Here is a 225,745-nt window from a genome sequence, read left to right as displayed (position 1 = left end):
GCGCACGCAGCTCCACACGCTCCACCGACACGTTGCCGTTGAAGTTCCAGAACGCGTGCAGGCCGGCGTCCAGCGTCTGCCGTAGCGTGCCATCGATGAACAGCAGGCCCACCGACTCGCTCGGCACGCTGCTGATCACCGCCACACGCGGCAGCACGCCCAACTGGCCCAGGCGCTGCTGCACGTCCGCCGGAATGCGCGGCTCGTCACCCAGCGCCATCACGCGCACCTGGGTGTCGACCGAACCGCGCCAGTACAGGCGACGGCTGCCCGGCGGCAGCACTTCATCGATGCGGCCATTGCGCAGCACCAGACCGACCTCGCCGGCACCGACGTTGGCCAGCACGAAGTGCGTGTCCAGCTGTGCGCCCAGCGCTTCGATCAGGCTGTCCTGGTCGCTGCCGGTATAGGCCGCGCCCTTCGATGCAGTGTGGATGTCCACCTGCGGGCGGCCGCCGAACGGCGACAGGCGGTGCACGCCCGGCAGCAGGATCTGCTGGAAACGACGGTTGCGATACACCAGGCCGCGCTCGCCGTCGCCGATCACGACCTTGATGGTCCAGAACATGGGAGTCTCTCCTTGTATGGCTCTGGTGGTTCGACCCGATGGAATGAATGCCATGACCCGGGTCGATCAGGTCGTGGCAGGGCCGGCTGCACATCACGCGCAGCCGGCGGAAGAGGGCGGCCATCGGCGGACGGTCCGCGCGCGGAGCCTGCGGTGCGTCATCACCCTTGCGGCCATCGCTGCCGGCAGACAGCACCGGAGCAGCGTGGGGCAGGTAGTGGTGACAGGCCGAGGCCCGGCGTGCGGTCCGTTGCCTTCCACGCCCCCGCCCGAAGGCAGTGACCGTGGACGGCGACGATGGCTGCTGGGGCTTGCGCCCCGGGTGTTGCTTCAAGTCATGACGTGACAGGTCATGTGGTTGGAGTGGGAGTCGAACCCACGACAGACGGATTACGGATCCGTTGCTCTACCCTACTGAGCTATCCAGTGGTGAACCGCGCGGAATCGAACCGCGTGCCGGCGAACCGGCGCCTGCCTCCAGCAGGCGATCCAGGCGATGGCATGTCCGCGACCTCCGGCATACGCCACGGCAACGCCGCGCGCACCAGCCCGTGGTGGAAACGGGACCGTTGGAGAATCGAGGGTGCAGGCCACCGACATTATCGGCGAGCGATAATGTTTGAGTGCGATGCAGATAATGTCCAGGCGTTGCCATGCACGCGGAGAAAATCCTCCGGCGCAGCAGAAAAACCTGTGTCAGTGAGCGGCGGGTCGCCGCGCGGGGTGCAGTTCTGGCATCGCGGGTCCTTGTGCCGACGCAAACGAAAACGCCCCCGGGACTTGCGTTCCGAGGGCGTCGTCAGGCCTCGGAGATCGGGGTGGCCGATCTCCGCAGGGCGGGTATCAGGCCGTTGTCAGCTGGGCTTCCTTGCCGAACGCGCGCGCCAGCCCGTCCATGCGCAGGCATGGCAGCAGTTTGGCGATGGCGACGGAATGCGCGTTCAAGGGAAGTTTCCAGTGGGTGTTGAAACGAGGTGCGCACGATAAACCACGATTTAGTCGCGCGCAACCATTTTGTTCAATTATTTTCTTCTTTACCGCGCGATGCCGGCCAGCGACCGGCACTACCTGACTGTGTCATGCCGGCCAGCGGCCGGCACTACCGGGTCTCAGGCTTCGGCGCTGGCGGCATCCAGCTGCGCGACATCCTGCACGCTCAGCGATACGCTCGCTGCGGCCAGCAGGTCGTGCAGCTGTTCGACGCTGGTGGCGCTGACGATCGGCGCGGTGACCGACGGCCGCGCGATCTGCCATGCCAGTGCGATCTGTGCAGCGCTTGCGCTGTGCTTGCTGGCCACGTCGTCCAGCGCCTGCAGGATGCGCAGGCCGCGCGGGTTCAGGTAGCGCTTCACCACGGTCTCGCCACGCGCCGGGCTCTTGGCTGCATCGGCCGGCGTGCGGTACTTGCCGCTGAGGAAGCCGCTGGCCAGCGCGTAGTAGCCGATCACGCCGATCTGCTCGCGCTGCACCAGCGGTTCCAGTTCCTTTTCGTAGCCGGCGCGGTCACACAGGTTGTACTCCGGCTGCAGGGTTTCGTAACGCGGCAACTTGTAGTCGGTGGACACCTTCAGCGCATCGGCCAGGCGCGTGGCGCTGTAGTTGGAGGCACCGATCGCTCGTACCTTGCCGGCCTCGATCAGGCGGCCGAATGCGGCCAGGGTGGCTTCCAGCGGCGTCGCCTCGTCATCCTCATGGGCCTGGTACAGATCGATCACATCGGTCTGCAGCCGGCGCAGCGAATCCTCGACCGCTGCATTGATGTTGTCCGGGGTCAGGCCAGGGCGCTCGGCCCACTTGGCCACCTTGGTCGCCAGCACCACCTTGTCGCGCTTGCCGCTGCGGGCAAACCACCTGCCGATCAGTGTTTCCGATTCGCCGCCGGCATTGCCCGGCACCCAGGCCGAGTACACATCGGCGGTGTCGACCAGATTGAAACCGGCGTCAACGAAGGCATCGAGCAGGGCGAAGCTGGCCTTCTCATCGGCGCTCCAGCCGAACACGTTGCCACCGAAGGCGAGCGGACGTACATGCAGGCCGGAACGGCCCAGTTCGCGGGTTGCCGTCATGGGCACGGACTCCTTGGGGGAAGTGTTCCAGAATAGAACGCGATGTGTGACCGTGCTGCGGCGACGACCACAAAACAGTGTTCCGCGACGCGCACGCCGCTAACGTTTTGTGAACACCTGGGACGCTGCGACTGCTAGTCTCGCCGCATCTTCCGCTGGAGTCGTCCCGATGATGCCTGCTTCGTCCCTGCGTGGTTGCCGCCTGCTGCTTGCTTCGGCCCTGCTTGCTGCTGTTCCTGCGTTCGCCGCACCGGCCACGGTGGCGCCGGCGAAGATCCAGGTGTCACCGGCCATCGACGCGGCGGTGAAGGCACCCACCCGTGATGCCAACAACGTCAAGCGCGACGGCTTCCGCCACCCGGCGCAGACGCTGTCGTTCTTCAAGGTGACGCCGGAAAAGACCGTCATCGAGATCACGCCCGGCAACGGCTGGTATTCGGAGATCCTGGCGCCGCTGCTGCATGACAAGGGCCACTATGTGGCTGCCGTGGTCGATCCGATGGCGGTGCCTGAGGGTCGCGGCCGTGACTACCAGCAGCGCAGCCGCGACAGCCTGGAAAAGAAGTACGCCGGTGCACCCGCGCAGTTCGGCAAGACTGCCGTGGTCGCCTACGATCCGGCCAAGCCGGTGTTCGGCCCGGCCAATTCAGCCGATGTGGTGCTGACCTTCCGCAACGTGCACAACTGGCGCAAGGCCGGCCAGGCGCAGGGCATGTTCCAGGGCTTCTTCAACGTGCTCAAGCCGGGCGGCGTGCTGGGCGTGGTCGAACATCGCGCCAAGGCCGATGTGGCCGATGACGATGACACCGGCTATGTCGGCCAGCAGCAGGTGATCGCGATGGCCGAAGCCGCCGGCTTCAGGCTGGATGCGCGCAGCGAGGTCAACGCCAACCCGCGCGACACCAAGGACCACCCCAACGGCGTGTGGACGCTGCCGCCGACCAACCAGCACGACAAGGCCGATGATGCGAAGTACCAGGCGATCGGCGAAAGCGACCGCATGACCCTGCGCTTCATCAAGCCGTAAGGGCGGCGCCGGGCTGCGCCCGGTGAGCGCTGCGGCGTCACAATGGACGTAAGGTGTATACGCCGGGCGTGGCCCGGCCCTGCTGCCAATGGAGTGGACAGTTGAAGAAGGTGTTCTATATCGCTGTTGCAGTGCTGGTGTTGGCGCGGCTGATTGATTTCGTGTTCTACGGTGGCCATGCCTACGACCTGGTGGCGACGGTGGGGTTTGTCGTGCTGTTTGCCGGTGCGCTGCTGGAGGAGCGCGCGCGGGCCATGAATCCGCCGCCGGTTCGCCTGCGGCGCCGGGCCAATGTCATCGCGGCGTGCGGCATCGCACTGGTGCTGGGCTCTTTCCTGCTGGAGTGGAAGGTCTTCGGTTGATCGCGCCGCAGCCTCGGCGGGCGTGATGCCCGGTAGCGCCGGGCCGCGCTCGGCGAGCGGGCAGCGCGGCATGGGACAATGCTCACACCCGCCGCCTGCCGTGCCCGCAATGCTGATCGCCTTCAACAAGCCCTTCAACGTGCTCTGCCAGTTCACCGACCGCAGCGTGCCGCCGCGGCCGACCCTGGCGGGATTCGGTCTGCCGCCGCGGGTGTATGCCGCCGGTCGGCTCGACCATGACAGTGAGGGCCTGCTGCTGCTGACCGACAATGGCACGCTGGCGCACAAGCTGACCGACCCCAGGCACAAGGCCGACAAGACCTACTGGGTGCAGGTGGAAGGCACGCCCGGTGACGAGCAGTTGCAGCGGCTGCGCGACGGCGTCGAGCTGAACGACGGTCCGACCCTGCCGGCGAAGATCGAACGCCTCGATCCGGCGCCGGCGTTGTGGTTGCGCGATCCTCCGGTACGATTCCGCAAGACCGTGCCCGACAGTTGGCTGGCGATCACGATCCGCGAGGGCCGCAACCGCCAGGTGCGGCGGATGACCGCGGCGGTGAACCTGCCGACGCTGCGGCTGGTCCGCGTGTCGATGGGCCCCTACCGGCTGGACGACCTGCAGCCGGGGCAGTGGCGGCAGATCGGCTGAAACAGAAAAGGCCGGATACCCTACGGTATCCGGCCCTCATAGCGGGCTGATGGGCTCAGATCCTGCGGAAGGGAGCCGACCCCGGCAGACTCAGGCGTCGCTGCCGATACGCTGTGCTCGTCCACCACGGTGTCGTTGCGGCGGTCACGCGCATTGATGCGCTGTGCCTGGCCATTCACCACGTGGCCGTTGGCGGCCTTCTTCTTCTGCTGCTTGCGGTACAGCGCGTAGCCGAGCAGGCCGACACCGACGGCAGCGGCGGCAATGGTCACCGCCGGGTTGCGCCGGGCGAACTTGGTGGCCACCTTGCCACCGGTCTTGACGGCGCCCAGCGCCGCGCCGGTCTTGATCCAGTCACTGGCCTGCGGCCCGAGGTGGCGCAGGCTGCCACCGGCACTCTTCAGGCCGTCGCCGGCGCTGTGGGCCAGGTCCAGGGCGCGCTCCAGAGCGCGGTCGGTGATTACGGTCAGCTTGCTCATGCGGGGGTCCTTTGCCTCGGGTCGAAGTCCAGTGTCGCGCGTTGCCCGTAAACGGTATGTCAGTCAGGGACGCACGTGGTGTGACTCTATCGCAGCCATTCAGGATCAGGCAGGGTCGCAAACCGGTAGTGCCGGCCGCTGGCCGGCAATGCTCTCTGCCTGGTGCCAGGGGGCTGCCGGCCAACGGCGGGCACTACCCGTCAGGTTCCACGCGGCTTGGCACGGTGCGTGGCTGTGGCGGTCCACGGATCGTCCGGCCACGGATGGCGCGGGTAACGGCCCTTCATTTCCTTCTTCACTTCGGCGTAGGTGTTTTCCCAGAAGTTGCGCAGGTCCTGGGTGACCTGCAGCGGACGGCCGCCGGGGGAGAGCAGGTGCAGGGTCAGCGGCACGCGGCCATCGGCGATGCGCGGCGTGTCGGCCAGGCCGAACAGTTCCTGCAGCTTCACCGCCAGCACTGGCGGCAGCGGGTCGCCAGTCTCGCTGTCCAGCGCATAGGTGATCGGCCGCTCCAGCCCGGACGGCACAGTGATGCGGGTCGGTGCATGACGCTCGACCAGCTGCCGTTGTGACCACTCCAGGGGCGACTTCAACGCTTCGCCGAAGCTGGATTCATCCAGCGCATCCAGTCGCGTCCTGCCGGCGAACGCGGGCTGCAGCCACTGTGCACGGTTGGCCAGCAGGGCCGCATCGCTGCAGTCGGGTAGATCCAGTTCCGGCATCCAGCGTCGAAGCGATTCGACACGGGCCTGCCACTGGCGCAGGCCTTCGGTCCACGGCAAGGCCTGCAGGCCGAGTTCGGCTACCGCATCGGTCAGCGCCTGCGCGGCATGCTGCGGATCGACCCGCCCGGCCGAGCGGCTGTCGAGCACGATGCGGTCGAAACGGGTCTCGCGCAGCGCCACCAGGGCGCGGCGTTCGCTGTCCCAACGCACTACGTCTTCGGTGACGAAGCGCTCCGGCCACGCCTTGCGCAGAGCACTTTCATCCACCGGTGCGGCACGTAGCAACAACGCATCGCGCGCTTCGAAGCGCAGTTCGCTGGCCACCAGCCAGGGCTCGCCGCGCAGGTCGCTCAGTTCGTGCAGGCGCGCGCTGCGGCCATTGGCCAGCAGGTAGCGCAGGGGATCGCTGGGATGCTGGAAACCGATCCGGTCGGGGAAAGCGTGTGCGAGCAGGTCACCGAGTTCGTGCGCCTCGATGCTGGACGGCGGCGCGGTCTCGCAGCGCAGGCGTCGTCGCCACTGCTTGGCGGCAGCATCGATGGCGGCCAGCCCGCTGCGATTGGCGTCCACCGGCGCGCGGCCGTTACGGAACGCGGCCAGTGCGCGCCAGCGGGCCGCCAGCGCGTCGCCGCCCTGGCGCAGCGGATCGCGCGCTTCCAACAGCGCGGCCAGATCGGCGGCAAGCGCCTGCGCGCGGGCATCGGGCGCTGCCAGCAGCATCGCCGCCATCCGTGGATGCGTGCCCAGCGCCAGTACGCGGCGGCCGAGTGCGGTGATCGCGCCACTGCTGGACAGCGCGCCCAGCCGCTGCAGCAGTTCGCGCGCGGCGCCCATCGGGCCGGCAGGTGGCGGATCGAGGAAGCGCAGGTCGCTGCTGCCCCAGGCTGCCAGTTCCAGTGCCAGTCCGGCCAGTTCCACCTGGTCGATCTCGGCGCGGCGCTGCGGTTCCAGCCTCTGCGACTGTGGCCACAGCCGCCAGGCCACGCCCTCGGCGACGCGGCCGGCGCGGCCGGCGCGCTGGTCGGCCGATGCCTGCGCGATGGCCACCACATCCAGCCGGGTGAAACCACTGTTGGGGTCGTAGCGCGGTTCGCGTGCCTGGCCGCTGTCGATCACCACGCGCACGCCGGGCAACGTCACCGACGACTCGGCGACGTTGGTGGCCAGCACCACGCGACGGCGGCCATCGCTGGCCACCTGAAGTACGCGCGCCTGTTGTTCCACCGGCAGCTCACCGTGCAGGGCCAGGACCTCGACATCGCCATTGAGCGATTCCTGCAGGCCAGCCTGCACCCGCGCGATCTCGCGCTGGCCGGGCAGGAACACCAGCAGGTCACCGGGGTGCTCGACCAGGGCCTGCTGCACCGCGCGGCGCACCTGCAGCTCGAGTGCTTCATCGCGGCGCGCGGGGAAGTGGCTGATCGCCACCGGGTAACTGCGGCCCTCGCTGCTCAGCCGCGGTGCATCGAGGAAGCGCGCCAGCCGCTCCCCGTCCAGCGTGGCCGACATCACCACCAGGCGCAGGTCATCGCGCAGCTGTGCCTGCACGTCCAGTGCCAGCGCCAACCCGAGGTCGCCACTGAGATGGCGTTCGTGGAACTCGTCGAACAGGATTGCCCCGACCTCTTCCAGCATCGGGTCGTCCTGCAGCATGCGGGTCAGGATGCCTTCGGTGACGACCTCGATGCGCGTGCGCGCCGAAACCTTGTTTTCGAAGCGGATGCGGTAGCCGACCGTGCCACCGACCTCCTCGCCCAGCTGCCGCGCCATGAACAGCGCGGCGCTGCGGGCGGCGACCCGGCGTGGTTCCAGCAGGATGATCTTGCGGCGCTGCAGCCACGGTGCGTCGAGCAGTGCCAGTGGCACCTGGGTGGTCTTGCCGGCACCGGGCGGGGCCTCCAGCACCAGTCGCGACTGTGCGGCCAGGTGTTGCTGGATCTGCGGCAGCAGCGGGGAAATCGGGAAGAGCGGGGCGGTCATGTGCAAAGGATAAGGGGGCACGGCAGGCGCAGGTACAATGCGCGGGCACTTTTCCCCCGCGATGACCATGCACCTGATCGATATCGGCGCCAACCTGACCCACGACTCCTTCGACCGCGACCGCGATGCCGTGCTGGACCGCGCGCGCCAGGCCGGCGTGGTGCAGATGGTCATCACCGGCGCCAGCCGCGAGCATTCGCCGTTGGCGGTGCAGCTGGCCCAGCAGCACCCCGGTTTCCTGTACGCCACCGCCGGCGTGCATCCGCACCACGCGGTGGAATACACCGAGGAATGCGATGCCGAGATGCGCGCGCTGCACGCCCATCCGGAAGTGGTGGCGGTGGGGGAGTGCGGGCTGGACTACTTCCGTGACTTCTCGCCGCGCCCGGCCCAGCACCGTGCGTTCGAGCGCCAGCTGCAGCTGGCCGCGGACAATGGCAAGCCGCTGTTCCTGCACCAGCGTGATGCGCATGCCGACTTCATGGCACAGATGAAGAATTTCGAAGGTCGCATCGGCCCGGCGGTGGTGCATTGCTTCACCGGCGAACGCGAAGAGCTGTTCGATTACCTGGATCAGGACTGGTACATCGGTATCACCGGTTGGCTTTGCGACGAACGCCGTGGCGCGCACCTGCGCGAACTGGTGAAGAACATCCCGGCCAACCGCCTGATGATCGAGACCGACGCGCCGTACCTGCTGCCGCGCACGCTGAAGCCGATGCCGAAGGACCGGCGCAACGAGCCGATGTTCCTGTCGCACATCGTGGAAGAGCTGGCACGTGACCGTGGCGAGGACGTTGCGGTGACCGCGGCCAATGCCGCGGCGGCCGCCCGCGCGTTCTTCCGCCTGCCCGACGCGGGTTGATGGTAGTGCCGGCCGCTGGCCGGCAATCAACCGTGGTGCCGGCCAGCGGCCGGCACTACCGGAGCAGGTCGCGCAGGCCCTCACGGTAGCTGGGGAAGCGCGGCTGCCACGCCAGCGCTTCACGCGTGCCACGGCTGTCGATGCGCTTGTTGCTCTCGTAGAAGCGGCGTAGCGTCGGGCTGAGTGCAGGGTCGTCCCATGCCACGGCAGGTGGCATCGCAAACCCGCCCAGCTTCGCGGCGAAGGCCAGCACATCCTGCGGTGGTGCCGGCTCGTCATCGCTGGGCAGGTACATCCCCTGCGCTACCGGTCGCTGCATCGCCGCGATGATCACCGCGGCCAGATCCTGCACGTGCAGCCGGTTGAACACCTGGCCCGGGCGAACCACGTGGCGTGCACGCCCCTGCGCCAACTGCACCAGCGCATTGCGACCCGGCCCGTACAGGCCGGGCAGGCGGAACACCGCTGAGGCGATGCCGCGTTGTCCGGCCAGTGCACGCCACTGTGCTTCCGCGAGCAGGCGCTGCACGCCAGCCGTTTCAGTGGCGTCGGCCGCGCTGCGCTCGTCGATCCAACCGCCGGCGCGGTCGGCATACACCGAGGTCGACGACAGATAGCCGACCCAGCGCAATGCCGGGCTGGCCTGCAGCGCGGGCAGCAGCAGGCGCAGTGCCGGGTCCCCTTCAGCATCCGGCGGCACGCTGCACAGCACGGCATCGGCCTGCGCGATCTCTTCGAGCAGGGCAGGTGACGGTGCGGTGTCAGCTCGAAGCGGGTGTCGCAGCAGGCCATCGTGCGGTGCCGCAGACGGGTCGCGCACCGTGCCGGACACGGCTACGCCCCGCGCCTGCAGCTGCGCGGCCAGCACGCGTCCGCTCCAGCCCAGCCCGAGAATCAGTACCCGCGCGGGCAACGGGCTGGCCTGCAATGCGGGAGTCACGCGACCCGCAGTGCCTGGTAGGCCTGCAGGCTGCTGTAGGCAACCTGCAGCAGCAGGGCCTCCTGATCGGCCGTTCGCGCACGCGCCAGCATGTCGCCGACAATCTGTTCGGCCTCCACCTGCTGGCCGGCCTCCAGATCGCGCAGCATCGAGGCCTTCAACGCCGAGCCGGCCTGGGTCAGCGTGCCGCGCGCGGTGTCCTGCGCTGCCTCCGGAACCGGTTCACCGGCGGCTTCGGCGACGGCCAGGCACTCGTCGTAAAGGCCACGTACGATCGCCTCGCCATCGTCGGTGGCGACGATGGTGCCGATATCCGCGCGCAGCAGGCAGGTGGCCGCGGCCAGCGCGGTCAGGAAGGTGTACTTGATCCACTGTTCCTGGCCGATGCGTTCGCTGGCCAGGTGGTCAAGGTTGGCCTTCGCGCAGACCGCAGCGAAGGCGCGCACGCGCGCGGAGATCGCGCCGCCGTCGCGCTCGCCGAAGGTGAGCTTGGCCGGCTTGCCCAGATGCAGCACCGCGCCATCGGGCGCCTTGGTGGCGCTGATGAAGCACAGGCCGCCGAGTACCGCGTCGCGGCCAAAGCGCAGATCCAGTGCGTTGTAGTGGTGCAGGCCATTGAGGATCGGCAGCACGGTGGTGTTCGCGCCGACTGCCGGGGCGATGGCATCGATCGAACTGTCCAGGTCGTAGGCCTTGCAGCTGAGGATGACCAGGTCGAAGGGCTGCTGCGCGGCCAGTGCGGGCAGTGCATCAGCAGTGACGTGCTGAACCGGGAAGCGCGCATCACCCAGTGGGCTGCGGATGACCAGGCCATCATGGTCCAGCTGCGCGGCGCGCGCGGGGCGCACGAGGAAGGTCACGTCCGCGCCGGCCTGGGCCAGGCGGCCACCGAAGTAACCGCCGGTACCGCCGGCGCCGAGGATCAGGATGCGCATTGCACGTTCACCGTTTTCTGGGGGAATCAGAACTGCGATTGTGCCGGAGATTGCCTGTAGAGCCGAGCATAGGCTCGGCTCTACAGGCAGCTGCATTCACGCATGGCGTGGATCCAGTGTCGCCGGCCAGCGGCCGGCACTACCACGCAGGTCTCAGCTGCGCATGCCCACGCCACGGCGCAGCAGCCACAGCGCCAGCGCCGTCAGCACCAGCACGAAACCGATCATCAGGCCGTAGGCCACCGGCAGCGGCACATCGCTGCTGCCCAGCAGGCCATAGCGGAACGCGTTGACCATGTAGAAGATCGGGTTCGCGTGCGTGGCCGCTTCGGCCCAGCCCGGCAGCAGCTTCACCGAATAGAACACGCCACCCAGGTAGGTCAGCGGGGTCAGGATGAAGGTCGGCACGATCGCCACGTCATCGAACTTCTTGGCGTACACCGCGTTGATGAAGCCGGCCAGCGAGAAGATCGTCGCGCCCAGGATCACCGTGGTCAGCATCACCAGCGGGTGCGGGATGCGCACCGGGGTGAAGAACATCGCGATGATCAGCACGATCACGCCCACCATCAGGCCGCGCAGCACCGCGCCGGCCACATAGCCCCACAGGATCACCCAGTTCGGCATCGGGCTGACCAGCAGTTCTTCGACGTGGCGGCCGAACTTGGCACCGAAGAACGAGGAACTGATGTTGCCGTAGCTGTTCTGGATCACGCTCATCATCACCAGGCCCGGCACGATGAACTGCATGTAGGTGTAGCCACCCATGTCACCCACGCGCGACCCGATCAGGTTGCCGAAGATCAGGAAGTACAGGGTCATGGTGATCGCCGGCGGCACCAGGGTCTGGCCCCAGATGCGCATGATGCGGGCGACTTCGCGGCGCACGATCGTCATCAGCGCGATGCGGTTGCGCTGGCCGTCGGTCAGCTCGGTGGTGCTCATGCGGGCTTCTCCATGTTGCCGGTGAGGCGCACGAACAGCTCCTCCAGGCGGTTGCTCTTGGTACGCATCGAACGCACGCGGATACCGGACTCATTGAGCGTGGCGAACACGCGGTTGAGGTCCATCGCGCGTGGCATGTCGATGTCCAGCGTGTGCGGGTCCGGCGCGGTCAGCGTCGCGCCCTCGATCACCGGCAGCTGCGCCGGCAGGTCACCGTCGATGTCCAGCAGGAAGCCTTCCACGTCCAGCTTGGCCAGCAGGGTGCGCATCGGCCCCTGCTCGACGATCTGGCCATGGTTGATGATCGCCAGGTGGCGGCACAGGTACTCGGCCTCTTCCAGGTAGTGGGTGGTGAGGATGATCGTGGTGCCGGCACCGTTGATCTCCTTCAGCACGCGCCACATGTCGCGGCGGATCTCGATGTCCACGCCGGCGGTGGGTTCGTCCAGGATCAGCAGCCGCGGGCGGGTCATCATCGCGCGGGCGATCATCAGCCGGCGCTTCATGCCGCCGGACAGCGTGCGGCTCATCACCTGCGCCTTTTCCCACAGGTGTGCGCGCTTCAGCTCTTCCTCGGCGCGCTTTTCGGCTTCCTCGCGTGGCACGCCGTAGAAGCCGGCGTAGTTCACCAGGATGTCGAAGGGCTTCTCGAACAGGTTGAAGTTGATTTCCTGCGGCACCAGCCCGATCAGGCGCATGGTGGCGCTGCGGTTGCGCACCAGGTCGCTGCCGAACACCTCCACCTGGCCCTCGCTGAGGTTGACCAGGGAGCTGATGATGCCGATCAGGGTCGACTTGCCGGCCCCGTTGGGGCCGAGCAGGGCGAAGAAGTCGCCCGGGGCCACTTCCAGGGAAACGCCCTTCAGGGCCTGGGTGCCGTTGTCATAGGTCTTGCGCAGGTCGCGCACGCGCAGGGCGGGCGCCGTATCGTTCTGGGATGCCAAGCTCGAAGCCTTCGCGCCCATGGGCTGGCGCTGGAGAGGGGCGGGGAGGGGCTATTATAGAAGACCCCGAGGGCTTGCCCCGGCTACACACTGTCCCGAAAAGTCGTGCCTGTTCAATTCCCCCTCAAGCTGGTCGGCTGCCGCATGCTGGCCCCGACCGTCGGCCACTACCAGTTCGTGCGTGACGATGGGCAGCCGCTGGATTTCCAGCCCGGCCAGTTCATCCAGGTCCATTTCAGCTACGCCGACGGCACCGAAACCAAGCGCAGCTACTCGCTGGCGACCATCCACGACCATGCGCTGGGCCCGGGCGAGGCGGTGGATATCGCGGTCAGTTTCGTGCCTGGTGGCGCTGCCACGGCCCTGTTCGAGGCACTGGAGCAGGGCAGCCAGATCAGTGCGTCCGGCCCCTATGGCCGGTTCTGCCTGAATCCCGGTGACCACAACGCCCGTTACCTGCTGATCGCCACCGGTACCGGCGTTACCCCGTACCGTTCCATGCTGCCGCTGCTGGAAAAGGCCATGGCCGAACGCGGTGTGCAGATCGTGCTGCTGCAGGGCGCGCGCAGCCCCGGCGAGCTGCTGTACAGCGAGGACTTCTACAGCTTCGCCGAAAAGCATCCGAACTTCCGTTATGTTCCGTGCCTGTCGCGCGAACTGCCGGCCGAACCGCACCCGGACGTACAGCACGGCTACGTGCAGCAGGCGCTGGCCGGCTTCACGCCGGACCCGGCCACCGACATCGCCTACCTGTGCGGCAACCCGGACATGGTCGATGCCTGCGCCGAGCTGCTGAAGGCCGCCGGCCTGGGCAACCCGCAGATCCGCCGCGAGAAGTACGTCAGCAGCAAATAGGCCCGGGTGGTGCCGGCCGCTGGCCGGCAACCGCACGAACCCGGTAGTGCCGGCCGCTGGCCGGCAATCGCACTGGCCGGCAACCCTGGAAACCGGAGGCGACCCCACGCCGCCCCCGGTGCCCGGCCTCAGCACGCGATCCAGGCATCACGCCAGGCAGAGCCGGTGCCCGCGCGATAGGCGTCGGCATTGATGTTGCACCACGCACCGTCCGGGAACGGGCGGCAGGCATACGGCTTGCCGTCGGTGCCCTTTACCACGGTCTCGCCCGGCGTGTAGCTGCCGAGGCCGGCCGGATACACGAAGTCGAAATCGCCACCCGGCGGATCGACCGGATCGACCGGGCCCGGAATCCGGGTTTCCAGTTCAAAGCGGTTGCCCGGTTTCAGGTACACGCGGTTCTCGATGGCGGACGCCACCGGCGTGATCACACCATTCTTCATCACACCGATGCGGGCGTGCTGGCCGCAGCCCTTGACCTTGCGGGCCAGCACCATCGGCCACTGCGCCGGAGCGGTCTGGCCGGCGGCCAGAGTCACTTCCGGGCGCTCCAGATCGTTGCCGTTGGCATTGAACACGCGCAGGGTCAGCGTGGTGCCTGTCTCCAGCGCACCGCGGGCGGTGACTGGACCGGCATCCTGCCACTGCGGCGGCGGCGCTTGAGGGCAATCCAGCTTGTAGGTCTTGCCATCCACCGGCACGTTGCCCAGGGTGCAGAACTCCTGCAGGTCGGCCCAGTGCAGCGGGCTGCCCGGCTGCCGGCCCTCACGGGTGACATAGAACTTCCACTCGCGGGTGGCATGCGGGGCCGGGGCATGGAACTCGAAGGTGTATCGGCCGCGCGCGTCGGCGCGGATCGGCGTGGTCGGCCAGTCCGTCAACGACGGACAGTGCGAGGACTGCCCGATGGGACAGGTGCATGCAGAGATTCCCTTGCGAGGTGTGGGGAAACCCCTTGAGTCTTCACATGCAGACAGGCCGGCAATGCCGGACAAGTTTGATTTCAGTGGCTGTCGTGCCTGATCTGCAGCACGCTGCTCAAAGCACTGCGGCCCAGGCAGAAGGCGGCGCGATCCGCACCGCCTTCTACAACGGGTCAGTAGGGCACCCAAGCATCGCGCCATGCACTGCCCACACCGGGGCGATATGCCTCGGCATTGACGTTGCACCACGCACCTTCCGGGAACGGGCGGCACGCGTACAGCTTGCCGTCGGCACCCTTCACCACGGTCTGGCCGGGGATGTAGCTGCCAATGCCCGCAGGGTACACGTGGTCGAAATCACCGCCCGGCGACGGCGTACCCGGGTCGGGCACCTGGGTATCGAGCTGGAAGCGGTTGCCGTCCTTCAGGTACACGCGGTTGTCGGTGGCCGAGGCGGTCGGCGTGATCACGCCATTGGCAAGCACGCCCACGCGCGCGTGCTGGGCACTGGCATTGACCTTGCGGGCGAGTGCCAGCGGCCACTGTGCGGCGGCGGTCTGGCCGCTGGCCAGCGTGGCTTCCACGCGTTCGACATCGTTGCCGTTGGCATTGAACACGCGCAGCGCCAACGTGGTGCCGACCGGCAGCTCGCCGCGCGCGGTGACCGGGCCGGCGTCCTGCCATTGCGGTGCCGGTGCGGTCCCTCCGCCGCCCTGGAAGCGCACGTCCATGCAGGTATAGAACGCCTCGGTCGAATCCGAGCGCTGCCAGGTGTTGTAGATCACATGCTGGCCGGTGCGCTGCGGCAACGTGCATTGCAGCTTGTAGGTGCCATCGGCCGACAACGGTGTATTGCCCAGCGTGCAGAACTCCTGCAGGTCGGCCCAGCGCAGCGGGCTGCCCGGCTGCCAGCCTTCGCGGGTGACGAAGAAGCGCCAGTCACGGGTGGCGTGCGGCGCGGTCGCCTTGAACACGAAGGTGAACCTGCCATTGGCATCGGGCTGGATCGGCGTGGTCTGCCAGTCACTGCGGTTCACGTCCAGGCCGCGGAAGGTCGGGTTGTTGCCGCTGCACAGCTTGCCGTCGGGTACCACGGCCTGGTGGTTGCCGTTGGCATTGGCCTGGTTGATGCCGTTCCAGTCGTAGAACGCCTGCGAACCGCCGATGGCCTTGGCCGCGGCACAGGCCGGGTTGGTCGGGTTCTCGGGGTTGCCCTGGAAACAGGCGTAGACGCGGCTGACCGGCGTGGTCATGGTGCCGTGGGCGAACGCGTTGCCGGCCAGGCACAGGCCCACAGCAACGAACGAGGTGGCCAGCAGCAGCGGTGTGGATCGGAATGACATGGCGCATCCTTGTGGTCGTCGAAAGGGAACGGTGACCGCAGGAGCTGCGCTGCGCGGCGGACTTCCGGCGGCACCACGGCGAGTATCGAGTCGCGATGCAGGCGACGGAACCATCGAAGTGCCGATCCGTGACTGCGCATGTGAAGCCCTTCCCGCAGGCTTCACGCAGGGCTGAACGGATGCGCTGGATGTCACGTGATCGGCGTGGCATCGATCACGTCATGGAGATCACGCTACGCAGTCTCGGTACCCACCCGATCTGCCTGGCACGAGAAACAGCCATGCGCCGCGTTGTGCAGCTGGACGAACGCCACCGACGGGTCGGCAAACAGTGCATCCAGATGGCCGGCCACCTCGGTGCCCGCACAGACCTGGGCACCGTACATCAGCGCGGTGTGGTCATAGGCACGCATCGAAATCATCCGGCGCTGCACATACGGGGGCACCTCGCCCGGCGGCAGGACGCAACGGGTCACGCCGCGCTGCACGAAGATCGGGCCGGCGGCGTGATACGGCGAATGCAGCGGCAGGTGGACGTGGGACAGCAGGAGCAGCTCGCTGCCAGGCGCGGGATCGCTCAGGCTGATCCGGCAGGGATGTCCGCCGTTGGCGCCGGCCCAGCGACGCTGGATGCCGAGCGCGGCGAGCGCACTGTCGCTCATCTCGAACAGGTGCAGGAAGGGGCGATGGTCGATGCCACTGAGGTACCACGTGTGCATGGGCGTCTCCTGGGTCTGCGGCGGATTCTGCGCGTGCGCCGGCGGCCGTGCTCGCCGTTTTCAGACCCCGCATCGCCGTCGGGCCGGGGCACTGGCCCATGGGGCGCTGCGGGCCGCCGCCGATGCCGCCCTGTGCCGGCCAAGGCCGAGGGGCGGGACCGCCTGGTCTGCGCGCCGTTGGCGGCGGATTCGTCATTGCCCATCGCCGTCGGCACGCTGCCCGTGTAAGTTGGGTCACATCTTCCGCGGCAGCCCGTCGTGGTCGACAGGAACGTCCTCCAGGGGAAACGAGCACGATGCAAAGACACCACCTCGCGCTGGCCGGGATGCTGGCCAGCCTGATGCTTGCCGGGTGCAGCCAGCCGGCGCCGGCCGACGCCGGAAGCGCCAGCGATGCACCCAGCCGCCGCTTCGGCACGATCGACTTCCAGCCCTGCACGCTGTCCACCGAAGGCGCCAGCGCCAACGTGGAGGCGCAGTGCGCCACCCTGCAGGTGCCGGAGGACCGGGCCCAGCCCGATGGCCGCCGGATCGGCCTGCGCATTGCCTGGCTGGAGTCGGGCAGCAGCGGCGCCAGCCAGCCCGACCCGGTGTTCTTCCTGGCCGGCGGCCCCGGCCAGGCGGCCAGCGAGGTGGCGGTCATCGTCGATACTGCACTGCGCCAGGTGCGCAAGCAGCGCGACGTGTTCCTGATCGACCAGCGCGGCACCGGCGGCTCCAACCCGCTCAGCTGCCTGGGCGCGGACGGCAAGCCGCTGCAGTTGGACGAGGATGCCGCGCCTTCCGAGGCATCGCTGCGCGACTACGCCCAGCGCTGTGCCGCATCGCTGCAGGGGCGTGCCGATGCGCGCTTCTACACCACCACCGAGGCGATCGCCGATCTGGATGCGGTGCGTGCGGCGCTCGGTGTGGACCAGCTCAACCTGGTTGGCGGCTCCTACGGTACCCGCGTGGCCCAGCGCTATGCCGGGGCCTACCCGCAGCACACCCGCAGCATCGTCATCGATGGCGTGGTACCGAACGAGCTGGTGGTCGGTGGCGACTTCGCAACCACCTTCGAGGATGCGATCGCCCTGCAGTCGGCGCAGTGCCGCAAGGATGCCGCATGCAGCAAGCGTTTCCCGACCGATACCCGCGCGCAGCTGCGCAGCGTGGTCGACACCCTGCGCCGTGCACCGGTCTCGGTCGAGTATCGCGACCCGGGTACCAACGCACCCCGGCAGGATGTCCTGACGCCGGACAGCGTGGTCGGCCTTGCCTTCGCCTTCTCCTACGTGCCGCAGTATTCCTCGCTGCTGCCACTGGTGCTGGATGAAGCCGCACACGGGCGCTATGCCCCGTTGGCATCGCTGGCGCGCGGCGCGAACCGCAGCATGGATTTCCAGATCAACCGCGGCATGCAGTGGTCGGTGATCTGCAGCGAGGATGCGCCGCGCTACCACGCGCCGGCCGAGGATCCCGAGCGGCTGTTCGGCAACGAGGTGGCCAGTGCGTTCTTCGCGGCCTGCCCGGCGTGGCCGCACCGTCCGGCGCCGGCAACCGATGCCGTGCCGCTGCGCAGCGACGTGCCGGCACTGCTGCTGTCCGGTGAGCTGGACCCGGTGACGCCACCGCGCTACGCCGCACAGGTGCTCAAGGGCCTGCCCAACGGCCGTGCGCTGGTCGCCCGTGGCCAGGGCCATGGCACGTTGACCGCCGGCTGCATGCCGCGCCTGCTCGGACAGTTCATCGACAAGACCGATGCCAAGGCGCTGGATGCCGGCTGCCTGGACACGCTGAGCTACGTGCCGGCGTTCACCTCGTTCAACGGATGGGAACCATGATCGTCGCCGACAACCTGCACAAGGCCTTCGACACCCGCACGGGCCGCATCCAGGCGGTCGCCAACGTCGGCTTCCGCGCCCGGGATGGGCAGATCACCGGCCTGCTCGGCCCCAACGGTGCCGGCAAGACCACCACCATGCGCATGCTCTACACACTGATGACGCCCGACCAGGGCAGCATCACTGTCGATGGCATCGATGCGGCGCGCAATCCGGTGGAGGTACGTCGCCACCTCGGCGTGCTGCCCGATGCGCGTGGCGTCTACAAGCGCCTGACCGCGCGCGAGAACATCGCTTACTTCGGCGAACTGCACGGCCTGTCGGCCGAGCGCATCCGCGAACGCATCGAGGTGCTGTCGCACGCGCTGGACATGGGTGACATCCTCGACCGGCAGACCGATGGCTTCTCGCAGGGCCAGCGCACCAAGACCGCGATTGCCCGCGCGCTGGTGCACGACCCGCGCAACGTCATCCTGGATGAACCGACCAATGGCCTGGACGTGATGACCACGCGCGCACTGCGCCGCTTCCTGCTGGGCCTGCGCGAAGAGGGGCGCTGCGTGATCCTGTCCAGCCACATCATGCAGGAGGTGGGGGCGTTGTGTGACCACATCGTGATCATCGCCAAGGGCACGGTGATGGCTGCCGGCAGCGCCGACGAGCTGCGTGCGCAGGCCGGCGAAGCCAACCTGGAAGATGCGTTCGTGAAACTGATCGGCAGCGAAGAGGGCCTGCACGCATGAGCATGATGTCGACCCTGATGACGGTGATGCGCAAGGAACTGCGCGACCTGTCGCGTGACCGCCGCACGCTGCTGCTGACCCTGCTGTTCGGGCCGCTGCTGTACCCGGTGCTGCTGCTGGGCATGGGCAAGCTGGCCGAGAGCCGGGTGCGTACCCAGATCGAAGAGCCGTTGCAGATCCCGACCATCGGCGCCGAGAACGCGCCGAACCTGGTGCGCTTCCTCGCCGCGCAGGGCCTCAATGCCGCACCGGCACCGAAGGACCTGGCCGAGGCCATCCGCACCCAGGACATCGATGTGGCGCTGCGCATCGGCGATGATTTCGGCAGGGACTGGGCCGAGGGCAAGCCGGCGCTGGTGGAGGTGATCAAGGACAGCACGCGTCGCGCGGCCGAAGTACCCAGTGCACGCCTGGAGGCGGCGCTGGCCACCTACAACGGCCAGGTCGGTGCCTTGCGCCTGATGGCACGCGGCATCGACGCGCAGGTGGCACGCCCGCTGGACGTGGCGCGCCAGGACCTGGCCAGTGCCGAGGCCAAGCGCGGCATGATCCTGTCGATGCTGCTGCCGGTACTGCTGACGCTGACCTCGTTCATCGGTGGCGCCTACCTGGTCATGGATGCCACCGCCGGCGAGCGCGAGCGGCAGTCGCTGGAGCCATTGCTGGCCACGCCGGGTTCGCGCAGCGCGATCGTCAGCGGCAAGATCGCCGCCGCCTGCGTGGTCGGTTTCGTGTCGCTGCTGCTGACCCTGGTCGCGTTCAAGGTGAGCGCGCAGATCGCACCCGGCAACATCGGCCGCCAGTTCAACATGAACGTCGGCTCGATGCTGCAGATGCTGCTGGTGATGTTGCCGATGCTGCTGATCGGCACCTCGCTGCTGACCTTCCTGTCGGCCGCGGCCAAGAGCATGAAGGAAGCGCAGAGCCACATGACCTGGCTGATGCTGCTGCCGATGCTGCCCGGCTACGCACTGGTGGCCTATCCGCTGAAGAGCGAGATGTGGCAGTACGCCGTGCCGTTCCTGTCGCAGAACCAGATGCTGCTGAAGGTGATCCGCCACGAGATCATCACCCCGGCAGTCTGGGCGATCTACCTCGGCGCCAGCCTCGGCCTGGCCGCCGTGCTGTGGTTCGCCGCCGTGCGCCGCTACCACAACGAGCGCCTGGCCATCTCTGGTTGACCCAAAAAGGGGACGGAGGGGATTAAGTCGTTTTTGCCTCTCCCGTCCCCTCCTTGCGCGGGCGTCCTCGTCCGCGCATCTCCACCGGGCGCCCCAACGTCTGCTCCACCATCCGCAGGAATGCATCGTTCCCCATCGGGCGTTGTCTGGCGCTGTGGTTGCGGATCGCGGGTACGTCGGCGGACGCATTCACATCGCGCAGGAATTCGGCATACAACGTCGCCCTTTTCAGACCGGTCGCTGCCAGTGCCTTGAACGCGGGATGTTGCGTCAACATCGGATCATCGCGTCGTTGAAGGTTGCCATGCACGCTGGACCATGGGTGATCTTCAGCGCTGACAGCAATTCCTGCACGGACGGGATTGCGTTCGATATAGCGGTATACGCTGAGAAGATACGCATCGCTGTCGATCATTGAGGAATGGAAGCGGCCCTGCCACAGAGGTCCGCTGCGCCCGTGCCGCTGGTTGAAGGCCTGCACGTAGTTGTTGCCCTGCATGCGCATTGCACCAGCCAGACCCTGCTGTGTGGAGGGCGTGGCCAACAGGTGAACGTGGTTTCCCATCAGCACATAGGCATGCAATGCGACGTGGTGCTTGAGGAATGCGCTGTGCAACAGATGCAGGAACAGTTGGCGGTCGATGTCGTCGACGAAGATCGCGCCCTTGTTCACACCGCGCTGGATCACGTGATAGGCCTGGCCTGCCAGCATCAGGCGCGCTTGTCGGGGCATCGGATCGGGAGACTGGACGGGATTTAAGCCTGTCATTGCGGCCGCGAAGCCGAACATCAGGCAACACCGCGATGCCGTGTCGGAAGAGTCAAAAGCGACTTAATTCCCTCCGTCCCCTTTTGCATACCGCGCGGGCGTCACCCCCATCTCGCGCTTGAACACGGTGATGAACGCGCTCGGGGTGTCGTAGCCCATCGACAGCGCAACGTTGATCACCGGCTCGCCGGCCAGCAGACGTGGCAGTGACAGCAGCACGCGCAGGCGTTGCCGCCAATGGCCCAGGGTCATGCCTGTTTCGGCCTGCCAACGGCGGGCGAGGCTGCGGCTGGACAGTCCGTTGGCGGCTGCCCACGCTTCGACGCTGCGCAGGTCGTCCGGCGACCGTGCCAGCGCCGCCGCGATCCGCCGCAACCGTCGATCCTGCGGTTGTGGCAAGGCAAGCGGCAAAGGCGTGCTGGCGGCGATCTCATCGGCGATCACGCCGGCCAGGCGTACCTGCGCGGCGTCCAGCGCCTGATGTGGCCAACTCAGTGCGCGCATCATCGCGGCCTGCAACAGCACGTTCGGCTGGAAAATGCGCGGCACGGCGGGCAGGTCCAGACAGGCTTCGGCGTTGAAGTAGAGGCTCCAGCCATCGAATGCCTCTGCCCCTAGCAGGGCGTGGGGCAGCAAGGGCGGAATCCAGGCAACATGCCCCGCCGGCAGCAACCAGTGCAGATCGCCGGCCTCGATCCGCAGCAGGCCGTGGTGGGCACCCAGCAATTGGCCGCGCACGTGCTGGTGGCGTGCGGTGCGGCGCCGTCCCGGCACCCGCAGCTGGGAGGCCATGACGAGGGGATCGCCTTCGGCGTTCGCCAAGGTGGGGTCAATCAACGCGGGTGATGTCTGATCTACCATATCCACTGGCAGTTATACGGCAGAAGTGCCGCTGGCTGGGCGGCACACTGGGCTCCCGATCCCACAGGAGCATCACCCATGCAGCCCCAGGACATCCTTCCCGACCATCAGAACGAGGTGCAGGTAAACGGTCTCACCGTGCGCAAGGGCAGCGTCGGCGCCTTCCTCGCCAGCGTCCGTGACTGGCAGGACCCCGCCAGCGATGACGCCACCCGCGCCACCGCCGAAGCCGACCTGCGTGCGCTGCTGCCGGGCCTGCATGCGCTGGGCCTGTTCCAGGTGCTGGCCGCGCGTGATCCGGCACTGCAACGCCTGATCGACAGCCTCTCCTGAAACGAACACGGCCCGGACATGCCGGGCCGTGTCGTCATTGCGGGGCGGAAACGACTTAATCCCCTCCGTCCCCTTTTCGTGGTTAGCTGCCGCCCGGGGCGAACACCAGGGTGCGGCGGGTGGTGACCGGTGCGCTGACCGGCTCGAAGCGCCAGCGCTTGACCGCGTTCATGGCCTCGCGATCGAAGACGCGCGACGGCGTTGCGCGCAGCACACGGGCGTTGGTCACCGAGCCATCGGTGCCGACGGTGATTTCCACCAGCACTTCGCCGGAGGTGCCTGCACGCAGCGCCTCGGACGGATAGCGCGGCGCCGGGGTGCTGACCGGGCGCAGGTTCGGCGCCGCAGCGGCCGCCGGAGCTGCAGCCTGGCGTGCGGCGGTGGCCTGCTGGGCGGCAGCCTGCTGCTGCTTCTGCTCGGCTTCGCGGCGGGCCGCAGCCTGGCGCTCGGCTTCCTGGCGCTCGTTGTCGCGGCGGGCGGCGTCCTGCTGGGCCGCGATCTGCTTGGCCGCGTCGGCTTCCTTGGCACGCTGCTCGGCCAGGCGCTGCTGTTCGGTCTGCTGCTTGCTGCGGTCCTCGGCGTCCTTTTTCGCCTTCTCGGCTTCGGCCTCGGTGCGCTTGGCCGCGTTCTGAACGCCCTTGGCCAGGCCGTCCTTCAGGCGTGGCAGGGCCGGAGCGGACGCATCCACCTTCTCGATCAGCGCCACCAGGCGCTGCGCTTCGGTGTAGTCCTCGCGGCCCAGGTGCTGTTCGGCGGCGATCAGGGTGTACGGCAGCAGATCGGTCAGTGCGCTCTTCACCGAGGCGTCGTCCGGCGTCTTGTCGCGCAGGGCGAGGTAGTACTCGATGGCGTTGTCGCCGGCCGGCGCGTACATGCGGTTCTCGCGCAGGGCCTGGCTGGCTGACTCACGCAGCTGCTCGGTGCCCATCGACTGCACCTTGGCGGCGACCACCGGTGCGGCCGGTGCAGCAGCGCTGGGTGCGGCGGCCGGGGCCGGTGCAGCGGTTTCTTCCTTGCCCGAGCAGGCGGCCAGCGCCAGTGCCAGGGCAACCGGCAGCCACCGGCGCGCGGCGGTGATCGTTGAGACGTGCGACATCCTGCTCCCCTCTAGAAGACGACGTGACGTAAATCATTGATATGCATGGCCGGGACCTGCGGTCCGGGCGCGGCAGGGTGACGTTTCCCGACGCCACCGCCGGCAACGGCGAGGGTGCAATCTAGCATCCCGGCCACCGCCGCGTACAAGGGGCAGGGGCCGGGACGGGGCAGTGGCGATCAAGCCGCTGGTGGCGCCGACCTCAGTGGTCGTGCGCCTTGTCGTGCGACCTGCTGTGGCCGTTGGACATCAGCTTGTCGGTCCAGGCGATGCCGATCGCCGACAGGATGAACACGCAGTGGATGATGGTCTGCCACAGCACGCCGTCCTTGGTCAGCATCGAGCAGCGGGCGACACCGATGTTGGCCGCGGCCACGCTCATCTGCTCCGGCGTGCACAGCGGAATACCGCCCAGCGCACCGCTGGCGATGAAGGTCTTCAGCAGGTGGATCGAGGAGATGCCGATGATCGCCATCGCCAGCTTCACCTTCAGCACGCTGGCATTGACGTGGCTCAGCCATTCCGGCTGGTCCGGGTGGCCTTCCAGGCGCAGGCGCGAGACGAAGGTCTCGTAGCCACCGACGATCACCATCACCAGCAGGTTGGAGATCATCACCACGTCGATCAGGCCCAGCACGATCAGCATGATCTGCTGCTCCCCCATCGACACCGAATGCGAGATCAGGTGCCACAGTTCCTTGCCGAACAGGAACACGTAGACGCACTGGGCCACGATCAGGCCCAGGTACAGCGGCAGCTGCAGCCAGCGCGAGGCGAAGATCAGCGTGGACAACGGGGAGAGCGGCGGGCGGTTTGCACTCATGCGGGGGATGCTGCGTTGCGGGGGAGAGGCGAGGTTACCGGCCCGCCATGACGGTGCCAACCCAACTCACGCACTAGACTTCAGGTTCCTTTCCGCACCCCCGAGCCGACGCCATGATCGACCTGTATTACTGGCCCACCCCGAACGGCCATAAAGTGACCCTGCTGTTGGAGGAAACCGGCCTGGAGTACCGCATCCACCCGGTCAACATCGGCTCGGGCGACCAGTTCAAGCCGGAATTCCTCGCCATTTCGCCCAACAACAAGATGCCGGCCATCGTCGACCACGCCCCGGCCGATGGCGGTGCCCCGCAGAGCGTGTTCGAGTCCGGTGCGATCCTGCTGTACCTGGCCGAGAAGACCGGCCGCTTCCTGCCCACCGACCCACGCGGCCGCGTCACCACCCTGGAGTGGCTGTTCTGGCAGATGGCCGGCCTGGGACCGATGAGCGGCCAGATGGGGCATTTCAATGTGTATGCCCCGGAAAAGATCCCGTATGCGATCGAGCGCTATGACAACGAAGTGCGCCGCCTGCACGGGGTGATGGACAAGCGCCTGGCCCAGCACGCCTTCCTGGCCGGCGACGAGTACACCATCGCCGACATGGCCAGTTACCCCTGGATCGGCGCCTACGACACGCTGCCGGTGGACTTCGCCGCGTTCCCCAACCTCAAGCGCTGGCACGAGGCCATCGCTGCGCGCCCGGCCACCCAGCGCGCCTATGCCCTGCGCCAGCAGGTGAACCCGAATGCCGGCAAGCCGCTCAGCGACGAGGAGCGCAAGCACCTGTTCGGCCAGCGTTGACCCCGGCATCTGAAGGTGGGTGCCGACCGTTGGTCGGCACTCGTCCGCACTGCTTATGGGCAGAAGGTCATGCTGCCTTCCCGCACGGGCTTGGTTAGGATGGAAGGACGACCGTCCCGCGCCACGCGTGGAGGCGGACCTGCCGTTTGCCGGGATCCTCCATGCGCCACCTGTTCGCTTCGCTTGCCCTCATGCTCGCCACCAGTACCGCCGCCCACGCCGAAAAGCTGACCCTGGAAGCCATCACCGGCCCGCTGCCGCTGTCCGGCCCGACCCTGATGAAGCCCAAGGTGGCGCCGGACGGTTCGCAGGTCAGTTTCCTGCGCGGCAAGGACAGCGACCGCAACCAGTTGGACCTGTGGACCTACGACATCGGCAGCGGCCAGACCCGGTTGCTGGTTGATTCCAAGGTGGTGCTGCCCGGCACCGAGACCCTCAGTGATGAGGAGAAGGCCCGACGCGAGCGCCAGCGCATCGCCGCGATGACCGGCATCGTCGATTACCAGTGGTCGCCGGACGCGCAGCGACTGCTGTTCCCGTTGGGCGGCGAACTCTACCTGTACGACCTCACGCAGCAGGGCGAGGCGGCCGTGCGCCAGCTGACCCATGGTGAAGGCTTCGCCACCGACGCCAAGCTGTCGCCCAAGGGCGGCTTCGTCAGCTTCATCCGCGGCCGCAACCTGTGGGTGATCGATCTGGCCAGTGGCAAGCAGCTGCAGCTGACCCGCGACGGCGGCACCACCATCGGCAACGGCGTGGCCGAGTTCGTCGCCGACGAGGAAATGGATCGCCATACCGGTTACTGGTGGGCGCCGGATGACTCGGCCATTGCCTTTGCCCGCATCGACGAGGCACCGGTGCCGGTGCAGAAGCGCTACGAGGTCTACGCCGACCGCACCGATGTGATCGAACAGCGTTACCCGGCCGCCGGCGACGCCAACGTGCGCGTGCAGCTGGGCGTGATCGCACCGGCCGCCGATGCGCAGCCGCGCTGGATCGACCTGGGCAAGGAACAGGACATCTACCTGGCCCGCGTCGATTGGCGCGATGCGCAGCACCTGAGTTTCCAGCGCCAGTCGCGTGACCAGAAGCAGCTGGAGCTGGTCGAAGTGGCGCTCGACTCCAACCGCCAGCGCGTGCTCGCCCACGAGACCAGCCCGACCTGGGTGCCGCTGCACAACAGCCTGCGCTTCCTTGAAGATGGCAGCGTGCTGTGGTCGTCCGAGCGCACCGGCTTCCAGCACCTGTACCGCATCGACAGCAAGGGCAAGACCACCGCGCTGACCCACGGCAACTGGCCGGTGGACGAATTGCTGGCGGTGGATGAGACGGCCGGCAAGGCCTACTTCCGTGCTGGCATCGAGACCTCGCGCGAAAGCCAGATCTATGCGGTGTCGCTGCAGGGCGGTGAGCCGCAGCGCCTGTCGAAGGCGCCGGGCATGCACAGCGCCAGCTTCGCCCGCAATGCCAGCGTCTACGTGGACAGCTGGTCCAACAGCACCACGCCGCCGCAGATCGAACTGTTCCGCGCCAACGGCGAGAAGATCGCCACGCTGGTCGAGAACGATCTGGCCGATCCCAAGCACCCGTATGCGCGCTACCGCGATGCGCAGCGCCCGGTGGAGTTCGGCACGTTGATGGCTGCCGACGGCAAGACCCCGCTGAACTACAGCCTGATCAAACCGGCCGGCTTCGATCCGTCCAGGCGCTACCCGGTGGCGGTGTACGTCTACGGCGGCCCGGCCAGCCAGACCGTCACCGACAGCTGGCCCGGCCGTGGCGACCACCTGTTCAACCAGTACCTGGCCCAGCAGGGCTACGTGGTGTTCTCGCTGGACAACCGTGGCACCCCGCGCCGTGGCCGTGACTTCGGTGGCGCGCTGTACGGCAAGCAGGGCACGGTGGAAGTGACCGATCAGCTGCGCGGCGTGGCCTGGCTGAAGCAGCAGCCGTGGGTGGACCCGGCGCGCATCGGCGTGCAGGGCTGGTCCAACGGCGGTTACATGACCCTGATGCTGCTGGCCAAGGCATCGAACCAGTACGCCTGTGGCGTGGCAGGTGCACCGGTCACCGATTGGGGCCTGTATGACAGCCACTACACCGAACGCTACATGGACCTGCCGGCGCGCAACGAAGCGGGGTACCGCGAAGCGCGCGTGCTGACCCATATCGACGGCCTGCGTTCGCCGTTGCTGCTGATCCACGGCATGGCGGACGACAACGTGCTGTTCACCAATTCGACCAGCCTGATGAGCGCGCTGCAGAAGCGCGGCCAGCCGTTCGAGCTGATGACCTATCCGGGTGCCAAGCATGGCCTGTCCGGCGCCGATGCCCTTCATCGCTACCGTGTGGCCGAAGCCTTCCTGGGACGCTGCCTGAAGCCCTGATGCACAAACGGGAAGGAGCCCGCCGATGACACTGCCGCCGCCGATTCCCACCCATGGCCCGAAGCCTGCCGGCTGGTGGTCCCGTCACTGGCGCTGGGCGATGCCGCTGGCCGTGCTGCTGGTGTTGGCCGGTGCCGGTGGCGTGGTGGCCTGGAGCGTGCTGCGCTGGAGTGAGGCGGCACGCGAGAGCCCGCCGATGCGCGAGGCGATGCGCCGCGCCGGATGCAGCATCGAACTGGTGGAAGCCTTCGGCGAGCCGCTGCGTGCCGAGTCGATGCCGCTGGGCAGCATGCAGACCGCGATCAATGGCCAGCGCGACGTCGGCCTGACCGTGGCCCTGGAAGGCCCGCGCGCGCACGGCCGGCTGTTCGTGAAGGGCACCCGCAGCGACGACGTCTGGGACTATCCGGTGATGTATGTGCTGGGCGAGAACAAGCAGACGTTCGACCTGACCGCGCTGGATGATGACGAGGCCGCGCAGGAATGCGAGCTGCAGGCCTGCCGCGAACGCGGCGAATGCCCGCTGGCCGCGGCGTTGTGACCTCCGGCCGATTGTCGCCACCGCGCTGAGCGCGTAGGGTGCGGGCAACCCTGTCCTGGAGTGCACCATGAAGCCGATCGCGTTGGCCATTGCCCTGGCCCTGACTGCCGCCCCGCTGATGTCCGCACCGCCGGCGCTGGCGGCACCCGCCGCCAAGGCCGCTATTCCGGCCAGCCCGGCCTGGGTGACCCGCAGCAACGCACTGGCGCAGATCCTGCTCGATGCGCAGGGTCCGTTCCAGCCGGAAGAAACCGGCTTCTTCGGCGTGCCCGGCTATGACGACAAGGTGGCCGACCTCGGCGCGGACAACGGCAAGCGCTACCGTGCCGCGATGGCCAAGGCCCGCGATGAACTGAAAGCCAAGCTGGCCACCGAGCAGGATCCCAACGTCCGCCAGGACCTGGAGATCATGATCCACGCCGCCAACCAGAACATCGAAGGCAGTGAGCTCAACGAGAAGTACCTGCTGCCGTGGAGTGACGCGCCGCAGACCATCTTCAGCGGCCTCAACCTGCTGCTGTCCGACCAGGTGCCGGCCGAGCGCCGGGCCAAGGCGATCGACCGCCTCAAGGCCTACGCCGGGCTGCAGCCAGGTGGCACCGCGTTCACCACGCTGGCCCGCCAGCGTTACGAAGAGCGCTTGAAGGACGGCAGCCTGCTGCAGCCGACGAAGATCGAAGTGCAGCAATCGCTGGACAACGTCGAGACCTACATCACCGGCATCGAGTCGCTGCTGAAGAAGTACCAGATCACCGGCGCCGATGAGGCAATGAAGGCCCTGGCCGGGCAGATGAAGGACTACGCCGCCTGGACCCGCAAGGACGTGCTGCCGAAGGCACGCACCGATGCGCGCCTGCCGGCGCCGCTGTACGCCTACCAGCTCAAGCAGGTCGGCATTGATATCGACCCGAAGCTGCTGATGCAGCGCGCGCAGCTGGAGTTCATGGAAACCCGCTCGGCGATGCAGCAGCTGGCGCCGCTGGTGGTGAAGGACAAGGGCCTGAAGGTGGCCGACCCGAGTGACCCGGTGGCGGTGATCCGCGCGCTGAAGGCCGACAAGATCGCCGACGACCATCTGGAAGGCCACTACCGCAAGGTGATCGATGCGATCGATCCGCTGATCCGCGAGCATGCCATCGTCGACGTGCCCAAGCGCGCCATGCAGATGCGCCTGGGTTCGGCCGCCGAGAGCGCGGCCAGCCCGGCCCCGCATTTCCTGCCGGCGCCGCTGGTCAACAACACCGGGCAGCAGGGCACCTTCGTGCTGCCGCTGGGCAACCCGGCGGCGGGCCGGGGCGCACAGTACGACGATTTCAACTTCGGTGCGGCGGCGTGGACGCTGAGCGCGCATGAAGGCCGCCCCGGCCACGAGCTGCAGTTCACCGCGATGGTCGAGCGTGGTGTCTCGCTGGCACGCACCATGTTCGCGTTCAATTCGGTGAACGTGGAAGGCTGGGCGCTGTATGCCGAGGCCGAGATGGTGCCGTACGAGCCGCTGGACGGGCAGATGATCGCCCTGCAGTTCCGCCTGCTGCGGGCCGCACGCGCAATGCTTGACCCGATGCTCAACCTCGGCCTGACCGACCGCGCCAACGGCGAGCGCGTGCTGATGGAGCAGGTCGGCCTGTCCAAGGCGATGGCCACCCAGGAACTGGACCGCTACATGGTGCGCATGCCGGGCCAGGCGGGCAGCTACTTCTATGGCTACACCCGCATCCTCGAACTGCGCATGCAGACCGAGCTGGCACTGGGTGCGAAGTTCGACCGCCTGGCGTTCAACAACTTCCTGCTCGACCAGGGCCTGCTGCCGCCGGACCAGCTGGCCGATGCGGTGAACAAGGTATTCGTGCCGAAGTACAAGCGCTGAACGCCATCCGGTAGTGCCGGCCGCTGGCCGGCAAACGGTGTCGGTAGATGCCGGCCTTGGTCGGCGCTGCGGGCCCGTGCCAACCAAGGTTGGCGCCCACCAGAGCTATGCGTTGGTTGTGCAGGGGGTAGTGCCGGCCGCTGGCCGGCATTCCCTTGGGGCAGGAAGCATTCCTGAGGTTGCCGGCCAGCGGCCGGCACTACCTGCGGTTGTCCGCGTCGGTCACCGCTGCGGTTGCGGCGTGATCACCTGGGTCGGCAACCGTGCCGGCGGTTCCGGATTGGGTACCCAGATCGCCACGCCGGCGGCGCGCTTCTGCGTGGTCGGAATACCGATGCCGACGCCACCACCCACATGCGAGCCGAAGGTGCCGGCACCCACCGACATGCCGACCGGCGAACCGCTGCTGCCCACGCCCATCAGCACCACGCCATTGGCGCCCAGTGCCGCCGCTTCACGCTTCAGGCGTGCCACCGCGGCATCGGTCTGGCCCTGCGTGCCGAAGCCCACGGCAGATGCCGATTCCAGCTGGGCGATTTCCTGCGAGCCGGCCGGTGGCGTGGAATAGATCTGCACCAGTGCCGGATCGATCGGCGCGCGGGCGCGCCCCAGCATGACCTTGGAGGTGCTGGCACAACCGGCGGCGACCAGCAGGATGGCCGCCAGCGCGGCCCAACGGATGTTCATGGCACGACCCCTGTAGGACTGGTTGCGATCATCGGCGGGCCACTCTGAATCGGCGCCAACACCCGGGCCAGGGCACCCACGGCAGCACGCTAGCACGCGCCTGGTGACAGCCCCGCCAACGGCAGTAGGCGGCGACTGCGGGAACGACTATGGTGGACAGACCGAACCAACTGCGGGAGAGCGGAATGGGCGTGATCAGTCTGTTGTGGGGCGTACTGGCGCTGTTGTGGATGATCCTGGCGCTGATTCCGCTGCTTGGCTGGGGCAACTGGTTCCTGATCCCATTCGCCGCCGTCGGCGCGGTGATCGCCGCGCTGGGCATCCTGTTTACCCACCCGACCAAGCGCGGCCGGGCCTGGGCCGGACTGGTGCTGAACGGCATCGTGGTGGTGGTCGGCATCCTGCGCCTGGGTCTGGGCGGCGGCGTGATCTGAGTCCCGGCGCCGGGTGCGACAGGGCGTCGCAGGTACACGGCTGCCGGCCGGGCAGGGGCGTACAATGAGCGGCTGCGCGAGCCCCCCGCGTGCCTGTGATTCCGCGCCTGGCGCGGCTGCCCGATGATCATCCGACCCCGTCCCCACGGCTGGCAACTGCTGTATATCCTGCGCGGCTCGATCGTCAAAGCGATCGCGCCGAAGGTGCTGGCCATCCTGATCCTGTCCATTGCCGTGGCGGCCGTGGTGGAACTGGCCCCGCCGACCGGCATCGAACGCGTGTCGGTCACGCCGTTCACCCTGCTCGGCCTGGTCCTGTCGATCTTCCTCAGCTTCCGCAACAGCGCCTGCTATGACCGCTGGTGGGAAGGCCGCAAGCTGTGGGGCCAGCTGGTCTACGAATCGCGTTCGCTGGCCCGCCAGGTGCACCTGCTGCTGGCCGATGACGCCGGCCGCCGTCGCCGCATCGCGTACCTCACCACCGCGTTCGCCCATGCGTTGGCCGCGCGCCTGCGTGGGCGCATCGTGGCCCTGGCCGCCTTGCCATGGCTGGACAAGCCGCAACGCGAGCAGCTGGGCCAGCGCGAGAACGTGCCGGATGCATTGCTGTCGATGATCGCTGCCGAGCTGGCCCAGGCGCTGCGCGCCGGCGAGCTCGATCCGATCCTCTACACCCAGCTGGAGGAGCGCCTGCACGCGATGTCGTCGATCCAGGCCGGCTGCGAGCGCATCCTCACCACGCCGCTGCCGTTCGCCTACACCCTGCTGCTGCATCGCTGCGCGTGGATGTTCTGCGTGCTGCTGCCGTTCGGCCTGGCCAGTTCGCTGGGCTGGGGTACGCCGGTGCTGTCGGCGGTGCTGGCCTACGCCTTCTTCGGCCTGGACCAGCTGGGCGAAGAAATGGAAGACCCGTTCGGCCTGGAGCCGAACGACCTGCCGCTGGACGCGCTGGTGCGCATGATCGAGATCGACCAGCTCGACGCGCTCGGCGAACGCCCCTTGCCCGAACCCCTGCTGCCGCAGGGTTACCTGTTGCAATAGCCACTCCTCGGAGCCTGCCATGTCCCATCCGCTTTACCGCCCGCGCCGCATGCGCCACGACGAGTTCTCGCGCCGCCTGATGCGCGAGAACACGCTGACCACCGACGACCTGATCTACCCGGTGTTCGTGCACGAACTGGCGGGCCGCACCGCAGTGCCGTCGATGCCGGGCGTGGAGCGGCTGTCGATCGAAGAGCTGCTGAAGGTGGCCGAAGAGGCGCTGGAGCTGGGCATTCCGGTGATCGACCTGTTCCCGGTGATCGACCCGTCGCTGAAGTCGCTGGACGCGTCGGCGGCGTGGGCCGAGGACGGCCTGGCGCAGCGTGCGATCCGCGCATTGAAGTCGCGCTTCCCGGAGCTGGGCGTGATGACCGACGTGGCGCTGGACCCGTACACCACCCACGGCCAGGACGGCATCATCGACGACAAGGGCTATGTGCTGAACGACATCACCGTGGAAGCGCTGGTCAAGCAGTCGGTGTCGCACGCCGAGGCCGGTGTGGACATCGTCTCGCCGTCGGACATGATGGACGGCCGCATCGGCGCGATCCGCCGTGCGCTGGATGCCGACAACCACATCAACGTGCGCATCATGGCCTACTCGGCCAAGTACGCTTCGGCGTTCTACGGCCCGTTCCGTGATGCGGTGGGCAGCGCGTCCAGCCTCGGCAAGGCCGACAAGAAGACCTACCAGATGGACCCGGCCAACGGTGACGAGGCCCTGCGCGAGATCGCGCTGGACCTGGAAGAGGGCGCCGACATGGTGATGGTCAAGCCGGGCATGCCGTACCTGGACCTGGTGCGCCGGGTGAAGGAGACGTTCGGCGTGCCGACCTTCGCCTACCAGGTCAGTGGCGAGTACGCGATGATGAAGGCCGCCTTCGCCAACGGCTGGCTGGACGAGCGTGCCTGCGTGCTGGAGTCGCTGCTGGGCTTCAAGCGGGCCGGTGCCGATGGCGTGCTGACCTATTTCGCGCCGCAGGTGGCGCGATGGCTGCGCGAGCGCTGACAATAGCGCCACGATAGACGGAGGACTGCGCGATGGGACCCGAACTGGGATGGATGCAATGGCTGATCTGGGGCACCGGTACGCTGGTGTTCGGTGCCATCATCGTCGGTGTCTTCATCGCTGCCTGGCGGGCTGGCAAGCGCCCGCCGGAGCAGCTTTCCGCCGCCCGCCACGTGGCCCGTGAGCAGGCCCTGCCGGATAGCGTGCAGGCCGAGCTGGCCGCGTTGAACCAGCGCAAGGACAACGGCCAGCTGAGCGAGATGGAGTACGAGCAGTTGCGCGCCAAGGTGCTGTCGCGCTGACGGGCAATCCCCGGGGTCGGATCCCTTTCCGCAGGAAAGGGCTCTGACCCCTTCGCGGGCGCCATCCACGCATGGCGTGGATCTACCGCACGCACCCGGCCACCGCCGCCACCCTCGGCACCGCCAACCGGTACACGTCCACGCCACCGGCGCGCGGCGCCTTCGCCGCGCTGCTGGCCACCAGCATCTCGCCGGGCTTGGCGTTGTCGATCACCGGCGCGCCGGTCCAGCCGCCGGCCTGGTTGAACGACAGCCCCAGCGGCTGCAGCGCCACACCGCTCCACGCACAGCCGCTGCTCCAGACCTGCGCGGTACTGCCGTGGCCGCGGCTGAACACCACGGCGCCGTCATGGCCCAGCCAGTCGCCGTCGGTCTCGTCGTCGGCGCTGTTCAACGCGCTCAGTGCGGTGGCCGGGCCACGCACGCCCTGCGCATCCAGCGTCGCTACGAACAGGTCCCAGCCGGCGCCATGGCCTTGCTGGCGGGCAAACAACAGCTGCTTGCCATCCGCGCTCAGGGCCGGCCCGCGCTCTTCCCGGCGCCCGCCGTCACCAGCCAGCGGCTGCGCCGGGCCCAGCCGGCCATCGGTGGCCAGCGCAGCACGGTACAGCGCCAGCGCGCCCTCGCGACCGGCCGCGAACAGCAGCCAGCGGCCGTCACGGCTGAAGTAGGGATCGCGGGCTCCACCGGCCACGCCTACCGGCAGTACCTGTGCCTGCTGCCAGCGACCGTCGACCGCGCGTGCCTCCCACAGGCTCCAGCCGGTTTCGCCGCGGCGGGCGAAGACGATGCGCTGGCCATCGGCGCTGATCGTGGCGCGGCCCTCGTCGGCGCGGGTCGAGACCACGCCCATGCCTTCGATGCCGTACTCGTTCAACGCCATCGCCACGGGGGCAGAGAGTAGACTGGCGGCGAGCACCAGCAGGGGCGGGGTGATGCGCATCATCCGGTTCCGTGCACGAAAGAGCATCAGTCTAGCCAGCTTGAGGATTCCATGACCGACCGTTACGCCGTCTTCGGACACCCCGTTGCCCACTCGAAGTCGCCGCAGATCCACGCGACGTTCGGTCGCCAGGAAGGCATCGCCATCGACTATCGCGCGATCGACCTGGCCCCGGAGGCGTTCCTGGCCGGCCTGGAGGCCTTCGCTGCCGAGGGCGGCGTCGGTGCCAACGTCACCCTGCCGCACAAGGAAACCGCGTTCTCGGCATGCACCACGCTGACCGCACGGGCGCGCCGCGCCGGATCGGTCAACACGCTGCTGCGCAAGGGCGACCGCTGGCACGGCGACACCACCGATGGCATCGGCCTGGTGCGCGACCTGACCGACCGCCATGGCCTGGACCTGCGTGGCCGCCGCGTGCTGATGATCGGCGCCGGTGGCTCGGCGCGCAGCGTCGCCCCGGCGCTGCTGGATGCCGGCATCACCGAACTGGTGGTGGTGAACCGCACACCGGAGCGCGCCGATGAACTGATCGACGCGATGGGCGAGCCGGGCCGCGCGATCAGCCGCTACTGGGAAGACCTGCGCGAGCTGGGCGACTTCGAACTGATCGTCAATGCCACCTCGGCCGGCCGCGACCGCGACGTCGAGTTCAAGCTGCCGCTGTCGCTGGTCAATTCGATGACCACGGCCGTCGACCTGAACTACGGCGAGGCCGCCATTGCCTTCCTGGCCTGGGCCCGTGCGGCGCAGTGCCGTAACACCGTCGACGGCCTGGGCATGCTGGTCGAGCAGGCTGCCGAGAGCTTCCTGCAGTGGCACGGCGTACGCCCGCAGACCGACGAGGTCTACCAGGCGCTGCGCCAGGGCCCGGCTGTGTTGGCCGGCGAGGACTGATCGATGGACGGCACGACCCTGATGGTGACCGTGCTGAGCATGGTCGGTGTGCGCCTGCCGGTGCTGATCGCGCTGTGCGTCGGCCTGGTCTGGGTGGTCGGTGCACCGCGCGATGCCACCCGCACCGGCGCGCTGGTCGGCCTGCTGCTGTTGCTGTTGTCCAGCCTGGGCGGCCTGGCCGCGGGCCTCCTGCCGATGTGGCTGGTCAGCAGTGGCAACTTCAGCGCCATCTCGGGCATGAGCGCCATCTTCGGCGTGCTGCACTTCGCGCTGGCGATGGTCGAGGCCATCGGCGTGGTGCTGCTGGTGTGGGCGCTGGTGCGCCTGCTGCGGCTGCGCGGCAACGCGGTGCAGTGACACCCCGGTGACGGCCCAGGGCCGTCGCCAGCAGCGTACGGTGTGTTCATCCAGCCGCCGGGCGTCGCCGCTGCCCCGTTCAGGCAGCCAGCGGCGGCGGACATGGCCGGCCATGCGACAATGACCGGCCCGATCCAGCCACGGTAATTCCCGGCGTGACCGAAACCGTCGCCGCTCCGCGCACGCTCGATGACACCTTGAAGGACGCGATCCGCAAGGCGTACACGACGCTGCAGGCCAATACCCCCGGCTTCTCCACCCGCCGCTCGCAGAGCCAGATGATCGGCGTGGTGTCGCGCGCGCTGTCGAAAAGCGGTGGCGTTGGCGTGGTCGAGGCGCCCACCGGCGTCGGCAAGAGCCTGGGTTACCTCACCGCGGGCGTACCCATTGCGCTGGCCACCAGGAAGAAGCTGGTGATCAGCACCGGCACCGTGGCGCTGCAATCGCAGCTGGTCGAGCGCGACATTCCCAATTTCCTCAAGGCCACCGGCCTGGAAGCGACCGTGGCGCTGGCCAAGGGACGCACCCGCTACCTGTGCACGCGCAATGCCGCCGAGGCGCAGGGCGAGGGCTCGCAGGGCGGCATGTTCGAGGACGACGCGCCACTGTTCGACCGGCCGCTGGCGCCGATCGAGATGGACATCGCCAAGCGCCTGACCGACGCCTTTACCGGCGGCAGCTGGGACGGCGATATCGACAATGCGCCGGAGACCATCAGCCCCGGCCTGCGCAGCCGCATCACCACGCCGGCTTCGGGCTGCGCCGGGCGCCGTTGTGCGTATTCGGCGCAGTGCGCGGTGCTGCGTTCGCGCAATACCGTGCGCGATGCGCAGATCGTGGTCACCAACCACGCGCTGCTGCTGTCGGCGTTGTCGATCGGTGACAGCGACAACGGCCAGCCGTTGATTGCGGCGCCGTCGGACATGCTGCTGGTGCTGGACGAAGGCCATCACATCGGCAACGTGGCCATCGACCAGGGTGCGGCCAGCCTGGCGCTGGACGAGATGGCCAAGCGTACCGGGCGCCTGCAGACCCTGATCGCCGGCGCCTACCGCGCGGTCGACAAGGACCGCCTCGGCAACCTGCTGCCGAACGAAGCGATCGAAGTCGCCAGCAACGTCGCCAAGCAGCTGCGCGCGTTCCGTGACCACGTCGAGCGGGTGTGGATGCCGGCGCCGGCGGACGAAGAGCCGATGTGGCGCGCGGCCAACGGGCGCCTGCCCGAGGCCTGGCGCGAGCCGATCGAGGCGCTGGCCGACGATACCCGCAGCCTCTACAACTGGGCGCATGCGGCCACCGCACAGGTGGCCAAGGGCAAGCCGGACGATGCCGCGCGCGAGCGCCTGCAGCGCAACCTGGGCATGGCGCTGGAGATGATCGAGCAGCAGTACAACCTGTGGCAGGCCTGGCGCCGCGAGGACAAGGACGGCGCGCCGCCGATGGCGCGCTGGGTCACCGCCACCCGCGATGGCGACCTGGTGCTGCACGGCTCGCCGGTGTCGGCCGCGCACGTGCTGCGCAAGCTGCTGTGGGATGAAGTGGACTCGGTGGTGATGACCTCGGCGACGTTGACCGGTGGTGGCGATTTCCAGTCGCTGGCGATCGACAACGGCATCCCCGAAGACGCCGAGATGGTCTCGCTGTCCTCGCCGTTCGACCTGCCCAACCAGGCCGAGCTGATCGTGCCGAAATTCCCGGTCACGCCGGACGACCGCGAAGGCCATCCGCGCGAAGTGGCGCGCTATCTCGACACCGAGCTGGACTGGGCCAAGGGCTCGATGGTGCTGTTCACCTCGCGCTGGAAGATGGAGAAGGTGGCCGGCCTGATGCCGGCCGCGCGGCGCAAGCAGGTGCTGGTGCAGGGCGAGATGTCCAAGACCCGCCTGATCGAGGAACACCTGCGGCGTGTTGAGGCAGGCGAAGGCTCGGTGCTGTTCGGGCTGAATTCGTTCGGTGAAGGCCTCGACCTGCCCGGCGAAGCCTGCACCACGGTGGTGATCACCCAGGTGCCGTTCGCGGTGCCGACCGACCCGCAGACCGCGACCCTCAGCGAGTGGTTCGAAGGGCGTGGGCTGAATGCCTTCAACCTGATCGCCATCCCGCACGCGCTGCGCACGCTGACCCAGTTCGCCGGCCGCCTGATCCGCACCTCCACCGACACCGGCCGCGTGATCATCCTCGATTCGCGGCTGCTGACCCGCCGCTACGGCAAGCGCATCATCGACGCGCTGCCGCCGTTCAAGCGCGTGATCGGCTGAAAAAAGGGACGGAGGGGATTAAGTCGTTTCAGGCGCAAACGACTTAATCCCCTCCGTCCCCTTTTTCACAGATGCCGGCCAGCGGCCGGCACTACCGGATCGGGATCAATCGCCGAGCAGGGCGGTGTTGCGTACGGCACCCTTGTCGGCGCTGGTGGCGAGCAGGGCGTAGGCCTTCAACGCGCTGGTGACCTTGCGCGGGCGCGGCGCGCGTGGCTTCCAGCCGCTCGCATCGGCGTCGGCGCGGCGCTGGGCCAGCGTGGCCTCATCCAGCAGCAGGTCGATGCGGCGGGCCGGGATGTCGATGCGGATGCGGTCGCCGTCTTCCACCAGGCCGATCGCGCCGCCACTGGCCGCTTCCGGCGAAACGTGGCCGATCGACAGCCCCGAGGTGCCACCGGAGAAGCGGCCATCGGTGAGCAGCGCGCACTGCTTGCCCAGTCCCTTCGACTTCAGGTAGCTGGTCGGGTACAGCATCTCCTGCATGCCCGGGCCGCCCTTCGGCCCTTCGTAGCGGATCACCACTACCTCACCCGGCTGCACCTCGTCGGCGAGGATGCCGGCGACGGCGGCGTCCTGGCTTTCATAGACGCGCGCGGGGCCTTCGAACACGTGGATCGATTCGTCCACGCCGGCGGTCTTCACCACGCAGCCATCGACGGCCAGGTTGCCGCGCAGCACGGCGAGGCCGCCTTCCAGTGAGTACGCATTCTGCAGCGAGCGGATGCAGCCCTCGGCGCGGTCCAGGTCCAGCGCGGGCCAGCGCGTGGCCTGGCTGAAGGCCTCCTGCGTGGGGATGCCGGCCGGACCGGCCTTGAAGAAGGTATGCAGGGTGTCGTTGTCACTGCGCACCACGTCCCAGCGTTCCAGCGCTTCGGCCAGGCTGGCGCTGTGCACGGTCGGCACTGTGGTATCGAGCAGGCCGGCGCGATCCAGCTCACCGAGGATGCCGAACACGCCGCCGGCGCGGTGCACGTCCTCGATGTGGTACTTCGGTGTGTTCGGCGCCACCTTGCACAGCTGCGGGACGCGTCGCGACAGCGCGTCGATGTGGGTCAGGTCGAAGTCGACCTCCGCTTCCTGCGCTGCGGCCAGCAGATGCAGGATGGTGTTGGTGGAGCCGCCCATGGCGATGTCCAGGGTCATCGCGTTGGCGAACGCGGCCTGGGTGGCGATCCCGCGCGGCAGCGCGCTCGGGTCTTCGCCGCCGTACCAGCGATGGCAGAGCTCGACGATCAGGCGGCCGGCGCGGCGGAACAGCGCCTCGCGGTCGGCATGGGTGGCCAGCGTGGTGCCGTTGCCGGGCAGCGACAGGCCCAGCGCTTCGGTCAGGCAGTTCATCGAGTTGGCGGTGAACATGCCCGAGCAGGAGCCGCAGGTGGGGCAGGCGCTGCGTTCAAAGGCCGCGACCTTCTCGTCGGAGGCGCTGTCATCGGCGGCCACCACCATCGCGTCGACCAGGTCCAGCTTGTGCTCGGACAGCTTGGTCTTGCCCGCTTCCATCGGCCCGCCGGAGACGAACACCACCGGGATGTCCAGGCGCAGCGCGGCCATCAGCATGCCGGGGGTGATCTTGTCGCAGTTGCTGATGCACACCAGTGCGTCGGCGCAGTGCGCGTTGACCATGTACTCCACGGCGTCGGCGATGATCTCGCGGCTGGGCAGCGAGTACAGCATGCCGTCGTGGCCCATCGCGATGCCGTCGTCCACGGCGATGGTGTTGAATTCCTTGGCGACGCCACCGACCTGTTCGATTTCGCGCGCGACCAGCTGGCCGAGGTCCTTCAGGTGCACGTGGCCGGGCACGAACTGGGTGAAGGAGTTGGCGATGGCGATGATCGGCTTGTGGAAGTCGCCGTCCTTCATGCCGGTGGCACGCCACAGGGCGCGGGCGCCGGCCATGTTGCGGCCGGCGGTGGAGGTGCGGGAACGGTATTCGGGCATGGCGGGCGGAACGGGCGGGCCGTACGACGTGGGGGTCGCCCGATCATGGCCAATTTTTTCGGTTGCTGCTGCAACCACCTTCACCGCTTGCAGCGGCTTGGTGGTCCGCGCATTTCCCCTTATCCCCGCGCCTGCGGCGCGCCCCTTTGAACAACAAGGGGGCTTCTTGCCGGAGACTTGGCTGCGCGCGCCGGGCGTAGCGGGGCGCCGCGGGGTGTGTGCCAACCAAGGTTGGCACCTACCAGTGCGGTGTGCCGCCCGGGGTCGGATCCCACCGCAGCGCGATGGGCTCTGACCCCAATGCCGACGAAAATGAAAGGCCGTTCATCTTTCGCACTTTGCCGATTCCGGTTGCTCGCCCGGATTTGGCATCATTGGGGCATTGATCCGTCGACAGGGCATGAGGCCATGAAACGTTCCCGCACCACCGCGCTGCTGCTGATGAGCGCCGCGCCGCTGCTGTTCACCGCCTGCCAGAAGGAGCCGGAAGTGAAGGTGAAGGAAGGCCTGTACACCTCGGTCGAGGCCTGCACCGAGGCCACCGGTGACCCGTCGTCGTGCCGCAATGCCTTCGCCGAAGCGCAGAAGCAGGCCGCCGATGCGGCGCCGAAGTACGCCAGCAAGGAAGCCTGCGAGAAGGATTACAAGCCGGAGCAGTGCGTGCAGCAGCACACCTCGGCCGGCACCTCGTTCATCGGCCCGATGATGATGGGCTTCTTCATGTCGCAGATGCTGAGCAACCGCGGTGGCCTCGCCCCGCAGGCGCCGGCGGCGTCGCCGGCCTACCAGGACAAGAACGCGGGCTGGGCGCGCCCGGCACCGGGCGGCACCGGTGGCCTGAACACCGCCAGCGGCATCGGTGCCGGCAAGGCCGGCCTGACGCCGGTCACCAGCGAGCCGAACCGTGCGGTCACTGCCAGCCGTGGTGGCTTTGGCAACACCAGCGCACGTCGCAGCACCAGCGGCAGCTACGGCGGCTGACCGGTCCATGCAGCGCATCCGGATTGCCGAGCGTGCCCAGTGGCGGGCACGCGCGGAGGAAGCGGGTTTCCGTTTCCATACCATCGATGGCCAGCCCTACTGGGATGAAAGCGCGTACTACGCGTTCACCCTGCGCCAGATCGAACAGGACATCGAAGACCCCAGTGCCGAGCTGCACCAGATGGCGCTGGACCTGGTCGGTGATGTCATCGGCAGCGAGCGGTTGATGGACCAGCTGGCGATTCCGTCGCATTACCGCGACTGGATCGCCGACAGCTGGCGCCAGCGCCAGCCGCACCTTTACGGCCGCCTGGACCTGGCCTACGACGGCACCGGCCCGGCCAAACTGTACGAGCTGAACTACGATACGCCGACCTCGCTGTTCGAGGCCAGCTTCTTCCAGTGGCAGTGGCTGGAAGACCAGCGCAACGCCGGCCGCCTGCCGCAGCATGCCGACCAGTTCAATGCGATCCATGAGGCGCTGGTCGAGCGCTTCGGCGAACTGGCCACGCAGCTGCCGCCACCGCTGTACTTCAGCGCGGTGGGAAGCTCGGAAGAAGACCGTGGCACGGTCGAGTACCTGCGCGACTGCGCGTCGCAGGCCGGCCTGCATGGCCAGGCCATCGCGATCGAGGACATCGGCCTGTCCGAGGATGGCCGCTTCACCGCGCTGGATGATTCGGTGATCGGCACGCTGTTCAAGCTGTATCCGCTGGAAGACCTGATGGCCGAGGAATTCGGCCGCGCGCTGCCCGCTTCGGGCGTGCAGCTGCTGGAGCCGGCCTGGAAGGCGGTGCTGAGCAACAAGGGCATCCTGCCGCTGCTGTGGCAACGCAACGTGGGCCATCCGAACCTGCTGGAAGCGCATTTCGACGACGGCAGCGCGCTGGCGTCGGGCTGGGTGCGCAAGCCGCTGTTCTCGCGCGAGGGTGCCAATATCGAGATGCACCTGGCCGATGGCAGCACCCAGCGCAGCGACGGTCCCTACGACGGCCCGGCGATCATCCAGCGCGCCCACCCGCTCACCCGCTTCGAAGGCGGCTACCCGCTGATCGGCAGCTGGGTGGTGGGTGACCACGCCTGCGGCATCGGCATCCGCGAGGACGACAGCGCGATCACCCGCGACAGTGCGCGCTTCGTGCCGCACGCGATCGTCGACGAGGCGCCAACGCGGATCTACGTCTGATGACGGTGCGGCGCCCCCAAGGACGACGAGGACGAGCGACGCCGGTGGCAGGGCGACATTTTGATGATGGTCGTGGTCTTCGGTCGTTCTCCGACCGGGTCGCCGTGCGCTGCCATCGTTGCGATACGCCGGGCTGGGTGGTTACCAGCAAGACTTGCTGCAGGACGTCAGCGCGGTTCCGCTGCACCGGTTGCAGTGCGTCCCTGGATGGCACGGACTGGGTCGGTGCGATGCGCCTGCAGGGACATCGGCCGTGCGGCTACTGCGGGCATCAATGGCTGTGCGTCAATCGGCACATTGCATCGGGTGTACCCGCACCGACCACTTTTCCTGCTCGCTGTGAGCAGTGCGGACGAACCAGTGATGTTTCGGTCACGGCTTCCCCGCTGCGTGAAGCAGAGGCTGCAGATCCGCATTTCGGACTGCCGTTGCGCTTGGTCGAACCGACCCGCGCAGGCTTGCTCTGGGCCTACAACGCCGAGCACCTTCAGGCATTGCATGACTATGCGGTATCGGCGCTGCGCGAGCGCGGCGCTGTACACAATGGATCCATGTTTTCGCGCCTGCCGCAGTGGATGAAGCTGGCCCGCAACCGAGTGCTGCTGCAGCGTGCGGTGGAGCGGTTGCAGCGGCGCTTGCTGCAGGGGTAGGTAGTGCCGGCCGCTGGCCGGCAGCCGAGCATGGGCTCGGCGCTACGGACAACCCGATTCGTGTAGAGCCGAGCCCACGCTCGGCTCAGAGCAGCCCTTCGCGCTTCACCGCCAGGTAGCGCTCCACCAGCGCGCCGGGCAGGGCGTCGGCGGTGATGTCCAGCACCATCACCTTCTCGCTGCGCAGTGCTTCGTGCGCCTTCGCGCGCTGCTGCAGGTACAGCGCGGCGGCACCGGCCTGGGTGGCGTCTTCCAGTGTCTGCACTTCGCCCTCCAGCACGCCGTCCAGCTCGCGCTCGCGCAGGCTGGCCACGCACACCAGGTGGCGCCGTTGCAGCAGGCGCACCGCCGCCAGCAGGTCTTCGATGTCCTCGTCGCGCACGTTGCTGACCAGCATCACCAGTGCTCGCCGGCGCTGGCGCAGCGACACCTCGGTGGCAGCGGCCAGGTAATCAGTGGCCACCGCGCGCGGCTGCAGGTCGTAGCTGGCGCGCAGCAGGTGCTCGACTGTGCCCATGCCACGCTGCGGCGCGACCCAGCGGCGTTCGCCACCGGCAGCGAACAGGCCGGCGGCATCGCCCTGGCGCAGCGCCAGGTAGGCCACCACCAGCGAGGCATTCAAGGCATGGTCGAAGTGCGAGAGCCCGCCTTCGCTGGCCAGCATGCGCCGGCCGCTGTCGAGCATCAGCAGCAACTGCTGGTTCTTCTCGTCCTGGTATTCGCGCGAGATCAGCTTGCGCGCACGCGCGGTGGCCTTCCAGTCCAGCTGGCGCAGGCTGTCGCCGACGCGGTACTCGCGCATCTGGTGGAAGTCGGTGCCTTCACCACGGCGGCGCTTCACGTGTGCACCGACCAGCCGCGAGGCCTGGTCGGCACTGAACAATGCGAAGCGGGTGAGCGGGACGAAGTTCGGATAGACCCGCACGTCCAGTACGGGCGGCAGCGTGCGTTGCTGCCACCACAGGCGCCACGGCGAGCGCATGCGCAGGTGCACGCCTTCGAAGCGGAAGTGCCCGCGCTGCAGCGGCTGCAGGTGATAGTGCAGCGTGGAGGCGCTACCGACCCGCAGGCGCGCGCGCTGTGGCAGCGATTCCAGCGGCCAGCCGCCGGGGACCAGGTCGAACACCTGCACCGTCATCGCTTGCTCGGCCTGCAGCCGGAGCGCCGCTTCGCGGCGCACGCCCAGCGCCAGCGCTTCGGGCAGTTCGCGCTGTACCTGCGGCGACGGACGCCGCGACTGCCGCCACAGGTCGAACAGCGCTGGCAGCGCGATGGCCACGGCGGCCAGCGCCCAGCTCCAGCGCGGCAGCAACCCGCCCAGCACCAGGCCGCCCAGGGCGGCCCAGGCCAGCAGCAGCGCCAGCAGCAGCGGGGCCGGCCTCATCGGCGCGGTGCTTCTACCTTGGCCAGCAGTGCGCCCAGCACATCGTCGGCGTCCTGGCCCTCGATCTGCAGTTCCGGGGCCAGCGCGATGCGGTGGCGCAGTGCCGGGCGAGCAATGTCGCGCACGTCGTCCGGCGTGACGAAGTCACGGCCGGCCAGCACCGCCTGCGCGCGCGAGGCGCGCACCAGCGCGATGCTGCCGCGCGGGCCAGCGCCGACCGCGATGCCCGGCCACTGCCTCGTGGCCGCCACAATCCGCACCGCGTAGTCGATCACTTCGTCATCGACGGTGATCGCCGCGGTCGCACGCTGCAGTTCCAGCAGCTCGCCAGCCCCCAATACACGCGGCACCTGGCTCAGGTCGAAATCGCTGGCGGCACGGCCACTGGTGATCGCGGTCACCATGCGCTTCTCGTCCTCCAGCTGCGGGTAGTCGATCAGCACCTTCAGCAGGAAGCGGTCCAGCTGTGCCTCTGGCAGCGGGTAGGTGCCTTCCTGCTCCAGCGGGTTCTGCGTGGCAAGCGCCATGAACGGCGGCGCCAGGGTGAACGCCTTGCCTTCGATGGTCACCTGGCCTTCCTGCATCACTTCCAGCAGTGCCGACTGGGTCTTGGCCGGCGCACGGTTGATCTCGTCGGCCAACAGCAGGTTGGTGAACACCGGGCCACGGCGGATCCTGAAGCTCTCGCTCTTCGGGTCGTACACCGCGTGGCCACTGACGTCGCTGGGCATCAGGTCAGGGGTGAACTGCACGCGGCCGTAATCCAGCTCCAGCGCCTGCGCGAGCGCACGCACCAGCAGGGTCTTGCCCAGCCCGGGAACGCCCTCGATCAGCACGTGGCCACCGGCCAGCAGCGCCACCAGGATCTGGTCCAGCACCTCGGCCTGGCCAATGAAGGCGTGGCCGACGGCATCGCGGATGGCATCGACGCGTTCGATCAGGCGGGCATTGGCGGCCGCCGGCAGCTCGGGAACTTCGGTCATAGCAGGGATCTCATCTGGAGCAGCAAGCGGATGCGCTCGCGCAGGGCGGAGGAATCGTGCGGCGGAGGGGGCGTGAGCGCGCTGGCAACGCGGCCTTGCGGCCACTTCAGCAGTTCGGCAATGGCCTGTTCGCGGGGGACGCCCTCCAGTGCGGCAGCCACCGGCGCGCGCAGGCGCAGGCGATGCAGGAACAGGGCGAGCACGGCGTCATACAGGCGCGCGCCGTGGCCGAAGCGCAGCAGCAGCTCGCCGCTGGCACGCACGTGTTCCAGCAGCGAGCGGCGTTCCAGCACCGGCGACGGCAGGCGGCTGCCGAAGCGTTGCGAACGGCCCCACAGCCAGCCCAGCAGGGCCAGCAGCAGCGGCGCCCACAGCGGCCAGCCGTGGTAGAACAGGCGCGCCCACAGCGACGGCGGGCGGCTGGCGTAGACCAGCCAGAAAGTGCCCTTGCCGTAGTTCGGATCGAGCAGATAACGGGTCAGGTCGCGGTGCGAGAGATCGTGCAGGCCATCACTGGCCTTGCCCGCGGCCGACGCCAGGCGTGCCGCCGGCGAATCCACCTCGCCGCGCATGAATTCCATGTCGGCCAGCACGCTCACCTTGCCCTGCCCGTGGCGCAGTCGCGCGAACACCAGGTTGCGCTCGTTGCCCCAACGCCGTTCGGCTCGTGTACGGGCTGCAAAGCCCAGCGTGAAGCGGCGACCACCGCAGAACTCCACATGGCTGGGATCGTCGATGACGTGGAACGGCTGGCAGTCGCTCTGCTGGTACAGGCTGTCCACGCCCAGCTGGTCCAGCAGCGGTCCCTGCGTACTGCTGGCGTCGTCCTCGGCGGGCGGCGGCGTACGCACCAGCAGATGGCCACCCCCATCGACCCAGGCCAGCAGGGCCCTGGCCGCCGGTACCGGCAGTTCGCTGCTGTCCTGCAGCAGCACCACCGTATCGCGCGGACCCAGCGCCATCTGCTGCAGGTCCAGCCGCGGCCGCGAGTGCACGTCGATGCCATCGGCACGCAGGGCCTGGCCAAGCACGTACAGCGGGTTGTAACCGGCCTCGCCCTGCGGCGGCAGCTGTACGGTTTCGGTCACGCGTTCGTGCGTGCGCAGGTAAAGGATCGTCAGCGGCACGCCGAACAGCACCAACGCGCCCAGCAGCAGCGACCAGAACAGGCGCGGGCTCATGCCAGCCACCGGTACTGCTGGCGCAGGGTGTCGGCCAATGTATCGAAATCGGCGCGGCTGGGCAGGCGGCCACCGTAGGCGGCGTACTGCCACATGCGCACGATGCGCGCGAACAGCTCGCGGTCGGTGGCATCGGGCATGCGCCGCGACGCGCGCAGGCATTGCGCTTCGGTGGCACCGGGCGGAAGCGCGATGCCGCTGCGCTCGCCCACCGTGCGCACGCTGGCGCGGTACAGCAGGGCCAGCGCCTGACGCGGCCGGCCCTGGTCCCACAGCAGGCCGGCCTGGGTGGCCACGTCCGGCGGCAGCACGACCGGCAGCTCCACCTGTTCCTCCACCACCGGCGGTGCAGCGTCGGCCTTGCGCCGGCCACTGCCGCGCAGCCACGGCAGCCACAGACGAGCGGTCAACAACAGCACCAGCAGCAGGACGCCCAGCAGGCCCCACAGGCCCCACTCGGCCAGGCGCGCCAGCCAGGCAATGCCGGCCTTGCGGTTGCTGCGCTCGCCCTTGTCGCTGCCGTCGCTCTGCAGCGCCTTGTCTTCCTTCTTTTTTTCCTCGGCCTGTTCGATCGGCTTCCAGCGCGTGACCTGGCGGGTCGGGCGCTGCAGCGGATCTTCATAGGCGCGGTTCACCGCCTGGCGGAAACCGGCGGTGTCCACCGGCGCCGCACCGAAGATCATCGCCGGCGTATTGGCCGGGTCGTTGGCCGCAGTGGCGGGTTCTTCCGCGCTGTCCTCGTCCTCTTCGGCATCGTCGGCCTGCTCAGCGACTGTCTGCGCGTCCTGCGCATGCACTGGCGCGGAGGCCAGTGGCAGGGCAAGGCACAGCAGCAGCACCAGCGTCGATGCTGCCGGCAGCAGCCGCTCGCGCAGGCGGCGCAGGGCGATCTCCACGTCCCACGCTTCCATCTGCGTACGCCGGTTCAAGTACAGGCCGAAGCCGGCGCCGACATAGAACGGTCCGATCAGCACCGATGCCAGCCAGCACGCCAGGTTGAAGCCCAGCTGCGCCCAGGCAGGCGTGTCCTGGCCGATCATGTCCCATGCGGCACGCCATGATTCGGACATCAGCTCCAGTGGCATGAACATGAACACCGCGCCGATCGCACCGGACACCAGCACCGCTTCAAAGGCCATGCAGGCCACGGTCAGCACGACGGCGGCGCCCGCGGCACCGGCCGCCACGGCGCGGCGGCGTGCACCGCGCTGGGCCGGCGCGTTGCCTTCCAGCAGGTTCACCGGCAGGCACAGGCTGCGCAGCACGCTGAAGCGGCGCCAACCCAGGTAGCCCCAGAAGCCTGCATTGCCCCAGCTGCGCTGCGCGCGCAGCGCTGCCAGCGCGCCCACCGGCTCACCGAAGATGCCGCGCGACAGCACGTACAGCGGTGCGCGCTCGAACAGCGGCTTGCACCACCACATCGCCAGCCACGCCCACCCGAACGCATCCAGCCACCAGCCCAACGCGTTGAAGATCGCGAACAGCGGCGCACTGGCCAGCAGCCAGCTGCCCCACACCGCACGTGCGTGGCGGCGCGACAGGGCGCTGCCCAGCTCCATTGCTTCCCAGCCGCTGCGCGCGCGCAGCGCCACGTCCAGGTGGTCAATGCGCATTGCCGCCTCCGCGCCCGCCGCGCCACAGCCACAGCAGCACGCCGGCCCACAGCACGCCGGCCACGCTGAACTTGCCCCACGCCGGCACTTCGGCAATCGACGACCAGAACGCTTCGATGAACGCGGCCACCAGCAGCATGAACGCCACGCCCAGGCACAGCCGGGCCCCGATGCGGCCGCCCTCGACCAGTGCATCCAGGCGGCTGCGCCGGCCGGGGGCCAGCAGTTTCATGCCCAGCTGCAGGCCGGCACCGCCGGCGATCACGATCGCGGTCAGCTCGAAGGCACCATGGCCTGCGACGAAGCGCCAGAACGGATCGCCATGGCCGATGTGCTGCAGGTGGCCGGCCACCGAACCGATGATCACGCCGTTGAACAGCAGCACCAGCAGCGTGCCCAGGCCGGCCAGCAGGCCACTGGCGAAGGTACGCAGGGCGATGCTGATGTTGTTCAGGATGTAGTGGCCGAACATCATCCAGTCCGTGCCGCTGTCACGCCCGAGGCGTTCGGCCGCTGGATCGTACATGCGCTCCATCTCGGCGATCTGGCGGTTGTCCATCACCATGTGGATCAGGTCCGGGTAGAGCTGCGCCAGCACGAAGCAGGCCACCGCCGGCAGCGCGAACATCGCCAGTGCCACCCACATGCTGCGCGCCTGGCTGCGCACCAGCAGCGGGAAGTCGGCCACCAGGAATTCAAGTGCACCGCGCCAGCGCGTCGGCGGCGTGCGGTACAGCACGCTGTGGCCCTGCTGCATCAACTGCTGCAGGCGCTGCACCAGCTGCGGGCTGTAGCCGCGCTCGCGGGCCAGTGCCAGCTGCTGGCACAGGCGCCGGTAGCGCTGCGGGAAGGCGGTGTCGTCCACCGCCAGCGCGCTGGCCTTGCGCCGCGTGCGGCGCGCAGCACCAGCACGCAGCAGCAGCCAGTGCTCCAGGTCCTGCCATTCCTGCTGGTAGCGGGCGACGAACTGTTCCTGCTTCATCGCCGCCCCAACAGCCAGTTGGCCATGGCATACAGGCGCAGTACGCCGACCTGGCCGTGGGTGCCGGTCAGCGGTTCGGCGATGCCGGCCAGTTCCTGCTGGCGGGCCGCCGACAGCCGTGGCGCGCGCTCGGCGAAGGCCATCAGCGCGGCCTGCTCTTCCGGTCGCAGCGGCTGCGGCGGGGCCAGCACGCTGTCGATGGTCGGTGGCGGCGGCAGGTACAGTACCGGTGCATGCACCACCACGGTGCCGGCCACCAGATCGCCGAGGCGGCGGCCGTGGGAATCGAACAGGCTGCTGATCAGGCCCAGTGCATAGCCGAACGGCAGCATGTCCACGGTGCGCAGCAGGTTGCGGGTGATGGCGGCCATCCAGCCCACCGGCGCGCCATCGCGCGCGAGCACGCGCAGGCCCAGTGCGCGCTTGCCGAGGGTGCGGCCCCACCGCGCTTCGCAGACGATCGGGTAGGCCCAGTAGACCAGGAACATCAGCACCAGGCCGAGCCCGGAGCCGAACGAATCCAGCAGTGCCAGCGGAATCGACATCAGCACCAGCACCGCGATGCGCACGCCCAGATCGATCAGCCAAGCCATCGCCCGTGGCACCGGGCCGGCGGCCGGCAGCTGCAGCGGCACACCCTCCGGCGTCACCACCTCGCGGTAGGTATCGAGCATCGGTGCGGCCATCAGTGCGATGGCCTTCGTTGTGGGCGCCGGAGTCCTCTCCGGCAGGCAGCCACAGGCATGGGGGTCTCGACAGGTCCTGGTCGGGCCCAGACTTTAGCAGAGCCGCATGGCGGCGTTGGCCGTTCAGCCCAGGTATTCGTCCTTCAGCCGCACGTAGTGGTCGGCCGAGTAGTGCAGCGACTCGATCTCCTTGCCGCTCAGCGTGCGCGCCGGGCGGGCCGGGTTGCCCACCCAGAGCTCACCTTCACCGACCACCTTGCCCGGGCCGACCACCGCTCCGGCACCGACGAAGCCATGGCGTTCCACACGGGCGCCATCCAGGATGCAGGCGCCCATGCCGATCAGGCTGTAATCACCGATGGTGCAGGCGTGGATGATGCAGCCATGGCCGACGGTCACGCCTTCGCCGATCAGGGTCGGGTAGCCGGCCTTGTTGTAGGGGCTGTGGTGGCTGACGTGGATGATGGTGCCATCCTGCACGTTGGTGCGCGCGCCGATGCGCACGTGATTGACATCACCGCGGATGACCGTGCCCGGCCACACCGATACGTCCTCGGCCAGCTCCACGTCACCGATGACGGTGCAGGCAGGATCGATGTACACGCGCTCGCCGAGGACGGGCATCTTGTCGCGGAAGGGGCGCAGCGGGTTCATCGATGTCTCCGGAAATCAGGGCGTTCGCGACGATGATACCCGTGTGGTAGTGCCGGCCGCTGGCCGGCAACGTCATGGGCGTACCTGGAATTCTGCGGTTGCCGGCCAGCGGCCGGCACTACCGGAAGCAGCTGCGGCTCTTCATGCCGGTGCGTGCTCGGCCAGCACCTGCCGGAACAGCCCATCCAGCCACGCCGCATCACCGTGTCCAGCGGGCAGCTGTGGCGCCTGCGCAGTCCGGGTGGCCAGCTCACGATCGATGAAATCGCTGATCGCCGCGATGCGTGGTCCGGCATTGACCTCGGCACTGGCGCGTTTCACTACCAGCAGGGCATCGATGGCTTCACGCACCGGGCCGTGCGGCAGCAGTCGATCCAGCAGATCCTCGAAGGCCATCGGCGGAGGTGTCTGTTCGTGCTCGATCCACTGGCAGGCCAGCAGTGGGCGCAGCACGTACAGGTACTTCTTGGTGCGTACCATCTCGCCACGCAGGTAACCGCGATGGTTCGAGCGCGCCATGTTGAAGTAGTGCCACCACGTGCCCAGCGGCGAATAGAAGGACTTTGCTGCCTCCCACAGCTGCGCCACGGCGGCGTCGTCCTGCCGGTACACGATCGGCGAACGCAGCCATTCGATCAGTGTCGGATTGGATTTTGAGACCAGCCGCAGTGCCTTGCGCAGGTCCCAGCCGCTGACGTCGAGCTCATCGTCGATCGGCAGTTCGATCACATCGCGCTGCGCTTCGCCGGGACCGGTGCTCTCGTTGACGCTGAGATACCACGGCTGGCGATGCACGTAGATGAAGCGCGCGTCGTAGTCGCTGTCCGGCGAGGAAAAGCCCCAGCCACGGCTACCCGACTCGCAGGCCAGCAGCACGCGTACGTCGTAGCGCTGTTCGGTGTCGGCCAGGGTGGAAAGGATGGCGGCGCGCTTGTCCGGCGCGATCGGGTGAATGTCGTCCATGCAGTTGTGTTCGTAATGTCGAGCGTGCTCGACTGTAACGCAGCTGCGCACGGGTAGTGCCGGCCGCTGGCCGGCAACCTCAATGGGCGCACCTGGAATTCTGCGGCTGCCGGCCAGCGGCGGGCACCACCGGCTAGGGTTCGTAGCTGTAGCCCATGCCGTACACCGAACGGATCGGTTCGCCTTCCATGCCGGCGTCGGCCAGCTTGCGGCGCAGGTTGCGCACATGGCTGTCGACGGTGCGGTCGACCACCACGCGATGGTCCAGGTACAGCCGGTCGAGCAGTTCATCGCGCGCCCAGATCCGGCCTGGCGTGGCCAGCAGGGTGCGCAGCAGGCGGTATTCGACCGGGGTCAGCTCCAGGCCCTTGCCGTTCCAGGTGGCGCGGGCGGCCGGTTCGTCGATATGCAGCCCGCTGTTGGCGCGCGCAGCGGGGTCCGGGCGGTAGCGGCGCAGCACCGCCATCACCCGTGCGACCACTTCGCGCGGACTGAACGGCTTGCAGATGTAGTCGTCGGCACCGATGTCCAGGCCCAGCAGGCGGTCGATTTCTTCCACCCGTGCGGTGACCATGATCACCGGTACGTCGCTGCCGGCGCGCAGTTCGCGGCACAGGTCCACGCCATCGCGTTGCGGCAGCATCAGGTCCAGCAGCACCAGGTCGGGCTGGTAGCGCGCGAATGCGTCGATCACCTGGCCGCCATCGTCCACCCATTCGCTGGTCATGCCGGCGGCGGCCAGGTAGTCGCGCAGCACCGAGGCCAGGCGTGGCTCATCCTCGACGATCAGGATCTTCGCGGACGCGGCGGGGGACAGGCTCATGCAGGCTCCGGCAGGGTAATGACCACGCGCAGCCCGCCGAGCGGCGATGGCTCGGCGTGGATGAGGCCATGGTGGGCGAGGATGATGTTGTGGCTGATGGCCAGGCCCAGCCCGCTGCCGCCGCTGGCCCGGTTGCGCGAGCTCTCCACCCGGTAGAAGCGCTCGAACAGCAGCGCGCACTTGTCGGCCGGCACGCCTGGCGCGGTGTCTTCCACGATCAGCTGCACACCGGCAGGCACGCGCGCTGCCTGCACGCGTACGCGGCCCCCGGCGTGGGTGTAGCGCAATGCGTTCTCCAGCAGGTTGGCCAGCACCTGCTGCAGGCGCCGTTCGTCACCGGATACCTGCAGCGGTGTGGCGGGCAGGTCCTCCTCCAGCGCCAGCCCCGCCGTGGAGAAGCGCACGCGCATGCCATTGAGCTCGCTGCGCAGCAGCGCCGCCAGGTCCAGCGGCGCGAAGCGGTAGGCCAGGCCGCCGGACTGGGTCATCGACAGGTCGTGCAGGTCGTCGATCAACTTGCCCAGTTGGCGGATCTCGCCCTGCAGGGCACCGAGGTTGGCGTGGTCCAGCGGGCGGATGCCGTCCTCGATGGCTTCCAGTTCGGCACGAACCACCGCCAGCGGCGTGCGCAGTTCGTGCGAGATGTCGGCGATGAAGGCACGGCGGTTGCGCTCGGTGTCGTCCAGCGCCTGCGCCATCCGGTTGAAGTCGTTGACCAGTGCATCCAGCTCGTCATCGCTGGTGCGCTCGATGCGGGTGGCGTAGTCACCGGCGGCGAGCCGGTGGGTGGCCGCCGCCAGTTTGGCCAGGCGCTGGCGCAGCGCGCGCGATACCAGCCAGGCCAGCAGTACCGTCACCAGCAGCAGCGCGATGCCGATCACCCACCACGCGCGCATCTGGGTGTTGTAGAAGTTCAGGTCGTTGGTGGCGATGACGGTCTGGAACGGCACCATGCCCAGCCAGCCGACCGTGTGCCCGTCCACCTGCACGGCGTGCGGCTCGTCGTCGCTGGTGGCGTCCGGGTTGCCGGCCACGAACCGATGCTGTGCATCGAACAGGCCCAGGCGGGAGGGAACGCCGGTCTGGTCGGACAGCGGTGGCACGGGCCCCTCGTGCCCATGGGCCAGATCCGGGCGCAGCAGCCGCGCCCAGCGGTCACTGTCGCCGCGCAGATGCTCCCAGCCACCGTGTGCGCTGTACTCGCGCTGCAGGTGCGGCATCACGCGCTGCATGCGCAGATCGCCCTGGTCATTGAGGTAGTCCAGGAAGCCGGTCTGGAACGCCACTCGGCTGGCAATGCCGTTCACTGCCAGCACCAGCAGGCAGGCGGTGAAGATCGCGAGGAAGGTCTTCGCGGTCAGGCCGAATTTGAGTCGAATCTTCGCCATCGCGGGGCCATTAGCGGCGCATGCGGCGCCGAAAGCAAGCGCCCGCTGAGCCGGTCGCACAATCTCCATATTCTCTGCACAGTTCCACGGCAGCGTGCACGGGTCAACGCAAGGCCCCCACGCCCCCTCATGTCACTCCTGCCCCCGCTGTCCCGTTCTCCCCGTCCGCTGTTGCTGCCCCTGCTGCTGGCCCTGGCGGCCTGCTCGGCGGGCAGGGCCGAGGCCCCGGCCACCCCTGAAGTGGGCGTCATCACTGCCAGCGCACAGCCGCTGGCCCTGCAGCAGACCCTGCCCGGTCGCGCCGTACCGTTCGAGGTGTCCGAGGTGCGCCCGCAGGTCGGTGGGTTGATCCGCCAGCGGTTGTTCACCGAAGGCCAGCAGGTCAAGGCCGGCCAGCTGCTTTACCAGATCGATCCGGCGCCGTACCAGGCCGCCTTCGATACCGCGCGTGGCCAGCTGGCGCAGGCCGAGGCCACTGTGTTGTCGGCGCAGCCGAAGGCCGAGCGCACCCGCACGCTGCTGGGCATGGATGCGGCGAGCAAGCAGGACGCCGACGACGCCACCTCGGCGCTGAAGCAGGCCCAGGCCAATGTGATCGCCGCGCGCGCTGCGCTGCAGGCGGCCCGCATCAACCTCGACTACACCCGGGTGACCGCCCCCATCGACGGCCGCATCGGCACCTCCAGCGTGACCGCTGGCGCGCTGGTCGCCGCCGGCCAGGACGCGGCGCTGGCGACCATCCAGCGGTTGGACCCGGTCTATCTGGATGTCACCCAGTCCAGCACGCAGATGCTGGCGCTGCGCAAGCAGCTCGACGCCGGCCTGGTGAAAGCCATCGACGGCAAGGCACAGGTGAAGGTGCTGCTGGAGGACGGCAGCACCTATGCGCATGAAGGCACCCTGGAGTTCGTCGGCAGCGCAGTCGATCCGGGCACCGGCAACGTGGTGCTGCGCGCGGTCATTCCGAACCCGGAGGGCCTGCTGCTGCCGGGCATGTACCTGAAGGCGGTGCTGCCGATGGCCACCGATGCGCGTGCCCTGCTGGTGCCGCAGAAGGCGGTGCTGCGCAATGAACGTGGCGAGCCGCTGCTGCGCCTGCTCGACGCAAAGGATCGCGTGGTCGAGCGCCGGGTCAGCACCGGCCAGGTAGTGGGCAACCAGTGGCAGATCACGCAGGGCCTGAAGCCCGGCGAGCGGGTGATCGTCAGCAATGGCAGCGCGGCTTCGCTCGGCCAGCAGGTGAAGGCGGTGGCGGCCACCACGGCGCAGCTGGCGGCGATGCCGGCGGTCGACCCGGACGGCAACACCGACGAAACGTCGCACTGAGGCCTGCCACGCATGGTTCGTTTCTTCATCGACCGGCCGATCTTCGCCTGGGTGATCGCCATTGCGGTCAGCCTGCTCGGCCTGCTCGCGATCCTGATCCTGCCGGTGGACCGCTACCCGCAGATCGCCCCACCCACCATCACCATCCGCGCCACCTACACCGGCGCCTCGTCGCAGACCGTGGAGAACGCGGTCACCCAGGTCATCGAGCAGTCCCAGCAGAGCCTGGACCACCTGATGTACATGACCTCCACCAGCGCCTCCGATGGCTCGGCGCAGGTCAACCTGGTGTTTGCCACCGGCACCAATCCGGACACCGCGCAGGTGCAGGTGCAGAACCAGTTGCAGGCGGCCATGGCGACGCTGCCGCAGGCGGTGCAACAGAACGGCCTGACCATCACCAAGTCCAGTGGTTCGATCTTCGAGGTGCTGTCGTTCACCAGCGAAGACGGCAGCATGGACAACTTCGATGTCGCCAACTTCATGGAAGCGCGCATCGACGACCAGATCAGCCGCGTCAGTGGTGTCGGCAACATCCAGCCGATCGGCCAGGAATACGCCATGCGCATCTGGCTGGACCCGGAGAAGATGCGCCAGTACGCGCTGATGCCGTCGGACATCGAGACCGCACTGCAGGCGCAGAACACCGACGTCTCGGCCGGTGAGCTGGGGGGCCAGCCGGCGCTGAAGGGCCAGCAGCTGGACGCCACGGTCACCGCGCGCAGCCGCCTGCACACGCCCGAACAATTCGCGCGGGTGGTGCTCAAGGCCGATGCCAACGGCAGCGTGGTGCACCTGGGCGACGTGGCAACGATCGGCCTGGGGCCGGAAAGCTACGACAGCATCAGCACCTTCAACGGCAAGCCGTCGGCGTCGCTGGGCATCGAGCTCAATGCCGGCGCCAATGCCATCGCCGTGTCCAAGGCCGTCGAGGCACGACTGCAGCAGCTGCAGAAGCACTGGCCGCACGGCTACACCTACCACGTGGCGTTCACCACCACGCCGTTCGTGACGATCTCGCTGAAGGAAGTGGTGATCACCCTGATCGAGGCGGTCATCCTGGTAGTGCTGGTGATGTACCTGTTCCTGCAGAACTGGCGGGCCACGCTGATCCCGACCATCGCGGTGCCGGTGGTGCTGCTGGGCACCTTCGGCGTGCTGGCGGCACTTGGCTATTCGATCAACACGCTGACCATGTTCGCGCTGGTGCTGGCCATCGGCCTGCTGGTGGACGATGCCATCGTGGTGGTGGAGAACGTGGAGCGGGTGATGACCTTCGAAGGGCTGGCGCCGAAGCCGGCCACGCTGAAGGCGATGGGCCAGATCACCGGCGCGCTGGTCGGCATCGTGCTGGTGCTGACCGCGGTGTTCCTGCCGATGGCGTTCTTCAGCGGTGTCACCGGCGTGATCTATCGCCAGTTCTCGGTGACGATCGCTGCCGCGATGATCCTGTCGGTGCTGGTGGCGATGACCATCACCCCGGCCCTGTGCGGCAGCATCCTGCACCAGATTCCCAAGGGCGGCCATCCGCATGGCGACCACGGCGGTGAGCCGAGCCTGCTGGGCAAGTGCTTCATCTGGTTCAACCACCGTTTCGAGCGCGCGTCCAACGGCCTCCGTAGCCGGGTGGATGGCTTCCTTGGCCGGCGCACGCTGGGCGTGGTGTTCTACCTTGCGCTGAGCGTGGCCACCGGCCTGCTGCTGTGGCACCTGCCGGGCGCGTTCCTGCCCGACGAGGACCAGGGCATGCTCAACGCGCTGGTGAAGCTGCCGGCCGGTGCCACCCTGGAGCAGACCCGCGCGGTGATGGATCGCCTGAGTGCCGCCGCGGTGAACGACGACGGCGTGCTGTCGATCCAGGCCACCGCCGGTTTCAGTGTCACCGGCAGCGGCCAGAACGTCGGCCAGGCCTTCATCCGCCTGAAGGACTGGGATGACCGCAAGGACGACGCCGATATTATTGCCGCGCGGTTGACCGCGGCCATGGCCAGCGTGCCCGACGCGCAGGTGTTCATCACCTCGCCACCGGCCATCCTTGGCCTGGGTGATGCGGGCGGTTTCACCCTGGAACTGCAGGACGAAGGCGGCGCCGGCCATGCCGATGCCGTGGCCGCGCGCAACACGCTGTTGAAGGAAGCCGCCAAGGATCCGAAGCTGGTCAACGTGCGCTACGCCAGCCTGGAGGACGCGCCGGTGTATGCGGTGAAGGTGGACGACGCCAAGGCGCAGGCCATGGGCGTGAATCCGCAGGACATCAATGACACCTTGAACGCGGCGCTGGGTGGCGACTTCGTCAACAACTTCATCTACAAGGGCCGCATCAAGAAGGTGTTCATCCAGGGCGCCGCCGAAGCGCGCATGCAGCCGCAGGACATCGAGCGCTGGAGCGTGCGCAACCAGGTTGGGCAGATGGTGCCGCTGTCGTCGCTGGTCAGCGCGCACTGGTCCAGTGCACCGGCCGCGCTGCAACGCTACAACGGCATCTCGGCAATGGAGATCACCGGCCAGCCGGCGCCCGGCGTCAGTTCCGGCGAGGCGATGGCCGAGATCGCGCGCCTGGCCGACAAACTGCCGGAAGGCTTCAGCCATGCCTGGTCGGACATGGCCTACCAGGAACAGCTGTCGGGCAACCAGGCGCCGATGCTGTACGCCATCTCGCTGCTGTTCGTGTTCCTGTGCCTGGCCGCGCTGTATGAAAGCTGGGCGGTGCCGTTCGCGGTGATGCTGGCGGTGCCGGTGGGCGTGTTCGGCGCCGTGCTGTTGATGAACCTGCGTGGCCTCAACAATGACGTGTACTTCCAGGTCGGCCTGCTGACCACGATTGGCCTGGCGGCCAAGAACGGCATCCTGATCGTCGAGTTCGCGCGCATCCTTGAACAGCAGGGCAGGAACACCCGCGAGGCGATCCTGCAGGCCGTCTATCTGCGCTTGCGGCCGATCGTGATGACCTCGCTGGCGTTCCTGATGGGCGTGCTGCCGCTGGTGTTCGCCACCGGCGCCGGCTCGGCCGCGCGCCGCTCGCTGGGTACCGGCGTGGCCGGCGGCACGGTCGCCTCGATGGTGCTGGGCATGTTCTTCGTGCCGTTGTTCTACCTGCTCGTGCGCCGCCTGTTCCCGGGCCGCGCGCCGGCCGAAGCCACCGCCCCGGAGGTACGCCCATGAAGCCGATGCTGCTGCGCGCCATTGCGGCCGCAATGATGACCACCGTGCTGGGCGGCTGCGTGAGCATGGCGCCGCATTACCAGAGGCCCGAGGCGCCGGTGCCGGCACAATTCGGCAATGGCGCCACGGGCGAAGCCGAGCCGGCATTGGCGATGCCGGCATGGCGCGACGTCTTCCTCGAGCCACGCCTGCAGCAGGTGATCACGCTGGCGCTGCAGAACAACCGCGACCTGCGCGTGGCCATGCTGCAGGTGGAGAAGGAGCGGGCGCAGTACCGCATCCAGCGCGCGGCGCTGCTGCCGCCGGTGGATGCCAGTGGCAGCGTCGCCCGCTCGCGCGTGAGCGATGCCAACAGCGAGACCGGTGCCACCCGGGTAACTGAATCCGATGCCGTGCAGGTGGGTATCAGCAGTTGGGAACTGGATCTGTTCGGACGCATCCGCAGCCTGAAGAACGAGGCCCTGCAGAACTGGCTGGCCAGCGCCGAGACCCAGCGCGCCGCGCGCACCAGCCTGGTGGCCGAAGTGGCCACGGCGTGGCTGGCGCTGGCAGCGGACGAGCAGTCACTGGCGTTCACACTGCAGACCCTGGACAGCCAGCAGCAGACCCTGCAGCGCACCGAGGCCCGTCATGCGCAGGGGCTGGCCTCGGGGCTGGATATCTCGCAGGTACAGACCAGCGTCGAAGCCGCACGCGGTGCGCTCGCCAAGCTGCAGACGCAGCAGGCGCAGGATCGTGATGCATTGCAGTTGCTGGTGGGGGCGCCGCTGGATGCGGCCCTGCTGCCAACCGCGCAGGCGCTGGATGGCAGCGTGGCACTGGCGCCGCTGCCGGCCAACCTGCCGTCCAGCGTGCTGCTGCAGCGCCCGGACGTGTTGTCCGCGTGCTGCTGCAGCGCCCGGACGTGTTGTCCGCCGAACACGCACTACAGGCGGCCAATGCCGATATCGGTGCCGCGCGCGCTGCATTCTTCCCGACGCTGACATTGACCGCCAACTACGGCCACAGCTCCACCGCGTTGTCGACGCTGTTCTCGGCCGGCACCCGTGGCTGGTCGTTCGCGCCCAGCATCACCGCGCCGATCTTCCACGCCGGCGCACTGAAGGCCTCGCTGGATGCCTCGAAGATCGGCAAGGACATCGGCATCGGGCAGTACGAGAAAGCGATCCAGCAGGCCTTCAGTGAAGTGGCCGATGCGCTGGCCACGCGCGATCACCTGACCGCGCAGATGGACGCGCAACGCGCGTTGGTCGCTGCCAGCCAGCGCAGCTACACGCTGGCCGATGCGCGCTACCGCACCGGGCTGGACGGCTACCTGCAGTCGCTGGACGCACAGCGCAACCTGTATGCCGCGCAGCAGGACCTGATCGCGTTGCAGCAGCAGGAGGCGGGCAACCGGGTGACCTTGTTCAAGGTGCTGGGTGGTGGCGCGGACGCGCAGTAACGCGTTCGCCAATGTGGGTGTGTGTTCCGCTCCGGTGGGTGCCGAACTTGGCCGGCACACATGCATGGAGCATCGCGATCGGATGATTTGTGCCGACCAAGGTCGGCACCCACCAGAGGCAGGTGCGACCGCTTACGCCACGCGGCCGCGGCGTGCGCGTTCCAGATGCACCAGCAGCAGCGAGATCGCCGCCGGCGTCATGCCGGGAATCCGCTGTGCCTGGCCGATGGTCTGCGGGCGTACGCGCTCCAGCTTCTGCAGTGCTTCGGCCGACAGCCCGCGCACCGTCGCGTAATCGAAGGCTTCGGCGATCGGCGTGGCTTCATGCCGCTGCTGGCGCTCGATCTCCTCGCGCTGGCGGTCCAGGTAGCCGGCGTACTTCACGCCGATCTCCACCTGCTCGGCCACCTTGGCGTCGGCCACGGCCGGCCCCAGCGATGGCACCTGCATCAGCTGCGCGTAATCCAGCTCGGGGCGCTTGATCAGGTCCAGCACGTTGGTCTCGCGGCTGACCGCCACGCCCAGCGTGTCCTGCACTTCGCGGCCCAGCGCATTGGCCGGGGTCGCCCACAGCGCGCCCAGGCGTGCGCGCTCGGCAGCAACAGCGGCCTGCTTGGTCTCGAACGCACCCCAGCGACGGTCATCCACCAGGCCCATCTCGCGGCCGGTCGGGGTCAGGCGCTGGTCCGCATTGTCCTCGCGCAGCTGCAGGCGGTACTCGGCGCGGCTGGTGAACATGCGGTACGGCTCGTTGGTGCCGTGGGTGATCAGGTCATCCACCAGCACGCCCAGGTAGGCCTCGTCGCGGCGCGGGCACCAGCCGTCCAGCCCGCGCACCTGGCGCGCGGCGTTGAGGCCGGCCAGCAGGCCCTGCGCGGCGGCTTCTTCATAGCCGGTGGTGCCGTTGATCTGGCCGGCGAAGAACAGGCCGTTCACCAGCTTGGTCTCCAGCGAAGCCTTCAGCCCGCGCGGATCGAAGAAGTCGTACTCGATGGCGTAGCCGGGGCGGGTGATGTGCGCGTTCTCGAAGCCGCGGATGCTGCGCACCATCTCCAGCTGCACGTCGAACGGCAGCGAGGTCGAGATGCCGTTGGGGTAGATCTCGACGATGCCCAGGCCTTCGGGTTCGACGAAGATCTGGTGGCTGGCCTTTTCGGCGAAGCGCACCACCTTGTCCTCGATGGACGGGCAGTAGCGCGGGCCGATGCCTTCGATCTGGCCGCTGTACAGCGGCGATCGGTGCAGCGCGTCGCGGATGATCTGGTGGGTCTGCTCGGTGGTGTGGGTGATCCAGCAGCTGACCTGCTGCGGATGCTCGTCCACCGAGCCGAGGAAGGACATCACCGGCCGCGGCGAATCGCCCGGCTGCTCGTCCATCACGCTGTAGTCCAGCGAGCGGCCATCGATGCGCGGCGGCGTGCCGGTCTTCAGGCGGTCCACCTGGAAGGGACGCTCGCGCAGGCGCGCCGCCAGGGTAGTGGCCGGCGGGTCGCCCATGCGGCCGGCGGCGTACTGGGTCGGGCCGACATGGATCTTGCCGGCCAGGAAGGTGCCAGCGGTCAGCACCACGGCCCCGGCGTCGAAGCGCAGGCCGGTCTGGGTAATGACCCCGCGCACGGCGTCGCCTTCAATGACCAGATCATCGACGGCGGCCTGGAACACGGTCAGGTTGGCCTGGCCTTCGACGATGGCGCGGATCGCCATGCGGTACAGGTTGCGGTCGGCCTGGCAGCGGGTGGCGCGCACGGCCGGGCCCTTGGAGGCGTTGAGCGTGCGCCACTGGATGCCGGCGCGGTCGGCGGCATGCGCCATCGCACCGCCCAGGGCGTCGATTTCCTTGACCAGATGGCCCTTGCCGATGCCGCCGATGGCCGGGTTGCAGCTCATCGCGCCCACCGTTTCGATGTTGTGGGTCAGCAGCAGGGTGCGCACGCCGGTACGGGCCGCGGCCAGCGCGGCTTCGGTGCCGGCGTGACCACCGCCGATGACGATGACGTCGTAACGATGGAAGGACGGGTTCATTGGGGCTGTTCAGCTGGGGGCGGGCGCGGCCGGGGCGGCACCGGGGTGGCGATTTTAGCGCCATTCGGGGCCGGGACGTCGGCGCCGGCCGGCTCCCGTCGAAATCAGCCCTAAAGTTGGCAGGATTTTTGCAGATAACCCAATAGCACCCACCGTGGCTGGCGCCGCAGGCGCCCGTGACCGGAATTGGAACAGGGGCCGGTACAGGCGCACGGTGGGGGAGCAGGGGGCCGGCAGTCGGGGGACTGCCCGGCCCTGTTTTTTTGACTGCCGGGAAGGCGAGATCCACGCAGGGCGTGGATCTACTGACGCTGGGGCTCTCGCCGGTGGGTGATCCGGCAAAACAAACGGCCCCGCACTGCGGGGCCGTCTGCCTTCAGAGGTGCCGACATCCGACAGGGCCGGAACAGGGGGGATCCAGATGTTCCTGTCGGATATCGACGTAGAGCTTTTTGCGGCGGCCCATGCCGTTTTTGTCACTTTGTGACGCGGGCCGTCACTGGTCCCGTAGAGTGCGGCTTGGACCGTGTGAAATGCAATACGGTTCAGCGCTCAACTGTGCGCTGCGTCCCACGATCCATGTTGCGCCAGGGGGAACCGTTCATTCTTGGCGCACTCGGCGCCGGAGCCGGACGGGCCGGCGGCGGGGGCGCAGATGGCTGGATGTTCGACTGCGGCGGGCGGCGCATCGAGTCCATGTTCCGCCACGGCGAACCGCCGTTGTACGACGGCCGCGACGGCGGCGGCGGGCGGTTCTCGCCGCCGTTGCCGGGTGGGCGCGGTGGCGGGCGGTGGTTGTGCGGCGGGCGGTAGATCGGGCGCGAGTAGTACGGATTGCCATAGCCGCCGTAGTAGCCGCCATAGCCGCCGTAGTACGGGTAGCCGTAGTTGTAGGGATAGCCGGCGGGGTAGCGGTACTCCACCGACGGCGCACCGTGGTAGTAGCTGCCGCTGCGGCCACCGCCGACATAGTCGTAGGTGGTGCAGCCGGTCAGGGCCAGCATCAGGCCACCGGCAAGCATCAGGCGCGTTTTCATGGTGGGTCCCCCCAGAGGACGGGTTGTGCAGTGAGCTTCGTGCGCAGGCGTTGAATCGGCCCTTAACTTCACTGTCCAGGATGAATGGCGGTGAAGGCTCCCATGCTGGCATGACCTGTGCCGGGGTCGCCAGCAGGGAGCCATACGTTAATCTTGCGTCATGAGCGATTCACTGTTGCCCCGTGCCGATGATGTCCTGGCTGCCGCTGCGCGGATCGCGCCGCACGCCAGCGTGACCCCGGTGCTGCGCTCGCGCACGCTGGATGCGCTGGCCGGCGCGCAGCTGGCGTTCAAGGCCGAGCATCTGCAGCGCGGTGGCGCATTCAAGTTCCGCGGCGCCTGCAATGCGGTGTGGTCGCTGGATGCCGATCGCGCCAGTGCCGGCGTGGTTACCCATTCCTCCGGCAACCACGGCGCCGCGCTGGCGCTGGCGGCGCGCACCCGCGGCATTCCGTGCCACGTGGTGGCGCCCGAAGGCGCGGTCGCGGCCAAGCTGGCCAACATCGCCCGCCATGGAGCCACGCTCTGGCGCTGCCCGCCGACCATCGCCGACCGTGAGGCCACCTGCGCCAAAGTACAGGCTGATACCGGCGCGACCCTGGTCCATCCCTATGCCGACCCGGCCGTCATGGCTGGGCAGGGCACCGCGGCACTGGAGCTGCTGCACAGCGACGGCCCGTTCGACGTGCTGGTGGTGCCGGTGGGCGGCGGTGGCCTGGCCAGCGGTACCGCCCGGGCCCTGCAGCTCGCCAGCCCGCAGACCCGGCTGGTGCTGGCCGAGCCGGCCGGCGCTGACGACACCGCGCGCTCGTTGGCCGCTGGCGAGCGCCAGGGGCCGTTCACCCCGGACACGATCTGCGATGGCCTGCGCACCCTGATCGGCGCGCCCAACTTCGAGCTGCTGCGCGCGGCCAACGCCGAGGTGATCGTGGTCGATGACGCGGCGACGATGGCGGCGATGCGCTTGCTGTGGGAGGTCCTCAAGCAGGTGGTCGAGCCGTCATCGGCGACCGTGCTCGCCGCGGTGCTCGCGCAGCCGCAGCGTTTTGCCGGCCTGCGCGTGGGCCTGGTGCTGTCCGGCGGCAACGTCGACCTGCCCGCACTGCGCTGGGGGGCGCCGTGAGCCGCGACCGGCACCGGCATCGCACTGGCCTGCTGGGCTGGCTGTGGCGGTTGTTCGTCCTGCTGGTGATCTGGCTGCTGGGCGTGACTGCCTGGATCGTCTGGATCGGCGAGCGTGACCAGGCGGCCAAGGCCGACGCCATCATCGTGCTCGGTGCGGCGGCCTATGACGCCAAGCCGTCGCCGGTATTCGAAGAACGCATCCGTCATGGGCTGGATCTCTATGAGGCCCAGTTCGCGCCACTGCTGATCTTCACCGGCGGCTATGGTGGAACCGGCGCGCGCTTTTCCGAGTCACAGGTGGCGCGGCGCTATGCGCTCAAGCACGGCGTGCCGGACGATGCGATCCTGATCGAGACCGCCTCGCGCAACACCGTGCAGAACCTGGTGGAAGCCAAGCGGCTGATGGACCAGCGCAACCTGCACCGGGTGATCATCGTCAGCGACCCGCTGCACATGGCGCGCGCGCTGCGCCTGAGCAAGGCGCTGGGCATCGATGCACTGGCCTCGTCCACGCCCAGCACGCGCTTCCGCAGCTTCCACACCAGCTGGCGTTTCCTGGTGCAGGAAATCTACTTCTTCCACCGCGACCTGGTGCGGCCGCCGCTGAGTTCGCCGGCCAACACCTGAGGCGGAAACCTGATTTGGGCGGGTGCCATGCGGTAGTGCCGGCCGCTGGCCGGCAGATGCCCACCATGGAATCGTGAGGTTGCCGGCACTGTGCCGACCAAGGTCGGCACCCACCAGAGCGATTCGCCTATGGCGTCGTATTTGGTAGTGCCGGCCGCTGGCCGGCAGATGCCCACCATGGAAGCGTGAGGTTGCCGGCCAGCGGCCGGCACTACCAGACGATCAGGTCTGCTTGCGCCGGATCGGGATCGCCGACACCGGCACCGAGGCCACGTCATGCCCGCCTTCGCGGATCGGTGCGCCCGGGTCCGGTGCCCAGGCGTGGGCATAGATCACTTCCCAGCTGCTGGGCAGCTTGCCGTCGGCGCGCCGCATCGGTTCATACGCCGCTGCCGCCGCAGCGAAACGGCCACGCCCGGTCAGCGTGTGGCGGCGATCCACCCGCGCATTGGTCGCGCCCATCGCGCGCAGTTCGCGCATCAGCGACGGCAGGTCGTCGTAGGTCAGGGTGAACAGATCGCGATCCAGCACCGGGTCGCGGAAACCGGCCATCATCAGCGCATCGCCGAACTGGGCGATCTGCGCGAAGCGGCTCACGTGCGGGCGATCATCGGCGGCCGCGAACGCTTCGTTGAGCTCGACCAGTGTGTCCGGGCCGAAGGTGGAGCACAGCAGCAGGCCACCGGGCTTGAGCACGCGACGGAAGCCAGCGAACACCGCCGGCAGATCGTCCACCCACTGCAGGCACAGGTTGCTGAAGATCACGTCCACGCTGTTGTCGGCCAGCGGCAGCGCGGCGGCGTCGCCGCACAGGCGCTGGAACGGCTTCCACCAACCGGCCTGGCGCTTGGCCTGGTCCAGCATCGGCAGGGCCACGTCCAGTGCGATCACCTGCGCCTTCGGCCAGCGCTTCTTCATCAGCGCACTGGCGTGGCCGGTACCGGCGCCAATGTCCAGCACCACCTCGGGCCTGCGTGCTTCCAGGTAGTCCAGCGATTCCACCAGCCGCGCCTGCACCTCGCGCTGCAGGGCGGCGGCGGCGTCGTAGCTGGTGGCGGCGCGGGCGAACGCGCGGCGGACATGGCGGGCATCGAAGTGGGACGGCATTGCGAAAGTCTCTTAGAACGTACCGGGGTAGGCGCCGCCGTCGATCAGCAGGTTCTGCCCGGTGAGGTAACCGGCCTGTGCGCTGCACAGGAAGGCGCAGGCCGCGCCGAATTCGTCCGCCGTGCCGAAGCGGCCGGCGGGGATCTGCTGGCGGCGGCGTTCGGCCACTTCCGCAGCATTGCCGTGCTTGCCCGCACTGTGGGCGAAGTTGGCGCGCAGGCGGTCGGTGTCGAACTGGCCGGGCAGCAGGTTGTTGATCGTGACGTTGTGCGCCACGGTACGGCGCGACAGGCCGGCGACGAAGCCGGTCAGGCCACTGCGCGCGCCGTTGGACAGCGCCAGGATGTCGATCGGGGCCTTCACCGCCGGCGAGGTGATGTTGACGATGCGGCCGAAGCCGCGCGCGATCATCGCGTCGACGGTGGCGCGGATGAGCGCGATCGGCGCCAGCATGTTGGCGTCCAGCGCGGCGATCCAGTCGTCGCGCTCGAAATTGCGGAAGTCGCCCGGCGGCGGGCCACCGGCATTGGTGACCAGGATGTCCACCTGCGGGCATGCGGCCAGCGCCGCGGCACGGCCGGCCTCGGTGGTGACATCGGCGGCGACCGCGCGGACGTCCGCGGCGCCGGGCAGAGCACGCAGTGCTTCAGCGGCGGCCTGCAGGGCCGCTTCGCCCCGGGCCACGATCACTACGTTGACGCCCTCGCGCACCAGCGCACGCGCGCAGCCCAGGCCCAAGCCCTTGCTTGCGCCGCAGACCAGTGCCCAGCGGCCGTTGATACCCAGATCCATGCGTCAATCCTGCGGAATTCGGAGGGGGCTCATTGTCCGCCATCGGCCGGTGACAGGCCGGCAACGAAGTGTTGCAGGGCGCTGGCCGCCTCGTCGGCATGGCCGAGGAAGGGCGCGTGGCCGCCATGGGCGATGGTCAGCGCCTGCGCACCCGAGGCCAGTGCCGCAGCGGCCTGCATCGCCGCCGGAGACACCAGCCGGTCACGCTGGCCGGCGATCCACAGGCTGGGTTTGCCCAGCGTCGGCAGTGCCCCGCGCAGGTCGGTGCTTTCCAGCAGGCGCAGGCCTTCCAGCAGGGCGCGTTCGGTGGGCGCGCCGCGCTCGATCAGCCTTTGGCGCAGCGTCCGCAGCTCCTCGCGGGCGTGCGCAGAGCCCATCACGTCCAGCGCCAGGAAGCGTTCCAGGGTGCCGCCGAAGTCGGTCGCCAGCTCGCGCCCGAACTGCTCGAACACCGCCGGCTCCACCGCATGCGGCCAGTCGTCGCCCCGCACGAAGCGCGGCGTGGCCGCGATCATCGCCAGCCCGCGCACCTTCGGAAGGGTCGCGGCGGCGTGCAGTGCGAACAGGCCGCCCAGTGACCAGCCACACCACACCGCCGGCGGCGTGGCCGCGGCAATGGCGTTGACCACGAATGGCAGGCGCAACGGCGTGGTGTCTTCGCGGCTGTGGCCATGGCCCGGAAGATCAACCAGATGCAGGGTGAACCGGTCCGCCAGGCGCTGCACCAACGGTGCGAACACACCGCCCTGCAGGGCCCAGCCATGAATCAGTACCAGGTCCGGCCCCTGGCCGGTGACGTCGATATGCATGGGAAAACGACAGCAGGCTCAGGCAAAGACAGGCAATGGCGGTGGCGCGGCGTCACGCACCGCCAGATCCACGCGATCGCGCGCGCTGGCGATCGCGTCCACCAGGCCACGCACCTGTTCCGGCGTGTGCAGGGCGGTCAGGGTGACACGCAGGCGCGCCCTGCCTTCGGGCACCGTGGGCGGACGGATCGCGCCGACCAGCCAACCAGCCTGTTCCAGTGCCCTGGACATCGCCATGGCGCGGTGATCGTCACCACACAGCAGCGGCTGGATCGGCGTTTCCGAAGCCATCAGGTCCAGACCATGGCGGCGTGCCTCGCTGCGGAACAGCGCGATCAGGTCGGTCAGTTTCGAGCGGCGCCAGTTGTCACGGCGTGCCAGGCGCACCGCTTCAAGTGCAGCGGCGGCCAGCGGTGGCGGCATCGCCGTGGTGTAGATGTAGGGGCGCGCGGTTTCGGCCAGGTGCTCGACCAGATCGTCGCGGCCCAGCACCAGCGCGCCGGAACCGCCCAGTGCCTTGCCCAGCGTGACCAGCTGCAGCGGCACATCGTCCACGCCCAGCCCGGCGGCGGCCACGGCACCACGGCCGTCACCGACCACGCCCACGCCGTGCGCATCGTCCACATAGAACAGCGCCTGCTGCAGGCGTGCCACAAGTGACAATGCACGCAGCGGTGCGATGTCGCCATCCATGCTGAAGACACCATCGGTGGCCAGCATCGCCGCGCCGTCGGGCGCGTGCTTGAGCTGGCGCATCGCGCCTTCGGCATCAAGGTGCGGATAACGGCGCAGGCGCGCACCGGCCAGCCGCGTCGCATCGAGCAGGCTGGCGTGGTTGAGCTTGTCCTGCACGCAGACGTCGTTCTCTTCGCTCAGCAGTGCCTGCTGCACGGCCAGGTTGGCGGCGAAGCCACTACCGAACAGCAGCGCGCGCGGGTAGCCCAGCCACTCCGCCACTTCGCGCTCCAGCGCGTCATGCAGGGCGTGGTGGCCGCAGACCAGGTGCGATGCACCCGCGCCGGTGCCTTCGCGTGCGGCGGCATCCTGCAGCGCGTTGACCACGCTGAACTGCTGGGCCAGGCCCAGATAATCATTGCTGCAGAAGCCGGTCAGCCACTGGCCGTCCACTTCCAGGCGGACGCCATCACGACGGTTGACCGTGCGCCGCGCGCGGCGACGGCCTTGGGCATCGCGCAGGGCGCGCTGGGCGTGGAGGCGGGCGGTCAGGTCGGGGCGGGCCATGGCGGCTGAATGCAGCGACGGGGCGGCTAGGGTAGCGCGTTGCCGCGACGCCTGCTTGCGGCCCGCCTCAGGCCGCGCGGGCGCAGCCACAGGCGGGCGCATCGGCGCCGATATCGGCGTGCACGGTGCCACCGTGGTCGTGACCCTCGGCGTCCACCTGCATCGCCATCGGTTGCAGGCCTAACCGCGCGAACAGGGCCAGGTCGCGCTCGCTCTCCGGGTTGCCGGTGGTCAGCAGCTTGTCGCCGTAGAAGATCGAGTTGGCACCGGCCACGAAGCACAGCGCCTGCAGTTCGTCGCTCATCGCCTCGCGACCGGCCGACAGCCGCACCATCGAGCGCGGCATGGCGATGCGCGCCACTGCGATCATGCGCACGAACTCGAACGGGTCCAGTTCGGCACTGCCATGCAGCGGCGTGCCCGCCACCTGCACCAGCCTGTTGATCGGCACCGAATCGGGATGTGCCGGCAGCGTGGCCAGCGCCAGCAGCAGGCCCACGCGCTGCGCGCGCGTCTCGCCCATGCCGACGATGCCGCCGCAGCAGGTCTTCAGGCCGGCCTCGCGCACGTGCTCCAGCGTGTCCAGGCGGTCCTGGTACTGGCGCGTGTGGATGATCGAATCGTAGTAGTCCGGCGCGGTGTCAAGGTTGTGGTTGTAGTAGTCCAGGCCGGCGTCCTTCAACGCGCGCGCCTGTTCGCCACTGAGCATGCCCAGCGTGGCGCAGGTCTCCAGGCCCAGTGCTTTCACCCCGGCGATCATCGCCGCCACCTTCGGAATGTCGCGGTCCTTCGGCGATCGCCACGCTGCACCCATGCAGAAACGCGACGCACCGGCGGCCTTGGCCTGGCGGGCCTTGGCCAGCACCGCATCGGTGTCCATCAGCTTCTGCGCGTTCACGCCGGTGCTGTAGCGCTGCGCCTGCGGGCAGTACGCGCAGTCTTCCGGGCAGCCTCCGGTCTTCACCGACAGCAGCGTGGACACCTGCACCTGCGCCGGGTCGAAGTGCTCACGGTGGACCGCCGCGGCGCGGAACAGCAGCTCGGGCAACGGCAGGTCGAACAGGGCCTGCAGTTCGTCGTGTTGCCAGTCGTGGCGGATGGCAGCAGCCATGGCGGGACCTTGGATACGAATGGAGCGAGGGCGGCAGTGTGGGTGGGGTGGAGAGGGCTGTCAACTACTTATTGAATTATATGGTTTACAGTTCATTGGCGTGTCCTAGCAGCGAGGAAGGCGCCGCATTTCACCGCATCCTGCAAGGCCTCCGGCCACAGTGGCCGCTGCCCGACGCAAGCGCTGGCGCGCAGACTCTCTCCCATGACCGATCTTCATCGCCTCCGCGGCCGCATCACCGCGCTGGTTCTCAGTGAGGCCTGGCGCCGCCGTGCCGCGCTCTGGGGCGGGGCTGTGGCCGTAGCGCTGGTGGCCATCCTGTTTGCCAAGGCCAGCGACGCGGCCTTCCATCTGTTCCAGCGCATCACCGCGCACTCGCCGTGGTGGGCCCTGCTGCTCACGCCCGGCATCTTCGCGTTGCTGGCCTGGCTGACCAGTGGCGTGCTGAAGCCCACGCGGGGCAGCGGCATTCCGCAGGTCATCGCTGCGTTGGACAAGCCCGATGAGCCGTTCCGGAAAACCAACCTTTCCCCAGCGGTTTCGGCCGGCAAGCTGCTGCTGACCTCGCTGTCCCTGCTCGGTGGCGCGTCCGTTGGCCGCGAGGGCCCGACCGTGCATGTGGGTGCCAGCCTGATGTACCTGTTCGGCCGCTGGTTCGGCTTCAAGGACCCGCGCGAGCTCTCGCACTTCCTGCTGGCCGGGGGTGCAGCGGGCATCGCGGCGGCGTTCAACACACCGCTGGCCGGCATCGTCTTCGCCATCGAGGAGCTCAGCGGCCGTTTCGAGCATCGCTTCTCCGGCACCCTGCTGACCGCGGTGATCGTCGGTGGCGTGGTATCGCTCGGTCTGTTGGGCAACTACACCTATTTCGGCCATGTGAGCGCGCGGTTGCCGCTGGGCCAGGGCTGGCTCGCGATCCTGCTGTGCGGCGTAGTGGCCGGATTGCTGGGCGGATTGTTCGCGCGCGCGGTGCTGGCCAGTGCGGCGGGCCGCCCCCGTTGGCTCGGGCAACTGCGGCAGCGGCATCCCGTGTTGCTGGCCGCAGGTTGCGGGCTGGTGGTGGTGCTGCTGGCCCTGGCGTTCGGAGAAGGCGCATTCGGCACCGGCTACGAACAGGCGCGCAGCCTCGTGCAGGGGCAGGCGATGGTGGGCCATGAGTTCGGGTTGATGAAGCTGCTGGCGAATCTCGCATCGTACGTAGCCGGCATTCCCGGCGGCCTGTTCTCGCCGGCGCTGGCGGTCGGTGCCGGCCTTGGCCACAACCTGGCGGTGCTGATGCCGGGCGTGGATCCGCGTGCGTTCGTGCTGCTGGGCATGTGTGCCTACCTGACCGGCGTCACCCAGGCACCGCTGACCTCGGCGGTGATCTCGCTGGAGCTGACCGACAGTGGTGATCTGCTGCTGCCGATCCTGGCCACGGTGCTGATCGCGCGTGGTGTGTCCGGGCTGGTGTGCAGGGTACCGATCTACCGCGGGTTGGCGGAGTTGTTGATGGCGCCGAGCACGGCTGAAGATGTGGCTGTCGAGGCGCTTGGTGTGCGAACCTCCCGCACCCGCGAAAATGGAGATGACTAGGAGCAATGCAGCCTGGAGCAGCAATTCTCCTCCCAGAGGAGGTGTTGGCGACGTTACGGTGCTACTTCGTGACCGATGATGGCTCGCTTCCGGAAGTGGAGCTCGCGTACCGTGAGGCCGCCGGAACGGCCGATGCGTTCGCCTATCTGTTTGCCTGCGGTGCCCGCGTCGCGGGTTCTCGAAGCGTGCAGCTCTGGCACCGTGCGGAAGATCTTGGTCAGCCGTTCATGGGACCGGGCGACGCGCGACGCGTTCTCCAGGACGAAGTGGAACCCTTCCATGTCGGCCTTGCAGACATTGCCTGCGGCGGCGTTCTTCTGCCAGAACTGGGTGTGCTCGTCATGCGCCATGGGTTGACGCTCGATTACCGCATGGGAGCGTCATGGGGCCAGCGGGAGGTCCAGGCCTTCCTGCTCCTTCTGCACCAGTTGCAGCGGCGGGGTGGCGTGATGACCGTTCCCTGGTGGGGTGAAGAGGGCCAGCACAGGTTCGAAACCGCGTTGGCAGCCGTTGAGATTTCTTGAGCGGGTTTGCCGCAAGGCAGGCACGCAACGGATAGACAACGATCATTGCTTCAATCAACGCGATCAATCAGCCCTCCATCTTCACTCCAGCAGTGAAGCTGATTCCGCGTTGCACCGTCTACCCGATGCCACGCGCGGCACAGAAGATGCGTCGACGCCGGGGCTGCACCCGGACCTGCATCGAGAGCGCGATCATGATCAACTGCCGTATCCGCCGCCTGGCGGCTGCCGTCCTGGCCCTGGCCAGTTCTCCCGCGCTGGCGATGTCCGGCGCGCCCCTGCTGCCCAGCGAGCGCAGCATCGGCACCCTCGAACCGGTGGCGCGTTTCGAAGGTGCCATGCCCACCAGCGTGGCGGTGTCCGAGACCGGGCGGATCTTCGTCAACTTCCCGCGCTGGGGCGATGAGGTGGCCTACAGCGTGGCCGAATGGTGCGACGGCCGCGTCGTGCCCTATCCGGATGCGCGCATCAACCGCAAGGATGGTCCCGATCCGGCGGCCCATTTCATCAGCGTGCAGAGCGTGGTGGCCGATGGCCAGGGCCGGTTGTGGGTGCTGGATACCGCCGCGCCCGGGTTCTCTGCGCCACAGGCCGGCGGTGCCAAACTGGTGGCGATCGACCTTGCCACCGGCACCGTGGCCAAGACGCTGGTGTTCCCGGCCAACGTCATCGACGCGCGCACCTATGTCAACGATGTGCGCTTCGATTTCCGTGTTGGCCGCGAGGGCGTGGCCTACGTGACCGACTCGTCGCTGAGCGGTATCGGCGGCATCATCGTGATCGACCTCGCCACTGGCGCCGCGTCCAAGCGACTGGTCGGCCACGTATCCACCTCGGCCGATGCCGCCTTCGTGCCGATCGTGGAAGGGCAGCAGATGCGGCTGCGCAACGCGGATGGTTCGACGCAGCCGTTCACCGTGGCCGCCGATGGCATCGCCCTGTCGCCCGATGGCGCCACGCTGTTCTACACGCCCTTGTCCAGCCGTCATCTGTACAGCGTGCCGACCGCGCTGCTGCGCGATCCGAAGGTGAGTGAAGCGGAACTGGCGGCCGCGGTGGTCGACCTCGGCGACAAGGGCGCCTCCGATGGCATGGAGATGGACGCCAACGGGCGGTTGTATGCCAGCGACTACGAGCACAACGCCATCCATGCCCGCGACGCGCAGGGGCGATGGACGACCGTGGTTCACGACCCGCGCATCCTGTGGCCGGATACGTTGTCGATGGGGCCGGATGGCTATCTGTACTTCACCGCCAACCAGCTGCACCGCCAAGCCGGATTCAATGGCGGCGTTGATCGGCGGCAGGCGCCGTACATGGTGTATCGCACGCGGGTGGATGCCGCGCCGGCGCCCACGAGGTGAAGTGATCCGGTAGAACGGTGAAAGTTCCTACGGCCCACTGGGAACACCGCCGATGGCATCGCGCCATCGAGGTGCTCACGCTGCAACGTATGTCTGCCTTCCCCCGCGCGGCCTGCAGCCTGCAGGCCGTGCTTCGCCTGCTGCTGCCATTGCGCTGCCTGGTCTGTGACGACCCAGGCCATGATGGCCTTGACCTGTGCCGCGCCTGCCTCGCCGAACTGCCCTGGGCCGGTCGTGCGTGCCTGCGTTGTGCGCTGCCGTTGCCGGACGCGGCCCTGATCGTCTGCGGCAGCTGCCGCGAGGAGGCACCGCCGCAGGCAGCCACGCATGCCAGCCTGCTGTACCTGCCGCCGGTGGACCAGCTGCTGCTGCGCTACAAGTTCCATCAGGACCTGGCGGCTGGCCGCCTGCTGGCGCAGTTGATGCAGCGGGCACCGCCCGCCTGGTCATGCCCACCACTGGTGCCGGTACCACTGCACCGCCGCCGCCTGCGCCAGCGCGGCTACAACCAGGCTGCTGAACTGTGCCGGCTGCTGCCGATGCCGGTCTGGCATGGGCTGTATCGGCGGCGGCACACCGCGCCGCAGTCCGAACGCACGGCCGAACAGCGCAGGGACAACCTGTTCGATGCGTTCGATATCCATGGGCCGGTGCCCACGCGGCTGACCGTGGTCGACGACGTGATGACCACCGGCAGCACGGTGGTGGAAATCGCCGAAACACTGCGCTGCGCAGGCGCAGAAGAAGTACGCGTGTGGGTCTGCGCGCGCGTGCCGTGATCGCTGTCTTCATCGCCGGGGGCTAGGATGTGGCCGGTACTGGACTGAAGGAGTGGCCATGAATTCCCCCCTGTCTCCCTTGTTGTCAGCGGTTGGCCGCAGCTGGTGGATCCTGCTGCTGTATGGCCTGGTCGCGCTGGGTTTCGGCATCGTTGCCATCGGCTGGCCGTTGTCCGCAGCGATGGCGCTGGCGTGGACACTGGGCGTGATGGCCATCGTTGAAGGTGTCATCAGCCTGTTCGCACTGATCAGCGGCGGCAATGGTGCTCCGCGCGGCTGGCTGGCGCTGTATGCCATCGCCTCGCTGGGCTTCGGCATCCTGGCGGTGATCAATCCGCTGGCCACCGCCAGCGTGCTGGTGCTGTTCCTGGCGGCGTGGCTGCTGGTAGCCGGCATCTACCGCATCGTGTTCGCGATCCGCGTGCGCAAGCAGATCCAGGGCGAGTGGCTGCTGATCCTCAGTGGCGTGCTGGCGGTGGTGCTGGGGCTGCTGTTCGCGGCCAATCCGTATGCAGGCGTGGCGGTGACGACGCTGTGGATCGGCATTGGCAGCCTGCTGTACGGGCTGCTGCAGGTGCTGGTGGCGTTCAAGCTGCGGAAGCTGAAGTGAGGGGCGCGTTTCCGTTCCTGCTGGGCGCAGCGCTGGTGCTGGCCGGATGCATGCCGGGTGCCACGCCCGGTGCGCTGGCAGGCAAGGATCATGCGCCGCGCGCGGGTGTGGATGTACGCCTGAGCGCGGTCGATGCGGACGGCAAGGGCAGGCAGGCGCAGTGGCAGGGCGAAACGCTCGCCCTGCGCGAGCCGCCGATCGCTGGCAGCGCCGACATCGCCGATGTGCGCTACGTGCTGGACGAGGCCAAGCAGCCGGGCCTGCAGATCCGCTTTCGACACGAAGCGCATCAGCGCATCCACGATGGCACGGAAGCACTGGTGGGCCAGCGAGCGGCGATCAGCGTGGATGGCCGCGTGTTGATGGTGGCGACGGTGAAAGGCCCGTTCGGTGAATCGATGATGCTGAGCGGGTTGCCGAGCATCGCCGAGGCGCAGGCGTTGGCCAGGCACATCACCGGCCAATGACGGGCGCGCCAACGCCACCGCGTTGCGCGCGGAGGCCGACCAAGGTCGACCGCTACCGGGCGAACCGTGCCTCGATCTCCTCCAGTGACTTGCCCTTGGTCTCCGGCAGCCAGAACGCGGCCACCAGGAAGAACACGAAGGTGCACGCCGCCCAGAACACGAACATGCTGGCGTAGCCGTAGTGGCCCACCGTGGGCAGGAAGATCGCGGCGATGGTCGTGGACACGAACTGGTTGATCAGCAGCGCGATGCTCATGCCGTTGGAGCGGATGCGGTTCGGCATCAGCTCCGACAGTGCCAGCCACACGCACACGCCCGGGCCGACCGCGAAGAACGCGACAAATACCAGGATGCAGGTGGCCACCGCCCAGCCATGTGCAGGCGGCGGCACCGGGCCGATGCGGGCCTGTTCGATGCGCAGCGGCGCCTGCGCGGCACTGGCCGGGTCGGCAAACGGGTTCAGATGCAGTTTGCGGAAGAAGGCACCGATCACGCTGTCGGCCTGCACGGTGCCGGCGCGCTCGATGCGCAGCTCGCGATCAGTCAGGTTGTCGCTGCGCAGGGCGCGCACATTGGTGAAGTCACCATAGGCGTACGACACGGTCAGCTGCATCGGCCGGCCCTGGCTGTCGATGCCATTGCTCAGGCGCTGCCACTGCGCGTCGTCCAGCACCAGCTGCAGGCCATCGCCGCTGACCGCCGCCTGCAGCTGCGGCTGCACGTCAGCACGGCCGCGCTCGGCCTGGAAGAACAAGGTGGCCGCTGCCAGCAGGGCCACGCAGATACCACCGCTGCCCAGCATCAGCAGGAACTTGCGGCCCTTGCGGTCGACCAGCAGCAACGCGACCACGGTCATCACCGCATTCAGCAGCTTGATTGCCACGTCGGCGCTGTTGGCGACCGAGCCGGACAGGCCAGCCTGGTTGAGGATGTTCACCGCGTAGGCCAGCACCGAGTTGATGCCGGTGGCCTGGGTGCAGGCCAGCACCACGCAGGCCAGCAGGAACGGCACCACATAGCGGCGGCTGAGCAGCGGGTCGCGCCTGCCGTCGCTGCTGCTCGACTCCGGCGCCTGGATCTGCGCAAGGGTGGGCTCCACATCGGCAGCGGGCAGTACGCGCTGCAGGCTGCGGCGGGCTTCATCGATGCGGCCCCGGCGTACCAGCCAGCGTGGCGATTCGGACAGCCAGAAGATGCCCGCGCAGAACAGCAGGCCCGGCGCCAGGCAGGTCCAGAAGATGGTGCGCCAGGCGTGGTCCTTCACCGTGAACAGCTCCTGCGCCTGCTGTGCCAGCGGCAGCGAGCGCACGGCCTCGGCGGCGGCATCCACCGCATGTGCGTGGTACAGCCCGATCAGCGCGGCCAGCACCAGGCCGATGGTCAGCAGCAGCTGGAACATCGCCGCACCGCGCCCGCGTCGCTCGGGGCTGAGCACTTCGGCCAGGTACAGCGGAATCACTACACCGATCAAACCGCCACTGATGCCCTGCAGCAGGCGGCCCAGCAGCAGCGGCGTGTAGCCGGACGCCAGCGCCATGATCGGGATGGAGGCGGTGAACAGCAGGCCGGCCAGCAGCATCGCACCACGGCGACCGATCAGGTCGGCGACCATGCCGGCGAACAGCGAGGACAGCACGCTGCCCAGCAGTACCGCCGCCACCACGAAGCCGAGCTGCTGGCTGCTGAGCTGCCAGGCGTGGCTGGCGGTGGCTTCAAGATAGGGCAGGGCGCCGGCGATGATGCCGATGTCGATGCCGTACAGCAGGCCACCGAGGCCGCCGATGAAGAGCAGGTAGCGTACGGGCCAGCGCGGAGCGGTGCTTGCAGTCATCGGCAGTTCCTGTGGTAGCGCCGGGCCAGGCCCGGCGGCGATTCGTCGCAGAGTGCATTCTGTAGAGCCGAGCCATGCTCGGCTGCTTTCCGTTCCGATATCGAGGTTCCCCATGCCGCGCGTCGCGCGGTGAGCCGAGCATGGCTCGGCTCTACAGGGAGCCCGCGCGGCATCCGGGCCGCATCGCTTGCGTCAGGTCAGATCGATCACCCGGCCACCAACCACCACCTGCTGCAGGCGCAGTTCGGCGTCCAGCACCACCAGGTCGGCGCGGGCGTCGGGCGCGATGCGGCCGCGATCGCCCAGGCCCAGGTAGTCGGCCGGGAAGGTGGAAACACGTTGCGAAGCGTCGGCCAGCTCCAGACCCACGCGCACCAGGTTGCGCAGCGCCTGGTCCATGGTCAGCGCGCTGCCGGCCAGTGAACCGGTCGCCAGGCGCACGCAGCCGCCGCACTTGTGCACGCGCTGCTGGCCCAGCGCGTACTCGCCGTCGGGCATGCCGGTGGCGGCCGTCGCGTCGGTCACCGCATACAGGCGCGGGATCGCGCGCGCGGCCAGGCGGATCACGCCGGGATGGATGTGCTGCAGGTCGGGAATGATCTCGGCGTACTGTGCATGCGCCAGTGCTGCCGCCGCGATGCCCGGGCGATAGTGATCGACGCCGGTCATGCCGTTGAACAGATGGGTGAAGCCGGAGGCACCGGCCTGCAGCGCGGCCACGCCTTCCTCGTAGGTGCCAGCGCTGTGGCCGAGCTGCACGCGGATGCCCATTGCCGCCAGCGCGGGTATCAGTGCGGTGTGCTCGCCGATTTCCGGAGCCAGCGTCATCACCCGGATCGGCGCGAGTGCGTGCAGTTGCTGCACCAGCGCCAGCGTCGCCTCGATCGTACGGTTGGGCTGTGCACCCAGGCGCTGCGGGCTGATGAATGGTCCTTCCAGATGCACGCCGACGATGCTGGCGGCGTCGGCATCGGGCACCGCCATCGCCGCAGCCACGCCCTGCAGCGCGTGCTCGATCTCATCCAGGCCGGCGGTCATGGTGGTCGCCAGCAGTGTGGTGGTACCGAAGCGCAGATGGGTGCGTGCGATGGTGCGCGCGACATCGCCACCCTGCATCAGGTCGACGCCGGCCGCACCGTGCACGTGCAGGTCGATGAAGCCGGGCAGGATCACCGGCAGCTGCAGGTCGTCAGCGCCGCTGTGGTCATCCACCTGCAGCTGGCGAACGTGTGAATCGAAGTGGACGTGGCCACGCCGCCAACCCAGCGGGGTGAGGATGCGGCCATGCAGGGAACGGGCGTCGGTCATGCGGGAGGCTCGGCGATGATCACTTCGATGCCCAGCCGCTGCAGCCCTTCGCGGGTTGCGTCGTCGATACCGGCATCGGTGATGATGGCGTGGATCTGGTCCAGGCGGGCGATGCGGTGCAGGCTGACGCGCCCGAACTTGGAGGCGTCGGTCAGCACCACGATGCGGCGCGCACGCTCGACCATGCGGTGGTTGAGGCGGGCTTCGGCCTCGTCGTGGGTGGTCAGGCCGAACTGCAGGTCCAGGCCGTCCACGCCCAGGAACAGAGTGTCGAAGCTGTACGAGTTGAGGCTGGCCTCGGCCTGGCTGCCCTGCAGCGACAGCGACTGCTGGCGCAGCAGGCCACCGGTCAGCAGCACGGTGATGCCCGCGGCATTGGCCAGTTCCCAGGCGATGTTCAGGCCATTGGTCATCACCGTCACGTCGCGATGCGCGCGCAGGTGGCGGGCCAGCGTCATCGTGGTCGAGCCGGAATCGATGATGATGTTGTCGCCCGGCTGCACCAGGCGCGCAGCGCGCGCACCGATCGATTCCTTCAGCGGCAGGTTCAGCGCGTCCTTCTCATGGATGTCCTGTTCCTGCGGCGGCGTGCGCACTAGGGTGGCGCCGCCGTGGGTGCGGTTGGCCAGGCCCTGCGACTCGAAGTGGGTCAGGTCGGCACGGATGGTCACCGCCGACACGCCGAAACGCTCGACCAGATCGGCGACCTGCACCGAGCCGTGCTCGATCAGCAGCTGCAGGATCTGTTGCCGGCGGGAGCGGGTGTTGCGCATGGCCATTCTCGGTTTCGCGGGGAAAGGTAGAGATTAGCCGTTCGCAGCAACGGCGGCAGCCGAACGTGCGTTCTGCGTGCGGGTTCCGGCCTGGTTGGCGCTGCAGGCGCGCGCGTACTCGCCCAGGCACAGGCCGATGCGGTGCTGCACCAGCGCGGTGGGCGTGTTGGCCAGCGTGCCCTCACGCACGGCGCGGTACTGCTCCGGCAGGTACTGGCTGAGCAGTACCAGTGGCGGCGCGTGCTGTTCCAGGTTGGCGAACAGGGTCTGCACCGCCTGCACCAGCGCGGGCTCGCCCCAGTAGTAGCGGCAGCGGTCACTGAAGGAGTAGCTGCGCAGCAGGCGCAGCGCGGCGTCATCGCCCTGGTAGTAGGACTGCCAGTACTTCGGCTGTGCCACCATCACCTCGTCCAGCACCTGCGGCAAGCGCGAGCACTGTGCCGCCGGCAGCAGTTCGGCCTCGATCGCGGCCAGCGCGAACAGCGCTTCGCGGTAGGCGAAGGTGGCCGCCGGGCCGACCTTGAGGATGGCGAAGTGGTCGCGCACCAGCGCATGCAGGCCGCTCTCGCGCTGGTAGTCGGTGGAGTGCGCTTCGAACACGATGCGTGGCTGCTGTTCCAGGAAATCGGCCAGCGTGCTGGCAGCCGCGGCGTCGTACTCGTGCACGCTGCTGTGGTCGAAGTCCACGCCCGGCTGCACCACCATCGCGATCACGCGCTGCCACGCATCGCGCAGCTGCGGGGTATCGAAGGCCTGCCGGTGGATGGCCAGGGTCTGCGCGGCGGCGGCCGGCGTGGTCACCTGCAGGCCCTCGGCCAGCGAGGCTTCGCCTCCGGGAATCGGCACTTCGGTACCGATCACGTAGACCGGCGGCGGCAGGCCATGTTCGGCGGCGGTGCGTTCGGCGATCTCGGCCAGCTCGGCCGAGCGCGCAGCGACGATGGCATCGGGCAGCGGCACCGGATCATCGGCGCAGGACATGCTGCAATCCAGATGGATCTTGTGGAAACCGGCGGCGACGTAGGCTTCGATCAGCACGCGCGCGTGGGTCATCGCTTCGGCCGCCGGGCGCTTCTGCCAGGCATTCGGGCCGAGGTGGTCGCCGCCCAGGATCAGCCGTTCGCGCGGGAAGCCTTCTTCATCGGCCAGCGTGCCGACGTAGTCGCGGTACTGCGGCGGGGTCATGCCGGTGTAGCCGCCGAACTGGTCGACCTGGTTGGAGGTGGCCTCGATCAGCAGCACGGTTCCATGCGCCAGGGCGACGTGCATGGCCGCGCGCAGCACCTGCTCGTTGCTGCAGCAGACGCTGTACAGGCCGACGTTGGCGCCGGCGCGGTGGGAAGCAAGCAGGGTCTGCAACGGGGACATGGTCACGCTCCGGTCAATCAGGAAAACGAGGGCTGGCAGGCGAGCAGGGCAGCGCCACGTGCGCCACCGGCATCGCCGAACCGTGGCGGCACAACCGGGGGGACCTGCACGCCATTGAACAGATGGGTGGCGATGGCGGCCGGCAGCTGCTGGTACAGCGGCGCGTACTGCGAGAGTCCGCCGCCGAGCACGATCACGTGCGGGTCCAGCGCCAGCACCAGCGCGGCCAGGCTGTGGCCGAGCAGGTCACGATGGATGTCCAGCGCCTTGCGCGCGCGGGCATCGCCGGCTTCGGCCAGCGTGATCACCGCACTGGCATCGACGGCGCTGCCTCCGAGGTGGCGTTCGATCATGGCCAATCCGCTGCCGGACACATAGCGCTCCACGCAGCCCTGCAGGCCGCAGCCGCAGTCCAGCAGCGGCAGGCCATGGCGCTGCAGCAGATGGCCGGGCACGCTCCAGTGGCCCCATTCGCCGGCCAGGCCGTTGAAGCCGGACAGCAGCCGGCCCTGCAGGCAGAAGCCGCCGCCGGCACCGGTGCCGAGGATGGCGCCGAACATGCTGGGATAGCCTTCGGCGGCACCGCCGTGCGCTTCCGACAGGGCAAAGCACTGCAGGTCGTTGCCGAAATGCAGCGAGCGTTGCAGCCGCGCCTGCAGATCCTGCGCCACGCACTGGCCGGTCAGTGCGGGCACGTTCGCGCTGAGCTGGCGGCCGCTGCGGCGGTCACGCACGCCGGGCAGGGCAATGCCGATGGCCGCATCATTCCGGCCCAGCGCGGCGTCGGCCTCGGCCACCAGCGTCACCACGGCCTGCAGGAAGCCATCGTAGTCGCCCTGCGGCGTGGCCACGCGGCGGCGCCAGGTGACCTGCATCGCCGCATCGCACGCCACCAGCTCGATCTTGGTGCCGCCGATGTCGATGCCATAGCAGGCGTGGGCGATCAGCTCAGCCATGGTGGATGGTGACGCCCTTGACGACGCGGTTGACGGTGCCATCCGGGAACGGGTTGTCCGGGGTCAGCCCCAGCGCGGCCGAGCGCTGCAGCGCGAACAGCTGCGCGAAGCCCAGCCACACCGGTGCCAGCCACGGATCGTCCAGCGCCGGTACGGTGAGGGTGTAGTCGTCATCGGCGCCGATATCCGAATGCGGACCGATCGCCAGCACCTGCCCGGCCACGCCATCACGGCGCAGTTCTTCCAGCAGGTCCTGCTCGTAGCGGCGCGCGAGCGGCTGCACGCTGCGCAGCACCACCACCAGGGTGTTGCCATCCAGCGTCGACTTCGGGCCATGACGGAAGCCCAGCGGCGTGTTGGCCAGCGCCAGAACGCGGCCAGCGGTCAGCTCCAGCACCTTCAGTGCACACTCGCGGGCCAGCGCTTCCAGCGGCCCGCTGCCGAGGTAGATCACGCGGTTGAACGGGCGCTGCGCAAGCGTTGCCACCGGTGCGTCCCACTGCGCCTGGCCTTCGCGGGCCAGCGTGGCGATCTGCTTCAGGCGCGCCACGCGCGCATCCCACGGCGAACGATCGAACACGGTCAGTGCGGCCAGCAGCATGCAGGTCAGGCTGCTGGTCATGGCGAAGGCGCGGTCGCAGCTGGCCGACGGCATCAGCAGGGTGCAGGTATCGGCACGGCCGGCGCCACGGCGGGCCAGTTCGCCATCGGCGTTGCAGGTGATGTCGAGGAAGCGCGCGTCATCCACGTCGCTGCGCACGCGATCGACCGCTGCCACGCTTTCCGGGCTGGAGCCACTGCGGCCGAACGAGACCAGCAGGGTCGGGCGGTCACGCTGCAGGTACAGCGCCGGGTGGGTCAGCAGGCTGGTGGTGTGCACCACGCGCACCTCGGCCGGCCACTGTGCGTTGATCGCATCAGCCACCATCTCGGCGATGAAGCCGGAACTGCCGGCGCCGGTGAACAGCACGCGCTGGTTGGGATCGTTGAGGCTGTCGCCAAGGAAGGCCTGCAGGCGGTCGCGGGCACGCGACAGGTCCTGTGCGAGTGCTTCCCACAGCGCAGGCTGCTGGGCGATTTCGGTTGCGGTATCGGCTCCGCCAAGGCGCTGCCAGGCGGACACATCGGAAAGCAGGGTGACGTCCATTCGGAGGTTCCAGTTGGGCCAGCGCACCATCTGTGTTTTCTTTCGAAATGTCAAACATCGAAAGTAAAAAGAAAGAAAATGGCCGGGTCACTTTTCCAGCCGGGGAGGGCCACGAAAACGAAAGGACAGGCCAAAATGCCGTATCGCACAATGCTTAACAGGCGCCTGCAAGCGCTTACACAAAGTATTGCGACGCAACAACTTTCGTTTCAATGGAATATATCTTCCTTTTTCCTTTCAATTTGTTGACATCTTTCGAATCGCTGCCCTAGAGTCGGCCCAATCGCTTTCGAAACGCCCGGTGAACGGGTTGGGAGTCCGCGTGGAAAACTGCGTTCGTCGCTCGCCGCTGATGCTGGCCCTGTTGCCGGCATTGATGCTGGCGTCCATGCCGGCCCAGGCCGAGCCGGTCGGCAACCTGCGTTCGGTTGCCGCCAGCGCCAGCAGCGACGGCGTGCAGGGCTGGGACCTGCAGACCGACAAGGGCGCGCGCATCCGCATTGAACTGCCGGCCACCGACATCATCCGCGTGCAGGCGGGCCGCAACGGCACGCTGACCGGTGCCGGCGACAAGGCCGCACCGATCGTGCTGCCGCAGCCCAAGGCGAACGTACAGGCGCAGCTGGAAGAAGACGCACAGGAAATCCGCGTGCGCACCGATGCACTGGTCCTGCATGTACAGCGGCAGCCGCTGCGCCTGCGCCTGGAACGGCTGGACAACGGCCAGCCCACCGCGCTGTGGCAGGAACTGCAACCGCTGGACCTGGATGCCACGCAGAGCGTGCAGGTGCTGTCCTCGCAGGCCGATGAGGGCTACTTCGGTGGCGGCCAGCAGAACGGCCGTTACCAGTTCAAGGGCCGCGAGCTGGAAGTGTCCTATTCCGGCGGCTGGGAAGAGGGCGACCGTCCCAGTCCTGCACCGATGCTGCTGAGCAGCCGTGGCTGGGGCATGCTGCGCAATACCTGGAGCGATGGCAGCTACGACCTGCGCCAGCCCGACCAGGCCACGCTGCTGCACCGCGAAGACCGTTTCGACGCGTACTACTTCGTCGGCGCCGACCTGCCCAAGCTGATCGAGCGCTACACCCAGCTGACCGGCCGCCCGAACATGGTCGCGCGCTGGGCGCTGTCCTACGGCGATGCCGATTGCTACAACGACGGTGACAATGCCAAGAAGCCCGGCACCGTGCCCGAAGGCTGGAGTGACGGCCCGACCGGCACCACGCCGGATGTGATCGACTCGGTGGCCAAGCAGTACCGTGCCCACGACATGCCCGGTGGCTGGATCCTGCCCAACGATGGCTACGGCTGCGGTTACAAGCAGTTGCCGGAAACGGTGAAGGGGCTCGCGGGCTACGGCTTCCGCACCGGTCTGTGGACCGAGAACGGCGTCGACAAGATCGCCTGGGAAGTCGGCAAGGCCGGCAGCCGCGTGCAGAAGCTGGACGTGGCCTGGACCGGCAAGGGCTACCAGTTCGCGATGGACGCCAACCGCCAGGCGTTCAACGGCATCCTCGACAATTCCGATTCGCGCCCGTTCCTGTGGACGGTGATGGGCTGGGCCGGCATCCAGCGCTACGCCGTCGCGTGGACCGGCGACCAGAGCAGCAGCTGGGACTACATCCGCTGGCACGTGCCGACCCTGGTCGGTTCGGGCCTGTCCGGCATGGCCTACGCCAGTGGCGATGTGGATGCGATCTTCGGCGGCAGCGCCGAAACCTTCACCCGCGACCTGCAGTGGAAGGCGTTCACGCCGGTGCTGATGGGCATGAGCGGCTGGTCGTCGAATGCGCGCAAGCACCCGTGGTGGTACGACGAGCCGTACCGCAGCATCAACCGCGATTACCTGAAGTTGAAGATGCGCCTGACCCCGTACATGTACGGGCTGGTGCACGAGGCCGCGCAGACCGGTGCACCGCCGGTGCGGGGGCTGATGTGGGACTACCCGCGCGACCCGCATGCACAGGATGAGACCTACAAGTACCAGTTCCTGCTCGGCCGCGACCTGCTGGTGGCGCCGGTGTACCGCAGCCAGGCGGCCAGCCGTGGCTGGCGCCGCGACATCCACCTGCCGGCCGGGGGGTGGATCGACTACTGGGATGGCCGCCGCGTGCAGGCCGGCGCCGATGGCCGCCAGCTCGACCGCCAGGTCAACCTGGCCACGCTGCCGGTGTTCGTGCGTGCCGGTGCGATCCTGCCGATGTATCCGTCGATGCTGTTCGATGGCGAAAAACCGCTCGATGAAGTGACCTTCGACCTGTACCCGCAGGGCGACTCGCAGTACACGTTGTACGAAGACGATGGCAACACGCGCCGCTACCAGCGGGGCGAGTCGAGTACGCAGCAGATCCGCGTGCAGGCGCCGGCACAGGGCAGCGGCCCGGTGCAGGTGCAGATCGACGCGGTGCAGGGCCAGTACAACGGCCAGCTGGCGCAGCGCCGCTACGGCCTGCGCGTACTCAGCCGGCAGGCGCCGCGTTCAGTGCAGGCCGGTGGCCGCGCGTTGCCGGCGCTGGCCGATGCCGCCGCCTTCAACAGCGCCAACGAGGGCTGGTACTTCGACGCGCAGGAGCGCCGCGGCACGCTGCATGTGCGCACGGCTGCCCAGGACATCCGCCAGCCACTGCAGCTGCAGCTGGACTTCGCGGTCGCTGCCGCAGCCGCCGATGATGCCTACCCGGCCGCGCCGGTGCTGGGCCGCGAACTGCCGGCCGACAGCCTGCTGGTGGTCAACCGCCCGGCCGAAGAGCCCGGCCATGCGCTGGAGAGCGCCTTCGACGACGATCCGGCCACCTGGTTCCGCAGCGTGCGCAACCAGGCCGTGCGCACCGGTGCGCACGAGTGGGTGATCGGCTTCGGCGAGCGCAAGATGATCGATGGCATCGACATCGCGCCGCGCAACGACAAGAACTGGAAGCACGGCCAGGTGCGCGATTACGAGGTGTACCTGGGCGACAGCAACGGTGAGTGGGGCGAGCCGATCGCGCGTGGCCGCCTGCAACTGAAGGAAGGTGTGCAGCGCATCGACTTCCCGGCCCACGCCGGCCGCCTGCTGCGCTTCCGCGTGCTGAGCGTGCAGAACCCCGAAGGCGACGGCGCCAGCAGCACCGACCCGATGGTCACCGCCGCCCAGGGCAGCGCCCGCGCGTTCGATGCGCTGCAGCCCCGTGACGTCGGCCCGATCGCGCTGTCCACCTTCCACATCCTCGAACACCAGGAACCGGAGCGACCGGCCCGGCAGCGCTATCTCTCCGAGCTGCCGGTGCCGGCCGCGCTGGCCAGCCAGCTGCGTACCGACCAGTCCTTCCGTGGCGACGCCGGCATGCGCATGAACGGCCTGCAGTTCCGCCGTGGCCTGGGGGTCGGCGCCAACAGCCGCATCGACCTGCGCCTGCAGGGCGGCTGGCACCTGCTGCGTGCCGACCTCGGCATCGACGACGCCTGCCGCAACGCCGGCGGCCTGCAGTTCCAGGTATGGGGCGACAACCGCCTGCTGTACGACAGCGGCCTGGTGAAGGCGCCCGGCGTCGTCAAGCCGGAGCTGGACATCCGTGGCCTTTCCACCCTGAGCCTGCGCACGCTGGGTGCGCAGGGCAGCCAACCCGCCCAGGTCTGTGCCAACTGGGCCAACGCCGTACTGATCGGCCAGGAGGGCGACTCCGCCAGCATCGTCGCCCCATGACCCCCACGTAACACCGCTCCTCCCCCGCCCCATCCCGACTACGGCCCTCATGGCCGTGGCCCGGGAGCGTTTTGCCCGCCGAACGCCCACGCGCTCACTCAGTTGCGCCGCACCCCTGCCAGGAGAGAACCCCGATGTTGCCCGCCCGCCACCACCGCCCCCCCTGCCGCCCGATCGCTCCGCTGACGCTGGCCATTGCCGGCGCGCTGTTCTCGATTGCCGCTCCTGCTTTTGCCCAGGAGAGCAAGGACAACGCCACCGACCTGGCCCGTATCGAGGTCACCGGTTCCAACATCCGCCGCACCGACGTTGAAACCGCCTCGCCGGTGCAGGTGATCAGCAAGCAGGACATCCAGAACATGGGTGCGCGCACGCTGCTGCAGGTGCTCGACAACCTGCCGGCCGCTCGCCCGGCGCAGCAGGATGCGCGCTCGCTGTTCACCGGTTCCGATGGTGCCTCGCAGGCCAACCTGCGCGGGCTCGGCGCACAGGGCACGCTGGTGCTGCTGAACGGTCGCCGCCTGTCGTACTACGGTGCGCCGGCCGGCTTCCAGACCCAGTTCGTCAACATCGATGCGATCCCGGCCGCGGCCATCGAGCGCATGGAAGTGCTGACCGACGGCGCGTCGGCCGTGTACGGTACCGACGCGGTGGCCGGCGTGATCAACGTGATCACCAAGCGCAACTTCCAGGGGGCCGAGATCAGCTTCACCAACGACACCTCCTCGCGCATCGATTCCTACGGCGAGCGCCAGGCCAGCATCACCGCCGGCTTCGGTGACCTGGCCGAGAACCGCTTCAACATCTACGGTGCGGTCAACATGTACCGTCGCGACGCGATTCCGCTGAGCGATTTCTACGACAAGCGGCCCGACCAGTACTACGTCAACAATCCGAACTACCTCAACAACCTGCGCCTGGGTGTGGGCAGCAAGCCGGGCGAGTTCAACCCGGGCACCTACTTCGCGTTCGATCCGGTCACCGGCCGCCGCGTGCAGGAAGCCGCGCCGGGCTGCAGGAACGTGCTGACCAGTGAAGCGGCCGGTCCGCGTTGCGTCTGGGAAACCTGGATGAACAACGAGATCGATGCCGGCGCCAAGTCCGAGCGCAATACCGCCTACCTCAACGGCACTTTCCTGGTGGGTGACAGCACCGAGATCTTCGCCGAGGCGACCTACACCGACATCGACCTGCGCGCCAACGGCGGCACGCCGCGCACCTACGGCACCACCACCGGCAACCCGACCAGCTGGTTCTCGCGTAATACCGGCAACACCGTCAACCAGTTCCTGTACCCGTTCCTGGGCCCGAACAACGAGTACAACCACGCCAGCCCGCAGTTGAAGGCCATGATGGGCGGGGTGGTCGGCCTGAACTACCTGCTGCAGGATGCCGGCCCGAACTACTTCGGCCAGCGCAACACGGACAAGAGCTACCGCGTGCTGGCAGGCGCACGTGGCAATGTGGGTGACTGGAACTGGGAAACCGCATTCGCCAGCGCGGGTACCCACTCCACCACCTACCAGACGATCAACGTCAACACCAAGGGCTTCGAGAAGGCCTTCGGCCCATACACGATCGATCCGGGCACTGGTCGGGTGATCATCTCCGACCACCCGGCGTACAAGTTCGGCGAGATCAGCGAAGCCAACGCCGCGCTGATCCGTGAAGCCTTCCCGACCTTCGACATCCAGTCGTGGACCCGCCTGCATACACTGGACGGCAAGATCGAAGGACCGCTGTTCCAGCTGCCAGCGGGCGAGATGCGCGCCGCGTTCGGCTTCAATGCCAGCCGTGAGACCTTCTACACCCCGGGCAACGCCGATGCGGCCAACGGCCTGATCACCCAGCAGGGCGGCTCGTGGTTCGACGGCAAGCGCAACACCTACGCGCTGTTCGCCGAGACCGTGGCACCGATCACCGACAAGCTGGAACTGGATGCGGCGGTGCGCGTGGACAAATACCCGAACTTCAGTGCCAACATCGCGCCGAAGATCGGCTTCAAGTACCAGGCGTTCGATCAGCTGATGCTGCGCGGCACCTATTCCACCGGCTTCCGTGCACCGAGCCTGGCCGAGTCCGGCAACGGCGGCGTGTTCGCCCAGCTCGGTGGCTTCCGTGACGAACTGCGCTGCGGCGAGACCAACGCCATCGCCAACCTGCTGCTGAAGTCGCAGCGGCCGGGTGACGTCGACCTCGGCAAGACCCTGCTGAACGTCGACTGCAGCCGCACCGTGGCGCGCATGACCCAGCCGAACAAGGACCTGAAGCCGGAGAAGGCGAAGATCGCCACCCTCGGCTTCGTCTACGAGCCAGCGAGCTGGCTGTCGGTGTCGGCCGACTACTGGTTCATCTACCGCAACAATGAAATCGTCGCGCCGGATTATCGCCGCATGGAAGACATCATCTCGATGTCGCGCTCGCCGATCACCGACAGCGACCGCGCCAACCTGGCGCAGCTGGCGGCAATGTGCGCCGATCCGGCCAGCGGCGTGAGCTGCCCGGCCACCCTGCCGGGCTACTCCGCCGGCAACGTGGCCAGCGTGGTCGGCCAGTACAAGAACCGCGGCAAGACGCTGATCGACGGCTTCGACATCGACGCGCGCAGCCGCTTCTCGCTGGGCGACTGGGGCAACCTGAACATCGGCCTGGCCGCCACCATCGCCAACCGCAACCGCTTCTACATGGACGCGGAGAACGGCTGGTACTACGGCGACGTGGTGGGCTATTACAACAACCCGCGCCTGCGTGCCACGCTCAATGCCGACTGGACCTACAAGCAGGTGACCACCAGCATGTTCGTCAACTACGTCGGCGGAACCAAGTGGGCCACCGACCAGATCGACGAAGAGAGCAACAACAAGGAAACCTGCACCGGCGGCTACCTGGCCCTGCAGAAGAGCAAGTGCGATGGTGCACCGTCGTGGTGGACCGCCAACATGAGCGTCACCTGGCGCCCGGACGATGCGTGGAACCTGAGCTTCACCGTCAAGAACCTGTTCAACCGCCTGCCGTTCTACGATCCGAACAGCTTCCTGGGTGACTCCAGTGACTACGCAACCATCTTCGGCCGTGGTTACAGTGTGACCATCGGCTACCGGTTCAAGTAATTCCGTTTGCGTGACCTGGCGTGCCGGCTGCGGCCGGCACGCTGCCAAGAGGAGAGATGTCTGTCATGAAGCGTAGGGAATTCATCGCGGCCAGTGCCGCTGTTGCCGCCAGCAGCCTGCTGCCGCAGACCCCGGCATGGGCACGCGGGCGCAAGGTGCGCCTGGCCATGATCGGTACCGGCATGCGCGGGCTGGTGCTGCTGAAGGAGCTGGTGCGTCGCGACGACGTCGAAGTGGTTGCCCTGTGCGACATCGAGCCGATCATGCTGGGCCGTGCCACAGAGATGGTGGCGAAGGCCGGCAAGCCCGTGCCGAAGACCTATGGCCAGGACCGCGACACCAACGCGTGGAAGCGCCTGCTGGAACAGAAGGGCATCGATGGCGTGATCATCGCCACGCCGTGGGAGTACCACGCACCGATGGCGATTGCCGCCATGCAGGCCGGCGTGGCCGTGGGCTGCGAAGTGGTGGCCGGCATCACCCTGCAGGACCACTGGGACGTGCTGAAGACCCAGCTGGGCACCGGCACCCCGTACATGCTGCTGGAGAACGTCTGCTACCGCCGCGACGTGATGGCGGCGTTGCAGATGGTGCGCCAGGGCCTGTTCGGCGAGCTGGTGCATCTGCAGGCCGGCTACCAGCACGACCTGCGCGGCGTGAAGTTCAATTCCGGCGATCCGAACCAGCCCTACGACAGCGGCGTGGAGTTCGGTCCCAAGGGCTGGAGCGAAGCTCGCTGGCGCACCGAGCATTCGGTGGAACGCAATGGTGAGCTGTACCCCAGCCACGGCATCGGCCCCTGTGCGATGTACACCGGCATCAACCGCGGCAACCGCTTCACCCACATCAATGCCTTCGCGACCAAGGCACGCGGCCTGCACGAATACACCGTGGCCAAGAGTGGCGGCACCACCCACCCCAGCACCCAGGTGAAGTTCAAGCTCGGCGACATCGTGACCACCACGCTGGCCTGCGAGAACGGCGAGACCATCCTGCTGCAGCACGACACCTCGCTGCCGCGCCCGTACTCGATGGGCTTCCGCGTGCAGGGCACCAAGGGCCTGTGGATGGACGTCAACCATTCGATCCACATCGAAGGCCGCAGCCCGCCGCATCAGTGGGAAGAGTTCAAGAAGTACCAGGATGAGTACGAACATCCGCTGTGGAAGCAGAATGCCGACACCGCCGCCAGCGCCGGCCACGGTGGCATGGACTGGTTCGTCATCCATGCCTTCGTTGAAGCACTGAAGGCCAAGGCGCCGATGCCGATCGACATCTACGACGCGGTGACCTGGAGTGCGATCACGCCGCTGAGCGAGCAGTCGATCGCCAACGGTTTCCAGACGCTGGAGTTCCCGGACTTTACTGCTGGTGCGTGGAAGACGCGCAAGCCGATTTTTGCGTTTGACGGTAAGTACTGATCTGCTCTTGTAGAGTCGAGCCATGCTCGACTGCTTTGAAGCCAACGCCGGGCCATGCCCGGCGTTACTGTCTGCATCGGTGCATTGGCACCCGTAGAGCCGAACCCATGCCCGGCTGTCTGTCTCGCCGACCGCATTAAACTAGCGGCCCCACCGTTGGCGGAGCCCCATACCATGCCATGCCAGAAGATCAGGGAACTTCCTGACCAGCGATTCGTCGGCCCCTACGGCACGGAATTCTGGCGAATCCACGAAGGCCAGGTCTTCCACCAGGGTCGGTTGCTGCGCAAGGCCGACGCGGCCAGTTTCGAGTTCATCCCCGAACACTATTTCATCGCGCGCGATTCGCACGCCATCTACCACGCCTGGACCCGCCTGCCTGCGATTGACCGCGACAGCTTCCGCCAGTGCGGCGATTACTGGCTGGACAAGCGCAATGTCTACTTCGAGTACGAGACTTCGCTGAAAGCCTTGGCCGAAGCCAATTGCACCACTTTCCGCAGTATGGGCGGCGGCTACGGTGCCGACGATCACGGCGGCTGGTACTGCGGCCGACGCATGAAGCATTGCCTGCGCGGCGACCTGCTGCAGACAATCCCGCAGGACCCGCTGTACGCCGTTGACGACAGCAGCGTCTACTGCGACGGGAAGCCTCTGCCCGGCGTGGATCACACGCGCTGGCGGCTGCTGGACGGACACTTCTCGGGCGATGGCAGCCGTGTCTACTACTTGGAACGGAAGCTGCCGCGCGTGGATGTGGCGTCGTGGCGCCTGTTGCAGGGGAGCTGGTCGCGGGACCATAAATACCTGTTCCATATGTTCATGATCGAGACCGACCCGATGCTGCGTGCACAGCATGGTTTCACGGATGATGAGGGTTGACGCGCGAAGCGGTTACCGTGACACCTTGATCTGCGTCAGCCGTCCCCCGGACGCCCTGGCATGCGGTACGCGGAACATTGCACCAGGTTGCACGAGTTCGGCCTGCTGCATCATCTTGGGCCACCACTCCAGAAGCCGCGCTGCGCGCTCGTAGTGATTGAACGTGCTCCAGCCCTTGGCCAGAACGAATACGGTCAGGCCGAGGCGTGCGATCGCCTCGCGCTCTGCGGGCTTGCGATGATGATGATCCTGGGTAACGTGTACGCGGATGCCACGCTGGGTGGCCGCGTCGAAGAGCTCCAGGTCAGTAGTGCCGGGCATCACGAACTCTCTTACGTGGAAGACTTCGTGTTCGTCCGTTCCTGCAATGGCGTCGATGGCCCGGGCCAGCGCGGGCGGAAGATTCTCATCGATCTGCGCCTTCAAGGCGCGGCTCGATTCTCGAACTGCAGTGCTTTCTTCACTGCAGTCAGAGATAGGTCATACAGCCTGGCCACGCGACGCTCGTCGCCACCTTCGGCGCGCAGCGCCTCGACAATGGCGATGGTAGGAACGCCCGATTCGGCAAGGATGGGCTGACCAAAACTGCGCTGTGGATCAAATACCACCGCACGAGATCCCTTCAGTGGGAACCATCGTTCGGCACGATCATCGATGCCCAGTTCGATGCCGTCACGCAGCGAAGGTGCGATAACCTTGCGCATCACGTCCTGGCGCTTCACCACATCCACCAGTGCGGCATCGCCGCTGTCGCCCACGAGCTCCATGAAAATGCGGCGCCCATCGGTCTTGAAGCTCGTGCTGGTGAAGGGGTACTCCTTACCGAGCCGCTCGTTCAGCTCGACAATGGTTCGCCGCACCAGGTTGAGTGGCACGCCACATGCGACGAATGTGCGGACGAAGCGCAGCTCGATCAGATCGCGAAAGCCAATGCCGTCGATCTCTGAATCGGCCCATTGCGACTTCCACAGGGGAGGGTGGGCTTCCGGATTCCCGTGCTTCCGACCCTGGTAGCCCTTCAGCCACCGGCGCAGTTCCGACGAACTGCCGCCAATGAAGCGCGCAGCATCGGCGTAGGAATAGAGGCCGACGCCGAGGCTGTCCTGTGCTGGCAAGGCGATACCCATGGCGCCGAGTCTACTCAATCCGAATGGAGCTGGAGTACAGAATCACATTCTGCGCCCTGCGGGACTCATAAACTGAGAACGGAGACATGCGCGGGCGAATCTGCCCGGTGATTGGCAGGCCGAAGCCGACAAGAAGATGGCGCGCCCGGAGGGATTCGAACCCCCGACCAATGGCTTCGGAAGCCACTACTCTATCCGGCTGAGCTACGGGCGCGTTGTAGAACCGCCGCGCCGTCGGCCGGTGCCGGGGCGGGCATCGCAGCGCCATGAAGCGGTGCGGGACCGGCATTCTATCCAGTTTCGCCGAACAAATCTCCCCCCACGGGCAAAGCCCTGCCAGAGGGGCAGGAGTATCCTATCGCCATGGCTGATACCCCCCTTACTTCGCCGCAGTCGCCGGCGACGCCGCGTTGGCGGCATTACTGGAGTCTGATGCGCGCTGATCGCCCGATCGGCACGCTGCTGCTGCTGTGGCCCACCTGGTGGGCGTTGTGGCTGGCCGCGGGCGGCCTGCCGCCGCTGTGGACGCTGTTCGTGTTCACCGCCGGCGTGTGGCTGACCCGCTCGGCCGGTTGCGTCATCAACGACTACGCCGACCGCTGGCTCGACCCGCATGTGGAGCGCACCAAGGCGCGCCCGCTGGCCACCGGTGCGATCAGCGGCCGCGCCGCGCTGGCGCTGTTCGCCGTACTGATGCTGGTGGCGTTCGGCCTGGTGCTGACCCTGAACGGGCTGACCATCGGCCTGAGCTTCATCGGCGTGTTCCTGGCTGCCAGCTATCCGTACCTGAAGCGCTACACCCATCTGCCGCAGGTCTACCTGGGCATGTCGTTCGGCTGGGGCATCCCGATGGCGTTCGCCGCCGTGCAGGGCGAGGTGCCGATGCTGGGCTGGCTGCTGTATGCCGGCAACATCCTGTGGTCCACCGCCTACGACACCTGGTACGCCATGGTCGACCGCGAGGACGACCTGAAGATGGGCTCGCACTCCACCGCGATCCTGTTCGGTGATCTCGACCTGGTCATCCAGGGCGTGCTGTACGCACTGTTCCTGGCCACGATGGCGCTGGTCGGCGTGCGCGGCGGGCTGGGCGGGTACTACCTGGCCGGCGTGGCCGTGGCCACCGCGCTGGTGGTGTACGAGTTCTGGATCTGCCGCAACCGCGAACGCGGCCCGTGCTTCAAGGCGTTCCTGCACAACAACTGGGTGGGTGCCGCGCTGTTTGCCGGCATCGCCGTGGACCTGGCGCTGCGTTGATCCCAAGGCCTGGTAGAGCCGGCCGCTGGCCGGCTGGACCCGTGTGTGATCCCGAGGTTGCCGGCCAGCGGCCGGCACTACCGTCCTCCGCCAGCTACGACGATTCCCGCGCATGGTAGAGCCGGCCGCTGGCCGGCTGCACGACCATCCCGATTGGGAAATTGCCGGCCAGCGGCCGGCACTACCGTTCTGTACCACCTACGACCAATAGGTGGCTGACAGCCCACACCCCACCGCCCAGAATCGGTCCATCGAACCTGGGAGGGTAGGCGATGGCCTCGACGGCAGCAGGACAGGACGGCTGGATGGCGCGCGCAGCGCTGCGCTCGGCCGCCTGGGCGGAAAAGTGGTTCCCCGATGCGTATGTGTTCGCGGTGCTGGGCGTGGTCATCGTCGCGCTGGCCGCGATGGGCTTCGGCTCGAGCCCGCAGGCCACGGCCAGCGCCTTCGGTGACGGCTTCTGGAGCCTGATCCCCTTCACCATGCAGATGGCCTTCGTGGTCATCGGTGGCTACGCCGTGGCGACCGCACCGGTGGTCGCACGCTTCATCGACTTCCTGGCCCGGGTGCCGCGCACCGGACGCTGTGCGGTGGTGTACGTGGGCCTGGTCAGCATGCTCGCCTCGCTGCTCAGCTGGGGCTTCTCGCTGGTGTTCGGCGGCCTGCTGGTGCGCGCGCTGGCCCGCCGCACCGAACTGCGCATGGACTACCGCGCCGCCGGTGCGTCGGCATATCTTGGCCTGGGCGCGGTGTGGGCCATGGGGTTGAGTTCCTCGGCCGCACAGCTGCAGGCCAACCCGGCCAGCATGCCGCCGGGGCTGGTGGAGATCACCGGCGTGTTGCCGTTCACCGAAACCATCTTCCTGTGGCAGTCGATTGCGCTGACTGCAGTGCTGATCCTGGTCTCGCTGCTGATCGCCTGGCTGACCGCACCGGCTGCCGGCAGTGCGCGTACTGCCGAGGAGTTCCCAGGCGCTGCGCAGGCCGAGCCGGAACCGCTGCAGCGACGCACGCGCCCGGGCGAATGGCTGGAATACAGCCCGCTGCTGACTGTTCTGCTCTCGCTGCTGGCGTTCGGCTGGCTGTTCAACGAGTTCGCCAGCAAGCCGGTGGTCACTGCCATCGCCAACCTCAACACCTACAACTTCCTGTTCATTTCGCTGGGCCTGCTGCTGCACTGGCGCCCGCGCAGCTTCCTCAACGCGGTGGCCAAGGCGGTGCCGAGCACCACCGGCGTGCTGATCCAGTTCCCGCTGTATGGCGGTATCGCGATGATCCTCACCCACGCCGCCGGCGGTGACGGGCAGACGCTGGCGCACCGGTTGTCGAGCCTGTTCGTGCACGTGGCCAGCACCGATTCGTTCGCGCTGGTGATGGGCGTCTACTCGGCGGTGCTGGGCTTCTTCGTGCCGTCCGGTGGCGGCAAGTGGATCATCGAGGCGCCGTACGTGATGCAGGCCGCAAACGAGCTGAAGGCGCACCTGGGCTGGGCGGTGCAGGTCTACAACGCGGCCGAAGCGCTGCCGAACCTGATCAACCCGTTCTGGATGCTGCCATTGCTGGGCGTGCTGGGGCTGAAGGCACGCGACATCGTGGGCTTCACCTTCATCCAGTTGCTGGTGCACATTCCGCTGGTGCTGGGCCTGCTGTGGCTGCTGGGCATGACCCTCGCGTATGTGCCGCCGGTGATGCCCTGAACGCAGGGCTGGCGTGCGTGCTCGAACAGGACGCCAGCTCCGTTCAGCGCGTGTTTCCGGCAGAGCACGCCATGAATGGGCATGGCGCCAAGGCCGGCATGAGCACATGCCGAACCCGCATGAATCCTTCATCGGCTTGTGCCGCAAGAGGTTTTGCCCGTTCATTCACGCGCTTACACATCCGTGTAGCCGCCCACCAACGCGCGATTAACTCTTCGCTGCAGACGATGGTCCCGTCCACCGCATTCCGCGCGTGGCTTTGGAGATCGGACATGGCACAGCAGAACCAGAACCCGAACCAGAAGCAGCAGGGCCAGCAGAACCAGCAGGATCAGCAGCAGGGTCGTGGCCGCGACCAGCAGCAGCAACAGCAGCAGGAACAGCAGCAGCGCAACCAGCGCAACCAGCAACAGGGTGGGCAGGACGAGGAAGAGTGACTTCGATACCCGCTTCCTGTGATGCGCGAAGCCCCGCCCCGTGCGGGGCTTCGCTTATTCCAGCACGCCGATGCGTTGCAGCACCGGCGCTGCTGACATGTCGTTCGGATTGGTGCCCGGCTGACCCTGCGGCACCTGCATGCCCATGCCGCGGTAGAGATCGACCCAGTGCTGTGCGATCTGCCCGGTCTGCGGGTTGCGGAAGTTCATCGGCTGCAGTGCGAACACATGATGCGCACGGAACGCGCGCTCGATGAAGTCCGAGCAGTAGTAGCTGTCCTCGTTCAACACGTATGACGTGTTGTACGGTTTGCCCAGCATCGTGCGCGCGGTCGCGATCGCATCCCTGATGGCAGCCTGCTGGGATGCGTGCAGGCGATAGACCACGATGTGCCGCTGCTTGGCCCGTGCGTCCTGGCGGAACTCGACCAGTGATTGCCGGCGCGATCCCTTCTCGTCCGCATGCAGTACCTCCCAGCCGTCCGGCGCCGCAGCGACCAGAGCCACGTGATCGAAGCTGGGTGCGCCCTGCTTGCCGGTGGCATCGTCGATGGCCGCGCTGAGGCCGCTGCGGCCGGCGGTGACGAACAGCAGGTCGCCTTCCCGGACCTCCAGCGCGGCCACAACACCAGGCCACAGCATTGGCACCAACAGGGAGAGGGCAAGCAGGAATCCGCGCATAGGGCCAGGGTCGAAGCGTGTGCGGCGTAGTCTAACGGCTGCTGCGATGAGGTTGATTTCCGTATTAGTGTGATATTAGTCTCAATTCAGCATGTCGGGATATTCCTGACAGCGGATGTTGAAACTCAATTGACGGAGGCATGGCTATCCTTGCCTCCCTACCGCGCCGGAACCGCGCGCGACCGCCCGGAATCAGGAGGATCCCGTGAACCAGCTCCGCCCCGTTGCCCTGCTTGCGCTTGCCCTGGGGCTTGCGCTGTCGGGCTGCAAGCCTGCCCCCCAGGCAGCCCCCGCTGACGCCGCCGCCCCGGCTCCGACCAGCACGGCCGCCGCCACGGCGCCGGCCACGCCGGTTGCCGCGCCCCCGGCAGACGCGTCTGCCAGTTGCCCCCATCCGGTCTTCGACGACTTCCTCAAGCATTTCGGCAACGAGATCGCGCTGCAGGAGACGTCCACTGCCGATCCGCTGCTGGACAGCCACATCGACAGCGAAGCCGAGCCGGAGCCACGCAAGGTGGAGGAGAAGGTGCCGCTTGCCAAGGTCGAATGGCCGGTGATGCCGGACCCGGCCACGCTGCAGCGCCAGGGCCGCGAGATGCAGGTCACCCGCCTGCCCGATGGCCAGGTACAGGTGCAGATGCGCACCCCCGATACCAGCGACCAGCAGATCTACACCTTTGCCCAGAAGCCGTGCTGGCAACTGGTCAAGCGTGAGGACGAATCGATCTGACCCCTGAGCGACCGCCTGCGGGCGGTCGTGTGATTCACCCAAGGAGCACCGCATGCGTCTGTCTCCCGTTGCCCCCGTGCTGGCCCTGATGCTTGCTGCCTGCAGCGGCCCTGAGGCGGCTGTACCGGCGGCCCCTGCTTCTACTGACCCGGCAGCGACGCCGGCCGCGCCTGCGGCTGCCGTTGCGGACCATCCCACCTCTCTTACGCGCGACGAGACCGGCATGCATATCGATTGCCAAGGCACCCGCCTGCACCTGGCGGCCCAGCCCACCCAAGACACGGACGCTTCCCGGCTGACCACGCTGGAAATCGAAAAGGACGGCGCACGCCAGGCCATTGCTGCGCCCAAGGAGATGGACGGCTATACCGCCGTTGGCCTGGCCTGCGTGCAGGACCGCAGCGGTACGCCGTACTTCGTCGTGCAGTACGGTGAACTGCCGTTCGGCTGCAGCTTCTGCGAGTGGTACTACCTGTACGACGCCAGTGGCCGCCAGTTGACCCACAGCACACCGCCGCTGCGCGGCGCGGAAGGCGAGGAGCAGGAGCCCAACAACGACGAGTACGAGAAGTTGATCGACTCGCTCGGCATCAAGCACCCGGAGGTGAACTACATCGAAGACTGAGCGCAGCGGCAGGACGTCGCACGCGCGCTGTGAACGCAGCACTGCAGTACCGCAGTACCAGAAGTACCAGGAGCAGTACCCCTTAAGGAAATCCCCCTTTTCATAGAATGGATAGCACACACATGGCAGACATCTACCAGGACATGGTCCAGCCCCGCGGGGCGGCCTACAGCAGTGACCGCATCAAACCGTGGAGCCACTACCGGGAGCCGATCGACCAGAGCGACGGCCGCCTGCATGGCAACTCCCGCCGGTGGGGCGATGCGACCCCGGAAGTACAGTCACGGGTGATCGACACGATCATCGAGTCGGCGCGCGAGAAGGGCCTGACCCCGCGCGAAACGGCGCACGTACTGGCCATCGCCCGCGTTGAATCGGGCTTCAACCCCGATGCCGCCGCTGGCACCACCTCGGCCTCGGGCCTGGGCCAGTTCATCGACAAGACCGGCAACCACTACCACCTCAACAACCGCAACCGCTTCGACGTCGGCGCACAGTCCGATGCACTGGTTGACCATTACATCGATAACCGCACGCTGGCGCACAAGCGCGGCCAGGGTGAGGAGTACATCTACAAGTACCACCACGACGGCCCGACCCGCGATTACGGCGGCCTCACCCTGTCTGAAAAGAAGGTGATGCCGTACGTGGACAAGTACGAGCGGTTCGTGGAGCAGCGCCTGGGACTGACCCAGGGCCAGTCCCATGGCAGCCACGCGGCCCCCACCGTAGCTGCGGCCACGCACGCGCAGGCCAAGCCGGCAGCGGCGCATGCCGAAGGCCAGACCCGCAACTTCGAGCAGACGATGCAGGTGATGCTGCCCCCGCAGAACGGGGTCAAGCCGCACATTACCGGTGAGTTCGGCGAACACCGCGCGCACAAGCCGCACGGTGGTACCGACTTCAACTATGTCGGCGGCCAGCACGGCCGTAATTTGCAGCACCCGACCGTCAACGCGCCGATCTCCGGAACGGTGACGTTCGTCGGCGGCGACTACGGTACGGTGAAGATCAGGGATGCGCAGGGCAACTCGCACGAGATCCTGCACCTGCATTCGACCCAGGTGAAGGAAGGCCAGCCGATCAAGGCGGGTGAGCCGATCGGTACCATGGGCGGGCGTGGCCCGGGCGGTGCGGGTCAGTATGCCCAGCACGTGCATTACCAGTTGAAGGATCCGCACGGCAAGCTGCTCAGCCCGCAGGACTTCTGGGACCACGGCAAGCTGAAGGAAACCGGCAAGGGGGGCCATTCGCATGACGCCGACCACAACGGCGTGCTGCGCCAGGGGGCAAAGGGCGAGGAAGTGACTGCGCTGCAGAAGGAACTCAACCGCCTGGGCGTGCGCGACGGCCATGGCAACCCGCTGAGCGAGGACGGCAAGTTCGGTGCCAACACCAGGGACGCACTGATCGCCTACCAGAAGCAGCACGGGCTCTCCGCCGATGGCGTGGCGGGTCCGGCGACGCTGGGCAAGCTGGCCGAAGGCCGCAGCCATGCCGAGGCGGCGCCGAAGGGGCCGCAACTGGGCGACAAGGCGCATCCGGATACGCCGCTGCACAATGCGATCCGCGGCCACATGCCGGGCATGATCTGCAACGAGATGAGCGCGCACGTGACCGCCCAGGCCAAGGCCGCCGGCATCGATTCACCGGAAAAGCTGCAGGGCGTCACCGTGCAGGATGGCAAGGCCTTCGTCATCGGCACCGTTCCCGGCTTCCGTACTGCGGTGGACATGACCCAGACGGCACCGAGCCTGCAGGAGACCAGCGCTGCAATGCTGGCCAAGCATGAGCCTTCGCAGCAACACGTGCAGGACGAGCAGCAGCGAGTGGCCATGGGCCGTTGACCGCTGCGTGTGAAGAGGTGTGTGGTAAAGGAGGCCGGCCGGGGCAATCCGGCCGGCTTTTCCGTTCATGGGGCAAGGACATACACGGATGCCGTTTCGCATGATGCACAGCACGCCGCCATTGCAAGGCACGGCGTCCACATGAGCCGGGTGCTGCGGTGGCGCAGCGCATGGCAGTGGGTAGGGCTGGCACTGCTGCTCTGCCTGCTGCCGCTGCCAGTGCTGGCGGCGGTCCCGATTCCGGCACTGGACGACCCGGTGGTGGACACCGCCAACGCGCTGTCCGCCAGCACCCGCGCCACGCTGCGCGAGCAGGCATTGCAGCTGCAGGCACGCAAAGGCGCGCAACTGCAGGTGCTGGTGGTGCCCAGTGTTGGCGATGACGGCATCGAAGCCTATGCACAGCGTGTCTTCGACCAGTGGCGGCTGGGCCGCGCCGGTGTCGATGACGGGGTGTTGCTGCTGGTGGCGGTACAGGACAGGCGCGTACGCATCCAGACCGGCTATGGCCTGGAAGGCACCATTCCCGATGCCTATGCCGCGCGCATCATCGACAAAGCCATCGTGCCGCGCCTGCGCGAAGGAAACCTGGACCAGGGCATGCTGGACGGCAGCAAGGTGCTGGTGGCGCTGATCGATGGCGAGCCGCTGCCGCCCGAGGAAGATTCATCCGCACGCAACCTGTTGCCAGCGGATTGGCGCACAGGGGATTCGGTCGTTGCCCTGACGTTGCTGGTGGGGTTCCTGGCCGGTCTGTGGCGATCACCGCCGCGCCTGCTGGCCACCAGGACCGAAGCCGGGTTCAGCGGTAAACGCCGTGAGCGGCGGCGCAAGGCACTGGCAGCCAATGCGGCAATGCCCAGGCCGAACTGGCCGACATTGCCGCCCTGGGGCAGACCGTTGCTGATAACGGCAGTGATGGCCGCCGGGTTGGTTTCGGCGACGCTGCTGCTGCCGTGGCATGTGCTGCCTGCGCTGTTCTTCGTGCTGTTACCCGCTGTACCGGTGGCGGCGCTGCTGGGGTGGTGCTGGCGTCGCAGTCGTGGTGTGCGCATCGTGCTGTCCGGCATGTTGGCCGTCAGTATCGGTTTCTTTGTGGTGATGCTGGTCCGTGGTCAGTTGCCGCCCAGCCTTGCCCTGCACACGTTGCTGAACCTGGCGGTCGCCATTGCCGCCATGCTGGTGTTCTTCCTGGTGCAGGCCGGCCGCGCGCGCTGGCGGAAGAACCGCAACAGCTTCGCCTTGCGGCTGGTGGTACTGGTGCTGCTGACCGGCGGCTATGCGCTGGGCGCGCTGCTGGCCATCGACCGGGCCAGCGACGAGAACGCACGCGCGTTGGCGACGATCGTGTCCAGCGTAGGCACGCTGTTCCTGTACTTCATCTGGGTGTTCACCCTGCTGCCCGGCGAAAAAGCACGCAGCGGACGAAGGTCGTCCCAAGGCTACCGCTCCTCGTCCAGCACCTCGTCGTCGAGTTCGTCCTCAGGCAGTTCCGGCGGCTGGTCCGGTGGTGGTGGTCGCAGCGGCGGCGGCGGCGCATCGGGCAGCTGGTAGCTCAGGCCGCCCACACCCGCCAGCCCAGCGCGGCATCGCGCAGTTCGCCGCTGCCGCTCACATCACCCACCTGCAGCTGCACGCCCTGCGCATTGGGCAGGTCCTTCTGCTCGGGGAACCAACGACGGTCGGCGGCGACGATGATCAGCAGGCCCTCGTCGTCGCCCACCGGCGCGAACTGCGGCGACGGCGGGCTGATCGGCTGCAGGCCGAAGCGCTGGCTGGACTGTTCGCGCACCGCGTCGACATCATGGCTGGGCAGGCCAACCTCGCTCAGGCAGGTCAGCTCGCTGCCATGGAAGGCGCCTGCGCGCGTGCTGACTGGCAGACGGCGCCGGCCGATCAACTCGAGGATCAGGCCGTCCGGGCCGGTGAAGTACACCGACTGCGACTGCCAGCTGCTCTCCAGCGCAAAGTAATCCAGACCCTCAGGATTACGTTGCAGCGGGGTACGTTCGCGCAACCAGGCCATCGCCTCGCCGAAGCGGTTGTCCGGTACGTTGAAGGCCAGGTGCACGCCGCCGACGGGGTGATCACCCGCCGGCTGCAGTTCGATCGTGCTCCAGCCGATGTGCACATGGTTGCCGACCACGCGCTGCTGCAGTACATCGTGGAAATACGCGGCGACGGTGGCGACGTCGGACACCTGCAGGGTGAGGTGAAGCAGGCGCATGACCGATTCTCCATGGACGCGCTCACTGTAGCGCTGGGTCCTGCCCGGCGGCCACTAGCGCAGTGAATGGTTGAAGAATCGTATTGCTGCGTCCACTGCCTGCGCGTGGGTCTGCGCCTTCGGCACCGACGACCTGCACAGGTCCTGCAGCCGCTGCTGTCCGGTCGGGGTGCATGCGGCGAGGAAATCGTAATGGCCGACACCGGGCAGCACCTGCAGTGCAGCGCCCGCAATCAAGGTCTGCGCAGCTTCGCCATTGCTCTGCGGTGGCGCAACCGTGTCCGCCTGGCCCAGCACGATCGACACCGGCTTTTTCAGAGAGGAGAGCTGCTCGGGCGCAAAGGCCTGCACGATTGCCGGTGCCAGCAGGAACACCGCGCGCACGCCGGGAATGGCGCGTGCGTCATTGGCGTGGGACATCCACGGCGACAGCTCGGGCGACGCCGCAGCGGCAACACGCGCCTCCATCGTGTGCGTTGCCGCTTCCTGCTGGGGCCGGCAGACGCCGTCATCCGGATGCGCAGTGCAGAAGGCCAGCAGTCGCTGCAGGTCCGGTCGCGCACCGGCCGCCAACAGTGCGGTGTAGCCGCCGGCCGAGAACCCGGCGACCCCCAGGCGCTCGGGATCGACATGCGGGCCCAGCACCGGATCGGCCTGCACAGCCGCCAGTGCGGCACGCAGATCATCGGCGCGCAGCCAGGTCAGCACGCTGCCGGGCAGGGTCATGCTGTCAACGCCGTTGTTGCCCGGATGATCGACTGCGATCACCAGATAGCCCGCCCGCGCCAACGCGGTGCCGAGCCAGCCCATCATGCGCGCGCTGCCGCCGTTGCCATGGGAGAGCAGCAGGGTCGGCAGGCGATCACCCGGGACCGGCGCATCCCTGGACGACCGGCCGACGTCGAACAGCGGCGCGTCGGGTGGACCGATGGTCAGCGCGGTTTCCCGGCTGCCTGCAGGTGCCGGATACCAGACCGTGTAGCGCAGCGCGTCGCGGTGCTCTGCGTCGCGCACGGCGGCGCTGGCCAGCGTCGTTGTGCCGTGGCGCTCGCCGGCCACCCCGCGTTCGCGGGCGGCGCCGGTGCTCGCGAACACCATCAGCATCGCTCCCAGCACAGCAGCGGTCATGCGCATCTTCAACTCCTTGTCAGTGGGGACGGTCGTCGACGGGCAGCCAGATTTCCACGCCGCCCTGGCCGGTGCGCTCATCGAACCGGGCGTCGTAGCGCTCCAGATCCGGCGCATCGGCAAGGCCCAGGTTGGAAGCAGGGAGATAATGATCCAGCAACCAGAACCAGGTCGAGCGGATGGCCGAGATGTGCCCGCTGTGCCAGGCCACCAGGTAGCGGCGCGCCGGGATGTCCACGCGTCGCCAGTGCGCAGGCACGCTCGGCACCGTGCTTGCCGGTAGTGCCGCGATGTAATCGAAGCCACCCTTGTCATCACTGTTGCAGCACACGCCGAAACTGATCGGCGCCGGCGTCGGCCATTCGCGGTTGAGCTGGGCCCACTGTCCGGGAATCGCGCCGCCACTGTCGCGGGTATGCCGCATGCCGATGCCGGCCACCTGGAACGCGGGTGTCTCGAGCAGGCGGGGGGCTTCAATGCAGGCGGACGGGGCCTCGTCCACGCGGATCGCCTGCACCAGCGCCAGCCCATCGGTGCCCTGTTCGCGTACGCGCTCCGGCGTCTGTCCGAACTGTTCGCTGAAGGCACGCGTGAAGGCGGCATGGGTGGTATAGCCGGCACCCAGCGCCACCTGCAGGATGTCGCCGGCGCCGTTGGCCAACTGCTGCGCGGCAGCGGTCAGGCGGCGCCCGCGCAGGTAGCGCATCACCGAGGTGCCGGTGCGGGCCTGGAACAGGCGCGACAGATGGAACGGCGACAGGCCCGCCGCAGCGGCAATGTCGGCCAGCGCCAGTGGCTGGTCCGCGTGGGTTTCGATGTACCACAACGCCTTGCCTGCCGCGCTCATCCTGCCGTTCCTAGAACCAATGCTGGGCACAGTAGCGGATCGGCAGGCGCGGCGTTTAGCAGTTCTTGCGCCTGTGCGGACTCAAGCTGTCGCACTGACGTCATGCCTCCTTCACAGAGCGCGCCGAGACTGCGCGCCTTGTCCAGGCCTGCGATGTCCCTGCAGGTGCTGGTCCTGTCGCGTCCTCCCGGAGCCCTGCCGTGCATCGTTCGAAGCTTTCGCGTTCCATCCTCCTTGCCCTTTCCATGGCCAGCGCAGGAGGCGCGATCGCAGCGGAGGCCGATGCGGTCGATGCCGCAGGCGGCAGCCGCGCCGCACCCACCCAGCTCGATGCGATGCTGGTCACCGGCACCCGCGCCTCCAACCGCACCCAGTTCGAAACGCTGGCGCCGGTGGACGTGTTCAGCAAGGAAGACATCAGGTCCGTCGAATCCACCGACCTGAAGGACGTGCTGGCGCAGCTGGTGCCATCATTCGTGGTACAGCGCCTGCCGATGGCGGACGGCCAGGTGTTCGTGCGTCCGGCCACCTTGCGTGGCCTGTCGCCGGACCAGACCCTGGTGCTGGTCAACGGTCGCCGCTTCCACCGCAGCGCGCTGCTCGGCAACCGCGGTGCACAGGCGGCCGACCTGGCGCAGATTCCGACCAGTGCGATCAAGCGCATCGAGGTGCTGCGCGATGGTGCGTCGGCGCAGTACGGTTCGGATGCCATCGCCGGTGTCATCAACATCATCCTCGAAGAGGGTCCCGGCACCGAGATCACCGCCGGCTACTCGCAGTATGCGCAGGGCGACGGTGCCTCGCGCGATTTCAGTGCGCGCACCGGTTGGTCGCTGGGCGACTATGGCAGCCTGGTGCTGTTCGCCGAATCGTCCAACTCGGACGCCACCTCGCGCACGCGCCAGCGCCCGGATGCGATCGCCTTCCAGGCTGCACATCCGGAGCTGGAGGTGCCCGATCCGGTGCAGCGCTGGGGCCAGCCGGAACTGGAAAGCCGCCGCGCCGGCTTCAACGTCAAGGCCAACGCCAGCGGGACGCTGGAGCTGTATGCCTTCGGCCTGTACAGCCACAGCGATGGCGTCAGCGATTTCAACTGGCGCAACCCGGATACCACCACCGGCGCGTATCGCACCACCGCCATCTTCCCCGGCTGGAACCTGCGTTCGCTGTATCCGGTCGGCTTCAGCCCGCAGTACGGCAACGTCCAGAACGACCTGCAGCTGGTCGGTGGCCTGCGTGGCGAGATCACGCCCAAGCTGCGCTGGGACGTCAGCGCCTCGTATGGCCGCAATGCCATCGACTACAGCCTGAAGAACTCGATCAATGCTTCGCTGGGTCCGGCCAGCCCGACCGCGTTCGACCTCGGCCGCCTGACCCAGACCGAGAAGAACGCCAACGCCGACTTCAACTACGAGTGGGAGGTGGGCGCGCTGTCCCAGCCGATCAATGTCGCCTTCGGGGGCGAGTTCCGCCAGGAGACCTACCAGGTCCGCGCCGGTGACCCGGCCTCGTACGCGGTGGGCCCGGGCGCGGCTGCAGGCCTGGAGGCCAATTCCAACGGCGCGCCGGGTTTCTCGGCCAGCCAGGCCGGGCAGTGGAGCCAGCGCAGCAAGGCCGCCTACGTGGACATGGAAGTGCCGCTGGGCGAGCGCTGGAGTATCGGTGCGGCCAGCCGCTACGAGGACTTCTCCAGCTTCGGCAGCACGCTGGACGGCAAGCTCTCGGCGCGCTTCGCGATCACGCCGGACCTGGCCCTGCGCGGCACCGTGTCCAGCGGCTTCCGTGCGCCGACGCCGGCGCAGCTCAACACCACCAGTACCACCCAGGGCCTGGACACGCGCACGCTGCAGATCTTCACCAGCGGTCGCCTGTCACCGAACGATCCGCTGGCGCAGCTGCTCGGCGCCAGGCCGCTGAAGCCGGAAGAATCGCGCACCGCCTCGCTGGGCCTGACCTGGCGCACCGACCTGGGCCTGTCCGGCTCGGTGGACGTCTACCAGATCAAGCTCAGCGACCGCTTCAGCCAGTCGGCCAGTTTCGCCATTCCGGCCGGTACGCCCAATCCGCTGGGCTATACCTCGGTGAACTATTTCACCAACGACTTCGATACCACCACCACCGGCGTGGACGTGGTCGGCAACTACCTGCGCGACCTCGGCGCCGGCCGCATGACGCTGACCCTGGCCTACAACTACAACCGCACACGCGTGGACAACGGCAGCACCTCGGTGGCCACCAACGAGACCCAGCGCGTGCTGTTCGAGGATCGCCTGCCCGAGCACAAGGGCAGCCTGACCGGCAGCTGGGATATCGGCGCCTGGTCGCTGATGGCACGCATGCGCTACTACGGCGCCTGGACCGATTCCAGCGGCAATGCAGTGGGCGACATCTACCAGCGCTTCGGCGCGATGAGCTTCCTCGACCTGGCCGTCGGCTATCGCATCAACGAACATCACAGCCTGCGCGTCGGTGCCGACAACGTATTCGACCGCTATCCGGACGAAGCCACCTTCCAGGCCAGCCGCGGCCTGGTCTACTCGCGCAACGCGCCCTATGACACCGACGGCGCCAACCTGTACGCGCAGTACCGGCTGAGCTTCTGATGGACCCGGCCCGCCGCTTCCTGTTGCGTGCCGGCACCCTGCTGCCGGCCGCAGCCGCACTTTCTTCACTGCCGGCCATGGCTGCCACGCGTTACGCTGCGTCCATGCAGATTCCCGCAACGACCGTGGCGCCGGACGTGCTGGCCCGCGACGAAAACTACTGGGCCGCAGTGGCCAGCCACTTCGACGTCACCGACGAAGTGAACCATCTGGAGAACGGCTATTGGGGCGCGATGGGCCGCGAGACGCTGGCCAGTTACCAGCGCCACACCGCCGAGGTGAACCGTGGCAACGCGTGGTATGGGCGTCGCGAATTTCCGGCGCAGTACATGGCGGTGCAGCGGCAGGTGGCCGAACTGCTGGGCGTGGGCGCCGACGAGATTGCGCTGACCCGCGGCGCCACCGAGGCGATGCTGGCGCTGATCGGCGGCTACAACCGCCTGCAGCCTGGCGACCAGGTGCTGTACGCCGACATCGACTACGACAGCATGATCGGCGCCATGCGCTGGCTGCAGCAGCGCCGCGGCGTGCAGGTCGAGCGCATTGCGCTGCCGGCAGTGCCCGACCATGCCCAGATCCTTCAGGCCTACGAGGCCGCGTTCGCGCGGCTGCCACGCCTGCAACTGGTGCTGCTGACCCAGGTCAGCCATCGCCATGGACTGGTGCTGCCGGTGGCCGAAATCGCCGAACGTGCGCGGGCACGCGGCATCGACGTGATCGTTGATGCAGCACACGGGTTTGGCCAGATCGACTACGCGGTGCCGCAGCTCAAGGCCGATTTCGTTGGCATCAACCTGCACAAGTGGATCGGTGCGCCGGTCGGCGTCGGCGCGATGTATGTGCGCAAGGGCCGCGTTGCGGACCTCGACCCGTACATGGGCGAGACCGACGATGGCCGCGTGGGCAGCCGTGTGCACACCGGCACGGTCAACTTCGCCGCTTACCTGGCGCTGCCGGAAGCGATCGCGCTGCACCAGCGTATCGGCGCGGCCAACAAGCAGGCGCGCCTGCGCTACCTGCGCGAGCGCTGGACCGTGCCTGCGCGGCAGATGGCGCATATCGAAGTGCTGTCTTCGCCTGATCCGGCGCTGGCCAGCGCATTGGCCAGCTTCCGCCTGCGCGGGCGCACCAGCGTGGCTGACAACATCGCGCTGCAGAAGCGCCTGCTGGATGAGCATCGCGTGTTCAGCACGCATCGTGACGGGTTGGACTCCGGCGCCTGCGTGCGGGTGACGCCGTCGGTGTTCACCCGGCCGCAGCAGATGGATGCACTGGTGCAGGCGCTGGCGGCATTGGGGTAGTGCCGGCCGCTGGCCGGCAACCTCCTGATCCGTGCATGCCGTTGCCGGCCAGCGGCCGGCACTACCGAACCGATCGGGTGGGTGCCGGCCGTTGGTCGGCATATCCCCCCCCGCGTGGATGCTCCCCGCCTACCGCTCGATCGCCGGCAACGCGTCCGACAACAACAACCGGTCAATCCGACGCAACGCACTCTCCAGCTGCCGTCGGTCCGCTGCCAGCCCCAGCGACAAACGCACGCCGTACTGGTGCGAGACCCCCGGCGGACAGAACGCCGATGACGGTGCAATCGCCAGCCCCTGCAGCTGCGCGGTACGCACCAGCGTGGCATCGGTCCACGGCGCCGGTATCCGGCACCACGCATGCAGCCCTTCCGCGCGCTGCAGCAGCGACGGTGCCAGCAGGTAACGCGCCATGCGCATGCGTTCGCGTGCCTCGGTGCGTACCTGGGCCAATAGTGATTGCGCCGAGCCATCCAGCAGCAGCTGGCTGGTCAGCGCCGCCACCAGCGGATGCCCCATCAACCGGGTGGCGCGCAAGGCCGAAGCCATCGCCTCGGCGTGCGCGGCACCCGGGCAGCGCACGAAGGCCGTGCGCAGGCCGGGGCTGATCACCTTCGACAGCGTCGCCACATGGAACACGTGGCGCGGTGCCAGCGTTGCCAACGGTATGGGTGCCTCTTCGGCAAGGTGCCAGTAAGGATCATCCTCGACCGCCAACAGGTTCTCGCTTTCCAAGACGCGTGCCAGCACTTCGCGCCGCTGCAACGACAGCGTCAGCGCGGTCGGGTTCTGGCAGGTGGGGTTGAGATAGACCAGCCGCGCGCCGCTTTCGCGCGCCTGCCGCAGCAGCGCTTCAGGGCACATGCCGTGTTCGTCGCTGTCCACCGGCATCAGCCGACGCCCCAGCGCCGCTGCGGCCTGCAGCAGGCCCGGATAGACCAGCGCATCGCACAGGATCGTATCGCCATCGCGGCCCTGGCTGACCAGGATCGCGGCCAACGCCACCTGCGCGCCTTCGGTCAGCAGCAGGCAGTCGTCATCCACGGCGCCCAGCATCGGCTGCAGCCAACGCGCCGCAGCATGGCGATCAGTGGGGTTGCCGCCACCCAGGTGATACGTCATCAGGTTCGGCGCGTTGCTGCGTGCAAGCACGGCGGCGGCACCACGGCGCAGCGTCTCTGCCAGCGCGTCGGCGTCGGGCACCGGCGGCACGTTCATGCTCAGGTCCACCACCTGCTCGAAGCCGGCCTTGGGCGGTGCGATGAAACTGCCTTGTGGCCCGCGTGCTTCGATCAGGCCGCGCTTGCGTGCTTCATCGAACGCCCGCGTTACTGTGGTCAGGTCGACGCCGAGCTGCTGCGCCAACGCGCGCTGCGAAGGTAGGCGCTGTCCCGGTGCGAGGCCACCGCGGCGCACTGTGCGTTCCAGCGAGTTGACGATGCGCAGGTAGATCGGGCCGCTGTGGGCGAGTACGTCCTGCACCCACTCGCGGGCTGCGACATCCGGTCGCGGCATGTACGGAGCATGTCGGGGCGTATCGTTGCTTCCAACGGCGGGAGCCTGTCCATAACCATCGGTCGGTTCGGACAGGTGACCGCCGTTGTTGTGTGCGGCGGCCGCACCGGCCCGCGTCGGTGATGTCATTGCGCGTCCTCAGCGCTTGGCCTGCCAGGGGCAGTAGCAGCCCACGGCAAGCAGTCCTTTCGGGCGCACGGTCTCGCCGCGCACCAGTCTGTCCAGCAGCGGTTCGACGAAGCTGTTGGCCGAGTTGCAGACCATGCCGATGCTGTACGGGCCGGCATACGCCAGATGGCCGTGCCGGTCCCAGATCGCCACGGCAGGGCTGGCCGGGATGTGTTCGATACCGTCGATGGTCGGCAGGTTGATCACCTTGTTGCGCAGCGGCTCGGGCAGCGCGCCCTGCGTGCCAGGGCGGCGGATCGCGTAGAAGTCGATGCCGGCACGGCGGTACATGCTGATCAGGTAGCTCAGGTGCGCACCGGTCTCGCGGTTGCACACGCCGCAGGCCGGGTCCCAGAAATGCACCACGCGGATGCGGCCGGTATCTCCGGCCAGATCGGCCGGCAGGCGCAGCTGCGAGTCGTCGAAGACGATGGCCTGTTCGGTGAAGGTGGACTGCGCGCTGTAGCCGAAGTACTGCCACAGCGCAGCCGCCACGCCGGCCATGAACAGGCAGGCGAGGGCGATCATCGTCGGCAGCAGCCAGCGGCGACGCGGCGCGGCTGCGCCCATCAGGACGCGTCCCCGCCGAACTTGTGCACGTACTGCTTGCGCATCTCGCGGCAGGAATCGGCCTGCGCGCGACGCTGGATCTCGCTACGCGACGGATCCTCGCTGCGCTGCATGCATTGCTCGATGGCGTGGCGTTCGGCGGCCTGCACATCCACGGTCTGCGGTTGCAGGCAGACCCAGGCCAGCGCGGCCAGCATCAACACCACAAAGCCACCGCACCCGGCCATCACCAGGTGGAACTTCAGTCTCTCGGCGCGCATCGATGCACGTCCCTTCATCCATACATTGCATACAAAATATCATTTTGTATGGATTCGGCGCCATGCACCCGGTTCAGACGATGGCGTTGTGGCGGGCCTCGGGAACTTCGGACAGGATCTCGTTCAGCTTGGCCAGCGCCCCGGCCAGCGCGCTCTGGTCGACCGCGCCGCCCAGCGACAGGCGGATCGCGTTGCCCGGCGGCGGCTCTTCCACGCTGAAGGCATCCGAGCTGGCGATGCCCAGGCCCTGTTCCTGTGCGGCCTGGATCAACCGGTACTGGTCCAGCCGTGGCGGCAGCGGCAGCCACACATGCAGGCCGGCCGGATGCGCCTGGGCACGGGACGGCAGGTACTGCGCGGCAATCGCCTGGCGCTCGCGCAGTTCCTGCTGGAAGCGCTGCACCATGTCCTGGGCCTGACCGCTGCGGATCCACTGCGAGGCCACCGCCACCATCGACTGGGTCGGCATCAGCGCGATCGCGCGCAGAGCGTCCAGCACCGGTTCCATTGGCTCGCCGGCCGGCACCACCAGGTAGGCGGTTCGCAGGCCCGGTGCCAGGCACTTGGACAGGGTGGAGATGTAGTAGACCGGGCAGCCGGCGTCGCGGTGGGCGGCCAGCGGCGGCGCGGCATCACCGGCCAGCAACCAGTAGGGATCGTCTTCGATCACGGTCAGATCGTGGCGCTTCGCCACCGCCAGCAGGGCCTGCCGGCGCTGCGCCGACATCGTCGCCGTGGTCGGATTCTGGATGGTCGGCACCAGGTATAGCAGGCGCGGCCGGCGCAGCTGGCAGGCTTCTTCCAAGGCGTCGGGCAGCATGCCTTCGGCGTCCATCGCCACCGGCACCGCGCCCCGCTGCAGCACGCGCGCGGCGGCCAGCAGGCCCGGGTAGGTCAGCTGTTCGGCGGCGATCAGCTCGCCTGGCTGGGTACGGGCCAGGATCAGCGCGCACAGCGCGGTCTGCGCGCCGGGGCAGATCACCACCTGATCGGCACCGACTGTCCCCAGCATCGGCGCCAGCCACTGCACGGCGGCGGCGCGGTCCTCGCGGGTGCCGGCGCCGACGTGGTAGCTCATCAGCTCGCCCTGGCCCAGCTGCTGGCCCACGTGCTGGAAACCGGCCTCCATGCCCTGTGCGAACGGCGCGCTGCCCAGCAGCGGCGGGATGTTCATGCTCAGGTCGACCGAGGTGCTGCGGTTGCCGGCCGACAGCGCAATGAAGGTGCCGCCGGCGCCCTGCGCATCGAGCAGGCCGGCCTGGCGCAGCTCGGCAAAGGCACGGGTGACCGTGGTCAGGTCCACGCCCATCTGCTGGGCCAGGTCGCGCTGCGGCGGCAGGCGGTCGCCCGGGCGCAGCACGCCGTCATCCACCGCCTCGCGCACCTGCTGGGCAATCTGCAGGTACAGCGGGCCGGCGCCCTCGCGGAAGGGGCGAACCCAGGTGCGATTGGGGTGTTTCAGGCGGCGGCCGGCGGCAGGTGGCGTCATCGGTCAGGTTTTTCCATACGTGCAGGTGCACAAGTCCATACAATGATGTATCTTGTATGGGCTTGATTGGAGTGGTTCGCCCTCTTGTAGGCGACCTCGTACCCACAGTGTAGCCGCTCAACGCCCGGGCGCTGCGCGCAGGCGAGCCGGTCAAGCGCGCTTCTTCAACAGGGTTGACCTCCAATGAATATCTGCTGGAACCGCATCCGCCTGGCGCTGGTCGCCCTGGCCTGCGTCGGCCTGTCGGGCTGTGACTGGGTGCTGCTGGATTCGAAGGGCATGGTCGGGCTCGCCCAGCGCGACCTGATCCTGATCTGCATCGGCCTGATGCTGATCGTGGTGATACCGGCCATCGTGCTGACCTTCGTATTCGCCTGGCGCTTCCGCGCCGGCAACACCAAGGCGAAATACACGCCGGACTGGTCGCACTCCACCAAGGTGGAAATCGTGGTCTGGGGCGTGCCGCTGATCATCATCGCGGTGCTGGCGGTGATCGTGTGGAAGTCCACCCACGAACTGGACCCGTACAAGCCACTGGACGTGGCCGGAGAGCCGCTGCACGTGGACGTGATCGCCACCGACTGGAAGTGGGTGTTCGTGTACCCGGACCTGGGCATCGCCACGGTCAACCAGCTCAACTTCCCGGCCAACCGCCCGCTGGCGTTCAACATCACCTCCCACTCGACGATGAATACCTTCTTCATCCCGCAGTTGGGTGGGCAGATCTACGCGATGGCCGGCATGCGCACGCAGCTGCACCTGATCGCCAACGAGCCCGGCCAGTTCCGCGGCATGTCCGGCAACTACAGCGGGCATGGCTTCTCGAACATGAAGTTCATCGCCACCGCCAGCAGTAACGAAGACTTCGAGCGCTGGGTGGCCGAGGTGCGCAGCGCGCCCGACGCACTCAGCTTCACGCAGTTCAAGGCGCTGGCCGCGCCGTCGAAGAACGCACCGGTGCAGCACTTCTCCAGTGTTGAACCGCTGCTGTTCAAGAAGGTCATCGACCAGTTCATCGGCGTCGGTGAGAACACCGCTGCTGCTATCCCGGCGGGCGCTGCCGGCGGTGCCCAGGTTTCCCAGGAGTAACGAACATGTTGGGTAAATTGACGTGGGAGGCCGTGCCGTTGCACGAGCCGATCGTCGTGGTCACATTGGCGGCCATGGTGCTGGGTGGCCTTGCGCTGCTGGGTGCGGTGACGCACTTCAAGCTGTGGGGCCCGCTCTGGCGTGACTGGTTCACCACCGTGGACCACAAGAAGATCGGCATCATGTATGTGGTGGTGGCGCTGGTCATGCTGGTGCGTGGCTTTGCCGATGCGCTGATGATGCGCGCGCAGCTGGCGGCGGCCGGGCCGGGCAGTGACGGCTTCCTGCCACCGGAGCACTACGACCAGATTTTCACCGCACACGGCGTGATCATGATCTTCTTCGTGGCCACCCCGTTCGTGGTCGGCCTGATGAACATCATCGTGCCGCTGCAGATCGGCGCGCGCGACATGGCGTTCCCGTTCCTCAACGCCTTCAGCTTCTGGATCTTCGTGGTCGGCGCCGCGCTGATGATGATCTCGCTGGGCGTTGGCGAATTCGCCATGACCGGTTGGGTCGCCTATCCGCCGCTGTCGGGCATCGAGTTCAGTCCAGGCGTGGGTGTCGACTACTACATCTGGGCATTGCAGGCTTCGGGCATCGGCACGCTGCTGACCGGCGTCAACCTGTTCATCACCATCCTGCGCATGCGTGCGCCGGGCATGACCCTGATGAAGATGCCGGTGTTCACCTGGACCGTGCTGGTCACCAGCGTGATCATCATCGCCGCCTTCCCGATCCTGACCGTGGCACTGGGTGCGCTCACCCTGGACCGCTACCTGGACTTCAACTTCTACACCAACACGTTGGGCGGCAACCCGATGATGTACGTGAACCTGGTGTGGGCCTGGGGCCATCCGGAGGTGTACATCCTGGTGCTGCCGGCGTTCGGCATCTTCTCTGAAGTGACCGCCACGTTCGCGCGCAAGAAGCTGTTCGGCTACAAGTCGATGGTGGGCGCGACGCTGGCGATCGGCATCCTGTCGTTCATCGTCTGGCTGCACCACTTCTTCACCATGGGTTCCGGCGCCAGCGTCAATGCCTTCTTCGGCATCATGACGATGATCATCGCCATTCCCACCGGCGTGAAGATCTTTACCTGGCTGTTCACCATGTACGGCGGCCGCGTCGAGTTCAGCGTACCGATGCTGTGGACCATCGCCTTCCTGGTCACCTTCACCATCGGTGGCATGACCGGCGTGCTGCTGGCCATCCCGGGCGCGGACTTCCTGCTGCACAACAGCCTGTTCCTGGTCGCGCACTTCCACAACACCATCATCGGCGGCGCGCTGTTCGGCTACCTGGCCGGCTTCGCCTACTGGTTCCCGAAGGTGTTCGGCTTCACCCTCAACGAGCGCCTGGGAAAGTGGTCGTTCGCGTGCTGGGTGATCGGCTTCTACCTGGCCTTCATGCCGCTGTACATGCTCGGCTTCATGGGCATGACCCGCCGCATGAACCAGTACGACAACCCGGCGTGGACGCCGTACCTGATCGCTGCCTTCATCGGTGCACTGTTCGTGTTCGCGGGCATCATCCTGATGCTGGTGCAGATCTACGTAAGCGTGCGTGACCGCAAGCGCAATCTGGACCTGACCGGCGACCCGTGGAACGCACGTACGCTGGAATGGGCCACGCCGTCGCCGCCGCCGTTCTACAACTTCGCCGTGGTGCCCAAGGCCGATGAGCTGGATGCCTTCCACGAAGCGAAGAAGCGCGGCCTGCCGCCGCCGCCCAAGAAGTACGCACCGATCCACATGCCGAAGAACACCGGCGTGCCGCTGATCCTCAACATCTGGATCCTGGTGCTGTGCTTCGCCCTGGTCTGGCACATCTGGTGGATGGCCGCAGCCAGCTTCATCGCGATGATCGTGACCCTGATCGTGCGGTCCTACGACGAGGACGTGGACTACTACGTCAGTTCCGAAGAGGTGGCGCGCACCGAAGCGGCCAACCTTGCCAAGCTGAAGGAGGTACGCGCATGAACCTGTTGACCCGCCCCGAGCTGGCCAGCGACACGCAGGCGCACGAGGACCACCACGAACACGACCATGGCCACGAGCAGGGCGGCATGAAGGTCTTCGGCATGTGGGTCTACCTCATGTCCGACCTGGTGCTGTTCGGTTCGCTGTTCGCCTCGTACGCGGTGCTCAGCACCGCCTACGCCGGTGGCCCCACCGGCAAGGACCTGTTCTCGCTGCCGTTCGTGATGGCCGAGACCTTCCTGCTGCTGGTCTCCAGCATCACCTACGGCCAGGCCGTACTGGCGATGCATCGCCACGATGCCTCGGCGGTGCTGCGCTGGCTGGGCGTGACCTTCGTGCTCGGTGCCTCGTTCATCGGCATGGAAATCTACGAGTTCTCGCACCTGATCCACGAAGGCGCAGGCCCCAGCACCAGTGCCTACCTGTCGGCATTCTTCGCGCTGGTCGCCACCCACGGCCTGCACGTGGCCAGCGGCCTGATCTGGATGGTGGTGGTCATGCACCAGGTCTACCGCCGTGGCCTGACCCCGACCAACATCACCCGCGTGTCGTGCCTGAGCCTGTTCTGGCACTTCCTGGACCTGGTGTGGATCTGCGTCTTCACCTTCGTCTACCTGATCGGAGCCTTCTGACATGGCCCACGTCGAAACTTCGCGCGCCGGCAATGCGCACGGTTCCACCAAGTCCTACCTGATCGGCTTCGTGCTGTGCGCGCTGCTGACCGTGGTGCCGTTCGCACTGGTGATGAACCCGGTGCTGTCGCGGCCGCTCACGCTGTTCCTGTTGGTCGGCTTCGCAGTGGCGCAGATCCTGGTGCAGCTGGTCTATTTCCTGCACATGGACCGCAAGTCCGAAGGCGGCTGGAACCTGGCCAGCTTCGTGTTCACCCTGGTGATCCTGTTCATCATCGTCGCGTTGTCGGTGTGGATCATCTGGAGCATGCACTACCACATGATGATCAACTGAGCCTGCGAACCGTGAAAGGCATTGCGTTCCCCCATCGTGGCCTGCGGCTGGCCGTAGGCCTGCTGCTCGGCCTGCTGGTCGGCTGCAGCGCGCAGTCGCGCATGGACTTCTATTCGAAGGACATCGCCTGCGAGGAGCTCGGCCAGCAGTGGTCGATGCCCGACAGCCACGGCGCCGTGCGCGGCCCGAAGGACCTGCAGGGGCAGGTGACCTATCTGTTCTTTGGTTTCACCAGCTGCCCGGACGTGTGCCCGACCACGATGGTCGAGCTGAGCCAGGTCAAGCACCTGATGGGCAAGGATGCCGATCAGCTGCAGGTGGTGTTCGTCAGCGTCGACACGGCCCGCGACACGCCCGAAGTCGCCCGCACCTATGTGGAAGCCTTTGACCCCAAGGCGATCGCGCTGGTCGGCAACGAAGCGCAGCTGGCGGCGATGGCCAGCGACTTCAAGGCGTTCTACGAGAAGGAGCCCGGCCAGGTACCGGATACCTACACGATGAGCCACATCGCCGGTGGCTACGTGTTCGACCGCCAGGGCCGCCTGCGCCTGTTCGCGCCGTACGGCATGCCGGTGGAAAAGCTGTTCTCGGACGTGCAGCGCCTGCTGCTCGAGCCCGGCCACCCAGCCGCCGGCAACGACGCACTGGCCAGTTGCCACCTCAAGCACAGCGACACACTCGCCGCGCGCTGACGTCACCTCCACCGCGGCGGGTGCCGACCGTTGGTCGACGCACCCCCACACCCATCCCCCGGCCGGCCAGGAGAGCCAACCGGCCAGGGGCACCACTCAACGCCTTACTTGGTCTCTTCCCACTGCACCACGTCCGGCTCGGTGGCGCGGATACCGGCGGTGGACAGCAGCTTGGTGGTCGCATCCAGCGCCGCGTTCACCGACGGGTACTCCACGATGGCCTGGCCCGAAGCCTTCGACACCTTCACCACGGTGCCGCCGGTGGCGGTAGCCGCACGCTGGGCCGATGCTGCATCGGTGAAGAACACCTTGACCCGGGAGGTCGCCACCACCGGCGCTCCGTCACGGGAGACGGCCGCCGCGAACTTGCCGGCACCGGCATCAGCAGGCGCGGCCGCGGCGCCATCCAGCGAACGCTTCGTACGCGAGCTGGTGGTCGCCGCCTGCGGGGTGATGGTGAACTGACCGCCGCTGGCCTGCTTTACCGTTGCCGAGGGCGACAGCTGGAAACGTGTGCCGCCCACGTCGAACGAGCGGCCGGTAGCGGACGCCTTCAGTTCCTGCGCATCCACGGTCGACAGGGTCCTGGCCGGAGGGGTCTGCCCCGAGCTCTGTGCCCAGGCAGGGGAGGTCATCGCCGCGAAGGCGAGCGTGCTCAACAGAATGGTCGTCTTCATCATCAGTGCCCCAGAACGCGGATCTTGAAGAATTCGAGGTTGCCACGCGATGCAGCGGTCGCGGCCTGCCCCATGTCGGTCACTTCCAGCGTCCAGGTGCCCGTGGCATTCTCATCCAGGAAGGCATTGCTGGACAGCAGGTCCCAGCTGGTGAAGTTGCTCTGCGCGCCACCCGTGCCCGAACCGATCGCGGTGAACGCCGGCTGCACCACGCTGCGGGTGCCGCTGGGCGACACCAGCACGAACTGCAGCTGGCGCGTGTTGCGGTGGTTGACCCGGAAGCCCAGCTGCACGCTCTCGATGTTGCGCGCGCCGTTGGCCAGCTGGAAGGTCAGGCGTGCGGCGGCGGCCGAGGTGTTGCCAATGGCCACGGTACGCGTGGTGTTGCGCCAGCCGCTATCGACCAGCGCACCGAGCGACTGGAAGTTCTCGGCCACCTGCACCGCGCGTGCAGCGTTGACCACGCCGAAGCCATACCAATTGCTGTAGGCACGGCCGGCAGCATTCACCGTCCAGCCCGGCACCAGCGTGCGGCCGTCGGCCAGCGTCACCGCCGGCTGGTTCGGGTGGTTGCGGGTGGCGGTGGTGGCCAGGATGTACTTCACATCGCGATAGGACAGGTTCGGATTGGCTTCCAGCACCAGTGCCGCCACACCCGAGACCATCGGCGCCGATGCCGAGGTGCCGTTCATCTTGGCGGTGTAGTTGCAGGTGCTGTCGATGGCCGACAGGTTGCTGTCCAGCGTGTTCTGGCGGTTGGTGTTCTTGTTGCTGCCCTTCGCGCATCCGGTCACGTCGGTGGTGACGATGGCCGGGTCGTACGCGCGTGCTACCAGGCCCGGTGCATACTGCGCCTGCAGGCCGTACTCACCGCCAAAGGCCGAGACCCACAGCGCCGAGCCGGTGGAGGAGTAGGACGAGCGCACGCCATCGGCACGCACCGCGCCTACGGTGATCACGTTGAACAGGTTGTTGCGCGGATCGCGTCCGGCCGGCACGCAGCCGGTGTTGCGGTTCTTGGTGTCGGTGGTGCAGACATCCTGGGTCTGGCTGATCGAGGCATTGTTGAAGTTGTTGCCGGCCGACTTCACGTAGATGCCGCCGCGGCCACCGCGCGTGCCCGACAGTGCCTGCTCGTACGAACGAATCGTGTTTTCGCTGTACGCCAACGGCAGGTTCGGATTGCCCGGGCCGGCGCCCCAGCTGTTGTTGAACACCTGCACGTCGGCCGATTCCGCGCCGTCCCACCAGGCGTACTCGATGTTGCTCTGCTGGTTGCCCAGGGCCGAGCGCGAAATCGGGTTGAAGCCCTTCAACGTCGCCGCCGGAGCCACACCGCGGACGCCCAGGTTGTTGGCGCCCACCGCGCCCGCAATGCCGCCGACCATGGTGCCGTGGTTGTCGACATCCGGGTTGGACGGGGTGGGGTTGTTCGAGCCATTGGTGAAGTTCTTGCCGGCTACAGCGGCCACGTTGGCCGCCAGGTCCGGATGCGCGATCTGCAGGCCGTCATCGACGATGGCGATGGTGACGCCCTGGCCACGGATGCCATTGCGGAACAGGCCATCGACGTTCAGGTCGTTGCCGGCTACCGGCAGCGTGTCGGCCGGGACCGTCTGACCGGTGTTGAGCAGGTGCCACTGTATCGCCGCCAGTGGATCGGCCTGTTGGGCCTGGGCGGTGACGGCCAGGCTGCCCAGCACCAGGGCAGTGGCGAGGGCCAGGCGCGCGGAGCGCGGTGGCGCGGAGCGTTGCGTGTGTCGCTTCATACACGAATCCTTCTGTTGTGAATCGGCATGGCAGGACGGCGGGGCGGAACTGCCCCATCGCAACGAGCCAAACGCGACACAACGGAGAACCCCCTACCTCTTCACACAAGCAATCTGCAGATGTGCCAATTGCGTCACAAACGCTTAGTACGTCTGGTTATGACAGTGCGCACAAGCATCTTCACGCGGTCTTCGCGCGGTTGAATCTGAGTTGTGGGAGACAGGGAGAACTACGTGCAGATGACCACACACATGAAGAACGAACGGAAGCGCGGCCGTGCGCGCGCGGACCAGACCCCGCTCTCGGTTGCCGCCATCCGCAAGGTGGTGCTGTCCGTGCATACGCGCAGCCACGACTACGGCGACGATGCCGATATCGCCGAGTTGCTGCCCGAGCTGGCAGCATTCGGCATCACCACGGTGAAACCGCTGCGCCTGCTGATGAAGAAACACCGTCGCGCACTGCTGCAGGAGGAACGGATCGTCATGCGCCGCGCAGAGACGCTGCATCTGCGCACTGAGTGGCGGCCCGGTGGCATAGACGTGCATGCCAACACCAGCCGTTACGCCATCGGCGGCCTGGTCCGCACCAGCATGGAACACGAATTTCGCTTCGAGACGATGCTGCCCTTCCACGAGGTGCGCGAGGACGAACCCGCGTAGCCCGGTGCCCTCCCGGCGGATGTGGCAGCCCCGCCGGGGCATCATCGCGCGCCCTCACATCACGCTGTGCTACTACAGCCCGTGCACCCTTCCGCACGGAGCACGATGATGGTCAATCCGCTCGCCCAGGCCCATCGCGGCCTCGGCACCACGCTGTTTAGTCTGTTGAACCCGATACCCTTCGGCTTCTTCGTCGGTGCCCTGATCTTCGACGCGATCTACCTCAACAGCGCCGAGGTGATGTGGGGCAAGGCCGCCGCCTGGCTGATCACCTTCGGCCTGCTGATCGCCGTCATTCCGCGCCTGATCAACCTGTTCGCGGTCTGGCGCCGCAACGGCACGGCTACCCGTATCGACCGCATCGACTTCTTCCTCAACCTGGTCGCGGTGGTGCTGGCCATCTGGAACGCCTTCGTGCACAGCCGCGATGCGTATGCCGTTGCCGTGCCGGGCACGATCCTGTCGGCGCTGACCGTGGCCCTGATCGCCCTGGGCCTGATCCTGTTGTCATCGCAGCCGCCGGTGCTGCAGGGAGGTCGTCATGGCTAAGCACATCCTGCACACCGTGGCCGCCTTGGCAGTGGCCGCCACCCTGTCGGCCTGCGCCGGCAAGGCCGAATACCACCCGGCCGACCAGTCGGGACCGCAGCCGCCACTGCCCAAGCCGGCCAACTTCCTGATGCCGCCGATGCAGGTGCCCAAGGGCGTGGGCTGGGCCGACGGCCAGACCCCCACGGTGGCCGAAGGCCTGAAGATCGAGCGCATCGCCGCCAACCTGCAGCACCCGCGCCGGCTGCTGACCCTGCCCAACGGCGATGTACTGGTAGTGGAAGGCAATGGCCCCGGCGAAGAGCCGGTCACCACACCCAAGCAGTGGATCGCCGGCAAGGTGAAGGCGCGCTCCGGCAAGGCCGGCAAGGGCGGCAACCGGGTCACCCTGCTGCGCCGCTCGCCAGGCACCAACACCTGGACCCAGCACGTCTACATCGAAGGCCTGCACTCGCCGTTCGGCATCCAGCTGATCGGTGACACGCTGTACGTGGCCAACACCGGCAACATCATGCAGTACCACTACGTGCCAGGCGAAACCCGCATGTCCGACAAGGGCCGCGAGTTCACCGACCTGCCCAGCACCATCAACCACCACTGGACCAAGGAACTGCTGGCCAGCCGCGATGGCAGCAAGCTGTACGTGGGCGTCGGCTCCAACAGCAACATCACCGAGAACGGCCTGGCCGTTGAATACCGCCGTGCGGTGGTGCTGGAGGTGGACGTGGCCACCCGTGGCAGCCGCATCTTTGCGTCGGGCATCCGCAACCCGACCGGGCTGGACTGGGAGCCGAGCACGGGCCAGCTGTGGGCAGTGGCCAACGAGCGTGATGAGATCGGTGCCGACCTGGTACCGGATTACCTCACCTCGGTGAAGGAAGATGGCTTCTACGGCTGGCCCTACAGCTACTACGGCCAGCACGTGGACGAGCGCGTGCAGCCGCAGCGGCCGGACCTGGTGGCCAAGGCGATCGTGCCGGACTATGCCATCGGCTCACACGTGGCACCGCTGGGCCTGTTGTTCTACACCGGCCAGGCACTGCCGGCGCAGTACCACGGCGGCGCCTTCATCGGCGAGCACGGCAGCTGGGACCGCTCGCCACTGAGTGGCTACGAAGTGGTCTACGTACCGTTCAAGGACGGCAAGCCGACGGGACGGCCGCAGACCGTGGTCAGCGGCTTCGCCTCGAAGGACGAGAAGACCCTGATGGGCGCACCGGTCGGCATGGCGATGGATGCCGAGGGCGCGCTGCTGGTGGCCGACGACGTGGGCGACGTGGTGTGGCGGGTGTCGGCCAAGTAATTCTGTAGCGCGCAGCGCGCGGGTCTCCGTGCACTGAACGAAGAGCAGCCGAGCGTGGGCTCGGCTCTACAGTTCCGCGGTACTGCTGCGGAAACCACTGAACACCGATTCGGCGGCGAACCCCACGCCGCCCAGCAGCACGCCGAAGTACACCACCGTGGCCACCACGAAGCCGTACCCGGCCGCCACCGCCGCGCCATCGCGCTGAATGAAACCAATCGCAAACGACATCAGCGCCAATGCCGGCAGCGTGTTGCTGAACGGGATCGGCCCGGCCGGGGCCATCAGCAGCAGGGTCGCGAACACCAGCATCAGGTTGTTCAGGCGCATCATCTTCTTCGAGCGCACCATCACCGCCAGCCGCATCGGCCGCGAAAGCCGCTCCATGCGGTGCACCCATTTCAGCGCACGGCCGAGGTTGGCCTTCAGCTTGTCGGTGGCGATCTCGCGGCGCGCCAGCTTCTGTGGCACCCATAGCGGGCGGTTGCGCACCCGGCTCAGGCCGATCAGCAGGATCGAGGCCCCGAATACGGTGCTCAGCCCGGGAATCGACACCGGGATGATGAAGATGGCCGAGAGCAGGATCACGATCAGCAACAGGCCCTCATCGCCCAGCGCGCTGAGCAGGGTGCCGACGCGCACCTGGTCGCCGGGCAGTTCGTCGATCATCTGCTTGATCTGCTGGGCCAGGGGCGCGCTGTCGTCGGTTTCGGGGGCACGGTAGGTCATGCGTCGCAAGGTTCTTCAGGGAAGGGCGGTCAACGGGCCGTCCTGCGGTGGGGGACGCACAGGCCCCTGAAGTATCCCGGCCAACGTGAGCAAAGAGGTGAACCGGGCATGAGGGGGTAAACTGGCGTGCCCCGCACGAGTTGAACGCAATGGACATGGGCCGCAGGCAATCGACCATCGAACTGGTCGCCATCGACATGGATGGCACCCTGCTGGACCCGTCGCACCAGCTCACCCCCCGCGCCAGGAAGGCCATCGCACAGGCGCGCGCACTGGGCGTGCACATCGTGCTGACCAGTGGCCGCCCGGTTCCGGGCCTGGCGCCGTACCTGCACGAGCTCGGCATCAACGGCAACGACGACTACTGCATCGCCTGCAATGGCGGCCTGGTGCAGCGCATCGGCACCCGCGAAACCGTGGTCGAGTATCCGCTCAGCTTCGACGATTTCCTGTTCTGCGAGCAGGTCGCCCGCGACCTGGGCGTGCACTTCCAGGCGCTGGACAGCCAGCGCATGTACACGCCCAACCAGGACATCAGCTACTACACCGTGGCCGACTCGCATCTCTCGCGGATGCCGCTGTCGTATCGCCGCGTGGAGGACATGGACCCGTCGATGTCCTTCATCAAGCTGATGATGATCGACGCGCCTGACGTGCTGGATGCCGCCATCGCGCGCCTGCCCAGCGCGCTGACCGAACGTTTCGCGGTGCTGAAGAGTGCGCCGTTCTTCCTCGAAGTGTTCGACCACCGCGCCGGCAAGGGCCCGAGCCTGCAGAAGCTGGCCGAGCACCTGGGCATCGACCGCGCCAACGTGATGGCCATCGGTGACCAGGAGAACGACCTGACCATGCTGCAGTACGCCGGCACCAGCGTGGCGATGGGCAATGCCATCGACGCGGTGAAGGCAGTGGCGCGGTTTGAGACCAGCAGCAATGCTGATGACGGCGTGGCGCACGCCATTGAGGCCTACGTATTGCGTTGAGGCGCCAAGCGGCGCTCAGCGCCTCAGGCCCAGCACGCAGTGCGGAGCATCGCGCTGGCTGCGGACGATGATCTCCTGCGCTCCTACGGTGAGCGAATGGTGCTGCTCGTGGTTCCGCGCGATCAATGGCGCACCATGGCTGGGTGGATAGATGAATGGCTGCAGGGTGTAACGCTTAGCCAACCGCTCCAGTGGGAAGCATGGCGTATCCACGAACGTGACGAACAGAAGGCGGATTTCATCGTCCTCGCCGCGTATAACGCGATACTCCACGTTATCGATGGCAAAGCCATCGGCGGTCAGCATCGGCTGTGACCGGTAGATGCGCGGTCCTGCATCCTTCTCAAATGAAAACGGCGCGATGATGCCCAGCTCATGCAACTGGGCCGGGCTGATCGGCGACGGCGTGGTGACGAGCGCGTCGATCAGGGCATCCAGAAGCTGTGGGGAACGCACTTCAACTCTGTCGTGCGATAGCGCAGTTTCCATGCACGAAAGCAACATCATGCCAACGCTGGCTATTGCTTTCCAGGTGGTCCAGCGGGTCATCAAGGCTCCTGCCAATCTGGAATCGGGTATCTGAAGATACCGGACAGGACGATACCTGCGTATAGCCGCGCTGTACCACGGTGCAATGGCGGATGCGGCAGTGCGATGCAAGAATTTCGCACGTCGAAATCACCCCACCGAACCCCACGGCAGATGATCGTCTTCGTCTGCTGACCGGCGCGCAGCGCGCCGTCACCCCCTCAACGCGATCGCACCGCCAGCCAGGGCGCCGACACCGGTGCTGCAACGCGCTGGGCGTGCGCCTGCGCCGCTCTCTCCCTGCACCTGGATCTGCACATGAACACCCCACCCACGACGCGCCTCGCCCTGGCCATCATCGCGGCCATCACCGCACCTGCGTACGCCGCAGAAATGCACGATGCCGCGCACGACACGCCCACCACGCTCAACGCCCTGCAGGTCATTGCCACGCCGCGCGGTGCGGCGGTGGCACCGACCCAGGTGGTCGGCCCCAACCGCTACATCATCAAGGCAGAAGACCTCGACGCGATGGTCACCGGCAACAACGGCCTGGCCATGCTCAAGCAGGTGCCGGGCGCCAGCTACACCGCCACCGACGGGTTGGGCCTGGATATCTCGGCGACCAGCCTGTTCGTGCGCGGCTTCCGCATGAATGAAATGGGCATTACCTTCGAGGGCGTGCCGCTGAACGACAACGGCTTCCTGTCGCTCACCGGCACCAGCGTGGTGAACGTGGGCGTGCCCGACGGCATCGGTGCGATCACGGTGAGCCCCGGTGGCGCACCGGCCAGCGTGTTCTCCAGCAGCGTCAATGGCGGCAGCCTGGAATACCGCCTGCGCGAGCTGCAGGACACGCCCAGCCTGCGCGTGAAGCAGGGCGTGGGCAGCAACAACACGTTGGTCACCACCGTGTCCGGGCAGAGCGGCCAGCTCGGCGAGCAGGGCCCGAAAGTGCTGGTCGACCTGCAGCGCGTGTCCGCCGACAAGTACCAGGGTGGCGGCACCCAACACTTTCTGCGCGGCGACCTGAAGCTGCAGCAGGATGTCGCCTGGGGCGATGTCACCGTATTCCTGTCCGACAGCAAGGCCAAGGTCTGGGGCTACAACAACATCTCCTTCGACATGATCCGCAAGCTGGGCTGGAAGGCCGACAGCTTCTATCCGGACTATGCGTGGGCCTGGTACGTGGCCTCGCCGGAGAACGCCGACAAGTCCTGTGGTGCATACACCTGCGGTGAGCTGTCCGAACTGATTCCGTACGACACCGGCCAGATCACGCGCGACCGCGTGTCCTCGGTGAACCATCGCTTGCAGATCAGCCCCGCGCTGAGCGGCAACGTGCAGCTGTACAACGCCAACAGCCACACCCAAGCCACGCTGACCGACCCGACCGTACCGTCGCCCAACGGCGCGCCGTTCTCCGAACAGGTGCAGACGCCGCGTGTGAATCGGCTGGGTGGCATGGTCAACCTGCAGTTCGAGACCGGCGCGCAAACCTTCACTGCCGGTTTCTGGCAGGAGAAGAGCAAGGCCGCGGCCAAGACCGAGTGGTACCAGCAGCCACTGCTGGGCGAGGGCCCGCCGCTGAAGGCCACTGGTCCGTTCGATGTGTACGGCCCCGCGTTCAAGACCGACAACGCATCGAGCTGGGTGACCCGCTCGCGCCAGTTCTACCTGCAGGACGACATCGTGCTGAACGACACGCTGAAGCTGGGCCTTGGCTTCAAGGCCGTGGACTTCCGCACCCGCGGCGGCGGCCTCGGTGATGCCAAGGACCGGCCGGTGAACGGCACGCTGCGCGCGAAAAGCAACTTCCTGCCGCATGTCTCGCTGTTCTGGAGCCCGACCGGATCCACCGATGCCTTCATCGACCTGGCCAACACCATGAACGGCTACCGCGTCGCCCAGCGCGGCAACATCGGCTACACCGCCTCAGCGTGGACCATCACCGACCAGGAGGAGTTTGACCGCGTGGCGGGTACGCTGCGGCCGGAGAAGAACTGGAACCTCACCGTGGGCGCATCGCATCGTTTCGACCGGCTGACGATCACCGGCGATGTGTTCTACAACGACATCCGCAACCGCTTGCTGTCGGCCGCCATCGGTACCCAGTTCGCGCAGATCAACACCGTGCGGCTGATGCCGAAGATGCACGTGATCGGCGCCGACCTCGGCATCACCGCCGACCTGAGCGACCACCTGCAGTTCTACCAGGGCGTGGCCGTGGCCCGTTCGTACTACGACAGCGATTTCGTGGTGGGCGACACGGTGTACCCGATAAAGGGCAACGCGCAGCCGGGCTACCCGCAGATCTCGTTGGTCAGCGACCTGTCCGCCCACTTCGGTGACTGGCGCTTCGGTGCCACCAGCACCTCTTACCTGCGCCAACCTTTCACCTACGAGAACGACATCCGCGTACCGACCTTCTGGCAGGTCAACACCTATGCCGCCTACCGCTTCGGTGCCGACAGCGCCGTGCCCGGCCTGGAGCTGCGGCTGGACGTGAGCAACCTGCTCAACCGCCACAACATCGGCACCGCCACCATCGCCGGCTCGTCATTCTCGGGGGATTACCAGACGCTGCAGCGCAGCGCGCCACGGCAACTGATGTTCAGTACCTCGATGGCGTTCTGAGGCGATGAGGGTGGGGTCAGAGCCCTTTGCTGCGCAAAGGGATCCGACCCCGCAGCCATCCCGTGATCGGGGGTCAGATCCCTTTGCACGGCAAAGGGCTCTGACCCCAAAACCCGCCCGGAAGCCCGCCTTGCGCAATCAACAGGGATTTTCTGGCGGCGACGCAAGGTTCCCACAATGTTGCTGGGTCATGCTGTTGGCATGGCACAGCACACCCCGCCAACCAGATTGTTCGGCATCGGCGGCCCACGACGGCCCCGGCCGGCGCTTTCCGTGGCGCCGGCGATCGACTTGCAGGGCGAATACCAGTTCTGGCAGGTCTACGAACGCGTGGTCCGCCCGCTGCCCGGCGGCGGGCTGCGCCGGGCCTGGCTGGTGTGCCAGAAGGTGTACCGGGACCGCCTGCGGTTCCCGCATGACACCCGTGAAGCCGCGCTGGCGCGTGTGCTTTTCGGCAGCAACAGCACGCCCGAGCGCGCAGCCGAACTGCGGGACCTCTTCGGCCTTGTCAGCCGCCGCATGGCGTCCGTTGCCGTCCGGCGACAAGCGCCCACGCCGGGAAAGTGAATCACTGGCCAGGAATCGACACGCGTTGATGGCTTTCTCTCGGTCCGCCTGCTTTTGGCCTATTCTGGGGCGGGCCGGTAAGGACGGGAAACGATGGAAATCAGACGATCTGCACGCCTTGTGATCGTTGCTGAGGATGCGGTGTTGCTGTTCCGGTATCACGATGAACACCACGCTCCCTTCTGGGCTACACCGGGTGGGGAGCTTCTGCCCGGGGAGGGATATGCGGACGCCGCACGGCGTGAGCTCAGGGAGGAGACCGGATTGGATCTGCCGATAGGCGTGCGGCTGGAAAAGCGCGATGCCGTCTACGCGGTCGCCCGATCAACGCCCGCGCGATGGCTGGAAGAGTATTTTCTGGCCCGCAGCCCCAACCAGCCCGACATCCAGCGTGACGGATGGACGGAGGAGGAAAATGCCACGATCAGGGCGTGGAAATGGTGGCGCGTAGAAGAGATGAGAGAACAGCCTGCTTCCCTGTTCAAGCCGGAATGGCTGCCGGATCTTTTTGAACGTGTGCCCGCATGACGCGGCCTGATTCTGCACGCTGCGATTACGTGCTCGCCTTCCCGCGGTCCAACTGCCGGTAGCCAATGGCCTCGGCCAGATGCGCCGTCTGGATCGTTTCGCAACCCGCCAGATCGGCAATCGTGCGCGCCACCCGCAGAATCCGGTGCATCGCCCGCGCCGACAGCTGCAGGCGCTCGATGGCCTGTTCCAGCATGTCCTGATCTGCCTCGCTCAGTCGGGTACAGGCCCGCAGTGCCGCCGGCGGCAGATGCGCGTTGAGCCCGCCACGCACCTGCTGCTTGGCATGGGCGGCTTCCACCCGTGCACGTACCGCAGCACTGGGCTCCCCCAGCGGCGTGCTCTCCCGCAACTCCACTGCGTCCATGCGCGCCACACTGATGTGCAGGTCGATACGGTCCAGCAACGGACCAGACACCCGCGCACGGTAACGGTTGATACGCTCGTCGCTGCACAGGCAGCGGTTGCTGCGGTCACCGGCCCAGCCGCAGGGGCAGGGATTCATCGCCGCCACCAGCTGGAAGCGCGCCGGATATTGCACGCTGCGTGCCGCGCGGGCGATGCGGATGTGGCCGGATTCCAGCGGCTCGCGCAGGGTCTCCAGCGCGCTGCGGTTCCATTCTGGAATTAGGTAATCCTGTGTCATGTCACGCGGCTACACTGTATCCGAGGGACTCCACTCGGGAGGTCATCCTATGCTTCTGCTGATAATGAAGGCGCGTGATCCCAGCCTGTTCAGTCGGCTTCTTCCTGGCGGCACCCAACTGGGGACCAACATAGCAAGCAGGCTTCCTGAAGGCTTTCCATTGCTCATCGATGGTGAGGGAAAGCTAAATTGGGCCTGCTTTTGCTATCTGTTGGAGAAGTACCGGATTGATAGTGCTCGGGATCGTCGGAGGACGCTCCAGACCTATGCCGAAGGATTGAAGGACTGGTTACAGTACCTTGAGGCTCAGGAAGTGGACTGGACTAGGCCACCTCCAGTGGCGCTGAGTGATTTCAGGAGGTCCATGGCACAGGGAATCGGGCGACGGCATCCTGCCTCAAACGCTACAGTCAATCTAAGAACTGCAATTGTCAGGGACTTCTATGCCTTCCTGGCGGATTGGACCAGATGGCGCCTCCATCATCCCTCGGAAGAAATCGACCGATATCCGATTGATAGGTTTCTGCATGCGGCATCGAAAGTGGCAGCCGCCAAAGCCTACAAGAAGGCTCCGAAGGCGCTCTCCGCCCAAGATGCTCAGCGGATCCATGCTGGACTGAAGCTTCCCTACTCGCTGATGTTCAAGTGGTGCGTCGCCACGGGACTTAGGCGGACCAACGTTGCAAATTTGACTATCGCGCAACTCCCTGAAGAAGTCGCAGAAATTGCCTACATAAGGCTGATAGTAAAGGGAGGGAAGCCGCTAGATGTCCCTGTTACCAGAGCTCTAATGAGTGCGACTTGGGACTACGTTGAAACGGTTAGGCCGAGGCTTCTGTCGAGGACGCGAATAGAAACGGATCACCTCTTCGTCAATGAAAAGGGGATGCCTGCTACTTCAAGCTCCTACTACAGCGCATTTCGACGTGCCGCAATGCTGGCTGGCATAAACGCGTCACCTCACTCTGCACGTCATACCTTTGCCGCTCAGATGAACGCTGCACTCGAGCGATGCGCGGCGAATGGTGTCGGGATAAATCCGACCAAAGTTTTGCAGCACATTCTTGGTCACTCCAGTCCTGCGACGACAGAACTGTACCTGGAGACCGTTAAAGCGATGGACCTCGGAGTGCTGCGAGCGCTGATCGAAGTTCAGGAGAGCCTTGAATGAAGAATGGCACCCTCGTCATCAGGTTTGTGAGCGACATCCCGGGGCGTGACGTGGACTCATACGACTTCAGTTTGTTGGGCCTCAAGCCTACGAACGCATTGCATCTAGCAAAGTCGTTCGAGGCATTGACGGCGACCTACAGGTCCGAAAGCAGGAAGCAAGCTTGGGCTTCGGTAAGAAAGTACTGCAGATACTTGACGACTCGGCATAGCCCGGATACGGCGATGAAGTCTCAATCAGTCATCAAGGACTTCCTCCGCGATATGGCTAATAAAGTTCGCCAGTCAACGGCCATCTCTCACTACAACTTCATCGCAGCAATCTACAGATGGCTGTCGCTTAACGACACCGCAAACACAATTGTATGGATGAATGTTGATTCTGGTCCTTGCGGACTGACGCGAGAGGCGAAGTCTATACGTAGTATCAGGCTGTCTGTCAGCGACCTCTCTATGATCTTGTCAGCTAGTAAGAGGGGCATTGATCGGGTGCGTCGACGATTAGCAGTTGGCGAGACCGCGATCAGAACGGGTGAATGTGAGGAACTCTCTGACCGTGACGTCGCCACATTGGTGGGCATCCATAGGGGGTTGCAGCGAGGAGTGCTAGCCAAGCATAGGCTGACAAAGAGCGGCTTGATTCAGCACAGTTGCCGATATAGGGAGGTTCGTCGATACGCCGTCTTGGACGCACGCGATCTCATCCCATATCTCATTTGTCTGATGTGCCAGACACTCGCTAATCCTCAGTCGGCAATGGAGATCTCTGTGGACTGTGTTGAAGCGCACCCGGTTGACCCGTTGAAAAGGCGTGTCATATGGGACAAGTACAGGGCCGGGCGGCAGCAGGTGCTAGACGTGAGTGCAGATGGCCGTTACTCAGTTCCTGCTCTGGTAGAAGATATCACCCTAAGGACGCGCGCTTTACGCCCCATTGCTGGTGACTTTGCAACGCGCTTGTTCATCAGCCCGTTTGGGTCGGAAGCAAGGACACCCGTTGCCCAGTGTTGGCACGAAGCGCTAGCCGAATTCATTAAGGAGTATGATCTTCCGGACTTCAACTTCGTCGACATTCGCGCGTCTGGCGCAGAAGCTCTGAGCACATCCGGTGTTGGGATTGAGTCCATACAGAGGAAGATGCAGCACAGCGATCCTAGGACAACGCAGCGGTATCTGAGTCAGCATCCTCCCTCGTCGCAAGCTCGAAGGAAAGTTGCGACGTTCATTGGCAAGGTTCTGAAAGAGGCTAGGCGTCCAGCGGCGCGGCGCTATGAAACTGTGACGGGATTGCAGTGCTCTGACCCGGCGTCTGGGGTCGCGCCGCAGTCAATTGTGGGGAAGGAGTGTCTCCAGTACCTGCAGTGCGCAACATGTCCCAATAGCGTTGTCGTGATTGACAGCCCGAAGCATGTGTCCAGGATGCTCGCGGCACTGAGTTCGCTGGAGCGAATGAAGAAGGAAGCAGCTAAATCAGTCGATGTCCGGGCACGCTATCTGGCAGCTTATGAAGCAACACACCAGGTTCTGCTGGCATTACTGGAAAGGGTTCCCGCAAAGGTTCTTGAAGTAGCGAGGCCGCTTGCGCTGAAGATCCCGCAGCTGAGTATGGAGTGATCTATGAAGAGGGTCCGATCTGCGCCCGAGAAGGTTGCTTTCGATCTCGCCAAATTTGGTGTTCGGTATGAAGATGGCTGCTGGGAGCTCCGTCACTACGTTCTTGGTGAGTCCTATCATAGGGTCTGCTTAGACTTCCTTAAGCTTCCCTCCGCTTGGAGGTCTTCCGCGAAGGACTACTTTGCCAAAACTCTTCTGGGGTTGGTTCCACGGGCGTCAACTATCCCACTGACGTTGAGAGAGCGGTTCTACGCCATCAAGTCTTTCGCTGTCTGGTGTAAAGAACAAGGCGCTGCGTCGCCCAAAGAAATTGATTCTGAGCTGATTGAGTATTGGGGGCGCAAGGTTGTCGGATTTCAGAAGGGAAGGCGCATCACGCCGCGGGCGGAGGCCTGTCGGTCTACGAACGTGGAGGATTTTCTAAGAGGACATACTGACTGTTCTGCCGAGGTGCGTGCCGCCTGCTCTGCGGTCGCGCAGCGATCGCGCAAGAGAATTAGGATGGCTGGGAATGAGGCCAGAACTGACGCTCTCGGCGAGGATCTGATTCTAAGGGTGCTGAGGGACGCACTGGTCGTGGTACAGGAGGACGCACCGGAAGTACTTAGGCTCGTCAGCAAGTTCGCCGGACCCAGGGCCACCAGGAGTGCCAGACGTGGATGTCGTCATTGGCACTCAGAGTGGGTAGGGGATCGGCCCAACTTTAGCTCTGAGGCCATGAAGAGGCTTGGAGAACGCACGTTTTTGAGCGAAGAGCGGATGATTGGGACGGTGATCGGAGCTGCTATCGCGGTGATCGCGCTTCTTTCGGTTATGCGAACGTCTGAGTTGCAGCGACTATGTGTCGGGTGTGTTGAGAAAGAGGGTGACGATGAGTTCGGCAGTTGGGTCATCAAAGGAATTCTCGCCAAAAGTGGGCGTGCCCACACTTGGATAGTCGTCCCAGAGGTCAAAGCTGCTGTGGAGGCAATTGAGCTATTGGGGGCAGAAGGACGCGCCAATAGCGGCACTAAGGCGCTATTGGCAGCGCGAGTGGTGAGCAGAAAGCCGTATCTAAGTGGCCGGGCGCGCGCACCATCCAAGGTCGCATGGGCTTCGATGCTGCTATGCAGAGTGAGAGAGTTCGCTCTGCTTTCGTGCCCTGAGGGAGGAGCGGCGCTGGAGCGCCTGAGTTTTCGGAAAACCCGGAGATTCTTAGCCCGATTCGTTGCAAGGCGAGATCGCTCTAGTCTCGGTGCCCTTGCATTTCAGTACGGCCACTTGGATGCGCAGATTACTGATACCTACTACGTAGGCAGCGACCCAGAGCTGACCAAGCTGCTGAACGAAGAATCCTGCTTAGAAGTGATCAGGGCCATGGAGGATATTGCGCGCTCAAATTCGGTACATACGAATATTCCTGCTGAAGTGATGGAAGCGACTAGGCAGAGGATCGAAGCTGTATTGTCGCGCGCGAGCACCCAGAAGGAAGTATTCCGAATGCTGGGCGCCGGAGTTGTTCTGGGTCCTTGCGATTGGGGGTACTGCTTCTACCGGCAAGGCCGATCAAAGTGCGAGGGGAATGAAGACGGGCCGAACAAGGCGAATAGAACTCCAACTACGTGTGCGAGCTGCTTGAACTTCGCTGCGACGCCTCGGCATGCCGAGTGGTGGAGGCGGCGCGTTGCTGACTTGGAAGAGTTCGCCAGGTTTCGAGGAACGCCGGCGCAGTCCAAGAGGATCGCCGCTGAGAGATTGGCACAGGCAATGAAGATTCTCTCTGCCATTGGGGGAAGTGATGAACCGTGAGTGTCTTTTGACGGAGTTCGAGCTGCAGCTGGCGGCTTGGAGGGCGGGTGGCAAAAGGCCATCAGTTAGATCGGTCGCAGAAGGCTGTGGGATCTCGAGACAGTCCGTCTATCGGTCCCATCAATGCGTGGTTGCAAAGATTGCTGAGCTCTCAGACCCGCAAAAGCGCGAAAGGGACGTAGCCTTGAAGATCGATCTTCTTCGAGAGCGACTCAGGCGCGAGGTTGAGAAGGTCGGGATTCTTACCACGTTGTGTGGTGAGCTGGCAGCGGCCCTGCATGATGCCCGTGAGGAGCTGGCCTTTGCGCAGTCAACGGTTGAGCGACTCCGAATGAAGAAGGGGCGAGGATGAGGTTCGGCAAGCCTGTAGCCACATTCTGAGGACCTTTGTGCCGATGCCTGGTCAGTTCTCTGACTGGAATTCAGTAAGCGCAGCCCTCAAGACTTGGTGGGGCACTGTTGCGAGCAGCTCTGCAGGCGATCGCCCATCCAGAAGGGCATGGCCGGAGAGAAACCATTCAATCTCTGACCAACCAGTGGTTCGACCCTTGGCGTCGAGAAACTGGCCGGTGCGCCGAATCGATCCCAGGATCTCTGCGAGGTATCGGACCGGCTTGCCATCGCAACCGAACTGCCAAGGTGGAAAGTGCCAGCTGCCGCCCGAGTCAGGTAGATAGGCTGCCAGAAGTCTTCCTTCACGAAACCACCGCATAGCGAATGGCACTTGGCCGCTTCGCCCGTCGCTAAGAGCTCGCTCCACTTGGGTTGCAGTCGGCCATCGGGTGGCGAGGTCCGTTCGCCGCGCGACTGCAAGATGCTCTAGTGAGATCGGGCTTCCAATGCTTCGCATAGAGGTTAGCTCCGGCTGAGTGAGGGACACTCAAGGGGATTGGCACAGGTTGTCGAGACGACAAGCCCGTGCGATGGGTGGTGCCCCCGGTCGGGCTCGAACCGACACAAGCCGCTTATCTGGCGCTGACGGGTTATAAAACCGCTGCTCTACCTATTGAGCTACAGGGGCATGTCAACGGACGATGCCTCCGTATTCGGTGATATGAAGCGAAGATCTCATTCATAGGGCACCATCACCGGCGAGAAGATCCCGGTTGAGCTCCGCAACCCGGACGACATCCAGGAAGACGGTTTCGGCCAGATAGATCGACAACTGTCGTAGGAGGCTATCTCTAAATGCGTCAGCGCCTGAGTCGCGCTCCGTCACGCCCAGTCGGAAGTCGGTCACGGCCTGAACCTCCGGACCAGATACGCCATCCCGGACCTCACGAACGGACCAACTCAAGATCACTTCGATCATCTTGTCTCCTCATCCGGCGGGATGCGGCCAATACCCAAGCGCAAAGCCGGCCAAGCATACGGGGTTAGCTGGACGGGTCCGCCTGATACTACATGATTTTCGTGTAATCGGTGAGTGAGTCATACCGTACCTGTCGCCCAAGCTTGGCGATGGTTCGATGGCCCGAAAAACGATCTACCAGGCCGAGTACAGAAGCCTGATCGAAGCCCTACGTCGACGACGTGAGGCACTTGCAAGAAGCCAGACGGAGGTCGCGAAGGCACTGGGCTGGTCCCAGCAGGCCCTGTCGGCGGTAGAAGCAGGAGCGCGCCGCCTCGACATCATTGAATTTGTTCAGCTATGCCGGGTGCTCGAAATCTCTAAGGAAGACGCATTTGCCCTCCTAACCGATCTCCAGTCCGATTCGGTCTGATGATCACGGAATTCTGCCCCTGACCTGTTGCATCCGAGGATAGATGGGATCACATCACTGTGTTCGGAGAGCTTAAGGATTACCCGGTCGCCGGGCACAGCCGCTTTTTTATGCAGAAGAGGCTTGATCGTAACAAGCCTGATCCCATCTCTGTCTAGCCGGCAGGCTTGCCACACACTGGGGTCTAAGTGGGAAAGCCGGAGCACAATGCGGTATTGGGAGCTGAAGTTTGAGCCGGCAGGCCTGCGGTGAAGGGAGGGCTGCGGAACTGGCGAGAGCGGCTGAGTCCTGCGCGGTATTGAGATGGGACCGCGCCTCGCGTAGGTGCGTCTGCGATGGCAGGCATACACCTTGGGAACAACGCTGTGTGTGCTCTTCTGATGGGTTGACGTAGCGAGACTCGTCTACTGTGACGCGCTGTGATCCGCGGAAATCTACAGACTCATCATCCTTGGATGCAAGCGCTATTGATTCAGATGCATTGACCGTCATTGCTGAGACCACAAGCAATGTCGCGGACAGTGCATCACGGCGTATCGGCCATCCTTTGACTTGAGCGAGTTTCCACGATGGAGAGTCGGAGAGGCCGGGACGAAAGCCAAGCGCAGCCCAGGACGGTTGCCTCTATCGCCGTTCTGCCATAGGCCGGTTTTGGATGAACAATGTCCGCGATGTTGCGTGAATACCGGCAGGGGAGCAGGCTCATAGCCTGGCGCTTTGGGAGGGCTCGCAAGCTTAAATTAACATCCGAGTATCGGTATGCTCGGATAACGCCGCCCCGGGGGAGCTTATGAGTGACGAGGAGTACGTAGCTAAGAAGCGCAGTGACAGGGTCTATGTTTCCCGGCCATTCAAGATCGGAGCTAGTAAGGATACGGATGCTCGCTACGTTACTAGGGTCTTTGATGATGGACAGAGATCCTGCTTCGACTCGGTAGACGATGAGATCGTGATCAGGGCGACTCATGACGACAAGGTGCAGATCAAGGCCGTTGTTACAAGTGACGGGGAGGGGCTAAGGCATCTGACGTTGCAGAGCTTCCGCATCTATAAAGACGGCATACGGCCGAACGAGCAGTACGGCATCAATCTGCGCGGGCCGGAGATTGCTGAGTTTGTCGAGTTCGCACAGCTCGTCAGCTCCATGCAGCTTAATAACACCGGAAAGTTGCGCTTGGATCGAGCGTCGCTCGCGCACGTCGATGTGGACATGGATTCAGCAGCAAGGGCTTGGATTGCTAGGCACCCAGATGCCCTGCGTGAGCTTGTAGCGAATGAGGCCACATCGCGAGACGTAGTGGCGGTCGCATACCGGCGCAAGCAGTTGGCGAAATTCGAGCGTCTTCTGCACGAGGACGCCTACTTCGATAAGGTGACCGCCGATCACTTCAACGGACGCAAGGAGGCGACCTGGCAGGCATTTTTCGAGCGTAATCGGTGGATCTTCGGGTACGGCCTTTTTCATCTGTCCGCTGATGGATTCAGCAATGAGAAGTTGGAGCAGGTGGTAGCAGGTTCGACCGTTGCTACTCCTGGAAAACGCATCGATGGTCTTCTGAGGACGCGAGGGCGGATTAGCGCTGCATGCCTGGTCGAGATCAAGCATCACCGGACTCCGCTGCTTGCCAAGGGCAGCTATCGGGCAGGGACGTGGCAACCGTTGCAAGAGCTCACGGGAGCTGTCTCTCAGATCCTGATGTCCGTAGATGGAATGGAGCGCCAGTTCCAGCGTTTGCTAGTGATGAAGGATGACGACGGCAACCCCACCGGAGAAGAGGCGGTTGTAGCGCGTCCTCGTTCGGTAATCGTGTGTGGCTGTCTATCGGAGTTCGTGAAAGAACTTGGTGTGAACGAGGATCAATTCCGTAGCTTTGAAATCTATAGACGTCATTTGTTCTCCCCCGACATTTTGACCTTCGACGAACTCTACGAACGCGCGAGGCTCATCGTAGAATCGACGGACTAGGCGCTTAAGAGCTGCCAAGGCGAGGAGACGCATTCTAGCCCGCCGTTGCGCGTCTTCGATTAGGTGTCGTCGTTCGTGGTCGAACAGATAGGGACCCTCTTCTGGCCGAAAGCAAGTAGAGGATCTCTCGACTGATCGAGACTTGAAAGCGTTAGAGGTTCGAGACTGAGGCGCTTGTTGGTCGGCTATCGCCGCCGTAACATGAATAGGAATTGAAGTGGCCCGGCCATTCGGCAAGTGTGCAGAAAGTCGTGGGGTCACCGGTCCGCCACGTCAACTGAGAAGCCGGAATGGCTTCAGCCGTCCGAACAGAGGGAGATAGCGTGGCTCATAGTGATTTGACGCTTGAGAAGAAGATTCTTGCACTAAGGGAGGAGCGTTCTGACCTTCATCCGGACAAGAATGGTGGGGAATTTGTCTCTGCTGCCGCACAAAAGCGCTACCTGGAGATCGACGAGGAATTGGAGCAGCTTCGATCTCAAGGTCGAACCTCCGGCCAAGAGCTAATTGCGCTCTCGCAGTTGCCTGCGTTGATAGAGGCGCTGAATGGCTCAGTCCTAACTCACCGGACGTCAGCGAAAGACTTGGAGCGCGAATTCAAGCGCACCGCAGCACAGGAAATTTCGCGAAGGTACCGGACGCCAAAGATCAGCTCAGGTGTCGCTGCGACAATTGTCGCTTTCCTTTTTACACAAGCCCCTACGCTGGCGGAGCACCCTTTTTTGGGGCAGTTCTTCGCTTCGCCCTGGGGAATGATTATTCTTACCTATGCGTTCGCGACATCTCTTGCTTTGCTTGCATGGTCGTGGATTCGCGAGCGAGCGGAAGCCGCGTTGATTGCGCGATTGAGTAGCAGGAGCATGCTCGCCGAATTGGGTAGTCGCTTACATGTGTTTCCATCGGGACATCTGATTGATGAGATGGAACTTCGCTATTTTATGTTCAATGGCCTAGTAGGAGGGCGCAGGTCAGTGCTTTCTCCAGTTTTGGATGAGGAAATGCTTGATGGCGTATTCGAGATGCAGCTCCAGCGATTGGTTGAGCGAAAGGTTCTTAAGGAGTCGGCACAAAGGAGTGGTGTTGTCCGAGTGTTTGAGAAGCTGTAGGAGATTCGTTGGCTCCGGTAGTTTCGGAGGCAAACGACGGCGTGCTCGATTGGACTGAGGAGTGTTATCAAAGGCGAGGTGCTCGCGGTCGCCTTCAGGAGGTTGTAGCAGAATCATTGGATTCCCGGGCAAGTTCCAACTGCTGAGACTCTTTCGGAGTCTTAGCGTGTACGGTACTCCTGGTTGGTGAGCCGCACCTTTGCGTGCCTTAGTCTGCGCCGGTTACACCTATCAAGCTTACAAGCAGCTTGACAACCTAACCGGCATCTTCTCGGATCAAAAGCAGAGATCAATCTGCCAGGAAAACAGCATCCGCACGGGCCTTCAGCTCCTTTGTCTTCCTTCGGTCGCGGCTCTCCAGATACTCACAAAGACGTGATCGAACGAATGGAAGCATTCTCAGCTTCTGGGAAGATTGATCAAGGATTGAGCCTTCACTTTCGAACCAGTCACGAACGTCCCTTGCCTCTTGCTCACTACCAAAGACCTGCTCCAGCGCTTCCACCTGCAGATCATCCATGTAGAGAACCTGGTGTAGCCAAGAGACCTCGCGCGGACTCATCCACATAACGACGCGTTGGTGTAGCTCCTTCAAGCTGGTAGAACTACGCCCGCCACTATCGAGCTCATCGATCAAAAGCGAAAGATGGTATGGAAGACCAGAAGACTCCAGCCAAGCGCGCTCCTTCTCAGCTGTATCGACAATGCCAAACTCCGCCAGAAGCTCGTCCACTTCAACCTTCTCAAGGGGCTTGAGCACAATTGCGCGTCTAAGCTGCGCCTCGTAGTCCTTCCAGAGTGGATTTGTGGCCTTGAGCTTGAACCTCGTCAGCACGATCAAAGTTGCATCGATGTCGCTGCTCTTGAGCTTGTTTAGGAATTTGGGGATCAGAAGTCCGCCGAGCTGCTTATGAAGCGCCTCATAGTCTTCCACAACAAAGAGCAACCGTTCCAACCGCTTGATCTTCCCGTGCCCCGGCTTGAGCTTGCCTTCGTGTTCACCCAGGAGGATCGCCTTTAGATCTGCTACCAATGCATTCGCAAGGACCTCTTCAGGATCTTGCTTAGCAGCCTCACGGAGGGATGAGGTGGAACCGATACCGAGCCTTTCCCAGATACGGATGGATTCTGAAGACAAGGCCTTGATTTCACTCGCGGCCCCGGGGAGCTCGTCGGCGGCCTCCTTCACTGCCTCAGGGTCCACAAACTCTTTGACCTTCGGCACGAACATGCCGATACGCTGAACGATGGATGCACCTGACTTTATCAGCTTGGCAACTCCCTCAAGGTCTTCAGTGTTTACTCCGCGCTCTAAGAGCTCCTTGGTGATCTCACCCCTGATCTTAGAGACAGCCTCAATTGCTTCACGGGTCTTCGGGAAGTAGTAGCCTGATGGCTTCAACCCGATTCCCGGCCCAACTGCAGAGCGCACAAGCGAGCCAACCAGTTGATCAATGGCTGCGGCAGTGAACTCGCCAGTTGAGCCATCTATCCCGCGGTTAGCTCCTGCCAACTCTATCCTCAGGAAACCCATGCCATCCAAGTCAATGGATCGCATGGCCTTGGCAAACACGCTACTTTTGCCAATTCCGCTGGGGCCTTCAATGCTCTGAATCTTCAAGCCCTTGCTGGGCGATCCTGAAAGCAGATCCTCGAGCACCTGCGCCTCACGCTGACGGCCAACAAATCCTTCCATGTGAGTCTCCTGATCATGCGTAATTCAAGACGGAGTTACTTCCCTGGACGCCCACTCGGGCGCAGCCCAACAACACTCTATCGGCCGAGTTGGGGCTAACTTTACAGCCCGCAATGTGTCGGCATGCACATTCTTGAAGAATGGCTGTGGATCGAGCAATCAACCGTTCTCTTGTCGCTTTCGGTCAGTATTATCAGACACGGGCGTGGATGTGCGACGACCTGGCCGAGGCCCGCAACATCGCCTGAGCACTTTCGATCACGGAGGACCGAACGATGAACCCCTACTTTCTTGACGACACTCTTCCTACACCCACGCCTCGAATGCTACTGGGGCATCTGGCGTCAATGGAGACCATCGGCCGCCGTCAGCTCAGATTGTCCTTTGACGCGATCCCATACAGATGGGCACTTCACTCCTGGCGGCAGTACGGTGACGTTGAGCCTGAACCTGAGTACGTATCGCGGTTCTTTGAGGAGGTTCCGCTGTTTCACCTCGATGTCATTGTGCGCGGTTTCATTGAACGCGAACTCGTTGAGGCTGTAACCGAACTCGCGCCGCCCGACAGGCGCGCGGAGGGCGCCATAGTGGGGCGATGGATAGGGCTCAGGTTCCGTCCCACACCCGCTGGCAACGCGATCAGCTATTCCAGCATTACTGACGCCGGAACCACGGGGTTCTTGAGGCTTGCCCACCTCCCCGAACCACCCCTGATTGAGCACCTCAACAGGTTGAGGCCTGAAGTCACCCACGTGAATGCCGATCACTGGGCTCTCCGCGCTGTGCTTGACAGCATTCCGCGCCCCCACGCGATGGCTGTACTGGACGTGGGTCAAGCTTCTTCCAACGTGATGCTGGGTGAAACCGGGCGGCCTCTTCTCTACTTTGATGTTGGCCGGGCCATCGGGGCAAACGCGTGGACCACCCCCGCTGCGCTCAAGTTCTGCACCTGCCCAAACAACAAATCACCGGCCCCCGTTCTCATTTCGCATTGGCACGAGGATCACTACACCGCCACGTCATTGGACCCGGACCTGTTGAAGTGCACCTGGATTGTCCCCCACACCGTCAATCCTACTCACATGGCGTTCCAGAACGGAATTCTAGTTGCCGGCTCCCAAGTGCTCCAGTTGCCCCCGGTCTTTGCCGATCTTAAGTTCGGCACGTCTGGGAGCTATACCCTTACGCAGTGCACCGGAACCGGGAACAATCTCAACAATCGTGGCAATGCCCTGATGGTGGATTGGGGTGGGTTAAACTGGTTGCTTCCCGGCGACGCCAGCTACAAGTACATCAGCTTGGTTAAGGATCGAGAATTCACCGCCGTGGTTGCTACTCATCATGGCGGCTTCTTTGCAGGCAATACTGTGCCCACAAGGGCACCCGGCTATGCCCGACTGGTGTATTCGTTCGGACCCAACAACGTCTTTGGCACGAAGATGCACCCGCTCCCCGCCTCGGTTGCCAAGCATCAGACGCAATGGAACCACGGTAACTGGAACCCAGCACTTCCGCCCGGTGTGGTGTCGCCCGGCGTCGCTGGAGACGTTCGCGCCACAGCGGTGCACGGCGGCATGCCTTTCCCATGTATTGCGCCGCCGACGCATTCTGGCGCGGTGGCGATCGGGTGGCAGGGGCCACCGGCCCTTGTGGGGTTAGCGGCACCGTGCCCGACCTGCGGGAAGTCGTTCAATATTCAGCAGACCTGAGGGGCGCGACCGCTGTGCGTATAAGCACCTTTCCGTGCAATGGTCATGCCTTAAAGCGCGCTGCGGATTCAATGGCGGTCTTCTTGCGAGCGACCCTACCGAAGTATACCTGGCTGGTAAGCGCTAGGGCCTTGCGACTGATGCCAGGCATCGAGCTGACGGCCGCGCCTTCAACGACAAAGCGCAGGCAGCACTCGTCGTGTAAAGATGCCATGGGCGGGCAGGTGGGCGATTCCGATGTGCCGAGCCCGCAAGCCCAGAAGCTAGGTTCAATGCCCAAAATATGACGTGGCGAACACGGTTGGGAGTGTCGCGAGAAGGTGCCATGTTTCCACCATGCGGAGCCGTCCCTCTAGCCCTTTGATTTTCCCGCAGCTAGCATGTGATCACCAGTTGCGCGCGCATGTCCTTGCCGTCCCTAAGGGAGGGGCATTGCAGCGAGTTGGTTCCTCCAGAGTTACGTCCGCAGCTTCAGGTTGATTATGAAAATTGACTCCGTCCAACTCCGGCAGTATCGCAACTTCGACAACGCCCACATCAACTTGGCGAAGAACAGCTTGGTGATAGGGGGCAATGACGTCGGAAAGACGAACATGATCCATGCGCTGCGCCTGCTTCTCGACAAAAGTCTGTCGGATGCCGATATCGAGCCATCGGCACACGACTTCCACTGCGCGCCGGGTGGCACTCAAGCCGATGCGTTCACTATCAGAATAGCGTTCTCTGAGGTCACTGAGGACGCTGTGCTTTCCCAATTGAAGGGATTTGTCAGTGCGGATGGTAAGTTCTTTCTTGAGTTTCGTGGCTACAGTGGTGACTACCGTTACGAAATTGCGGCAGGCCACGACCCAGGAGCTTTGGAGGTCATCCCTAGTCGCTTCTACTTGAGGTATTTGCATCTCAAGTACATCCACTCTCAACGCGACCTTGTTCGATACATCCGGTCCGAGAAGCGGCATCTGCTGAGGCTCTCCCAAGCAGCCAGAGCGAGGGACGCTGCGGAAGCGGACGTTCGGAAGCTGCAGGAGCTCAACGATCTGTTGGGTTCAGTGAACCGAGGTGTCAGAGAGCTGCACTACGTAGCCGAGGCCACGAAAGAGCTGAATGATGAACTTAAGGCACTTTCTCATCATCATGCCGGGTACACCGTTTCGCTGGATACGGGTGCCATCGGTGTCGAGCAGTTCATCGAACAGCTGGAACTGGGTGCGAGCACCAATGGATCTCGCGTGATGCTGGGTGGCGATGGGCGAAACAACCAAATTCTACTGGCCCTATGGAAGGCTAGAAGTGTGCTGGAGCACGATAAGGAAAGTGAGGTTGTCATTTACTGCGTGGAAGAGCCTGAAGCGCACCTTCATCCTCATCAGCAACGAAAATTAGCTAGCTACCTCATCAGCGCGCTTCCTGGGCAGACCATCGTTACCACTCATTCACCACAGATTGCTGCTAGCTACCGCCCTGATTCCATCGTACGTTTGTTGCGGATGGGCGGGTCTTCTAGAGCTGCGAGCAATGGCTGCTCTGCCTGCATTGATGAGACATGGACCAAACTCGGATACCGCATCAGTATCCTTCCTGCCGAGGCATTCTTCGCGTCCGCGGTCATGCTTGTTGAGGGCCCTTCGGAAATGCTGTTCTATGGTGCCTTAGCCCGAATGAGTGGCTTCGATCTTGACTACAACAACGTCTCAATTCTGTCCGTTGATGGCGTCGCATTTGACGTTTACCGAAAGGTGCTGGATGCGTTGGAGATTCCGTGGTCGATGCGGACGGACAATGATGTTTCCAAAGTGCTACTAGGTCCGCGCAATGCGCCAGTGGAACATCGCCAGTTAGCGGGCATCAATCGTGCTCTATCGTTAGCCGGCATGTCTCCCAAGCCGCACCAAGCGCCTCCTTATGATCAGGCTTCGACCATGTCGGACGGTACGTGGCAGGCCGTTAGTGCTGCTGTGGCTCCCTTCGGCATCTATCTATCTCAGGTAGATCTGGAGAACGACATTGCAAGCGAGCTACCACATCTACTCGACGGCTTTGGTGGGCACGCGCTCCAGCAGGCTGTCCAGTACCTCCAGGGAAAGAAGGCTACACGCATGCAGGAGTTTGTTGAGCATTGTGGGGGCAATCTTGTTGCCGCGCGCGATGGGAACTTGCTCAAGCCTCTCATCTATTGCCTAGATGCATCGAAGCAGATCTGAAAATGACCGCATTCTCACCGAGCGTGGAGCAAGACAACGCGGTCCAGTATCAGGGCGACATGGTGGTTGTGGCCCGGCCAGGAAGTGGCAAGACAAGCGTTGTGTCGCGGAAGATCCGAAACTCTGTATCTTCGCTAAAGGGCCACCAGGGCATCATCGCCATCTCCTTTACCAATAAAGCTAGCGACGAGCTGGAGCGCCGCTGCAGAGCTGAAGCCTTTGATGTTAAGAGCTCATTCTTCGGGACAATTGATGAGTTTTGTCTCCGTGAGATTGTGTACCCGTTTGCCAAGCATCTGATGCCCGTCGCGGTCGAAGTGGGCACGGCAAAGTTGACCGAGTTGCCCGATACGCTGCGTTCAATGCTCCCTTCGAAGCTCATCCAGGACGCGACCCTGGATGAAACGGGGCACTACCTCCCCTTCTTGAGCCAGGCATTGATTGACGGCTATGTGCCGCTTGAAGGTGTGGGTATGCTCGCTCTCCACATTGTGGGGAATTCCAGTGCATGCAGCAGGTATCTTGCGGCACGCTACCGGGCCGTTTACGTCGACGAGTATCAAGATAGTGGTCATTTCCAGCATCATCTCTTTCTGAAACTTCGTGACTTGGGGCTTACTGCCATTGCGGTTGGCGACAGCGACCAATCTATCTTCGGATTTGCGAGGAAGGACTCGGCCCATCTGCTTTCGCTGGCGGCGGAGGGCAGTGGATTCGCGAAGTTCCCCATCACCACGAACTTTCGGAGCCATCCATCGATCAACGATTTCGCCCTGCGCCTCCTTGATCCCGGTCATCCGGTTGTTCCGACAAATGATATGCGAGTGTTTATCAAGGCCGTTGTTGGAGATCAGCGATCTATTGGTACTTGGCTAACTTCAGCTATTCCGGTCTTTATGTCTCACTATGGCGTGCCATCGGCCGATCGAGTCGCCGTTCTGTGCCGTCAGCAGCACTCTGCGCGTATGATCGCTGAGGGGCTGCAGATGCCTTGTCATCTGGTTGAAGACCGACCGTTCGTTGCAGCTCCAGGTGGCGAGGCCAACCTGTTCTCAGATCTACTTAGATTGCGCCACGATCCTCTCCTTACAGCGGAAGCGCTGATCGATCAGTACGTCCGCATAAAGCTGTCGCCCAAACAGCTCCGGGTAGTCCGGAGAGGGATGCTGGAATGCAGGAGTTGCCCCGCGCAGGACCTTGCTGAGGTAGTGCTGAAGGCGTCCGAGAGCCTATTAGATAAGCACCCTTCGGCGGAGGGCGAGCAGGAGCTTAGGGCGATCTGCGATGACATTGCCAAGCTCCGTTGGTTCGCCACTCCGCCTAGCGACGCGGTTCAGATCATGACACTACACAAGGCGAAGGGGCTTGAGTTCGACTTGGTGTTCCATGCAGATCTTTATGACCACGTGATGCCAACGCGCCGATATCCGCCAGGGACATACGGACAAGTTATATATGAGAACGAAGTACAGTGTTTGAACCTGCACTACGTAGGCATCACTCGCGCAGTTCAAGCATGTGTTCTTATGACATCTAGCTCGCGCGTCAATGGGCAGGGCGCAGTCAAGTCTGGCGCCCCCTCGCAGTTCATCGGTAGGAACGGCACGAGCGCGTTGCCCATTTCATGGTAGTTTCAGAAGACTACATTACGTATCCCTCAACTGCACCCGCACATTCTGTCGCAAGTGCGTGGTCTCCCGGTAGTTCTGCTATTCGTTCCCGTGTGCATGCATACTATCAGTATGAGCCAGTTCTAGTTGCGCCTTAAAACAGGAGGTATAGCGTAAGCGGTCCCCTCTGTTTTATGTCTTTCGGGAGGCTCCGGTCTAGTCCTTTCGAACCCTCCTTGGCCCATGATCGATGGCGTCATTGTCGATCTGGAGCGTAAGTTGCCTTACTTCCTCGCAGAAGTGCTATTCCTGCTGTGCCCGGTAATAGCATCTTTGACCGCAGTAGCGCTGACCCAGCCAGCGTCCCTTGACATTGCGCTGACCGCTGAAGCAAAGAGCCCTTCGGGCGTTTCATTTCTCCACGTTTCAACCCGACCTGTCAGTAGCAGGATCGGAGTAGCTCCGTCGAAACTCTGAACAACACACCCTTCCACAGAAGCTGAAGACGAGGCGATGCATACGAACGCCGATAGCGCTGGCAAGCACTGGAACATGGGCACGAGCTATCACCTCGGTGAGATATGCAACGGGCTTGGGTACGGCCGCGCCGGCGGCCCCGGCGCAATCTCCATCTTCGCCCGGGTGTTGGGCGGCGTCCTGGCGCTCGGTGTGTGCTCTTCGCGCATGTTCCGGTGGGCAACGCACTGATCGACCGCACTGTGTTGTCAGACAACTTGACAACCTAACTTTCAGCTCATCGAGGAAAAGAACACCGTGATGGGCCAACGATATCTCGCCGGGGCAGGGTGGATTGCCGCCGCCTACCAATGCGGCCGCGCTCGCACTGTGGTGCGGTGCCCGGAAGGGGCGCTGCCGCCACCGTCTTGGGTCCAGCCCTTCGCCACTCACCGAGGCAATCGCGGCCAGCTGCAGTGCCTCAGTCTCCTCGGTATCCGGCAACAGGCTGGGCAGGCGCGAGGCCAACAGCGTCTTGCCGCAGCCAGGGCTGCCGATCAACAGAAGATGGTGACCACCGGCAGCGGCGACTTCCAACGCGCGCCGTGCATGCGCCTGCCCGCGCACGTCGGCCAGATCGGGCAGTGGCAACGGTGTCGTGTCCAAGCGCTCCACGGGTGGCAACAGGCGCGGATTGCCCAGCCCGGCGCAGCATTCCAGCAGCGTACGCGCCACACGCACATCCGCGTGCTCGGCCAACGCAGCCTCTGCGGCATTCCCTGGCGGCACCACCAGGATGCGCCCGGCTTCAGCGGCCGCGATCGCGGCCGGCAGCGCACCTGCCACCGGCCGCAGTTCGCCGGTCAGGCCAAGCTCACCCAGGAACTCGTATTGCAGCAGTGACTGCGGATCGACCTGGCCACTGGCTGCCAGAATGCCCAGGGCGATGGCCAGATCGTAACGTCCACCTTCCTTGGGCAGGTCGGCGGGCGCGAGATTCAGAGTGATGCGTCGCTGCGGAAAGTCGAAGCGCGCGCAGAGCAGGGCGGCACGCACGCGCTCGCGTGATTCGCGGACGCTGGTTTCCGCCAAGCCCACGATCTGCGTGACAGGCAGGCCGCCAGAGAGATGCACTTCCACCCGCACCAGTGGGGCATCGACCCCGGCGCGGGCACGGCTGTGGACCAGCGCCAGGCTCATGTGTGGATTCCTGCAGTCGGGCGCTTGATGATGCGGCAGGTCAGCTGCGGCCAACCATCGGGAATTGCTGGTGAAGCGGCTAGGGGGATTCCGGCAGACGGTTGGGGCATGCCTTCCTCCTCTGCGGAAACAAGATTCGGCCATCAAGTGAACGATGGACGCCAATTCGCCGTGCTACTCAAACTGGAGTGCTACTCAAATTGAATGGTGTCGGTTACACATGGCCACGCATTTCCAAGCGCTACGCCAATTCCACTTGGGGCATCCAGGTGGTGCAACCATGGATGCTTCTGGAAAAACAGCGTGGCAACAGCCACCGCTTGATTCACGTCGACTCGCACTGGTTTTCAATGTGACTTCCCCAGCCATCGGGGGCTGTGATATGAAGACGGAATCTTGCTGGAAGGATCTTTCAAGGGGATGGGGAGAATGGAAACGTTTGAGGAGGCTGATCGTCGTGTTTCCCTCGTCCTTTTGGGGGTGGCGAAGCGCATTCCCGAACGGGGCCCCGTGGGGGCCTGGCTCTGTTGCACACTAATGATGAGCCTGGCGCTGACGCCATCGGCAAGTGCCGAGACGGTCACCTACATTCATACCGATGCGCTTGGTTCGGTGGTTGCCGAGACCGACGCCAATGGCAACGTGGTCAAGCGCTATGACTACGAACCCTATGGGGCCGTTGTTGGCGGGCAGGTTGCGGATGGACCTGGATATACGGGACACGTGAGCGACGCTACCACTGGGCTGAGCTACATGCAGCAGCGCTACTATGATCCCCAGTTGGGACTCTTCCTCTCGGTAGATCCGATCTCTACGCATTCAAGCACGAAACACTTCAATCGATACAGCTACGCTTATGGCAATCCGTACTCCTTCACCGATCCGGACGGAAGGGTTCCGGTAATGCCATTCATCTACGGTGCCGTCCTGGGCGGCCTCGCAGACATCGCGGTCCAGAAAGCCATGAATCCGGATAAGCCTATCGACAAAGTGGAGGCTGGCATTGCTGCTGCGGTTGGCTCAGTCTCCGGAGGCGCTGGTGGAGTGGCCGTTGCGGCAGTGGGTTCCGGCACGATTTCGGTAGGGCGTGCGGTTGCCATACAGACCGTGGTCAATGCGGTGGCGGGCGGTGCTGGCTCCGCCGCAGAGAGCGCAATCAAAGGGCAACCCATCACGGCGGAGGGCGTCGCTTCAAATGCGATTGGCAGTGCAACGGGTGGATTGGCAGCCTCCGGGGTTGGCGTTGCCATGGGTGATTTCGCAGGCCCAGCTGCACGCGGATCACTCCAACGGCTGAGTCAATCCCGCGGCCCAGGTGGGCCGAACATGGCAAGTGCCACTGCGTCAACCGGAACTGCCATTCCCAGGCAATCGGCACTCCAGGGTGCGGCGTCCCAAGCGGGTCAGGGCCTGGCGGGAGCAGGGGCGACTATCGTGCAGAAGGACCTGGAGAAGAAAAAATGAGTCCCTTGTTGAAAGGCTTCATAGGGACTCAGCTTCTCGCTGCGCTCTTTGGCCTTTCGTACTTCGCAGTTCTCACGTATCGCCATAACCCGGACGCTATGCATACTGGATTGCGGATTTGGGGCTACTTCGCGGTGATCTTTCTATTCCTTCAACTGTTTCTTGCGCTGAAGCAGTGGTGGGAAAACTCGCATCGAAGGCGATAGGCGTGCACCGTTCCGTGATGTCGTTCGCACCAAAGAACAAGTCGCCCAATGGGCGGCTTGTTCTTTTCAGGGGCCGGTTCACCGGTGTGCAAGTGAAAGCATACCAATCTCCACATCAGCTGCTGGAAAAACTGCGTTCACTACAATTCCCTCGCGGCTTGCGCGTGCTGATCACCCTCTCGCTCGCCATGGGCCTGCCGGGGTGCCGGGATGAGGTGGAGAGTTCAACGTATCCCATTGGCCAGACGGGAGAGACGTGCACCGCCTACAAGGGCTTCGACCGCCAGCCTCCTGAAGTAGTTGTGGCCGAGCTTGCCAAGCGAGGGTTGGATAGTCGCCGGTTGGTGCATAGGACAGTCTGCGGCCCGATCACCAGTTGGGACATTCTGCCCGCAGGGGCGTCGATCGATCGGATACCTCCGCCAGACGCATATGTAAACGTCCACCTGCTAGAAGACGGCTCGGTTTCCTTCAGTACAGACAGCCCCTGACGTTGGCGCCGTCCTTGATGATCGAGCATCGGGCGGCCCCTTGCGGTGCAGGCGCAGCGCAACTGTGAGTGTCAGCCTACGAAGGCACTTCAGCACTGAAGTCGTTGGTGGGATCGGGCTGGCGGATGCCGGGCGCCCCAAGCAGACACCGTTGCTGATCCAGCACCAACCCATTGAAGCGCCCAAACCGCGCCTCAACCCACGAAGGTCCCGCGCTTTCCACCAGCAACCGCCCCTGGCTTTGATGCAGATCCAGCCAGCGCTCGAAGCTGATGCGCAGGCGCTCAATATCCGGCGCCCGCCACCGTGCATCGGCAGGCATGCGGATCAGCACGCGCGAGGGCGCGTTCTCCACGTCCATCACCAGCACGCCCTTGCATCGGATCTCGAAGGACGTTGCGCTGGCATGGCGCGCGTGCAGTTCAAAGCCCTCGTGGGCCTTCGCGGTCACGAAGCCGAGTGCATCACTGTGCAGCAAGCGGTAGTCGGCCGGCTGCAGCTTCTGGTAGGCCCACACCTGATCGCCAGTGGGCTCGGGCCACTCCACCCACATCGCGCCGATCACCGCGATGCACACCACCGCAGCGGCAAGGCCGTGCATCTTCATTCGTCACCCCGCACACAGGCAGAAAGGTCCGCGCCATAAGCGCGCTCAGTCCTTGGGTCGCATCCGCTCGTGGATGAAGGCGGTGAGCGCGAGATCGGCCATCACCAGCCCCTCCATCACCCGGTCGCCCACGTACTGCTCGGGCTCACCGTTCTGGCGCGTGCGCTCGGCCGCCAGCAGGATCTCCTGCACGACGCGCTGGCCGGTGAGGGCGCAGTCGGCGTCGGACAACTGCATCTGCCGGCTGCGTAGATGGTGCCGCTCGGGCCAGGGCTGGCCGTCGGCCGCAGCGCCCGCGCCGATGGCGTGGAGGATGGCGATGAGGCTGTTGCGGTCTGGGGCCGAAGCGCGTGACGGCGCTTCCTGGATGGGGCGCGGGGGAGGGGAGTGTGGTGTGGTCATGGCGGGCTCCGTGCATGCAGGCGGAAGCCGCCACCGATAAAGGTGGCGGGCAGAGCGTGGCTCGAAAACCGGGCTATTAGGAAGAAACCGGCGGGCACAAGGCCCCCACGCCCCGCCCGCCATAGCCGGCAGACGGAATGCCAGCCGGCACCCCGCAAGGTGATGCCGGCTGGCAAGTGCAAACAACATCCTAATAGCTCGGGTTTTCGAGGCCCGGCCACCCGTTTTCGGTGGCGATACCAGAGTTGCCTGACGTAGTTGGGAATGCCAAGGGGTAGGGGTCAATGCCGCCAAAACCCGAGACGTTTTTGGCATTGTCGCATAGCGCCGGAAGCGGCGAGAGCCTTGGCGTGCCAAGCGGAACGGCACTTCTGGAACGGAGTCGTCAGAACCTTCCGCAAGAGATGCAAGGCGCGGCAAATGCGACAGCACTCGCCCATCGGGCATGTGTGATCGCGCATGCAACCGAACCGCTGCGACACCCGCGAGATGGTTTAAATGACTTCTTGCCTATTGAACCTACCGAGTGCCGCGCGCAATCTGACTACTGCTGTAGTCACTCAAGATCGTCCTGGCCGCAGCAGGAAGGTTCTGCGGCGTTCGACCGGATTCCACCCACTGGCGCAGGCCAAACAAGGACCACTGCACGTGTCACGCCGCAGCCGACTGCTTCTCTGCGCGGGTCTGGTCCCGCTTCCATGGTTCCTGTTCTGGACCAGCGTTGCCGCCGTGTTTGCGCCGGGCTACAACCCGCTTGCACAGCACGCCAGCGAGCTGCTGCAGGCACCAACGCTTGTAAGCATCTGCGCCAGGATTGCCCCCATCGGCTGCGGCGTGGGCTTCGTGGCGTTTGCCATCGGGGTATGGCGAGAGTCCGGCCGCCGGATTGCCGTAGGCGCGATCTGCTGGATGATCTTTGGCATCTCCATGCTGACCAACGGGCTCTGGCCCATGGGCCATCCGATGCACGGCTTCTACACCATTGGCATCGCAAACATCATTGCACCGGCGATGTCGCACATCGAATTGAGCGCTTGGTCTGCCAACCGAAGGGCGTACGCCGTGACTGCTGCGGTGAGCGTCGCGGGGATTGTCTATCTCTGGTTGAACGTGGTGGGAGCGGACCCGGAGGGCTACCGGGGGCTGACACAGCGCGTGTTCTCGTCGATCAACTCGCTGTGGCCATTCCTGGTTGCGCTGTATCTGCTGCGAAGGGATTCAAGCGCGCTGAAGGCGGAGCCGGCGCATTGATGGAAGGGTATGCTGCACTTGGGCGATGATTGAGCGTGCGGAGTTGAGAGCAAGATGAGAATTTTTCGCCGCCAGCTGATCTACGTCCAAGTGCGCCAGGACCATTTTATTGCGCGCTTGGTCGGTGGAGACAGGACCATCCGTCGCCAGTGTCATGCTCTTGGCAATTGCGCGGGTCCGATCAAGGACTTTTCGAATATCCGGCCCCTGCTCAAGGCGATCTTCTCGGAACTCATGCCTGGGTTCTCTCTCGTCAAGCCGTGGGGGATTCTGCACTTTGATCCGGCTGAGTACCCGGTCACCAAGGAAGAACTGGCCGGGTTTCAGGAGGCTGCCATGCGAAGTGGTGTGAGCTTTTGTTTTCTCTCCACGTGGGAGCAGCGGCATGAAGACGAGGATCTGTTGGAGATGTTCAAGTAGGGTTCGGCCCGATATTCGTTCTATACCACGCAGATTCGTGGGCCGGTTCGAGGCATTGCGAGAGTCCGCTCTTGGCCGAAAGCGGACATCAGCACTGCGTCGGCGCCTGGTCCGGGGTGCTATTCTCCGCTTTCGATCCGAAGCGGGCTTAAACGCGCAGCGCATCGACGACCCAGCGGAGTGCAGGCGATAGCCTTCTCCGGCTGGAAGTGTTATCTACAAAACGACGGACACCAGCGTGCTGGCATTCGCACCCGCTCAGTCGATTCGATATGAGGCGCGAACTCGTCCTCGGGCAGGAAGGCGACATCTAGACCATTCAGCGTGGTCGCGATGATATGGTGGCTAGCGTTGAAAATGACCTGCCCCTTGACGCGCACGTTCTGTTCTAGCCCGGCTCGCTCGAAATCCCACACGCAGATGCGACTATAGGTCGGGAGCCGGATGTTGATGATGCGGTGTCCGGCAAGATCGCGCGGCGTCTTCGTTGGCATATAATTACTTAATGGCCACCTCTGGGCCAGGGCTGTCGTATGAATGAGGGGACTCATGGACATAAGGATTCTTGGGGGCAACGGACTGCACGCTAGCGAAGTTCGAGCGGTCAAGCGGATGCAGGAGTCGTTGAGACAAAGTTGGTTTGGCTACGCCAGTTTGCTCGTTGTTGATGACGAGGGCTCCATGGACGTGGACACAATGATCATCACGCATGACCGTCTATTGCTTGTGGAGCTCAAGGAATGGACTGGGAAGCTTGAGAGCGGTGATGGCCGCTGGTACCTCAACGGCTATTCAAAAGGGAAAAGTCCCTATGAGATCAAGCGTGTCCACGCGATTCGGATTAGCAAGCTTCTAGGAAGGGAGCTTCAACACAAGCTCGGCTATGCGCCCAGAGTCGAAGCCCATGTTGTGATGTGTGGGACTGCCGGTCCAGAAAATCTTTCTACAACAGAACGTCGATTCGTTCATACGCTTGATGAGTTTATCAAAGTAACTGGGGCGAACGATTACGCATCGATTGTTTCTGAGGCGCCACAGAATTACGTGGACCTGTTTGATCGTCGAGGGAAGCCACGCCCAAATAGCGCGACTTGTCGGCCAATCTTCGAACAGTTCTTCACCGGAAACCGAATCAGGCCGAAGGAATTCTCCCATCACAGCTATACGGCTGAACCAACCCCTTGGTATCGGCACAAGCTCGGTTTGTTCGCGGAATTCAAAGGCCATCATCAGGAAATTGCCAATGATCTGGCCTTGATGAGGCGTTGGAACATGTCGTCGCTCGGCGTCGGCAACGCGACACAAGAACAATGGGCAAAAGTCGCTCTTCGCGAAAATCGAGTGTTCGCGCTCGCAAAATCCCGTGAGAGAGGACTGGAGGAATATCTACTCCGCCCGCTGGTTCCACTCAGCACAAGTGACGTTTCTGACGATTTTACGGAGCTTTACGAGCTCAGGAGAACCTTTAGCCGCCTGGATGAGCACCTAAGCAAATTGGGGCCTGGTCACGACCACCAGTCTCGCCTGGACCTGGTCAGAGCTCTCTTAGTACCATTTTCAGAATTACACGCCCTAGGTGTTGCGCACCGTGATATCGATCTTCACAACCTATGGCACGCATCAGATCAGCGAAGCGTAGTCATCTCTGGCCTCGCAGCGGCTTTTTTTCCGGAGCGTGGAACGGTTAGCGAAGTTCGAGACTTTCTGCAGGGTTCGCATGTTCGATTGCCGGAAGAGGCAATGAGCGTAGAGGGGGAGATTTACGACGCCTTTAGGCAAGACGTATTCATGCTCGCCGCCGCTGCGTATCGAATTCTGTTCCCTGAGTCAGATCTTCCACGCGACGAGCAGGGTATCTGGCAATGGATCCCCCCGAAACATGATCCATATGAGGGCGCCTTGAGCGCTTGGCTTCAGCGCGCCCTCTCCTGGGGACCGGCTGATCGCTTTGAAAATGCTGCGGCGATGTTGGCGGCTCTCAACGAGTGCGTTAAGCCGGCGGCAGCGAGCAAAGAGGAGGCAATCAATACTTGGAACGAAATATCGGATGGCGACTTCATAAAGCGCGGGTGGGGCCAGTTTCAGATTTTTCAGCACTTCCCGCCAAGCCACGGCGAGAACCCTGGATCGGGACAAGTGCTCAGGTACAGATCCGCATTTGACGACGGGCCCGTACTGGTCAAACTCTGGCTGCAGGTTGCCCCGAACGCGGGCACGCATGGGCTGAATCGGCGTGTCGCGGCATTCCGATCCAAGGCCGAAAAAGTCAGGTCGCGTGAAACCGCGACCCCGCACCTTGTCGACTTCGGCTTGCTGGAGTCGGGCGGGCTCCTCGTCGTAACCAGAATTGAGCCAGGTAAGGAGTGGCAGGAGGCTATCGCAGGGGCGGACATTCCATCGCGCAGGCGGATCGCCGCGGCCCTTATTCAGGCTGTTTCGGCATTGCACGACCAGCAGCTTAGCCACGGGGATATTCACCCAGGAAATCTTCTTGTGCAATCTCCGGATATGCGGGAGGCCGGCTCCGAAAGGGTTCTTCTGCTCGACTTTCTCGACTTTGGGGAGAGGACGCAACCCTTCAATGTCGAATATGGTCCATCAAATCCGGCATCAACCGACGGCTTCGGTCGCGATCGCTTTGCGGTCTATAAGCTTGTGGAAGAGCTCCTAGCCGAAGAATCCGACGAGCAGTTCAAGCAGGAGCTGGAAGTCGGTCGCAGCCAGCCGCAAGGCGTGCCCGTATCGCTATCTCCGCTGCAGTTCGAGGTTCGACGACTCATCGAGGAAGCATCGGAATCGACTAAAGCGGCGGCACCGATCATTGTTCCTTGGAACAGACTTCAGTTCGCAGGCTCGGAGTTCACGCTTGAGTCCGATGGCGGCGGCTACCACTTCAATTTCAAATGGGATAAGCACAACGATGCCTTGTTGGACTGCTACGTAACAGGGCTTAATGGCGCAATCACGTTTGTGATTGATCCTGAGCAGCGTCAGCTTCGGGATGTCCGATTGGTAACTCCAATTCCGCTCAGTGAGCTGGTGTCAGCCAGCAGCAGATCCTCCGCAAGCATTGAACGCTCAATTGGGCTGCTCAAGTCAAACGAACGCGGGCCAGGCACTCAAGATCTCCTCGATCTAATTCTGGGGTTGGATCCGGTGCTCTCGCTACTTGAAGCGAAATTTTCTCCCTCGATATCGGAGGTGGCAGAGAGGTCGGAGGGCGCGAATATCCAAGTCGAAGAGATTTGGCGAACTCTGATGAACACTGAAGAGGAGAGCCTCCTCGAAGTCGAAGTGACCGGTGCCATCCAAGAAAACGCTGTGGGCCAAATGCGGTTTCCATACCGGACGGCGCACGGTGCCGCGATGGATTTCGGCTCGGATGATCGCGTTCTCGTTAGTCTGAAGGACGACGGCAACAATTTTGCAATTCTGGACATACTCCAAACAAGCCAAGATGAGCTTGTAATCGATGTCACCAGAATGGATGCTCGCAAGCGCGTCATACCTGGCACGATCCTGAAACTCGAATCCTTGCAGAGCAAAGCCTCCCGAGACCGAAAATCCAAAGCAATGGAGCGCGTGCTAGAGCACGCCTCGGCAATTCCCGATCTCCTAAAATACTTTGACCCCACCGCATCATCATCGATCTCCCCGATGGCTCCTCGACCCAGTGCAGATCGAGTTAGACAGCTGTACGATGATGAAGATACAAGTCTCAATGAACGGCAGGTCGAGGCCTTTCAACAGCTGATTGAGCAGGGACCCGTTGGCGTTCTTCAGGGGCCGCCAGGGACCGGAAAGACCACGTTCGTTGGGGCGTTCATTCATTACCTATTTAGCGAGGTCGGCGTTAGAAACGTACTGCTGGTCGGGCAGTCTCACACCGCTGTTGATGCAGTAGCTACGAAGGCTCGAGCGATGTGTCAAAGGCACAACTTTCCGCTCAGTGTAGTTCGAATGGGGCAAGAGCGAATGCTTGCCACGCCAATGTTGGATGCTCACTCGCGAGCGGTCCAGCGCCAAATGCGACATTCTTTCCATCGCGAGTACGAGCATCGTATCGCAGTTTTTTCAGAGCGCCTTGGGATACCGACGCAGCTTTCGGCCGAGTTGGCTTCTCTGCACCGAACCCTAGATGGGCTTATCTCGTCAATTGTTGCATACGAAGCGGAATTGAACCTGGCAAAGTCGGATAAAGCAGGCGCTGATCTTCGCGAACGTGTTCCTGAGCTACAGTCCCAGCTTGACGAGGTCCGAGAGCTCACTTCCAAAATTGTTCGAAATCGATTCCCAGAGGAGGCGGCGTCCCTTCTAGAGTCCGAGAATTTATGGGAGAGCACCATCACGCTGGTTGCATCTGCCCATGGTGTCAATAATCCGATCGCTCTGTCACGTTTAAAAATTTTGCTTTCACTCAGCCAAGAATGGCTTTCAGTTCTACACGCAGGCCAGGCCAACTACGACCAATTCCTGGTACAGACGAGGCAACTGGTCTGCGGAACTTTGGTTGGCATGGGGCAGAAGCAACTCGGCGTTGCCGATGTCGACTTCGATTGGGTAATTGTTGACGAAGCTGCTCGCGCGCAAGCGAGTGAGTTAATGATCCCGCTTCAGTCTGGGCGCAGGATATTGTTGGTGGGTGACCACAGGCAGTTGCCGCCGGTCTACGAGTCATCCCACCTCCGCGCTGCTTCCAAGGCCTTGGGAATATCGCCGGAATCACTTCGGCAGACCGACTTTGAGCGCGCGTTCCGTGTTACTCGCGGAGTTTCCCTCAATACGCAGTATCGAATGGTCGAGCCAATTAGTGACTTGGTTTCCGATTGTTTCTATAAGGATGACGGGGTGCAGCTAAGGACCGGCCGCGGCGAATCACAGGCTTGGTGCGAGCATCTTGCGTTTCCTTGGAACTCTCCGGTTACTTGGATCGATAGTGGAGCAGGGCCGGAGGCAACCGGCGACAGCGACCCAAGTAAGCGAGGGAAATACGTAAATCCGCACGAAGTCCGCCTCGTGCTTCGGCTCCTTCAGCGTCTTGCCACCCCAGACAAGGCGGAACTGCTCAAGAACATTCAGTCGTCGCACCACCCAATTGGCGTGATCACAATGTATAGCGCGCAAAAGGCACTGCTCGAGAAAGAGCTAAGCAAGGCCGAGTGGGCTGCCTCGATTCGTAGTCTGATCAGAATCGATACAGTCGATAGCTATCAGGGGCAAGAAAATCCATTCATCATCTTGAGTCTTGTTCGAGACAATATCAGCGAGATGCAAGGTTTCATGTGGGAGCCATCGCGAATCAATGTCTCGCTTTCCCGAGCGCAGGAGCGCCTTGCGATCGTAGGTGCAGCTCGGATGTGGCGAAGGCGAAACAAACTAGACCCGTTGGGGCGCGTGCTGAGCTTCATCGAAGAGAAGGCGGCATTGCGGCATCCGGGGTATACGATCGTGACGGATTTGCCCGAATTCGACTTCCAACGCGCTGTCCATGAGGAGGACGAAAATGCTTGACGAAGAGGTTGGTGGCGGCGAGATCGAAGGGCTGGGCAAGCGGCGATTGGCAAATGTCATTTCCGTACTACTGCCGGCGAGAGAGTACCGGTTGGAGTGTTCATGGACCACCGAAAGGCCCCTGCCGGCGATTGAGGAATTCGCTTGCAGATTGATCGTGATGATGGAGAGCGCAAGCCCTGGTGAGCTTCAAGCGTACTTTGGACTGTCGAAGCTGGAGACGGACGGTTTGGTTGGCAGCCTTACAAGAAACAGGCTGGTGGACGTCGCGGCCGACGGAGTACTTCACCCATCGGCGATCCTTCGCGCGAAGCAGATTGCCACAGGAGAGGTTCCGACCTTTACAACTTTCGAAACCCGAGAGGAAAACGCAGTATTTGACCTGCTGGCCCTCCAGCTCGTTCCGCGCCGCGGCTACAGTAATTCGAGGTTTGGTCTACCTGAGGTGCCAATGCCGGAGCTAGCGAAGTCAGTCGCTCCCGACCGCGTAGCCGAGGCATTCAGCGAGCAGTCTCGAGCGTTCTTGGAGTTCTCTTGGGGCCGCACAAAGGAAAGCTTCAAGACTCGCCTGTACAAGGTGGCCCGCTGCCGACCCATGCGCACCCTGCAGGTGCCGGTAGACATGGAGATTTCGCTGGATGTGGGCGCCACAGGCGACTTGAACGTACACCGAGATGCTGTGGAACGCTTGGGAGACAATCGTAAGCGACCACTTTCGATTGAGCTTGAGTCCAAGGTGGCGGACTACCTCGCGAGCGAGAGCCTGCCCAAGGCGGCCGCGTCCTTCTCAGACTTTTGCGCGTTGGTTAAGGACGAGGTTCTCGCTAGGTATGTGCGAGAAGACGAATTCGACCTTCCTAAGTGGCTAAGAGACCGAGATGCGAACAAGACTGGTTATGGGTCACAACAGACCAGGGGCCTCTTGGGTCCGATTTACCTCGTCGGAAATCGAACGACACTCATCAACATGCTGCGATTGGACGACGATGAGGAGGGGCGATCCAGCATCGCACACTGGTTGCCTGCAGATGTCCCATTCTGGGCGGCGAACAGCACTGAGCTTGTCGAATTTGTCGCAAAATTCCAAAAGGCCCTTGATCGAAGAGATGGGGGGCGACTGGTTGCGTGTTTTAAGGGTGAAGGCGCTTCAGAGGAGCGTTGGCTTAAGCGGAAATTTCACTCTAGGTTGCCTCATGCCGTGATGTTCTCCGGCGGAATCCGGACGGATAGATTTGAGTTTCTCGTGGTGCCCGAGCGCCTAGCAGTTGCGCAGTACCACGTTCAACCGAGCAAGATGAGCGCGGTGACGCTTCCGATTGGTTACGCAACCACGGAGCCCGATCGAGTGGACAGAATTACCAAGCTACTCGCTCAGCGGCTTGCCCCAACCACTGGCACTTCTATTTCTTGGTCGACTGATTCGCAGCACGTCCAGAGCCTGATTGATTTCAATGCGCTGGGAATTGGTGAGGCAGCCCGTCCGAAACCCTCTGCCGCGGCTAGGACAAGCGCCGCAACACCTGTGGTATCGGTTGAGAAACTGCACCCAAAAATAGTTGTCAAGCGACCAAAATTTGAACCTTGACGAGCGCTCACTCATCTCTTGATTTCAACTGGCCTTTCAGTGACGGAAAGCAAATCGCACGTCATTTGAGAGGCCAACACCATGAGAGCGGCGCGTAATGGTTGACGATATTCTCTGAGCTAACCTCTCTGAGCCATAATCTGGTTAGAGGTGGCGCTGATTGATCGGCAGCACACTTATGTCCGCTCCTGGCCGGAAGTAGGCATCAGTACTGCGTCGGGGCTTGGTCCGGTGCTATTCTCCGTTTTCGACTCAAAGCGGACATCTGAACTTCTATCGAATATCGAAGCTAGCTTGCGATAGTCACTGAGCCCTCCGCTTGGTCCGGTTATACGCCGGCTTGTTAGCCGTGCCCAGCCGCCCTAAGATCGAACTTTATTGAGGGAAAGTTCCACCACACCTCGCTTTTTGGATAAGCCGTATAACCAGACTCGCGGGTCCGTCTATTAGGCAGTTAGGCCCAAGTGGCGCCGAGATGCAGTCGTTTAAACATGACCGAAAGGAAAGATAGTTGATGGCAGAGAGCGCAAGTATTATTTATGAGCCGCCCGCTCAAGGTTTTCCGTACTTGCCCGTGCTATTTGACCTAGGCGGCGAAGTGCTGGCTGCTCGCGCAGTGCCAAGCCGTGAGGCAGGAGAAGCATTCATTATTTCTGTCATGAACGAAATGTCGGTCCCGCGCGCTTAAATAACCCGCGTGGTGCTCCAAGGCTTAGGCCTGACAGTTCATTCAAGCCGCCGCCGCCTCGCGGGTCGGCTTAATTTCAGAGCTGAACGTCCGCAGTGGCCGGAAGTGGACATCCACACTAACAGTCTCAATGGCTCAGCGGTAGCCATCGGCTCTCCGGCTCAAGCGTGTCCACCAAGTACATTCTCGTCAGGTCGCTGTCTTTGGTGTTCGGCCACATGTGGTTCTGCCCTTCTTCGAACCAATACATACCGCTGCCGCCACCACCGTAGTGGCGACACCCGTGCTCGCCCTGGGCCGGCGCGGCATCGAGCTCGGGCTGGACATCTACGATGCCGATTACGAAGAGCCCACGGCCCAACGCCAATAAGTCATCAATTGATGATCTCCCCACTCCCCGAAGCAACAAATTCCTTCAACTGCCGGACGAACTCCGCGTCATACAGCTCCCACTCCACAATCTCCCCCACAATCCGCAACGGCTGCGCACTCCGATACGACCGCGTCGGGTTCCCGGGAAACTTCTTGTTGGTCACGTTCGGGTCGTCCTCAAACGGCCCGGTCGGCTCGACCACATACACGCGCGGTCGCCCTTCACCGCGGGCCATCTCCGCAGCCAGCCCTGCGCCCTTGGCAATGGTGGTGAAGTAGATGTGGTTCATCACCACACTGTCGCGATAATTGGAGCGGAAGCCCGCGCTCAGCAGCTCGCCCACGGCGAGGTCAGCGCGGGTGCCGTGATAGAACGGCCCGGCGATCTGGTCGCAGGTGTCATGCGAAACGGGTGTCCATTCGGTGTCCTGCGCCATCGGCACTGCCCCTGCGTGTCCTGCCGGATCGACAGGCCGGCGAGTCTAGGGCGCCCAGTGGGCCCTGCTGCAAGGCCCTATCCGGGAAATAATCTGTAAACGGGAGGCGCGGTGCGCCTCCTTTTTTCATTCTGCGGCGCCGCGTCCTTCCAGCTCGCGCACGGCGGTTTCCAGCGCATCCAGCTTTTCGCGGGTCTTCAGCAGCACCGCGCGCTGCACTTCGAACTCCTCGCGGGTGACTAGGTCGAGCTTGGCCAGCCCCGCCTGCAGCGCGCTCTTGAAGGTGGCCTGCAGTTCCTCGCGCGACTCGCGTAGGCCCGGCGGCACCAGGTCGCTGAGGCGACGGGCGAGGTCATCGATTTGGTTCAGGTCGATCATGGGGTGCTCCGTGGGGGTGGGCCCGTGCATCCGGCGCGGGCAGGCCATTCGGGCACAAGGATACTGCTGGCACCCATTGCCCGGACAGGCCGCAGCGGCTTCGCACGGGCCGCGTTCAGACGCTATCCTCCACGCCGGAAGACAGGAGATAGACGATGAAGATGGTCATGGCGGTGATCAAGCCGTTCAAGCTCGACGACGTGCGCGAAGCGCTGGCCGAGCGTGGGGTTACCGGGATCACGGTGACGGAAGTGAAGGGCTTTGGTCGCCAGAAGGGCCATACCGAGCTGTACCGCGGCGCGGAGTATGTGGTCGATTTCCTGCCGAAGGTGAAGCTGGAAGTGGCGGTGACCGATGACCAGGTGGAGGCGGTGGTTGAGGCCATCGTGAAGGCCGCCGGCACCGGCAAGATCGGTGACGGCAAGGTGTTCGTGTACGACCTGGGCAGCGTGGTGCGTATCCGTACCGGTGAGTTGGACGCGGACGCGTTGTAAGCCGTTCGGCGGGATGTTGTAGAGCCGAGCCGATGGTCGGCTGCATTTCGCGCGATGCAGGAACAGCAGCCGAGCGCGGGCTCGGCTCTACAAAGAGCGGTAACGCGGTCGAGCGAGCTCGCCCCCTACCGGCGCTTCGCCCACTTGTAGAACCGCTTCCAGCCCTGCCGCACCGCGGCCACCCAGCCCGGGTCGGCCACCAGCGCGGCCTGCGCGGCACTCGGGGCCTGGCCGGTCACGCGCTGGCGCATCTTCAGCAGGTTCTTCATGTCGCTGCGGCGCATCTGCCGGCTCAGTGGATTGCGGCGCAGCCAGCGCGGGGCGCGCCAGGCCGAGGTGAAGTCCAGCAGCACCGGCACGCCGCCGCTGACCACCACGTTGGTGCCATGCAGGTCGTTGTGGGTGATGCCGGCGGCGTGCAAACGGCTGAGCGCGTGCTGCAGCTGCTCGAACACTTCATTGCCCACCGCCTGCGCGGTGCTGAGCGTCTGGCCGGGGATGAACTCCATGCCCAGCGCCAGGCCGCCCAGGGTGCCGAGCAGTGCGGGGGCATGCTTCCAGCCGCCGAGGCGCTGCAGCATGCGTGCTTCACGGCGCACCATCAGCCGCGCGATCAGCGAAACGGGGGTGCCGCGGTAGCGGGAATAGTCCTTGATGACCGCCTCGCGCCCGTCCAGGCAGGTGCGGTAGACATCCGGGGCCAGGAAACGCTCGCCGCGCTTGAGCAGCAGCGGGGATGCGGCGTCATCGCCGCAGGAGGAGGATGGCAGGGCAGGAAGATGCATGTCGGGGTCTCGGACGACCCGGTGGGTGGCGCAATGCGTCAAGCGAACCGGTGTTACAGGGAGTTACTAAGTTTTCGTTAATTTTAGTACTCGCCAGTTCGCTATTCCACGATTTGTCGGAGAAATGTCGGGGTCGTGGCTGGAACAGTTCGTCGCGCAGAATCGGACAATTCTGTCTCACTTATTCCGGTTGGCCTTTAGCATCAACAGCTTGCGCGCCCAGCCCTGCGCCTCCTTCGCAACCGGATGAACACGGCGCACGGGCAACTTGACCCCGGCGCACGGCCTGCCGACCATAAGCTGTTAATCCGCGACATCGGCGGCCGCCCCCTCCGGCACGTCCCCGTCCCCTGCCGCGTTCCCCACCGGTGCTGGCCGCCTGGCCGTGCATCGCCCCGTTTCCCGTTCCGGCCGCGGCTGGAGGAAAGTGCTTTGATCATCAAAATCGTCATTGCAGCGCTGTTCGTGGCCTGCGTGCTGTACATCCACTTCCGTGGCAAGGTCCGCGCGCGCTGGTCGCGCCAGCTGCTGGACCACTCCAGTTTCATGGCCCCGATCAACGTGGTCATGTACATGTTCTCGAAGGTGCCGACCACGCCGTTCCTGGACCCGGGCAAGGAGTTCCCGCAGCTGGAGCCGCTGCGCCAGAACTGGCAGATGATCCGCGACGAGGCGCTGGCGCTGCGCGACGCGCAGAAGATCGCTGCCTCCAGCACGTTCAACGATGCCGGCTTCAATTCGTTCTTCCGTCGTGGCTGGAAGCGCTTCTACCTGAAGTGGTACGGCCCGTCGCACCCGTCGGCGAAGACGCTGTGCCCGAAGACCACGGCGCTGATCGAGTCGATCCCGGATGTGCGTGCGGCGATGTTCGCGCAGCTGCCGCCGGGCAGTGAGCTGCGCCCGCACCGCGACCCGTTCGCCGGCTCGCTGCGCCTGCACCTGGGCCTGAGCACACCCAACGACGATGCCTGCTACATCGAAGTGGACGGCATCAAGAAGAGCTGGCGCGATGGCGAGTGGATGATGTTCGACGAGACCTACATCCACCACGCGCACAACGAGACGCCCGATGACCGCGTGATCCTGTTCTGCGACATCGCCCGCCCGCTGCGCTTCGGCCTGCCGAGCCTGTTCAATCGTGCGGTGGCGGCCACGCTGCTGGCCGGCGGTGCCTCGCCGAACCTGCCGGGTGACCCGACCGGTGGCGTCAACAAGGCGTTCGGCAGCGTCTACAAGGTGCGCCTGAAGGCCAAGGCACTGCGCGAGCGCAGCGTGGTGGCCTACCAGGTGATCAAGTGGGGCCTGGTGGTGGCGGTGATCGCCGGTATCTGGGCGCTGTGACTGTAGAGCCGAGCCTATGCTCGGCTTGATTTATCGCAACCTGTCCGAACAGCAGCCGAGCATGGCTCGGCTCTACAGAAAGCAAAAAACCGCGCTGTCGCCAGCGCGGGTTTTTGTTTGGATCAACCTTTCAGTGCCGCCTGTACGAACGGCGGGGTCACCAGCACGCCGGTGTGCAGCGCGGCGGTGTAGTACAGCGTGTTGAAGGTCTTGGCGGCCGAGTCGGCCTGGCGGAAGTCGAAGCTGCTGTCGCCCTTGCGCGCCATGGTCACGCTCCACCAGCCGGTGGGGTAGCACGGCTGCGGGAACGGCAGGGTCTTGAACGAGCCGAAGCCAGCCTTGCCCATCTCGGTGCGCATTTCGTTGATCAGCTCCAGCTGCATCAGCGGCGACTCGGACTGCTGCACCAGGATGCCATCGTCCTTCAGGGCCTTGAAGCAGCTCTCGTAGAAGGCCTTGTTGAACAGGCCCTCACCCGGGCCGACCGGGTCGGTCGAGTCCACGATCACCACGTCCACGCTGCCGGCCGGGCAGTTGGCCATGTAGGCCACGCCGTCGTCGAACAGCAGCTCGGCGCGGGCGTCGTCGTTGGAGTCGCACAGTTCCGGGAAGTGCTTGCGCGCCATCACCGTGACCTGCTCGTCGATATCGCACTGGGTCACGCTCTCCACGCCGGTGTGCTTGAGCACTTCGCGCAGGGTGCCGCAGTCGCCGCCACCGATGATCACCACGCGCTTGGGCGCGGCGTGGGTGAACAGCACCGGGTGGCTGATCATCTCGTGGTAGAAGAAGTTGTCCTTGCTGGTCAGCATGATGGCCCCGTCGATGGTCATCAGGTTGCCCCAGTCGGTGGTCTGGAAGATCTCGATCTTCTGGAACGGCGACTGCACCTCGTCCAGCTTGCCGGTGATGCGGTAGCCGATGGCCGAGCCGGTGCGCTCGAAGTGTTCGATGTACCAGTTGTTGCTGTCAGTCATGGGAAAACAGTCCTGTTCGGAGGGGTGGAGCCGGGCTGGCGGGCGGGGCCGCGTGGCACAGATGCCACATCCGGACGGATCGGCCCGTTCAGGTTGGAACCTGTCACGGGCGCGGGCGCGCATGATAACGAACCTGTGGGCACATAGGCGTTATCATGCCCCCCCTTTTATTGCCAACAAGGCCGACTGAAATGACCGATTGGTCCCTCGACCAAGCCCGCAAGACCTACTCGATCCCGCATTGGGCGGACGGTTACTTCGACGTGGATCAGGCCGGGCACATGGTGGTGAGACCGACCGGGGCGGACGGCCCGGTGGTATCGCTGCCCAAGGTGGTGGACGCGGCGCGCGCGGCCGGTGCCAAGCTGCCGCTGCTGGTGCGCTTCCCGGACATCCTCGGCCAGCGGCTGGGCAAGCTGCAGGCGGCCTTCGCCCAGGCCCAGCAAGACTGGGAGTACAGCGGCGGCTACACCGCCGTGTACCCGATCAAGGTCAACCAGACCCGCGGCGTGGCCGGCACCCTGGCCAGCCACCACGGCGAGGGCTTCGGCCTGGAAGCGGGCAGCAAGCCCGAGCTGATGGCCGTGCTGGCGCTGTCGCGCCCGGGCGGGCTGATCGTCTGCAACGGCTACAAGGACCGCGAGTACATCCGCCTGGCCCTGATCGGCCGCAAGCTGGGCCTGCAGACCTTCATCGTCATCGAGAAGCCGTCCGAGCTGAAGCTGGTGCTGGAAGAGTCCAAGGCGCTGGACGTGAAGCCGGGCCTGGGCGTGCGCATGCGCCTGGCCTCGCTGGGCGCCGGCAAGTGGCAGAACAGCGGTGGCGACAAGGCCAAGTTCGGCCTGTCACCGCGCCAGCTGCTGGACCTGTGGAAGTCGCTGCGTGACACCGAGTACGCCGACTGCCTGAACCTGCTGCACTTCCACATGGGCTCGCAGATCTCCAACGTGCGCGACATCGCCAACGGCATGCGCGAAGCCACCCGCTACTTCGTGGAGCTGTCGCGCCTGGGCGCGAAGATCACCCACGTCGACGTGGGTGGTGGCCTGGGCGTGGATTACGAAGGCACCCGTTCGCGCAGCTTCTGCTCGATCAACTACGGCCTGCATTCCTACGCCAGCAACATCGTGCAGCCGCTGGCCAATGCCTGCGAAGAGTTCGGCCTGACCCCGCCGCGCATCGTCACCGAGTGCGGCCGCGCGATGACCGCGCACCACGCGGTGCTGATCGCCAATGTGTCGGAAGTGGAAGAAGCGCAGGAAGGCCGCGTGCCGGACCAGCACGACGACGAGCCGGCAGCAATCCGCCACCTGCGCGAGATCCACGACGAGCTGGACGTGCGCCCGGCGGTGGAGCTGTTCCAGGAAGCGCAGCATTTCCATGCCGAAGGCCTGGCCAGCTACGCGCTGGGCCAGATCGACCTGCCGCAGCGTGCGCGCATCGACGACCTGTTCTACGCCATCGCCCACGGCGTGCGTGCGCGCCTGAGCTACGACGAGAAGAGCCATCGGCCGGTGCTGGACGAACTGAACGAGCGCCTGGTCGACAAGTACTTCGTCAACTTCAGCGTGTTCGAATCGATCCCGGACGTGTGGGCGATCGACCAGGTGTTCCCGATCGTGCCGATCGAGCGCCTGGATGAAACCCCGGACCGCCGCGGCATCATCGCCGACATGACCTGCGACTCGGACGGCATGGTGGAAACCTATGTCGAGAACGAGAGCCTGGACAGCTCGCTGCCGCTGCACAAGATGAATCCGGGCGAGAGCTACCGCATCGGCTTCTTCATGGTCGGCGCCTACCAGGAAATCCTGGGCGACATCCACAATCTGTTCGGCGATACCGACGCGGTGGAAGTGCTGGCCGATGCCGATGGCTATGCCATTACCCAGCAGCGCCGTGGCGACACCACCGACGTGATGCTGGACTACGTGGGTTACCGCCTGGACGAACTGCGCGCGACCTATGCGCAGCGCGTGGCTGCAGCGCAGCTGTCGCCGGAACGCGCGCAGGAGCTGTCGGAGGCGCTGGAAGCCGGCCTGACCGGTTACACCTACCTGTCCGACGAACCGCTGGTGTGATGGACGGCACCGGGTCCGCCCGGTGTCACCGTTGCCGATGAGCGCGCGCGCGATCTTCCACCTGTTCCTGCATGCCGCCGTGCCAGCCTTGCTGGCATGGCTGTTCTGGCGCAAGCGCTTCGCCTCGGCGTGGTTGTTGATGCTGCTGGGTTGGATCATCGACCTGGACCACCTGCTGGCCGATCCGATCTATGCACCGAACCGCTGCAGCATCGGGTTCCACCCGCTGCACACCGCACCGGCCATCGCGGTCTATGCCGGGCTGTGCGTGCCGAAGAAAACGCGGTTGTTCGGTATCGGTCTGATCATCCACATCGCGCTGGACGCAATTGATTGCTGGTGGATGCATCACCGCTGATGCTTGATGCACGGCGAAAGGTCGGATTGGCGCTTGGTAGAGCCGGCCGCTGGCCGGCTTGCGCAAGACGTTCCCGGCGACCACGTGGTTGCCGGCCAGCGGCCGGCACTACCCATCGTGAGGTTGGCCAATGTCGACGCCTACCGGGTGCACGGTGACCGGTCGGATTGACGCTCGGTAGAGCCGGCCGCTGGCCGGCTTCCGCAGGGCGTTCCCGGCGACCACGTGGTTGCCGGCCAGCGGCCGGCACTACCCATCGTTGGGTTGGCCAATGTTGACACCTACCGGGTGCACGGCGACCGGTCGGATTGACGCTCGGTAGAGCCGGCCGCTGGCCGGCTTGCGCAGGGCGTTCCCGGTGACCACGTGGTTGCCGGCCAGCGGCCGGCACTACCCACCGTCGCTTCACCCCACCGGCAACCACAACGTTGCGCGCAGGCCGGGCTGCGCATTTTCCAGCGCCAGGCGCCCGCCATAGCTGGCGGCGATATCGCCCACGATCGCCAGTCCCAATCCACTGCTGCCTTCGCGCTCATCCAGCCGCACGCCACGCTGGGTGACCCGTTCCAGCGCGTCTGCGGCCAGGCCGGGGCCATCGTCGCGCACTTCGATGCGTAGCTGCCCTTCGCTGGTTTCCGCTTCGACAGTGACCTGCTGTTGCGCCCAGCGCCCGGCGTTGTCCAGCAGGTTGCCCAGCATCTCCTCCAGATCCGCACTGGCGCCGGCGAACTGCAGCGCCGGATCGATGCCTGCCGCCGTGAACGCGATGCCACGTTCGTCGTGCACGCGTGCCATCAGCCGGCACATCGCCTGTGCGACGGTCGCCACGTCGGTGCGCTGGCGATGGTCGGCAGCCAGTCCTGCAGCCAGGTAACGCTCGACACTGGCCTGCATGCGCGCGCTCTGCTCGCGCACGGTGGCCCGCCAGTCCGCGCCATCGCCGTCGGCTTCGGTGGCCAGTACGCTCAGCGGGGTTTTCAGCGCGTGCGCCAGATCCTGCGCGCTGGTGCGCGCACGCGCGACCATACGCTGCTGGTGGTCCAGCAGCGCGTTGAGTTCTTCACCCAGCGGTGCGACCTCCGCGCCCAGTCCCTGCGTATCGATGCGCTGCGCATCGCCGCGCCGTACCTGTTCCAGCTGCACACCGAGGCGATGCAGTGGGCGCAGGCCGAAGTGCACCTGGCTGGCCAGCACCGCCAGCCAGGCGGCGACCAGCACGCCCAGCGCGATGGCGGTGCGCTTGCGGAACGCGGCGACATCCGCATCCAGCGCACTGCGATCAGTGGCAACCACGGCCACGAACGGTTCGCTGGCGCGTGGCAGGCGCACCTGCTGCACGCGTGCGCGCAGGGATTGCTGCAGCGGCCCGGGCAGGTTGCGGGTGGCCGGCCCGGCAACCGGCGCCGGCAGGGTTTCATCCCACAGCGAGCGCGACTGCAGCAGCGCGCGGCCATCGGCACCGGCGATCTGCCAGTAGGCACCGGAGAACACGCGCTGGAAGCGTGCGTCATTGGGTTCCTGGCGCAGGCGCAGCTGTCCGTCCGCATCCACTTCGGCCTGCGCCAGCAGGGTCAGCATGTCCTGCTGCAGTTCATGGTCGAGGCGGTCGCGCGCGCTGCGCTTGAACAGCTCGCCCAGCAGCGCGCTGGCCAGCAGCGAGACCAGCAGCAGGCCGACGCCGCCGGCCAGCAGCAGGCGCCGTCGCAGCGATGGTTGCCGGCTCACGGCGCGGCCAGCCGCCAGCCCTGGCCGCGCACGGTCTGGATCAGGTCGATGCCGAGCTTGCGGCGCACGCGTCCGAGCAGTACGTCCAGTGCGTTGGAGTCTGGGTCGTGGCCACCGTCGAACACCTGCTCGCCCAGCCGGTCGCGGCCGATCACCTGTCCGCTGTGATGGATGAAGTAGCTGAGCAGGCGGAACTCCTGCGGGCTGAGGGCCAGCGCCTGCCCATCCAGCTCGAAGCGGCCGGCGTTGACGTCCAGCTGCAGCGGGCCGCAGTGCAGGCGCGGGCTGGCGTGGCCATGGCTGCGGCGGATCAGGGCGCGCAGCCGCAGCACCAGTTCGTCGGCCTGGAAAGGTTTTGTCAGGTAGTCGTCGGCGCCTGCGTCGAAGCCGGCCAGCTTGTCGTGCCAGCGCCCGCGTGCGGTCAGCACCAGCACCGGAAAGCTGCGGCCATTGCTGCGCCAGCGCTCGATCACGCTCAGGCCATCCAGCCCGGGCAGGCCGAGGTCGACGATGGCGGCCTGCAGGTCTTCGATCTGGCCAATTTCTTCGGCCTCGCGGCCGTCAGCGACCACCGCCACCACATAACCGGCCTGTTCCAGCAGGGGCACCAGGCGCTGTGCCAGCGCGGCATCGTCTTCGGCCAACAGGATGCGCATCAGTCGTCGAGCTCCGTCTTCAGCAGCTTTCCGCTGCGCGCATCATAGTCCAGCTCCACTACTACGCCGTCGCCGCGCAGGATCTCCACTTCGTAGACGCCGTCGTCCAGCTCCACTTCCAGCAGCTGGCCGGGGTAGCGCTTGAGTGCATCGCGCACCACGCTTTCCAGCGGCACGTAGCGGCCCTGCTGCACGGCGCGACGCGCGACCTGCTGCGCCGGGTCCTGGACGGGCGCGGCGGCGATCGGGGCGTTGGCCAGGGCCAGCAGCAGGGGCAGGGTGGCGAGCATGCGGGTGCAGAAAGAAAGAGGGGTTCAGGCGCGAGTGTGGCGGGGATGACTAACAGCCGGCTAACAGCCACGGCTAAGGCGCTGTTAACCGAGGCATGCATCGTGGCGTTGCCGGGATGGTCCGGCCACGAACACGAACAGGAGAACCCCATGTTGAAGTCGCTCACTCTCGCCACTGTTGCCCTGCTGGCCATCGCACCGGCTGTACAGGCCGCGCCGCTGGGCATGGCCCAGGTCGAACAGACCCTGCGCAAGGCCGGTTACACCCAGATCCACGAGATCGAACGCGATGACGGCCTCTGGGAGGCCGACGTGAGCCGCGCCGATGGCCGCTTCAGCGAGGTCTACGTGGACCCGAAGACCGGTGAGATTTTCGATGAGCACAGCAACCGCGCGCTGCTGACCACCGAACAGGTGCTGGCACGGGCACAGGCGCACGGACTGCGCGAGATTCATTCGCTGGAGCGCGACGGGGCGACCTGGTCGCTGGAAGCCCGCAATGCCCGCAACCAGAAGGTGGAGGTGCGCCTGAGCGGCTACAACGGCCGCATCCTGCACAGCGAGCGCGATGGCTGGCTGGATTGACGTTGGCCCATGTAGAGCCGAGCCCATGCTCGGCTTTGCGGCCAACCGTAGCCGAGCATGGGCTCGGCTCTACAGGAGCTGGCTTACCAGCCGTACGGCGGCGGGTAGTCCCAATAGCCCGGGCCACGGCCGTAGTAGCCGCCATACGGGCCGAAGAAGCCCGGGCCCTTGCCCTCGCTCACATGGATGTTGAGGTTGACCCCGTGGGTCTTGCCCTCATCGGTCGTGTAGTTCTTGCTCAGGTTCAGCGTGGCCGCGTTGTAGTGGCTGTTGCCGCCGTTCTTCGAATAGCCGATGCCGGTGGTGAAGCTGCCGGACACCTTGACCTTGTCGTCGGTGACGTCGGCGATCCTGGCGTCGTCGTGCACGCGCGGGCCGCTCTTGTCACCGTAATAGGTGCCGGGCGGGTCCTGCTGCAGGGCCGGGTCGTTGAGGTAGCGCATCGGCGCCTGCGGCAGCGTCAGGTCCAGGCCGGCAGCCTGCGGCGCGGTGGCGCCGGCGGCGGACTGGGCCAGAACGGTTCCCGGCAGGGCCAGGCACAGCAGCAGGGTCAGGGGGCGGATCATGACGGCGCTCCAGCGGACAGGTGGCCGCGCAACACGCGGCGGTACAGGCCGACGCTAGCAGGGGTTGCTTGAATGATGCCTGTCGGCGCCCGCTTGCGGTAGAGCCAGGCCATGCCTGGCTGCACGCTACAACCGTTCGAACCCGAACAGCGATTCCAGCGCATGCTTGCGCCGCTCGATCCGGGCCCGCAGCAGCTGGGCGCCGATCATCGAATAAGTGATGCCGTTGCCGCCGTAGGCCATGGCGAAATGGACCCGCGGCCCCCACTGCGCGTGCGGGCCGAAGAAGGGCAGGCCGTCGGCGGTTTCGGCGAAGGTGCCGGCCCAGGAAAAGGCGGGCACCGGGTCCAGCCGCGGGAACCAGTGCAGGAGCTGATCCATCAGCTTTTCGGCCTTGCGCTGCACGCGCCGGTCGCGCCGCGCCGGGATATCGATGGCGTCGTCCAGCCCACCCACCAGCAGGCGGCGGTCGCCGGTGGCGCGCAGGTACAGGTACGGGCGTGCGCTCTCCCACACCATCGTGCGCTGCAGCCGGCCCAGCGTGTCTGCATCGATCGGGTCGGTGATGAAGGCGTAGCTGCTGCGGTTGCGCGAAACCCGCTGTTCCAGCCAGCGCTGGTTGGCGTAGCCCATGGCCAGGACCACATGGCGGGCACGGACCGTGGCGCCGGCCTCGGTCATCGCGGTTACGCCCTGCGCGCCAGGCTTGAGCGTGTGCAGCACGGTGCGGTCATGCACGTGGCCGCCGCGGCGGCGCACGCGTTTGAGCAGGCCGTAGGTCAGACAGTAGGGATCGACCCGGGCGGCCTGGCGGGTCAGCAGGGCGCCGCCGACATCCACGTCGAAACGCTCGCGAAGCGCTTTGCGGTCCAGCCAGCGGGCGTCCAGCCCAATGCCACGGCGCGCAGCACCTTCGGCCATCAAGCGCGGCACGTCGCGATGGCGGCTGGCCAGGTACAGGCTGTCCATTTGCCGGAAGTCCACGTCCTTCAGCCCGCGTGCCACCTTACCCAGTGCCGCGATCGCGTCGGCACAGGCCAGATAGGCCAGGGCGGCAGAGTCCTTGCCATAGCGCTGGGCCAGTTCCAGCAGGTGGGTATCGATCTCGTACTGCAGCAGCGCGGTGCTCGCGGCCGTGCTGCCCCAGCCGATGTCGCGCTGCTCGATCACGGCCACCTCGTGGCCATGGTGGGACAGTTCGTCGGCGATCAGCGCACCGGTGATGCCGCCACCGACCACCAGCACGTCGCAGCGCAGATCCTGCTCCAGCGGGGGAAAGGCCTGCAGCAGCCCGTTGCGCACTGCCCACCAGGGGTAGCCACTTTTCAGGTCCATGCGTGGTCGTGCTCAGGCGGTGGGGTGGCCGGTATGCGGGGTCTGGATCAGTTCGGACAGATCGAAGCCCTGCAGGCGGGCCGCGGCCAGATAATGGTCCTGCACGGTCGCGTCCAGGCGTGGCTCGCGCGCCAGCAGCCACAGGTACTTGCGATCCGGGCTGCCGACCAGCGAGACGCTGTAGTCCGGGGCGACCTGGATCACCCAGTAGTCGCCCTTGGCGAACGGCAGCCAGCGCAGGCCCTTGGGCAGGAAACTGACCTCCAGGCGCGCGCTGTCGTTGTCGACGGCGCAGGCCTCGCCGGTAGCCTCTTCGATCTCGCCGTCCATGCGGCAGCGGTTGGTGACGCCGACGTTGCCGTTATCGAGCAGGGTGTAGTGCGCCGACACATCGGTGCAGCCTTCCGGCTCGTGGCGCATCGGTAGGCGCGCGATCTCGTACCAGGTGCCCAGGTAGCGCGGCAGCTTGAGGTCGGCGACGGTCTTCAGCGGCGGGTGCTCGGTCATCGGTCATCGTGGCAAGGGCGGGCCTCCACGATGCCGATGGGCTCGCCATGGGCGGGTGAAGCCGGGGCGATGGCCGTGTCCAGAACGATCCGTCGCTGCTGCGACGTGCCTGTTGTCACCGGCATGGCGGTATCCTGCCGCCAGCGCCATGTTTTCCTGATCCAACCGAGGTGGAGGTGCCGATGTACCAGGTGATCCTGTTGAAGAGTGAATCCGCGTTCGCACGCGAACAGTGGCCTCAGGTCGATGATCTGGTTGACTACGAGGGCGTCAGCTACAGCCTGCGAGCCGGCCCGCGCCAGCCACTGCCGACCGACCACGAGTGGCACCCGGTGGCGGTGTATGCGCCCGATGAGATCACCGAGGAAGAGTTCCAGGACTGGTACGCGCTGCAGCAGCCGACCGTGGAAGAACTGCGGCTGAAGTACTGATACTGCTGCACCTCCCCCATCCGCCGTTTACCGCCTGTGCCGTATAGTCGCGCGCAGGCGCGGTGGTCCGCGCGAACCGGTATGTCTGGCGTGTCTTCTTTCCTGCGATCGATCCGTGCACGGGGGCCCTGGTGGGTCCTGCTGCTGTGCACAGCCTTCCTGCTGTCCGCGCCGGTGCTGGCACAGGAGCAGGACCCCACGCCCAAGCAGCAGCTGGCGGACATCGATTCGCGGCTGAAGGATGTCGAGCGCAAGCGTGGCGATGCGGAAGCCACTGAGACGCTGGCGATGCTGTCCGAGAATGCCTCGCAGGCACGGCGTGACGCCGAGGCGCTGGAAAAGGCACTGCAGCCGCAGCTGGATCGCATCAACGAGCAACTGGCGCAGCTGGGAACGCCTGCCGAGGGCACCACGGAGCCGCCGGAGCTGGCAGCGCAGCGACGGGCCATAACCAAGCAGCGCGATGGCGTGGCCGCGTCGGTGGCCCAGGCCAAGGCCAGTGCCGTGCGTGCACAGCAGCTGGCGACCGACATCGAACAGCAGCGCACCGCACAACGTACGGAAGAACTGGGCCAGAAGGTCGCCTCGCCGCTGTCGCCTGCGTTGTGGAGCAAGGTGGCCGAGCGCCTGCCGATCGATATCGCGCGCGTTGCGCCGTTGGCCGGGCAGGGGCGCGACGCGCTGGTCGCCGGCATCCGTACCCATGGCTGGGGCACGCCGTTGCTGGGCCTGCTGGCTGCGCTGGTGATGATGTTCCCGCTGCGGTTGTGGCTGCGTAGGCTTGGGCGGCAGTTCGCCGCGTCCGAGCGCGCGCCGGAGGGTCGGCTGCGCCGGTCTGGCCTGGCGATGTGGCTGTTGCTGGTGGGCACGCTGCTGCCCGGTTATGCCGTGGTGGTACTGATGGCGGCGCTGGATGCGATCGATGCCATCGCGCCGCGCCTGCAGGTCGTCGCCGACGGCCTGGAGACCGCCACCTTCCGTGCGGCCTTCATTGCCGCGCTCAGCGCCTGCCTGCTGGTGCCCAAGCGCCCGTCATGGCGGCTGTTGAACCTGGACGATACCGCCGCGCTGAAGCTGCGCAAGTACGCCTGGGGCGCGGCGGCGCTGGCCTGGCTGAGCACGGTGCTGGTGGCCCTCGACCAGGCTACGCGCACCAGCGATGTCACCACGGTGGCGTTGGACGGCCTGATTGCCCTGACCTACCTCGGCCTGATCATGGCCATGCTGGTGACCCTGGCGCGCCTGCATCGCCGGCAGACCGCCGAGGCCGAGGCCAAGCTGGAGGCCCAGGCCGATGGCGTGGGGGCAGCCACGCCGGTGCGCCGCAGCAGCTGGCTGGTACTGGCCCGGGTAGCAGGCAATATCGCGGTGGTGGCGGCCATCGTCGCCACGTTGCTGGGCTACCTGAATTTCGCCAAGTTCGTGAACCAGCAGCTGATCGGCGGCAGCATCGTAGTGCTGGCCGCAACCCTGCTGTTCAAGTTCGTCGATGACCTGAGCACCTGGATGCTCAACGCCGACAGCAAGGTCGGCCAGACCATCCTGCTCAGCACCGGCCTGAGCGTATCGCGGCTGGAACAGGCGGGCGTGCTGCTGTCGGCCGCGCTGCGCACCATCGTCGTACTGATCGCGCTGCTGGCGCTGGTGGCACCGTTCGGCAACATCGGCGCGGTGGTGGAGCGCTTCTCCTCGCTGTTCACCTCTGGATTCGACATTGGCGGAACCAAGCTGGAGCCGGTGCGCATCGTGCTGGCGGTGCTGGTGCTGCTGGCTGGCCTGGCCGTCACCCAGCTGGTACAGCGCTGGCTGACCGACACCTACCTGCCCAAGACCGAGCTGGACCTGGGCGCACGTAATTCGGTGAGCACCGTTGCCCGTTATGTGGGCATCATCATCGCGGTGATCTGGGCGCTGTCGGCGATGGGCCTGCAGCTGAGCAAGCTGGCGTTGCTGGTCAGCGCGCTGTCAGTGGGTATCGGTTTCGGCCTGCAGGTGATCACCCAGAATTTCGTCTCAGGCCTGATCCTGCTGGCCGAGCGCCCGGTGAAGATCGGTGACTGGGTGAAGCTGGGCGACCAGGAAGGCGACATCCGCCGCATCAGCCTGCGTTCGACCGAAATCCAGGTGGGCGACAAGTCGACGTTGATCGTGCCCAACTCCGAGCTGGTCACCAAGACCGTGCGCAACATGACGATGGGCAACAACCAGGGCCGCATCCAGATCCAGTTCGCGGTGCCGCCCAGCACGGATGTCGGCAATCTGCGGCAGGCGCTGCTGGATGCGTACACCGCGCACACCAATGTGCTGAAGCAGCCGGCACCGACGGTCTATATCGACAGCATTGGCGGTGGCCAGATCACCATCAACAGCTTCGCTTACGTGGCCAGCCCGCGGCAGGTCTACGCCACCCGCAGCGACCTGTACTTCAGCCTGCTGCAGATCCTGGCCGAGCGGAACATCCCGCTGTCGACCCCGACGGATATCCACATCACCCGCGATCCGCAGGAGTAGGGGTTTATTTGCAGGGCTGCGCCCTGCACCCGCGGTAGTGCCGGCCGCTGGCCGGCAACTTCAACAGCAACAGCAAAAGCTGGCTTCCTGAGGGATGGCGGGGTGGGTCCGGTTGCGGGAGACGCCGTAAACCCGTCCATGGGGGCTTGGCCGCGGCATCCATGCCGCGGACACTCCCGCAACCGGACCCACCCCGCCTTCGACAGTTTTCCGCGATCTGTTGGAAATACTATTGGGGTCAGATCCGTTTTCCTCCGGAAAACGGATCTGACCCCAGATTGATTTCGATATCTGACAGAAGTGTCGACCAAGGTCGACACCTACCGACAGCCGCAGGAATCTGTCAGAGGTGGGGCGGTGTCGGAGTGCGGGGTGTCAGCCGCATGGATGCGGCTGCCAAGCCTCCAGGGACGGATTTACGGCGTCCCCGCACTCCGACACCGCCCCGCCATCCCACGGAATGCACGCTGTTGCTGTTGCCGTTGCCGTTGCCCCGGTTTGTAGCGGGTGCAGGGCGCAGCCCTGCAGAGAACCCTATCCTCGTGGTCGGCTGCGCGAGGGCACCAGTGCGAACGTATCCACCGCCAGCTTCTCGGCGTGGTTCAACCACGCGCGGATCTCCAGATCGTCCACTTCGTGATCCAGCCCGAACGACACGTTGATCTTGCCGTTGGCATCGGGCTGCACCCACTGCTGGGCCAGTACCACCTTGCGCTGCGAGGACACCGCCTCGATCCAGAAACCGCGGTCCGGGCGCGTGCTCGCCACCAGCTGCAGCATGTACTGGCCGGCACGGGTGCGGCGGCCCTTCTGGGTGATCATGTGTGCCTGGCGCACGCTCGGGCGCGGGCCCTGGAATGCATCCAGCGGTGCATCCACCGCGATGCCACCGCGCAGATCGTTGTCGCGGTACAGCTTGATGCCATTGTCGCGGTTGACGAGCAGGGCGCACCAGTCGCCGTCGGCCGATCCATCCTCGAACGCGGTGCAGCGGTCGACGTAGGCGAGAGTGTTGTCCGGGTTGGCATCATCGAACTGGCGCGAGGTGTTTTCCAGATACACGGACTTCAGGCCCCAGTCCTTGTCGTACTCCAGCAGCACCGGCGGTTGCACGTGCTGCAGGCCGACCACCACCTGATCATCGCCGTCGATCTTCAGCTCGCGGGTCGGTTCACCCAGCCACAGTGAGCGGGCGAAGGCCAGGTACTGCGGGTAGTCGCGGCCATCGTCGCGGCGCGCGGCCACGCTGGCGCTGGGCGCGCGCTGCGGGTCGATCAGCGAACGGCCAAAGCCCATCGTCTTCAGGTTCGGATCCAGCAGGCTGAGCAGGGTCGCACCGGAATCCAGCGTTGTACCAGCGTCGGCACTGAGTTGCTGCGGGGCAATGCCGTCGCCGAGGAACAGCAGCAGGTTCTCGCGCTTCTGCTTGGCCAGCACGTGGCTGAGGTCGTTGGGCATCGCCAGGTGGTCGGAGGCGATCACGATCAGCGTGTCCTTCCCATACGGGCTGGCCTGGATACGCTCGACCAGCTGTGAGATCAGGCGGTCGGTGCACTTGAGTGCATTGAGCAGGCCGATGTCGCCGTACCCGCTCCGGTAGCGCTCGCCCTTGCACGACACGGGTAGGTGGCCCGCCGGGTGGTGGGTGTCCATGGTCAACGTGGTCAGCATGAACGGCGAGCCGGCGCGCGAAAGCTGCTCGAAGCGCTGGTAGGCGGTGTCCAGCAGCACGTCGTCGTGCACGCCCCAGGCCGAGTAGTGGATGCGGCCGATCTTCTTCTGCTGCTTGAACCATGCCAGGTCATGCACTTCGTCGAAGCCATGGCTGGCCAGGAACTGTCCCTTGCCGGCGAACTGGCCGTTGGCGCCGCCCAGGTAATGGTTGGTGTAGCCCTGCTGCTTCAGGTAGTCGCCCAGGCATACCGCCTTGGGCAGGAAACTGCCCATGCGGTTCATGCTGTTCTCGTCGCCCTGCGAGGTGGTCAGCGGCACGCCGCACATCGACGACACCAGGCCGGCGATGGTCCAGCCGCTGCCTTCGGCCGAGGCCAGGCCACGCACGTCCAGCGACTCGGACGCCAGGCGGTTGAGGTTGGGCATCAGGCCGGGAAACACGGCCTCATCCAGATAGGTGCGTTCCAGGCTTTCGCCGTAGATCCATACGATGTTGCGCGGGCGCTGCAGCGGCTGCGTCGGCACCTGGTACTCGGGGGCGATGCGGGCGAAATCGACCGGGCGCAGCTGCTGGTAGAGGCGTTGGCCGTCACGGGCAAGCGGGCTGATCAGGATCGTGGCCACCCACACGGTCGCGAAGCCGGCGAACAACGCGCCACCGTGGCCGGGCCGGCGCCAGCGCTTCACCCGCGTAGCGAACAGCGGCAGCAGCGAGACCAGCGCCAGCACGATGAAGCCGGCGATGTAGCCCTTGAAGTCGGAAACACCAGCGCCTTCCATATCGGCGCCGAGGTGGTAAAGCGTGGCGGCGTTGAGCCCATCACCGGACAGCTTGTCGATCAGCCACCACGTGCTGAGCATCAGCAGCAGCAGCGAGAATGCGCCGGCCTTCCACCACACCCACTTGTCGGACGCGAGGAACAGCCAGCACAGCAGCAACAGCGACAACAGCAGTATCCAGAGCATAGGCAGCTTCGGCAGTGACGGGGTGGTGGTGATGGACGTCGTACCGACGCGTGTCCATCCGACCGGCGCTGCTGAAAGCACATCCACATGACAGGCCGATGACCCGATAGTGCATGCACGAACCTGACTGAAATGTTTGTTGGAATGACGCGCGCGCAATCACGCCACGAAGGTAAAACGAGCGTGAAAGGCTTCGTTGGATTGCATAAAAAATCGCATGAATACGCGGCTTTTCGCCGATGCATCAGCGGTGCCCGCGTTCCTCGCGTGCCCGCGCGCGACGATCGAACAGCAATGCACTGGTGACGATGCCCAGTCCCAGCACTACGCCGATCAACAGCAGTAACAGTGCGATGAGGGGATAGCCGAACAGGTGCCAGCCGGTGTCGATCTTCATCATCATTGCCGCAGCCATGATCAATGCGGCGCTGATGATGCCGGCCGCCACGCGGTTGGCGATCTTCTGCAGGTTCTCCATCAACCGCGATTCTTCCAGCCCGGTCACCTTCATCTGCAGGCGGTTCTCGGCCAGCAGCGCCATGATGTCCGACAGCTTGCGCGGCCCATCGCGCAGCAGCTGCTGCAGCTCCATCGCCTCGCTGGCGATGTTGGCCGCCGACAGGGATTTCTTCAGGCGCGCGCGCATCACGTGCTGCAGCTGGCGCTCGACGATGCGGCGCGTGTCCAGCTCCGGTGCCAGCAGCCGGCACACTGTTTCCAGATTGAGCAGGGCCTTGCCCAGCAGGCTCAGTTCCGGCGGCGTGCGCAGGCCGCAGGCGGTTGCGATGCGCACCATGTCCAGCACCACGCGGCCTTCGGAGAAGCTGCCACTGGCGGCGTAGCGCGCGATCAGCTGGCCGGTCTCGCGCAGGTAGCGCTCTTCGTCGAAGGCCTCCAGCCGCGTGCTGATGCTGATCAGATCGTCGGCCACTTCTTCGCCGCGGCCATCGACGGCGGCGAACAGGATCTTCAGCAGCCGCTCGCGCAGGCGCGGCGGCATGTGCGCGACCATGCCCAGGTCGAAGATCGCCAGCCGGCCATCGGGCATCACCCGCAGGTTGCCCGGGTGCGGGTCGGCATGGATCTCGCCATGCACGAAGATCTGGTCCAGATAGCCGCGGATCAGCGCCGCTGCCAGCGGATCCATGTCCTGCTCGGTGCGGCGCACGCCAGAGATCGCATCCACGCGCACGCCGGTGGCGAGCTCCATGGTCAGCACGCGCTGGCTGCTGTAGTCCCAGATCGGCTGCGGTACCCACAGGCGGCGGAACGGCCGCAGATGCCGTCCGAAGCGGGCCAGGTTCTCGGCCTCGGTGTGGTAGTCCAGCTCCTGCATCAGGGTCTTTGCGAACTCGTTGAGCCAGTCGCGCAGGCGCACGCGGCGGCCCACCTGGGTCAGGTGATCGGCGGCCAGCGCAAAGCTGCGCAGCGCTTCCAGGTCCGAGCGCAGCTGCGCGGCCACTTCAGGCTTCTGCACTTTCACCGCCACCTGGCGTCCGTCATGCAGCACCGCCCGATGCACCTGCGCGATCGATGCGCAGCCCAGCGGCTCGGGATCGAACGCGGCAAACAGCTTGTTCACCCCCACGCCCAGCTCCTGCTCGATGATGGCGTGGATGCGCTCGACCGGGATCGGCGCCACCTTTTCCTGCATGCGTTCCAGGGCGGTGGCGAACTCCACCGGTACCATGTCCGGTCGTGTGGACAGCATCTGGCCCAGCTTGACGAAGGTTGGCCCCAGGGCCTCCAGGTCACTGACGAATTGCTCCGGATTGCCATCGGCGGGCACGTCGGCCTGGTTGCTGGCGGCGTCCAGGTTCATGCCCGAGAACACCCCCGAATGGCGGTAGCGCATCAGCAGGCGCAGGATCTGGCTGCGCCGGTTCATGCCTTTGACCAGCGGGGGATTGCCATTGGCGGTGGGCGGATTGCTCAAGCGGAACTCCCATGCGACGAAGACAGGTAGCGCCGGCCGCTGGCCGGCAATGTCCGGATTCGGCAGTGTCGCCGGGGGGCGGTGGTCACGCAGTGAACCCGACGTCTTCCGCAGTCCACACCGGATCGGTCAGAATCCGCCCATTCCCTTACCTGGATGCCCCATGGCCGGTGCCAGCCTGTTCGCCCTGCTCGACGATATCGCCTCCCTCCTCGACGATGTCTCGGTCCTGACCAAGGTCGCAGCGAAGAAGACCGCCGGTGTGCTGGGCGACGACCTGGCGCTGAACGCGCAGCAGGTGACCGGAGTCAACGCCAACCGTGAACTGCCGGTGGTGTGGGCGGTGGCCAAGGGCTCGCTGGTCAACAAGGTGATCCTGGTACCGGCAGCACTGGCGATCAGCGCGCTGGAGGCCTGGCTGCACAGCCGCGGCTGGAACGTGCCGCTGATCGTGCCGCTGATGATGATCGGTGGTGCCTTCCTCTGTTTTGAAGGCGTGGAGAAGCTGGCGCATCGCTTCCTTCATTCCTCCGACGACGATGCCGAGCGCCAGGCCGAACGCCGCAAGGCACTGGCCGATGCCCAGGTGGACATGGTGGCGTGGGAGAAGGACAAGGTAAAAGGCGCGATCCGCACCGACTTCATCCTTTCGGCCGAAATCATCGTGCTCACCCTGGGCGTGGTCGCCACTGCGCCGTTCACCAACCAGATCCTCACGCTGAGCGTGGTCGCGCTGGCGATGACCGTGTTCGTCTATGGGCTGGTGGCGGGCATCGTCAAGCTCGATGACGTTGGGCTGTACCTGTCGCGCAAGGGCGGTGCCATTGCCGCCTTCGGTCGTGGGCTGGTGGCCTCGGCACCGTGGCTGATGAAGTTCCTGTCGGTGGCCGGCACCATTGCCATGTTCCTGGTCGGCGGCGGCATCCTGGTGCACAACGTGCCGGCGCTGCACCACGCGGTGCAGGCGCTGGGCGGCGAAGGGCAATGGGGCTGGCTGGTGAGCGCGGTAGGCAACATGGTGGTCGGCATCATCGCCGGCGCCATCGTGCTGGCAGCGGTGACCGGGTTCCAGAAACTGCGCGGGAAGTGATCTGTAGAGCCGAGCCAACGCTCGGCTGCTCTACGGCGCTGCGCGCCGCCGCCCGAGCATGGGCTCGGGCGCTACAGCGTCTGCACGCTGGATCATCAGCCCGCCTGCACCCGGTTCTTGCCCTGCCGCTTGGCGGCATACAGCGCGTCATCGGCGCGCCGCAGCAGGGCTTCGGTATCGTCACCGGGCTGCCACTGCGCCAGCCCGGCGCTGAAATGCACCGGCACGCGCTGGTCCTGCACGGTCAGCACGCGATGGGCCAGCGAGCGCTGCAGGCGCTGCACCGTGGCCATGCTGTCGGCGCCCTGGGCTTCCGGCAGCACCAGCACGAACTCGTCGCCGCCCAGCCGTGCGATGCCGTCGGTCGCGCGCAGCAGCAGCTTGCACACGGACACCAGGTGCTGCAGCAGCGCATCGCCGCCGGCATGCCCGTGCGTGTCGTTGGTCAGGTGGAAATCATCCAGGTCGATCACGGCCACGCCCAGCGGTGAGTTGTTGCGTGCGGCACGGGCCAGCTCGCGCTCCAGCAGTTCGTCCAGGCCACGGCGGTTCAGCGCCTGGGTCAGTGGATCGATGCGGGCCAGGTCACCGGCGGCGCGCAGTTCCTGCTCCAGCTCGGCAATGCGCTGCTCTGCGCGCTCCACTTCCTGCCGCGCATTGGCCAGGTGATCGCGGGCCTGTGCGGCCTGCTGCTGCACTTTGCCGGTATCGCGCATCACGTCCTGCAGCAGCTGGTTGAGGTCGGCGATGCTGCGCGCCTCGCGCAGCTGCAATGCGTAGCTGCCAATGCGGTCGTGATACTCGCCGGTGCTGGTGGCCATGCCGTCCATGCGCTCGATGAACTCGCCCATCAGCCCACGCATCGCCGCCTTCGAATCGTCGATGCCCTGGCGCAGCAGGCCTTGCTTGTAGATCACTTCGCGCAGTTCGGCCCGGGTGCGCTCGACCGCTTCCGCTTCCAACGGACCGTCCAGCAACTGGCGCACCGCCGCGATCTGGCCCTGCAGCCAGCTGCGGTCATCCAGCAGCTCGCTGACGTTCTCCAGCAGCAGCGCGAACAGCTCCAGCAGCAGCGCCTGCTGCTCCTGCCAGCTTTCGGCACGTACGCCGACCTGGTGGCCAAGTTCGCGCACGCCCTGTTCGATCGGTTCCAGGGCCGTGCCCGGCTGCCATTGGCGCAGGCGCAGGGCCAGCGCCTGCGCTTGCTCGCGCAGGTCCGGGTCATGCTGCAGCAGGGCGACCACCGCACCGCCCAGCAGCAGCCGCAGCTGCTCGGACAGGCGCAGGCTTTCCGGCTGCCCATCCGGCGAATGCTGCTCGATGGTGCGGATGTACTTGTCGATCAGCTGCCGCATCGCACGCCCATAGCGCGGCCAATCGGCGCTTGCCTGTGCGGACTGCAGGCGGTCGCCCATGTCGCCCAGTTCGCCGGGCAGGGTGGCCATGCCGTTGGCAAACGCCGCCAGCAGCGGTTCCGGCGCGTCGGCGCCTGCGAACAGCTGCTGCAGCGCCGCGCCACCGCCGCCCTGCAGCACCACGCGGTCACCCCGCCCATCGTCCACCACCGCGCGCACGCGTGCCGGCGGCCCAAGGGCGGTACCGGGGGCAGGGCGGTGGTCGGGCTGGTCCGTCATGGAGCGAATCCTGGGGCTGGCAGGGACTGGTTCCAGCATATCGGCGCGGCCGCCGAGGGCTTGAACGGCTAGGATGGGCGACAGGATGCCGCACTGGAGGTGGTGATGCGCGTGATGTTGCTGGGGGCGACCGGCCTGGTCGGTGGGCTGACCCTGCGCAGGCTGCTGGACGACCCGCGCTGTGGCGCCGTGGTTGCCCCGACCCGCCGCCCGCTGGCGTTGACTCACGGGAAGCTGGAGAACCCGGTGCTGGCCTTCGACGCGTTGCCTACTTCGCCCGAATGGGCGCGCGTGGACGCGATCATCTGCGCGCTGGGCAGCACCATGGCCCAGGCCGGCAGCCGCGAGGCCTTCCATCGCATCGATCATGACTACCCGCTGGCGTTCGCACGCCTGGCAAAAGCACAGGGGGCGCAGACCTATGTGCTGAATTCCGCAGCCGGCGCCAACCCACAGTCGTCGATCTTCTACAGCCGGGTGAAGGGCGAGCTGGAGCGTGATCTGCGTGCGCTGGGCTTCAATTCGTTGACCCTGGTCCGCCCAGGACTGATCGGTGGCGAGCGCAACGAGGTTCGCCGCGGCGAACGCCTGGCACTGACGGTGCTGGGTGCACTGGGGCCGGTGTTGCCACGGGCATGGCGGATCAACCCGGCCAGCGAAATTGCCAGGGCGCTGGTCGAGGCTGCGCTGGCCCCGCAGCCGGGCGAGCACGTGGTGGCATCGCGCGCGCTGGTCGGCTGATGTCGCGAGCGCTGCGCCTGACCCAGCTGCTGCAGCTGCTGCGCCGTCATCGACGGCCGGTCGCGGGGCAGGCGTTGGCCGATGCGCTGGGTATCAGCCTGCGCACGCTGTACCGCGATATCGAGACCCTGCGCGAGCAGGGCGCTGACCTGCGTGGCGAGGCCGGCGTCGGTTACCAACTGGCACCCAGCGATACCCTGCCGCCGATGACCCTGCCACCGGCCGAGATCGACGCGCTGGTGCTGGGCCTGCGCTGGGTCGCGGCGCGCACCGAGCCTGCGCTGGCCGAGGCCGCACGTGATGCCCTGGCGCGTATCGCGCATGTGCTGCCAGCCGCGCGGCGCGAGGCCTTGCGTGATAGCGGCCTGCGCGTGGGCCCTTCGCGCATGGGAACCAAGGTGCCCGCCGCACGTCTGCAGGTTGTGCGTGAAGCAGTCAGCGCGCAGCAGCGCCTGAAGTTCGGCTACCAGGACGCGCACGGCCAGCGCAGCGAGCGCATTGTCTGGCCGTTCGCGCTGGGTTACTTCGATGAAGTACCGATGCTGGCAGCGTGGTGTGAGAGCCGCGAGGATTTCCGCCATTTCCGGCTGGACCGCATCCGCCAGGTGCGCGCACTGGAGGATCACTACCTCGTGCCACGCGCCACGCTGCTGCGGCGCTGGCAGAAGGCCCAGGGCATCGCGCCGGACTGGTTGGACCGTTCGTAGCCACAGCAACAGCGGGGAGCGGGCGGCGGGGTAGAGTCGACTGTTAGTCGACTATCGCGCGCAGCGCGGGGTTCCAAGCACGCTGAAGGAGGAGCAGTCGACTAACAGTCGACTCTACCGACAGACGACTCTACCGACAGTCGAATATGCTGACAGAATCTGTCAGCAGGCCAGTACCACCATGAGCGCTCCCAACAACGGAGCTTCCCCATGTTCACGCCCAGCACCCTGCTGCAGTACGTGCGCGACGTCGCCGCCAGCGCCACCTTCTACAGCGGCATCCTCGGCAAACCGCCGGTCGAGCAGTCTCCTGGCTTCGCCCTGTTCCTGCTCGGCGATGGCGCCGCACTGGGCCTGTGGCAGCGCGACGACGTGCAACCGCCGGTGTCCGCGCAGGCCGGCGCCGCCGAACTGGCGATGGTCGTCGCCAACCCCGACGTCGTGCAGCAGATGCACGATGCGTGGCGCGCGCTGGGCGTGCAGATCCTGCAGGCGCCGGTGACACTGGAATTCGGCCACACCTTCGTCGGTGCCGACCCTGATGGTCACCGCCTGCGTGTCTACAGTCGCGCCGACGGCTTGGTCGCTCGCGATTGATGACAGGCGATCTGTAGAGCCGAGCCCATGCTCGGCTTGCTTCCTGCCTTCATCCACGCATGGCGTGGATCTACCGGAAAGCAGCCGAGCATGGGCTCGGCTCTACAGTGGAGCGGCACAAAAAAACGCCGGGCATTGCCCGGCGTTTCTTGTGTTTCAGAGGGGGCCGATCAGCTGGCCAGCGCCAGGTCGTCCATCATCGCGCGCAGGAAGCGGGCGGCTTCACCGCCGGTGGCTGCGCGGTGGTCGAAGGTGACCGACAGCGGGATCACCTTGTGCGCTTCCACGCCGCCCATCACCGGGGTCATCTGGTGGCGGGCACGGCCGGCACCGACGATGGCCACGCACGGCGGCACCACGACCGGAGTCGCGTAGCGGCCGGCAAACATGCCGAAGTTGGACAGCGAGATGGTGTAGCCACTCAGTTCCGACGCCGCGATCGAACGCGATTCCACCTGCTCGCGCAGGCGGTTGACGCCTTCGCGGATGCCGCGTGCGTCGAGCATGTCGGCATTGCGCAGGGCCGGCACGAACAGGCCGTCGTCGGTGTCCACGGCGATGCCGATGTCCACCTGCGCGTGCAGGGTGCGGGTCAGTGCTTCACCGTCGAACCAGGCATTCATCGCCGGTACCTTCTGCGCGGCGACCACGATGGCGCGCACCAGGCGGGCGGTGACGTCGTTGCCCGGCAGCCAGGCGTGGATGTCGGCGTCGTCGTTCAGCGTGGTCGGCACGACCTTGCTGTGCGCATCGGCCATCACGCGGGCCATGTTGCGGCGCACGCCCTTCAGCGGTTCCGGCTGGCCCTTGGCGACCACGCCCGGCGGCTGGGTGCGCATCGGCTTGCCGGCGGCAGACAGCGGGGTGCGGGCTTCGCTCTGCACCGGTGCGGACACCTGCGCCGGGACCGGCGCGGCATATGCAGCGGCAGCGACCGGCGCCGGAGCAGCGCCGAGCTTGGCGCTGCCGTTGGCGGCGGCCTGCTTGACGTCGGCCATGGTGACCGCGCCATCGCTGCCGGTGGCAGGCACGCGGCTCAGGTCCACGCCCAGCTTGCGCGCCATCGCACGCACGGCCGGCACGGCCTTGACGCCACCGACGGCCAGCGCCTGTTCGGCGTGCACGGCGTTGGAGCTCTGCATGGCGCCGACCACGGTACCGGCATCATCGCGCTCGGCAGCGGCGGGCTTGGCGTCCTCGGCGGCAACCGGAGCGGCCGCAGCCGGCAGCGGCGGCGGAGTCGGTGCGGCCATCGGCGCCGCCGGTGCGGCGTGACCATGGCTGTGGCCGGTGTCCTGGCCATCAGCGCGCTGCGGCAGGTTCGGGTCCAGCTCGAAGCTGGCCAGCACCGAGCCGGTCGGGATGATGTCGCCGGCGCCGCCGGACAGCTTCAGCACCTTGCCGGAGAACGGCGAGGGCACTTCCACCACGGCCTTGGCGGTCTCCATCGAGACCAGCGGCTCGTCCAGCTTGATCACATCGCCTTCCTTGACGAACCACTCGACGATGGTCGCGTCCGGCAGGCCTTCGCCCAGGTCGGGCAGGTTGAAGTTCTTGGTCTGGCTCATTTGCAGTTCTCTTCCAGCAGTTCCAGTTCGCGGGCCGGCAGCCAACCCGTCGCGCCATTGGCGCGCTCGGACCACCACCACCCACCGTGTTCGTGATGAAGCTTCACCATCTCGCCACTTTCCACATCCAGCTCGCGGGCGTCGTAGTCGCACAGGGCTTCGGCGCGACCCTCGTCCAGCAGCTGCAACCAGGCGATGGGCGCCCATCCAGCGCGCCCATCGTTGGTGCGTACCCAGGCAAACGCCGGCCATTCCTCGTCACGGACACCTACTTCGACGATCTGGCCGGTGCGGAACCGGAGCGGGTTGGGATACTGGCTGCGGTAAGCCCCCAGAAGGCGGGCCTGCATGTCAGCCGGCCGCCACCGCGCGCTTGGCCGCCGCCACGATCCGCTCAACGCTCGGCAGGTACTTCATTTCCAGGCGGAACAGCGGAATGTGGGTGTCGTAGCCGGTCACGCGCTCGACCGGGGCCAGCAGGTCGTAGATCGATTCCTCGGCCAGGCGCGCGGCGATCTCGGCGCCGAAGCCCGCGGTCTTCGGGGCCTCCTGCACGATCACGCAGCGGCCGGTCTTGGCCACCGATTCGGCGATGGTGGCGAAGTCCAGCGGGCGCAGCGTGGCCACGTCGATGACTTCGGCGCTGATGCCTTCGCCGGCCAGCTTGTCGGCCGCTTCCAGCGCTTCCTTCACCTGCGCGCCCCAGGTCACCAGGGTCACGTCGGTGCCGTCGCGCAGCACGAAGCAGACGTCCAGCGGCAAGGCTTCGCCATCGTTGACGACCACTTCCTTGTACTGGCGGTAGATGCGCTTGGGCTCCATGTAGATCACCGGATCCGGCTCGCGGATCGCGGCCAGCAGCAGGCCGTAGGCACGCTGCGGCGACGACGGCAGCACCACGCGCAGGCCCGGCACGTTGGTGAAGATCGCCTCGTTGGCTTCGCTGTGGTGTTCCGGCGCGCGGATGCCACCGCCCCACGGCACGCGCAGCACCATCGGGCAGTGCAGGCGGCCACGCGTGCGGTAACGCAGGCGTGCGGCGTGGCAGACGATATGGTCGACCATCGGGTACATGAAGCCATCGAACTGGGCTTCGGCCACCGGCTTCATGCCCTGAGCGGCCAGGCCGATGGTCAGGCCGGCGATGGTGGTTTCGTCCAGCGGGGTGTCGAGGATGCGGTCCGAGCCGAAGCGCTGCTGCAGGCCGGCAGTGGCGCGGAACACGCCGCCGTTGACGCCCACGTCTTCGCCCAGCACCAGCACCGACGGATCGTGTTCCAGCTCCCAGGCCAGCGCCTGGGTGATGGCTTCGATGAGGGTGATCGGGGTGGTGGTCATGCTGTCATCTCCGCGCGCGACCGCAGCGCTGTCGGCGGCGTTGGTGTGCGCGCCGGGCGCGCCGTTCTTGATCTCATCCATGGCGCTTCTCCAGGGCGATCGCCTGGGCACGCTGGGCCAGCAGGTCCGGCGGCGGATCGGCATACAGGAAGTCGAACATCGCCTCGACCGGCTGCACCGGCGTGTTGAGGTACAGGTTCACTTCCTCGTCCACGCGCGCGCCGCACTCGGCGACCCAAGCGGTTTCCTCCTGTTCGCTCCACACACCGGCGTTGATCAGGTACTTGCGCAGGCGCAGCATCGGCTCGCGCTGCCAGGCATCCTTCACTTCGGCATCGTCGCGGTAGCGGCGCGCGTCATCGGCGGTGGTGTGGTCGGACAGGCGGTAGGTCATCAGTTCCAGCACGGTGCCACCGTCGCCGGCCAGCGCACGTTCGCGCGCCTGTTCCATTGCCGCCAGCACCGCGATCAGGTCGTTGCCGTCCACCTGCAGGCAGTGCAGGCCGCCCGCCAGGCCCTTCTGCGCCAGCGTTTCGGCACCGGTCTGGGCCGAACGCGGAACCGAGATGGCCCAACCGTTGTTGACGATGCACAGGATCAGCGGGAGCTTGTAGGCGCCGGCCGAATTCAGTGCTGCGTAGAAGTCGGTCTTGGAGCTGCCGCCGTCGCCGCACACCGCCACCGCGATCTGCGGTTCCTTGTTGAGCTTGAACTTCAGCGCGGCACCGGCGGCATGCAGGCACTGGGTGGAAATCGGCACGCAGAACGGGAAGTCCTTGGCCGCGTTGCCGCCGTAATCGTTGCCGCGTTCGTCGCCGCCCCAGTACATCAGCACGTCGTGCGGGCGCACGCCACGCATGAACATCGCGCCATACTCGCGGTACGAAGGCGCGAACACGTCGTCCTTCTGCATCGCAGCGCCGATACCCACGTGCGCGGCTTCATGGCCCAGGCAGGCGGCATAGGTGCCGAGCTTGCCGGTGCGCTGCAGCGCGATGGATTTGCTGTCGAACGTGCGTACGAACAGCATCTGCTTGAACAGCGGTACCAGGACCTTGGGGTCGCGCAGCGACGCGGGCAGGTCATCGCGGACGAGCGTGCCGTCCGTGTCCAGGTACTGCAGGTATTCGATCTTGAATTCAGCGGCAACCGTCATTGCGTACTGCACCTTCGACAGAGAAGTTACAAATGATATGAATCGCCATGTTAAGGAACGCGTACGGAATAGCCTTCCTGCGCCGCAACACGGAGATTCACCGTTTTACCCCTGCCGGCGGGTGGGGGGCCAATAACAACAACGTATTCAGTCGTTGCTGCAAAGCATCAGAATACGCCTCTGGCTGACCGCCAGTACAACGGCCTGGACGGTTCCACGCGCAGGCCCGGGATCGGCCGATGCTCCACGGCCAACCGCACGCTCCGGTATGGACCCGGCGGCTGCCAGCGCGGCGGCAACGCGCTACCCTTGCCGCCCCCGATCTGGTCCCGCCCATGTCCGTCGACAACAACCAACGCGATCTCGAAGCCGGCATCCACACCGACCTGCAGGGCCGCCTGACCTATGGCGGTTACCTGCGGCTGGACCAGCTGCTCAGCGCGCAGCAGCCGCTGTCCAACCCGCCGCATCATGACGAGATGCTCTTCATCATCCAGCACCAGACCTCGGAGCTGTGGCTGAAGCTGCTGGGCCACGAACTGCGTGCCGCGATCGGCTTCCTGCAGCGCGATGAAGTCTGGCAGTGCCGCAAGGTGCTGGCGCGCAGCAAGCAGGTGCTGCGCCAGCTGACCGAGCAGTGGTCGGTGCTGGAAACGCTGACCCCGTCCGAATACATGGGCTTCCGCGACGTGCTGGGCCCGTCTTCGGGCTTCCAGTCGCTGCAGTACCGCTACATCGAGTTCCTGCTGGGCAACAAGAACGCGCAGATGCTGCAGGTGTTCGAGCATGACCCGGCCGGGCAGGCGCAGCTGCGCACCGTGCTGGAGGCGCCGAGCCTGTACGAGGAATTCCTGAAGTACCTGGCCCGCTTCGGCCATGCTGTCCCGGCGGTCTACGAGGCCCACGACTGGACCCAGCCGCACGTGGCCGACGACGCACTGCAGCCGGTGTTCGAGCGCATCTACCAGGACACCGACCGCTACTGGCGCGAGTACGCGCTGTGCGAGGACCTGGTGGACCTGGAGACGGCCTTCCAGCTGTGGCGATTCCGGCACATGCGCACCGTGATGCGGGTGATCGGCTTCAAGCGCGGCACCGGCGGCTCGTCCGGCGTGGGCTTCCTGGCCAAGGCGCTGGAACTGACCTTCTTCCCCGAACTGTTCCAGGTGCGCACCAGCCTGCAGGCCGCGCCCCCGGCAGAACTGGGCTGACCCCCATTCAGCTTGGACCCCGGCCATTGGCTGGATCGTTTCAGATGCAAGTTCAGCGAGCAGGACGGCACCTGCCTCAAACGGCGTGTATTTGACGTGAACGCCACAAGTCGGTGATCCTCGCGCGTTGCTCCAACTGCACAGCGGACGTGCTCGTCATCCACCGAACCAGGAAATCCGCATGAGCGTAAACGCCACTGCGAACACCCCAGAGCCGGCGCTGCCGGACTTCAAGACCACGCTGGGCCACCCGCGCCCGTTGTGGATGCTTTTCATGACCGAGTTCTGGGAGCGCTTTGCGTTCTATGGCATCCGCTGGGCCTTGGTGCTGTACATCGTTGCCCAGTTCTACAACGGCAGCGCTGCCGGTGAAGGCGACGCCAGCCGCATCTATGGCGCCTACCTGGCCCTGGTGTACGCCGCGGCGATCTTCGGTGGCTACGTGGCCGACCGGGTGCTGGGCTACCAGCGCTCGATCCTGACCGGCGCGATCATCATGGCCGCTGGCCTGTTCATGATCTCGCTGCCGCAGGAGCACATCTTCAAGCTCGGCCTGGCCACGATCATCGTCGGCAACGGCCTGTTCAAGCCCAACATCTCGACCATGGTCGGCAAGCTGTACGGCCTGAAGGACGAGCGCCGCGACTCGGGCTTCACCATCTTCTACATGGGCATCAACATCGGCGCGATGATCGCCCCGGTGCTGACCGAGTACCTGGCCCGCAAGGTGTTCGGTACCGATGCGATGCCGTCCTACAAGGTCGTGTTCATCGCCTCGGGCGTGGGCATGCTGATCTCGCTGGTGTGGTTCTACATCGGTCGCGCCGGCCTGAAGGGCATCGGTGCACCGCCGGCCGGCGCTGAAGGCTTCGGCCGCATCATCATGGTGCTGGCCGGTGCCGTGGTCGCCATCCCGGTGGCCTACTTCCTGCTGGCTACCGGCGCCACCGCGCTGGCCTGGATCCTGGGCGCGATGTTCACCGCGCTGGCCGTGCTGCTGCTGGTGGAGGGCATCCGCGAGGGCAAGGTGCAGCGCGACCGCGTGATCGCCATGCTGATCATCTTCGCCTTCAACGTGATGTTCTGGATGTTCTTCGAACAGGCCGGCAGCTCGTTCACCTTCCTGGCCGAGAACATCGTCAACCGCCAGTTCGGCGACTGGACGTTCCCGACCGCGTGGTTCCAGTCGGTCAACTCGGTGGCGATCATCACCCTGGCCCCGGTCATCGCCTGGATCTGGGTGGCCATGGGCCGTGCCAATCCGTCCATTCCGCGCAAGTTCGGCCTGGGCCTGCTGTTCAACGGCGCCGCCTTCGCCCTGCTGATGTTCGCCCTGTCGCAGATGGTCGTGGACGGCAAGATTCCGTTCTGGACCCTGTTCATGGTCTACGTCATCCAGTCGGTCGGTGAGCTGTGCCTGTCGCCGATCGGCCTGTCGATGGTGACCAAGCTGGCCCCGGTGCGCCTGGTCGGCTTCGGCATGGGTGGCTGGTTCCTGTCCACCGGCATCGGCAACAACCTGTCGGGCATCTTCGCTGGCGTGGTCAGTGGTGAAGGCGGCATGACGGTCGAGTCGGCCCTGAAGGGGTATACCTTCGGGTTCTGGGCCCTGATCGGCTCCGGCGTGGTGCTGTTCCTGATCGCCCCGCTGATCAACAAGCTGATGCACGGCGTCAAATGATGATGAGAGGGTAGAAGGCATGCGTAGCAGGCTCGGTACTGCGGTAGTGGTGATCTTTGCGGCGCTGATCGGCGCCTGTTCGCAACCGCAACCGCCTGCCACCGCCGAGCCCACGCAGCCCCTGGATACCCGACCCACCGAGCCACCGGTCGCTGACCCCAGCGAACCGGTGGCCTCGGGCAACACCCCGGTGGCGGCAGACATTGCCGCCATCGCCGGGCTCGGCGCGCAGTTCGACCCGGCCCGCGACCCCGCCGATGACCTGGCCACCGCCAAGGTGGAAGCCCAGCGCGGCAAGAAGCGCATCCTGCTCGAGATCGGCAACGCCGCCTGTGAGCGCTGCCGGGCGCTGGACGAAATGGTCGAGGGCAACGGCGACCTGCGCCGCTTCCGCGACGCCCACTACGTGTGGGTGAAGGTCAACGCCAGCGACGAACAGCCCAACACCGCCTTCTTCGCCCAGTTCCCCGAAATGGAGCGCGACTATCCGCACCTGCTGGTACTGGACGCCGATGGCAGCCTGCTGGTGTCGCAGGCGACTGCTGAGCTGCGCAAGGGCGAAGCCTTCCAGCCTGCACGGGTGAGCGCGTTCCTCAAGCACTGGGCACCCGACAAACCGGAATAGGGTAGTGCCGGCCGCTGGCCGGCATGCTCTGGTGGGTGCCGACCGCTGGCCGCCAACCCCGGTGGGTGCCGACCGTTGGTCGGCACAGAAGTGCATCCACGCCCGCGCGAATCTACTGCGCGCGCCGTCACACTCTTCGAATCGGCGTCTCAACTTCACTGCATGTACGCCGTTACCGGCAAGGACCTCGGTCGACGCCTCGTCGACGCAACCTACCGGAACGCCCATGCACAGCGACCACGCCGAACGATTGCCCGAACCTGCCAGCCACCTGGCCGAGGCTGGGGCAGCCGAGGGCGTGACCCTGCCACCGCAGGAGGCCCTGCTGGACGACGCGGGCACGGGCGAGGACGCTGTTGAACTGGCCCCGCCCCGCCACCGCCTGCCGCAGATCGCGCTGCCCGACAACGTGGTGTTGAAGGGCGCTGTGCAGAAGCTGGTCGAACAGAAGGCGCGCCTTGATGCGATGGCCGCCGAAGGCCAGCTGGCCGGGCTGCTGCCGCCAGAATGGCAGGGCCACGGCGCGCGCGCGATCGAGCTGTCCACCTTCATCCAGGGCGTGCTGCCGTTCCTGCAGACCGGGGAGCGTGGCGAAACCGCGCCTGCCCGTCTGCCGGTGCGGCACGTGCTGGGGGATGACAGCCGATGGGGCCTGGAGGATGTTGCCGAACCCAAGTCGCTGGCCTGGTACCTGGCCAGTGACGAGCGCGCCACGGCCGGCAGCAAGGACGTCGCCGAGGCGTATCTGGTGGGTGCGCTGGGCCTGGCGTGGATGCAGGAAGGCCGCAGCCGCCCGGGCTTCCTGCGCGCGATGGGCCAGGACAGCCTGGCCGCGCGGGTGACCATGCTGGGTTATCCGCCGGCCAACGAACTGGCGCTGTACAGCGTCACCGCGCACGGCCAGCCGCAGATCTGGTGCGTGCACGGCCGCCGCCGCATGCGGCCGCTGGTGGCGCCGTGGCTGAGCGTGCCGCTGCTGACCGCCTACGGCGTGCCGGCGCCGGTGGCGTGGCCGGCCACGTTCCCGCCGGTGGAGGCGGTGGCCGAGCTGCTGGCGACCGCCCGCCTGGGGCGCGCGCTGCCGGAGGTGGACCTGGCCAAGGCGGTGGCGAAGATCGCCGAGGACGCCGCCTCCGACGCCTGGCAGCCGGTCAGCCTGCTGCAGCTCAACACCTGGTCGCCGCGCTGGCACTTCTTCCTGGGTACCTTCGTCGGCCTGCCCTCGCTGCTGCTGGTGGCGGCGGCGCTGGCGCTGCCGGGGGCGGTCGAAGCGGCCACGGTGGCCGCCTCGCTCGGCTTCGCCGGCGGCGCCATCGCGGCGCTCGCGGTGCCGTGGATCCATGCACGCCGCAAGCACCTCAGCTGAAAAAGGGGACGGAGGGGATTAAGTCGCTTTGGGCACACCTGTGCTGATTGCGGCTTAATCCCCTCCGTCCCCTTTTTTCTTTCAGACCCCTTGGCCCATCCGCTCCAGGCCTTCGCCGGCCAGGCGCAGGATCAGCTTTTCCAGCACCTGCTCTTCCTCCTCGCTCAGCACCGACATCAGCTTGCGGGTGATCTCGATCACCATCGGTGCGATGGTCTCGTACACCTCGAAACCGGCGGCCGACAGCGCCAGTACCGAGCGGCGGCGGTCGTCGCCATGCGTCTCGCGCTTGATGAAGCCGCGCTCCAGCAGGCGGGCCACGGCGCGGCTGACCGCCACCTTGTCCATCGCCGTGCGGTCGGAGACCTCGCTGGCCGAGGAACCCGGGTACAGCGCCAGGATGGTGATGACCCGCCATTCGGGAATCGCCAGACCGTAACGATCGCCGTATAGCTTGGCGATGTTGCCGCTGACCCGGTTGGACAGCACGCTCAGCCGGTACGGCAGGAACTGTTCCAGGTCGAGCAGGACGTGCGAGGCACGCAGGCGGGTCGAGGCGGGATCGGGGCTCATGTTGCGGTGCACCTTGCTGGTGGTTTCAAGTGTAACTATAAGGGGGAGGTCCAGACCCTGCATTCTCGCCGGGTCCCTACCTGCCCGCACCTGGTTTGTACCGATGCGGTACCGATTCGGAGCCACGCCATGAATACCGCAGTCCCGACTACCTCGCACCCCAACCCCGGCATGCAGGTCACCACCTTCGAGAACCCGATGGGCATCGACGGCTTCGAGTTCGTCGAATTCGCCGCCCCGGCCGGCCGCGGCCAGGAGCTGCACGAGTACTTCCGGAAGATGGGCTTCAGCGCGGTGCTCAAGCACAAGCAGCGTCCGATTACCGTCTATCGCCAGGGCGACGTCAACTTCCTGGTCAATGAAGACCCCGATTCGTTCGCCGCCGACTTCGCCGAAAAGCACGGTCCGTGCGCCTGCGGCTTCGCCATCCGCTTCAAGAAGCCGGGCCAGGAGGTCTACCAGACCGCGCTGGGCAACGGCGCCGAAGCCATCGCCTTCAAGCCGGACAGCAAGGCGGTCAGCGCGCCGGTCATCAAGGGCATCGGCGACTGCATGCTGTACCTGGTCGACCGCTATGGCAGCGCCGGCAGCATCTACGACGGCGACTACGAGCCGATCGCCGGTGCCGACCTGCACCCGGTGGGCTTCGGCCTGACCTTCATCGACCACCTGACCCACAACCTGTACTTCGGCAACATGCAGCAGTGGTCGGACTACTACGAGCGCCTGTTCAACTTCCGCGAGATCCGCTACTTCGACATCAAGGGCCTGAAGACCGGCCTGGTGTCCAAGGCGATGACCGCGCCGGACGGCATCGTGCGCATCCCGCTGAACGAATCGTCCGACCCGAAGAGCCAGATCAACGAGTACCTGGACGCGTACAAGGGCGAGGGCATCCAGCACATCGCCTGCTTCACCGAGAACATCTACGAGACCGTCGAAGCGATGCGCGCGCAGGGCGTGGACTTCCTCGACACCCCGGAGACCTACTTCGACGTGATCGACCAGCGCGTGCCGAACCACGGTGAAGACGTGCCGCGCCTGGCCAGGAACAAGATCCTGATCGATGCCGATCCGGAAACCCATCAGCGCAAGCTGCTGCAGATCTTCACCCAGAACTGCATCGGCCCGATCTTCTTCGAGATCATCCAGCGCAAGGGCAACGAGGGCTTCGGCGAAGGCAACTTCACCGCGCTGTTCGAGAGCATCGAGCGCGACCAGATCCGCCGCGGCGTGCTGTAAGGTCTGCAGGCAATGTCGGCTTCCGGTCGACATTGCCTGTCCGAATGGTCGTGCCGGCCGCTGGCCGGCAATCTCTGGAGTTCCCATGTCCCCCGCCATCACCGCCCGTGGCTACCAGTCCGGCTTTGGCAACGAGTTCGCCACCGAGGCCGTCGCCGGCGCGCTGCCGGTCGGACAGAACTCACCGCAGAAGGTGGCCCACGGCCTGTACGCCGAACAGTTGACCGGCACCGCCTTCACCGCGCCGCGCGGCAGCAATCGCCGCAGCTGGCTGTACCGGATCCGCCCGGCGGTGACCCATGGCGAGTTCACCCCGTTCGCGCAGTCGCAGCTGCACTGTGATTTCGGCGCACAGCCGGCCTCGCCGAACCAGCTGCGCTGGAGTCCGCTGCCGCTGCCGGAGTCGCCGACCGACTTCGTCGAAGGCCTGTACACGATGGGGGGCAACGGTTCGCCCGATGCGCATGCTGGCGTGGGCATCCACCTCTACGCTGCCAACCGCGACATGGTCGGCCGCTACTTCTACAACGCCGACGGTGAGCTGCTGATCGTGCCGCAGCTGGGCGCGCTGCGCCTGCTGACCGAGCTGGGCGTGATCGAGATCGAGCCGCAGCAGATCGCAGTGATTCCGCGTGGCGTGCGGTTCCGCGTGGAGCTGCCGGACGGCCCCAGTCGCGGCTACATCTGCGAGAACTACGGTGCGCTGCTGAAGCTGCCCGACCTTGGCCCGATCGGTTCCAACGGCCTGGCCAATCCGCGCGACTTCGAAACGCCGCACGCCGCATTCGAGGATGTCGATGGCGATTTCGAGCTGATCGCCAAGTTCGAAGGCCGCCTGTGGCGTGCGCCGATCGACCATTCGCCGCTGGACGTGGTGGCCTGGCACGGCAACTACGCGCCGTACCGTTACGACCTGCGCCGCTTCAACACCATTGGCTCGATCAGCTACGACCATCCGGACCCGTCGATCTTCCTGGTGCTGCATTCGCCCAGCGACACGCCGGGCACCAGCAACATGGACTTTGCGATCTTCCCGCCGCGTTGGCTGGTGGCGCAGAACACGTTCCGTCCACCGTGGTTCCACCGCAACATCGCCAGCGAGTTCATGGGCCTGGTGCATGGCGCCTACGATGCCAAGGCCGAAGGCTTCGTGCCGGGCGGCGCGTCGCTGCACAACTGCATGAGCGGCCACGGCCCGGACGCACCGACCTTCGACAAGGCGTCCAATGCCGATCTGTCCAAGGCGGACGTGATCAAGGACACGATGGCCTTCATGTTCGAGACCCGCGCGGTGATCCGCCCGACCGCACAGGCACTGGCCGCCGGCCACCGCCAGGGCGATTACCAGCAGTGCTGGAACGGCCTGCGCAACAACTACCGCTGACCCGGAAAAGGGGACGGAGGGGATTAAGCCGCAATCAGCGCACGTGTGCTTGAAACGACTTAATCCCCTCCGTCCCCTTTTTTCTTCAGGCCACCTCGGCGAACGCGTCGCAGTGCTCCAACGGCAGCGCCTCCAGCAGGCGTTGGCGTACACGCTGGCAATAGCCCACCGAAGTCAGTCCGGGCAGCATCTGCATCGCTGATTGCAGCACCTGCAGTACGTCGCTTTCCGCGCGGGCCTGCTGCAGGTCGCGGAACAAGGCCGCCGCCTGCGGGTGGCGTTGCATTTCCAGGATGCCCAGCACGTAGATGCGCGCAGCCACCAGCGAGCGGCGGCGCTCGCCCGCTGTGGCCGCCGCTGCGGCAGGTGTTGCCGGCGGCGGCGGCGGTGGCGGGGCTGCGGCACCGGTACCGGTGCTCAGGTAGCCGGCCTGCACCAGCTGGATGACCATCGCGGGCGCATCCTGGCCGAGCAGGACGGTCAGGTCGGTGATGCTGCGCTGGCCGTCGCACAGGATCAGCAACCGGCGCTGGCGCATGTCCAGCGGCGCGCGGTGGGCCTGCAGCGCGGTTCGGGCGAGTTCGGTCTTGCGCGGTTGCATGGAAGGGACAGCCAGGTCGGTGCACGCCGAGCCTGAACGAGGGCGATGAAACCGCGATGACAATGCAGCTTCTGCACGCGCGCTGCGCTAGCGTGCAGCTACCTTCGTGCCAGGGAACCGCACCGATGAAGCACCTCCCGATTGCTGGTCTGTTGCTCCTTTCGCTCGCCGCCTGCAGTGGCGGCCCGGACAAGCAGGGCGCCGCGGGCAGCGGCAGCGACACCCCGGCGGAAACCGCCTCGGCGACCGGTCCCGCCCAGTCGACGGATCCTGATCTGGCGGCCCGCCCGGCGAACGACCCCCGCAAGGACAGTCCAGCCCGCCTGGACGGCTTCGCTGGTGCGAAGCTGGGCACCGGCATCGCCGAAGTCCGCAGTGGTTTTGGCACGCCACTGCAGGGGCTGGGCACCGATGCCGCCGGCAGGCCGCTGCCCGCCGACGACGGCAACGACGGCTGCTACTTCCTGCGCCCGCAGGATGCCGAGGACCCGCGGCTGATGATCGAAGGCCGCAAGCTGGTGCGCTACGACGTGCGCAGCGCCACCATCACCGCACCGGGCGGCGGCAAGGTCGGCATGACCCTGGGCGAGCTGCAGGTGCTGTATCCCGAGCGCGCTGACGTCGGTCCCGACAAGTACGACGAGAAGGCCCAGCACCTGCGCGTGCGGCCGGCGCAGGAGGGCGGGGCAGTGATCGACTTCGCGCTCGGTGCCGATGGCCGGGTGGGTGCCTGGCGGGTCGGGCAGACCCCGCAGGTCGACTATGCGGAAGGCTGTGGCTGATCCTTGATCCACCGCCCAGCCATGCGCTCGGGCCAAGCGTAGAATCGCGCCACCACTGCTGGGGAGTGCTCGATGATCGCCATTGCCATTGCCTGGTTCCTGCTCGGCCTGCTGCTGCTGGCACTGGGCGGGGACTCCATCGTCAAGGCCGTCTCTGGCCTGGCCCAGCGCTTCGGGGCCAGCCCGTTCACTGCCGGGCTGCTGCTGCTCGGCGTGACCACCTCGTTGCCGGAACTGGCGGTCAACGCACGTGCGCTGGCGGTCGGCCAACCGGAGCTGGCACTGGGCAATGCAGTGGGCAGCAGCATCGTCAATCTGGGTTTGACCCTGGCGGTGGCCGCCATCGCCGCCCCCCTGCTGCTGCGCGCGCGCCTGCAGGCGGTGCTGTGGTGGTCGCTGCTGGCGGCCGGCGTGCTGCTGATCCTGTTCGGTCTGGATGGTCGCCTGGTGCGCTGGGAAGGCGGCGTGCTGGTGGCGGGCTTCATCGTCATGCAGGTGCTGTTGCTGCGCCGCGGCCGCGTCGAGAGCGCCGAGGTGCAGGCAGCCATCGCCGAATCCGCGCTGAGCCGCACCAGCCTGCCGTTGAACGTGCTGCGCGTGCTGATCGCCGCACTGACCCTGTACTGGGGCGCGCGCCTGGTGGTGGGTGCTGCCGCCGACTTCGGTGCCGCATTGGGCTGGACGCCGTTGCTGGTCGGCCTGTTGCCGGTGGCGATCGGCACCGCACTGCCGGAGGTGGCCACCGCCATTGCCGCCTCGCGTCGCGGGCATGGCGACATGGTGCTCGGCCACGTGCTGGGTTCCAGCGTGGTCAATCTGCTGCTGGTGATCGGTGCGATGGCGGTGTTGCAGCCGTTGGCCTTGCCGGCCTCGTTCGTGCGCCTGGAACTGCCGGCGCTGTTGGCGTTTGCGCTGGTGCTTTACCCGATGCTGCGCGGCGACCTGAAGATCAGTCGTGGCGAAGGCGGGATCCTGCTGGTCGCGTTCGTAGGCTGGTTCGTGCTGGAACTGCTGCTGGTCGGCGCACCGGCGCTGTAGAGCCGAGCCCACGCTCGGCTGCTGTTCGTGCCGACCAGCGGTCGGCACCTACCGGGCGTCACATTGCCGGCCAGCGGTCGGCACCTACCGGTTCTGCGTGGTTTCTTCTTCCCGCACCGGTTCCGGTGGCGGCAGCTGCTCCTCGGCGGCACGCTCGTTGCCCGGCAGGCTGGGTCGGGTTTCCATCAGCAGCGACAGCGCGGCCTTGGCCATCATGTGCGCGCTGATCGGCGCGGTGATGAACAGGAACACGGTGATCAGCAGCTCGCGTGGCTGCGGGTCCTGGCCCAGGAAGATGTGGTAGCAGACCGAGCACACCAGCACGCAGCCCACGCCCAGCGTGCTGGCCTTGGTCGGCGCATGCAGGCGCTTGAAGAAGGTGGACAGCTTCACCAGGCCCAGTGCGCCGACCAGGATGAAGAAGCAGCCGAACAGCAGCAGGATCGACAGAACGATCTGGATCACGGTGATCATTCGACGATGTCCCGGCGCAGCACGAACTTGCTCAGCACCACGGTGCTGCCGAAGCCGAGCATGGCGATGATCAGCGCCGCCTCGAAGTAGATCGGCGAGTTGAGGTACATGCCGAACAGCATCAGCTCAGCGATCGCGGTCACCGACAGCGTGTCCAGCGCGAGGATGCGGTCGGGCACGGTCGGCCCGCGCAACAGCCGCCAGGTGGCCAGCAGCATCGCCAGGCCGACCACGTGCATGCACACCACCAGGGTGGTCTGGATGACTTCAAAACCGGTCATGGGAAGATCTCCATCAACGGCGCCTCGTAACGGCGCTTGATCGTATCGATCAGGTCCTGCGGGTCCTCCAGGTGCAGCACGTGCACCAGCAGGTACTTGCGGTCGTCGCTGAGCGCGGCCGAGACCGTGCCCGGGGTCAGCGTGATCATGCTGGTCAGCGCAGCGATGCCATGGATGTTGGCGATGTCCAGCGGCAGCCAGATGAAACCGGGGTGGATGTTCTTCTCCGGCCCCAGTACCTGCAGGGCGACACGGATGTTGGACATCAGGATGTCCCACAGAGTCACGCACACCAGCCTGGGCAGCGGCCGCAGCGTACCGATGCGCGCGAACTCGCGGTCCAGGCGTGCAGCGAACAGCGGCACCACCACGCCCAGCAGCAGGCCCAGCACGATCTGGCCGAGGGTGAAGCTGTCGGACATCAGCAGCCAGAACGCCACCACCATGATGCTGAGCATCGGCGACGGAATCAGGCGACGGAACAGGGAGCGCTGGGCAGTCATGGCTGGCGGATCTCCGGCGTGGTCGCGCGCAGCTGCTGCACGTACTCGCTGGGGTGCAGCAGCTGTGCGGCGGTGGCGTCGGTATAGCGCATCAACGGTGCAGCGGCCAGGGTCATGCCGATGCCGTAGGCCAGCAGCAGGCAGGCGGCATAGAGCTCTACCCGGCGCAGGGGAGCCTTGCGCGGCTTCGGTGCCTCCGGATCAATCGGTGGCACGCGCCAGAACAGGCGGATGCCCCCCCGGGTCAGGCCCATGATCACCAGCAGGCTGCTGACCAGCACAGCGGTCCAGACCGGGGCGGTGTACTGCGCCGGCATGCCGGCCAGCAGCGCGGCCTTAGCCAGGAAGCCGGATAGCGGCGGCAGGCCGGCCACCGACACCGCGCCGATCAGGAACAGCACGGCGGGCGTCTCCTTGCCCGGCATCGGCGCGACCACTTCCTTGCGGTCGCTGGCGCCACCACGGCGGCGACGGATCAGGTCGGCAACCAGGAACAGCGCGGCAGCGACGAAGCTGCTGTGCGGCAGGTAGTACAGGCCCGCCGAGAGCACCTGTGGCGTGCCCACCGAGAAGGCGATGAACAGCGTGGCCGCCGACACGATCACCAGGTAGGAGATCAGCACGCGCAGGCGGGTGGCGGCCAGCGCGCCGAGGCCGCCCAGCACCAGCGTCGCCACGCCGGCCCACAGCAGCCAGTCGCGGCCATAGCCGGCCATCGCGCCGGCATCGTCGCCGAACCACAGCATCTGGATGCGCAGCACCGAGTACAGGCCGACCTTGGTCATGATCGCGAACAGCGCCGCCACCGCCGCCGGTGCGCGCGAATAGGCTTCCGGCAGCCACAGGTACAGCGGCATCAGCGCGGCCTTGGCGCAGAACACCAGCAGCAACAGGCCCATGGTCGCCTTCACCAGGGTCAGCTGTGCCGGCGGTACCTCGGCGATGCGCTGCGACAGCTCGGCCATGTTCAATGAGCCCAGCGAGGCATACAGCAGGCCCAGCGCGACCAGGAACAGTGTCGAGGCGGTGACGTTGAACACCACGTAGTGCAGGCCGATGCGCATGCGCAGGCCGCGGCCACCACTGAGCAGCAGGCCGTAGGAGGCGATCAGCATCACCTCGAAGAACACGAACAGGTTGAAGATGTCGCCGGTCAGGAACGCGCCGTTGAGGCCGACCAGCTGGAACTGGAACAGCGCATGGAAGTGCGGCGCGCGGCGGTCCCAGCCCGAGCAGGCGTGCAGCAGGCAGGGAATGGCCAGCAGCAGGGTGGTCAGCAGCATCCACGCCGACAGCCGGTCGGCCACCAGCGCGATGCCCAGCCGTGACGGCCAGTCGCCAAGCAGGTAGACGTTGATTTCACCACTGGCAGTGGTGGCAAACAGCAGGCCGACTGCCAGCGCCAGCGCCGAAAGCGCGGTCCAGGCCACCGCCCGTTGCACCCTGGGGCCATAGCGGCGGTGTTCGACGAACAGCGACAGCGCGGCACCCAGCAGCGGAATCAGGATGGGCAGGATCACCAGATGGTTCATGCGCGGTCCTCGCCCTGGCGCGGCGGCACGCTTCCATCCTGGAGGTCGTCATCCGGCTCGTGCGCATCCACGTGGTCGCTGTGGTTGTCGCTGCGGCTGCGCATGGCCAGCACAATGCTCACCGCGGTCATCGCGAATGCGATCACGATCGCGGTCAGCACCAGCGCCTGTGGCAGCGGGTCGGTGTAGTTGCCCAGGTGGCTGTCCACGCCTTCCTGCAGCACTGGCGCCTTGCCCAGCACCACCCGGCCGCCGGCGAAGATCAGCAGGTTGGTGGCGTAGGACAGGAAGGTCATGCCGAGGATCACATCGAAGCTGCGTGCACGCAGCAGCAGGTAGATGCCGATGGCGGTCAGCACGCCGATCGCGGTAGCCAGGGCCAGTTCCATCAGTGCATCTCCCCGGTGCGGGCCGAACGGCGTTGCAGGTCGATCTCACCCTTGCGGGCGGTGCGGGTACGCGACGGCTTGATCGTGCCCATCATCGACAGCATCAGCATGGCGCCGCCGAACACCACCAGATAGACGCCGATGTCGAAGCCGATTGCGCTGGCCAGCGGTACCTCGCCGATCAGCGGCAGGTGCAGGTCGAGATGGCCGCTGGTCAGGAACGGCACGCCGAACAGCATCGACGCGCTGCCGCTGAGCAGGGCGATCAGCAGGCCCATGCCGATGCAGCGGATGTAGTCGAAGCCGAAGCGCGACTCCACCGATGCAGTGCCCTGGATCACGTACTGGATCAGCAGCGGCACTGCCAAGACCAGGCCGGCGATGAAGCCGCCACCCGGTGCGTTGTGCCCGCGCAGGAACAGGAAGATCGACACGGTCAGGGTCAGCGGGAACATGATCTGCGCCAGGTCGGCCGGTACCGGCAGCTTGATCGGCGGGCCGGGCATGATCTGCTCCGGCGCCATCCGCGTACGCCGCAGCAGCGCATGCACCACCAGCGCGGCGATGCCGAACACGGTGATCTCGCCGAAGGTATCGAAGCCACGGAAGTCGACCAGGATCACGTTGACCACGTTCTGGCCGTAGGCCTCGGGCAACGCGCGGGCGAGCAGCTCGCCGGCCATGGTGTTCGGCGGCAGGGTCATCGCCGAATAGGCCAGCGCGCCAAGCCCGGCACCGGCGATGATCGCGATCACCGCGTCGCGGCGCTTGCGCCAGCGCGGCCGCTCCGGCCCGGACTGCGCCGGCAGGTAGTTCATGCCCAGCAGCATCAGCACCAGCGTCACCATCTCCACCAGCAGCTGGGTCAGGGCCAGGTCGGGCGCGGACAGGAACACGAAGGTCAGCGCCACCATCAGGCCGACGCCGCCGACCAGCAGCACCGCCAGCAGGCGCTGCTTGTAGATGCGCAGGGTGGCGACCGCGCAGGCCATCATCACCAGCCACAGGGCCCAGCCCAGCAGCGGAATCGGCTGCGGCGCGGTCCAGTTCGGCGAGGCTGGGTTGGCCACGAACGGCGCCGCGGCAACCACGATCGCCACCAGCACCAGGCCCAGCAGCATGCGCTGCAGGCTGCCGTTGGCGATGCCGCTGGTCAGGCGCATGGCCAGCGCGGACACAGCGTCCAGCTGGGCGTGAAACACATTGCGGCCCGTGCTGACATTGGTCACGGCATGCAGGTTGATCAGCCTGCGCAGGCCGAAGTACAGCGCCACGCCACCGACCACGCCGATCGCGCTCATCGCCAGCGGCAGGTTGAAGCCGTGCCACACCGCCAGGCTGTATTCGGGCATGGCGGTGCCGAGGATCGAGGCCGCAGCGGCATGCAGCACCGGCGCTACGGTCAGTGCGGGTGCCACGCCCACCGCCACACAGATCACCACCAGCAGCTCCACCGGCACCTTCATCCAGCGCGGCGGCTCGTGGGGCACGCGGTCCAGGTCGTGCGGGCCAGCGCCGAAGAAGGTGTCGTGCACGAAGCGCAGGCTGTAGGCCACGCCGAACACGCCTGCCAGCAACGCAGCGATCGACACCGCCGCGCGCATGATGCCCGGGCCGCCGGCCGTAATCGCTTCGGCGAACAGCATTTCCTTGGACAGGAAGCCGTTGAGCAGCGGGATCCCGGCCATCGCCAGCGAGGCGATGATCGCCAGCGCGCTGGTGAACGGCATCAGCCTGCGCAGGCCCCCCAGCTTGCGCATGTCGCGGGTGCCGGTTTCGTGGTCGATGATGCCGGCGGCCATGAACAGCGAGGCCTTGAAGGTGGCGTGGTTGAGGATGTGGAACACGCCGGCGACCACCGCCATCGGCGTGGACAGGCCGAACAGCAGGGTGATCAGGCCCAGGTGGGAAATGGTCGAGTACGCCAGCAGGCCTTTCAGGTCGTGCTGGAAGATCGCGTTCCAGGCACCGATCAGCAGGGTCAGCGCGCCGATGCCGCTGACCGTATAGAAGAACAGGTCGCTGCCGGCCAGCGCCGGATGCAGCCGCGCCAGCAGGAACACGCCGGCCTTCACCATGGTGGCCGAGTGCAGGTAGGCCGAGACCGGGGTCGGCGCGGCCATCGCGTGCGGCAGCCAGAAGTGGAACGGGAACTGCGCGCTTTTGGTGAAGATGCCGGCCAGCACCAGGAACAGGGCGTACGGGTACAGCGCGCTGGCGCGGATCTGCTCGCCGGCGGCCAGCACCACGTCCAGGTCGAAGCTGCCGACGATGCGGCCGATCAGCAGCACGCCACCGAGCAGTGCCAGGCCGCCGCCGCCGGTGATCACCAGCGCCATGCGCGCGCCTTCGCGGGCGTCCTGGCGGTGCGACCAGAAGCCGATCAGCAGGAACGAGCTGATGCTGGTCATTTCCCAGAAGACCATCAGCAACAGCAGGTTGCCCGACAGCACCATGCCCAGCATGGCGCCCATGAACAGCAGCAGGTAGCAGTAGAAGCGGTGCGCGTTGTCCTGCTGGCTCAGGTAGTAGCGCGCATACAGCACCACCAGGGCGCCGATGCCGAGCACCAGCCCGGCGAACATCCAGGCCAGCCCGTCCAGGCGCAGGGTGAAGTCCAGGCCGATCTGTGGCAGCCAAGGAACCAGGGTGCGGACCACCTGGCCATCGAGCACCGCCGGGGTCAGCCAGCCGAGGATGGCCAGCCCGCCCAACGGCGCCAGTGCCGCCAGCCAGGCAGCGGTCGAGCGCGAACTACGGGGGAAGGCCGCGACAGCCGCTGCCATCAGGAACGGCAGGGCCAGCAGCAGGGGCAGGCTGGGGAGCATGCAGGGAATCCATGATTCACGAGCAGGTCAGGGAGAATAACAGGCTGCGAAATGTCGCCGAAACCCATCGAACAGCGATCAACTGCATGTAACGTTCGCTGATTCATTTTTTCTGCGGCGCAACATCACGTTCCTGCAGTCCCTCCCCGGTTGCCCTCGGGGGACACCCTACGCCCACGCAGGGAGACCGCAGGCCCTGTCGCACAGGGGCTGCCGTCGACGGGCGGGACGTGGGGGCGATTCACCGGCGCAGGCTGGCAGGGCCGCCGTGGAGTGTGGGTGACGGATTCCGCTCGTTCAGGAAACGATGGCCGCTGTCGGCCGCCGGCAGATCAGTAGCGCCAGTCGAGCTTGCGGTAGAACTTGGCCATCACCCAGGCCGGGCCGATCAGCAGGTAGGTCAGGTCGGTCAGGAAGCTCGGCTTGCGGCCCTCGAATTTGTGGCCGATGAACTGCGCGATCCAGGCCACCACGAACACGCCCACGGCCAACCAGCGCAGCGCCTGCAGGCCGATCTCGGCCTCCAGCAGGCGGCACAGGCAGCCGAACACGAAGAACTGGATGAGCATGCCGATGCCCAGCGGGCGCGACAGCTTGTTGTAGAAGCACCAGGCACTGAACATTGCGAACGCCGCCCAGATGCCGTACTGGAACCAGGTGATCAGCGGTGGCAGGCACCACAGCAGGGCCACCACCGACCACAGGATCGCCGGCACCGCCACCACGTGGATGCGCTGGTTGATCACGTTGCGATGGTCGTCGGAATAGCTGGCGAAATAGCGGTCGATCGGCCGCGCAAGCTCGGTGGATGTCTGCATGCTGCGTTGCTTCCTCGGACAACGGTAGTGCCGGCCGTTGGCCGGCAATCCAGAGCATAGCCGAGTTCATGAGGTTGCCGGCCAGCGGCCGGCACTACCGAACGCACCCCCCAGCCTTTCCGGCCGGGGGGCGCAGGCGGATCAGTCGACGCTGATCCCGGCCAGGCGCTGCAGCGCCTCGGCGTACTTGGCGCGGGTGCGCTCGATGATGTCGGCCGGGATGTTCGGACCCGGGGCGGTCTTGCCCCAGTCCAGCGTCTCCAGGTAATCGCGCACGAACTGCTTGTCGTAGCTCGGCGGGCTGGTGCCCACTTCGTACTCGTCGGCCGGCCAGTAACGCGACGAATCCGGCGTCAGCATCTCGTCCATGATGTACAGCCGGCCATCGGCGTCGGTACCGAACTCGAACTTGGTGTCGGCCAGGATGATGCCGCGCTCGCGGGCGTAATCGGCGGCGAACTTGTAGATGCGCAGGGTGGCGTCGCGCACCCGCTCGGCCAGTTCCGCACCGACCTGCTTCACCATCGCGTCGAAATCGATGTTCTCGTCATGGTCGCCGACCGCGGCCTTGGTCGAGGGTGTGAAGATCGGCTCGGGCAGCTGTTCGGCCTGGCGCAGGCCGTCGGGCAGGTCGATGCCGCTGACCTTGCCGGTGCGCTGGTAATCCTTCCAGCCGCTGCCGATCAGGTAGCCGCGGGCGATCGCTTCCACCGGCACCGGCTTCAGCTTGCGGGTGACCACCGCGCGCTTGGCGTACAGCGCCGGGTCCACGCCTTCGGGCAGCACGCTGGCCACCTCGATGCCGGTCAGGTGGTTGGGCATCAGGTGCGCGGTCTTGGCGAACCAGAAGTTGGAGACCTGGCAGAGCATCTCGCCCTTGCCCGGAATCGGGTCGGGCAGCACCACGTCGAACGCCGACAGGCGATCGGTGGCGACCATCAGCAGGTAGTCGCCCGGTGGGGTCCCTGCAGGTAGCCGCTCGCGCGGGATATCGAACACATCACGCACCTTGCCGCGATGGCGCAAGGGCAGGCCGGGGAGATCGGATTGCAACAGCGTGGTTGGCACGGGCACTCCTGGGGCGTTGTCGATACGGCTGCCCAACGGACCCGGCGGGCCCGCTGACCAGCGGGCGGCCTAGTGTAAAGCGGTCCGGGCCCGCTGTGACGTAAAATGAGCGTCCATTTCGTCGGTCGACCCCGGAGCGCCATGCGCTGGTACGGAAAACTGCTCGGATTCATCGCCGGCGCCCTGCTGTTCCGGCCCAATCCGCTGTTCGGCGCGGTGGTCGGCCTGTTGATCGGCCATGCCTTCGACTCGGACTGGTTCCGCCTGAACAAGGAGAACCCGTATCGGGAGCTGGGGCTGACGTCCGAGGCCACCGATGCCGAGATCGAGCGCGCCTACCGCAGGCTCATCTCCCAGTACCACCCCGACAAGCTGGGCGGCGCCGCCCCCGAGCTGCAGCAGCAGGCCGAGCAGAAGTCGCGGCGCATCAACGCCGCCTACGACCGCATCAAGACCCTGCGCAAGCGCTGATCTCACAGTCCCGCCTGCGGGCGGGAGAACCCTTTCCCCGTTCCGAAGGCCCCGGCCATGTCCAACTGCCTCATCGCCCCCTCCATCCTGTCCGCCAACTTCGCCCGCCTCGGCGAGGAAGTCGACAACGTCCTCGCCGCCGGCGCGGACTGGGTCCACTTCGACGTGATGGACAACCACTACGTGCCGAACCTGACCATCGGCCCGATGGTCTGCCAGGCCCTGCGCAAGCACGGCGTGACCGCGCCGATCGACGTGCACCTGATGGTCGAGCCGGTGGACCGCATCATTCCGGACTTCGCCGAAGCCGGTGCCACCTACATCAGCTTCCACCCGGAGGCCAGCCGCCACGTGCACCGCACCATCCAGCTGATCCGCTCGCTGGGCTGCAAGCCGGGCATCGTGCTCAATCCGGCCACCCCGGTGGACATCCTGGACTGGGTGCTGGATGACCTGGACCTGGTGCTGCTGATGTCGGTCAACCCGGGCTTCGGCGGCCAGGCCTTCATCCCCTCGGCGCTGGACAAGCTGAAAGTGGTGCGCAAGATGATCGACGCCAGCGGCAAGGACATCCGCCTGGAGATCGACGGCGGCGTGAAGGCCGACAACATCGGCGAGATTGCTGCCGCGGGCGCCGACACCTTTGTCGCCGGTTCGGCCATCTTCAACGCCAGGACCAGCTACCAGGACGTGATCGCGCAGATGCGCGCCAACGTCGCTGCGGCACGGGGCTGAGCCATGAGTACGGTGGCCGTGTTGAACATCCGCCCGGCCACCGTGGCCGATGCTGGCCTGATCCTGCATTTCATCCGCGAGCTGGCCATCTACGAGAGGGCCGAGCATTCGGTGCAGACCGATGAGATCGGCATCGCCGAGAGCCTGTTCGGACCCGATGCCACGGCGCGGGCGTTGATCTGCGAAGCCGATGGTGAAGCGATCGGCTATGCGGTGTATTTCTACAACTATTCCACCTGGCTGGGCCGCAAGGGCATCTACCTGGAAGACCTCTATGTCAGCCAGGAAAAGCGTGGCGTGGGTGCCGGCAAGGCGCTGCTGAAGTACATCGCACGCCAGGCCGTGGCCGAAGGCTGCGGCCGTTTCGAATGGTCGGTGCTGGACTGGAACACTCCGGCCATCGAGTTCTACACCGCCGCCGGTGCCAAACCGCAGGACGAGTGGACCGTGTACCGGCTGCAGGGGCAGGCGCTGCACGATTTCGCCAACGGTTGAGGCTCGTGGGGGCAAACCCCAGTTGGGTGGGTGCGAACCTTGGTTCGCACTGCCCGCGACCTCGGCAGATCCCCGCCATGCGTGGACACGACCGGCGGAGATGAGCTTTCAATAGAACCGAGCTGTCAGCCTCGGAAGCACGGTCTCCAGCGACGCTTCGTCCCAGACATTATCGATGTCAGGTGCATACCGGAGGTCTGCCTGAAGCTGGGCGACATCGGTCTCACTCAATGCATAAGGGGCGAAAGCCGCGTCGAATGCATCGTAGTCGGGCTCCTGCAGTCCCATCCGCTGAAAATATGCCGTCATACCGGCCGACAGGATCTCTTCGTCTTCAGCCTCGTCGGCTTCCACATCCACTCCGGCCAGACTGTCAGGATCCTGCAGTGCCCTCAGGAACGTCTCCTTCCCCTGCGCAATCAGCCAGCCTCGAAAGTACTCGAATCCATCATCGCTGCACCCGCCGTTGATGACGTATGCCGCTGCCCACAATTTGTTCTTTCGAGAGAGGGAGTGATAGCAATCGAGAATTCCGTGCCAACGCAGAATCTGTTCGGGGCTGTAGCTAAGAAGACTTTCGGCAAGGTGCCCGGCGATATTGCTAGAATCTTCAGCGACAGAGCGGGCTTCCTCGATCAGCGTCCAGAATGCGTGCTTTTCCATGGTGCGCTTGTGAGAACAGGGGAAACGCGGACCTTACGGGTACAGAGACGGCACTTCCAGAGCCAATAGCGGCACCCCGGCAGAGTTCCCGAGGTGATGCCCCGCGGATCTATTCCCCCTGGAATCGGGCAAAAAAAAGCCACGCCAATCACTGGCGTGGCCTCGCTGCATGCGTGGGAGGCTGATCCTGCCTCCATCCATCGTCCCTGCTATGGCCTTCCATTCTCCAGCAACTGAATGACACCTGCGTGACATTCACCGCGGGCAAACAGCGCATTGCTAGCCTGTGCTACCCCCTCCTGGAAGTACCGCATGACCACCCCGCGCTGGCGCCTGATCCTCAACGGCAAATCGGCTGGCAACGATGAACTGCGCGACGCCGTTGGCCATTGGCGCGGGCAGGGCGTGCAGCTGGAGGTGCGGGTGACCTGGGAAGACGGCGACGCCGAACGCTACGTGGCCGAGGCCATCGATCATGGCGTGGACGTGATCGTGGCCGCCGGTGGCGATGGCACGCTCAGCGCGGTGGCCGAGACGCTGGCCCATCGTGAGGAACCGGCAGAAGCGCTGCCTTCGCTGGCGCTGATTCCGATGGGGACCGCCAACGATTTCGCGACTGCCGCCGGCATTCCCACTGAGCCGAAGGAGGCCTTCGCCTTGATCGGGCAGGCGACCCCGCATGCGATCGATCTTCTGCGCGTGGACGCCGATGGCACGCAATGGTGGTGCGCCAATCTCGCCAGCGGCGGCTTCGGCACGCAGGTCACCGTGGAGACCGATGCCGGGCTGAAGAAGATGCTGGGTGGGCTGGCCTACGTCATTACCGGTATCGCCAAGCTCGGCCGCATCGAGCCGATCAACGCGCGCCTGTCCGGCCCGGACTTCGCCTGGGAAGGTGACTTCATCGCGCTGGGCATCGGCAACGGGCGCCAGGCCGGTGGCGGCCAGCAGCTGTGCCCGCAGGCGCTGATCGACGATGGGCTGCTGGATGTCACCGTGCTGCCGGAGCTGGAAGGCGAGGTCACCGCCACCCTCGGCCAGATGCTGAAGTCCGGTACCCAGGCCGCACTGGAACAGCTGGCCACGCGGGCGCGGCTGTCGTGGTTGCAGATCGACGCGCCCAAGGCGCTGACCCTCAATCTGGACGGCGAACCGGTGCAGGCCCACCGGTTCCGCATCGAGTGCGTGCCGGGCCGGGTGCGGATGCATCTGCCGGTCGGTTGCCCGTTGCTGGCCGGGCAGGGGTAGGGTCGACTGTTAGTCGACTGCTCTTCGTTCCGACGGCGTAAAACCCCGCGCTACGCGCGCAAGTCGACTGACAGTCGACTCTACCGGTTCCCGCGCCGGTCGCCGCCACCGGTGACCGTGGCAGGGCCCGGCCGTCCCGTGGTTCAGTTTCCCAGGGTTCCCCTGCCGCGCAAGCTGCGATACAGTCAAGGGGTGTCCAGCCTGACGACCCCGCATACTCTTTCTTCCGCACGCCGTTGGTGGCGATGGTGGCCCGTTGCCGTCGTCCGCCCCCATAACGCTGTGTCCCGGAAGGAAAGTCGTCTTGAACTCGCACGCTCAGTTTCAGCAGCAGGCCGCTGAAGGCCACACCCACATTCCCGTCGTCCGCGAAGTGCTGTCCGACCTGGACACGCCGCTCTCGGTCTATCTGAAGCTCGCCGACGGCCCCAATACCTACCTGTTTGAATCCGTCGAAGGCGGCGAGCGCTTTGGTCGTTACTCGATCATCGGCCTGCCGGCGCGCCGCGTGTATGCGTTCCACGGCCATACGCTGACCGTGCGCGAAGACGGCCAGGTGGTGGAAACCCGCGAGGTGGCCGATCCCTTCGCCGAAGTCGAGGCGCTGCGCAGCGCCCACTCGGTGCCCAAGCTGGAAGGCCTGCCGGGCTTCACCGGTGGCCTGGTCGGCTGGTTCGGCTTCGAGTGCATCGGCTACATCGAACCACGCCTGGCCCCGCCGGCCGGCCGCGATGAGTTGGGCACGCCGGACATCCTGCTGCTGGATTCCAACGAGCTGGCGGTGTTCGACAATCTCAAGGGCCGGCTGTACCTGATCGTGCACGCCGACCCGCGTGTCGACGGTGCCTTCGACCAGGCGCAGGCGCGCCTGGATGCACTCACTGCCAAGCTGCGTGCACCGGGCGCCGGTTATCCCTCACCGCTCAACAGCGACGTGCTGGACGAGTCCGACTTCGTCTCCGGTTTCACCCGCGAAGGCTTCGTCGATGCGGTCCAGCGCAGCAAGGAATACATCCGCGCCGGTGACATCTTCCAGGTGGTGCTCAGCCAGCGCCTGAGCGTGCCGTTCAAGGCGCGCCCGGTGGATGTGTACCGCGCGCTGCGTGCACTGAACCCGTCGCCGTACATGTATTTCCTGGATGTCGGCGACCTGCAGGTGGTCGGTTCATCGCCGGAAATCCTGGTGCGCCTTCAGGATGGCGAAGTCACCGTGCGCCCGATCGCCGGCACCCGCCCGCGTGGTGCCACGCCCGAGCAGGACCTGGCGCTGGAAGCCGAGCTGCTGGCCGATCCGAAGGAGCGCGCCGAGCACCTGATGCTGATCGACCTCGGCCGCAACGATGCCGGCCGTGTCTCGAAGGCCGGCACCGTGGAAGTGGGCGAGCAGTTCGTGATCGAACGCTACAGCCACGTCATGCACATCGTCAGCGAAGTGACCGGGCAGCTGCAGCCGGGCCTGAGCTACGCCGACGTGCTGCGTGCCACCTTCCCCGCCGGCACGGTCAGCGGCGCGCCGAAGATCCGCGCGCTGGAAGTGATCCGCGAACTGGAACCGATCAAGCGCAATGTGTACGCCGGCAGCATCGGCTACATCGGCTGGCACGGCGATGCCGATACCGCGATCGCGATCCGCACCGCGGTGATCAAGGATGGCCGCCTGTACGTGCAGGCCGGCGCCGGCATCGTCTACGACTCGGACCCGGACAAGGAATGGGACGAGACGATGAACAAGGGCCGCGCGCTGTTCCGCGCCGTCGCCCAGGCCGCCAAGGGCCTGTGATCCTCCCCGTGCCGTGGCCTGCGCCGCGGCACCGTCCGCTGTTCCCATTCAAGACAAGGAGTACCGCATGAAGCTGCTGAGCGCATTGCTGTGGTCGTCACTGCTGGCCACGATGGCCCCGTCTGCGTGGGCGCAGGCCAATACCATTCCGTCGCAGCCGCACCTGCTGGTGAAGGGCGAGGCGCGTCGCGTGGTGATGCCGGACCGGTTCGGCCTGCAGTTGAACATCGAAGAGACCGACATGGATGCCGACGCCGCGCGCCGCCGCGTGCAGGACAACGTTGCCCGCGTGCTGGCACTGTTCAAGCAGCACAAGGCGGTGGAAGGCAGCGTGCGCGCGGACAACCTGCGGATTGGTCCTGCCTCGCGTTATGAGCAGAACCGGCAGGTTTTCATCGGCACCCGCGTGTCACGCCAGCTGCGCGCCAGCTTCGCCAGCGTCCAGCAGATGCAGGACGTGCTGGGGGCGCTGAAGGCCAACGAGAACCTGCAGGTCAGCAGCGTGGCGCCGATGTACTCGGGCGAAGTGGCGCTGCGCCGCGAACTCAAGGGCGAGGCGGCGGCCCAGACCCGCCAGTCTGCGCAGGGCCTGGCCGAGGCCTACGGCACCCAGCTGCGCGGGCTGTACAGCATTTCCGATGTGGCGCCGAACTTTGCCTATGGCGTGCAGGCGGGCAATTGGCCCAGAAGCGACGACATGGTGACGCCGCCCTCGCCGCCCTCGCCCGAGGCACCGATGAACAGCATCGAGACCACGGGCTCGCGCCTGCGCGAGTCGGTGGAAGCCGGCCCCATCACCTACACCGAAAACGTGTACGCCATTTTCCTGATAAGCGACGGAACCTGACCATGTTGTGGATGATCGACAACTACGACAGCTTCACCTACAACCTCGTGCAGTACCTGCAGACGCTGGGCGCCGAAGTGAAGGTGGTGCGCAACGATGCGATGAGCGTGGACGAGATCGCCGCGCAGAAGCCCGAGCGCATTGTCATTTCGCCCGGCCCGTGCACGCCCAACGAAGCGGGCGTGTCGCTGGAGCTGATCCAGCGCCTGGGCCCGACCACGCCGATCCTCGGCGTGTGCCTGGGCCACCAGGGCATCGGCCAGGTCTACGGCGGCACCGTCATCCGCGCCGGCAACATCATGCACGGCAAGACCTCGCCGATCCGCCATGAAGGCAAGGGCGTGTTCGCCGGCCTGCCGGACCGCTACCAGGCCACCCGCTACCACTCGCTGGTGGTTGACAAGAGCAGCCTGCCGGACTGCCTGGAAGTGACCGCCTGGACCGAGAACGAGGACGGCTCGATCGAAGAGATCATGGGCCTGCGCCACCGCCAGTTCCCGGTGGAAGGCGTGCAGTTCCACCCCGAGTCCATCCTCACCGAACACGGCCACGCCCTGCTGCGCAATTTCCTGCAGCGCCCGGCGGCCTGATCCAAGGAGCATTCCCATGAGCTTCTCCCCCCAGGAAGCCCTGCAACGCACCATCGAGCACCGCGAAATCTTCTTCGACGAAATGGTCGACCTGATGCGGCAGATCATGCGCGGCGACGTCTCGCCGATGATGACCGCTGCGATCCTCACCGGCCTGCGCGTGAAGAAGGAAACCATCGACGAGATCGCCGCCGCCGCCACGGTCATGCGCGAATTCGCGCTGGCGGTGCCGGTGGCCGACAGCACCCACCTGGTCGACATCGTCGGCACCGGTGGCGATGGCTCGCACACCTTCAACATCTCCACCTGCGCGATGTTCGTCACCGCCGCAGCCGGTGCGCGCGTGGCCAAGCATGGCAACCGCAGCGTGTCGTCCAAGTCCGGCAGCGCCGATGCGGTGGAAGCACTGGGCGCGGCCATCGAGCTGCAGCCAGCGCAGGTGGCCGCAGCGATCGAGCAGACCGGCATCGGCTTCATGTTCGCGCCGATCCATCATCCGTCGATGAAGGTCGTCGCGCCGGTCCGGCGCGAGATGGGGGTGCGCACCATCTTCAATATCCTCGGTCCGCTGACCAACCCCGCCAGCGCCCCGTCGGTGCTGATGGGCGTGTTCCATCCCGATCTGGTGGGTATCCAGGCGCGCGTGCTGCGCGAACTGGGCACCGAGCGCGCCATGGTGGTCTGGGGCCGCGACAACATGGACGAGATCTCGTTGGGTGCCGGCACCCTGGTGGGCGAGCTGCGCGACGGCAAGGTGCGCGAGTACGAGATCCACCCGGAGGACTTCGGCATCCCCATGTCGGCCAGCCGCAATCTGCGCGTGGACAGCCCGGAGCAGTCCATCCAGATGCTGCGCGCGGTGCTGGACAACGAGCCCGGCCCGGCGCTGGACATCGTCGCGCTCAATGCCGGCGCCGCGCTGTACGTGGCCGGCGTGGCCAGCGACATCGGCGACGGCCTGGCCCGCGCCCGTGCCGCCATCGCCAATGGCAGCGCCCGCCAGCGCCTGCAGCAGTATGTGGAGACCACCCGCGCGCTGGTTGCCTGAGCGCGCGGTTCAGCCTGACCCCGTCGATGGCCGATAATGGCCGTCCTCAGCGCCCCCGCACCGAATCGAAGACGATGAGCGACATCCTGCAGACGATCCTGGCCCGCAAGGCCGAAGAAGTGGCCCAGCGCCGCGCCCAGCGCCCGCTCGAGGCGCTTCAGGCCGCCGTGGCCAGCGCCCCGCCGGTACGCGGCTTCGTGCGCGCGCTGCAGGCGGCCGTGGCCAACGGCGACCCGGCGGTGATCGCCGAGGTGAAGAAGGCCAGCCCGTCCAAGGGCGTCATCCGCCCGGATTTCCGCCCGGCCGACATCGCCGTCAGCTACGAATTCGGTGGCGCCAGCTGCCTGTCGGTGCTGACCGATGTGGACTTCTTCCAGGGCGCCGACGCCTATCTGCAGCAGGCCCGCGAAGCCTGCACGCTGCCGGTGCTGCGCAAGGATTTCGTCATCGACGCCTACCAGGTGTACGAGGCGCGCGTGCTGGGCGCCGACTGCATCCTGCTGATCGTCGCCGCGCTGGACGACACCCAGCTGGCCACGCTGTCCGAACTGGCGTTGTCGTTGGGCATGGACGTGCTGGTGGAAGTGCACGACATCGATGAACTGGAGCGTGCGCTGCAGGTGCCGGCGCCGATGATCGGCATCAACAACCGCAACCTGCGCACCTTCGAGGTGTCGCTGCAGACCACGCTGGACATGCAGCATGCGGTGCCGCGTGACCGCCTGCTGGTCACCGAGAGTGGCATCCTCGGCCCGCAGGACGTGGCGCTGATGCGCGATGCAGGCATCCATGCCTTCCTGGTCGGCGAGGCCTTCATGCGCGTGGAAGAGCCGGGCGAGGGCCTGCGTCAGCTATTCTTCGCAACATGACAACGCACTATCCGACGCCGCGCGAGGATGCGCCGCTGGTGGTCTTCGACTTCGACCACACCCTCTACGACGGCGATTCGGGTACCCACCTGTTCGCCTCGCTGATCAAGCGCAACCCGTTGCGCATGCTGGCGGCGCTGCTGGTCACGCCGATTGCCGGGCCGATGGTGGCGATGCTGCCGACCCGTCGCGCGGGCATTTCGGTCTACGTGTGGATCGGCAGCTTCGGCCTGCATCGTGCGCGCGATTTCAACAAGGTCATCGATGCCTACGTGCTGCGCAACCAGGCGCAGATGCGCGCCAAGCTGCTGCCGCAGGCGCTGGAGGTGTTCGCCGCGCACCGCGCCAAGGGCGATCGCGTGGTGGTCGCCACCGGCGCGCCGCCGGAGCTGGCACGGGCGATCCTGGCGTTCGTCGCCCATCAGGACGTGCCGGTGATCGGCACCGAGGTCGGCCCGCGGCTGGGCGGTGTTGGCCCGACCCGGCACTGCCACAACGAAGAGAAGATGCGCATGCTGCGCGAGCGCGGCTATGGCGACATCGATATCGCCTATTCCGACAGCACCGCCGACCTGCCGCTGCTGCTGGCGGCCAAGGCGCCAGTGGTGGTGAACCCGAAGCCGGGGCGGGTGGCGTTCTTCCGCCGCGTGCTGCCAGTCGGCACCCGCATCCTCAACTGGGGATGCGTGGATCGCGGCGGCGACAAGGCGTAACGCGCGGAGTCCGCCGGGGATGGGATGACGGAGTGCCGGGCTGCGACCCGATAGTGCCGGCCGCTGGCCGGCAACGTCATGATCTGCGGAAGGGCCTGCGGGGTTGCCAGCCAGCGGCCGGCACTACCGAATCCCGTGCAGCCAGCGCCGGGCCGCTGGCCGGCAGGCGCTCAGCGCCCCAGGTACCCGTACACCGCATGCCCGATCTGGAACAGGCTGATGCCCAGCACCAGCACGCCGACGGCCACCAGCACCCAGCGCTCCTTCACCCGCTTGACCAGGATCGCCGCCACCGGCGCGGCCATCATGCCGCCGATCAGCAGGCCGGCGACGATCTGCAGATGCTGCACGCCCATCGACATCAGGAAGGTCGCTGACACCGTCAACGTGACCACGAACTCGGCTGCGTTGACTGTTCCGATGGTGGTGCGCGCCTGGCCGCCGCGGGCGAGCAGGGTGGACGTCGCGATCGGCCCCCAGCCACCGCCGCCGCTGGCGTCGAGCAGGCCGGCGAAGAAGCCCAGCACCGGCACCCGGCGGATCTCGCCCTTGGGCATCCAGCGCCCAGCGGCGCGGGCCAGGATGATGATCGCCAGCACCAGCAGGTACAGGTAGATCAGTGGCCGGATGATCTCGCCCGGGATCTGCGTGAGCACGTACGCGCCCACGGCACCGCCCACTGCGCCGGGCAGGGCCAGGCGCAGGAACAGGCGTTTATCGACATTTCCGGCTGCGAGGTGCGACACCCCCGAGGCGCCAGTGGTGAACACTTCAGCGGTGTGGATGCTGGCGCTGACCTGTGCCGGGGGCAGGCCCATGCTCAGCATCACCGACGAGGACACCAGGCCGAACGCCATGCCCAATGCACCGTCCACCAGCTGTGCGCCCAGGCCGATGAGGATGAACCACCAGAATTCGCTGCTCAGCTCCATGCATCGAGCCTAGCCCAGCGGGCCGCGCAGGGGCCGTGTAGAGCCGAGCCCCTGCTCGGCTGCCTTCGGGCTGCATCAGCCGAGCGTCGGCTCGGCTCTATCAGGATGGCCGCAGCGTTGGGTTGCCTGGCAATCAACGGGTGCCGTACAGCACCACGGTCTTGCCGCGGGCATGCAGCAGGCCGTCGGTCTGCAGCTTCTTCAACACGCGGCCGGCCATTTCGCGCGAGCAGCCGACCAGTCGCGCCAGTTCCTGTCGCGAGACGCGCAGCTGGCTGCCCTGCGGGTGGCTCATCGCTTCCGGTTCCTGCGCCAGGTCGTGCAGGGTGCGCACGATCCGGTCGGTAACGTCCAGGAATGCCAGGCGGCTGGCCTTGCGGCTGGTGTCGAGCAGGCGCTTGGAAATCTGCTGGCCCAGCGCGTACAGCAGGCGCGGGGCATCGGCCGACAGCGGGCCGAGGAACAGCTGATGCAGGCGCTCGTAGCTGATTTCAGCCAGCTCGCAGGCGGTACGGGTGCGCAGGATCACCTCCCGGCGGTCCGATTCGACGAACAGGCCCATCTCGCCGACGAACTCGCCGGCACCGAAGTAGCCCAGCACAAGCTCGCGATCGTCATCTTCCTCGGCCATGATCGAAACCGAGCCGCTGATGACGTAATACAGGGTTCCCGCCGGGTCTCCGGGCCGGAAGACGTCGGTACGGGTGGGATATCGCCGCCTGTGGCTGTGCGCCAGGAAACGATCGATTGTGGCGATATCCAGGGCCAGTGGACTGCTAGCTAGGCGCACGGTTGACACGATAGGGGCGCTCCCTCTGCGCATGAACGGATTCACGGGGTCGATAGCGGAGCTTAACCAGCGCAATTGTTAAGGGCAAACAGTGTGCCAGAACTCTTGCGTCTTCACGTTCCCCCCGGGGGCAGTTTGCCCCATAATTCCCCCTTTCCCTTCTTACACAGGAATCGACCGCCGTGGTCAAGCCGTTGCCTCGCCTGAGGCTGCAGGGTTTCAACAACCTCACCAAGGCGCTGAGCTTCAACATCTATGACGTGTGTTACGCGCGCACCGAAGAGGAGCGTCAGCGTTACATTGAATACATCGATGAAGAGTACAACGCCGACAGGCTGACTCAGATCTTGACCGATGTCGCCGAGATCATCGGCGCCAACATCCTGAACGTGGCCCGCCAGGACTACGATCCGCAGGGTGCCTCGGTGACCATCCTGATCTCCGAAGAACCGGTGATCGACAAGAAGCTGGCCGGCAAGGAGCTGATCTCCGACGCCGTGGTCGCGCACATGGACAAGAGCCACATCACGGTCCATACCTACCCGGAAACCCATCCGCAGGAAGGTATCGCCACGTTCCGCGCGGACATCGACGTGGCCACCTGTGGCGTCATTTCCCCGCTGAAGGCCCTGAATTACCTGATCGAGAGCCTCGAGTCGGACATCGTGATCATGGACTACCGCGTCCGTGGCTTCACCCGCGATGTGAAGGGCAAGAAGCACTTCATCGACCACAAGATCAACTCGATCCAGAACTTCCTGGCCAAGAACATCAAGTCGCGTTACGAGATGTTCGACGTCAACGTCTACCAGGAGAACATCTTCCACACGAAGATGCACCTGAAGGACTTCGACCTGGACCAGTACCTGTTCGAGGAAAAGGCCAAGAACCTGTCGTTCAAGGAACGCATGAAGATCGAAGCGCTGCTCAAGCGCGAGATCGAAGAGCTGTTCCACGGCCGGAACCTGTCCGAGTAAGCCCCATGTGCGATGCCCGCAGGCATCGCCACCCAGGCGGGACGACCCGCCCCGTGGAACCAGTGCCCCGCACGCGTTACAGTTCCACGGTGATGTACCGACCCACGGCCCGGTGTGAAAACACCGGGCCGTTTCGTTTTTGTCAAAAAAGGTAAGGAGCCCCCACCCATGCCCTGGATCTACCTGCTGCTGGCCGGCCTGTTCGAGATCGGTTTCGCCCTCGGAATGAAGTACTCCGAAGGCTTCAGCAAACCCCTGCCCACCGTTGCCACGGTGGTATCGGCCCTGATCAGCCTGTACCTGATGAGCCAGGCGATGAAGAGCATCCCGGTCGGCACCGCCTATGCGATCTGGACCGGCATCGGTGCCATGGGCGTGGCTGTGCTCGGCATCTACCTGTTCAATGACAGTGCGTCGCCGGCCCGTCTGGCCTGCGTGGGCCTGATCGTGGCCGGCGTGATCGGCTTGAAGCTGGTGTCGCCCAACTGATGGATGGCCCGACCAACGGTCGGGCCCCACCGTCGCCCCCCGCACCTCCTGGTAGGCCCGCACCGTTGGTGCGGGCGACCCTTCAAATGCGGTAGGCGATGGTCTTCATCACCCTGGAGGCCAGCGCCATCACGCCCGGGATCGGGAACGGCAGGCGGCGTGCGCCGGCCTGCTCGGCGTGCTCCGCATGGCGGGCTTCGTCTTCCTTCATCACCTGGATGACCGCACGGCTGCGCAGGTCGCCGGCCGGCAGGTCGACCAGGTGCTCGTCCAGATGGGCTTCCACCTGGCGCTCGGTCTCGACCACGAAGCCCAGGTTCCAGCCGTCGCCGCGCAACCCGGCCAGGGTGCCGATGGTGTAGCTGCCGGCGTACCACAGCGGGTTGAACAGGCTCGGGCGGCTGTCCAGTTCGGCCAGCCGGGTAGCGCACCAGGCCAGGTGGTCGGTCTCTTCCTGGGCCGCTTCCAGCAGGTGTTCACGCGTGGCAGGGTCGCGGGCCACGGCGGCCTGGCCGAAATACAGGCCCTGTGCGCAGACTTCGCCGACGTGGTTGATCCGCATCAGCCCGGCCGCGTGGCGGCGTTCAGCGTTGTCCATGCCCGGCTCGTTGGTGTCCGCGGCCGGGTAGGGGCGGGCCGCCGGCGGGTTGCCGAACACCGTGTCCAGGGCGCGCTGCGCTTCGGTCAGCAGGTGGTCCAGCGGTGTGGTCTGGCGGAGCACGGTCATGGCGGTACGCGGCGGGACGGAAGACCCCTCGATTCTCCCCCGGCTCCGGCCCCCTGCCAACCCAGGGCATGACGGGCTTGCGCCGGGGGCTGGACCTGCGTACAATCCCGCCTCTTACGCTTCACCTTTCACAACGCGTGGCAGAGTTCCGGCGAGCCGTTCGCCGCAATGAGCCCGACCTAACATAGAGTTCTTCATGAGCACTTTCACTGCCAAGAACGAGACCGTCCAGCGCGACTGGTACCTCGTCGACGCCGAGGGCAAGACCCTGGGCCGTCTCGCCACCGAGCTGGCCCGCCGTCTGCGTGGCAAGCACAAGCCGGTCTACACCCCGCACGTTGATACCGGCGACTACCTGGTCGTCATCAATGCAGAAAAGATTGCCGTCACCGGCAAGAAGCTGCAGGACAAGATGTATCACCGTTTCACCGGTTACATCGGCAACCTGAAGACCGAGTCCCTGGCCCAGGCGCTGGAGCGCCACCCGGAGCGCGTGATCGAGATCGCCGTCAAGGGCATGCTGCCGAAGGGCCCGCTGGGTCGCCAGATGTACCGCAAGCTCAAGGTCTACGCCGGCACTGAGCATCCGCACGCCGCACAGCAGCCGCAGGTTCTGGATATCTAATCATGGCTATCACTCAAAACTACGGCACTGGCCGCCGCAAGTCCTCCACCGCTCGCGTGTTCCTGCGCAAGGGTTCGGGCAACATCACCGTCAACGGTCGTCCGCTGGACGAGTTCTTTGGTCGTGAGACCGCGCGCATGATCGTGCGCCAGCCGCTCGAGCTGACCAAGAACACCGAAAGCTTCGACATCCTGGTCACCGCCGCTGGCGGCGGCACCACCGGCCAGGCCGGTGCGATCCGTCTGGGCATCGCCCGTGCTCTGGTCGAGTACGACGAAACCCTGAAGTCCGAGCTGCGCAAGGCCGGCTTCATGACCCGTGACGCCCGTGAAGTCGAGCGTAAGAAGGTTGGTCTGCACAAGGCCCGCCGCGCCACCCAGTTCTCCAAGCGCTGATCTACCGCGCCTGGTTGGGCTCCTTCGGGAGCCCGCTGGATGGGAAAGCAAAAGCCCGGCTTCGGCCGGGCTTTTGTCGTTCTGGGGTCATGGATTTCCTGGTTGCCGGCCAGCGGCCGGCACTACCCGTGGTTCCGCATCTCGGGAGGGGTGGGGTCAGAGCCTTTTCCTTTGGAAAAGGATCCGACCCCGGGCCTCTCTCTGGAGAACAGCCCCCTTGTTGTTCAAGGGGGCGCGCCGACAGGCGCGGGGATAAGGTGGAATGCGTGACCAAATTAAAAGCAAAAGGCCAGATCTTTCGATCTGGCCTTTTGCTTTTAATTTGGCTGCCCCGGATGGATTCGAACCACCGAATGCCTGAGTCAGAGTCAGGTGCCTTACCGCTTGGCGACGGGGCAAAACGTGCAACTATTTTCTCACTTTCCACACTGAAAAACAACTTGATTTTCAATGTGGTGGCTATGGGTGGACTCGAACCACCGACCCCAGCATTATGAGTGCTGTGCTCTAACCGGCTGAGCTACATAGCCTTGGTGAGCCCGCTATTCTGCGGATGTGTATCGGCCCTGTCAACACTTTTGTGCCGTGCTTGTGGGCCGACAGAGGGCATGGGATAGTCCCGACCAGTAGATTTTCTTAGGAGTCCGCATCGTGATCGATCCGGACGGCTATCGACCGAACGTCGGCATCGTGCTGATGCGGCAGGACGGCCAGGTGTTCTGGGCACGACGCGTGCGCCGGGACGGCTGGCAGTTCCCGCAGGGTGGCATGAACACCGACGAGACGCCTGTCGAGGCCATGTATCGTGAACTGCAGGAAGAGACCGGCCTGCTGCCTGAGCACGTGGAAGTGCTCGGGGCGACGCCCGGCTGGCTGCGCTACAAGCTGCCGGCGCGGGCCATCCGCCGCAATGAGCGGCAGGTCTGCATCGGGCAGAAGCAGGTCTGGTTCCTGCTGCGCCTGACCGGCGATGAATCGCATGTGCAGCTGGACCATACCGACTCGCCCGAGTTCGACCACTGGCGGTGGGTGGACTTCTGGTACCCGGTGGAGCATGTGGTGATGTTCAAGCGTGGCGTCTATGCGCGCGCGCTGCGACACCTGGCGCCGTTGGCGCGTGGGGTGGCCGGGCAGGGCGTCAGCGCCATGCCCAAGAGTGCCGCCGAGGCCTGGATGCCGGGCCACGCAGCCGGCCACGACAGGCCCCGGAAGCGCACGCCCAAGCGCGGCGGCTACTGGCCGCGCAAGGCCAAGGGGGAGTCCGGGGCGGTTTGAGTGGGAGGCCACGCAGGCTGCCGGCCGATCCGCCACAACGCGTACCCGCCGGCTGTCTCCAGCAGGACTTGGCTGTCCGGCGGGCCGGTCAATCCGACTCTGAACGGTATCGAGAATGGTTCAGGTCTCTGATTGACAACCATTCTCGTTTCCATTGGAATACGCAACAGGCCGCTTCTGGCCTGCCAGCCCGGTTCCCGCCTGTGTACGTCTGCATCTGCAACGGAGTCACCGACCACCAGATCCGCGAAGCCGCCAGCCATGGCGTCAGCACGGTGGCCGAACTGACCATGCGTACCGGTTGCGGTGCCACCTGCGGTTCGTGCCTGGACATGGCCGGCGACCTGCTGGCCAAGGCACGCGCGACGCACGATCTGCCGCTGCCGGTATTGGGCCTCGCCCAGGTCGCCTGATCGTTTCCTCGCGGCCTGTTGACGCCGCGCTTTCGCGTCCTTCACCTGCAGCCGCGCAGGCCAATGCGCACGATTCGCGTTCCTTCACCACCGCGCGCAAGGCGTTAAAGTGCCTGCGTTTTCAGCGTGCAGGAGCAACCCCATGAAGGGCGACACCAAGGTCATCGAATTCCTCAACAAGGTCCTCTACAACGAGTTGACCGCGATCAACCAGTACTTCCTGCACGCCAAGATGCTGAAGAACTGGGGCATCAAGGAACTGGCCGAACACGAGTACAAGGAATCGATCGACGAGATGAAGCATGCCGACATGCTCGCCGACCGCATCCTGTTCCTCGAAGGCCTGCCGAACTTCCAGGCGCTGGGCAAGCTGCGCATCGGCGAGAACCCGACCGAAATCCTGCAGTGCGACCTGTCGCTGGAACGCGATGGCGTGGTCACCCTGCGCGAGGCGGTGGCCTATTCCGATTCGGTCGGCGACTATGTCAGCCGCCAGCTGTTCGTGAAGATCCTCGACTCGGAGGAAGAACACATCGACTGGCTGGAAACCCAGCTCGACCTGATCGAGCGCATCGGCGAGCCGAAGTACCTGCTGAGCAAGCTGGAAGAGTGAATCAGCGGTCCTGGCCGGCGCGATGCTGTGCCAGGTAGCCCGTCAGTGCAACGCGCGCCCGGGCGAATTCCGCAACCAGCAGCGCCACCGCCACTGCGGGGCGCTGCAGGCTGCCACTACGGGCCTCGTGCTCGATCCGCTGCGCGATCGCCGACAGCGACAACGCCCCCACGTTCGCGCTTGATGATTTCAGGCTGTGCGCGACGGCCTGCAGGCGCGATTCATCGCTGTTCCGCGCGGCCAGCTGCAACTGCTGCACCATCGCCGGCGCATCTTCAAGGAATACCGTGACGATCTGGGTGGCAGCATCGCCGATCACCGCGTGCAGTTCATCCAGCACATCGCGGTCGAGCACCGGCTGTGGCCTGGAGCCGACTCGGCTGTCATCGTCCTGTAGAGCCGAGCCGTGCTCGGCTGAGGGAGCGTGACTGCTGTTGGCCGTCAGCCGGGCCTGGCCCGGCTCTACAGAAGGCCGTGCAGGTGATGCGGCTTTATCGCCACCCCAGCGCTGCAGCAGCGCATGCAGCGTGGCGCGCGCGATCGGCTTGGACAGGTAATCGTCCATGCCGGCCTGCAGGCAGCGCTCGCGGTCGCCGGCCATCGCATTGGCGGTCATCGCGATGATCGGCAGTCGCGCATGCCCGGTTTCCGCTTCTTCGGCGCGCCAGCGGCGCGTGGCGGCGTAGCCGTCCAGCACCGGCATCTGGCAATCCATCAGCACGATGTCCAGCCCGCCTTCGCGGAGGGCGGCCAGCGCCTGTTCGCCATCGGCGGCGTTGCGCACCTCGCACTGGAACACCCGCAGCAGCTGCTCGGCCACCATCCGGTTCACCGTATTGTCCTCCACCACCAGCACGCGCAGATGCAGCGGCGGCAGCGTGGCAGCCGGTTGCTCGTGTTCCGCGCTGGCCAGCAGCGCAGCGGGGCGGGCAGAGGCGACCGGTGCCGCCAGCAGTGCATGCAGGGCGGCGTCGTCGAAGTGGGAGGGCAGCCGGTGCTGGCGCGGGCGTTGCGCAATCGCATCCTCCTGCAGCCACAGTACCTGCAGTGCATCGTCGTCGCCGCGTTCCCCCAGTGCAAGCTGCAGCGTGGCCTCGCCGTTGCGGCGTGCGCGCGCATCGACCAGCAGCCAGGCTGGTGCCGGTTTTCCGGGCCGCGCGGGAGCGCGCAGGCGTTCGACCACGCTGTCCAGTTGCGCCAGCAGCTGCACCTGCAGCCCATGGTGGGCGGCGACGCGCTCGATGCGGGCCTGCAGCGTTGCATCGGCACTGAACAGCAGCAGCGGTGCCGGCGTACGCGCCATCGCCGGCAGGTCGCCAGGAACCTTCAGCAGCGGGATCTCGAACCAGAACGTAGCACCCTGGCCGGGCGTGGACTGCACACCGATACGCCCGTGCATCAGGTCGATGATGCGCTTGCAGATGGCCAGGCCCAGGCCGGTGCCGCCGTAGATGCGCGTGGTGGATGCGTCGGCCTGGCTGAAGGACTGGAACAGGCGTGCCTGCAGCGTGTCGTCGATGCCGATGCCGGTATCGATGATCTCGAAGCGCAGCTGGTGCTGCGCGGCACTTTCGCCCAGGCGCAGCACGCGCAGCTGCACCTGGCCGCGGGCGGTGAACTTGATCGCATTGGCCAGCAGGTTGCTCAGCACCTGGCGCAGGCGCACCGGGTCGCCGCGCACCGGCAGGCGCACCGATGGGTCCAGCTGCAGGCCCAGTGCCAGGCCCTTGGCGTCGGCGGCACGCTGCATCAGCTGCACCACGCCATCGAGCAGATCGCGCAGGTTGAAGCTGGTGATTTCCAGCTCCAGTGCCTGTGCTTCCAGCCGGGAGTAGTCGAGGATGTCGTCGACGATGCGCAGCAGCTGCTGCGAGCTGGCCGAGGCGGTGGCCAGCATCTGCCGCTGGTCCTCGCCCAGTGGCCCGCGTGCGATCAGCTCCAGCATCGGCAGGATGCCATTGAGCGGGGTGCGGATCTCGTGGCTCATCGTGGCCAGGAACTCGCCCTTGGCCAGCACGGCCGCCTCGGCGGCCTGCTTGGCCTGCAGCAGCTGTTGTTCCAGCTGGCCCTGGCGTTCAGTGGTATGGCGTAGCTGGTCCCGTTCAGCGGCCAGCGCGCCGTGCGTGCGCTGCAACTGCGCCAGCGCACGGTCGCGCGCGCGAAGCCGCAGGCCCAGCACCATCAGCGCGATGGTGGCCGCGGCAAGAGCAACCAGCAGCACGCCCCACAGTGGCACGTCAGAGCACCGCGTTGTGGAAGTCGAAGTTCAGGTCGCTGCCGGCCGACTGCACCATGTTGCCCTGGATGTAGTCGACGCCGCCGACCCACATCGCCGCCGCAGCCTGCGGATCCTCGATCTGCTGGCCGATGATCTGCAGCCCGGCGGCATGGGCCTGATCGATCGCCTTGCGCAGCTCCTCGCGCGTGGCCGGATTGGCATGGCTGCTGGAAAAGCGCGCAGCCATGCGCACGAACGACAGCGGCAGCTGGTTCAGCAGGGCATCGGCCTCGCCGCTGGGTTCGAACTGGCTCAGGCAGAAGCGCACCCCGGCACTGGCCATGCGCTGGCAGAACTGCTGCAGCGGCACGGTGTGGATCAGTGCGTCCGGCAGGCGCACGTCGATCACCAGTGCACTGCCCGGCAGGTCGCGCTGCTGCAGTGATTCCAGCAGCCAGTCGGCGAAGGCGTCGCGCTGCAGGGTGCGCAGCGACTGCGAGACGAACAGGTTCAGTGGCTGCGTCGCGTGGCGGTACAGGTCCAGCAGCCCCAGCGCGTGATCCATCACCTGCTGGTCGAGATCGGCGATGCGGCCTGCGGCTTCCGCGGCCGGGATCACCTGCCCGGCCGCCAGCACGGTGCCGTCGGCCTGGCGAAGGCGCAACAGCAACTGGTACTGCGCGGTGTTGCCGCCGGCAACAGCGACGATCGGCTGATAGGCCAGTTCCAGCTGTCCTTCCAGCAGCGCCAGGTGTTCCTGTTCGGTGACTGCCTGGCGGTGCACATGGCCGGCCACCCCGGCGCTGAGCAGGCGCGCCTGCAGGGTGGTGCGCTCGACGGCTTCCAACGCGCTGTTGGCATCGTCGAAGCCCGGCGACAGCGGTGCATAGCCGACTACGCCGCGCAGGTGCACGGATTCGTCGTCGCGGATCACGAAGGCACGTGCCGACAGCTGCTCGCGCAGGCTGGCAGCGATGCTTTCAAGGGCGTCCTCGTCGGCGCTGCGGGCCAGCAGCAGG

Annotated in this window: 200 protein-coding genes, 5 tRNA genes and 5 pseudogenes (2 of these 210 only partly in view); 110 read left to right on the top strand and 100 right to left on the bottom strand. The window is 65.9% G+C overall.

All coding sequences use genetic code 11. The features are described 5' to 3' along the window. The 3 genes from ACMGRF_RS17640 to ACMGRF_RS17630 form a co-directional block, all read right to left on the bottom strand. Positions 1-568: the 5' portion of a slipin family protein gene (locus tag ACMGRF_RS17640; protein ID WP_134709185.1), read on the bottom strand. The gene continues 557 nt to the left of window position 1, outside the view; only the first 568 of its 1,125 coding nucleotides appear in the window; the start codon lies at positions 566-568; its stop codon lies off the left edge, out of view. A gap of 355 nt (positions 569-923) precedes the next feature. Further along, positions 924-994: transfer RNA gene (locus ACMGRF_RS17635), tRNA-Thr, on the bottom strand. A gap of 683 nt (positions 995-1,677) precedes the next feature. Beyond that, positions 1,678-2,634, bottom strand: a complete 957-nt coding sequence (locus ACMGRF_RS17630) for an aldo/keto reductase (RefSeq protein ID WP_414485438.1) — start codon at positions 2,632-2,634, stop codon at positions 1,678-1,680. Positions 2,635-2,803: 169 nt separating this feature from the next. Here ACMGRF_RS17630 and ACMGRF_RS17625 point away from each other — a divergent pair, with 169 nt between their 5' ends. From ACMGRF_RS17625 to ACMGRF_RS17615, 3 genes are all read left to right on the top strand, one after another. Then, entirely contained in the window at positions 2,804-3,661 is an 858-nt protein-coding gene (locus ACMGRF_RS17625) for a class I SAM-dependent methyltransferase (protein ID WP_049413217.1), read from the top strand. A gap of 110 nt (positions 3,662-3,771) precedes the next feature. Beyond that, on the top strand, positions 3,772-4,023 hold the full coding sequence (locus ACMGRF_RS17620; RefSeq protein ID WP_223224768.1) for a hypothetical protein: 252 nt from the start codon (positions 3,772-3,774) through the stop codon (positions 4,021-4,023). Positions 4,024-4,132: 109 nt separating this feature from the next. Further along, a complete protein-coding gene (locus ACMGRF_RS17615) occupies positions 4,133-4,672 on the top strand; it encodes a pseudouridine synthase (RefSeq protein ID WP_049413220.1) in 540 nt (179 codons plus the stop codon). Positions 4,673-4,692: 20 nt separating this feature from the next. Here the strand turns inward: ACMGRF_RS17615 and ACMGRF_RS17610 are convergent, their stop codons facing one another. Next, entirely contained in the window at positions 4,693-5,151 is a 459-nt protein-coding gene (locus tag ACMGRF_RS17610; protein ID WP_414485437.1) for a hypothetical protein, read from the bottom strand. 200 nt (positions 5,152-5,351) lie between these two features. After that, complete coding sequence (gene hrpB, locus ACMGRF_RS17605) at positions 5,352-7,856, bottom strand: ATP-dependent helicase HrpB (protein ID WP_414485436.1); 2,505 nt, start codon at positions 7,854-7,856, stop codon at positions 5,352-5,354. Between the two features lie 67 nt (positions 7,857-7,923). Between hrpB and ACMGRF_RS17600 the strand changes: the two genes are divergently transcribed. Then, positions 7,924-8,721, top strand: a complete 798-nt coding sequence (locus ACMGRF_RS17600; RefSeq protein WP_049439414.1) for a TatD family hydrolase — start codon at positions 7,924-7,926, stop codon at positions 8,719-8,721. Between the two features lie 55 nt (positions 8,722-8,776). On the opposite strand, the gene ACMGRF_RS17595 is transcribed toward ACMGRF_RS17600, so the two are convergent. The 4 genes from ACMGRF_RS17595 to ACMGRF_RS17580 all read right to left on the bottom strand — a co-directional run bounded on the left by ACMGRF_RS17595 (position 8,777) and on the right by ACMGRF_RS17580 (position 12,506). Further along, complete coding sequence (locus ACMGRF_RS17595; RefSeq protein ID WP_049413222.1) at positions 8,777-9,661, bottom strand: NAD-dependent epimerase/dehydratase family protein; 885 nt, start codon at positions 9,659-9,661, stop codon at positions 8,777-8,779. Beyond that, a complete protein-coding gene (gene panE / locus ACMGRF_RS17590; protein ID WP_099494940.1) occupies positions 9,658-10,596 on the bottom strand; it encodes a 2-dehydropantoate 2-reductase in 939 nt (312 codons plus the stop codon). Before panE ends, ACMGRF_RS17595 begins: the two co-directional genes overlap by 4 nt. 153 nt (positions 10,597-10,749) lie before the next feature. Then, positions 10,750-11,541, bottom strand: a complete 792-nt coding sequence (locus ACMGRF_RS17585; RefSeq protein ID WP_164283061.1) for an ABC transporter permease — start codon at positions 11,539-11,541, stop codon at positions 10,750-10,752. Next, positions 11,538-12,506, bottom strand: coding sequence for an ABC transporter ATP-binding protein (locus tag ACMGRF_RS17580; protein WP_049413227.1), 969 nt, complete (start codon positions 12,504-12,506; stop codon positions 11,538-11,540). The genes ACMGRF_RS17585 and ACMGRF_RS17580 overlap by 4 nt, the downstream gene beginning before the upstream one ends. An 84-nt stretch (positions 12,507-12,590) precedes the next feature. On the opposite strand from ACMGRF_RS17580, the gene ACMGRF_RS17575 reads away from it, so the two are divergent. After that, positions 12,591-13,340, top strand: coding sequence for a ferredoxin--NADP reductase (locus ACMGRF_RS17575; RefSeq protein ID WP_080352897.1), 750 nt, complete (start codon positions 12,591-12,593; stop codon positions 13,338-13,340). 128 nt (positions 13,341-13,468) lie between these two features. Here the strand turns inward: ACMGRF_RS17575 and ACMGRF_RS17570 are convergent. From ACMGRF_RS17570 to ACMGRF_RS17560, 3 genes and pseudogenes are all read right to left on the bottom strand, one after another. Beyond that, positions 13,469-14,218 (bottom strand): annotated as a pseudogene (locus ACMGRF_RS17570) (lytic polysaccharide monooxygenase); the annotation flags it as partial. 218 nt (positions 14,219-14,436) lie between these two features. Next, positions 14,437-15,606, bottom strand: coding sequence for a lytic polysaccharide monooxygenase (locus ACMGRF_RS17565; RefSeq protein WP_049413230.1), 1,170 nt, complete (start codon positions 15,604-15,606; stop codon positions 14,437-14,439). Between the two features lie 233 nt (positions 15,607-15,839). Further along, a complete protein-coding gene (locus ACMGRF_RS17560; RefSeq protein ID WP_049413232.1) occupies positions 15,840-16,325 on the bottom strand; it encodes a DUF1203 domain-containing protein in 486 nt (161 codons plus the stop codon). A gap of 296 nt (positions 16,326-16,621) precedes the next feature. Here ACMGRF_RS17560 and ACMGRF_RS17555 point away from each other — a divergent pair, with 296 nt between their 5' ends. The 3 genes from ACMGRF_RS17555 to ACMGRF_RS17545 are packed head-to-tail and all read left to right on the top strand — an operon-like array spanning position 16,622 to position 20,072. Then, positions 16,622-18,148, top strand: coding sequence for an alpha/beta hydrolase (locus ACMGRF_RS17555; RefSeq protein WP_049414412.1), 1,527 nt, complete (start codon positions 16,622-16,624; stop codon positions 18,146-18,148). Continuing rightward, on the top strand, positions 18,145-18,891 hold the full coding sequence (locus ACMGRF_RS17550) for an ATP-binding cassette domain-containing protein (protein ID WP_049414411.1): 747 nt from the start codon (positions 18,145-18,147) through the stop codon (positions 18,889-18,891). The genes ACMGRF_RS17555 and ACMGRF_RS17550 overlap by 4 nt, the downstream gene beginning before the upstream one ends. Next, the gene (locus ACMGRF_RS17545) at positions 18,888-20,072 is read left to right on the top strand and encodes an ABC transporter permease (protein WP_100478928.1); all 1,185 of its coding nucleotides are present in this window, start codon (positions 18,888-18,890) and stop codon (positions 20,070-20,072) included. The genes ACMGRF_RS17550 and ACMGRF_RS17545 overlap by 4 nt, the downstream gene beginning before the upstream one ends. Positions 20,073-20,094: 22 nt before the next feature. Here ACMGRF_RS17545 and ACMGRF_RS17540 read toward each other — a convergent pair whose 3' ends face one another. After that, entirely contained in the window at positions 20,095-20,805 is a 711-nt protein-coding gene (locus ACMGRF_RS17540; RefSeq protein ID WP_049439403.1) for a transposase, read from the bottom strand. A 99-nt stretch (positions 20,806-20,904) separates the two neighbouring features. Continuing rightward, the gene (locus tag ACMGRF_RS17535; RefSeq protein WP_099485743.1) at positions 20,905-21,702 is read right to left on the bottom strand and encodes an AraC family transcriptional regulator; all 798 of its coding nucleotides are present in this window, start codon (positions 21,700-21,702) and stop codon (positions 20,905-20,907) included. Between the two features lie 78 nt (positions 21,703-21,780). Between ACMGRF_RS17535 and ACMGRF_RS17530 the strand changes: the two genes are divergently transcribed. Next, positions 21,781-22,035 carry a hypothetical protein gene (locus ACMGRF_RS17530; RefSeq protein ID WP_099485746.1) on the top strand — a complete coding sequence of 85 codons (255 nt, stop codon included), beginning with the start codon at positions 21,781-21,783 and terminating at the stop codon, positions 22,033-22,035. Positions 22,036-22,117: 82 nt separating this feature from the next. Here ACMGRF_RS17530 and ACMGRF_RS17525 read toward each other — a convergent pair whose 3' ends face one another. Both ACMGRF_RS17525 and ACMGRF_RS17520 read right to left on the bottom strand, forming a co-directional pair. Beyond that, positions 22,118-23,131 (bottom strand): energy transducer TonB, encoded by a 1,014-nt coding sequence (locus tag ACMGRF_RS17525; RefSeq protein WP_049414406.1) that lies wholly within the window; start codon positions 23,129-23,131, stop codon positions 22,118-22,120. A gap of 202 nt (positions 23,132-23,333) precedes the next feature. Further along, positions 23,334-23,954, bottom strand: coding sequence for a TIGR00645 family protein (locus tag ACMGRF_RS17520; RefSeq protein ID WP_049439399.1), 621 nt, complete (start codon positions 23,952-23,954; stop codon positions 23,334-23,336). Between the two features lie 113 nt (positions 23,955-24,067). Between ACMGRF_RS17520 and ACMGRF_RS17515 the strand changes: the two genes are divergently transcribed. The 4 genes from ACMGRF_RS17515 to ACMGRF_RS17500 all read left to right on the top strand — a co-directional run bounded on the left by ACMGRF_RS17515 (position 24,068) and on the right by ACMGRF_RS17500 (position 29,552). Then, positions 24,068-24,757, top strand: coding sequence for a glutathione binding-like protein (locus ACMGRF_RS17515; RefSeq protein ID WP_049439397.1), 690 nt, complete (start codon positions 24,068-24,070; stop codon positions 24,755-24,757). 161 nt (positions 24,758-24,918) lie between these two features. Next, positions 24,919-27,144: a S9 family peptidase gene (locus ACMGRF_RS17510; protein WP_414485435.1), complete on the top strand. Its 2,226-nt coding sequence runs from the start codon at positions 24,919-24,921 to the stop codon at positions 27,142-27,144. A 25-nt stretch (positions 27,145-27,169) separates the two neighbouring features. After that, on the top strand, positions 27,170-27,685 hold the full coding sequence (locus tag ACMGRF_RS17505) for a cytochrome c oxidase assembly factor Coa1 family protein (protein WP_049414402.1): 516 nt from the start codon (positions 27,170-27,172) through the stop codon (positions 27,683-27,685). 67 nt (positions 27,686-27,752) lie between these two features. Continuing rightward, entirely contained in the window at positions 27,753-29,552 is a 1,800-nt protein-coding gene (locus ACMGRF_RS17500; RefSeq protein WP_414485434.1) for a DUF885 domain-containing protein, read from the top strand. 222 nt (positions 29,553-29,774) lie between these two features. Here the strand turns inward: ACMGRF_RS17500 and ACMGRF_RS17495 are convergent, their stop codons facing one another. Beyond that, entirely contained in the window at positions 29,775-30,239 is a 465-nt protein-coding gene (locus ACMGRF_RS17495) for a hypothetical protein (RefSeq protein ID WP_049439393.1), read from the bottom strand. Positions 30,240-30,424: 185 nt separating this feature from the next. Between ACMGRF_RS17495 and ACMGRF_RS17490 the strand changes: the two genes are divergently transcribed. From ACMGRF_RS17490 to ACMGRF_RS17475, 4 genes are all read left to right on the top strand, one after another. Next, the gene (locus tag ACMGRF_RS17490) at positions 30,425-30,673 is read left to right on the top strand and encodes a hypothetical protein (RefSeq protein WP_005420185.1); all 249 of its coding nucleotides are present in this window, start codon (positions 30,425-30,427) and stop codon (positions 30,671-30,673) included. A gap of 123 nt (positions 30,674-30,796) precedes the next feature. Continuing rightward, positions 30,797-31,714 carry a bestrophin family protein gene (locus tag ACMGRF_RS17485; protein ID WP_414485433.1) on the top strand — a complete coding sequence of 306 codons (918 nt, stop codon included), beginning with the start codon at positions 30,797-30,799 and terminating at the stop codon, positions 31,712-31,714. A gap of 19 nt (positions 31,715-31,733) precedes the next feature. After that, entirely contained in the window at positions 31,734-32,723 is a 990-nt protein-coding gene (hemB, locus tag ACMGRF_RS17480; protein WP_049439391.1) for a porphobilinogen synthase, read from the top strand. Positions 32,724-32,755: 32 nt separating this feature from the next. Then, positions 32,756-33,025, top strand: a complete 270-nt coding sequence (locus tag ACMGRF_RS17475) for a hypothetical protein (RefSeq protein ID WP_005411545.1) — start codon at positions 32,756-32,758, stop codon at positions 33,023-33,025. Between the two features lie 82 nt (positions 33,026-33,107). On the opposite strand, the gene ACMGRF_RS17470 is transcribed toward ACMGRF_RS17475, so the two are convergent. Continuing rightward, a complete protein-coding gene (locus tag ACMGRF_RS17470) occupies positions 33,108-33,971 on the bottom strand; it encodes a TolB family protein (protein ID WP_049439389.1) in 864 nt (287 codons plus the stop codon). 48 nt (positions 33,972-34,019) lie between these two features. Here ACMGRF_RS17470 and aroE point away from each other — a divergent pair, with 48 nt between their 5' ends. The 3 genes from aroE (at position 34,020) to dinG (ending at position 37,480) form a co-directional block, all read left to right on the top strand. After that, complete coding sequence (gene aroE / locus ACMGRF_RS17465; protein ID WP_049414396.1) at positions 34,020-34,865, top strand: shikimate dehydrogenase; 846 nt, start codon at positions 34,020-34,022, stop codon at positions 34,863-34,865. A 3-nt stretch (positions 34,866-34,868) separates the two neighbouring features. Further along, the gene (locus ACMGRF_RS17460) at positions 34,869-35,222 is read left to right on the top strand and encodes a hypothetical protein (protein WP_049439388.1); all 354 of its coding nucleotides are present in this window, start codon (positions 34,869-34,871) and stop codon (positions 35,220-35,222) included. A 155-nt stretch (positions 35,223-35,377) separates the two neighbouring features. Further along, entirely contained in the window at positions 35,378-37,480 is a 2,103-nt protein-coding gene (dinG, locus tag ACMGRF_RS17455; RefSeq protein WP_414485432.1) for an ATP-dependent DNA helicase DinG, read from the top strand. A 105-nt stretch (positions 37,481-37,585) separates the two neighbouring features. On the opposite strand, the gene ilvD is transcribed toward dinG, so the two are convergent. Beyond that, positions 37,586-39,424, bottom strand: coding sequence for a dihydroxy-acid dehydratase (ilvD, locus tag ACMGRF_RS17450; protein ID WP_414485431.1), 1,839 nt, complete (start codon positions 39,422-39,424; stop codon positions 37,586-37,588). A 408-nt stretch (positions 39,425-39,832) separates the two neighbouring features. Here ilvD and ACMGRF_RS17445 point away from each other — a divergent pair, with 408 nt between their 5' ends. The 3 genes from ACMGRF_RS17445 to ACMGRF_RS17435 all read left to right on the top strand — a co-directional run bounded on the left by ACMGRF_RS17445 (position 39,833) and on the right by ACMGRF_RS17435 (position 42,241). After that, positions 39,833-40,405, top strand: a complete 573-nt coding sequence (locus ACMGRF_RS17445; RefSeq protein WP_414485430.1) for a DUF1190 domain-containing protein — start codon at positions 39,833-39,835, stop codon at positions 40,403-40,405. Between the two features lie 7 nt (positions 40,406-40,412). Then, positions 40,413-41,591 carry a glutathionylspermidine synthase family protein gene (locus ACMGRF_RS17440; RefSeq protein ID WP_353762500.1) on the top strand — a complete coding sequence of 393 codons (1,179 nt, stop codon included), beginning with the start codon at positions 40,413-40,415 and terminating at the stop codon, positions 41,589-41,591. Between the two features lie 230 nt (positions 41,592-41,821). Further along, complete coding sequence (locus ACMGRF_RS17435; protein WP_309250654.1) at positions 41,822-42,241, top strand: hypothetical protein; 420 nt, start codon at positions 41,822-41,824, stop codon at positions 42,239-42,241. Between the two features lie 85 nt (positions 42,242-42,326). Here the strand turns inward: ACMGRF_RS17435 and ACMGRF_RS17430 are convergent, their stop codons facing one another. The 10 genes from ACMGRF_RS17430 to baeS form a co-directional block, all read right to left on the bottom strand. Then, entirely contained in the window at positions 42,327-43,625 is a 1,299-nt protein-coding gene (locus ACMGRF_RS17430; RefSeq protein WP_262222963.1) for a DUF58 domain-containing protein, read from the bottom strand. Then, the gene (locus tag ACMGRF_RS17425; RefSeq protein ID WP_049414388.1) at positions 43,622-44,608 is read right to left on the bottom strand and encodes an AAA family ATPase; all 987 of its coding nucleotides are present in this window, start codon (positions 44,606-44,608) and stop codon (positions 43,622-43,624) included. The genes ACMGRF_RS17430 and ACMGRF_RS17425 overlap by 4 nt, the downstream gene beginning before the upstream one ends. After that, complete coding sequence (locus ACMGRF_RS17420; RefSeq protein ID WP_414485429.1) at positions 44,605-45,789, bottom strand: DUF4350 domain-containing protein; 1,185 nt, start codon at positions 45,787-45,789, stop codon at positions 44,605-44,607. The genes ACMGRF_RS17425 and ACMGRF_RS17420 overlap by 4 nt, the downstream gene beginning before the upstream one ends. Further along, positions 45,786-47,402 (bottom strand): DUF4129 domain-containing protein, encoded by a 1,617-nt coding sequence (locus ACMGRF_RS17415; protein WP_111191534.1) that lies wholly within the window; start codon positions 47,400-47,402, stop codon positions 45,786-45,788. The genes ACMGRF_RS17420 and ACMGRF_RS17415 overlap by 4 nt, the downstream gene beginning before the upstream one ends. Further along, positions 47,392-48,384 (bottom strand): stage II sporulation protein M, encoded by a 993-nt coding sequence (locus ACMGRF_RS17410; protein WP_049414385.1) that lies wholly within the window; start codon positions 48,382-48,384, stop codon positions 47,392-47,394. The genes ACMGRF_RS17415 and ACMGRF_RS17410 overlap by 11 nt, the downstream gene beginning before the upstream one ends. Further along, the gene (locus ACMGRF_RS17405) at positions 48,381-49,070 is read right to left on the bottom strand and encodes an RDD family protein (protein ID WP_049404933.1); all 690 of its coding nucleotides are present in this window, start codon (positions 49,068-49,070) and stop codon (positions 48,381-48,383) included. The genes ACMGRF_RS17410 and ACMGRF_RS17405 overlap by 4 nt, the downstream gene beginning before the upstream one ends. A gap of 123 nt (positions 49,071-49,193) precedes the next feature. Then, a complete protein-coding gene (locus tag ACMGRF_RS17400; RefSeq protein WP_049414384.1) occupies positions 49,194-49,724 on the bottom strand; it encodes a gamma carbonic anhydrase family protein in 531 nt (176 codons plus the stop codon). 141 nt (positions 49,725-49,865) lie between these two features. Next, positions 49,866-50,687 (bottom strand): DNA polymerase beta superfamily protein, encoded by an 822-nt coding sequence (locus tag ACMGRF_RS17395; RefSeq protein WP_414485428.1) that lies wholly within the window; start codon positions 50,685-50,687, stop codon positions 49,866-49,868. Positions 50,688-50,820: 133 nt separating this feature from the next. Continuing rightward, positions 50,821-51,510 carry a response regulator gene (locus ACMGRF_RS17390; protein WP_414485427.1) on the bottom strand — a complete coding sequence of 230 codons (690 nt, stop codon included), beginning with the start codon at positions 51,508-51,510 and terminating at the stop codon, positions 50,821-50,823. Further along, positions 51,507-52,898 (bottom strand): sensor histidine kinase efflux regulator BaeS, encoded by a 1,392-nt coding sequence (gene baeS / locus ACMGRF_RS17385; RefSeq protein WP_049414379.1) that lies wholly within the window; start codon positions 52,896-52,898, stop codon positions 51,507-51,509. The genes ACMGRF_RS17390 and baeS overlap by 4 nt, the downstream gene beginning before the upstream one ends. 129 nt (positions 52,899-53,027) lie before the next feature. On the opposite strand from baeS, the gene smeA reads away from it, so the two are divergent. The 3 genes and pseudogenes from smeA (at position 53,028) to smeC (ending at position 58,830) form a co-directional block, all read left to right on the top strand. Further along, the gene (smeA, locus tag ACMGRF_RS17380) at positions 53,028-54,224 is read left to right on the top strand and encodes a multidrug efflux RND transporter periplasmic adaptor subunit SmeA (RefSeq protein ID WP_414485426.1); all 1,197 of its coding nucleotides are present in this window, start codon (positions 53,028-53,030) and stop codon (positions 54,222-54,224) included. Between the two features lie 12 nt (positions 54,225-54,236). Beyond that, positions 54,237-57,386, top strand: coding sequence for a multidrug efflux RND transporter permease subunit SmeB (smeB, locus tag ACMGRF_RS17375; protein WP_414485425.1), 3,150 nt, complete (start codon positions 54,237-54,239; stop codon positions 57,384-57,386). Beyond that, positions 57,383-58,830, top strand: a pseudogene (gene smeC / locus ACMGRF_RS17370) (multidrug efflux transporter outer membrane subunit SmeC). The gene smeB and the pseudogene smeC overlap by 4 nt, the downstream one beginning before the upstream one ends. A gap of 132 nt (positions 58,831-58,962) precedes the next feature. Here the strand turns inward: smeC and mnmG are convergent. Both mnmG and ACMGRF_RS17360 read right to left on the bottom strand, forming a co-directional pair. Then, the gene (gene mnmG, locus ACMGRF_RS17365) at positions 58,963-60,852 is read right to left on the bottom strand and encodes a tRNA uridine-5-carboxymethylaminomethyl(34) synthesis enzyme MnmG (protein ID WP_049439460.1); all 1,890 of its coding nucleotides are present in this window, start codon (positions 60,850-60,852) and stop codon (positions 58,963-58,965) included. Between the two features lie 545 nt (positions 60,853-61,397). Next, on the bottom strand, positions 61,398-61,889 hold the full coding sequence (locus ACMGRF_RS17360; RefSeq protein ID WP_049415731.1) for a hypothetical protein: 492 nt from the start codon (positions 61,887-61,889) through the stop codon (positions 61,398-61,400). Positions 61,890-62,049: 160 nt separating this feature from the next. Between ACMGRF_RS17360 and ACMGRF_RS17355 the strand changes: the two genes are divergently transcribed. Together ACMGRF_RS17355 and ACMGRF_RS17350 are read left to right on the top strand one after the other, a co-directional pair. Next, positions 62,050-63,012, top strand: coding sequence for a pyridoxal-phosphate dependent enzyme (locus ACMGRF_RS17355; protein WP_180879516.1), 963 nt, complete (start codon positions 62,050-62,052; stop codon positions 63,010-63,012). After that, on the top strand, positions 62,997-63,641 hold the full coding sequence (locus ACMGRF_RS17350) for a YdcF family protein (RefSeq protein WP_219628503.1): 645 nt from the start codon (positions 62,997-62,999) through the stop codon (positions 63,639-63,641). The genes ACMGRF_RS17355 and ACMGRF_RS17350 overlap by 16 nt, the downstream gene beginning before the upstream one ends. A 222-nt stretch (positions 63,642-63,863) precedes the next feature. On the opposite strand, the gene bioC is transcribed toward ACMGRF_RS17350, so the two are convergent. The 5 genes from bioC to bioB all read right to left on the bottom strand — a co-directional run bounded on the left by bioC (position 63,864) and on the right by bioB (position 68,702). After that, on the bottom strand, positions 63,864-64,748 hold the full coding sequence (gene bioC, locus ACMGRF_RS17345; RefSeq protein WP_049415722.1) for a malonyl-ACP O-methyltransferase BioC: 885 nt from the start codon (positions 64,746-64,748) through the stop codon (positions 63,864-63,866). A 12-nt stretch (positions 64,749-64,760) separates the two neighbouring features. Continuing rightward, on the bottom strand, positions 64,761-65,540 hold the full coding sequence (locus tag ACMGRF_RS17340; protein WP_414485424.1) for an SDR family oxidoreductase: 780 nt from the start codon (positions 65,538-65,540) through the stop codon (positions 64,761-64,763). 29 nt (positions 65,541-65,569) lie between these two features. Further along, the gene (gene bioH, locus ACMGRF_RS17335; RefSeq protein WP_180879518.1) at positions 65,570-66,349 is read right to left on the bottom strand and encodes a pimeloyl-ACP methyl ester esterase BioH; all 780 of its coding nucleotides are present in this window, start codon (positions 66,347-66,349) and stop codon (positions 65,570-65,572) included. A gap of 18 nt (positions 66,350-66,367) precedes the next feature. Then, positions 66,368-67,591 (bottom strand): 8-amino-7-oxononanoate synthase, encoded by a 1,224-nt coding sequence (bioF, locus tag ACMGRF_RS17330; RefSeq protein ID WP_111096711.1) that lies wholly within the window; start codon positions 67,589-67,591, stop codon positions 66,368-66,370. Between the two features lie 67 nt (positions 67,592-67,658). Next, positions 67,659-68,702 (bottom strand): biotin synthase BioB, encoded by a 1,044-nt coding sequence (bioB, locus tag ACMGRF_RS17325; protein WP_049415711.1) that lies wholly within the window; start codon positions 68,700-68,702, stop codon positions 67,659-67,661. A 204-nt stretch (positions 68,703-68,906) separates the two neighbouring features. Between bioB and ACMGRF_RS17320 the strand changes: the two genes are divergently transcribed. The 6 genes from ACMGRF_RS17320 to ACMGRF_RS17295 all read left to right on the top strand — a co-directional run bounded on the left by ACMGRF_RS17320 (position 68,907) and on the right by ACMGRF_RS17295 (position 74,021). Further along, the gene (locus tag ACMGRF_RS17320) at positions 68,907-70,277 is read left to right on the top strand and encodes a chloride channel protein (RefSeq protein WP_049439446.1); all 1,371 of its coding nucleotides are present in this window, start codon (positions 68,907-68,909) and stop codon (positions 70,275-70,277) included. Positions 70,278-70,345: 68 nt separating this feature from the next. Next, positions 70,346-70,801 (top strand): hypothetical protein, encoded by a 456-nt coding sequence (locus tag ACMGRF_RS17315; protein ID WP_157804459.1) that lies wholly within the window; start codon positions 70,346-70,348, stop codon positions 70,799-70,801. 194 nt (positions 70,802-70,995) lie between these two features. Continuing rightward, positions 70,996-72,165: an L-dopachrome tautomerase-related protein gene (locus ACMGRF_RS17310; protein WP_180879519.1), complete on the top strand. Its 1,170-nt coding sequence runs from the start codon at positions 70,996-70,998 to the stop codon at positions 72,163-72,165. Between the two features lie 89 nt (positions 72,166-72,254). Beyond that, positions 72,255-72,944 (top strand): ComF family protein, encoded by a 690-nt coding sequence (locus ACMGRF_RS17305; protein ID WP_180879522.1) that lies wholly within the window; start codon positions 72,255-72,257, stop codon positions 72,942-72,944. Between the two features lie 58 nt (positions 72,945-73,002). After that, complete coding sequence (locus ACMGRF_RS17300) at positions 73,003-73,554, top strand: HdeD family acid-resistance protein (protein ID WP_049439442.1); 552 nt, start codon at positions 73,003-73,005, stop codon at positions 73,552-73,554. Beyond that, positions 73,551-74,021 carry a SecDF P1 head subdomain-containing protein gene (locus tag ACMGRF_RS17295; RefSeq protein ID WP_049417008.1) on the top strand — a complete coding sequence of 157 codons (471 nt, stop codon included), beginning with the start codon at positions 73,551-73,553 and terminating at the stop codon, positions 74,019-74,021. The genes ACMGRF_RS17300 and ACMGRF_RS17295 overlap by 4 nt, the downstream gene beginning before the upstream one ends. A gap of 52 nt (positions 74,022-74,073) precedes the next feature. Here ACMGRF_RS17295 and ACMGRF_RS17290 read toward each other — a convergent pair whose 3' ends face one another. The 6 genes from ACMGRF_RS17290 to ACMGRF_RS17265 all read right to left on the bottom strand — a co-directional run bounded on the left by ACMGRF_RS17290 (position 74,074) and on the right by ACMGRF_RS17265 (position 81,404). Then, a complete protein-coding gene (locus ACMGRF_RS17290; RefSeq protein WP_180879524.1) occupies positions 74,074-75,852 on the bottom strand; it encodes an MFS transporter in 1,779 nt (592 codons plus the stop codon). 192 nt (positions 75,853-76,044) lie between these two features. Beyond that, entirely contained in the window at positions 76,045-77,160 is a 1,116-nt protein-coding gene (gene nagA / locus ACMGRF_RS17285; RefSeq protein ID WP_049439942.1) for an N-acetylglucosamine-6-phosphate deacetylase, read from the bottom strand. After that, positions 77,157-77,933, bottom strand: coding sequence for a DeoR family transcriptional regulator (locus tag ACMGRF_RS17280; protein ID WP_049417055.1), 777 nt, complete (start codon positions 77,931-77,933; stop codon positions 77,157-77,159). Before ACMGRF_RS17280 ends, nagA begins: the two co-directional genes overlap by 4 nt. Positions 77,934-77,966: 33 nt before the next feature. Beyond that, positions 77,967-79,301, bottom strand: coding sequence for a D-tagatose-bisphosphate aldolase, class II, non-catalytic subunit (locus tag ACMGRF_RS17275; RefSeq protein ID WP_049417011.1), 1,335 nt, complete (start codon positions 79,299-79,301; stop codon positions 77,967-77,969). Between the two features lie 17 nt (positions 79,302-79,318). Then, positions 79,319-80,257 (bottom strand): ROK family protein, encoded by a 939-nt coding sequence (locus tag ACMGRF_RS17270; protein WP_414485423.1) that lies wholly within the window; start codon positions 80,255-80,257, stop codon positions 79,319-79,321. After that, positions 80,250-81,404: an SIS domain-containing protein gene (locus ACMGRF_RS17265; RefSeq protein ID WP_099486894.1), complete on the bottom strand. Its 1,155-nt coding sequence runs from the start codon at positions 81,402-81,404 to the stop codon at positions 80,250-80,252. The genes ACMGRF_RS17270 and ACMGRF_RS17265 overlap by 8 nt, the downstream gene beginning before the upstream one ends. Positions 81,405-81,726: 322 nt before the next feature. Here ACMGRF_RS17265 and ACMGRF_RS17260 point away from each other — a divergent pair, with 322 nt between their 5' ends. From ACMGRF_RS17260 to ACMGRF_RS17245, 4 genes are all read left to right on the top strand, one after another. Continuing rightward, on the top strand, positions 81,727-85,086 hold the full coding sequence (locus ACMGRF_RS17260; RefSeq protein ID WP_414485422.1) for a TIM-barrel domain-containing protein: 3,360 nt from the start codon (positions 81,727-81,729) through the stop codon (positions 85,084-85,086). Positions 85,087-85,220: 134 nt separating this feature from the next. Next, entirely contained in the window at positions 85,221-88,196 is a 2,976-nt protein-coding gene (locus ACMGRF_RS17255) for a TonB-dependent receptor domain-containing protein (protein WP_312549366.1), read from the top strand. Positions 88,197-88,261: 65 nt separating this feature from the next. Beyond that, positions 88,262-89,617 (top strand): Gfo/Idh/MocA family protein, encoded by a 1,356-nt coding sequence (locus ACMGRF_RS17250; RefSeq protein WP_049417016.1) that lies wholly within the window; start codon positions 88,262-88,264, stop codon positions 89,615-89,617. Between the two features lie 54 nt (positions 89,618-89,671). Continuing rightward, the gene (locus ACMGRF_RS17245; protein WP_414485421.1) at positions 89,672-90,499 is read left to right on the top strand and encodes a DKNYY domain-containing protein; all 828 of its coding nucleotides are present in this window, start codon (positions 89,672-89,674) and stop codon (positions 90,497-90,499) included. 12 nt (positions 90,500-90,511) lie between these two features. Here the strand turns inward: ACMGRF_RS17245 and ACMGRF_RS17240 are convergent, their stop codons facing one another. The 3 genes from ACMGRF_RS17240 to ACMGRF_RS17230 form a co-directional block, all read right to left on the bottom strand. Further along, positions 90,512-90,925: a DUF5615 family PIN-like protein gene (locus ACMGRF_RS17240; RefSeq protein ID WP_033832463.1), complete on the bottom strand. Its 414-nt coding sequence runs from the start codon at positions 90,923-90,925 to the stop codon at positions 90,512-90,514. Next, entirely contained in the window at positions 90,922-91,626 is a 705-nt protein-coding gene (locus ACMGRF_RS17235; protein WP_099487799.1) for a DUF433 domain-containing protein, read from the bottom strand. Before ACMGRF_RS17235 ends, ACMGRF_RS17240 begins: the two co-directional genes overlap by 4 nt. A 137-nt stretch (positions 91,627-91,763) precedes the next feature. Next, positions 91,764-91,840 (bottom strand) — tRNA-Arg (locus ACMGRF_RS17230). A gap of 149 nt (positions 91,841-91,989) precedes the next feature. Between ACMGRF_RS17230 and ubiA the strand changes: the two genes are divergently transcribed. The 3 genes from ubiA to ACMGRF_RS17215 all read left to right on the top strand — a co-directional run bounded on the left by ubiA (position 91,990) and on the right by ACMGRF_RS17215 (position 95,017). Continuing rightward, positions 91,990-92,883: a 4-hydroxybenzoate octaprenyltransferase gene (gene ubiA, locus ACMGRF_RS17225; RefSeq protein ID WP_005411493.1), complete on the top strand. Its 894-nt coding sequence runs from the start codon at positions 91,990-91,992 to the stop codon at positions 92,881-92,883. A gap of 272 nt (positions 92,884-93,155) precedes the next feature. Next, entirely contained in the window at positions 93,156-94,580 is a 1,425-nt protein-coding gene (locus tag ACMGRF_RS17220) for a short-chain fatty acid transporter (RefSeq protein WP_192839736.1), read from the top strand. A 272-nt stretch (positions 94,581-94,852) separates the two neighbouring features. Next, the gene (locus tag ACMGRF_RS17215; RefSeq protein WP_005414774.1) at positions 94,853-95,017 is read left to right on the top strand and encodes a hypothetical protein; all 165 of its coding nucleotides are present in this window, start codon (positions 94,853-94,855) and stop codon (positions 95,015-95,017) included. Between the two features lie 54 nt (positions 95,018-95,071). On the opposite strand, the gene ACMGRF_RS17210 is transcribed toward ACMGRF_RS17215, so the two are convergent. Then, positions 95,072-95,698, bottom strand: coding sequence for a YiiX/YebB-like N1pC/P60 family cysteine hydrolase (locus tag ACMGRF_RS17210; RefSeq protein WP_099487795.1), 627 nt, complete (start codon positions 95,696-95,698; stop codon positions 95,072-95,074). Positions 95,699-95,903: 205 nt separating this feature from the next. Between ACMGRF_RS17210 and ACMGRF_RS17205 the strand changes: the two genes are divergently transcribed. The 4 genes from ACMGRF_RS17205 to ACMGRF_RS17190 all read left to right on the top strand — a co-directional run bounded on the left by ACMGRF_RS17205 (position 95,904) and on the right by ACMGRF_RS17190 (position 100,454). Further along, positions 95,904-96,428, top strand: a complete 525-nt coding sequence (locus ACMGRF_RS17205; RefSeq protein WP_049417019.1) for a hypothetical protein — start codon at positions 95,904-95,906, stop codon at positions 96,426-96,428. A gap of 223 nt (positions 96,429-96,651) precedes the next feature. Further along, positions 96,652-97,053 carry a hypothetical protein gene (locus ACMGRF_RS17200; RefSeq protein ID WP_005420055.1) on the top strand — a complete coding sequence of 134 codons (402 nt, stop codon included), beginning with the start codon at positions 96,652-96,654 and terminating at the stop codon, positions 97,051-97,053. 122 nt (positions 97,054-97,175) lie between these two features. Beyond that, positions 97,176-98,900: a peptidoglycan-binding protein gene (locus ACMGRF_RS17195; RefSeq protein ID WP_049417020.1), complete on the top strand. Its 1,725-nt coding sequence runs from the start codon at positions 97,176-97,178 to the stop codon at positions 98,898-98,900. Between the two features lie 141 nt (positions 98,901-99,041). After that, entirely contained in the window at positions 99,042-100,454 is a 1,413-nt protein-coding gene (locus tag ACMGRF_RS17190) for a TPM domain-containing protein (RefSeq protein WP_180879539.1), read from the top strand. A 1-nt stretch (position 100,455) separates the two neighbouring features. Here the strand turns inward: ACMGRF_RS17190 and ACMGRF_RS17185 are convergent, their stop codons facing one another. The 3 genes from ACMGRF_RS17185 to ACMGRF_RS17175 are packed head-to-tail and all read right to left on the bottom strand — an operon-like array spanning position 100,456 to position 103,102. Further along, positions 100,456-101,127: a VOC family protein gene (locus tag ACMGRF_RS17185; protein ID WP_180879541.1), complete on the bottom strand. Its 672-nt coding sequence runs from the start codon at positions 101,125-101,127 to the stop codon at positions 100,456-100,458. Positions 101,128-101,181: 54 nt separating this feature from the next. Next, positions 101,182-102,261 (bottom strand): alpha/beta hydrolase family protein, encoded by a 1,080-nt coding sequence (locus tag ACMGRF_RS17180; protein ID WP_414485420.1) that lies wholly within the window; start codon positions 102,259-102,261, stop codon positions 101,182-101,184. A gap of 13 nt (positions 102,262-102,274) precedes the next feature. After that, on the bottom strand, positions 102,275-103,102 hold the full coding sequence (locus ACMGRF_RS17175; protein WP_049439970.1) for an AraC family transcriptional regulator: 828 nt from the start codon (positions 103,100-103,102) through the stop codon (positions 102,275-102,277). 200 nt (positions 103,103-103,302) lie between these two features. Between ACMGRF_RS17175 and ACMGRF_RS17170 the strand changes: the two genes are divergently transcribed. Further along, the gene (locus ACMGRF_RS17170) at positions 103,303-105,705 is read left to right on the top strand and encodes a TonB-dependent receptor domain-containing protein (RefSeq protein ID WP_180879545.1); all 2,403 of its coding nucleotides are present in this window, start codon (positions 103,303-103,305) and stop codon (positions 105,703-105,705) included. Then, entirely contained in the window at positions 105,705-107,006 is a 1,302-nt protein-coding gene (locus ACMGRF_RS17165) for an aminotransferase class V-fold PLP-dependent enzyme (RefSeq protein ID WP_134709250.1), read from the top strand. The genes ACMGRF_RS17170 and ACMGRF_RS17165 overlap by 1 nt, the downstream gene beginning before the upstream one ends. 129 nt (positions 107,007-107,135) lie before the next feature. Here ACMGRF_RS17165 and ACMGRF_RS17160 read toward each other — a convergent pair whose 3' ends face one another. The 4 genes from ACMGRF_RS17160 to ACMGRF_RS17145 are packed head-to-tail and all read right to left on the bottom strand — an operon-like array spanning position 107,136 to position 111,008. Then, positions 107,136-108,650: a PLP-dependent aminotransferase family protein gene (locus ACMGRF_RS17160; RefSeq protein WP_180879547.1), complete on the bottom strand. Its 1,515-nt coding sequence runs from the start codon at positions 108,648-108,650 to the stop codon at positions 107,136-107,138. Positions 108,651-108,659: 9 nt separating this feature from the next. Continuing rightward, positions 108,660-109,259 (bottom strand): DUF6436 domain-containing protein, encoded by a 600-nt coding sequence (locus ACMGRF_RS17155; protein WP_021201963.1) that lies wholly within the window; start codon positions 109,257-109,259, stop codon positions 108,660-108,662. Continuing rightward, the gene (locus tag ACMGRF_RS17150; RefSeq protein WP_226053592.1) at positions 109,259-109,537 is read right to left on the bottom strand and encodes a hypothetical protein; all 279 of its coding nucleotides are present in this window, start codon (positions 109,535-109,537) and stop codon (positions 109,259-109,261) included. The genes ACMGRF_RS17155 and ACMGRF_RS17150 overlap by 1 nt, the downstream gene beginning before the upstream one ends. Positions 109,538-109,592: 55 nt before the next feature. Further along, positions 109,593-111,008: a PLP-dependent aminotransferase family protein gene (locus tag ACMGRF_RS17145; RefSeq protein WP_180879549.1), complete on the bottom strand. Its 1,416-nt coding sequence runs from the start codon at positions 111,006-111,008 to the stop codon at positions 109,593-109,595. 183 nt (positions 111,009-111,191) lie between these two features. Here ACMGRF_RS17145 and cyoA point away from each other — a divergent pair, with 183 nt between their 5' ends. Genes cyoA through ACMGRF_RS17120 form a run of 5 tightly spaced genes read left to right on the top strand, consistent with a single transcriptional unit; the run spans position 111,192 to position 115,737 of the window. Beyond that, positions 111,192-112,097, top strand: coding sequence for a ubiquinol oxidase subunit II (gene cyoA, locus ACMGRF_RS17140; protein ID WP_180879551.1), 906 nt, complete (start codon positions 111,192-111,194; stop codon positions 112,095-112,097). A 5-nt stretch (positions 112,098-112,102) separates the two neighbouring features. Beyond that, the gene (cyoB, locus tag ACMGRF_RS17135; protein WP_180879553.1) at positions 112,103-114,079 is read left to right on the top strand and encodes a cytochrome o ubiquinol oxidase subunit I; all 1,977 of its coding nucleotides are present in this window, start codon (positions 112,103-112,105) and stop codon (positions 114,077-114,079) included. Continuing rightward, positions 114,076-114,711 carry a cytochrome o ubiquinol oxidase subunit III gene (gene cyoC / locus ACMGRF_RS17130; protein ID WP_180879555.1) on the top strand — a complete coding sequence of 212 codons (636 nt, stop codon included), beginning with the start codon at positions 114,076-114,078 and terminating at the stop codon, positions 114,709-114,711. Before cyoB ends, cyoC begins: the two co-directional genes overlap by 4 nt. Before the next feature lies 1 nt (position 114,712). After that, positions 114,713-115,045, top strand: a complete 333-nt coding sequence (gene cyoD, locus ACMGRF_RS17125) for a cytochrome o ubiquinol oxidase subunit IV (RefSeq protein WP_005411473.1) — start codon at positions 114,713-114,715, stop codon at positions 115,043-115,045. An 11-nt stretch (positions 115,046-115,056) separates the two neighbouring features. Continuing rightward, a complete protein-coding gene (locus ACMGRF_RS17120; RefSeq protein WP_180879557.1) occupies positions 115,057-115,737 on the top strand; it encodes an SCO family protein in 681 nt (226 codons plus the stop codon). A gap of 104 nt (positions 115,738-115,841) precedes the next feature. On the opposite strand, the gene ACMGRF_RS17115 is transcribed toward ACMGRF_RS17120, so the two are convergent. Both ACMGRF_RS17115 and ACMGRF_RS17110 read right to left on the bottom strand, forming a co-directional pair. Then, on the bottom strand, positions 115,842-116,417 hold the full coding sequence (locus ACMGRF_RS17115; RefSeq protein ID WP_180879559.1) for a DNA breaking-rejoining protein: 576 nt from the start codon (positions 116,415-116,417) through the stop codon (positions 115,842-115,844). Beyond that, positions 116,417-118,183, bottom strand: a complete 1,767-nt coding sequence (locus ACMGRF_RS17110; protein ID WP_180879561.1) for a S8 family serine peptidase — start codon at positions 118,181-118,183, stop codon at positions 116,417-116,419. The genes ACMGRF_RS17115 and ACMGRF_RS17110 overlap by 1 nt, the downstream gene beginning before the upstream one ends. A gap of 252 nt (positions 118,184-118,435) precedes the next feature. Here ACMGRF_RS17110 and ACMGRF_RS17105 point away from each other — a divergent pair, with 252 nt between their 5' ends. The 3 genes from ACMGRF_RS17105 (at position 118,436) to ACMGRF_RS17095 (ending at position 120,698) form a co-directional block, all read left to right on the top strand. Next, positions 118,436-118,846 carry a hypothetical protein gene (locus ACMGRF_RS17105; RefSeq protein WP_414485419.1) on the top strand — a complete coding sequence of 137 codons (411 nt, stop codon included), beginning with the start codon at positions 118,436-118,438 and terminating at the stop codon, positions 118,844-118,846. 108 nt (positions 118,847-118,954) lie between these two features. Next, on the top strand, positions 118,955-119,395 hold the full coding sequence (locus ACMGRF_RS17100) for a DUF2231 domain-containing protein (protein ID WP_049417033.1): 441 nt from the start codon (positions 118,955-118,957) through the stop codon (positions 119,393-119,395). Then, entirely contained in the window at positions 119,388-120,698 is a 1,311-nt protein-coding gene (locus ACMGRF_RS17095; RefSeq protein WP_111190755.1) for a PQQ-dependent sugar dehydrogenase, read from the top strand. The genes ACMGRF_RS17100 and ACMGRF_RS17095 overlap by 8 nt, the downstream gene beginning before the upstream one ends. Positions 120,699-120,764: 66 nt before the next feature. Here ACMGRF_RS17095 and ACMGRF_RS17090 read toward each other — a convergent pair whose 3' ends face one another. Beyond that, entirely contained in the window at positions 120,765-121,427 is a 663-nt protein-coding gene (locus ACMGRF_RS17090) for an exopolysaccharide biosynthesis protein (RefSeq protein ID WP_134709241.1), read from the bottom strand. 149 nt (positions 121,428-121,576) lie between these two features. Here ACMGRF_RS17090 and yidA point away from each other — a divergent pair, with 149 nt between their 5' ends. After that, positions 121,577-122,410: a sugar-phosphatase gene (gene yidA / locus ACMGRF_RS17085; RefSeq protein WP_164283164.1), complete on the top strand. Its 834-nt coding sequence runs from the start codon at positions 121,577-121,579 to the stop codon at positions 122,408-122,410. A 15-nt stretch (positions 122,411-122,425) separates the two neighbouring features. Here yidA and ACMGRF_RS17080 read toward each other — a convergent pair whose 3' ends face one another. Then, positions 122,426-122,959, bottom strand: a complete 534-nt coding sequence (locus ACMGRF_RS17080; RefSeq protein WP_240458948.1) for a hypothetical protein — start codon at positions 122,957-122,959, stop codon at positions 122,426-122,428. Between the two features lie 297 nt (positions 122,960-123,256). Here ACMGRF_RS17080 and ACMGRF_RS17075 point away from each other — a divergent pair, with 297 nt between their 5' ends. The 3 genes from ACMGRF_RS17075 to ACMGRF_RS17065 all read left to right on the top strand — a co-directional run bounded on the left by ACMGRF_RS17075 (position 123,257) and on the right by ACMGRF_RS17065 (position 126,670). Further along, positions 123,257-125,575: a TonB-dependent receptor gene (locus ACMGRF_RS17075; RefSeq protein ID WP_414485418.1), complete on the top strand. Its 2,319-nt coding sequence runs from the start codon at positions 123,257-123,259 to the stop codon at positions 125,573-125,575. Positions 125,576-125,752: 177 nt separating this feature from the next. Then, positions 125,753-126,142 (top strand): hypothetical protein, encoded by a 390-nt coding sequence (locus ACMGRF_RS17070; RefSeq protein ID WP_164283168.1) that lies wholly within the window; start codon positions 125,753-125,755, stop codon positions 126,140-126,142. A gap of 93 nt (positions 126,143-126,235) precedes the next feature. Beyond that, complete coding sequence (locus ACMGRF_RS17065) at positions 126,236-126,670, top strand: NUDIX hydrolase (protein WP_099495333.1); 435 nt, start codon at positions 126,236-126,238, stop codon at positions 126,668-126,670. A 25-nt stretch (positions 126,671-126,695) separates the two neighbouring features. Here ACMGRF_RS17065 and ACMGRF_RS17060 read toward each other — a convergent pair. After that, positions 126,696-127,298, bottom strand: a pseudogene (locus tag ACMGRF_RS17060) (ATP-binding protein); the annotation flags it as partial. A gap of 67 nt (positions 127,299-127,365) precedes the next feature. Between ACMGRF_RS17060 and ACMGRF_RS17055 the strand changes: the two are divergent. Genes ACMGRF_RS17055 through ACMGRF_RS17045 form a run of 3 tightly spaced genes read left to right on the top strand, consistent with a single transcriptional unit; the run spans position 127,366 to position 131,888 of the window. Continuing rightward, complete coding sequence (locus ACMGRF_RS17055; RefSeq protein WP_414485417.1) at positions 127,366-128,487, top strand: tyrosine-type recombinase/integrase; 1,122 nt, start codon at positions 127,366-127,368, stop codon at positions 128,485-128,487. Beyond that, the gene (locus ACMGRF_RS17050; protein ID WP_414485416.1) at positions 128,484-130,100 is read left to right on the top strand and encodes a hypothetical protein; all 1,617 of its coding nucleotides are present in this window, start codon (positions 128,484-128,486) and stop codon (positions 130,098-130,100) included. Before ACMGRF_RS17055 ends, ACMGRF_RS17050 begins: the two co-directional genes overlap by 4 nt. 3 nt (positions 130,101-130,103) lie before the next feature. Then, positions 130,104-131,888, top strand: a complete 1,785-nt coding sequence (locus tag ACMGRF_RS17045; RefSeq protein WP_414485415.1) for a hypothetical protein — start codon at positions 130,104-130,106, stop codon at positions 131,886-131,888. A 928-nt stretch (positions 131,889-132,816) separates the two neighbouring features. On the opposite strand, the gene ACMGRF_RS17040 is transcribed toward ACMGRF_RS17045, so the two are convergent. Both ACMGRF_RS17040 and ACMGRF_RS17035 read right to left on the bottom strand, forming a co-directional pair. Continuing rightward, a tRNA-Ile gene (locus ACMGRF_RS17040) sits at positions 132,817-132,909 on the bottom strand. A 51-nt stretch (positions 132,910-132,960) separates the two neighbouring features. Next, the gene (locus tag ACMGRF_RS17035; RefSeq protein ID WP_057501798.1) at positions 132,961-133,200 is read right to left on the bottom strand and encodes a hypothetical protein; all 240 of its coding nucleotides are present in this window, start codon (positions 133,198-133,200) and stop codon (positions 132,961-132,963) included. Between the two features lie 157 nt (positions 133,201-133,357). Here ACMGRF_RS17035 and ACMGRF_RS17030 point away from each other — a divergent pair, with 157 nt between their 5' ends. From ACMGRF_RS17030 to ACMGRF_RS17020, 3 genes are all read left to right on the top strand, one after another. After that, a complete protein-coding gene (locus ACMGRF_RS17030; RefSeq protein ID WP_248858415.1) occupies positions 133,358-133,612 on the top strand; it encodes a helix-turn-helix transcriptional regulator in 255 nt (84 codons plus the stop codon). A gap of 790 nt (positions 133,613-134,402) precedes the next feature. Beyond that, positions 134,403-135,578, top strand: coding sequence for a Shedu immune nuclease family protein (locus ACMGRF_RS17025; RefSeq protein ID WP_414485414.1), 1,176 nt, complete (start codon positions 134,403-134,405; stop codon positions 135,576-135,578). A 290-nt stretch (positions 135,579-135,868) separates the two neighbouring features. Further along, positions 135,869-136,684, top strand: coding sequence for a hypothetical protein (locus ACMGRF_RS17020; RefSeq protein WP_414485413.1), 816 nt, complete (start codon positions 135,869-135,871; stop codon positions 136,682-136,684). A gap of 289 nt (positions 136,685-136,973) precedes the next feature. Here the strand turns inward: ACMGRF_RS17020 and ACMGRF_RS17015 are convergent, their stop codons facing one another. Beyond that, positions 136,974-138,380 carry an ATP-binding protein gene (locus ACMGRF_RS17015; protein WP_414485412.1) on the bottom strand — a complete coding sequence of 469 codons (1,407 nt, stop codon included), beginning with the start codon at positions 138,378-138,380 and terminating at the stop codon, positions 136,974-136,976. Positions 138,381-138,655: 275 nt separating this feature from the next. Here ACMGRF_RS17015 and ACMGRF_RS17010 point away from each other — a divergent pair, with 275 nt between their 5' ends. The 3 genes from ACMGRF_RS17010 to ACMGRF_RS17000 all read left to right on the top strand — a co-directional run bounded on the left by ACMGRF_RS17010 (position 138,656) and on the right by ACMGRF_RS17000 (position 143,921). Next, complete coding sequence (locus ACMGRF_RS17010; RefSeq protein WP_414485411.1) at positions 138,656-140,089, top strand: hypothetical protein; 1,434 nt, start codon at positions 138,656-138,658, stop codon at positions 140,087-140,089. Between the two features lie 482 nt (positions 140,090-140,571). Beyond that, positions 140,572-142,290, top strand: a complete 1,719-nt coding sequence (locus ACMGRF_RS17005; RefSeq protein WP_414485410.1) for an ATP-dependent nuclease — start codon at positions 140,572-140,574, stop codon at positions 142,288-142,290. Positions 142,291-142,292: 2 nt separating this feature from the next. After that, positions 142,293-143,921 (top strand): UvrD-helicase domain-containing protein, encoded by a 1,629-nt coding sequence (locus tag ACMGRF_RS17000; RefSeq protein WP_414485409.1) that lies wholly within the window; start codon positions 142,293-142,295, stop codon positions 143,919-143,921. Between the two features lie 618 nt (positions 143,922-144,539). On the opposite strand, the pseudogene ACMGRF_RS16995 reads toward ACMGRF_RS17000, so the two are convergent. Further along, positions 144,540-145,556, bottom strand: a pseudogene (locus tag ACMGRF_RS16995) (YifB family Mg chelatase-like AAA ATPase); the annotation flags it as partial. 396 nt (positions 145,557-145,952) lie between these two features. Here ACMGRF_RS16995 and ACMGRF_RS16990 point away from each other — a divergent pair. Beyond that, entirely contained in the window at positions 145,953-147,020 is a 1,068-nt protein-coding gene (locus ACMGRF_RS16990) for an RHS repeat domain-containing protein (RefSeq protein ID WP_414485408.1), read from the top strand. A 208-nt stretch (positions 147,021-147,228) separates the two neighbouring features. After that, positions 147,229-147,717 (top strand): hypothetical protein, encoded by a 489-nt coding sequence (locus tag ACMGRF_RS16985; protein WP_239666643.1) that lies wholly within the window; start codon positions 147,229-147,231, stop codon positions 147,715-147,717. 76 nt (positions 147,718-147,793) lie between these two features. Here the strand turns inward: ACMGRF_RS16985 and ACMGRF_RS16980 are convergent, their stop codons facing one another. Together ACMGRF_RS16980 and ACMGRF_RS16975 are read right to left on the bottom strand one after the other, a co-directional pair. Further along, positions 147,794-148,324, bottom strand: a complete 531-nt coding sequence (locus ACMGRF_RS16980) for a cold-shock protein (protein ID WP_414485407.1) — start codon at positions 148,322-148,324, stop codon at positions 147,794-147,796. A gap of 45 nt (positions 148,325-148,369) precedes the next feature. Then, the gene (locus ACMGRF_RS16975; RefSeq protein WP_414485406.1) at positions 148,370-148,726 is read right to left on the bottom strand and encodes a hypothetical protein; all 357 of its coding nucleotides are present in this window, start codon (positions 148,724-148,726) and stop codon (positions 148,370-148,372) included. Positions 148,727-149,374: 648 nt separating this feature from the next. Between ACMGRF_RS16975 and ACMGRF_RS16970 the strand changes: the two genes are divergently transcribed. Together ACMGRF_RS16970 and ACMGRF_RS16965 are read left to right on the top strand one after the other, a co-directional pair. Next, complete coding sequence (locus ACMGRF_RS16970; protein ID WP_414485405.1) at positions 149,375-149,977, top strand: DUF998 domain-containing protein; 603 nt, start codon at positions 149,375-149,377, stop codon at positions 149,975-149,977. Between the two features lie 54 nt (positions 149,978-150,031). Further along, complete coding sequence (locus ACMGRF_RS16965; RefSeq protein ID WP_414485404.1) at positions 150,032-150,397, top strand: hypothetical protein; 366 nt, start codon at positions 150,032-150,034, stop codon at positions 150,395-150,397. Positions 150,398-150,609: 212 nt separating this feature from the next. Here the strand turns inward: ACMGRF_RS16965 and ACMGRF_RS16960 are convergent, their stop codons facing one another. Then, complete coding sequence (locus tag ACMGRF_RS16960) at positions 150,610-150,948, bottom strand: hypothetical protein (protein WP_414485403.1); 339 nt, start codon at positions 150,946-150,948, stop codon at positions 150,610-150,612. Here ACMGRF_RS16960 and ACMGRF_RS16955 point away from each other — a divergent pair. Together ACMGRF_RS16955 and ACMGRF_RS16950 are read left to right on the top strand one after the other, a co-directional pair. Then, on the top strand, positions 150,947-155,908 hold the full coding sequence (locus tag ACMGRF_RS16955) for an AAA domain-containing protein (protein ID WP_414485402.1): 4,962 nt from the start codon (positions 150,947-150,949) through the stop codon (positions 155,906-155,908). The genes ACMGRF_RS16960 and ACMGRF_RS16955 overlap by 2 nt on opposite strands. Next, on the top strand, positions 155,901-157,493 hold the full coding sequence (locus ACMGRF_RS16950) for a hypothetical protein (protein WP_414485401.1): 1,593 nt from the start codon (positions 155,901-155,903) through the stop codon (positions 157,491-157,493). Before ACMGRF_RS16955 ends, ACMGRF_RS16950 begins: the two co-directional genes overlap by 8 nt. 1,062 nt (positions 157,494-158,555) lie before the next feature. Here the strand turns inward: ACMGRF_RS16950 and arr are convergent. Together arr and ubiK are read right to left on the bottom strand one after the other, a co-directional pair. Further along, positions 158,556-158,990: an NAD(+)--rifampin ADP-ribosyltransferase gene (arr, locus tag ACMGRF_RS16945; protein WP_414485400.1), complete on the bottom strand. Its 435-nt coding sequence runs from the start codon at positions 158,988-158,990 to the stop codon at positions 158,556-158,558. A 126-nt stretch (positions 158,991-159,116) separates the two neighbouring features. After that, complete coding sequence (gene ubiK / locus ACMGRF_RS16940; protein WP_005411375.1) at positions 159,117-159,368, bottom strand: ubiquinone biosynthesis accessory factor UbiK; 252 nt, start codon at positions 159,366-159,368, stop codon at positions 159,117-159,119. A gap of 155 nt (positions 159,369-159,523) precedes the next feature. Between ubiK and ACMGRF_RS16935 the strand changes: the two genes are divergently transcribed. Next, a complete protein-coding gene (locus tag ACMGRF_RS16935) occupies positions 159,524-159,862 on the top strand; it encodes a P-II family nitrogen regulator (RefSeq protein WP_005411374.1) in 339 nt (112 codons plus the stop codon). Between the two features lie 125 nt (positions 159,863-159,987). Here the strand turns inward: ACMGRF_RS16935 and ACMGRF_RS16930 are convergent, their stop codons facing one another. Beyond that, positions 159,988-160,647: an RIO1 family regulatory kinase/ATPase gene (locus tag ACMGRF_RS16930; protein ID WP_049417050.1), complete on the bottom strand. Its 660-nt coding sequence runs from the start codon at positions 160,645-160,647 to the stop codon at positions 159,988-159,990. A 435-nt stretch (positions 160,648-161,082) separates the two neighbouring features. Between ACMGRF_RS16930 and ACMGRF_RS16925 the strand changes: the two genes are divergently transcribed. After that, positions 161,083-161,988 (top strand): aspartyl/asparaginyl beta-hydroxylase domain-containing protein, encoded by a 906-nt coding sequence (locus ACMGRF_RS16925; RefSeq protein ID WP_414485925.1) that lies wholly within the window; start codon positions 161,083-161,085, stop codon positions 161,986-161,988. Between the two features lie 122 nt (positions 161,989-162,110). Here ACMGRF_RS16925 and speE read toward each other — a convergent pair whose 3' ends face one another. Further along, positions 162,111-162,965, bottom strand: coding sequence for a polyamine aminopropyltransferase (gene speE, locus ACMGRF_RS16920; protein WP_010482074.1), 855 nt, complete (start codon positions 162,963-162,965; stop codon positions 162,111-162,113). Between the two features lie 191 nt (positions 162,966-163,156). On the opposite strand from speE, the gene speA reads away from it, so the two are divergent. Together speA and ACMGRF_RS16910 are read left to right on the top strand one after the other, a co-directional pair. Continuing rightward, positions 163,157-165,046: an arginine decarboxylase gene (speA, locus tag ACMGRF_RS16915; protein WP_414485399.1), complete on the top strand. Its 1,890-nt coding sequence runs from the start codon at positions 163,157-163,159 to the stop codon at positions 165,044-165,046. A gap of 37 nt (positions 165,047-165,083) precedes the next feature. Beyond that, on the top strand, positions 165,084-165,404 hold the full coding sequence (locus ACMGRF_RS16910) for a DUF6122 family protein (RefSeq protein ID WP_049439080.1): 321 nt from the start codon (positions 165,084-165,086) through the stop codon (positions 165,402-165,404). 405 nt (positions 165,405-165,809) lie between these two features. Here the strand turns inward: ACMGRF_RS16910 and ACMGRF_RS16905 are convergent, their stop codons facing one another. The 3 genes from ACMGRF_RS16905 to ACMGRF_RS16895 are packed head-to-tail and all read right to left on the bottom strand — an operon-like array spanning position 165,810 to position 168,075. Next, positions 165,810-167,129, bottom strand: coding sequence for a sensor histidine kinase (locus tag ACMGRF_RS16905; protein WP_099495326.1), 1,320 nt, complete (start codon positions 167,127-167,129; stop codon positions 165,810-165,812). Next, entirely contained in the window at positions 167,126-167,785 is a 660-nt protein-coding gene (locus ACMGRF_RS16900) for a response regulator transcription factor (RefSeq protein WP_164283181.1), read from the bottom strand. The genes ACMGRF_RS16905 and ACMGRF_RS16900 overlap by 4 nt, the downstream gene beginning before the upstream one ends. Further along, positions 167,785-168,075 (bottom strand): PepSY domain-containing protein, encoded by a 291-nt coding sequence (locus tag ACMGRF_RS16895; protein WP_014038778.1) that lies wholly within the window; start codon positions 168,073-168,075, stop codon positions 167,785-167,787. The genes ACMGRF_RS16900 and ACMGRF_RS16895 overlap by 1 nt, the downstream gene beginning before the upstream one ends. Before the next feature lie 150 nt (positions 168,076-168,225). Between ACMGRF_RS16895 and ACMGRF_RS16890 the strand changes: the two genes are divergently transcribed. Further along, positions 168,226-168,660 carry a PepSY domain-containing protein gene (locus ACMGRF_RS16890; protein ID WP_414485398.1) on the top strand — a complete coding sequence of 145 codons (435 nt, stop codon included), beginning with the start codon at positions 168,226-168,228 and terminating at the stop codon, positions 168,658-168,660. Between the two features lie 83 nt (positions 168,661-168,743). Here ACMGRF_RS16890 and ACMGRF_RS16885 read toward each other — a convergent pair whose 3' ends face one another. The 3 genes from ACMGRF_RS16885 to ACMGRF_RS16875 all read right to left on the bottom strand — a co-directional run bounded on the left by ACMGRF_RS16885 (position 168,744) and on the right by ACMGRF_RS16875 (position 171,068). Continuing rightward, the gene (locus tag ACMGRF_RS16885) at positions 168,744-169,226 is read right to left on the bottom strand and encodes a hypothetical protein (protein ID WP_049415125.1); all 483 of its coding nucleotides are present in this window, start codon (positions 169,224-169,226) and stop codon (positions 168,744-168,746) included. A gap of 126 nt (positions 169,227-169,352) precedes the next feature. Next, positions 169,353-170,561 (bottom strand): NAD(P)/FAD-dependent oxidoreductase, encoded by a 1,209-nt coding sequence (locus ACMGRF_RS16880; RefSeq protein ID WP_414485397.1) that lies wholly within the window; start codon positions 170,559-170,561, stop codon positions 169,353-169,355. A gap of 12 nt (positions 170,562-170,573) precedes the next feature. Further along, positions 170,574-171,068 (bottom strand): lipocalin family protein, encoded by a 495-nt coding sequence (locus ACMGRF_RS16875; RefSeq protein WP_005419954.1) that lies wholly within the window; start codon positions 171,066-171,068, stop codon positions 170,574-170,576. Between the two features lie 182 nt (positions 171,069-171,250). Here ACMGRF_RS16875 and ACMGRF_RS16870 point away from each other — a divergent pair, with 182 nt between their 5' ends. Both ACMGRF_RS16870 and ACMGRF_RS16865 read left to right on the top strand, forming a co-directional pair. Further along, positions 171,251-171,499: a hypothetical protein gene (locus ACMGRF_RS16870; RefSeq protein WP_005419952.1), complete on the top strand. Its 249-nt coding sequence runs from the start codon at positions 171,251-171,253 to the stop codon at positions 171,497-171,499. 81 nt (positions 171,500-171,580) lie between these two features. Continuing rightward, entirely contained in the window at positions 171,581-174,010 is a 2,430-nt protein-coding gene (locus ACMGRF_RS16865) for a DUF3772 domain-containing protein (RefSeq protein ID WP_414485396.1), read from the top strand. Positions 174,011-174,544: 534 nt separating this feature from the next. Here the strand turns inward: ACMGRF_RS16865 and ACMGRF_RS16860 are convergent. Both ACMGRF_RS16860 and ACMGRF_RS16855 read right to left on the bottom strand, forming a co-directional pair. Next, complete coding sequence (locus ACMGRF_RS16860) at positions 174,545-176,650, bottom strand: phosphoglycerol transferase I (RefSeq protein WP_414485395.1); 2,106 nt, start codon at positions 176,648-176,650, stop codon at positions 174,545-174,547. Between the two features lie 244 nt (positions 176,651-176,894). After that, a pseudogene (locus ACMGRF_RS16855) lies at positions 176,895-178,541 on the bottom strand (ABC1 kinase family protein); the annotation flags it as partial. Positions 178,542-178,749: 208 nt separating this feature from the next. Here ACMGRF_RS16855 and ACMGRF_RS16850 point away from each other — a divergent pair. Next, complete coding sequence (locus ACMGRF_RS16850) at positions 178,750-179,676, top strand: DUF808 domain-containing protein (RefSeq protein ID WP_180879583.1); 927 nt, start codon at positions 178,750-178,752, stop codon at positions 179,674-179,676. A gap of 95 nt (positions 179,677-179,771) precedes the next feature. On the opposite strand, the gene ACMGRF_RS16845 is transcribed toward ACMGRF_RS16850, so the two are convergent. After that, entirely contained in the window at positions 179,772-181,310 is a 1,539-nt protein-coding gene (locus tag ACMGRF_RS16845) for a GGDEF domain-containing protein (protein ID WP_049415504.1), read from the bottom strand. Positions 181,311-181,415: 105 nt separating this feature from the next. Here ACMGRF_RS16845 and ACMGRF_RS16840 point away from each other — a divergent pair, with 105 nt between their 5' ends. From ACMGRF_RS16840 to ACMGRF_RS16830, 3 genes are all read left to right on the top strand, one after another. After that, entirely contained in the window at positions 181,416-182,051 is a 636-nt protein-coding gene (locus ACMGRF_RS16840) for an NAD-dependent dehydratase (RefSeq protein WP_099485922.1), read from the top strand. Then, positions 182,051-182,758: a helix-turn-helix transcriptional regulator gene (locus ACMGRF_RS16835; RefSeq protein ID WP_414485394.1), complete on the top strand. Its 708-nt coding sequence runs from the start codon at positions 182,051-182,053 to the stop codon at positions 182,756-182,758. The genes ACMGRF_RS16840 and ACMGRF_RS16835 overlap by 1 nt, the downstream gene beginning before the upstream one ends. 210 nt (positions 182,759-182,968) lie before the next feature. Further along, positions 182,969-183,355: a VOC family protein gene (locus ACMGRF_RS16830; protein ID WP_414485393.1), complete on the top strand. Its 387-nt coding sequence runs from the start codon at positions 182,969-182,971 to the stop codon at positions 183,353-183,355. Between the two features lie 170 nt (positions 183,356-183,525). On the opposite strand, the gene ACMGRF_RS16825 is transcribed toward ACMGRF_RS16830, so the two are convergent. Genes ACMGRF_RS16825 through pdhA form a run of 4 tightly spaced genes read right to left on the bottom strand, consistent with a single transcriptional unit; the run spans position 183,526 to position 187,417 of the window. After that, entirely contained in the window at positions 183,526-184,923 is a 1,398-nt protein-coding gene (locus tag ACMGRF_RS16825; RefSeq protein WP_049415488.1) for a dihydrolipoamide acetyltransferase family protein, read from the bottom strand. After that, the gene (locus tag ACMGRF_RS16820; protein ID WP_049415485.1) at positions 184,920-185,273 is read right to left on the bottom strand and encodes an SH3 domain-containing protein; all 354 of its coding nucleotides are present in this window, start codon (positions 185,271-185,273) and stop codon (positions 184,920-184,922) included. The genes ACMGRF_RS16825 and ACMGRF_RS16820 overlap by 4 nt, the downstream gene beginning before the upstream one ends. 1 nt (position 185,274) lies before the next feature. Continuing rightward, positions 185,275-186,342: an alpha-ketoacid dehydrogenase subunit beta gene (locus tag ACMGRF_RS16815; protein WP_005419896.1), complete on the bottom strand. Its 1,068-nt coding sequence runs from the start codon at positions 186,340-186,342 to the stop codon at positions 185,275-185,277. Then, a complete protein-coding gene (gene pdhA, locus ACMGRF_RS16810) occupies positions 186,335-187,417 on the bottom strand; it encodes a pyruvate dehydrogenase (acetyl-transferring) E1 component subunit alpha (protein WP_099495315.1) in 1,083 nt (360 codons plus the stop codon). The genes ACMGRF_RS16815 and pdhA overlap by 8 nt, the downstream gene beginning before the upstream one ends. Before the next feature lie 335 nt (positions 187,418-187,752). On the opposite strand from pdhA, the gene ACMGRF_RS16805 reads away from it, so the two are divergent. The 4 genes from ACMGRF_RS16805 to ACMGRF_RS16790 all read left to right on the top strand — a co-directional run bounded on the left by ACMGRF_RS16805 (position 187,753) and on the right by ACMGRF_RS16790 (position 192,300). Beyond that, positions 187,753-188,628 carry a tryptophan 2,3-dioxygenase gene (locus tag ACMGRF_RS16805; RefSeq protein WP_049415479.1) on the top strand — a complete coding sequence of 292 codons (876 nt, stop codon included), beginning with the start codon at positions 187,753-187,755 and terminating at the stop codon, positions 188,626-188,628. Between the two features lie 181 nt (positions 188,629-188,809). Continuing rightward, positions 188,810-190,309, top strand: a complete 1,500-nt coding sequence (locus ACMGRF_RS16800; RefSeq protein ID WP_005411345.1) for a peptide MFS transporter — start codon at positions 188,810-188,812, stop codon at positions 190,307-190,309. A gap of 19 nt (positions 190,310-190,328) precedes the next feature. Further along, positions 190,329-190,934 (top strand): thioredoxin family protein, encoded by a 606-nt coding sequence (locus tag ACMGRF_RS16795; RefSeq protein ID WP_111190780.1) that lies wholly within the window; start codon positions 190,329-190,331, stop codon positions 190,932-190,934. 226 nt (positions 190,935-191,160) lie between these two features. After that, a complete protein-coding gene (locus ACMGRF_RS16790; protein WP_049415476.1) occupies positions 191,161-192,300 on the top strand; it encodes a hypothetical protein in 1,140 nt (379 codons plus the stop codon). Between the two features lie 81 nt (positions 192,301-192,381). On the opposite strand, the gene ACMGRF_RS16785 is transcribed toward ACMGRF_RS16790, so the two are convergent. Further along, complete coding sequence (locus tag ACMGRF_RS16785) at positions 192,382-192,873, bottom strand: MarR family winged helix-turn-helix transcriptional regulator (protein ID WP_049438884.1); 492 nt, start codon at positions 192,871-192,873, stop codon at positions 192,382-192,384. A 129-nt stretch (positions 192,874-193,002) separates the two neighbouring features. Between ACMGRF_RS16785 and hppD the strand changes: the two genes are divergently transcribed. Continuing rightward, a complete protein-coding gene (gene hppD / locus ACMGRF_RS16780) occupies positions 193,003-194,115 on the top strand; it encodes a 4-hydroxyphenylpyruvate dioxygenase (protein ID WP_180879589.1) in 1,113 nt (370 codons plus the stop codon). 85 nt (positions 194,116-194,200) lie between these two features. Then, positions 194,201-195,499 carry a homogentisate 1,2-dioxygenase gene (hmgA, locus tag ACMGRF_RS16775; RefSeq protein WP_049415470.1) on the top strand — a complete coding sequence of 433 codons (1,299 nt, stop codon included), beginning with the start codon at positions 194,201-194,203 and terminating at the stop codon, positions 195,497-195,499. 85 nt (positions 195,500-195,584) lie between these two features. Here hmgA and ACMGRF_RS16770 read toward each other — a convergent pair whose 3' ends face one another. After that, positions 195,585-196,100, bottom strand: a complete 516-nt coding sequence (locus tag ACMGRF_RS16770) for a hypothetical protein (protein WP_049415467.1) — start codon at positions 196,098-196,100, stop codon at positions 195,585-195,587. Between the two features lie 125 nt (positions 196,101-196,225). On the opposite strand from ACMGRF_RS16770, the gene ACMGRF_RS16765 reads away from it, so the two are divergent. After that, complete coding sequence (locus ACMGRF_RS16765) at positions 196,226-196,882, top strand: hypothetical protein (RefSeq protein ID WP_049415464.1); 657 nt, start codon at positions 196,226-196,228, stop codon at positions 196,880-196,882. 72 nt (positions 196,883-196,954) lie between these two features. After that, complete coding sequence (locus tag ACMGRF_RS16760) at positions 196,955-197,920, top strand: sodium:calcium antiporter (RefSeq protein WP_049415459.1); 966 nt, start codon at positions 196,955-196,957, stop codon at positions 197,918-197,920. Between the two features lie 84 nt (positions 197,921-198,004). Here ACMGRF_RS16760 and ACMGRF_RS16755 read toward each other — a convergent pair whose 3' ends face one another. The 8 genes from ACMGRF_RS16755 to ACMGRF_RS16720 form a co-directional block, all read right to left on the bottom strand. Continuing rightward, positions 198,005-198,394 carry a Na+/H+ antiporter subunit G gene (locus tag ACMGRF_RS16755; RefSeq protein WP_049415456.1) on the bottom strand — a complete coding sequence of 130 codons (390 nt, stop codon included), beginning with the start codon at positions 198,392-198,394 and terminating at the stop codon, positions 198,005-198,007. Then, on the bottom strand, positions 198,391-198,675 hold the full coding sequence (locus tag ACMGRF_RS16750; RefSeq protein WP_005411334.1) for a K+/H+ antiporter subunit F: 285 nt from the start codon (positions 198,673-198,675) through the stop codon (positions 198,391-198,393). The genes ACMGRF_RS16755 and ACMGRF_RS16750 overlap by 4 nt, the downstream gene beginning before the upstream one ends. After that, positions 198,672-199,178 carry a Na+/H+ antiporter subunit E gene (locus ACMGRF_RS16745; RefSeq protein WP_049415453.1) on the bottom strand — a complete coding sequence of 169 codons (507 nt, stop codon included), beginning with the start codon at positions 199,176-199,178 and terminating at the stop codon, positions 198,672-198,674. The genes ACMGRF_RS16750 and ACMGRF_RS16745 overlap by 4 nt, the downstream gene beginning before the upstream one ends. Beyond that, a complete protein-coding gene (locus ACMGRF_RS16740) occupies positions 199,175-200,710 on the bottom strand; it encodes a monovalent cation/H+ antiporter subunit D (RefSeq protein WP_099485907.1) in 1,536 nt (511 codons plus the stop codon). The genes ACMGRF_RS16745 and ACMGRF_RS16740 overlap by 4 nt, the downstream gene beginning before the upstream one ends. Continuing rightward, on the bottom strand, positions 200,707-201,099 hold the full coding sequence (locus tag ACMGRF_RS16735; RefSeq protein WP_049415448.1) for a Na+/H+ antiporter subunit C: 393 nt from the start codon (positions 201,097-201,099) through the stop codon (positions 200,707-200,709). The genes ACMGRF_RS16740 and ACMGRF_RS16735 overlap by 4 nt, the downstream gene beginning before the upstream one ends. Beyond that, the gene (locus ACMGRF_RS16730; protein ID WP_049415446.1) at positions 201,099-203,927 is read right to left on the bottom strand and encodes a monovalent cation/H+ antiporter subunit A; all 2,829 of its coding nucleotides are present in this window, start codon (positions 203,925-203,927) and stop codon (positions 201,099-201,101) included. The genes ACMGRF_RS16735 and ACMGRF_RS16730 overlap by 1 nt, the downstream gene beginning before the upstream one ends. A 332-nt stretch (positions 203,928-204,259) precedes the next feature. Continuing rightward, the gene (locus ACMGRF_RS16725) at positions 204,260-204,745 is read right to left on the bottom strand and encodes a DUF962 domain-containing protein (RefSeq protein ID WP_049415443.1); all 486 of its coding nucleotides are present in this window, start codon (positions 204,743-204,745) and stop codon (positions 204,260-204,262) included. Positions 204,746-204,886: 141 nt separating this feature from the next. Further along, complete coding sequence (locus tag ACMGRF_RS16720; RefSeq protein ID WP_049415440.1) at positions 204,887-205,813, bottom strand: phosphoribosylaminoimidazolesuccinocarboxamide synthase; 927 nt, start codon at positions 205,811-205,813, stop codon at positions 204,887-204,889. Positions 205,814-205,954: 141 nt separating this feature from the next. On the opposite strand from ACMGRF_RS16720, the gene ACMGRF_RS16715 reads away from it, so the two are divergent. The 3 genes from ACMGRF_RS16715 to ACMGRF_RS16705 are packed head-to-tail and all read left to right on the top strand — an operon-like array spanning position 205,955 to position 207,514. Continuing rightward, positions 205,955-206,284 carry a J domain-containing protein gene (locus tag ACMGRF_RS16715; protein ID WP_049415432.1) on the top strand — a complete coding sequence of 110 codons (330 nt, stop codon included), beginning with the start codon at positions 205,955-205,957 and terminating at the stop codon, positions 206,282-206,284. A gap of 57 nt (positions 206,285-206,341) precedes the next feature. Next, positions 206,342-207,019 carry a ribulose-phosphate 3-epimerase gene (gene rpe, locus ACMGRF_RS16710; protein WP_019661514.1) on the top strand — a complete coding sequence of 226 codons (678 nt, stop codon included), beginning with the start codon at positions 206,342-206,344 and terminating at the stop codon, positions 207,017-207,019. A 12-nt stretch (positions 207,020-207,031) separates the two neighbouring features. Further along, positions 207,032-207,514 carry a GNAT family N-acetyltransferase gene (locus tag ACMGRF_RS16705; RefSeq protein ID WP_049415430.1) on the top strand — a complete coding sequence of 161 codons (483 nt, stop codon included), beginning with the start codon at positions 207,032-207,034 and terminating at the stop codon, positions 207,512-207,514. A 108-nt stretch (positions 207,515-207,622) separates the two neighbouring features. Here the strand turns inward: ACMGRF_RS16705 and ACMGRF_RS16700 are convergent, their stop codons facing one another. Next, complete coding sequence (locus ACMGRF_RS16700) at positions 207,623-208,177, bottom strand: DUF4240 domain-containing protein (RefSeq protein WP_057501553.1); 555 nt, start codon at positions 208,175-208,177, stop codon at positions 207,623-207,625. Between the two features lie 312 nt (positions 208,178-208,489). On the opposite strand from ACMGRF_RS16700, the gene yegS reads away from it, so the two are divergent. The 7 genes from yegS (at position 208,490) to ACMGRF_RS16665 (ending at position 215,272) form a co-directional block, all read left to right on the top strand. Beyond that, a complete protein-coding gene (yegS, locus tag ACMGRF_RS16695; protein ID WP_049415427.1) occupies positions 208,490-209,425 on the top strand; it encodes a lipid kinase YegS in 936 nt (311 codons plus the stop codon). Between the two features lie 304 nt (positions 209,426-209,729). Continuing rightward, entirely contained in the window at positions 209,730-211,205 is a 1,476-nt protein-coding gene (gene trpE / locus ACMGRF_RS16690; protein WP_180879594.1) for an anthranilate synthase component I, read from the top strand. 67 nt (positions 211,206-211,272) lie between these two features. After that, positions 211,273-212,052: an SIMPL domain-containing protein gene (locus tag ACMGRF_RS16685; RefSeq protein ID WP_180879596.1), complete on the top strand. Its 780-nt coding sequence runs from the start codon at positions 211,273-211,275 to the stop codon at positions 212,050-212,052. Between the two features lie 2 nt (positions 212,053-212,054). Further along, entirely contained in the window at positions 212,055-212,642 is a 588-nt protein-coding gene (locus ACMGRF_RS16680; RefSeq protein WP_049415418.1) for an anthranilate synthase component II, read from the top strand. A gap of 16 nt (positions 212,643-212,658) precedes the next feature. Next, positions 212,659-213,690 (top strand): anthranilate phosphoribosyltransferase, encoded by a 1,032-nt coding sequence (gene trpD / locus ACMGRF_RS16675; protein ID WP_049415415.1) that lies wholly within the window; start codon positions 212,659-212,661, stop codon positions 213,688-213,690. A gap of 74 nt (positions 213,691-213,764) precedes the next feature. Continuing rightward, positions 213,765-214,559: an indole-3-glycerol phosphate synthase TrpC gene (trpC, locus tag ACMGRF_RS16670; protein WP_100478856.1), complete on the top strand. Its 795-nt coding sequence runs from the start codon at positions 213,765-213,767 to the stop codon at positions 214,557-214,559. Then, on the top strand, positions 214,556-215,272 hold the full coding sequence (locus tag ACMGRF_RS16665; protein WP_049415408.1) for a haloacid dehalogenase-like hydrolase: 717 nt from the start codon (positions 214,556-214,558) through the stop codon (positions 215,270-215,272). The genes trpC and ACMGRF_RS16665 overlap by 4 nt, the downstream gene beginning before the upstream one ends. Before the next feature lie 170 nt (positions 215,273-215,442). Here ACMGRF_RS16665 and ACMGRF_RS16660 read toward each other — a convergent pair whose 3' ends face one another. Both ACMGRF_RS16660 and crp read right to left on the bottom strand, forming a co-directional pair. Continuing rightward, positions 215,443-216,204 carry a sulfite exporter TauE/SafE family protein gene (locus ACMGRF_RS16660; protein WP_049415405.1) on the bottom strand — a complete coding sequence of 254 codons (762 nt, stop codon included), beginning with the start codon at positions 216,202-216,204 and terminating at the stop codon, positions 215,443-215,445. 133 nt (positions 216,205-216,337) lie between these two features. After that, a complete protein-coding gene (gene crp, locus ACMGRF_RS16655; RefSeq protein WP_010482649.1) occupies positions 216,338-217,027 on the bottom strand; it encodes a cAMP-activated global transcriptional regulator CRP in 690 nt (229 codons plus the stop codon). Positions 217,028-217,176: 149 nt separating this feature from the next. Between crp and speD the strand changes: the two genes are divergently transcribed. After that, positions 217,177-217,971 carry an adenosylmethionine decarboxylase gene (gene speD / locus ACMGRF_RS16650; RefSeq protein WP_005411315.1) on the top strand — a complete coding sequence of 265 codons (795 nt, stop codon included), beginning with the start codon at positions 217,177-217,179 and terminating at the stop codon, positions 217,969-217,971. A gap of 168 nt (positions 217,972-218,139) precedes the next feature. Next, entirely contained in the window at positions 218,140-218,460 is a 321-nt protein-coding gene (locus ACMGRF_RS16645) for a DMT family transporter (RefSeq protein WP_005419816.1), read from the top strand. Between the two features lie 82 nt (positions 218,461-218,542). Here ACMGRF_RS16645 and coq7 read toward each other — a convergent pair whose 3' ends face one another. Continuing rightward, entirely contained in the window at positions 218,543-219,187 is a 645-nt protein-coding gene (coq7, locus tag ACMGRF_RS16640; protein ID WP_049438873.1) for a 2-polyprenyl-3-methyl-6-methoxy-1,4-benzoquinone monooxygenase, read from the bottom strand. 196 nt (positions 219,188-219,383) lie between these two features. Between coq7 and rplM the strand changes: the two genes are divergently transcribed. Together rplM and rpsI are read left to right on the top strand one after the other, a co-directional pair. Then, complete coding sequence (gene rplM, locus ACMGRF_RS16635) at positions 219,384-219,812, top strand: 50S ribosomal protein L13 (protein WP_005414692.1); 429 nt, start codon at positions 219,384-219,386, stop codon at positions 219,810-219,812. A gap of 2 nt (positions 219,813-219,814) precedes the next feature. Then, positions 219,815-220,207 carry a 30S ribosomal protein S9 gene (gene rpsI, locus ACMGRF_RS16630; protein ID WP_005411311.1) on the top strand — a complete coding sequence of 131 codons (393 nt, stop codon included), beginning with the start codon at positions 219,815-219,817 and terminating at the stop codon, positions 220,205-220,207. Between the two features lie 323 nt (positions 220,208-220,530). On the opposite strand, the gene ACMGRF_RS16625 is transcribed toward rpsI, so the two are convergent. Further along, positions 220,531-220,605: transfer RNA gene (locus ACMGRF_RS16625), tRNA-Gln, on the bottom strand. Positions 220,606-220,660: 55 nt separating this feature from the next. Further along, positions 220,661-220,737: transfer RNA gene (locus tag ACMGRF_RS16620), tRNA-Met, on the bottom strand. Between the two features lie 121 nt (positions 220,738-220,858). On the opposite strand from ACMGRF_RS16620, the gene ACMGRF_RS16615 reads away from it, so the two are divergent. The 3 genes from ACMGRF_RS16615 (at position 220,859) to bfr (ending at position 222,508) form a co-directional block, all read left to right on the top strand. Beyond that, the gene (locus ACMGRF_RS16615; protein ID WP_005419809.1) at positions 220,859-221,482 is read left to right on the top strand and encodes an RNA pyrophosphohydrolase; all 624 of its coding nucleotides are present in this window, start codon (positions 220,859-220,861) and stop codon (positions 221,480-221,482) included. Between the two features lie 203 nt (positions 221,483-221,685). Next, a complete protein-coding gene (locus ACMGRF_RS16610) occupies positions 221,686-221,895 on the top strand; it encodes a bacterioferritin-associated ferredoxin (protein WP_005411309.1) in 210 nt (69 codons plus the stop codon). 142 nt (positions 221,896-222,037) lie between these two features. Further along, the gene (gene bfr, locus ACMGRF_RS16605; RefSeq protein ID WP_005419804.1) at positions 222,038-222,508 is read left to right on the top strand and encodes a bacterioferritin; all 471 of its coding nucleotides are present in this window, start codon (positions 222,038-222,040) and stop codon (positions 222,506-222,508) included. Between the two features lies 1 nt (position 222,509). On the opposite strand, the gene ACMGRF_RS16600 is transcribed toward bfr, so the two are convergent. Both ACMGRF_RS16600 and ACMGRF_RS16595 read right to left on the bottom strand, forming a co-directional pair. Next, entirely contained in the window at positions 222,510-224,744 is a 2,235-nt protein-coding gene (locus tag ACMGRF_RS16600; RefSeq protein WP_180879600.1) for an ATP-binding protein, read from the bottom strand. Between the two features lies 1 nt (position 224,745). Beyond that, positions 224,746-225,745 carry the 3' portion of an EAL domain-containing protein gene (locus ACMGRF_RS16595; RefSeq protein ID WP_049438871.1) on the bottom strand. It continues 890 nt past the right edge of the window, so 1,000 of the gene's 1,890 nt are visible here — the last part of the coding sequence; the start codon falls outside the window, past its right edge — the gene reads right to left on this strand; the stop codon is at positions 224,746-224,748.

The sequence above is a fragment of the Stenotrophomonas sp. EMP41 genome (assembly GCF_047495535.1).
Lineage (GTDB): Bacteria > Pseudomonadota > Gammaproteobacteria > Xanthomonadales > Xanthomonadaceae > Stenotrophomonas > Stenotrophomonas sepilia.
The sequence above is the reverse complement of the archived record's forward strand: the minus strand, read 5'-3'. Positions and strand labels throughout refer to the sequence as shown.

Bases quoted from the DNA above. Each gene is read 5' to 3' on its own strand.
- ubiA (WP_005411493.1), top strand. From the start codon at position 91,990: ATGGCTGATACCCCCCTTACTTCGCCGCAGTCGCCGGCGACGCCGCGT.
- ACMGRF_RS17065 (WP_099495333.1), top strand. From the start codon at position 126,236: ATGGAAATCAGACGATCTGCACGCCTTGTGATCGTTGCTGAGGATGCG.
- ACMGRF_RS16700 (WP_057501553.1), bottom strand. From the start codon at position 208,177: ATGGAAAAGCACGCATTCTGGACGCTGATCGAGGAAGCCCGCTCTGTC.
- ACMGRF_RS17155 (WP_021201963.1), bottom strand. From the start codon at position 109,259: ATGGGCGCAGCCGCGCCGCGTCGCCGCTGGCTGCTGCCGACGATGATC.
- ACMGRF_RS16860 (WP_414485395.1), bottom strand. From the start codon at position 176,650: ATGCTCTGGATACTGCTGTTGTCGCTGTTGCTGCTGTGCTGGCTGTTC.
- coq7 (WP_049438873.1), bottom strand. From the start codon at position 219,187: ATGACCGTGCTCCGCCAGACCACACCGCTGGACCACCTGCTGACCGAA.
- ACMGRF_RS17210 (WP_099487795.1), bottom strand. From the start codon at position 95,698: ATGCGCGGATTCCTGCTTGCCCTCTCCCTGTTGGTGCCAATGCTGTGG.
- ACMGRF_RS17435 (WP_309250654.1), top strand. From the start codon at position 41,822: ATGCGCCTGCAGGGACATCGGCCGTGCGGCTACTGCGGGCATCAATGG.
- ACMGRF_RS16680 (WP_049415418.1), top strand. From the start codon at position 212,055: ATGTTGTGGATGATCGACAACTACGACAGCTTCACCTACAACCTCGTG.
- ACMGRF_RS17025 (WP_414485414.1), top strand. From the start codon at position 134,403: ATGAGTGACGAGGAGTACGTAGCTAAGAAGCGCAGTGACAGGGTCTAT.
- ACMGRF_RS16795 (WP_111190780.1), top strand. From the start codon at position 190,329: ATGCGTAGCAGGCTCGGTACTGCGGTAGTGGTGATCTTTGCGGCGCTG.
- ACMGRF_RS17525 (WP_049414406.1), bottom strand. From the start codon at position 23,131: ATGTCGCACGTCTCAACGATCACCGCCGCGCGCCGGTGGCTGCCGGTT.
- ACMGRF_RS17495 (WP_049439393.1), bottom strand. From the start codon at position 30,239: ATGAACATCCGTTGGGCCGCGCTGGCGGCCATCCTGCTGGTCGCCGCC.
- ACMGRF_RS17105 (WP_414485419.1), top strand. From the start codon at position 118,436: ATGAAGAACGAACGGAAGCGCGGCCGTGCGCGCGCGGACCAGACCCCG.
- ACMGRF_RS17600 (WP_049439414.1), top strand. From the start codon at position 7,924: ATGCACCTGATCGATATCGGCGCCAACCTGACCCACGACTCCTTCGAC.
- ACMGRF_RS17180 (WP_414485420.1), bottom strand. From the start codon at position 102,261: ATGCGCATGACCGCTGCTGTGCTGGGAGCGATGCTGATGGTGTTCGCG.
- trpC (WP_100478856.1), top strand. From the start codon at position 213,765: ATGAGCGACATCCTGCAGACGATCCTGGCCCGCAAGGCCGAAGAAGTG.
- ACMGRF_RS17425 (WP_049414388.1), bottom strand. From the start codon at position 44,608: ATGACCGAAGTTCCCGAGCTGCCGGCGGCCGCCAATGCCCGCCTGATC.
- ACMGRF_RS17475 (WP_005411545.1), top strand. From the start codon at position 32,756: ATGGGACCCGAACTGGGATGGATGCAATGGCTGATCTGGGGCACCGGT.
- ACMGRF_RS17035 (WP_057501798.1), bottom strand. From the start codon at position 133,200: ATGATCGAAGTGATCTTGAGTTGGTCCGTTCGTGAGGTCCGGGATGGC.
- ACMGRF_RS17045 (WP_414485415.1), top strand. From the start codon at position 130,104: ATGAAGAGGGTCCGATCTGCGCCCGAGAAGGTTGCTTTCGATCTCGCC.
- ubiK (WP_005411375.1), bottom strand. From the start codon at position 159,368: ATGATCGACCTGAACCAAATCGATGACCTCGCCCGTCGCCTCAGCGAC.
- ACMGRF_RS17510 (WP_414485435.1), top strand. From the start codon at position 24,919: ATGCGCCACCTGTTCGCTTCGCTTGCCCTCATGCTCGCCACCAGTACC.
- ACMGRF_RS16685 (WP_180879596.1), top strand. From the start codon at position 211,273: ATGAAGCTGCTGAGCGCATTGCTGTGGTCGTCACTGCTGGCCACGATG.
- ACMGRF_RS16755 (WP_049415456.1), bottom strand. From the start codon at position 198,394: ATGATCACCGTGATCCAGATCGTTCTGTCGATCCTGCTGCTGTTCGGC.
- ACMGRF_RS17405 (WP_049404933.1), bottom strand. From the start codon at position 49,070: ATGGCCGCACCGATGCTCGATACCTACCGCGAGGTGGTGACGCCGGAG.
- ACMGRF_RS17255 (WP_312549366.1), top strand. From the start codon at position 85,221: ATGTTGCCCGCCCGCCACCACCGCCCCCCCTGCCGCCCGATCGCTCCG.
- ACMGRF_RS16890 (WP_414485398.1), top strand. From the start codon at position 168,226: ATGTTGAAGTCGCTCACTCTCGCCACTGTTGCCCTGCTGGCCATCGCA.
- ACMGRF_RS17630 (WP_414485438.1), bottom strand. From the start codon at position 2,634: ATGACGGCAACCCGCGAACTGGGCCGTTCCGGCCTGCATGTACGTCCG.
- ACMGRF_RS17460 (WP_049439388.1), top strand. From the start codon at position 34,869: ATGGACGGCACGACCCTGATGGTGACCGTGCTGAGCATGGTCGGTGTG.
- arr (WP_414485400.1), bottom strand. From the start codon at position 158,990: ATGGCGCAGGACACCGAATGGACACCCGTTTCGCATGACACCTGCGAC.
- ACMGRF_RS17075 (WP_414485418.1), top strand. From the start codon at position 123,257: ATGAACACCCCACCCACGACGCGCCTCGCCCTGGCCATCATCGCGGCC.
- ACMGRF_RS17320 (WP_049439446.1), top strand. From the start codon at position 68,907: ATGACCGATCTTCATCGCCTCCGCGGCCGCATCACCGCGCTGGTTCTC.
- ACMGRF_RS17010 (WP_414485411.1), top strand. From the start codon at position 138,656: ATGAACCCCTACTTTCTTGACGACACTCTTCCTACACCCACGCCTCGA.
- ACMGRF_RS17110 (WP_180879561.1), bottom strand. From the start codon at position 118,183: ATGAAGCGACACACGCAACGCTCCGCGCCACCGCGCTCCGCGCGCCTG.
- bioH (WP_180879518.1), bottom strand. From the start codon at position 66,349: ATGCATATCGACGTCACCGGCCAGGGGCCGGACCTGGTACTGATTCAT.
- ACMGRF_RS16950 (WP_414485401.1), top strand. From the start codon at position 155,901: ATGCTTGACGAAGAGGTTGGTGGCGGCGAGATCGAAGGGCTGGGCAAG.
- ACMGRF_RS17625 (WP_049413217.1), top strand. From the start codon at position 2,804: ATGATGCCTGCTTCGTCCCTGCGTGGTTGCCGCCTGCTGCTTGCTTCG.
- smeA (WP_414485426.1), top strand. From the start codon at position 53,028: ATGTCACTCCTGCCCCCGCTGTCCCGTTCTCCCCGTCCGCTGTTGCTG.
- ACMGRF_RS17150 (WP_226053592.1), bottom strand. From the start codon at position 109,537: ATGAAGGGACGTGCATCGATGCGCGCCGAGAGACTGAAGTTCCACCTG.
- speE (WP_010482074.1), bottom strand. From the start codon at position 162,965: ATGACTGACAGCAACAACTGGTACATCGAACACTTCGAGCGCACCGGC.
- ACMGRF_RS17030 (WP_248858415.1), top strand. From the start codon at position 133,358: ATGGCCCGAAAAACGATCTACCAGGCCGAGTACAGAAGCCTGATCGAA.
- ACMGRF_RS17505 (WP_049414402.1), top strand. From the start codon at position 27,170: ATGACACTGCCGCCGCCGATTCCCACCCATGGCCCGAAGCCTGCCGGC.
- ACMGRF_RS17530 (WP_099485746.1), top strand. From the start codon at position 21,781: ATGCAGCCCCAGGACATCCTTCCCGACCATCAGAACGAGGTGCAGGTA.
- ACMGRF_RS16885 (WP_049415125.1), bottom strand. From the start codon at position 169,226: ATGATCCGCCCCCTGACCCTGCTGCTGTGCCTGGCCCTGCCGGGAACC.
- ACMGRF_RS17050 (WP_414485416.1), top strand. From the start codon at position 128,484: ATGAAGAATGGCACCCTCGTCATCAGGTTTGTGAGCGACATCCCGGGG.
- ACMGRF_RS17470 (WP_049439389.1), bottom strand. From the start codon at position 33,971: ATGATGCGCATCACCCCGCCCCTGCTGGTGCTCGCCGCCAGTCTACTC.
- ACMGRF_RS16870 (WP_005419952.1), top strand. From the start codon at position 171,251: ATGTACCAGGTGATCCTGTTGAAGAGTGAATCCGCGTTCGCACGCGAA.
- ACMGRF_RS17200 (WP_005420055.1), top strand. From the start codon at position 96,652: ATGCATATCGATTGCCAAGGCACCCGCCTGCACCTGGCGGCCCAGCCC.
- ACMGRF_RS16645 (WP_005419816.1), top strand. From the start codon at position 218,140: ATGCCCTGGATCTACCTGCTGCTGGCCGGCCTGTTCGAGATCGGTTTC.
- ACMGRF_RS17500 (WP_414485434.1), top strand. From the start codon at position 27,753: ATGAAGCCGATCGCGTTGGCCATTGCCCTGGCCCTGACTGCCGCCCCG.
- ACMGRF_RS17430 (WP_262222963.1), bottom strand. From the start codon at position 43,625: ATGAGGCCGGCCCCGCTGCTGCTGGCGCTGCTGCTGGCCTGGGCCGCC.
- ACMGRF_RS17100 (WP_049417033.1), top strand. From the start codon at position 118,955: ATGGTCAATCCGCTCGCCCAGGCCCATCGCGGCCTCGGCACCACGCTG.
- ACMGRF_RS17160 (WP_180879547.1), bottom strand. From the start codon at position 108,650: ATGACATCACCGACGCGGGCCGGTGCGGCCGCCGCACACAACAACGGC.
- baeS (WP_049414379.1), bottom strand. From the start codon at position 52,898: ATGGCGAAGATTCGACTCAAATTCGGCCTGACCGCGAAGACCTTCCTC.
- ACMGRF_RS17485 (WP_414485433.1), top strand. From the start codon at position 30,797: ATGATCATCCGACCCCGTCCCCACGGCTGGCAACTGCTGTATATCCTG.
- ACMGRF_RS17070 (WP_164283168.1), top strand. From the start codon at position 125,753: ATGTTGCTGGGTCATGCTGTTGGCATGGCACAGCACACCCCGCCAACC.
- ACMGRF_RS17550 (WP_049414411.1), top strand. From the start codon at position 18,145: ATGATCGTCGCCGACAACCTGCACAAGGCCTTCGACACCCGCACGGGC.
- ACMGRF_RS17195 (WP_049417020.1), top strand. From the start codon at position 97,176: ATGGCAGACATCTACCAGGACATGGTCCAGCCCCGCGGGGCGGCCTAC.
- ACMGRF_RS17360 (WP_049415731.1), bottom strand. From the start codon at position 61,889: ATGAAAACGCGCCTGATGCTTGCCGGTGGCCTGATGCTGGCCCTGACC.
- ACMGRF_RS16960 (WP_414485403.1), bottom strand. From the start codon at position 150,948: ATGAGTCCCCTCATTCATACGACAGCCCTGGCCCAGAGGTGGCCATTA.
- ACMGRF_RS17000 (WP_414485409.1), top strand. From the start codon at position 142,293: ATGACCGCATTCTCACCGAGCGTGGAGCAAGACAACGCGGTCCAGTAT.
- rpsI (WP_005411311.1), top strand. From the start codon at position 219,815: ATGGCTATCACTCAAAACTACGGCACTGGCCGCCGCAAGTCCTCCACC.
- ACMGRF_RS17445 (WP_414485430.1), top strand. From the start codon at position 39,833: ATGAAACGTTCCCGCACCACCGCGCTGCTGCTGATGAGCGCCGCGCCG.
- ACMGRF_RS17175 (WP_049439970.1), bottom strand. From the start codon at position 103,102: ATGAGCGCGGCAGGCAAGGCGTTGTGGTACATCGAAACCCACGCGGAC.
- ACMGRF_RS17005 (WP_414485410.1), top strand. From the start codon at position 140,572: ATGAAAATTGACTCCGTCCAACTCCGGCAGTATCGCAACTTCGACAAC.
- ACMGRF_RS16665 (WP_049415408.1), top strand. From the start codon at position 214,556: ATGACAACGCACTATCCGACGCCGCGCGAGGATGCGCCGCTGGTGGTC.
- hrpB (WP_414485436.1), bottom strand. From the start codon at position 7,856: ATGACCGCCCCGCTCTTCCCGATTTCCCCGCTGCTGCCGCAGATCCAG.
- ACMGRF_RS16980 (WP_414485407.1), bottom strand. From the start codon at position 148,324: ATGAAGATGCACGGCCTTGCCGCTGCGGTGGTGTGCATCGCGGTGATC.
- ACMGRF_RS17390 (WP_414485427.1), bottom strand. From the start codon at position 51,510: ATGAGCCTGTCCCCCGCCGCGTCCGCGAAGATCCTGATCGTCGAGGAT.
- ACMGRF_RS17540 (WP_049439403.1), bottom strand. From the start codon at position 20,805: ATGCCCCGACAAGCGCGCCTGATGCTGGCAGGCCAGGCCTATCACGTG.
- ACMGRF_RS17420 (WP_414485429.1), bottom strand. From the start codon at position 45,789: ATGAGCCCGCGCCTGTTCTGGTCGCTGCTGCTGGGCGCGTTGGTGCTG.
- ACMGRF_RS17270 (WP_414485423.1), bottom strand. From the start codon at position 80,257: ATGGCTGAGCTGATCGCCCACGCCTGCTATGGCATCGACATCGGCGGC.
- ACMGRF_RS17190 (WP_180879539.1), top strand. From the start codon at position 99,042: ATGAGCCGGGTGCTGCGGTGGCGCAGCGCATGGCAGTGGGTAGGGCTG.
- bioB (WP_049415711.1), bottom strand. From the start codon at position 68,702: ATGGCTGCTGCCATCCGCCACGACTGGCAACACGACGAACTGCAGGCC.
- ACMGRF_RS17275 (WP_049417011.1), bottom strand. From the start codon at position 79,301: ATGTCCCCGTTGCAGACCCTGCTTGCTTCCCACCGCGCCGGCGCCAAC.
- ACMGRF_RS17580 (WP_049413227.1), bottom strand. From the start codon at position 12,506: ATGGGCGCGAAGGCTTCGAGCTTGGCATCCCAGAACGATACGGCGCCC.
- ACMGRF_RS16760 (WP_049415459.1), top strand. From the start codon at position 196,955: ATGATCGCCATTGCCATTGCCTGGTTCCTGCTCGGCCTGCTGCTGCTG.
- ACMGRF_RS16825 (WP_049415488.1), bottom strand. From the start codon at position 184,923: ATGAGCCAGACCAAGAACTTCAACCTGCCCGACCTGGGCGAAGGCCTG.
- ACMGRF_RS17535 (WP_099485743.1), bottom strand. From the start codon at position 21,702: ATGGTAGATCAGACATCACCCGCGTTGATTGACCCCACCTTGGCGAAC.
- ACMGRF_RS17395 (WP_414485428.1), bottom strand. From the start codon at position 50,687: ATGGACGACATTCACCCGATCGCGCCGGACAAGCGCGCCGCCATCCTT.
- yegS (WP_049415427.1), top strand. From the start codon at position 208,490: ATGACCACCCCGCGCTGGCGCCTGATCCTCAACGGCAAATCGGCTGGC.
- speA (WP_414485399.1), top strand. From the start codon at position 163,157: ATGACCGATTGGTCCCTCGACCAAGCCCGCAAGACCTACTCGATCCCG.
- hppD (WP_180879589.1), top strand. From the start codon at position 193,003: ATGAATACCGCAGTCCCGACTACCTCGCACCCCAACCCCGGCATGCAG.
- ACMGRF_RS17015 (WP_414485412.1), bottom strand. From the start codon at position 138,380: ATGGAAGGATTTGTTGGCCGTCAGCGTGAGGCGCAGGTGCTCGAGGAT.
- ACMGRF_RS16790 (WP_049415476.1), top strand. From the start codon at position 191,161: ATGCACAGCGACCACGCCGAACGATTGCCCGAACCTGCCAGCCACCTG.
- ACMGRF_RS17520 (WP_049439399.1), bottom strand. From the start codon at position 23,954: ATGAGTGCAAACCGCCCGCCGCTCTCCCCGTTGTCCACGCTGATCTTC.
- cyoD (WP_005411473.1), top strand. From the start codon at position 114,713: ATGGCCCACGTCGAAACTTCGCGCGCCGGCAATGCGCACGGTTCCACC.
- ACMGRF_RS16800 (WP_005411345.1), top strand. From the start codon at position 188,810: ATGAGCGTAAACGCCACTGCGAACACCCCAGAGCCGGCGCTGCCGGAC.
- ACMGRF_RS16815 (WP_005419896.1), bottom strand. From the start codon at position 186,342: ATGGATGAGATCAAGAACGGCGCGCCCGGCGCGCACACCAACGCCGCC.
- ACMGRF_RS17490 (WP_005420185.1), top strand. From the start codon at position 30,425: ATGGGCGTGATCAGTCTGTTGTGGGGCGTACTGGCGCTGTTGTGGATG.
- ACMGRF_RS17265 (WP_099486894.1), bottom strand. From the start codon at position 81,404: ATGGACGTCACCCTGCTTTCCGATGTGTCCGCCTGGCAGCGCCTTGGC.
- ACMGRF_RS17250 (WP_049417016.1), top strand. From the start codon at position 88,262: ATGAAGCGTAGGGAATTCATCGCGGCCAGTGCCGCTGTTGCCGCCAGC.
- ACMGRF_RS16965 (WP_414485404.1), top strand. From the start codon at position 150,032: ATGAGAATTTTTCGCCGCCAGCTGATCTACGTCCAAGTGCGCCAGGAC.
- ilvD (WP_414485431.1), bottom strand. From the start codon at position 39,424: ATGCCCGAATACCGTTCCCGCACCTCCACCGCCGGCCGCAACATGGCC.
- ACMGRF_RS16745 (WP_049415453.1), bottom strand. From the start codon at position 199,178: ATGACTGCCCAGCGCTCCCTGTTCCGTCGCCTGATTCCGTCGCCGATG.
- bioC (WP_049415722.1), bottom strand. From the start codon at position 64,748: ATGCCGTCCCACTTCGATGCCCGCCATGTCCGCCGCGCGTTCGCCCGC.
- ACMGRF_RS16715 (WP_049415432.1), top strand. From the start codon at position 205,955: ATGCGCTGGTACGGAAAACTGCTCGGATTCATCGCCGGCGCCCTGCTG.
- ACMGRF_RS16835 (WP_414485394.1), top strand. From the start codon at position 182,051: ATGTCGCGAGCGCTGCGCCTGACCCAGCTGCTGCAGCTGCTGCGCCGT.
- trpD (WP_049415415.1), top strand. From the start codon at position 212,659: ATGAGCTTCTCCCCCCAGGAAGCCCTGCAACGCACCATCGAGCACCGC.
- ACMGRF_RS17215 (WP_005414774.1), top strand. From the start codon at position 94,853: ATGGCACAGCAGAACCAGAACCCGAACCAGAAGCAGCAGGGCCAGCAG.
- rplM (WP_005414692.1), top strand. From the start codon at position 219,384: ATGAGCACTTTCACTGCCAAGAACGAGACCGTCCAGCGCGACTGGTAC.
- yidA (WP_164283164.1), top strand. From the start codon at position 121,577: ATGGACATGGGCCGCAGGCAATCGACCATCGAACTGGTCGCCATCGAC.
- cyoA (WP_180879551.1), top strand. From the start codon at position 111,192: ATGAATATCTGCTGGAACCGCATCCGCCTGGCGCTGGTCGCCCTGGCC.
- ACMGRF_RS17355 (WP_180879516.1), top strand. From the start codon at position 62,050: ATGAGCGATTCACTGTTGCCCCGTGCCGATGATGTCCTGGCTGCCGCT.
- ACMGRF_RS17235 (WP_099487799.1), bottom strand. From the start codon at position 91,626: ATGGGTATCGCCTTGCCAGCACAGGACAGCCTCGGCGTCGGCCTCTAT.
- ACMGRF_RS16975 (WP_414485406.1), bottom strand. From the start codon at position 148,726: ATGACCACACCACACTCCCCTCCCCCGCGCCCCATCCAGGAAGCGCCG.
- bfr (WP_005419804.1), top strand. From the start codon at position 222,038: ATGAAGGGCGACACCAAGGTCATCGAATTCCTCAACAAGGTCCTCTAC.
- ACMGRF_RS17340 (WP_414485424.1), bottom strand. From the start codon at position 65,540: ATGGATCTGGGTATCAACGGCCGCTGGGCACTGGTCTGCGGCGCAAGC.
- ACMGRF_RS16765 (WP_049415464.1), top strand. From the start codon at position 196,226: ATGAAGCACCTCCCGATTGCTGGTCTGTTGCTCCTTTCGCTCGCCGCC.
- ACMGRF_RS17280 (WP_049417055.1), bottom strand. From the start codon at position 77,933: ATGCGCAACACCCGCTCCCGCCGGCAACAGATCCTGCAGCTGCTGATC.
- ACMGRF_RS16865 (WP_414485396.1), top strand. From the start codon at position 171,581: ATGTCTGGCGTGTCTTCTTTCCTGCGATCGATCCGTGCACGGGGGCCC.
- ACMGRF_RS16845 (WP_049415504.1), bottom strand. From the start codon at position 181,310: ATGACGGACCAGCCCGACCACCGCCCTGCCCCCGGTACCGCCCTTGGG.
- rpe (WP_019661514.1), top strand. From the start codon at position 206,342: ATGTCCAACTGCCTCATCGCCCCCTCCATCCTGTCCGCCAACTTCGCC.
- ACMGRF_RS17565 (WP_049413230.1), bottom strand. From the start codon at position 15,606: ATGTCATTCCGATCCACACCGCTGCTGCTGGCCACCTCGTTCGTTGCT.
- ACMGRF_RS17165 (WP_134709250.1), top strand. From the start codon at position 105,705: ATGGACCCGGCCCGCCGCTTCCTGTTGCGTGCCGGCACCCTGCTGCCG.
- ACMGRF_RS16910 (WP_049439080.1), top strand. From the start codon at position 165,084: ATGAGCGCGCGCGCGATCTTCCACCTGTTCCTGCATGCCGCCGTGCCA.
- ACMGRF_RS17080 (WP_240458948.1), bottom strand. From the start codon at position 122,959: ATGACCCGCTGGACCACCTGGAAAGCAATAGCCAGCGTTGGCATGATG.
- ACMGRF_RS16735 (WP_049415448.1), bottom strand. From the start codon at position 201,099: ATGGAACTGGCCCTGGCTACCGCGATCGGCGTGCTGACCGCCATCGGC.
- aroE (WP_049414396.1), top strand. From the start codon at position 34,020: ATGACCGACCGTTACGCCGTCTTCGGACACCCCGTTGCCCACTCGAAG.
- ACMGRF_RS16820 (WP_049415485.1), bottom strand. From the start codon at position 185,273: ATGCAGGCCCGCCTTCTGGGGGCTTACCGCAGCCAGTATCCCAACCCG.
- ACMGRF_RS17560 (WP_049413232.1), bottom strand. From the start codon at position 16,325: ATGCACACGTGGTACCTCAGTGGCATCGACCATCGCCCCTTCCTGCAC.
- ACMGRF_RS17555 (WP_049414412.1), top strand. From the start codon at position 16,622: ATGCAAAGACACCACCTCGCGCTGGCCGGGATGCTGGCCAGCCTGATG.
- crp (WP_010482649.1), bottom strand. From the start codon at position 217,027: ATGCGCAGAGGGAGCGCCCCTATCGTGTCAACCGTGCGCCTAGCTAGC.
- ACMGRF_RS16725 (WP_049415443.1), bottom strand. From the start codon at position 204,745: ATGCAGACATCCACCGAGCTTGCGCGGCCGATCGACCGCTATTTCGCC.
- ACMGRF_RS17290 (WP_180879524.1), bottom strand. From the start codon at position 75,852: ATGACTGCAAGCACCGCTCCGCGCTGGCCCGTACGCTACCTGCTCTTC.
- cyoB (WP_180879553.1), top strand. From the start codon at position 112,103: ATGTTGGGTAAATTGACGTGGGAGGCCGTGCCGTTGCACGAGCCGATC.
- bioF (WP_111096711.1), bottom strand. From the start codon at position 67,591: ATGGCCCGCCCCGACCTGACCGCCCGCCTCCACGCCCAGCGCGCCCTG.
- ACMGRF_RS17095 (WP_111190755.1), top strand. From the start codon at position 119,388: ATGGCTAAGCACATCCTGCACACCGTGGCCGCCTTGGCAGTGGCCGCC.
- ACMGRF_RS16935 (WP_005411374.1), top strand. From the start codon at position 159,524: ATGAAGATGGTCATGGCGGTGATCAAGCCGTTCAAGCTCGACGACGTG.
- ACMGRF_RS17145 (WP_180879549.1), bottom strand. From the start codon at position 111,008: ATGACGCCACCTGCCGCCGGCCGCCGCCTGAAACACCCCAATCGCACC.
- ACMGRF_RS17415 (WP_111191534.1), bottom strand. From the start codon at position 47,402: ATGCGCATTGACCACCTGGACGTGGCGCTGCGCGCGCGCAGCGGCTGG.
- ACMGRF_RS16830 (WP_414485393.1), top strand. From the start codon at position 182,969: ATGTTCACGCCCAGCACCCTGCTGCAGTACGTGCGCGACGTCGCCGCC.
- ACMGRF_RS17545 (WP_100478928.1), top strand. From the start codon at position 18,888: ATGAGCATGATGTCGACCCTGATGACGGTGATGCGCAAGGAACTGCGC.
- ACMGRF_RS17615 (WP_049413220.1), top strand. From the start codon at position 4,133: ATGCTGATCGCCTTCAACAAGCCCTTCAACGTGCTCTGCCAGTTCACC.
- ACMGRF_RS16880 (WP_414485397.1), bottom strand. From the start codon at position 170,561: ATGGACCTGAAAAGTGGCTACCCCTGGTGGGCAGTGCGCAACGGGCTG.
- ACMGRF_RS17305 (WP_180879522.1), top strand. From the start codon at position 72,255: ATGTCTGCCTTCCCCCGCGCGGCCTGCAGCCTGCAGGCCGTGCTTCGC.
- ACMGRF_RS17610 (WP_414485437.1), bottom strand. From the start codon at position 5,151: ATGAGCAAGCTGACCGTAATCACCGACCGCGCTCTGGAGCGCGCCCTG.
- ACMGRF_RS17245 (WP_414485421.1), top strand. From the start codon at position 89,672: ATGCCCGGCGTTACTGTCTGCATCGGTGCATTGGCACCCGTAGAGCCG.
- ACMGRF_RS16660 (WP_049415405.1), bottom strand. From the start codon at position 216,204: ATGGAGCTGAGCAGCGAATTCTGGTGGTTCATCCTCATCGGCCTGGGC.
- panE (WP_099494940.1), bottom strand. From the start codon at position 10,596: ATGCGCATCCTGATCCTCGGCGCCGGCGGTACCGGCGGTTACTTCGGT.
- ACMGRF_RS17055 (WP_414485417.1), top strand. From the start codon at position 127,366: ATGCTTCTGCTGATAATGAAGGCGCGTGATCCCAGCCTGTTCAGTCGG.
- ACMGRF_RS16750 (WP_005411334.1), bottom strand. From the start codon at position 198,675: ATGACCGGTTTTGAAGTCATCCAGACCACCCTGGTGGTGTGCATGCAC.
- ACMGRF_RS17185 (WP_180879541.1), bottom strand. From the start codon at position 101,127: ATGCGCCTGCTTCACCTCACCCTGCAGGTGTCCGACGTCGCCACCGTC.
- hmgA (WP_049415470.1), top strand. From the start codon at position 194,201: ATGTCCCCCGCCATCACCGCCCGTGGCTACCAGTCCGGCTTTGGCAAC.
- cyoC (WP_180879555.1), top strand. From the start codon at position 114,076: ATGAACCTGTTGACCCGCCCCGAGCTGGCCAGCGACACGCAGGCGCAC.
- ACMGRF_RS17585 (WP_164283061.1), bottom strand. From the start codon at position 11,541: ATGAGCACCACCGAGCTGACCGACGGCCAGCGCAACCGCATCGCGCTG.
- ACMGRF_RS16955 (WP_414485402.1), top strand. From the start codon at position 150,947: ATGGACATAAGGATTCTTGGGGGCAACGGACTGCACGCTAGCGAAGTT.
- hemB (WP_049439391.1), top strand. From the start codon at position 31,734: ATGTCCCATCCGCTTTACCGCCCGCGCCGCATGCGCCACGACGAGTTC.
- ACMGRF_RS16930 (WP_049417050.1), bottom strand. From the start codon at position 160,647: ATGCATCTTCCTGCCCTGCCATCCTCCTCCTGCGGCGATGACGCCGCA.
- ACMGRF_RS16805 (WP_049415479.1), top strand. From the start codon at position 187,753: ATGTCCGTCGACAACAACCAACGCGATCTCGAAGCCGGCATCCACACC.
- ACMGRF_RS16785 (WP_049438884.1), bottom strand. From the start codon at position 192,873: ATGAGCCCCGATCCCGCCTCGACCCGCCTGCGTGCCTCGCACGTCCTG.
- nagA (WP_049439942.1), bottom strand. From the start codon at position 77,160: ATGACCGACGCCCGTTCCCTGCATGGCCGCATCCTCACCCCGCTGGGT.
- ACMGRF_RS17115 (WP_180879559.1), bottom strand. From the start codon at position 116,417: ATGATGAAGACGACCATTCTGTTGAGCACGCTCGCCTTCGCGGCGATG.
- ACMGRF_RS16850 (WP_180879583.1), top strand. From the start codon at position 178,750: ATGGCCGGTGCCAGCCTGTTCGCCCTGCTCGACGATATCGCCTCCCTC.
- ACMGRF_RS16770 (WP_049415467.1), bottom strand. From the start codon at position 196,100: ATGCAACCGCGCAAGACCGAACTCGCCCGAACCGCGCTGCAGGCCCAC.
- ACMGRF_RS17300 (WP_049439442.1), top strand. From the start codon at position 73,003: ATGAATTCCCCCCTGTCTCCCTTGTTGTCAGCGGTTGGCCGCAGCTGG.
- ACMGRF_RS17515 (WP_049439397.1), top strand. From the start codon at position 24,068: ATGATCGACCTGTATTACTGGCCCACCCCGAACGGCCATAAAGTGACC.
- ACMGRF_RS16730 (WP_049415446.1), bottom strand. From the start codon at position 203,927: ATGCTCCCCAGCCTGCCCCTGCTGCTGGCCCTGCCGTTCCTGATGGCA.
- ACMGRF_RS16840 (WP_099485922.1), top strand. From the start codon at position 181,416: ATGCGCGTGATGTTGCTGGGGGCGACCGGCCTGGTCGGTGGGCTGACC.
- ACMGRF_RS17440 (WP_353762500.1), top strand. From the start codon at position 40,413: ATGCAGCGCATCCGGATTGCCGAGCGTGCCCAGTGGCGGGCACGCGCG.
- smeB (WP_414485425.1), top strand. From the start codon at position 54,237: ATGGTTCGTTTCTTCATCGACCGGCCGATCTTCGCCTGGGTGATCGCC.
- ACMGRF_RS17090 (WP_134709241.1), bottom strand. From the start codon at position 121,427: ATGACCTACCGTGCCCCCGAAACCGACGACAGCGCGCCCCTGGCCCAG.
- ACMGRF_RS16900 (WP_164283181.1), bottom strand. From the start codon at position 167,785: ATGCGCATCCTGTTGGCCGAAGACGATGCCGCGCTGGCACAGCGCCTG.
- ACMGRF_RS17310 (WP_180879519.1), top strand. From the start codon at position 70,996: ATGATCAACTGCCGTATCCGCCGCCTGGCGGCTGCCGTCCTGGCCCTG.
- mnmG (WP_049439460.1), bottom strand. From the start codon at position 60,852: ATGAACCCGTCCTTCCATCGTTACGACGTCATCGTCATCGGCGGTGGT.
- ACMGRF_RS17400 (WP_049414384.1), bottom strand. From the start codon at position 49,724: ATGAACCCGCTGCGCCCCTTCCGCGACAAGATGCCCGTCCTCGGCGAG.
- ACMGRF_RS16740 (WP_099485907.1), bottom strand. From the start codon at position 200,710: ATGAACCATCTGGTGATCCTGCCCATCCTGATTCCGCTGCTGGGTGCC.
- pdhA (WP_099495315.1), bottom strand. From the start codon at position 187,417: ATGACGGTTGCCGCTGAATTCAAGATCGAATACCTGCAGTACCTGGAC.
- ACMGRF_RS16895 (WP_014038778.1), bottom strand. From the start codon at position 168,075: ATGCTCGCCACCCTGCCCCTGCTGCTGGCCCTGGCCAACGCCCCGATC.
- ACMGRF_RS17020 (WP_414485413.1), top strand. From the start codon at position 135,869: ATGGCTTCAGCCGTCCGAACAGAGGGAGATAGCGTGGCTCATAGTGAT.
- ACMGRF_RS16875 (WP_005419954.1), bottom strand. From the start codon at position 171,068: ATGACCGAGCACCCGCCGCTGAAGACCGTCGCCGACCTCAAGCTGCCG.
- ACMGRF_RS17410 (WP_049414385.1), bottom strand. From the start codon at position 48,384: ATGAAGCAGGAACAGTTCGTCGCCCGCTACCAGCAGGAATGGCAGGAC.
- ACMGRF_RS17220 (WP_192839736.1), top strand. From the start codon at position 93,156: ATGGCCTCGACGGCAGCAGGACAGGACGGCTGGATGGCGCGCGCAGCG.